Annotated in this window: 231 protein-coding genes, 9 tRNA genes, 3 riboswitches and 1 other annotated feature (2 of these 244 only partly in view); of the genes, 54 read left to right on the top strand and 186 right to left on the bottom strand. The window is 50.1% G+C overall.

The genetic code is table 11. From position 1 onward, the window contains the following. The 9 genes from LY85_RS02020 to hisE form a co-directional block, all read left to right on the top strand. Nucleotides 1-2,460, top strand: partial view of a PolC-type DNA polymerase III gene (locus LY85_RS02020; protein WP_141825266.1) — the 3' portion only. 1,884 nt of this gene lie to the left of the window's left edge; the window shows 2,460 of its 4,344 coding nt (coding positions 1,885-4,344); its start codon lies beyond the left edge, outside the window; its stop codon occupies nt 2,458-2,460. 71 nt (nt 2,461-2,531) lie between these two features. Next, nucleotides 2,532-3,728, top strand: coding sequence for an ATP phosphoribosyltransferase regulatory subunit (gene hisZ / locus LY85_RS02015; protein ID WP_141825265.1), 1,197 nt, complete (start codon nt 2,532-2,534; stop codon nt 3,726-3,728). A gap of 12 nt (nt 3,729-3,740) precedes the next feature. Next, a complete protein-coding gene (hisG, locus tag LY85_RS02010) occupies nt 3,741-4,379 on the top strand; it encodes an ATP phosphoribosyltransferase (RefSeq protein WP_141825264.1) in 639 nt (212 codons plus the stop codon). Beyond that, the gene (gene hisD / locus LY85_RS02005) at nt 4,376-5,653 is read left to right on the top strand and encodes a histidinol dehydrogenase (RefSeq protein ID WP_141825263.1); all 1,278 of its coding nucleotides are present in this window, start codon (nt 4,376-4,378) and stop codon (nt 5,651-5,653) included. The genes hisG and hisD overlap by 4 nt, the downstream gene beginning before the upstream one ends. A gap of 1 nt (nt 5,654) precedes the next feature. Further along, on the top strand, nt 5,655-6,707 hold the full coding sequence (hisC, locus tag LY85_RS02000) for a histidinol-phosphate transaminase (protein WP_141825262.1): 1,053 nt from the start codon (nt 5,655-5,657) through the stop codon (nt 6,705-6,707). Nucleotides 6,708-6,724: 17 nt separating this feature from the next. Then, nucleotides 6,725-7,300: an imidazoleglycerol-phosphate dehydratase HisB gene (gene hisB / locus LY85_RS01995; RefSeq protein ID WP_141825261.1), complete on the top strand. Its 576-nt coding sequence runs from the start codon at nt 6,725-6,727 to the stop codon at nt 7,298-7,300. A 21-nt stretch (nt 7,301-7,321) separates the two neighbouring features. Further along, nucleotides 7,322-8,059: a 1-(5-phosphoribosyl)-5-[(5-phosphoribosylamino)methylideneamino]imidazole-4-carboxamide isomerase gene (gene hisA / locus LY85_RS01990; protein ID WP_141825260.1), complete on the top strand. Its 738-nt coding sequence runs from the start codon at nt 7,322-7,324 to the stop codon at nt 8,057-8,059. After that, nucleotides 8,046-8,402 carry a phosphoribosyl-AMP cyclohydrolase gene (gene hisI, locus LY85_RS01985; protein ID WP_141825259.1) on the top strand — a complete coding sequence of 119 codons (357 nt, stop codon included), beginning with the start codon at nt 8,046-8,048 and terminating at the stop codon, nt 8,400-8,402. The genes hisA and hisI overlap by 14 nt, the downstream gene beginning before the upstream one ends. Then, nucleotides 8,395-8,721 carry a phosphoribosyl-ATP diphosphatase gene (gene hisE / locus LY85_RS01980; RefSeq protein ID WP_141825258.1) on the top strand — a complete coding sequence of 109 codons (327 nt, stop codon included), beginning with the start codon at nt 8,395-8,397 and terminating at the stop codon, nt 8,719-8,721. Before hisI ends, hisE begins: the two co-directional genes overlap by 8 nt. Nucleotides 8,722-8,824: 103 nt before the next feature. On the opposite strand, the gene LY85_RS01975 is transcribed toward hisE, so the two are convergent. Next, entirely contained in the window at nt 8,825-9,784 is a 960-nt protein-coding gene (locus tag LY85_RS01975; protein ID WP_141825257.1) for an RluA family pseudouridine synthase, read from the bottom strand. 150 nt (nt 9,785-9,934) lie between these two features. Here LY85_RS01975 and pyrE point away from each other — a divergent pair, with 150 nt between their 5' ends. The 4 genes from pyrE to uvrA are packed head-to-tail and all read left to right on the top strand — an operon-like array spanning nt 9,935 to nt 16,119. Then, nucleotides 9,935-10,516, top strand: coding sequence for an orotate phosphoribosyltransferase (gene pyrE / locus LY85_RS01970; RefSeq protein ID WP_141825256.1), 582 nt, complete (start codon nt 9,935-9,937; stop codon nt 10,514-10,516). 24 nt (nt 10,517-10,540) lie between these two features. Then, the gene (radC, locus tag LY85_RS01965; RefSeq protein WP_243122455.1) at nt 10,541-11,302 is read left to right on the top strand and encodes a DNA repair protein RadC; all 762 of its coding nucleotides are present in this window, start codon (nt 10,541-10,543) and stop codon (nt 11,300-11,302) included. Between the two features lie 3 nt (nt 11,303-11,305). Further along, nucleotides 11,306-13,267 (top strand): excinuclease ABC subunit UvrB, encoded by a 1,962-nt coding sequence (gene uvrB, locus LY85_RS01960; RefSeq protein WP_141825254.1) that lies wholly within the window; start codon nt 11,306-11,308, stop codon nt 13,265-13,267. A gap of 32 nt (nt 13,268-13,299) precedes the next feature. Further along, a complete protein-coding gene (gene uvrA, locus LY85_RS01955) occupies nt 13,300-16,119 on the top strand; it encodes an excinuclease ABC subunit UvrA (protein ID WP_141825253.1) in 2,820 nt (939 codons plus the stop codon). Between the two features lie 65 nt (nt 16,120-16,184). Here uvrA and LY85_RS01950 read toward each other — a convergent pair whose 3' ends face one another. Beyond that, entirely contained in the window at nt 16,185-17,096 is a 912-nt protein-coding gene (locus LY85_RS01950) for a DMT family transporter (protein ID WP_141825252.1), read from the bottom strand. A gap of 205 nt (nt 17,097-17,301) precedes the next feature. On the opposite strand from LY85_RS01950, the gene LY85_RS01945 reads away from it, so the two are divergent. From LY85_RS01945 to LY85_RS01895, 11 genes are all read left to right on the top strand, one after another. Beyond that, complete coding sequence (locus LY85_RS01945; protein WP_141825251.1) at nt 17,302-18,585, top strand: pitrilysin family protein; 1,284 nt, start codon at nt 17,302-17,304, stop codon at nt 18,583-18,585. A 5-nt stretch (nt 18,586-18,590) separates the two neighbouring features. Further along, the gene (locus LY85_RS01940) at nt 18,591-19,868 is read left to right on the top strand and encodes a pitrilysin family protein (RefSeq protein ID WP_141827929.1); all 1,278 of its coding nucleotides are present in this window, start codon (nt 18,591-18,593) and stop codon (nt 19,866-19,868) included. A 90-nt stretch (nt 19,869-19,958) separates the two neighbouring features. After that, the gene (gene lgt, locus LY85_RS01935; RefSeq protein WP_141825250.1) at nt 19,959-20,993 is read left to right on the top strand and encodes a prolipoprotein diacylglyceryl transferase; all 1,035 of its coding nucleotides are present in this window, start codon (nt 19,959-19,961) and stop codon (nt 20,991-20,993) included. A 15-nt stretch (nt 20,994-21,008) separates the two neighbouring features. Beyond that, entirely contained in the window at nt 21,009-21,866 is an 858-nt protein-coding gene (gene folD / locus LY85_RS01930; protein WP_141825249.1) for a bifunctional methylenetetrahydrofolate dehydrogenase/methenyltetrahydrofolate cyclohydrolase FolD, read from the top strand. Between the two features lie 51 nt (nt 21,867-21,917). Next, a complete protein-coding gene (dxs, locus tag LY85_RS01925) occupies nt 21,918-23,774 on the top strand; it encodes a 1-deoxy-D-xylulose-5-phosphate synthase (RefSeq protein ID WP_141825248.1) in 1,857 nt (618 codons plus the stop codon). After that, a complete protein-coding gene (locus LY85_RS01920) occupies nt 23,771-24,583 on the top strand; it encodes a TlyA family RNA methyltransferase (protein WP_141825247.1) in 813 nt (270 codons plus the stop codon). Before dxs ends, LY85_RS01920 begins: the two co-directional genes overlap by 4 nt. 1 nt (nt 24,584) lies before the next feature. Next, nucleotides 24,585-25,442 carry an NAD(+)/NADH kinase gene (locus tag LY85_RS01915; RefSeq protein ID WP_141825246.1) on the top strand — a complete coding sequence of 286 codons (858 nt, stop codon included), beginning with the start codon at nt 24,585-24,587 and terminating at the stop codon, nt 25,440-25,442. 1 nt (nt 25,443) lies between these two features. Next, complete coding sequence (locus tag LY85_RS01910) at nt 25,444-25,893, top strand: arginine repressor (protein ID WP_141825245.1); 450 nt, start codon at nt 25,444-25,446, stop codon at nt 25,891-25,893. Nucleotides 25,894-25,898: 5 nt separating this feature from the next. Next, complete coding sequence (recN, locus tag LY85_RS01905; protein ID WP_141825244.1) at nt 25,899-27,581, top strand: DNA repair protein RecN; 1,683 nt, start codon at nt 25,899-25,901, stop codon at nt 27,579-27,581. Nucleotides 27,582-27,611: 30 nt separating this feature from the next. Continuing rightward, nucleotides 27,612-27,849 (top strand) — a binding site (T-box leader). Between the two features lie 47 nt (nt 27,850-27,896). After that, nucleotides 27,897-29,126 carry a tyrosine--tRNA ligase gene (gene tyrS, locus LY85_RS01900; protein ID WP_141825243.1) on the top strand — a complete coding sequence of 410 codons (1,230 nt, stop codon included), beginning with the start codon at nt 27,897-27,899 and terminating at the stop codon, nt 29,124-29,126. Nucleotides 29,127-29,241: 115 nt separating this feature from the next. Then, nucleotides 29,242-31,902 (top strand): YfhO family protein, encoded by a 2,661-nt coding sequence (locus LY85_RS01895; protein ID WP_141825242.1) that lies wholly within the window; start codon nt 29,242-29,244, stop codon nt 31,900-31,902. 79 nt (nt 31,903-31,981) lie between these two features. On the opposite strand, the gene LY85_RS01890 is transcribed toward LY85_RS01895, so the two are convergent. Genes LY85_RS01890 through asd form a run of 4 tightly spaced genes read right to left on the bottom strand, consistent with a single transcriptional unit; the run spans nt 31,982 to nt 35,233 of the window. Further along, complete coding sequence (locus tag LY85_RS01890) at nt 31,982-32,443, bottom strand: hypothetical protein (protein WP_038324198.1); 462 nt, start codon at nt 32,441-32,443, stop codon at nt 31,982-31,984. Nucleotides 32,444-32,454: 11 nt separating this feature from the next. Continuing rightward, nucleotides 32,455-33,207: a 4-hydroxy-tetrahydrodipicolinate reductase gene (dapB, locus tag LY85_RS01885; RefSeq protein ID WP_141825241.1), complete on the bottom strand. Its 753-nt coding sequence runs from the start codon at nt 33,205-33,207 to the stop codon at nt 32,455-32,457. A gap of 26 nt (nt 33,208-33,233) precedes the next feature. Beyond that, nucleotides 33,234-34,124, bottom strand: a complete 891-nt coding sequence (gene dapA, locus LY85_RS01880) for a 4-hydroxy-tetrahydrodipicolinate synthase (RefSeq protein ID WP_141825240.1) — start codon at nt 34,122-34,124, stop codon at nt 33,234-33,236. A gap of 29 nt (nt 34,125-34,153) precedes the next feature. Next, nucleotides 34,154-35,233, bottom strand: a complete 1,080-nt coding sequence (gene asd, locus LY85_RS01875; RefSeq protein ID WP_141825239.1) for an aspartate-semialdehyde dehydrogenase — start codon at nt 35,231-35,233, stop codon at nt 34,154-34,156. Between the two features lie 141 nt (nt 35,234-35,374). Next, nucleotides 35,375-35,550: riboswitch (Lysine riboswitch) on the bottom strand. A 101-nt stretch (nt 35,551-35,651) separates the two neighbouring features. On the opposite strand from asd, the gene queA reads away from it, so the two are divergent. From queA to LY85_RS01830, 9 genes are all read left to right on the top strand, one after another. Beyond that, nucleotides 35,652-36,677 carry a tRNA preQ1(34) S-adenosylmethionine ribosyltransferase-isomerase QueA gene (queA, locus tag LY85_RS01870; RefSeq protein ID WP_141827928.1) on the top strand — a complete coding sequence of 342 codons (1,026 nt, stop codon included), beginning with the start codon at nt 35,652-35,654 and terminating at the stop codon, nt 36,675-36,677. A gap of 104 nt (nt 36,678-36,781) precedes the next feature. Beyond that, entirely contained in the window at nt 36,782-37,912 is a 1,131-nt protein-coding gene (gene tgt, locus LY85_RS01865) for a tRNA guanosine(34) transglycosylase Tgt (RefSeq protein ID WP_141825238.1), read from the top strand. 67 nt (nt 37,913-37,979) lie between these two features. Further along, on the top strand, nt 37,980-38,303 hold the full coding sequence (yajC, locus tag LY85_RS01860) for a preprotein translocase subunit YajC (protein WP_141825237.1): 324 nt from the start codon (nt 37,980-37,982) through the stop codon (nt 38,301-38,303). 80 nt (nt 38,304-38,383) lie between these two features. Further along, entirely contained in the window at nt 38,384-38,803 is a 420-nt protein-coding gene (locus tag LY85_RS01855; RefSeq protein WP_038324190.1) for a TIGR04086 family membrane protein, read from the top strand. Nucleotides 38,804-38,882: 79 nt separating this feature from the next. Beyond that, on the top strand, nt 38,883-39,029 hold the full coding sequence (scfA, locus tag LY85_RS01850; protein WP_081928276.1) for a six-cysteine ranthipeptide SCIFF: 147 nt from the start codon (nt 38,883-38,885) through the stop codon (nt 39,027-39,029). 76 nt (nt 39,030-39,105) lie between these two features. Continuing rightward, nucleotides 39,106-40,464 carry a thioether cross-link-forming SCIFF peptide maturase gene (gene scfB / locus LY85_RS01845; RefSeq protein ID WP_141825236.1) on the top strand — a complete coding sequence of 453 codons (1,359 nt, stop codon included), beginning with the start codon at nt 39,106-39,108 and terminating at the stop codon, nt 40,462-40,464. A gap of 225 nt (nt 40,465-40,689) precedes the next feature. Beyond that, entirely contained in the window at nt 40,690-41,499 is an 810-nt protein-coding gene (gene proC / locus LY85_RS01840; protein WP_243122454.1) for a pyrroline-5-carboxylate reductase, read from the top strand. A 69-nt stretch (nt 41,500-41,568) separates the two neighbouring features. Next, nucleotides 41,569-42,216, top strand: coding sequence for a stage II sporulation protein M (locus LY85_RS01835; RefSeq protein WP_141825235.1), 648 nt, complete (start codon nt 41,569-41,571; stop codon nt 42,214-42,216). 21 nt (nt 42,217-42,237) lie between these two features. Next, nucleotides 42,238-43,131, top strand: coding sequence for a tyrosine recombinase (locus LY85_RS01830; RefSeq protein WP_141825234.1), 894 nt, complete (start codon nt 42,238-42,240; stop codon nt 43,129-43,131). 15 nt (nt 43,132-43,146) lie between these two features. On the opposite strand, the gene LY85_RS01825 is transcribed toward LY85_RS01830, so the two are convergent. From LY85_RS01825 to LY85_RS01810, 4 genes are all read right to left on the bottom strand, one after another. After that, nucleotides 43,147-44,172, bottom strand: a complete 1,026-nt coding sequence (locus LY85_RS01825; protein WP_081928275.1) for a tyrosine recombinase XerC — start codon at nt 44,170-44,172, stop codon at nt 43,147-43,149. Between the two features lie 93 nt (nt 44,173-44,265). After that, a complete protein-coding gene (locus LY85_RS01820) occupies nt 44,266-45,048 on the bottom strand; it encodes a DUF6873 family GME fold protein (RefSeq protein ID WP_141825233.1) in 783 nt (260 codons plus the stop codon). 4 nt (nt 45,049-45,052) lie between these two features. After that, nucleotides 45,053-46,243 (bottom strand): ABC transporter permease, encoded by a 1,191-nt coding sequence (locus LY85_RS01815; protein ID WP_141825232.1) that lies wholly within the window; start codon nt 46,241-46,243, stop codon nt 45,053-45,055. Further along, nucleotides 46,236-47,216 (bottom strand): efflux RND transporter periplasmic adaptor subunit, encoded by a 981-nt coding sequence (locus LY85_RS01810; RefSeq protein ID WP_141825231.1) that lies wholly within the window; start codon nt 47,214-47,216, stop codon nt 46,236-46,238. Before LY85_RS01810 ends, LY85_RS01815 begins: the two co-directional genes overlap by 8 nt. 120 nt (nt 47,217-47,336) lie before the next feature. Between LY85_RS01810 and LY85_RS01805 the strand changes: the two genes are divergently transcribed. Beyond that, nucleotides 47,337-47,516, top strand: a complete 180-nt coding sequence (locus LY85_RS01805) for a hypothetical protein (protein WP_141825230.1) — start codon at nt 47,337-47,339, stop codon at nt 47,514-47,516. Here the strand turns inward: LY85_RS01805 and radA are convergent. From radA to LY85_RS01520, 57 genes are all read right to left on the bottom strand, one after another. After that, nucleotides 47,473-48,843: a DNA repair protein RadA gene (gene radA, locus LY85_RS01800; RefSeq protein WP_141825229.1), complete on the bottom strand. Its 1,371-nt coding sequence runs from the start codon at nt 48,841-48,843 to the stop codon at nt 47,473-47,475. The two genes, LY85_RS01805 and radA, sit on opposite strands and share 44 nt — an antisense overlap. A gap of 65 nt (nt 48,844-48,908) precedes the next feature. After that, nucleotides 48,909-49,637 carry an N-acetylmuramoyl-L-alanine amidase gene (locus LY85_RS01795; protein WP_243122453.1) on the bottom strand — a complete coding sequence of 243 codons (729 nt, stop codon included), beginning with the start codon at nt 49,635-49,637 and terminating at the stop codon, nt 48,909-48,911. A gap of 95 nt (nt 49,638-49,732) precedes the next feature. Beyond that, a tRNA-Cys gene (locus LY85_RS01790) sits at nt 49,733-49,807 on the bottom strand. 5 nt (nt 49,808-49,812) lie between these two features. Next, nucleotides 49,813-49,888, bottom strand: a tRNA-Gly gene (locus LY85_RS01785). Nucleotides 49,889-49,893: 5 nt separating this feature from the next. Beyond that, nucleotides 49,894-49,969, bottom strand: a tRNA-Phe gene (locus LY85_RS01780). A 3-nt stretch (nt 49,970-49,972) separates the two neighbouring features. Further along, a tRNA-Asp gene (locus LY85_RS01775) sits at nt 49,973-50,049 on the bottom strand. Nucleotides 50,050-50,058: 9 nt separating this feature from the next. Beyond that, a tRNA-Val gene (locus LY85_RS01770) sits at nt 50,059-50,135 on the bottom strand. Between the two features lie 97 nt (nt 50,136-50,232). After that, nucleotides 50,233-51,120 carry an Hsp33 family molecular chaperone HslO gene (gene hslO, locus LY85_RS01765; protein WP_141825228.1) on the bottom strand — a complete coding sequence of 296 codons (888 nt, stop codon included), beginning with the start codon at nt 51,118-51,120 and terminating at the stop codon, nt 50,233-50,235. Between the two features lie 13 nt (nt 51,121-51,133). Next, on the bottom strand, nt 51,134-51,877 hold the full coding sequence (locus LY85_RS01760) for a class I SAM-dependent methyltransferase (RefSeq protein WP_141825227.1): 744 nt from the start codon (nt 51,875-51,877) through the stop codon (nt 51,134-51,136). Continuing rightward, nucleotides 51,874-52,176, bottom strand: coding sequence for a YerC/YecD family TrpR-related protein (locus LY85_RS01755; RefSeq protein WP_038324176.1), 303 nt, complete (start codon nt 52,174-52,176; stop codon nt 51,874-51,876). Before LY85_RS01755 ends, LY85_RS01760 begins: the two co-directional genes overlap by 4 nt. Nucleotides 52,177-52,305: 129 nt before the next feature. Next, the gene (gene yihA, locus LY85_RS01750; RefSeq protein WP_141825226.1) at nt 52,306-52,893 is read right to left on the bottom strand and encodes a ribosome biogenesis GTP-binding protein YihA/YsxC; all 588 of its coding nucleotides are present in this window, start codon (nt 52,891-52,893) and stop codon (nt 52,306-52,308) included. 12 nt (nt 52,894-52,905) lie between these two features. Continuing rightward, entirely contained in the window at nt 52,906-55,335 is a 2,430-nt protein-coding gene (gene lon / locus LY85_RS01745) for an endopeptidase La (protein WP_185741072.1), read from the bottom strand. Nucleotides 55,336-55,414: 79 nt separating this feature from the next. After that, entirely contained in the window at nt 55,415-56,725 is a 1,311-nt protein-coding gene (gene clpX / locus LY85_RS01740; protein ID WP_141825225.1) for an ATP-dependent Clp protease ATP-binding subunit ClpX, read from the bottom strand. Nucleotides 56,726-56,742: 17 nt separating this feature from the next. Next, entirely contained in the window at nt 56,743-57,330 is a 588-nt protein-coding gene (gene clpP, locus LY85_RS01735) for an ATP-dependent Clp endopeptidase proteolytic subunit ClpP (protein WP_038324168.1), read from the bottom strand. Nucleotides 57,331-57,389: 59 nt separating this feature from the next. Further along, nucleotides 57,390-58,709 (bottom strand): trigger factor, encoded by a 1,320-nt coding sequence (tig, locus tag LY85_RS01730; RefSeq protein ID WP_141825224.1) that lies wholly within the window; start codon nt 58,707-58,709, stop codon nt 57,390-57,392. Between the two features lie 95 nt (nt 58,710-58,804). Continuing rightward, nucleotides 58,805-59,494 carry a metallophosphoesterase gene (locus LY85_RS01725; RefSeq protein ID WP_141825223.1) on the bottom strand — a complete coding sequence of 230 codons (690 nt, stop codon included), beginning with the start codon at nt 59,492-59,494 and terminating at the stop codon, nt 58,805-58,807. Nucleotides 59,495-59,505: 11 nt separating this feature from the next. After that, on the bottom strand, nt 59,506-61,029 hold the full coding sequence (thrC, locus tag LY85_RS01720) for a threonine synthase (RefSeq protein ID WP_141825222.1): 1,524 nt from the start codon (nt 61,027-61,029) through the stop codon (nt 59,506-59,508). 96 nt (nt 61,030-61,125) lie between these two features. After that, complete coding sequence (locus tag LY85_RS01715) at nt 61,126-61,485, bottom strand: YraN family protein (RefSeq protein WP_141825221.1); 360 nt, start codon at nt 61,483-61,485, stop codon at nt 61,126-61,128. Beyond that, a complete protein-coding gene (locus LY85_RS01710; RefSeq protein WP_141825220.1) occupies nt 61,482-62,090 on the bottom strand; it encodes a ribonuclease HII in 609 nt (202 codons plus the stop codon). Before LY85_RS01710 ends, LY85_RS01715 begins: the two co-directional genes overlap by 4 nt. Nucleotide 62,091: 1 nt before the next feature. Continuing rightward, nucleotides 62,092-62,961 carry a ribosome biogenesis GTPase YlqF gene (gene ylqF / locus LY85_RS01705; RefSeq protein ID WP_141825219.1) on the bottom strand — a complete coding sequence of 290 codons (870 nt, stop codon included), beginning with the start codon at nt 62,959-62,961 and terminating at the stop codon, nt 62,092-62,094. 25 nt (nt 62,962-62,986) lie between these two features. After that, on the bottom strand, nt 62,987-63,568 hold the full coding sequence (gene lepB / locus LY85_RS01700) for a signal peptidase I (protein ID WP_243122452.1): 582 nt from the start codon (nt 63,566-63,568) through the stop codon (nt 62,987-62,989). A 36-nt stretch (nt 63,569-63,604) separates the two neighbouring features. Continuing rightward, the gene (gene lepB / locus LY85_RS01695; RefSeq protein WP_243122451.1) at nt 63,605-64,195 is read right to left on the bottom strand and encodes a signal peptidase I; all 591 of its coding nucleotides are present in this window, start codon (nt 64,193-64,195) and stop codon (nt 63,605-63,607) included. 35 nt (nt 64,196-64,230) lie between these two features. Further along, nucleotides 64,231-64,809, bottom strand: a complete 579-nt coding sequence (gene lepB, locus LY85_RS01690) for a signal peptidase I (protein WP_243122450.1) — start codon at nt 64,807-64,809, stop codon at nt 64,231-64,233. A gap of 87 nt (nt 64,810-64,896) precedes the next feature. Then, nucleotides 64,897-65,241: a 50S ribosomal protein L19 gene (rplS, locus tag LY85_RS01685; RefSeq protein WP_038324155.1), complete on the bottom strand. Its 345-nt coding sequence runs from the start codon at nt 65,239-65,241 to the stop codon at nt 64,897-64,899. Nucleotides 65,242-65,410: 169 nt separating this feature from the next. After that, the gene (locus LY85_RS01680) at nt 65,411-66,070 is read right to left on the bottom strand and encodes a TIGR03936 family radical SAM-associated protein (RefSeq protein WP_141825218.1); all 660 of its coding nucleotides are present in this window, start codon (nt 66,068-66,070) and stop codon (nt 65,411-65,413) included. Then, nucleotides 66,045-67,901, bottom strand: coding sequence for a TIGR03960 family B12-binding radical SAM protein (locus LY85_RS01675; RefSeq protein WP_141825217.1), 1,857 nt, complete (start codon nt 67,899-67,901; stop codon nt 66,045-66,047). Before LY85_RS01675 ends, LY85_RS01680 begins: the two co-directional genes overlap by 26 nt. A gap of 60 nt (nt 67,902-67,961) precedes the next feature. Continuing rightward, entirely contained in the window at nt 67,962-68,561 is a 600-nt protein-coding gene (locus LY85_RS01670; RefSeq protein ID WP_141825216.1) for a site-2 protease family protein, read from the bottom strand. Further along, nucleotides 68,561-69,217, bottom strand: a complete 657-nt coding sequence (locus LY85_RS01665; protein WP_141825215.1) for a hypothetical protein — start codon at nt 69,215-69,217, stop codon at nt 68,561-68,563. The genes LY85_RS01670 and LY85_RS01665 overlap by 1 nt, the downstream gene beginning before the upstream one ends. 112 nt (nt 69,218-69,329) lie before the next feature. Next, nucleotides 69,330-70,733, bottom strand: a complete 1,404-nt coding sequence (gene gltA, locus LY85_RS01660; protein WP_141825214.1) for an NADPH-dependent glutamate synthase — start codon at nt 70,731-70,733, stop codon at nt 69,330-69,332. After that, nucleotides 70,726-71,574, bottom strand: coding sequence for a sulfide/dihydroorotate dehydrogenase-like FAD/NAD-binding protein (locus LY85_RS01655; RefSeq protein ID WP_141825213.1), 849 nt, complete (start codon nt 71,572-71,574; stop codon nt 70,726-70,728). Before LY85_RS01655 ends, gltA begins: the two co-directional genes overlap by 8 nt. 137 nt (nt 71,575-71,711) lie before the next feature. Beyond that, on the bottom strand, nt 71,712-73,190 hold the full coding sequence (spoIVA, locus tag LY85_RS01650) for a stage IV sporulation protein A (protein WP_038324143.1): 1,479 nt from the start codon (nt 73,188-73,190) through the stop codon (nt 71,712-71,714). A 58-nt stretch (nt 73,191-73,248) separates the two neighbouring features. Next, nucleotides 73,249-74,784 carry an SPOCS domain-containing protein gene (locus LY85_RS01645; RefSeq protein ID WP_038324142.1) on the bottom strand — a complete coding sequence of 512 codons (1,536 nt, stop codon included), beginning with the start codon at nt 74,782-74,784 and terminating at the stop codon, nt 73,249-73,251. Nucleotides 74,785-75,229: 445 nt separating this feature from the next. Further along, nucleotides 75,230-75,865: a thiamine diphosphokinase gene (locus LY85_RS01640; protein ID WP_243122449.1), complete on the bottom strand. Its 636-nt coding sequence runs from the start codon at nt 75,863-75,865 to the stop codon at nt 75,230-75,232. Beyond that, nucleotides 75,850-76,737 (bottom strand): ribosome small subunit-dependent GTPase A, encoded by an 888-nt coding sequence (gene rsgA / locus LY85_RS01635; protein WP_243122448.1) that lies wholly within the window; start codon nt 76,735-76,737, stop codon nt 75,850-75,852. The genes LY85_RS01640 and rsgA overlap by 16 nt, the downstream gene beginning before the upstream one ends. A gap of 5 nt (nt 76,738-76,742) precedes the next feature. Then, complete coding sequence (pknB, locus tag LY85_RS01630; RefSeq protein WP_141825212.1) at nt 76,743-78,776, bottom strand: Stk1 family PASTA domain-containing Ser/Thr kinase; 2,034 nt, start codon at nt 78,774-78,776, stop codon at nt 76,743-76,745. Nucleotides 78,777-78,790: 14 nt separating this feature from the next. Continuing rightward, nucleotides 78,791-79,528, bottom strand: a complete 738-nt coding sequence (locus LY85_RS01625) for a Stp1/IreP family PP2C-type Ser/Thr phosphatase (RefSeq protein ID WP_243122447.1) — start codon at nt 79,526-79,528, stop codon at nt 78,791-78,793. Beyond that, nucleotides 79,509-80,540, bottom strand: coding sequence for a 23S rRNA (adenine(2503)-C(2))-methyltransferase RlmN (gene rlmN, locus LY85_RS01620; protein WP_185741294.1), 1,032 nt, complete (start codon nt 80,538-80,540; stop codon nt 79,509-79,511). Before rlmN ends, LY85_RS01625 begins: the two co-directional genes overlap by 20 nt. Before the next feature lie 20 nt (nt 80,541-80,560). Further along, complete coding sequence (gene rsmB, locus LY85_RS01615; RefSeq protein ID WP_243122446.1) at nt 80,561-81,913, bottom strand: 16S rRNA (cytosine(967)-C(5))-methyltransferase RsmB; 1,353 nt, start codon at nt 81,911-81,913, stop codon at nt 80,561-80,563. Continuing rightward, the gene (locus tag LY85_RS01610) at nt 81,913-82,617 is read right to left on the bottom strand and encodes a zinc metallopeptidase (protein ID WP_141827921.1); all 705 of its coding nucleotides are present in this window, start codon (nt 82,615-82,617) and stop codon (nt 81,913-81,915) included. Before LY85_RS01610 ends, rsmB begins: the two co-directional genes overlap by 1 nt. Nucleotides 82,618-82,645: 28 nt before the next feature. Then, nucleotides 82,646-83,572: a methionyl-tRNA formyltransferase gene (gene fmt, locus LY85_RS01605; protein WP_141825209.1), complete on the bottom strand. Its 927-nt coding sequence runs from the start codon at nt 83,570-83,572 to the stop codon at nt 82,646-82,648. Between the two features lie 17 nt (nt 83,573-83,589). Beyond that, a complete protein-coding gene (gene def / locus LY85_RS01600; protein WP_141825208.1) occupies nt 83,590-84,063 on the bottom strand; it encodes a peptide deformylase in 474 nt (157 codons plus the stop codon). A 15-nt stretch (nt 84,064-84,078) separates the two neighbouring features. Beyond that, on the bottom strand, nt 84,079-86,532 hold the full coding sequence (gene priA, locus LY85_RS01595; protein ID WP_141825207.1) for a primosomal protein N': 2,454 nt from the start codon (nt 86,530-86,532) through the stop codon (nt 84,079-84,081). A 16-nt stretch (nt 86,533-86,548) separates the two neighbouring features. Then, nucleotides 86,549-86,758: a DNA-directed RNA polymerase subunit omega gene (locus LY85_RS01590; protein WP_038324132.1), complete on the bottom strand. Its 210-nt coding sequence runs from the start codon at nt 86,756-86,758 to the stop codon at nt 86,549-86,551. Continuing rightward, nucleotides 86,751-87,362: a guanylate kinase gene (gene gmk / locus LY85_RS01585; protein ID WP_141827920.1), complete on the bottom strand. Its 612-nt coding sequence runs from the start codon at nt 87,360-87,362 to the stop codon at nt 86,751-86,753. Before gmk ends, LY85_RS01590 begins: the two co-directional genes overlap by 8 nt. After that, on the bottom strand, nt 87,352-87,630 hold the full coding sequence (locus tag LY85_RS01580) for a DUF370 domain-containing protein (RefSeq protein ID WP_038324128.1): 279 nt from the start codon (nt 87,628-87,630) through the stop codon (nt 87,352-87,354). Before LY85_RS01580 ends, gmk begins: the two co-directional genes overlap by 11 nt. Before the next feature lie 32 nt (nt 87,631-87,662). After that, nucleotides 87,663-88,541 carry a YicC/YloC family endoribonuclease gene (locus tag LY85_RS01575; RefSeq protein ID WP_141825206.1) on the bottom strand — a complete coding sequence of 293 codons (879 nt, stop codon included), beginning with the start codon at nt 88,539-88,541 and terminating at the stop codon, nt 87,663-87,665. A gap of 161 nt (nt 88,542-88,702) precedes the next feature. After that, a complete protein-coding gene (locus LY85_RS01570; protein ID WP_141825205.1) occupies nt 88,703-90,103 on the bottom strand; it encodes an oxaloacetate decarboxylase subunit alpha in 1,401 nt (466 codons plus the stop codon). A 12-nt stretch (nt 90,104-90,115) separates the two neighbouring features. After that, nucleotides 90,116-90,532 (bottom strand): biotin/lipoyl-containing protein, encoded by a 417-nt coding sequence (locus LY85_RS01565; protein WP_038324125.1) that lies wholly within the window; start codon nt 90,530-90,532, stop codon nt 90,116-90,118. Between the two features lie 40 nt (nt 90,533-90,572). Beyond that, on the bottom strand, nt 90,573-91,931 hold the full coding sequence (locus LY85_RS01560; RefSeq protein WP_243122445.1) for a carboxyl transferase domain-containing protein: 1,359 nt from the start codon (nt 91,929-91,931) through the stop codon (nt 90,573-90,575). A gap of 108 nt (nt 91,932-92,039) precedes the next feature. Beyond that, nucleotides 92,040-92,339 carry a hypothetical protein gene (locus LY85_RS01555; protein ID WP_141825203.1) on the bottom strand — a complete coding sequence of 100 codons (300 nt, stop codon included), beginning with the start codon at nt 92,337-92,339 and terminating at the stop codon, nt 92,040-92,042. Between the two features lie 16 nt (nt 92,340-92,355). Next, nucleotides 92,356-93,189, bottom strand: a complete 834-nt coding sequence (locus LY85_RS01550) for a pseudouridine synthase (protein ID WP_141825202.1) — start codon at nt 93,187-93,189, stop codon at nt 92,356-92,358. Nucleotides 93,190-93,215: 26 nt separating this feature from the next. Continuing rightward, complete coding sequence (locus LY85_RS01545; protein WP_279230981.1) at nt 93,216-94,364, bottom strand: D-alanyl-D-alanine carboxypeptidase; 1,149 nt, start codon at nt 94,362-94,364, stop codon at nt 93,216-93,218. Nucleotides 94,365-94,409: 45 nt separating this feature from the next. After that, a complete protein-coding gene (ytfJ, locus tag LY85_RS01540) occupies nt 94,410-94,871 on the bottom strand; it encodes a GerW family sporulation protein (RefSeq protein WP_141825200.1) in 462 nt (153 codons plus the stop codon). A gap of 2 nt (nt 94,872-94,873) precedes the next feature. Next, entirely contained in the window at nt 94,874-95,521 is a 648-nt protein-coding gene (locus tag LY85_RS01535; RefSeq protein ID WP_141825199.1) for a DUF2953 domain-containing protein, read from the bottom strand. 31 nt (nt 95,522-95,552) lie between these two features. Beyond that, nucleotides 95,553-96,113: an SMC-Scp complex subunit ScpB gene (gene scpB / locus LY85_RS01530; protein WP_038324116.1), complete on the bottom strand. Its 561-nt coding sequence runs from the start codon at nt 96,111-96,113 to the stop codon at nt 95,553-95,555. Further along, entirely contained in the window at nt 96,083-96,823 is a 741-nt protein-coding gene (locus tag LY85_RS01525; RefSeq protein ID WP_038324114.1) for a segregation/condensation protein A, read from the bottom strand. The genes scpB and LY85_RS01525 overlap by 31 nt, the downstream gene beginning before the upstream one ends. 12 nt (nt 96,824-96,835) lie before the next feature. Next, a complete protein-coding gene (locus tag LY85_RS01520) occupies nt 96,836-97,528 on the bottom strand; it encodes a site-2 protease family protein (protein WP_042081815.1) in 693 nt (230 codons plus the stop codon). A 212-nt stretch (nt 97,529-97,740) separates the two neighbouring features. Between LY85_RS01520 and rpmB the strand changes: the two genes are divergently transcribed. Continuing rightward, nucleotides 97,741-97,929, top strand: coding sequence for a 50S ribosomal protein L28 (gene rpmB, locus LY85_RS01515; protein ID WP_081928271.1), 189 nt, complete (start codon nt 97,741-97,743; stop codon nt 97,927-97,929). 108 nt (nt 97,930-98,037) lie between these two features. Here rpmB and plsY read toward each other — a convergent pair whose 3' ends face one another. The 10 genes from plsY to hisH form a co-directional block, all read right to left on the bottom strand. Continuing rightward, entirely contained in the window at nt 98,038-98,769 is a 732-nt protein-coding gene (gene plsY / locus LY85_RS01510; protein ID WP_141825198.1) for a glycerol-3-phosphate 1-O-acyltransferase PlsY, read from the bottom strand. 13 nt (nt 98,770-98,782) lie between these two features. Then, complete coding sequence (der, locus tag LY85_RS01505; protein WP_141825197.1) at nt 98,783-100,105, bottom strand: ribosome biogenesis GTPase Der; 1,323 nt, start codon at nt 100,103-100,105, stop codon at nt 98,783-98,785. 5 nt (nt 100,106-100,110) lie between these two features. Then, nucleotides 100,111-101,415, bottom strand: coding sequence for a DUF512 domain-containing protein (locus LY85_RS01500; protein ID WP_141825196.1), 1,305 nt, complete (start codon nt 101,413-101,415; stop codon nt 100,111-100,113). Nucleotides 101,416-101,501: 86 nt separating this feature from the next. Beyond that, nucleotides 101,502-101,684 carry a 50S ribosomal protein L32 gene (gene rpmF / locus LY85_RS01495; RefSeq protein ID WP_038324106.1) on the bottom strand — a complete coding sequence of 61 codons (183 nt, stop codon included), beginning with the start codon at nt 101,682-101,684 and terminating at the stop codon, nt 101,502-101,504. Nucleotides 101,685-101,711: 27 nt separating this feature from the next. Beyond that, on the bottom strand, nt 101,712-102,206 hold the full coding sequence (locus LY85_RS01490; protein WP_038324104.1) for a DUF177 domain-containing protein: 495 nt from the start codon (nt 102,204-102,206) through the stop codon (nt 101,712-101,714). Between the two features lie 141 nt (nt 102,207-102,347). Further along, complete coding sequence (locus tag LY85_RS01485) at nt 102,348-102,764, bottom strand: hypothetical protein (RefSeq protein WP_038324102.1); 417 nt, start codon at nt 102,762-102,764, stop codon at nt 102,348-102,350. Nucleotides 102,765-102,821: 57 nt separating this feature from the next. Then, entirely contained in the window at nt 102,822-104,162 is a 1,341-nt protein-coding gene (locus LY85_RS01480; protein WP_141825195.1) for a glucose-6-phosphate isomerase, read from the bottom strand. Between the two features lie 106 nt (nt 104,163-104,268). After that, on the bottom strand, nt 104,269-105,417 hold the full coding sequence (locus LY85_RS01475; RefSeq protein ID WP_038324098.1) for a D-alanyl-D-alanine carboxypeptidase family protein: 1,149 nt from the start codon (nt 105,415-105,417) through the stop codon (nt 104,269-104,271). Between the two features lie 91 nt (nt 105,418-105,508). Beyond that, nucleotides 105,509-106,267 (bottom strand): imidazole glycerol phosphate synthase subunit HisF, encoded by a 759-nt coding sequence (gene hisF / locus LY85_RS01470; protein ID WP_141825194.1) that lies wholly within the window; start codon nt 106,265-106,267, stop codon nt 105,509-105,511. A 23-nt stretch (nt 106,268-106,290) separates the two neighbouring features. Continuing rightward, nucleotides 106,291-106,902 (bottom strand): imidazole glycerol phosphate synthase subunit HisH, encoded by a 612-nt coding sequence (gene hisH / locus LY85_RS01465; protein WP_141825193.1) that lies wholly within the window; start codon nt 106,900-106,902, stop codon nt 106,291-106,293. A 195-nt stretch (nt 106,903-107,097) separates the two neighbouring features. Here hisH and LY85_RS01460 point away from each other — a divergent pair, with 195 nt between their 5' ends. Then, nucleotides 107,098-107,685, top strand: a complete 588-nt coding sequence (locus LY85_RS01460; protein ID WP_038324090.1) for a manganese efflux pump MntP family protein — start codon at nt 107,098-107,100, stop codon at nt 107,683-107,685. Here the strand turns inward: LY85_RS01460 and LY85_RS01455 are convergent. Further along, entirely contained in the window at nt 107,678-108,691 is a 1,014-nt protein-coding gene (locus LY85_RS01455) for a WYL domain-containing protein (RefSeq protein ID WP_141825192.1), read from the bottom strand. The two genes, LY85_RS01460 and LY85_RS01455, sit on opposite strands and share 8 nt — an antisense overlap. A 191-nt stretch (nt 108,692-108,882) precedes the next feature. Here LY85_RS01455 and LY85_RS01450 point away from each other — a divergent pair, with 191 nt between their 5' ends. Further along, nucleotides 108,883-110,442: a CoA-transferase gene (locus LY85_RS01450; protein ID WP_141825191.1), complete on the top strand. Its 1,560-nt coding sequence runs from the start codon at nt 108,883-108,885 to the stop codon at nt 110,440-110,442. 141 nt (nt 110,443-110,583) lie between these two features. Here LY85_RS01450 and LY85_RS01445 read toward each other — a convergent pair whose 3' ends face one another. The 9 genes from LY85_RS01445 to LY85_RS01405 form a co-directional block, all read right to left on the bottom strand. Further along, nucleotides 110,584-111,603, bottom strand: a complete 1,020-nt coding sequence (locus tag LY85_RS01445) for an electron transfer flavoprotein subunit alpha/FixB family protein (RefSeq protein WP_038324086.1) — start codon at nt 111,601-111,603, stop codon at nt 110,584-110,586. 18 nt (nt 111,604-111,621) lie between these two features. Continuing rightward, the gene (locus tag LY85_RS01440; protein ID WP_038324085.1) at nt 111,622-112,404 is read right to left on the bottom strand and encodes an electron transfer flavoprotein subunit beta/FixA family protein; all 783 of its coding nucleotides are present in this window, start codon (nt 112,402-112,404) and stop codon (nt 111,622-111,624) included. A 29-nt stretch (nt 112,405-112,433) separates the two neighbouring features. After that, entirely contained in the window at nt 112,434-113,573 is a 1,140-nt protein-coding gene (locus LY85_RS01435; protein WP_141825190.1) for an acyl-CoA dehydrogenase, read from the bottom strand. 43 nt (nt 113,574-113,616) lie between these two features. Next, a complete protein-coding gene (locus tag LY85_RS01430; RefSeq protein WP_038324083.1) occupies nt 113,617-114,456 on the bottom strand; it encodes a 3-hydroxyacyl-CoA dehydrogenase NAD-binding domain-containing protein in 840 nt (279 codons plus the stop codon). Nucleotides 114,457-114,492: 36 nt separating this feature from the next. Further along, on the bottom strand, nt 114,493-115,269 hold the full coding sequence (locus LY85_RS01425; protein WP_141825189.1) for an enoyl-CoA hydratase-related protein: 777 nt from the start codon (nt 115,267-115,269) through the stop codon (nt 114,493-114,495). Nucleotides 115,270-115,307: 38 nt separating this feature from the next. Then, the gene (locus LY85_RS01420) at nt 115,308-116,498 is read right to left on the bottom strand and encodes an acetyl-CoA C-acetyltransferase (RefSeq protein ID WP_038324076.1); all 1,191 of its coding nucleotides are present in this window, start codon (nt 116,496-116,498) and stop codon (nt 115,308-115,310) included. 366 nt (nt 116,499-116,864) lie between these two features. Then, nucleotides 116,865-117,893, bottom strand: coding sequence for an aminotransferase class I/II-fold pyridoxal phosphate-dependent enzyme (locus LY85_RS01415; protein ID WP_141825188.1), 1,029 nt, complete (start codon nt 117,891-117,893; stop codon nt 116,865-116,867). 16 nt (nt 117,894-117,909) lie between these two features. Next, nucleotides 117,910-119,073, bottom strand: a complete 1,164-nt coding sequence (locus LY85_RS01410) for an alanyl-tRNA editing protein (protein ID WP_141825187.1) — start codon at nt 119,071-119,073, stop codon at nt 117,910-117,912. Nucleotides 119,074-119,239: 166 nt separating this feature from the next. After that, entirely contained in the window at nt 119,240-120,118 is an 879-nt protein-coding gene (locus LY85_RS01405) for a DMT family transporter (protein WP_042081809.1), read from the bottom strand. A gap of 280 nt (nt 120,119-120,398) precedes the next feature. Between LY85_RS01405 and LY85_RS01400 the strand changes: the two genes are divergently transcribed. Beyond that, complete coding sequence (locus LY85_RS01400; RefSeq protein ID WP_141825186.1) at nt 120,399-122,489, top strand: sodium-translocating pyrophosphatase; 2,091 nt, start codon at nt 120,399-120,401, stop codon at nt 122,487-122,489. Nucleotides 122,490-122,566: 77 nt separating this feature from the next. Here LY85_RS01400 and LY85_RS01395 read toward each other — a convergent pair whose 3' ends face one another. After that, complete coding sequence (locus LY85_RS01395; protein WP_141825185.1) at nt 122,567-123,439, bottom strand: DegV family protein; 873 nt, start codon at nt 123,437-123,439, stop codon at nt 122,567-122,569. Between the two features lie 114 nt (nt 123,440-123,553). Beyond that, complete coding sequence (locus tag LY85_RS01390) at nt 123,554-123,916, bottom strand: helix-turn-helix domain-containing protein (protein WP_141825184.1); 363 nt, start codon at nt 123,914-123,916, stop codon at nt 123,554-123,556. Nucleotides 123,917-124,203: 287 nt separating this feature from the next. On the opposite strand from LY85_RS01390, the gene LY85_RS01385 reads away from it, so the two are divergent. Continuing rightward, the gene (locus tag LY85_RS01385; RefSeq protein ID WP_141825183.1) at nt 124,204-124,752 is read left to right on the top strand and encodes a flavodoxin family protein; all 549 of its coding nucleotides are present in this window, start codon (nt 124,204-124,206) and stop codon (nt 124,750-124,752) included. Nucleotides 124,753-124,969: 217 nt separating this feature from the next. On the opposite strand, the gene LY85_RS19135 is transcribed toward LY85_RS01385, so the two are convergent. The 4 genes from LY85_RS19135 to LY85_RS01370 form a co-directional block, all read right to left on the bottom strand. Further along, the gene (locus tag LY85_RS19135; RefSeq protein ID WP_185741070.1) at nt 124,970-125,122 is read right to left on the bottom strand and encodes a hypothetical protein; all 153 of its coding nucleotides are present in this window, start codon (nt 125,120-125,122) and stop codon (nt 124,970-124,972) included. A 131-nt stretch (nt 125,123-125,253) separates the two neighbouring features. Continuing rightward, nucleotides 125,254-125,340: transfer RNA gene (locus LY85_RS01380), tRNA-Leu, on the bottom strand. A gap of 114 nt (nt 125,341-125,454) precedes the next feature. Further along, a complete protein-coding gene (locus LY85_RS01375; RefSeq protein WP_042081807.1) occupies nt 125,455-125,928 on the bottom strand; it encodes a membrane protein in 474 nt (157 codons plus the stop codon). 307 nt (nt 125,929-126,235) lie between these two features. Beyond that, nucleotides 126,236-126,967, bottom strand: coding sequence for a transglycosylase SLT domain-containing protein (locus LY85_RS01370; RefSeq protein ID WP_141825182.1), 732 nt, complete (start codon nt 126,965-126,967; stop codon nt 126,236-126,238). A gap of 282 nt (nt 126,968-127,249) precedes the next feature. Here LY85_RS01370 and LY85_RS01365 point away from each other — a divergent pair, with 282 nt between their 5' ends. Continuing rightward, on the top strand, nt 127,250-127,777 hold the full coding sequence (locus LY85_RS01365; RefSeq protein ID WP_141825181.1) for a DUF6512 family protein: 528 nt from the start codon (nt 127,250-127,252) through the stop codon (nt 127,775-127,777). A gap of 51 nt (nt 127,778-127,828) precedes the next feature. Here the strand turns inward: LY85_RS01365 and LY85_RS01360 are convergent, their stop codons facing one another. Next, nucleotides 127,829-128,671 carry a deoxyribonuclease IV gene (locus LY85_RS01360; protein ID WP_141825180.1) on the bottom strand — a complete coding sequence of 281 codons (843 nt, stop codon included), beginning with the start codon at nt 128,669-128,671 and terminating at the stop codon, nt 127,829-127,831. Nucleotides 128,672-128,849: 178 nt separating this feature from the next. On the opposite strand from LY85_RS01360, the gene LY85_RS01355 reads away from it, so the two are divergent. Continuing rightward, nucleotides 128,850-130,124: a M14 family metallopeptidase gene (locus LY85_RS01355; RefSeq protein ID WP_141825179.1), complete on the top strand. Its 1,275-nt coding sequence runs from the start codon at nt 128,850-128,852 to the stop codon at nt 130,122-130,124. Between the two features lie 100 nt (nt 130,125-130,224). Here LY85_RS01355 and LY85_RS01350 read toward each other — a convergent pair whose 3' ends face one another. From LY85_RS01350 to pdaA, 4 genes are all read right to left on the bottom strand, one after another. Next, entirely contained in the window at nt 130,225-130,416 is a 192-nt protein-coding gene (locus LY85_RS01350; protein ID WP_038324061.1) for an alpha/beta-type small acid-soluble spore protein, read from the bottom strand. 114 nt (nt 130,417-130,530) lie between these two features. Continuing rightward, nucleotides 130,531-131,073 (bottom strand): hypothetical protein, encoded by a 543-nt coding sequence (locus LY85_RS01345; protein ID WP_141825178.1) that lies wholly within the window; start codon nt 131,071-131,073, stop codon nt 130,531-130,533. A 78-nt stretch (nt 131,074-131,151) separates the two neighbouring features. After that, nucleotides 131,152-131,370 carry a hypothetical protein gene (locus tag LY85_RS01340; RefSeq protein WP_038324058.1) on the bottom strand — a complete coding sequence of 73 codons (219 nt, stop codon included), beginning with the start codon at nt 131,368-131,370 and terminating at the stop codon, nt 131,152-131,154. Between the two features lie 129 nt (nt 131,371-131,499). Next, complete coding sequence (gene pdaA, locus LY85_RS01335) at nt 131,500-132,309, bottom strand: delta-lactam-biosynthetic de-N-acetylase (protein ID WP_347562399.1); 810 nt, start codon at nt 132,307-132,309, stop codon at nt 131,500-131,502. Nucleotides 132,310-132,950: 641 nt separating this feature from the next. Here pdaA and LY85_RS01330 point away from each other — a divergent pair. Then, nucleotides 132,951-133,190, top strand: coding sequence for a hypothetical protein (locus LY85_RS01330; RefSeq protein ID WP_038324057.1), 240 nt, complete (start codon nt 132,951-132,953; stop codon nt 133,188-133,190). A 197-nt stretch (nt 133,191-133,387) separates the two neighbouring features. Here the strand turns inward: LY85_RS01330 and LY85_RS01325 are convergent, their stop codons facing one another. Together LY85_RS01325 and LY85_RS01320 are read right to left on the bottom strand one after the other, a co-directional pair. Continuing rightward, a complete protein-coding gene (locus tag LY85_RS01325) occupies nt 133,388-134,155 on the bottom strand; it encodes a polysaccharide deacetylase family protein (protein WP_141825177.1) in 768 nt (255 codons plus the stop codon). Nucleotides 134,156-134,261: 106 nt separating this feature from the next. Continuing rightward, complete coding sequence (locus LY85_RS01320; protein ID WP_141825176.1) at nt 134,262-135,941, bottom strand: GGDEF domain-containing protein; 1,680 nt, start codon at nt 135,939-135,941, stop codon at nt 134,262-134,264. 200 nt (nt 135,942-136,141) lie between these two features. Here LY85_RS01320 and LY85_RS01315 point away from each other — a divergent pair, with 200 nt between their 5' ends. Beyond that, nucleotides 136,142-136,720: a thymidine kinase gene (locus tag LY85_RS01315; RefSeq protein ID WP_141825175.1), complete on the top strand. Its 579-nt coding sequence runs from the start codon at nt 136,142-136,144 to the stop codon at nt 136,718-136,720. A gap of 58 nt (nt 136,721-136,778) precedes the next feature. On the opposite strand, the gene LY85_RS01310 is transcribed toward LY85_RS01315, so the two are convergent. The 10 genes from LY85_RS01310 to rpsU all read right to left on the bottom strand — a co-directional run bounded on the left by LY85_RS01310 (nt 136,779) and on the right by rpsU (nt 144,437). After that, the gene (locus LY85_RS01310; protein ID WP_141825174.1) at nt 136,779-138,689 is read right to left on the bottom strand and encodes a nucleoside-diphosphate sugar epimerase/dehydratase; all 1,911 of its coding nucleotides are present in this window, start codon (nt 138,687-138,689) and stop codon (nt 136,779-136,781) included. 115 nt (nt 138,690-138,804) lie between these two features. Continuing rightward, a complete protein-coding gene (locus tag LY85_RS01305; protein WP_141825173.1) occupies nt 138,805-139,425 on the bottom strand; it encodes an ABC transporter ATP-binding protein in 621 nt (206 codons plus the stop codon). A gap of 14 nt (nt 139,426-139,439) precedes the next feature. Further along, entirely contained in the window at nt 139,440-140,222 is a 783-nt protein-coding gene (locus LY85_RS01300; RefSeq protein WP_185741069.1) for an ABC transporter permease subunit, read from the bottom strand. Further along, complete coding sequence (locus tag LY85_RS01295; RefSeq protein ID WP_243122444.1) at nt 140,200-141,249, bottom strand: MqnA/MqnD/SBP family protein; 1,050 nt, start codon at nt 141,247-141,249, stop codon at nt 140,200-140,202. The genes LY85_RS01300 and LY85_RS01295 overlap by 23 nt, the downstream gene beginning before the upstream one ends. 27 nt (nt 141,250-141,276) lie before the next feature. Beyond that, nucleotides 141,277-141,981, bottom strand: a complete 705-nt coding sequence (locus LY85_RS01290; RefSeq protein ID WP_141825171.1) for a Crp/Fnr family transcriptional regulator — start codon at nt 141,979-141,981, stop codon at nt 141,277-141,279. A 131-nt stretch (nt 141,982-142,112) separates the two neighbouring features. Then, nucleotides 142,113-142,526 (bottom strand): CD1247 N-terminal domain-containing protein, encoded by a 414-nt coding sequence (locus LY85_RS01285; protein WP_141825170.1) that lies wholly within the window; start codon nt 142,524-142,526, stop codon nt 142,113-142,115. Between the two features lie 46 nt (nt 142,527-142,572). Continuing rightward, on the bottom strand, nt 142,573-143,130 hold the full coding sequence (gene efp / locus LY85_RS01280) for an elongation factor P (RefSeq protein WP_038324043.1): 558 nt from the start codon (nt 143,128-143,130) through the stop codon (nt 142,573-142,575). 79 nt (nt 143,131-143,209) lie between these two features. Next, complete coding sequence (gene aroQ / locus LY85_RS01275) at nt 143,210-143,647, bottom strand: type II 3-dehydroquinate dehydratase (protein ID WP_141825169.1); 438 nt, start codon at nt 143,645-143,647, stop codon at nt 143,210-143,212. A 12-nt stretch (nt 143,648-143,659) separates the two neighbouring features. Beyond that, complete coding sequence (locus LY85_RS01270; RefSeq protein ID WP_141825168.1) at nt 143,660-144,175, bottom strand: YqeG family HAD IIIA-type phosphatase; 516 nt, start codon at nt 144,173-144,175, stop codon at nt 143,660-143,662. Between the two features lie 85 nt (nt 144,176-144,260). After that, entirely contained in the window at nt 144,261-144,437 is a 177-nt protein-coding gene (gene rpsU, locus LY85_RS01265) for a 30S ribosomal protein S21 (protein WP_009060718.1), read from the bottom strand. Nucleotides 144,438-144,638: 201 nt separating this feature from the next. On the opposite strand from rpsU, the gene LY85_RS01260 reads away from it, so the two are divergent. Further along, nucleotides 144,639-144,714 (top strand) — tRNA-Trp (locus tag LY85_RS01260). Between the two features lie 102 nt (nt 144,715-144,816). Here the strand turns inward: LY85_RS01260 and LY85_RS01255 are convergent. Both LY85_RS01255 and LY85_RS01250 read right to left on the bottom strand, forming a co-directional pair. Continuing rightward, on the bottom strand, nt 144,817-145,164 hold the full coding sequence (locus LY85_RS01255) for a YqfO family protein (RefSeq protein WP_141825167.1): 348 nt from the start codon (nt 145,162-145,164) through the stop codon (nt 144,817-144,819). 11 nt (nt 145,165-145,175) lie between these two features. Further along, the gene (locus LY85_RS01250) at nt 145,176-145,658 is read right to left on the bottom strand and encodes an LURP-one-related family protein (protein ID WP_185741068.1); all 483 of its coding nucleotides are present in this window, start codon (nt 145,656-145,658) and stop codon (nt 145,176-145,178) included. A gap of 218 nt (nt 145,659-145,876) precedes the next feature. Here LY85_RS01250 and LY85_RS01245 point away from each other — a divergent pair, with 218 nt between their 5' ends. The 7 genes from LY85_RS01245 to LY85_RS01215 all read left to right on the top strand — a co-directional run bounded on the left by LY85_RS01245 (nt 145,877) and on the right by LY85_RS01215 (nt 151,067). Next, complete coding sequence (locus LY85_RS01245; RefSeq protein ID WP_141825165.1) at nt 145,877-146,602, top strand: ABC transporter ATP-binding protein; 726 nt, start codon at nt 145,877-145,879, stop codon at nt 146,600-146,602. Nucleotides 146,603-146,946: 344 nt separating this feature from the next. Further along, nucleotides 146,947-148,389: a cell adhesion protein gene (locus LY85_RS01240; RefSeq protein ID WP_141825164.1), complete on the top strand. Its 1,443-nt coding sequence runs from the start codon at nt 146,947-146,949 to the stop codon at nt 148,387-148,389. After that, complete coding sequence (locus tag LY85_RS01235; protein ID WP_141825163.1) at nt 148,386-149,729, top strand: ABC transporter permease; 1,344 nt, start codon at nt 148,386-148,388, stop codon at nt 149,727-149,729. Before LY85_RS01240 ends, LY85_RS01235 begins: the two co-directional genes overlap by 4 nt. Nucleotides 149,730-149,852: 123 nt before the next feature. Next, nucleotides 149,853-149,929: transfer RNA gene (locus LY85_RS01230), tRNA-Asp, on the top strand. A 3-nt stretch (nt 149,930-149,932) separates the two neighbouring features. Next, nucleotides 149,933-150,008, top strand: a tRNA-Thr gene (locus LY85_RS01225). 192 nt (nt 150,009-150,200) lie between these two features. Beyond that, nucleotides 150,201-150,542: a FlxA-like family protein gene (locus tag LY85_RS01220; RefSeq protein WP_141825162.1), complete on the top strand. Its 342-nt coding sequence runs from the start codon at nt 150,201-150,203 to the stop codon at nt 150,540-150,542. Nucleotides 150,543-150,689: 147 nt separating this feature from the next. After that, nucleotides 150,690-151,067 carry a VOC family protein gene (locus tag LY85_RS01215; RefSeq protein ID WP_185741067.1) on the top strand — a complete coding sequence of 126 codons (378 nt, stop codon included), beginning with the start codon at nt 150,690-150,692 and terminating at the stop codon, nt 151,065-151,067. Between the two features lie 104 nt (nt 151,068-151,171). On the opposite strand, the gene LY85_RS01210 is transcribed toward LY85_RS01215, so the two are convergent. The 13 genes from LY85_RS01210 to glnA all read right to left on the bottom strand — a co-directional run bounded on the left by LY85_RS01210 (nt 151,172) and on the right by glnA (nt 169,272). Then, complete coding sequence (locus tag LY85_RS01210; RefSeq protein ID WP_243122443.1) at nt 151,172-151,777, bottom strand: zinc dependent phospholipase C family protein; 606 nt, start codon at nt 151,775-151,777, stop codon at nt 151,172-151,174. Between the two features lie 416 nt (nt 151,778-152,193). After that, a complete protein-coding gene (guaA, locus tag LY85_RS01205) occupies nt 152,194-153,729 on the bottom strand; it encodes a glutamine-hydrolyzing GMP synthase (protein ID WP_141827916.1) in 1,536 nt (511 codons plus the stop codon). 66 nt (nt 153,730-153,795) lie between these two features. Continuing rightward, nucleotides 153,796-155,622, bottom strand: coding sequence for a glutamine--fructose-6-phosphate transaminase (isomerizing) (gene glmS, locus LY85_RS01200; RefSeq protein ID WP_141825160.1), 1,827 nt, complete (start codon nt 155,620-155,622; stop codon nt 153,796-153,798). An 89-nt stretch (nt 155,623-155,711) separates the two neighbouring features. Next, nucleotides 155,712-156,989 (bottom strand): adenylosuccinate synthase, encoded by a 1,278-nt coding sequence (locus tag LY85_RS01195; protein WP_141825159.1) that lies wholly within the window; start codon nt 156,987-156,989, stop codon nt 155,712-155,714. A gap of 157 nt (nt 156,990-157,146) precedes the next feature. After that, entirely contained in the window at nt 157,147-158,577 is a 1,431-nt protein-coding gene (purB, locus tag LY85_RS01190) for an adenylosuccinate lyase (protein ID WP_141825158.1), read from the bottom strand. A gap of 24 nt (nt 158,578-158,601) precedes the next feature. Then, on the bottom strand, nt 158,602-160,071 hold the full coding sequence (gene purF, locus LY85_RS01185; protein ID WP_185741066.1) for an amidophosphoribosyltransferase: 1,470 nt from the start codon (nt 160,069-160,071) through the stop codon (nt 158,602-158,604). After that, complete coding sequence (gene purC / locus LY85_RS01180) at nt 160,071-160,775, bottom strand: phosphoribosylaminoimidazolesuccinocarboxamide synthase (protein WP_141827914.1); 705 nt, start codon at nt 160,773-160,775, stop codon at nt 160,071-160,073. The genes purF and purC overlap by 1 nt, the downstream gene beginning before the upstream one ends. Before the next feature lie 80 nt (nt 160,776-160,855). Continuing rightward, on the bottom strand, nt 160,856-164,071 hold the full coding sequence (gene carB / locus LY85_RS01175; protein WP_141825157.1) for a carbamoyl-phosphate synthase large subunit: 3,216 nt from the start codon (nt 164,069-164,071) through the stop codon (nt 160,856-160,858). Beyond that, nucleotides 164,068-165,144 (bottom strand): carbamoyl phosphate synthase small subunit, encoded by a 1,077-nt coding sequence (locus LY85_RS01170; RefSeq protein WP_141825156.1) that lies wholly within the window; start codon nt 165,142-165,144, stop codon nt 164,068-164,070. The genes carB and LY85_RS01170 overlap by 4 nt, the downstream gene beginning before the upstream one ends. Before the next feature lie 94 nt (nt 165,145-165,238). Further along, the gene (locus tag LY85_RS01165) at nt 165,239-166,459 is read right to left on the bottom strand and encodes an LL-diaminopimelate aminotransferase (RefSeq protein WP_141825155.1); all 1,221 of its coding nucleotides are present in this window, start codon (nt 166,457-166,459) and stop codon (nt 165,239-165,241) included. Nucleotides 166,460-166,504: 45 nt separating this feature from the next. Next, complete coding sequence (gene dapF / locus LY85_RS01160) at nt 166,505-167,338, bottom strand: diaminopimelate epimerase (protein ID WP_141825154.1); 834 nt, start codon at nt 167,336-167,338, stop codon at nt 166,505-166,507. Between the two features lie 13 nt (nt 167,339-167,351). Then, nucleotides 167,352-167,894 (bottom strand): ANTAR domain-containing protein, encoded by a 543-nt coding sequence (locus LY85_RS01155; protein WP_038324019.1) that lies wholly within the window; start codon nt 167,892-167,894, stop codon nt 167,352-167,354. 46 nt (nt 167,895-167,940) lie between these two features. Continuing rightward, a complete protein-coding gene (glnA, locus tag LY85_RS01150) occupies nt 167,941-169,272 on the bottom strand; it encodes a type I glutamate--ammonia ligase (protein WP_038324018.1) in 1,332 nt (443 codons plus the stop codon). Nucleotides 169,273-169,618: 346 nt separating this feature from the next. On the opposite strand from glnA, the gene gdhA reads away from it, so the two are divergent. After that, complete coding sequence (gene gdhA, locus LY85_RS01145; RefSeq protein ID WP_141825153.1) at nt 169,619-170,950, top strand: NADP-specific glutamate dehydrogenase; 1,332 nt, start codon at nt 169,619-169,621, stop codon at nt 170,948-170,950. Nucleotides 170,951-171,037: 87 nt separating this feature from the next. On the opposite strand, the gene rlmH is transcribed toward gdhA, so the two are convergent. The 12 genes from rlmH to LY85_RS01085 all read right to left on the bottom strand — a co-directional run bounded on the left by rlmH (nt 171,038) and on the right by LY85_RS01085 (nt 183,241). Beyond that, nucleotides 171,038-171,517: a 23S rRNA (pseudouridine(1915)-N(3))-methyltransferase RlmH gene (gene rlmH / locus LY85_RS01140; protein ID WP_141825152.1), complete on the bottom strand. Its 480-nt coding sequence runs from the start codon at nt 171,515-171,517 to the stop codon at nt 171,038-171,040. 8 nt (nt 171,518-171,525) lie between these two features. Further along, on the bottom strand, nt 171,526-172,320 hold the full coding sequence (locus LY85_RS01135) for an MBL fold metallo-hydrolase (protein ID WP_038324013.1): 795 nt from the start codon (nt 172,318-172,320) through the stop codon (nt 171,526-171,528). A 66-nt stretch (nt 172,321-172,386) separates the two neighbouring features. Further along, nucleotides 172,387-173,670 (bottom strand): UDP-N-acetylglucosamine 1-carboxyvinyltransferase, encoded by a 1,284-nt coding sequence (locus tag LY85_RS01130; protein ID WP_141825151.1) that lies wholly within the window; start codon nt 173,668-173,670, stop codon nt 172,387-172,389. A 298-nt stretch (nt 173,671-173,968) separates the two neighbouring features. Next, entirely contained in the window at nt 173,969-175,621 is a 1,653-nt protein-coding gene (locus tag LY85_RS19645; protein ID WP_038324471.1) for a M23 family metallopeptidase, read from the bottom strand. A gap of 191 nt (nt 175,622-175,812) precedes the next feature. Next, nucleotides 175,813-176,271: an S-ribosylhomocysteine lyase gene (locus LY85_RS01120; protein WP_141825150.1), complete on the bottom strand. Its 459-nt coding sequence runs from the start codon at nt 176,269-176,271 to the stop codon at nt 175,813-175,815. 14 nt (nt 176,272-176,285) lie between these two features. Further along, entirely contained in the window at nt 176,286-177,176 is an 891-nt protein-coding gene (locus LY85_RS01115) for a zinc dependent phospholipase C family protein (RefSeq protein WP_141825149.1), read from the bottom strand. 76 nt (nt 177,177-177,252) lie between these two features. Beyond that, on the bottom strand, nt 177,253-177,987 hold the full coding sequence (locus LY85_RS01110; RefSeq protein WP_038324004.1) for an amino acid ABC transporter ATP-binding protein: 735 nt from the start codon (nt 177,985-177,987) through the stop codon (nt 177,253-177,255). Continuing rightward, nucleotides 177,974-178,711, bottom strand: a complete 738-nt coding sequence (locus LY85_RS01105; RefSeq protein WP_081928264.1) for an amino acid ABC transporter permease — start codon at nt 178,709-178,711, stop codon at nt 177,974-177,976. The genes LY85_RS01110 and LY85_RS01105 overlap by 14 nt, the downstream gene beginning before the upstream one ends. 78 nt (nt 178,712-178,789) lie before the next feature. Then, nucleotides 178,790-179,632, bottom strand: coding sequence for a transporter substrate-binding domain-containing protein (locus LY85_RS01100; RefSeq protein WP_038324001.1), 843 nt, complete (start codon nt 179,630-179,632; stop codon nt 178,790-178,792). A 138-nt stretch (nt 179,633-179,770) separates the two neighbouring features. Continuing rightward, entirely contained in the window at nt 179,771-180,664 is an 894-nt protein-coding gene (locus LY85_RS01095; RefSeq protein WP_141825148.1) for an RluA family pseudouridine synthase, read from the bottom strand. A gap of 63 nt (nt 180,665-180,727) precedes the next feature. Then, the gene (locus LY85_RS01090) at nt 180,728-181,798 is read right to left on the bottom strand and encodes a branched-chain amino acid aminotransferase (RefSeq protein WP_141825147.1); all 1,071 of its coding nucleotides are present in this window, start codon (nt 181,796-181,798) and stop codon (nt 180,728-180,730) included. Between the two features lie 111 nt (nt 181,799-181,909). After that, nucleotides 181,910-183,241, bottom strand: a complete 1,332-nt coding sequence (locus tag LY85_RS01085) for an RsmB/NOP family class I SAM-dependent RNA methyltransferase (protein ID WP_141825146.1) — start codon at nt 183,239-183,241, stop codon at nt 181,910-181,912. Between the two features lie 74 nt (nt 183,242-183,315). Here LY85_RS01085 and LY85_RS01080 point away from each other — a divergent pair, with 74 nt between their 5' ends. Then, nucleotides 183,316-183,507, top strand: a complete 192-nt coding sequence (locus LY85_RS01080) for a hypothetical protein (protein WP_052010555.1) — start codon at nt 183,316-183,318, stop codon at nt 183,505-183,507. Nucleotides 183,508-183,587: 80 nt separating this feature from the next. On the opposite strand, the gene LY85_RS01075 is transcribed toward LY85_RS01080, so the two are convergent. The 35 genes from LY85_RS01075 to LY85_RS00905 form a co-directional block, all read right to left on the bottom strand. Further along, entirely contained in the window at nt 183,588-184,523 is a 936-nt protein-coding gene (locus LY85_RS01075; RefSeq protein WP_141825145.1) for a YitT family protein, read from the bottom strand. Between the two features lie 21 nt (nt 184,524-184,544). Further along, nucleotides 184,545-184,937: a ribonuclease III domain-containing protein gene (locus tag LY85_RS01070; protein WP_141825144.1), complete on the bottom strand. Its 393-nt coding sequence runs from the start codon at nt 184,935-184,937 to the stop codon at nt 184,545-184,547. Between the two features lie 19 nt (nt 184,938-184,956). After that, nucleotides 184,957-185,436 (bottom strand): GNAT family N-acetyltransferase, encoded by a 480-nt coding sequence (locus LY85_RS01065; RefSeq protein WP_141825143.1) that lies wholly within the window; start codon nt 185,434-185,436, stop codon nt 184,957-184,959. Between the two features lie 31 nt (nt 185,437-185,467). Next, nucleotides 185,468-186,739: a GTPase ObgE gene (obgE, locus tag LY85_RS01060; RefSeq protein ID WP_141825142.1), complete on the bottom strand. Its 1,272-nt coding sequence runs from the start codon at nt 186,737-186,739 to the stop codon at nt 185,468-185,470. A 119-nt stretch (nt 186,740-186,858) separates the two neighbouring features. Further along, nucleotides 186,859-187,143, bottom strand: a complete 285-nt coding sequence (gene rpmA / locus LY85_RS01055; protein ID WP_141825141.1) for a 50S ribosomal protein L27 — start codon at nt 187,141-187,143, stop codon at nt 186,859-186,861. A gap of 4 nt (nt 187,144-187,147) precedes the next feature. Then, the gene (locus tag LY85_RS01050; protein ID WP_141825140.1) at nt 187,148-187,462 is read right to left on the bottom strand and encodes a ribosomal-processing cysteine protease Prp; all 315 of its coding nucleotides are present in this window, start codon (nt 187,460-187,462) and stop codon (nt 187,148-187,150) included. 5 nt (nt 187,463-187,467) lie between these two features. Continuing rightward, complete coding sequence (gene rplU, locus LY85_RS01045) at nt 187,468-187,776, bottom strand: 50S ribosomal protein L21 (protein ID WP_038323986.1); 309 nt, start codon at nt 187,774-187,776, stop codon at nt 187,468-187,470. Between the two features lie 131 nt (nt 187,777-187,907). Beyond that, complete coding sequence (locus tag LY85_RS01040) at nt 187,908-188,795, bottom strand: polyprenyl synthetase family protein (protein ID WP_141825139.1); 888 nt, start codon at nt 188,793-188,795, stop codon at nt 187,908-187,910. Beyond that, entirely contained in the window at nt 188,788-189,003 is a 216-nt protein-coding gene (locus LY85_RS01035) for an exodeoxyribonuclease VII small subunit (protein WP_038323985.1), read from the bottom strand. The genes LY85_RS01040 and LY85_RS01035 overlap by 8 nt, the downstream gene beginning before the upstream one ends. Continuing rightward, nucleotides 188,996-190,216, bottom strand: a complete 1,221-nt coding sequence (xseA, locus tag LY85_RS01030) for an exodeoxyribonuclease VII large subunit (RefSeq protein ID WP_243122442.1) — start codon at nt 190,214-190,216, stop codon at nt 188,996-188,998. Before xseA ends, LY85_RS01035 begins: the two co-directional genes overlap by 8 nt. Before the next feature lie 5 nt (nt 190,217-190,221). Beyond that, nucleotides 190,222-191,154 carry a peptidase M22 gene (locus LY85_RS01025; RefSeq protein WP_141825137.1) on the bottom strand — a complete coding sequence of 311 codons (933 nt, stop codon included), beginning with the start codon at nt 191,152-191,154 and terminating at the stop codon, nt 190,222-190,224. Continuing rightward, nucleotides 191,138-191,560 carry a transcription antitermination factor NusB gene (gene nusB / locus LY85_RS01020; RefSeq protein WP_141825136.1) on the bottom strand — a complete coding sequence of 141 codons (423 nt, stop codon included), beginning with the start codon at nt 191,558-191,560 and terminating at the stop codon, nt 191,138-191,140. The genes LY85_RS01025 and nusB overlap by 17 nt, the downstream gene beginning before the upstream one ends. Nucleotides 191,561-191,934: 374 nt before the next feature. Continuing rightward, entirely contained in the window at nt 191,935-192,513 is a 579-nt protein-coding gene (locus LY85_RS01015; protein WP_141825135.1) for a SpoIIIAH-like family protein, read from the bottom strand. A gap of 24 nt (nt 192,514-192,537) precedes the next feature. Continuing rightward, nucleotides 192,538-193,128, bottom strand: a complete 591-nt coding sequence (locus tag LY85_RS01010; protein WP_141825134.1) for a stage III sporulation protein AG — start codon at nt 193,126-193,128, stop codon at nt 192,538-192,540. Next, nucleotides 193,118-193,594: a stage III sporulation protein AF gene (locus LY85_RS01005; RefSeq protein WP_038323978.1), complete on the bottom strand. Its 477-nt coding sequence runs from the start codon at nt 193,592-193,594 to the stop codon at nt 193,118-193,120. Before LY85_RS01005 ends, LY85_RS01010 begins: the two co-directional genes overlap by 11 nt. Beyond that, nucleotides 193,591-194,730 (bottom strand): stage III sporulation protein AE, encoded by a 1,140-nt coding sequence (locus LY85_RS01000; protein WP_141825133.1) that lies wholly within the window; start codon nt 194,728-194,730, stop codon nt 193,591-193,593. Before LY85_RS01000 ends, LY85_RS01005 begins: the two co-directional genes overlap by 4 nt. A gap of 2 nt (nt 194,731-194,732) precedes the next feature. Further along, nucleotides 194,733-195,122 carry a SpoIIIAC/SpoIIIAD family protein gene (locus LY85_RS00995; RefSeq protein WP_141825132.1) on the bottom strand — a complete coding sequence of 130 codons (390 nt, stop codon included), beginning with the start codon at nt 195,120-195,122 and terminating at the stop codon, nt 194,733-194,735. Between the two features lie 3 nt (nt 195,123-195,125). Then, nucleotides 195,126-195,320 carry a stage III sporulation protein AC gene (spoIIIAC, locus tag LY85_RS00990; RefSeq protein WP_038323975.1) on the bottom strand — a complete coding sequence of 65 codons (195 nt, stop codon included), beginning with the start codon at nt 195,318-195,320 and terminating at the stop codon, nt 195,126-195,128. An 18-nt stretch (nt 195,321-195,338) separates the two neighbouring features. Continuing rightward, nucleotides 195,339-195,779 carry a stage III sporulation protein AB gene (locus LY85_RS00985; protein WP_038323973.1) on the bottom strand — a complete coding sequence of 147 codons (441 nt, stop codon included), beginning with the start codon at nt 195,777-195,779 and terminating at the stop codon, nt 195,339-195,341. Next, nucleotides 195,766-196,785, bottom strand: coding sequence for a stage III sporulation protein AA (locus LY85_RS00980; protein ID WP_141825131.1), 1,020 nt, complete (start codon nt 196,783-196,785; stop codon nt 195,766-195,768). The genes LY85_RS00985 and LY85_RS00980 overlap by 14 nt, the downstream gene beginning before the upstream one ends. Nucleotides 196,786-196,891: 106 nt before the next feature. Continuing rightward, nucleotides 196,892-198,466: a DUF4173 domain-containing protein gene (locus tag LY85_RS00975; RefSeq protein ID WP_141825130.1), complete on the bottom strand. Its 1,575-nt coding sequence runs from the start codon at nt 198,464-198,466 to the stop codon at nt 196,892-196,894. A gap of 11 nt (nt 198,467-198,477) precedes the next feature. Beyond that, entirely contained in the window at nt 198,478-198,687 is a 210-nt protein-coding gene (locus LY85_RS00970; protein WP_038323972.1) for a helix-turn-helix transcriptional regulator, read from the bottom strand. 13 nt (nt 198,688-198,700) lie between these two features. Continuing rightward, on the bottom strand, nt 198,701-199,147 hold the full coding sequence (locus LY85_RS00965) for a DUF2975 domain-containing protein (protein WP_141825129.1): 447 nt from the start codon (nt 199,145-199,147) through the stop codon (nt 198,701-198,703). A 66-nt stretch (nt 199,148-199,213) separates the two neighbouring features. Continuing rightward, on the bottom strand, nt 199,214-199,729 hold the full coding sequence (locus LY85_RS00960) for a hypothetical protein (RefSeq protein ID WP_141825128.1): 516 nt from the start codon (nt 199,727-199,729) through the stop codon (nt 199,214-199,216). A gap of 231 nt (nt 199,730-199,960) precedes the next feature. Further along, the gene (gene ligA, locus LY85_RS00955; protein ID WP_141825127.1) at nt 199,961-201,940 is read right to left on the bottom strand and encodes an NAD-dependent DNA ligase LigA; all 1,980 of its coding nucleotides are present in this window, start codon (nt 201,938-201,940) and stop codon (nt 199,961-199,963) included. Between the two features lie 34 nt (nt 201,941-201,974). Beyond that, complete coding sequence (yunB, locus tag LY85_RS00950; protein ID WP_141825126.1) at nt 201,975-202,622, bottom strand: sporulation protein YunB; 648 nt, start codon at nt 202,620-202,622, stop codon at nt 201,975-201,977. Between the two features lie 116 nt (nt 202,623-202,738). After that, the gene (locus LY85_RS00945) at nt 202,739-204,712 is read right to left on the bottom strand and encodes a bifunctional 4-hydroxy-3-methylbut-2-enyl diphosphate reductase/30S ribosomal protein S1 (RefSeq protein WP_141825125.1); all 1,974 of its coding nucleotides are present in this window, start codon (nt 204,710-204,712) and stop codon (nt 202,739-202,741) included. Continuing rightward, a complete protein-coding gene (locus LY85_RS00940) occupies nt 204,709-205,308 on the bottom strand; it encodes a lysophospholipid acyltransferase family protein (RefSeq protein ID WP_141825124.1) in 600 nt (199 codons plus the stop codon). The genes LY85_RS00945 and LY85_RS00940 overlap by 4 nt, the downstream gene beginning before the upstream one ends. A 4-nt stretch (nt 205,309-205,312) precedes the next feature. Beyond that, entirely contained in the window at nt 205,313-205,948 is a 636-nt protein-coding gene (locus tag LY85_RS00935) for a lysophospholipid acyltransferase family protein (RefSeq protein ID WP_141825123.1), read from the bottom strand. A gap of 13 nt (nt 205,949-205,961) precedes the next feature. Further along, nucleotides 205,962-206,636 (bottom strand): (d)CMP kinase, encoded by a 675-nt coding sequence (gene cmk, locus LY85_RS00930; protein ID WP_141825122.1) that lies wholly within the window; start codon nt 206,634-206,636, stop codon nt 205,962-205,964. After that, nucleotides 206,633-207,901 carry an NAD(P)/FAD-dependent oxidoreductase gene (locus LY85_RS00925; RefSeq protein ID WP_141825121.1) on the bottom strand — a complete coding sequence of 423 codons (1,269 nt, stop codon included), beginning with the start codon at nt 207,899-207,901 and terminating at the stop codon, nt 206,633-206,635. Before LY85_RS00925 ends, cmk begins: the two co-directional genes overlap by 4 nt. Beyond that, nucleotides 207,873-208,757 carry a MurR/RpiR family transcriptional regulator gene (locus LY85_RS00920; RefSeq protein ID WP_038323959.1) on the bottom strand — a complete coding sequence of 295 codons (885 nt, stop codon included), beginning with the start codon at nt 208,755-208,757 and terminating at the stop codon, nt 207,873-207,875. The genes LY85_RS00925 and LY85_RS00920 overlap by 29 nt, the downstream gene beginning before the upstream one ends. Before the next feature lie 153 nt (nt 208,758-208,910). Continuing rightward, on the bottom strand, nt 208,911-209,444 hold the full coding sequence (locus LY85_RS00915) for a hypothetical protein (protein ID WP_243122441.1): 534 nt from the start codon (nt 209,442-209,444) through the stop codon (nt 208,911-208,913). A gap of 22 nt (nt 209,445-209,466) precedes the next feature. Next, the gene (locus tag LY85_RS00910; protein WP_038323957.1) at nt 209,467-210,108 is read right to left on the bottom strand and encodes a DnaJ domain-containing protein; all 642 of its coding nucleotides are present in this window, start codon (nt 210,106-210,108) and stop codon (nt 209,467-209,469) included. Continuing rightward, a complete protein-coding gene (locus tag LY85_RS00905; RefSeq protein WP_141825119.1) occupies nt 210,092-210,997 on the bottom strand; it encodes a DUF5685 family protein in 906 nt (301 codons plus the stop codon). Before LY85_RS00905 ends, LY85_RS00910 begins: the two co-directional genes overlap by 17 nt. A gap of 352 nt (nt 210,998-211,349) precedes the next feature. Between LY85_RS00905 and LY85_RS00900 the strand changes: the two genes are divergently transcribed. Further along, nucleotides 211,350-211,586, top strand: coding sequence for a hypothetical protein (locus tag LY85_RS00900; RefSeq protein ID WP_141825118.1), 237 nt, complete (start codon nt 211,350-211,352; stop codon nt 211,584-211,586). A 69-nt stretch (nt 211,587-211,655) separates the two neighbouring features. Here the strand turns inward: LY85_RS00900 and LY85_RS00895 are convergent, their stop codons facing one another. The 14 genes from LY85_RS00895 to rpoB form a co-directional block, all read right to left on the bottom strand. Continuing rightward, entirely contained in the window at nt 211,656-213,707 is a 2,052-nt protein-coding gene (locus tag LY85_RS00895) for a methyl-accepting chemotaxis protein (RefSeq protein WP_185741064.1), read from the bottom strand. 180 nt (nt 213,708-213,887) lie between these two features. Further along, complete coding sequence (locus tag LY85_RS00890) at nt 213,888-214,913, bottom strand: rod shape-determining protein (protein ID WP_141825116.1); 1,026 nt, start codon at nt 214,911-214,913, stop codon at nt 213,888-213,890. 61 nt (nt 214,914-214,974) lie between these two features. Continuing rightward, nucleotides 214,975-215,637 (bottom strand): ComF family protein, encoded by a 663-nt coding sequence (locus LY85_RS00885; protein ID WP_141825115.1) that lies wholly within the window; start codon nt 215,635-215,637, stop codon nt 214,975-214,977. Continuing rightward, nucleotides 215,627-217,843, bottom strand: a complete 2,217-nt coding sequence (locus LY85_RS00880; RefSeq protein WP_141825114.1) for an ATP-dependent RecD-like DNA helicase — start codon at nt 217,841-217,843, stop codon at nt 215,627-215,629. Before LY85_RS00880 ends, LY85_RS00885 begins: the two co-directional genes overlap by 11 nt. Before the next feature lie 64 nt (nt 217,844-217,907). Next, nucleotides 217,908-218,243: a hypothetical protein gene (locus tag LY85_RS00875; RefSeq protein WP_038323944.1), complete on the bottom strand. Its 336-nt coding sequence runs from the start codon at nt 218,241-218,243 to the stop codon at nt 217,908-217,910. A 50-nt stretch (nt 218,244-218,293) separates the two neighbouring features. Then, nucleotides 218,294-219,478 carry a methionine adenosyltransferase gene (gene metK / locus LY85_RS00870; RefSeq protein WP_038323942.1) on the bottom strand — a complete coding sequence of 395 codons (1,185 nt, stop codon included), beginning with the start codon at nt 219,476-219,478 and terminating at the stop codon, nt 218,294-218,296. A 68-nt stretch (nt 219,479-219,546) separates the two neighbouring features. Beyond that, nucleotides 219,547-219,643: riboswitch (SAM riboswitch) on the bottom strand. A 113-nt stretch (nt 219,644-219,756) separates the two neighbouring features. After that, on the bottom strand, nt 219,757-220,392 hold the full coding sequence (locus tag LY85_RS00865) for an ECF transporter S component (protein ID WP_141825113.1): 636 nt from the start codon (nt 220,390-220,392) through the stop codon (nt 219,757-219,759). Nucleotides 220,393-220,568: 176 nt separating this feature from the next. Continuing rightward, a riboswitch (FMN riboswitch) is annotated at nt 220,569-220,697 on the bottom strand. Between the two features lie 41 nt (nt 220,698-220,738). Continuing rightward, entirely contained in the window at nt 220,739-221,989 is a 1,251-nt protein-coding gene (locus LY85_RS00860; RefSeq protein ID WP_052010546.1) for a CapA family protein, read from the bottom strand. Nucleotides 221,990-222,186: 197 nt separating this feature from the next. After that, the gene (gene tuf, locus LY85_RS00855) at nt 222,187-223,392 is read right to left on the bottom strand and encodes an elongation factor Tu (RefSeq protein ID WP_038323936.1); all 1,206 of its coding nucleotides are present in this window, start codon (nt 223,390-223,392) and stop codon (nt 222,187-222,189) included. 102 nt (nt 223,393-223,494) lie between these two features. Beyond that, complete coding sequence (fusA, locus tag LY85_RS00850) at nt 223,495-225,576, bottom strand: elongation factor G (protein ID WP_141825112.1); 2,082 nt, start codon at nt 225,574-225,576, stop codon at nt 223,495-223,497. A gap of 71 nt (nt 225,577-225,647) precedes the next feature. After that, complete coding sequence (rpsG, locus tag LY85_RS00845) at nt 225,648-226,118, bottom strand: 30S ribosomal protein S7 (RefSeq protein WP_038323934.1); 471 nt, start codon at nt 226,116-226,118, stop codon at nt 225,648-225,650. A 148-nt stretch (nt 226,119-226,266) separates the two neighbouring features. Then, the gene (rpsL, locus tag LY85_RS00840) at nt 226,267-226,704 is read right to left on the bottom strand and encodes a 30S ribosomal protein S12 (protein WP_038323933.1); all 438 of its coding nucleotides are present in this window, start codon (nt 226,702-226,704) and stop codon (nt 226,267-226,269) included. Between the two features lie 164 nt (nt 226,705-226,868). Beyond that, nucleotides 226,869-230,411: a DNA-directed RNA polymerase subunit beta' gene (gene rpoC / locus LY85_RS00835; protein WP_141825111.1), complete on the bottom strand. Its 3,543-nt coding sequence runs from the start codon at nt 230,409-230,411 to the stop codon at nt 226,869-226,871. 17 nt (nt 230,412-230,428) lie between these two features. Further along, a protein-coding gene (gene rpoB / locus LY85_RS00830; protein ID WP_141827913.1) for a DNA-directed RNA polymerase subunit beta crosses the window boundary here: on the bottom strand, nt 230,429-230,686 show its 3' end. It continues 3,501 nt past the right edge of the window; 258 of the gene's 3,759 nt are visible here — the last part of the coding sequence; its start codon lies beyond the right edge, outside the window; the stop codon is at nt 230,429-230,431.

Below are 230,686 nucleotides of genomic sequence, written 5' to 3'. Positions count from 1 at the left end.
AAAGCAGGGTTGAAAAACCTGTATAAGCTGATTTCCAAGTCCCACCTGGACTACTTTTACAGAAATCCGCGTATCCCAAAAAGCGAGCTGATCAAGCACAGGGAGGGTCTGATTGTCGGCAGCGCGTGTGAAGCCGGTGAACTTTACAGAGCGGTTTTTAACGCGCAGCCGTGGGAAACTCTGTGTGAAATCGCGAGTTTCTACGATTATCTTGAAATTCAGCCGATTGGGAATAATCTTTTTATGGTTCGCGAGGGCCTTGTCCCCGATGAGGAGAAGCTGCGTGAATTCAACCGTACGATCGTGAAGCTCGGAGAGCATCTTCATAAGCCGGTGGTCGCAACGTGCGATGTTCACTTTATGGATCCGAAGGACGGAGATTACCGCAGAATCCTGATGGCCGGACAGGGATACAAGGACACCGACGATCAGGCACCGCTCTACATGCGCACCACCGCGGAAATGCTGGCGGAATTTGCCTATCTTGGGAAGGAAAAGGCGTATGAAGTCGTGGTGAAAAACACAAACTTGATTTCAGAGATGACGGAGGAAATCCGCCCGATTCCCGAGGGAACCTATCCGCCCTTTATCGAGGGTGCCGAGGAACAGCTGACCAGTATCACATGGGCAAGGGCGAAAGAGGTTTACGGCGATCCGCTGCCGGATATCGTGAAAAAACGTCTTGACCGTGAGCTCGGCTCCATTACGAAGCACGGCTTCTCCATCCTTTATATGACCGCGCAAAAGCTGGTCGCGGACTCGGAAGCGCACGGCTATCTGGTCGGCTCCCGTGGTTCCGTCGGGTCTTCGTTTGTGGCGAATATGTCCGGTATTTCCGAGGTAAACCCGCTGGAGCCCCATTATGTCTGCCCCAACTGCAAGCACAGCGAGTTTATTACCGACGGCAGCTATGGCAGCGGCTTCGACCTGCCGCCGAAAAATTGTCCTGTCTGCGGCACGGAGTACAACCGTGACGGGCATACGATTCCGTTTGAGACCTTCCTGGGCTTCGATGGCGATAAGACGCCGGATATCGACCTGAACTTTTCCGGTGAATACCAGACCAGCGCACACCGCTATACAGAAACACTGTTCGGCAAGGACAACGTCTTTAAGGCCGGAACCATCGCAACCGTAGCGGATAAAACCGCAATCGGCTTCGTGAAGAAATACGCGGAGGAAAAGGGAATGGTGATGCACCGTGCGGAGGAACAGCGTCTGGCGCTCGGCTGCACGGGGATTAAGCGTACGACCGGTCAGCATCCGGGCGGTATGGTCGTCGTGCCGAAGGGAATGGAGATTTACGATTTCTGCCCGGTGCAGCATCCGGCGAACGATCAGAAATCAGATAATATCACCACCCATTTCGACTTCCATTCCATCCATGACACCATCTGCAAGCTGGACGAGCTCGGGCATGATGTTCCGTCCATTTACCGGTATCTGGAAGATTACACCGGCATTCCGGTTATGAAGGTTTCCATGAGCGACCCGGAGGTCATGTCGCTGTTTACCTCCACGGAGGCGCTGCACGTCAAGCCGGAGGATATAGATTCCCAGACCGGTACATTTTCTTTGCCGGAAGTCGGCACCAGCTTTGTACGGCAAATGCTGATCGATTCCCAGCCAAAAACCTTTTCCGATCTTTTGCAGGTTTCCGGCCTTTCACACGGCACGGATGTCTGGCTCGGCAACGCGCAGGACCTGATCAAAAACAAAACCTGTACCATCGCGGAGGTAATCGGAACCAGAGACAGCATTATGACTTACCTGCTGCTCAAAGGGCTGGAGCCGAAAATGGCGTTTAAAATCATGGAGATCACCCGTAAGGGCAAGGCCTCCAAGCTTTTGACCGAAGAACATATTCAGGCCATGAAGGATCATAATGTACCGCAGTGGTATCTTGATTCCTGTATGAAAATCAAGTACATGTTCCCGAAAGCGCACGCGGCGGCATACATGATTTCTACCCTGCGTCTCGGGTGGTACAAGGTACATAGGCCGGTCGAGTACTACGCCGCTTATTTTACCGTGCGCGGAGAGGACTTTGACGGCGCCACTGCTATGAAGGGCAGGGAAGCCGTTCGAAGGCGCATGAATGAAATCAGTATGAAGGGCAAGGAAGCAAGCGCGAAGGAAGAGGCCGCCTATGCTACTTTCCAGATCATCAACGAAATGCTTGCCCGGGGAATCGAGGTTCTTCCGGTCGATCTTTATGAATCCGACGCGAGAAAATATCTGGTTGAGAATGGAAAAATCAGGCTTCCGTTTTCCTCTCTTTCGGGTGTAGGAGAAGCCGCGGCAAACAGTTTGGCGGCCGCAAAGGAAAAGGGTCCTTATATTTCTGTTGACGACCTTCAGACCCGCTCCAAGGTTTCCAAATCCGTGATTGAAACGCTCAAGGAAGCCGGTGCGCTTGCCGGATTGCCGCAAAGCAGCCAGATGACATTATTTGGTTGACAAAGAATAGTTTAGTGTGCTATTATATTACCATACTAAAGCGTTCAACTGAAAATTGATAGGTGTATTTGATGAAAAAATATAATAAAGTCACTCCGGAGGGGACGAAAGACCTTCTTTTTGAAGAATGCCTGGTGCGCAGGTATGTGGAGAAAACCCTGAGGGATGTCTTTTCTTCCAGAGGCTTCAATGAAGTGGTTACTCCCGGTCTGGAGTTCTATGATGTATTTGACCCGAATTTTTCCGGAATAGGGCAGGAGGTCATGTATAAAATGTCCGACCGCCGCGGAAGACTGACTGTTATGCGGCCGGATTCCACTATGCCGATCGCGCGTCTGGCCGCGACCAGGCTGCAGGGCCTGCCGAAGCCGATCAGGCTTTTTTACACGCAGCCCATTTACCGCAACAATCCCGCTCTGACGGGCCGCAGTGATGAAACGGTCCAGACCGGGATTGAGCTTCTCGGCGCGGACGGAATGCGCGCAGACCTTGAAGTGATCGTGACGGCGATCGAGGCGCTGGGAAAATGTGTCCCTGATTTTCGGTTCGAACTGGGTCATGCCGGACTTTTCCGCGCGTTGGCTGAACAGCTGCCTATTTCCGACGACCTGCGTGAAGATATCCGCAGCGCTATCGAATCGAAAAATTACGCGTCCCTGAACAGGATCCTTGACGGTCTGGAGGAATCCGGGCCGGTAACGGCGATGCGCACGCTTCCGCGCCTTTTCGGCGGGGAAGAGGTGTTTGCGCATGCGGAGCCGTTTTGCTCCGATGAAAAATCCGGAGGAATGCTGGAATATCTGCACGAGCTTTACCGCTCTTTGAGCCGCCGCGGCCTTGGCGATAAGATGATTGTCGATTTGGGCCTGGTACAGCGCAACGATTATTACACCAATATTGTTTTCAGCGCTTATGTGGAAGACTGCGGTGACGCGGTCCTTCTGGGCGGAAGATACGACAATCTTCTGGGTTACTTTGACTTTCCGATGCCGGCCATCGGGTTCGCGATCAACGTGGACGCGATTTCCAAAATCATGCTGGAACACGGTACGCTCTATTCCGTTATGCCGGCGGACGTTCTGGTTCACGGAGAGGCCGGTTTTGAGATGGAAGCCCTGAACTATGCTTCCACACTGATTGAAAAGGGTCTGAAATGCGAAAACAGTATCTTTGAGACAAAAGAGAAAGCGCTGGAATATGCGAAAACGCGCGGAATCAGGCGCGTGGACTGTATCGGAGACCGTATTGAGACCATAAATCTGACATAGGGTTGGGAAAAGATGAAACCACTTAGAATCGCCCTTACGAAGGGCAGGCTTGAAAATGATACTGTTGCCTTATTTGAGAAAATCGGCTTCGACTGTTCCGCCGTCAGAAATAAAGGGCGCAAACTGATTCTGCCGGTCGGCGGGAACCGGTTTGAGGTGGTTCTTGCCAAGGCCGCAGACGTCATCACCTACGTGGAGCACGGCGTCTGTGACCTGGGAGTCGTGGGAAAAGATACGATTCTGGAGCAGGGAAGCGGCTTTTATGAAGTGCTGGACCTTGGTTTCGGCAGATGCAAATTTGCACTTGCCGGTCCGAAGAACCGGGATTTTTTCAGCGGATATTCCTCTAAAACCATTGCTACGAAGTATCCGAATGTCGCCCGAAATTACTTTGAAAGCAAAGGAATGGACGTCAGGATCATAAAAATTGAGGGCTCCGTCGAGCTGGCGCCGCTTCTGGGCCTTTCCGACGCAATCGTAGATATTGTTGAAACGGGTTCTACCCTAAAAGAAAACGGACTCGAAGTGATTGAAAGCATCTGTGATATTTCCGCAAGACTGATTGTCAACGCGGCGAGCCTGAAAATCCGGAAAACGGAAATAGAAAGCCTTGCGGAAGAGATGGACCGGGCAAAGGAGGGAACAGCGTGATACAACTTGTGAAAAGGGGCGGCAGCCGCGATCTGATCAGTCAGCTGAAACAAAGAAATGAGGAAACCAACAGGGCTGTGGAATCAGCCGTTTCGGAAATCATTGAAAATGTACGCCGTCGCGGCGATGACGCGGTTCGCGAATACACCCTGAAATTTGACGGCAGTCTGCCCGAAAGAACGGAGATTTGCGCCGCGGAGATGAAGGAGCTTACCGGCCGGTGTGAACCGGAGTTTTTGTCCGCGCTCGCCAGAGCCGCGGAGAACATCAGGGATTTTCATTCCCGGCAGAAGCAGCAGAGCTGGTTTCAAACCGATGAAAGCGGAGTAATGATGGGGCAGCGTATTCGCGGTCTGTCAAAAGTCGGTATCTATGTGCCGGGCGGAACGGCGGCTTATCCTTCTTCCGTCCTGATGAATGCGATTCCCGCCAAAATTGCCGGAGTGAAAGAAATCATCATGGTGACGCCTCCCGGAAAAGACGGAAAACCCAATCCGGATATTCTGGCGGCGGCACTGATCGCCGGGGTCGACCGTGTTTTTCTGGTCGGCGGGGCACAGGCGGTCGCGGCGCTCGCGTTTGGGACCCAAACGATTCCCAAGGTCGATAAAATCGTCGGCCCGGGAAATATTTATGTAGCCACCGCTAAAAAGCAGCTTTACGGCACCGTCGATATCGATATGATCGCCGGTCCGAGCGAAATCCTGATTATCGCGGACGAAACGGCGCGTCCGGAATTTCTGGCGGCGGACCTGATGTCGCAGGCCGAACATGACGTGCTTGCCTCCGCCATTCTGCTGACGACCTCGGAGAAAATTGCGGAGCAGACGGTTGCCCAGATTGACCGGCAGCTTCCCCTGCTGTCACGCAGGGAAATCATTTCCCAATCGCTGGACCGTTTTGGCGCAGTGGTGGTATGCGAAAGCATGGAGGAAGCCGTTTCCTTTGCCAACGAGCTGGCGCCGGAGCACCTTGAGGTTTGCGCCGTGAACCCGATGGAGTATATCGGGAAAATCGACAACGCCGGTTCCGTTTTTCTCGGCAACTATTCGCCGGAGCCGCTTGGCGACTATTTCGCGGGACCGAACCATGTTTTGCCCACCAGTGGGACCGCGCGCTTTTTCTCCCCGCTTTCGGTGGACAGCTTTATCAAGAAATCCAGCTTTATCTATTATACGGAAGATGCGTTGAAATCGGCGCAGAAGGATATTATTCAGCTCGCAGAGGCCGAGGGCCTGACCGCTCACGCGAATTCGATTAAAGTGAGGCGCTGAAATGGCTTACCAGTTAAATGAAAAAATCAGGGATCTGCGCCCGTATGACCCGATTACCGGCAGCTATCCGATTCGTCTGGACGCCAACGAGTCCTTTCTTCCCATTCCGAACCGGATTGCGTTGAAGATCATGGAATCTGCGGCGTTTACCGCTTATAACCGGTACCCGGATCCGATGGCGTCGGAGCTTTGCGAAAGCTTTGCAGAGTTTTATCAGGTCAATCCCGCCCATGTTACGGCCGGAAACGGTTCCGACGAACTGATATCCGTTATCTGCGGTGCCTTTTTGATGAAGGGCGATGCGATGCTGACGGTGTCCCCGGATTTTTCCATGTATCGCTTTTATGCCTCCATTGTGGAGGCGAAAAGCATTGTCTACGCCAAAAATCCCGATCTGACCATCGATGTGGATAAGGTGATTGAACTGGCCAATGCAAACGACGTCAAGCTGATTCTTTTTTCCAATCCGTGCAATCCCACTTCGCTTGGACTGTCAAAAGAGGAAGTCCGGCGACTGATTACATCGGTGAAGGCGCTGGTGGTGCTTGACGAAGCCTATATGGACTTTTGGGACCAGTCCCTGCTGGGCGAGGTGGAGCAGTACGACAATCTCATGATTCTCAGAACCTGCTCCAAAGCGTTTGGTATGGCGGCCATCCGGCTCGGGTTTGCCGTGGCAAATCCGACACTGACAAACGCGCTGAAAGCAGTCAAATCACCCTATAATGTGAACTTACTCACTCAGAAAATCGGTTCCCTTATTTTAAAGGAACCCGATTTAGTCCATTCCGGTATAGACAACATTGTTGCTTCCCGGAATATGCTTTATTCGGAAATGGTGCACATAGAAAAAAACAACAGTGAAAAAATGCATGTGTATCCCACCGCAACAAATTTTGTATTCCTTCAGATTGCCCAGGCGGAGGAAATTTTTCTCGCCTTATTAAAATCAGGGATCGCCGTCCGCTTTATGGGCGATTTCCTGCGGGTGACGGCAGGTACGATGGAAGAAAACAAAGAATTTATCAAGGTTTTTGAAACAGTGATTCAATGACAAAGGGAGGCGGAAAAATGAGGACATCGGTACAAAAACGCAAAACCAAGGAAACGGATATTGCTGTTTCGCTTTCCCTTGACGGCGGCGAAGTGAGCATTTCAACCGGAATCGGCTTTTTTGACCATATGCTCAATGCCTTTGCCGTACACGGAGGCTTCGGACTCACCGTGGAGGCGGTCGGCGATTTGGAGATCGACGGTCATCACACGGTTGAGGATGTCGGCATTGTTTTGGGAAAAGCCTTTGCAGAGGCCCTTGGCGACAAATCGGGAATCGCCCGTTTCGGTACCTTTTTTGTGCCAATGGACGAAGCGCTTGCCTTTGCCTCTGTGGACATCAGCGGGAGACCGTACCTCGTTTTTCAGGCGGAGTTCGAACAGGAACGGGTGGGGGAATTCGATACCTGCCTGACGGAAGAATTTCTGCGCGCCTTCGCGGTCAATGCCGGAATCACGCTCCACACCCGTATTGAATATGGAAAAAATGCGCACCATGAGATCGAAGGAATGTTCAAAGCCGTTGCCCACGCCATGCGGCTGGCGGTTGCGAAAACTTCCGCCGGGGTACTCTCGACTAAGGGGTCATTGTAAATTTATCTATAGGAGACGGCTATGGTTATTTTGCCAGCAATCGATATTAAAGACGGCGAATGTGTGCGTTTGGTAAAGGGTGATTACAGCACGGCGCATAAAGTGGCGCAGGACGCGGTGTCCGCCGCCGGGGCTTTTGAATCTGCGGGAGCAAGGTGGCTGCATGTTGTCGATCTGAACGGCGCAAAAGCGGCTCATCCTGTAAATTCGGAAATCATTTTTAAAATACTGCAGAATTCCGGGCTGAAAATAGAAATCGGCGGCGGAATCAGAAGCATGGAAACGATTGATTTTTATCTTTCCAACGGTGTTTCAAGAGTCATTTTGGGTTCCTCGGCGCTGAACGATCCCCATCTTGTTAAGGAATCTGTTCAGAGATGTGGAGAACGCGTTGCGGTTGGAATCGATGCCTTAAACGGCAAGGTTGCCGCGCAGGGCTGGACGGAAACCTCAACGGTGGATTATCTTGAGCTTGCCAAAAGGATGGAACAGTATGGAGTAAAGTATATTATCTTTACGGATATTTCGCGGGACGGTACTTTGACCGGCCCGAATCTGGAGATGCTGGACCAACTGAATCATGAGGTTTCCTGCCATATTATCGCGAGCGGCGGTATCAGCAGCCTTGCAGATATCGCGAATTTACTGGATTTGAAGCTTTATGGGGCAATCTGTGGGAAAGCCCTGTATGCCGGTGTGCTCGATTTGAAAGCAGCGATTGCGCTTTGCGGAGAGGAAAAAATAAATGGAATGTATTGATGTAAAGGACAACGCCTTTATAGATCGCTTTTTTCAAAAATTCGATTTGCTTCCGGCGATCGTTCAGGAATACGGAACAAACGAAGTTTTGATGCTGGCCTATATGAACCGGGAGTCTATGAGAAAAACGCTTGAGACGGGATACACTTGGTTTTACAGCCGTTCCCGCCGGGAGCTTTGGAATAAGGGCGCGACCTCCGGGCATTTGCAGAAGGTTGTGAGCATTCATGGCGACTGTGATGACGACACCCTTCTGGTCGTCGTCAGACAGACCGGCGCCGCCTGTCACACGGGCGCGCACAGTTGCTTTTTTAATGAAATCTGGAGGGATAACGATGCTTGACACCTGGCAGGAGCTATACAGTACCATACAGAGCAGAAAAGAAACCCGTTCGGAAGGGTCCTATACCTGTTACCTGTTTGACAAGGGCCTTGATAAGATTTTGAAGAAGTGCGGGGAAGAGTGCAGTGAGACAATCATCGCCGCCAAAAACGGGGACAATGCCGAAACCGTCCTTGAAATATCGGATCTGCTGTATCATCTGACCGTTTTAATGGTCAACGAAGGCATCTCCCTGGAAGACATCCAGGCTGAGCTGGAAAGGCGCAGTGAAAAAACAGGGAACCTGAAAACCTTTCATCAGGTAGATAGAAACAGCTGAAAAGAGCCGGCGCGTGTGCGCCGGCTCTTTTCAGCACAGGCAGCCGGGCAAGCCGCGCAGCACGTTTTCGCGGCGCCCGGCGAGTTTTAGTATCCCGAAGGGGTCACGTCCAGCTGTAAAAGTCTTTTAAGAACCAGATATCCTTTGCTTCATATTCCGAGCCGTTCAGGTAATTCAAAAGCCCCGCGTCCGTGCCGAAGGTGAATTTCAGCTTGTAAGAGTAGAGGGCCTGATAGGAAAATCCGGTTTGCTTATTGATCGCGTTCGTGCCGTACTTTCCGTCCCCGGCGAGCGGATGGCCGACGGAAGCAAGGTGCGCGCGGATTTGATGGGTGCGTCCGGTCAGGAGCTCAACCTCCAGCAGACTGAAGCTTCCGCGCTCTTCGAGCACCCGGTAGCGCGTTTTGATCGATTTGGTGTCCGCGGTGGGCCTGTGGGAAATATAGACGCGGTTCTGGCTTTCGTTTTTTTCGAGAAAGCCTTCCAGCACCGCTTCTTTCGGATTCATTTTTCCGTGGACAATGCAGAGATACAGCTTCTGCATTTCGCGCTTTTTCACTTTTTCGTTCATCACGCGAAGGGTTTCCGCGTTCTTCGCCGCCATTACAATGCCGCCGGTATTTCGGTCGATCCGGTTAATCAAGGCCGGGGCGAACGAATTTTCGTTTTCGGGGCGGTATTCCCCTTTTTCATATAAATAATGCTGAACGCGGGCAATCAGGGAATCAAAATGATAATTTTCATCCGGGTGTACGATTAATCCCGGCTTTTTATCCAGAATCATGATGTTTTCGTCTTCATAAATCACCGTGAGCTTGTTCGGCGCTTTCAGAAAATCGTATTCCTTTTGCTCCTGCTGAAAAAATTCGTCTTTTAAATACAGGGTGAGAACGTCGCCCTCATTCAGTCGGGTGGAAATTTCACACCGCTTCCCGTTCAGCTTGATATCTTTTTTACGGATGCTTTTGTACATCATGGATTGGGGGAGGTTGCTGAAGGATTTTGTGAGAAACTTGTCCAGCCTCTGTCCGGCATCGTTTGCGCTTATGGTTATTTCTTTCATATGGAAAGACTCCTAACTTGATACATTTTCAGTGCTTCCGCCTTTCCAGATTATATCACGGATAAGGCCGCGGCAACAGTCGGAAATACTTTTCAAAAGAGATTTTTTAGTATATAATAGAATGAAATATGCGAGAAGGAGAACGGATTTATGATAACACAGCAAAGGGTCATGGAGATTTTAGAAGAGGCTGGGGTTTTGCTGGAGGGGCATTTCAAACTGACCTCCGGCAGGCACAGCAACAAATACCTCCAATGCGCCAGGATTTTTCGCAATACAAGGTACAGTGAGGAGCTTTGCGCGGCCCTTGCGGAACGGTATTGTCATGATAATGTTCAGATCGTCATCGGTCCGGCGATGGGGGCGGTCCAGATGGCTTACGAAGTCAGCCGCGCGCTTCACTGCGAAAACTTTTTCACAGAGCGCGGCGAGGACGGAAAAATGGTTTTGCGGCGCGGCTTTTCCGTAAACCCCGGGGACAGGGTGCTTGTGGTGGAGGACGTGGTGACGACCGGCGGCTCGGTCCGTGAGGTGATCGAGCTGGTAAAAGAAGCCGGCGGCGAAGTGGTCGGTGTCGGCTCCATTGTTGACCGGACAGGAGGAAAAATCGATTTCGGCGTTCCCTTTAAGGCGGTCGTTTCCGTTGAAGTGGAATCCTGGGAACCGGAAGAATGTCCTTTGTGCAAGGCCGGTGCTCCGGCGCCCGTCAAACCGGGCAGCAGAAAAATCTGATGGATGATTGGGGGGCGGGCGTCGTTGGAGGAAAACAAGGAGCGGCTCGGGAAACAGCCGTCGGAAATCAGTAACGAGGCCCAGCCCGTACACGGTGGCCACAGGGACCGCATGAAAAACAGATTTCTGAAGGACGGGCTTGACTCTTTTGAGCCGCACGCGGTTCTGGAACTGCTTCTTTTTTACGCGATCCCTTTAAAGGACACCAATCCCATCGGCCATGCGCTTCTGCAGAAATTCGGGTCGCTGTCGGGGGTGTTCGACGCGCCCTATGAAGAACTGATGAAAGTGGAGGGCGTGGGGAAGTCGGCGGCAACGCTGATGAAACTCATTCCGCAGCTGTGCCGTCGTTACCAGGAAAATTTGGATAAAGACAAAAATGTGATTTTCAGTTATAATGAAGCAGGCATGCTTTTGACACGCAAATTTATCGGCCGTTCGGACGAGGTCATCGTACTGATGCTCCTCGACAGTAAAAACCGGCTGATTTACTGCGGTGTGGTCAATGAAGGCACTGTCACCACCGCCAATATTTATATCAAGAAGATTGTCCGGCTGGCGGTGGAGTATAACGCGGCTTACGCGATTCTGTCACATAATCATCCGAGCGGAGACTGTATGCCCTCGAAGCAGGATTTAAGCTCCACACAGTGGGTCTATGAAGCGCTGAATATTGTGGAGGTAAAGCTCATCGATCATATTATCGTGAGCGGCAACGATTATTTTTCGATCGCGAAAAGCGGAATCATGCCGGGAATTTTTGATGTCGGATTTGATACGGAGTAAAAAATGGATTTTAAATTAGTTTCACAATATCAGCCGAAGGGAGACCAGCCCAAGGCGGTTCAGCAGCTTGTTCAGGGATTGCAGACCGGCTACCGCGAGCAGACGCTGCTTGGCGTGACCGGTTCCGGAAAAACCTTTACCATGGCGAATGTTATCGCACAGATGAACCGTCCCACTTTGGTTCTGGCTCACAACAAAACGCTTGCCGCACAGCTTTGTTCCGAGTTCCGGGAGTTCTTTCCGGAAAACGCGGTCGAGTATTTTGTATCCTATTATGATTATTATCAGCCGGAAGCCTATATTGCGACGACAGACACCTATATTGAAAAGGATTCCGCGATCAATGATGAAATAGACAAGCTGCGCCATTCGGCTACCTCGGCCCTTTCGGAGCGCCGGGACGTCATCATCGTTGCCAGCGTATCCTGCATTTACAGCCTGGGCGACCCGATCGATTACCGCACCATGGTGATTTCCCTGCGCCCGGGCATGGAAAGGAGCCGCGACGATCTGCTGCGCAAGCTTGTTGAGCTTCAGTATGAACGGAACGACATCAATTTTATCCGTAATAAATTCCGGGTCCGCGGCGACGTGGTGGAGATTTTTCCCGCCCAGTCGAACGATACGGTGATTCGCGTGGAATTCTTTGGCGACGAAATTGACCGGATCAGTGAAATCAACGCGCTGACGGGGGAACTTAAGGCCGTCTTAAAGCACGTTGCCATTTATCCGGCGTCCCATTACATTGTCCCGCGGGAAAAGATGCAGCGCGCCATGGGCGATCTTGAACGGGAAATGGAAGAACGGGTCGCGTTTTTCAAAGCCAACGGCAAGCTGATTGAGGCGCAGAGAATTCAGGAGCGTACACGGTACGACATGGAAATGCTGGCCGAAATCGGATTCTGCAAAGGGATTGAAAACTATTCGCGCGTTCTGTCCGGGCGTGAGCCGGGCAGCTCGCCGTTCACCCTTCTGGATTACTTTCCGAAGGACTTTTTGCTGTTTGTGGACGAGTCCCATGTGACGCTTCCACAGGTCCGCTCCATGTACGCTGGCGACCGGGCCAGAAAACAGTCGCTGGTCGATTTCGGCTTCCGCCTTCCGTCCGCGTTTGACAACCGTCCGCTGAATTTTGACGAGTTTTACAACCATGTCAATCAGGCTGTCTTCGTCAGTGCGACGCCGGGCGATCTGGAAAAAGAAAAATCGGCTCAGGTAGTGGAGCAGGTGATCCGTCCGACCGGACTGGTCGATCCTGAGATTATCGTCAAACCGACGGATGGGCAGATTGACGATCTGATTTCCGAGATCAACATGAGAACCGCCGACGGAGAGCGCGTCCTCATTACCACCCTGACCAAAAAAATGGCGGAAGACCTCACCTCTTATCTGGAGGGAATGGGAATCCGAGTCAGATATATGCATCACGATATTGATACCGTGGAACGGATGGAAATTCTCCGTGACCTGCGCCTGGGAGAGTTTGACGTGCTGGTCGGCATCAACCTGCTGCGGGAAGGGCTGGATATTCCGGAGGTTTCGCTGGTAGCCATACTGGATGCGGATAAAGAGGGCTTCCTGCGTTCCGAGCGTTCGCTGATTCAGACAATCGGCCGCGCCGCGCGCAACGCAAAGGGACAGGTCATCATGTACGGCGATACGGTCACTCCGTCCATGGAGTCCGCTATCCGCGAAACGGAACGCCGCCGGTCCATTCAGACCGAGTATAACCGGGAACACGGGATTATTCCAAAAACCATCAAGAAAAAGGTTTCCGATATTTTGGAAATCTCCACTCATAAAGAGGACGAGAAGGGAAAGAAGCAGAAGCGTCTGAGCCCGATCGAGAGAAAACAGATGATCGAACAGCTCACAAAGGAAATGAAGGCGGCTGCGAAGCTTCTCGAATTCGAGCACGCCGCTTATCTGCGTGACAAAATCAAACAACTGAACGGTGAAAAATAGCCGGCGAAATGCTACGGAGGAAATTATAATCAATGACAGCAAAGAACATTTTTGTTAAGGGCGCAAGGGAACATAATCTGAAAAACATCGATATCGAAATTCCAAGGGACAAACTGATTGTTTTCACGGGACTTTCCGGCTCCGGAAAGTCCTCTCTCGCTTTCGATACCATCTATGCGGAAGGACAGCGCCGCTATGTGGAATCTCTTTCATCCTATGCGCGCCAGTTTCTGGGGCAGATGGAAAAGCCGGATGTGGATTACATTGAGGGGCTTTCCCCGGCGATTTCCATCGATCAGAAGACGACTTCCAAAAACCCCCGTTCCACGGTCGGAACGGTAACGGAGATTTACGATTATCTGCGGCTTTTGTACGCAAGAATCGGAATCCCGCACTGCCCGATCTGCGGTCGGGAAATCAAGCAGCAGACCATTGACCAGATTGTCGACCGTATTCTCAATCTGGAAGAGGGAACAAAGATTCAGGTGCTTGCTCCCGTGGTGCGGGGACGCAAGGGCGAACATACCAAAGAGTTTGACGCCGCGCGCAAGAGCGGGTTTGTCCGCGTACGTGTGGACGGCAATCTCTATGATCTGTCGGAAACCATTCAGCTTGAAAAAAATAAGAAACATACGATCGAGGTCATTGTCGACAGACTGGTCATCCACCCCTCGATTCACTCCCGCCTGTCCGATTCCATTGAAACGGCCTCCTCGCTTTCCGGCGGAATTATCGTGATTAATGTCGCCGGGGGAGACGATATCACCTTTTCCCAGAACTACGCCTGCCCGGAGCATGGCATCAGCGTGGAGGAGCTTACTCCGCGCATGTTTTCCTTTAACAATCCGTTCGGCGCGTGTCCCAAATGTACGGGACTCGGTGTCTTTATGAAAATTGACCCCGACCTGATTATTCCGGACAAGTCTCTTTCTATCAGCAAGGGCGGCCTGAAAGCCAGCGGATGGGCGATGGAAGGCAGCACGATCGCCTCCATGTACATGACGGCGCTGTCCAAACATTATCATTTTTCTCTCGACACGCCTCTTGGAAAGCTGCCGCCGGAAATAATCGACGTCCTCCTTTACGGTACGAAGGGCGAAAAGATACAGATTGAGCGCAGCAACGAATACGGAAGCGGGATCTATAAAACCGAATTTGAGGGAATCATCAATAATCTTGAGCGGCGTTTCCGTGAAACGCAGAGTAACTGGATCAAAGAGGAAATCGAATCCTATATGAGCGCGATCCCGTGCGATGCCTGCCATGGCAAGCGCCTTTCCCCGATCAGCCTGGCCGTAACCGTGGGCGGCATCAATATCAGCGATTTCTGCGACAAATCGGTCACGCAGGCGCTGGATTTCATTAATCATCTGGAGCTTTCCGAACGGGATACCATGATTGCAACCGCTATCTTAAAGGAGATCAGAAGCCGTCTGGGGTTCCTGCAGAGCGTTGGGCTGGAGTACCTTACGCTTTCGCGCTCGTCCGGTACGCTTTCCGGCGGAGAAAGCCAGCGTATCCGTCTGGCCACGCAGATCGGTTCGTCCCTGATGGGAGTCCTTTACATTCTTGACGAACCGAGCATCGGACTGCACCAGCGCGACAACGATAAGCTCCTTGCCACGCTGAAGCGGCTGCGCGACCTGGGGAACACCGTCATTGTCGTAGAGCACGACGAGGATACCATGCGCGCCTCCGACCATATTGTGGATATCGGCCCGGGCGCGGGCATCCACGGCGGCCATGTGGTATTCAACGGGAGCGTGGACGATATTGTCAACTGCAAGGAATCCATCACCGGGCAGTATCTGAGCGGGGTGAAAAAGGTGGAGATTCCCGCAAAACGCCGCAAGGGCAACGGGAAAAAGCTGAAAATCATCGGCGCTTCCCAGAACAATCTGAAAAACGTGAACGTGGATATCCCGCTTGGGGAATTTGTCTGTGTCACCGGTGTATCCGGTTCCGGAAAATCTTCGCTGATCAATGAAATATTATATAAATACCTGGCGGCGGAACTGAACGGAGCGAAATCCCGTCCCGGCGCTTTTAAAGAAATCAAGGGGCTCTCGGAGCTGGACAAGGTGATTGAAATCAACCAGTCGCCCATCGGCAGAACGCCCCGTTCCAACCCCGCTACTTATACCGGCGTCTTCACGGATATCCGCGAGCTGTACGCCTCCACACAGGACGCCAAGCTGCGCGGGTTCAATTCCGGCCGATTCTCCTTTAATGTAAAGGGCGGCCGCTGTGAGGCCTGTCAGGGCGACGGCATCATCAAAATCGAGATGCATTTCCTTCCGGATGTCTACGTCCCCTGCGACGTCTGCAAAGGGAAACGCTACAACCGTGAAACGCTGGAGATCAAGTATAAAGGCAAAAGCATCTATGATGTGCTGGAGATGACGGTGGAAGAGGGGCTGGAGTTCTTTTCCAGCATTCCGCGCATTGCCCGCAAGCTGCAGACGCTGCAGGACGTCGGACTGGGCTATGTCAAGATCGGCCAGCCGGCGACGACCCTTTCCGGCGGCGAAGCACAAAGAGTCAAGCTGGCAACTGAGCTTTCCAAGCGCTCCACGGGCAGAACGATTTATATTCTGGATGAGCCCACCACCGGCCTTCATATCGCGGACGTTCACAAGCTGATCGAGGTGCTCCAAAAGCTGGTGGACGGCGGAAACACCGTAGTGGTCATCGAGCATAATCTGGACCTGATCAAAACCGCCGACTTTATCATCGACCTTGGTCCGGAGGGCGGAGACGGCGGCGGTGAGGTCATCGCTAAGGGAACCCCGGAACAGATCGTAAAAGTAAAGGAATCCTATACCGGAAAATATCTAAAAAAATTGCTGTAAGCATCAAAAAAACCTTCCGCAGGGAATGTCAATTCCCGCGCGGAAGGTTTTTGTTTTCTATGGATTTATTCCGCGCTGTCTTCCTGCAGTTCCGTCCTTTTTTGATTCAATCTGAAGAAAGACGGCTTCGTTTCCGAAATCAGAATGGAAAGAAGAATCAGCAGAGATCCGGCTAAGATTTTGGGCGTCAGCGCTTCATGCAAAAAGATAATGCCGAAAACCGAGCCGAACAGAGATTCCAGCGACATAATCAAGGAAGCTCTGGCGGGCGGAGTGTATTTTTGACAGACAGTCTGCAAGACCAGTGCGATCAAGGTACTGAATACGCCAATGTATAAAAGAGACAGCACGGAGTCGGTTCCCAGACCGGCGGGGAACGTTTCGGTGCTGAGAGCCACTGCCAGCCCGATTACTCCGGTAACGGCAAATTGCGTGTAGGAGAGCAGAATAGGATCATTCTTTTCGGTTAAAATACTGGTACCTACGATCTGTGAAGCAAAAGCGATTCCGCACAGCAGGGAGAGAATATCGCCGACATTCATCGTGAATCCCGCGTGCAGCGATAAAAGCCCGATTCCTGCAATGCATATTAATGCAGCCGTTATATTGTACAGGTCCGGCTTTTCATTGCGCAACAGCCAATAAAGGAACGGTACCACCACAACATAGACAGCCGTCAGAAACGCATTGTTGCCCGCCGTTGTATATTGGATACCGGTTGTCTGCAAATAATAGGCGACAAAACTCAGGACCCCGAGGATGGCACCCGACTTGATACAGTCGGCGTCTATTTTTTTCAGCCTTTTGAAGAAAAAAACAGTCATGAGCAAAACGGCGATCCCGAAACGGATCGCAATGATGTAGCTTGTCGGAACGGCGCTGGTAGCGTTTTTTACGACGACAAAAGCGCTTCCCCAGATGATTGTGACGAAAACCAGCCCCAAATCCGCGGCCAGTGCCTGATTTTTAATTTTCAATAATGCCACCTCGTTTTTATGTTCCCGGATATTATAACATTATTCTATTTTTACCGCAACAGAAAAGCGACTGATTCCGGCAGGGTACGGCATGAATTTTGTATGTTCATAAATAATTTAGAATATTATTTCTTTGCTAAAGCAGAGGATTGTGATATAATAAAGCTTGATTTTAACCGAGTTTAATATGGAGATGAATAATCGAATGACAGAGATAGAACAGCGCTCCGTTTGTGACGGCGTCAATTTCAGAAGCGTCCGGGATGTCAAATTCAAAACGGTGCGCATGTCCGTTAATTTTTTACTGCCCCTTCAAAAAGAAGCTGCGGCTTCCAATGCCATTCTGCCTTTCCTTCTCAGCCGTGCCAGCAGGGAATATCCCGACTTTACAAAACTGGGCGAACGTCTGGCCGAGCTTTACGGAGCGGATCTGAGCGCCGACGTTCAGAAAATCGGCGACGTTCAGATGCTGTCGCTTTATGCTTCCGGAATTGCCGACAGGTATGCTTTGCAGGGGGAGAGCACCTCGACGGAGCTCTCAAAGCTGCTGTGCAGCATTCTGTTTGACCCGCCGTTTGAAGACGGCCTTTTCCCGAAGGAGGGATTTGAGCAGGAACAGCGCCAGACCATTGAACTGATCGACTCTGAATTCAATGATAAGCGTACCTATGCCAGACAGCGCTGCGAGGAAATCATGTGTAAAAACGAGCCGTACGGCATCAGCCGTTATGGCAGCAAGGAAGATATCAGGAATCTGAAGCGTGAGGAACTGACCGGGGTATGGCACTATCTGATTCAGAACGCAAGGATCGAAATCATGGTTCTGGGCGACTGTGATCCAAAGCCTGTTTATGAAGGGTTTTATAATGCTTTTCAGAAGCTTGGCAAAAGGTCCACGGTGGAGTGTCCGACTGTCAATGTCAAGAAGGCCGATCAGGTCAATGAAGTCACTGAAAAAATGGATATTGCCCAGTCCAAGCTTGTTCTCGGCTTCCGCACCGCGGCCTCCCTTCGGGATGAGCAGGTGGAGGCGGTCAAGCTGATGGTTGCCCTTTTTGGCGGCACCCCGAACTCCAAGCTGTTTCTGAATGTCCGCGAAAAGCTCAGCCTTTGCTACTATTGCAGCGCGCTGTACGTTTCCATGAAGGGAATCATGCTTGTACAGAGCGGCGTTGAAACGAAGAATATTGAAAAGGCCAAAGAGGAAATTTTATTCCAGCTGGAAGAAATAAAAAAGGGCAATTTTGACGATAATGAAGTCAATGCGGCAAAACTCAGCATGTGCAACAGCTACCGCTCTCTTTCCGATTCCCTTGGTGGGCTGGAGGCGTGGTACCTGTCGCAGACGTTTGCCAATTATGTCAAACGCCCGGAGGAAGCGGCTGCTCTGATCAGCGCCGTTACGCGTCAGCAGATGATCGACGCCGCTAACAATGTCACTCTTGACACAGTGTATCGCTTGGTCGGAAACGGGGTAGAAAAAGAATGAATGTAATGAAGGAAATCAAAAGCTCGCGGATCGGCGACCGGTATTTTGAGATCAACCATTCGTCCGGGCTGAAAATTTTTGTATATCCGAAAGAGAATTACAGTTCCACTTATGCCGTATTTGGCACCAAATACGGTTCCGTAGACACCTGCTTTAAAACTTCGGAAGAAACCGAGATGAATACGGTTCCCAACGGCATCGCTCATTATCTGGAGCATAAGCTTTTTGAAAGCGAGGACGGGGACGCCTTTGCCCGTTACGCAAAAACGGGGGCTTCCGCAAACGCCTATACTTCTTTTGACAAAACCTGTTACCTGTTTTCGTGTTCGGAAAAAGTATACGAATCGTTGGAAATCCTTCTGGATTTTGTTCAGTCCCCTTATTTTACCGAGCAGACCGTACAGAAGGAGCAGGGCATTATCGGGCAGGAAATCAGAATGTACGACGACGACCCGCAGTGGCGCGTGATGTTCAACCTTCTGCGCGCTATATATCATAAGCATCCGGTCAGGATCGATATTGCCGGAACGGTTGAAAGCATTGCGGAGATTACGCCGGAATTGCTTTATAAGTGCTATCATACCTTCTATAACCTCAACAATATGGTGCTGTGTGTCGCGGGAAATGTCGACGTTTACAAGGTGTTGGAGCTTTGCGATAAAATGCTCAAGCCCTCGAAAGACGTCACCATCGACCGGTTTTTTGAGGAAGAGCCCGAAGAGGTTGTGGAGAGCAGGGTGGAGCAGAAGCTTTCCGTGGCCGCCCCGATCTTTCAGCTTGGTTTTAAGGAAAAAGCGGGCAAAGACCGCCTGTCTGCCCGTGAAATCGCGGACACGGAAATCCTGCTGGAAATCCTGGCTTCCGACGCGTCCCCGCTGTTCCGCAGGCTGCTGGACGCCGGGCTGATCAATCAATCCTCTTTCACCTATGAATATTTTGAGGGACCCGGTTATGCTTCGGTGATCTTTTCCGGGGAATCAAAGGACCCCGATGCCGTTGCGCAGGAGATCAAAAAAGAGGTTGCCGGGCTGCGTGAACACGGACTGGACCCCGCGGCTTTTGAGCGCTCCAAAAAAGCGGTTTACGGCCGTATGGTTTCGTCCTTCAACAGTGTGGACAACATCGCCAACACCATGGCCTCCCTGGCATTTACCGGCCATGAACTTTTTAACTATATCGATACGATTGCTTCGGCGGATATTCAGTCCGTGCAGAACAGGCTCAATGTCCAGCTCAGACCGGAGTATTCCGCACTTTCCATTGTAAGACCGGTTGAAGAATAAGCTTTTCTTTATTCTTACCGCCAGAACATCCCACGCGAAGTTTTGGCCGGGGTCTAATCTGTTTTTGCGCGTGGAGAAATGGTGGAGTATATGTTAAATGTTCAATTTCCGGGACTGGGCATTCACTTTACAATCAATCCAGTTGCGTTTTCAATCGGTTCGCTTACCGTCAGATGGTACGGTGTGATTATCGCGGTCGGTTTTTTACTGGCTTTCCTTTATGTGATGGCAAGCTGCAAAAAGTTTAATATGGATCAGGACAGGCTGATCGACGCCGTGATTGTCGGTATTATCGGCGGAATCATCGGCGCAAGGGCCTATTATGTTATTTTCGATACCAGCGACCAGTATCTGAGAAATCCGATCAGCGCCCTTTATATCTGGGAAGGCGGACTTGGAATTTACGGCGGAATCATCGGCGGCCTGCTCTGCGGCGCGCTGATCGCCAAGCTGCGTAAAATCAGCATTCCGGCCATGCTGGACCTAGCTTCGCTCGGTTTCTTGATCGGACAGACGATCGGCCGCTGGGGCAACTTTGTCAATCAGGAGGCGTTTGGCCGTGAAACCACTCTGCCGTGGGGCATGGTCAGCGAAAACACTTCCGCCATTGCGAACGGCCCTGTGCATCCCTGCTTCCTTTATGAATCCTTATGGTGCCTTCTGGGCTTTGTCCTGCTACATATTTTCAGCCGCAGGTTCAGAAGATATGACGGACAGGTTTTTCTCGGTTATTTGATCTGGTACGGCGTCGGCCGGTTCTTTATTGAGGGACTGCGCACGGACAGCCTGATTACCCCGGTCATTCCTCTCAGAGTCTCGCAGGTAGTTGCTGTGATAACGGTTTTAACCGGTATCGCGTTGTTAATTGTTTTTCGCAACAGAACCGCTCTTGCCGGATGCGGTTCCCCGAAAGTCATGGCGCTGAATGCTGTGGTGGATGAAGTACCGGAAGAATTGATTGACGACGATGCAAGCACTATTTTTGACACAGATGCTTCTGAAGATGCGCCAGACGGTGCGGTACAGGAAGAGCCAGAGCCCATTGCGTCCGAACCAGCCGCTGAAACGGAAGAACCCGTTTCAGCTTCTCCCGAGGATACGGCGGAGGAAACTGACAAATCATGATTTTGGAGGCAGGTTATGGCGAAATACATTGACGGGAAAGCGGTTGCAGCCGAAATTCGGGCTCAGCTGGCCCTTGAAGTTGAGAAAACGGTCCGGCTCGGCGTAACGCCGGGCCTTGCCGTGGTGATTGTCGGAGACGATCCCGCGTCAAGGACATATGTAAACAATAAAAAGAAGGCCTGCGCTCAGGCGGGAATCTATTCGGAAGAATACGCCCTGCCCGCGTCCGCCTCTCAAAAAGAAATCATGGACCTGGTCGCGAAACTGAACGCAAAAAAAGACATTAACGGTATTTTGGTTCAATCCCCGCTGCCGGACGGATTGGATGAAAAGGCGGTGGTGGAAGCCATTGATCCCGAAAAAGACGTGGACGCTTTCCACCCTTCCAATGTGGGCAGGATCATGATCGGAAACTATCATTTCCTGCCCTGTACTCCCGCGGGGGTCATTGAGCTTCTCCGCCATGAAAAAATCGAAATCGAAGGAAAGAACTGTGTCGTAATCGGCAGAAGTAATATTGTAGGCAAGCCGATGGCCATGCTGCTCCTGCATCACAACGGAACGGTGACCATCTGCCACAGCAGGACAAAAAACCTTAAGGAAGTATGCAGACAGGCCGATATCCTTGTCGCGGCGGTCGGCAGACCGAAATTTGTTACCGCGGATATGGTGAAACCGGGTGCGGTGGTGATCGATGTGGGAATGGACCGCGACGAAAACGGAAAACTGTGCGGAGACGTGGACTTTGCCAATGTGGAAAAAACAGCGTCTTACATAACTCCTGTTCCGGGCGGTGTCGGTCCTATGACGATTGCGATGCTCCTTAAAAATACAGTTGCCGCGGCGAAACGTCAGAACGGGATGACTCTGTAAAATGCGGAATCCCGGTATACTGCTTCCGGCGGCTGCCAGTTGAGGTACGGAATGGACAACCTTTTAAATCAAATTAATTTTCCGGAGGACTTGCAAAAGCTTTCTCTGGATGAACTTTATGAATTGTGCGATGAAATTCGCGAAAAAATCATTAAGACTGTTTCCAATAACGGAGGGCATCTGGCTTCCAATCTGGGGGTCGTTGAATTAACGGTTGCGCTGCACCGTGTTTTCAGTTCCAAGGACGACAGGATCGTCTGGGACGTCGGGCATCAGGCCTATACCCATAAGATTCTGACCGGCAGGCGCGACACCATTTCCACCATCCGGACGCAGGGCGGCCTTTCCGGCTATCCGAACCGTATGGAAAGCAGCTACGACGCTTTTAATGTGGGGCACAGCAGCACCTCCATTTCCGCTGCGCTGGGAATCGCCAACGCAAAGCTTCTTGCCGGAGAGCCCGGCCACGTCATTTCTCTGCTCGGCGACGGCGCTCTGACCGGCGGTCTGGCCTATGAAGGGCTGAACAACGCCGGGCGCTTCAAGAAGAATTTTATTGTTATTTTAAATGACAATAAAATGTCTATTTCGCGGAATGTCGGTTCCATTGCCCGCTATTTGGCGCATATTCGCACAAAGCCCGGTTATTTCAAGGCAAAGGGCAATATTGAAACCGCGCTGAACCGGCTTCCTCACGTAGGAAAGCCGCTGCACCATTTTCTTTCGAAATCAAAGGCTGCTTTAAAGCAGATATTATATAACAGCACCATTTTTGAAGATATGGGCTTTTATTATTACGGGCCGTTTGACGGTCATGATTTAGGAAAACTGATCGATGTTCTGGAAAATGCCAAGAATATCAATCATCCGGTTTTGCTCCATGTGATTACCCGTAAGGGAAAGGGCTATCCATATGCGGAGCAGAATCCGGGAGCTTTTCACGGGATATCCAGCTTTGATATTAAGACGGGAAAATCCGCCCCCGCCGGTGAGAATTTTTCCAGTGTTTTCGGCAGCCATCTTTGTACGTTGGCAAGTAAGGATGAAAAAATCTGCGCGATTACCGCAGCGATGCAGATGGGAACCGGTCTGACGGGGTTCGCGAAGCAGTTTCCCGGCCGCTTCTTCGACGTGGGGATTGCGGAAGAGCATGCGATAACCTTTGCCGGCGGTCTTGCCGCGGGCGGCATGCTTCCCGTATGCGCGATTTACTCCACGTTTTTACAGCGCGGCTACGATCAGATTATTCATGACGCGGCCATCCAGCGTGTAAAAGTGACGTTGGCCATTGACCGGGCGGGTGTTGTCGGCGACGACGGCGAAACACACCAGGGTATCTTTGACGCGGCTTTTTTGAGTACCGTCCCCGGTATTACCGTTTATTCCCCGGCTTACTATGACGAGCTTTATTTTTCTTTTCAGCAGGCGCTTTACCAGTGCGAAGGCGTTTCGGCCGTGCGCTATCCGCGCGGAAAGCCCATGTTTAAGCCCTTCGACTTTGAAAGCACCGGAAAAGCGTACGACACTTACGGACAGAGTGGGGCGGAGCTGGTGATTGTGACCTACGGCCGTTTATTTTCCCTGGCCTGTAAGGCTATCACGTCGCTGAAAGAGTCCGGGATCTCTGCGAAAATTATCAAGCTGAACCGGATTGCTCCGGTGGACAGGGATGCGGTAGCGGAAGCTGAGGCCGCGAAAAAAGTCTTTTTCTTTGAAGAAGGAATCCAGCAGGGAGGAATCGGGGAGCATTTCGGCTATCTGCTGTCCCAGAACGGGTACTGCGGCGAGTTCCGCTTACGCGCGATCACCAACTTTGTTCCCCATGCGACCATGCTGCAGTCGCTCAGCGCCCTTGGCCTCGACGACAAGGGAATGGTAAATATGATATTGACGGAGTACAAAAAGTGATAGAGAAAAAAAGACTGGACTGCCTGCTGTTTGACCAGGGCCTTGCCGAAAGCAGGGAAAAGGCCAAGGCAATGATTATGATGGGCAACGTCTATATCGACCATCAGAAGTCCGACAAGCCCGGGACCATGCTTCCGGTCGGTACGAAAATAGAAATCCGCGGGGAAACCATGCCCTATGTGAGCCGCGGCGGCTGGAAGCTGGAAAAAGCCATGGCGGCTTTTCCGATTGAACTGAAAGACAAAATCACGATGGATATCGGCGCTTCTACCGGAGGCTTCACGGACTGCATGCTGCAGAGCGGCGCGAAAAAGGTCTACTCCATCGACGTCGGCTACGGGCAGCTCGCGTGGAAGCTGCGCACCGACCCAAGGGTCGTGAATCTGGAGCGCACCAATGTCCGTTACCTTACACGGGAGCAGGTGCCGGACGACATCGATTTTTTCAGCGTGGACGTCTCTTTTATTTCCCTTTGCCTGGTCCTTCCCGTCGCAAGGGAGTTCATGGCGGAAAACGCGCAGGCCGTCTGTCTGATTAAGCCCCAGTTTGAAGCGGGACGGGGAAAAGTAGGCAAAAAAGGCGTGGTGCGCGAGCAGGCGGTTCACCGGGAAGTGATTGAAAAAATCGTGGGCTTTGTGCTGGAACACGGATTTTCCGTTCTGGGCCTGACCTATTCCCCGGTAAAAGGACCGGAGGGGAATATTGAGTATCTGGTTTACCTGCAAAAATCGGAGAAACCGGAAAGTGTTCCGCTGAATATAGAAGCATTGGTGGAAGAATCCCATCATGAATTAAACGGTGGTGAATAATGTGAAAATAGCGATCATGCCGAATCTAAGCAAGCACAACGCACAGCTTCATACTACGCGGGTGGCGGAAACGCTGCAAAAATTCGGTGCAGAGGTATGCATGCGATTAAACCTGAAAAGCTGTTTTCCAAATTCGCACATTGTCTTTTACGATGATTTTGATAAAATGATGTCCGACTGTGACGCGGTCATTGCCGTTGGCGGCGACGGAACCATTATTCACTCTTCCCGGCATGCCGCTATGGCGGAAAAGCCGATTTTGGGCATCAATGTGGGGCGGCTCGGTTTTGTCGCCGGGCTGGAAACGGACGAGCTTGACAAGCTGAAAAAGCTGATCGAAGGGGACTATACCATCGAAAACCGTATGATGCTGGAAATCCGGCTGGTCAATCAGGGGAAAGAGGAAACCCATCTGGCGCTGAATGACGCGGTGATCGCCCGCGGAGCGCTTTCCCGGATATTGGATATCACGGTTCACTTCAATGATAAAAATGTCTGCGAATACAGGGCGGACGGCCTGATTATTTCCACTCCCACCGGCTCGACCGCGTATTCCCTTTCCGCCGGCGGCCCTGTGATCGATCCGAGCATCAACTGTATTCTGCTTTCGCCGATCTGCCCGCATTCCCTGCTGACAAGGCCGGTTATTTTCGGGCCGGACGCCAAGCTGAGCGTGACGGCGTGTTCCCACTATAAAAGCGAGATTATTTTGTCCGTGGACGGGGACACTTTTATTCAGATTGCCGATAATCAGAAAATTAATTTTTGCCGTTCAGAGCGTATGGTGAGAATTATTAAATTAAAAGACGATAATTTTTATGAGGTAGTGAACGAAAAATTAGCCGAGAGGAGAAATTGAATTGAAAACACGACGACACGCAAAAATCCTTGAATTGATTAACGAATACGCGATTGATACTCAGGAAGAACTGCTGCGCCGCCTGCGCGAAGACGGTTTTGAGGTAACTCAGGCCACCGTTTCCCGCGACATTAAAGAGCTCAGGCTGATCAAGACTTTGTCCCACGACGGAAAATACAGATACTCCACCGGCAGAAGCAACACGGCCGATTACTCCTCTAAATTTTATTCCCTCCTCTCCGATTCCGCGGTGCAGATTGACTACGCGTGCAATCTGGTTGTAATCAAATGCCACGCGGGCATGGCGCAGGCTGTTTGCGCGGCAATGGACACCATGCACTGGCAGGGTGCCGTCGGCACTCTGGCCGGGGACGATACCATTTTTATTGCGATGAGGGACGAAGACCATGCACAGCAGCTGGTTGCTGAACTTAAAAAAATGGTTGGGTGATTGCAATGCTTTCTCAGCTTTACATCGAAAATATTGCTGTGATTGAAAAGACCGGGATTGATTTTCACCCCGGCCTGAACGTTCTGACCGGGGAAACCGGAGCCGGAAAATCCATTGTTATTGATTCCATCAACGCGATTTTGGGGGAAAGAACCTCGCGCGAGCTTGTGCGGACCGGGGCGCGTTCCGCTTTTGTCACCGCCGTTTTTTCCGACCTGGGGGAACAGGCCGTCCATAAGCTGGCGGAATTCGGCTATGTGCCGGAAGAAGACGGTTCCGTCATGATTCAGCGCGAAATCCATACCGACGGCAAAGCCGTGTGCCGCATCAACGGCCGTCCGGCAACCGTATCCGTTTTGAAAGAGATCGGGGTCATGCTGATCAGTATTCACGGCCAGCACGAGAGCTATGACCTGCTGTCGCCCGATTTACATATCCGGTATATCGACCGCATGGGCGTGCCCGAGGCATTGCTTTCGGAGTATCGCGCCGCTTTCAGCAATATGCAGCATATGAAAAGCGCATTGGACGCTTTTGATATGGACGAGGCACAGAAAGCAAGACAGATTGATCTGCTGACCTATCAGATCAATGAACTGGAGGCAGCCGGACTGCGGGCCGGCGAGCAGGAAGAACTGAATAAGACCCGCACCCGCTATTTAAACAGCGAAAAGATCGCCTCGGCGATTCATACGGCGCAAGCGGCCCTGAACGGGGAAGAAAGCTTTGACGGCGCTTTATCCGCCGTCGCTTCCGCTTCGGACGCTCTGTCCGAAGCGGAAAAATACCTGCCGGAAATCCATGAGCTTTCCGAAAGAATCAAAAATATCCGCTACGATCTGGAGGACTGCGGCGAGGAACTCCGCGGTTTCTCTTCGGAGCTGGAATATGATCCCGCGGACCTTGAAAGGATAGAGGACCGGCTGGACGTCCTCTATCGCCTTGGCTTGAAATACGGCGGCTCCGTGGAAAATATGATCGATTTTCTCGAAAAATCGCAGGCCCAGCTGGAGGATATCCAGCTTTCGGATGAAAAAATCCTGCAGATGACAAAGGAATATCAAAAGGCAAAGGCAGAGGCGGAAAGACTTGCGAAAAAGATTTCCGCCTGCCGCAAAGAGGCGGCACGGGCCTTTACGAAACGGGTAAAGGAAGAGCTCCGCTTTCTCGATATGCCGAACATCGATTTTCAGGTACAGCAGGAGGAATGCCCGCTGAATCCGTTTGGCTGCGACAAGCTTCAGTTCCTGATTTCGGTGAATGCGGGCGAGCCGGCCAAGCCGATCGCAAAAATCGCTTCCGGCGGCGAGCTTTCCCGCATTATGCTTTCCATTAAAACGGTGCTTGCCGGGAAAGACGATATTGACACGCTGATTTTCGACGAGGTTGACACCGGTATCAGCGGAAGCGCGGCGCAGAAGGTCGGCTTGAAGCTGCATGAGGTCGCGGGCCACCGTCAGGTGATCTGTGTAACGCATCTGGCGCAGATAGCCGCTTTGGCCGACACGCAGTTCTTAATCAAAAAGCAGGTCCGGGAAAACAAAACCTTCACCGACGTGGCCGAGCTGGATTACGAGGGAAGGAAGCAGGAACTGGCAAGAATTATGGGCGGAGCGCAGATCACGCCGCTGCTGCTGGAAAATGCGGCGGAAATGCTCAGGCTTGCCAAAAAGCACGGATCGTCTTGACAATGCGGAGGGAATTGGGTATAATGCAGTATAATGACATTGATGGGAAGAAGTAAGTCAAAAAGCCGGCAAAGAGAGCCTGCGGCTGGTGTAAGCAGGCGCGTGATTTGGCTGAAATACATCCCGGAGTCGCCAGATTGAACGGTTTCTACTAGATTTGGCCGTGAAAGCGCACGTTACAGCGCGTGGGTATTTTTTGTACCCGTAAGGCCGTATCCGCGAGGCTACGGTGAACTGAGGTGGTACCGCGGTTATTTCCGCCCTCTGCAAATAAGCAGGGGGCGTTTTTTATCCCCCTGAAATGGAGGATTTTTTATGGGAGTTTTCGAAGAACTCAAAGCAAGGGGCTTGATTGCCCAGATGACGGACGAGGAGAAGATTCAGGATCTTCTCAACAATCACAAAACCACATTCTATATCGGGTTTGATCCGACAGCCGACAGCCTGCACGTAGGCCACTTTGTACAGATTATGGTCATGGCGCACATGCAGAGAGCCGGTCATACGCCGATTGCGCTGTTCGGCGGTGGAACAGGCATGGTCGGCGATCCTTCCGGAAAATCCGATATGCGCAAAATGCTGACCAAAGAGGAAATCGACCATAATATTGCCTGCTTCCAAAAGCAGATGTCCCGTCTGGTTGATTTTTCGGAAGGCAAAGCGATTATGGCCAACAACGGCGACTGGCTTCTGAATCTGAATTATATTGAATTTTTGCGCGATGTCGGCGTTCATTTTTCCGTCAACCGCATGCTTGCTGCGGAATGCTATAAGCAGCGTCTGGAAAAGGGTCTCTCTTTCTTCGAGCTGAATTATATGATCATGCAGAGCTACGACTTTCTGGAGCTGAACCACCGCTATAACTGTCAGCTGGAGCTTGGCGGCGACGACCAGTGGAGCAATATTATCGGCGGCGTCGAGCTTCTTCGCCGCAAAGAGGGCAAGGAAGCCTACGGCATGACGTTTACCCTGCTGACCACCAGCGAGGGCAAAAAGATGGGCAAAACCGAAAAGGGCGCTGTTTGGCTGGACCCCGAAAAGACCACGCCGTTCGACTTCTACCAGTACTGGCGCAATATCGGCGACGCCGACGTTATCAAATGCCTGAAAATCCTTACGTTCCTTCCGCTGTCGGAGATCAATGAGCTTGCAAAACTGGAGGGCGGGGAACTCAACAAAGCCAAGGAAGTCCTTGCGTTTGAGGTCACTAAGCTGATTCACGGCGAGCAGGAAGCGCTAAAGGCACAGGAGGGAGCACGCGCGCTGTTCGGCAGCGGCGAGGACACGGACAACATGCCTTCCACGGACATTACCGCGGCCGATTTTGCCGACGGGGAAATCGGCGTGCTTGATCTGTTGGTCCTGACAAAGCTGGCGCCTTCCAAAGGAGAGGGAAGACGTCTGATCGATCAGGGTGGTATTTCAGTCGATAACGAGAAGATACTTTCCAGCGCGGAGAAGCTTTCCCTGAACCATTTCGAGAAAAAATATGTGGTGATTAAAAAGGGAAAAAAGGTGTTCCACAAAGTCAATCTGGTTGATTAACGCAAAAATTCGCTCAGCCCGCCGCCGAAATTTCGGCGGCGGGCTGTTTTGATTGATTTTCGTCCGGCAATTCCTTATAATAGGTACATTGACAAATGTTGGAGGATTCATCCAGATGAAAAAAAACGGCTCTTTTCTATTGGCACCTGCTTCGGTGATGGTGATTATGCTTTCGGTATTTTTTGTAAGCAGGATGTTTCCTTTTGGATATAACACTCTTTCGTGGTGCGACATGAACCAGCAGGTCATCCCTTTTCTGATGGACTTCAAAGATATCCTGTCCGGGAAAGCAAACATGTTTCTGAATATGCAGAATGCCGGGGGCATGAGCTTCTGGGGCGTATTCCTGTTTTTCATCAGCAGTCCGTTCAGCTTTCTGGTTGCCTTTGTCGATAAGGCCGATCTCTATCTTTTCATGAATATCCTGGTCCTGCTGAAAATGATGGTATGCGCGTTTACGGCAAGCGTCTTTTTTCGCTTTCAACTCAAAAAGCTCGGTGTGCTGCAAAACACTGCGATCTCCGTGATGTATGCCTTCTGTGGCTACACCATGTTTTACTACCAGAACCACGTATGGCTGGACGTCATGTATCTTTTCCCGATTCTTCTGATCGGTCTGATAAAGCTGGCCGACGAAGGAAAAATCCTGTGGTATGTCCTGTCTTTTTCAGCGATACTGACAGTGAATTTCTATCTGAGCTATATGGTATCCATTTTTCTGGTACTGGCATCCGGAGTCTATGTTTGCTTCTTCGCGAAAAAGGGGACACGCCGGAAAAGCATTTTGCTTCTGGGAGTTTCCACCCTGATTACCGCTCTGATTACCGCCGTGGTCTGGCTGCCTTCGCTGATGCAGTATATGGCTTCCGCCAGAACCAGCGACCTGTTTACGAGCTTAAAAGTGGGCGGGCTGATTTCCAGGCTGGACACGACGTTTACCGTGATTCTGTGCTCGGGCGCGATCTTTGCCGCGCTGATTGTCTATTTGTTTTTTGCGAAAAGTCTTCCGCCGAGTACGAACCTTGTATTTTTCCTGTTTGTTCTGACCATGATACCGGTTTTCATAGAACCGATCAACAAAATGTGGCAGACCGGAAATTATCAGGCTTTTCCGGTCCGCTACGGATATATTACTGTTTTTTTCGGCCTGATTCTGCTTGCCGCCGTGTTATCGGAAATCAATCAGGAAAACCGCCTTGTGTCAAGCAGTTCGATTGCCGTATTCGGCGGGATGCTGGCGGTCAGTGCAGTGTTCCTTGCGGAATGCCTGATTTTTTATAAGGAATATGATGTCGTCAGGATTTACACGGAAACCCTGTGGGGAAACAGCGCTAGTTTCCGGCTTTTGCTCCTGTTTTCTCTGGTCGCGGGGCTCGCGTATCTCGTCCTTCTGCTGCTCTACCAGTTCAGGCTGCTGGGTAAAACCGCATTCTCCGTCCTGCTGTGCGTCATGGTTGTACTGGAATGTGTATTTAATTCCGGCGTTTACGTGGCCTCAGCCGCCAACAACGGAAAAACCGAGGCAGCCGTCATCGATCTGAGTGACCGGATCGAGGATGACTCCCTTTACCGCGTAAAATCCGAAGAAAAATACTTCGACGTAAACCTGATGGGCAGCTTGGGGTATCATACGCTGAGCCATTATACGTCGCTGACGGGCGAAAGCTTTATGTATACCATGAAGAAGCTTGGCTATTCGTCCTACTGGATGGAAGTCAATTCGAACGGCGGCACCAAACTGACCGACGCCATAATGGGGAACCGGTACACCATTCTCCGCAGGGGAACTTCCTTCAGCAAGGAACAGAAGGTTTATCAGAATGAGAAATATGAGATCAGGAAAAAAGAGGATGCCCTTCCCGTCGGGTTTGTTGTTCATGCCGATGACGTTCAGAAATTAAGCACTCTGCCGGACACGACCCGTCTCAACATTCAGCAGTTTGTCTTTGAATCCCTCTTTCATACACAGGACAAGCTGTTTACCTATTATGAGCCGAGTCTTTTGAATAATATCGCCTATACTTCCGGCAAAAAATATTCTCTTACTTTTCCGGACAACAGCGCCGAAGGGTCAGTGGTTTACCGGATTCCGGTTCAGGGAACGGAAACGCTTTATTTCGACTGTTTTGACAGGCTGTCAAACAGCCTGATCGAGCATATCAACTCAAGCTTCAATATTCTGGTAAACGGGATGACCGTACAGGACGATTATCCGAATCAAAGCAATAACGGACTCCTGAATCTCGGTACCTTCCGCGACCAGACGGTGGAAGTGGAAATTCAGGTTTTAAAAGAAGTCGATGTGAAATCCTTTGGGATCGCCGGACTTAAGGACGATGTTTTAAAGAAAGCTGTCAGCGGTACTGCCGCCGCGCAGCTAAAGCAGTCCGGGAACCGGATTACCGGCACTGCGGACGCGGCTGACGACCAGTCCTACCTCTTCCTTCCGATTACGGACGGCAGGGGATATACCGCGACTGTAAACGGGAAAAAGATCGATATCAACTGCGTGCTGGATTCCATGATGGCGATCAAGCTGGACAAAGGGAAAAACGAAATCTCTGTTTCTTATATCCCGCCCGGCTTTTCCTTGGGAAGCTGTTTATCCGCCCTGGGAATCGCTGGTCTGATTCTTTTCCTGATATTTCTGAGGAAGGGGCTCTACCGTAAAATTCGGTTCTTGGAACTGCCGGCGGTTTTTTTCTTTACGGTCCTGTTCATCGGCGTTTTTATCGCGGTCTATATTTTTCCCGTAGTCGTCTATTACTGGAGATAAAAAAATCCCTTCCGCTGTCGGCAGATCATACTGCCTGACGGAAGGGATCGTTTTTTTATAGAAAACAGGAAGCCGGCTTTCATTTCTTCAGACACTTTTCGATTTCGTTCAGCGTCTGGTCAAAATCCGCCGCCGTAACCAGCAGGGAAATGTCGACCTCGGAGGTGGTGATAATCCGTATGTCCGTTTCGCTCTTCGCCGCTGCTGCAAAAACCTTTGCCGCTACGCCGGGAGTGTCCTTCATTCCCTGATCATACACGGAAATTTTGCAGTTTCCGCTGCTGACAATGGTTTTGATATTGGAATTGTCATGAAGATCGGATGTAAAGGTCAGAATTTTATCCAGATCATTGTCGGAAATCGTAAAGGAAATGGAAGTGAAAGCGCCGTGCGCCGGCGCAAGCGAAATCATATCCACATTGACTCCGAACCCCGAAATTTTCTGAAAAACATCGGCGGTAAAGGTCAGTTCGGAGGGACAGTTCTGCAGCGTGATCAGGGTAATTTCATTTGAAGTGGTGATCATTGGTTCCGTACTCATCATGCTACCTCCTATTTTAATAAATCAGACATGTTATAAAGTCCTGCGGGCATCTTTGCCAAATAAACAGCCGCGTTGACCGCCCCGACGGCAAAAACCTCTTTTGACTGAGCGGAGTGAGCGAGCGTAATCACCTCATGATGTCCGGCAAAAATCACTTCATGTTCGCCGACAATGGTTCCTCCGCGAACGGAATGAATCCCTATTTCAGTAGCTTCGCGCTTTTTCCTCTGGGAATGCCGGTCGTAAATATAGTGCACATTTTCATTCATGACGGAGGAAATGCCGTCGGCCAGCATGAGGGCGGTGCCGCTCGGCGCATCGACCTTCTGATTGTGGTGTTTCTCTATAATTTCAACATCGAAGCCGCTTCCCAGCACTTTAGCCGCCTTTTTGGACAATTCGATCAGCAGGTTGATCCCCAGCGACATATTGCCCGAATAAAATACGGGGACAGATTCGGCAACACGGGTAAGCGCTTCCACCTGCGCTTTGTTATAACCGGTGGTGCACAGAACAAGCGGCGTTTTATGAATCTGCGCATACTGGAGCAGGGAAGCGAGAAGGGCGGGATTGGAAAAATCGACGATGACGTCGGCGTCGACATTGATATCCGCCGGTTTCGCAAAAACCGGATAATCCTCTTTCGCCTCCGTATTCATATCGATTCCGCCCACAACTTTGCAGTCTTCCCGCAGCGCCGCACAGGCCGAAACCTCACGGCCCATCTTGCCGTTGCATCCGCAGATAATCATCCTTGTCATTTTACATTCCCTCCGGAAAGGTCAATTTATTTTAACAGATTATATTTTTTAAGAATCATCGTAAGCTTTACTTCCGCTTCTTCGCTCATCGCCGTCAGCGGCAGGCGGCAGCCGCCGCTGTTGAATCCAAGCATTTTCATGGCTGCCTTCACCGGAATTGGGTTCACATCCATGAACAGTGCGTCCATCAGCTCAAGGTACTTCAAAAAGGCCGCACGGCTGGCAGCAAGGTTGCCGTCAAAGAAATCCGCGCAAATTTGGTGTATTTCCTTCGGCATGATGTTCGCGAATACGGAGATGATTCCTTTTCCGCCCAAAGAAAGAATGGGCAGCGTCTGATTGTCTTCACCGGAGTATATATTCAACTCGTCACCGCAAAGGGCAATGGTTCTCGCCAGAGCGGAAATATCCCCGTTTGCCTCTTTTGCAGCATTGATATTCGGGTGTTTGGAGAGCTCCAGATACGTTTCCGGTTTAATATTGCAACCCGTTCTGGACGGTACGTTGTAGACGATGATCGGAAGCTTCACACGGTCGGCCACATAGTGGTAATGCTTTACCAGACCTGCCTGAGAGGTTTTATTGTAATAGGGCGTAACCATTAAAAGAGCGTCCGCGCCAAGCTCCTGAGCGGTCAGGGACAGCTCTGCCGCGTAGCGGGTGTCGTTGCTGCCGGAGCCCGCGATGACCGGAATCCGTTTATTCGTCTTTTTAATGATGTATTCGATGACCTTGCAATGCTCTTCGTGGTCTAATGTAGCCGATTCCCCTGTTGTACCGCAGGCAATAATGGAATCCGTTCCGTTGGCGATATGAAATTCGATGAGATCGCCCAAAACGTCATAATTCACGGAACCGTCTTCGTTCATCGGCGTGATGATCGCGACGCCGGAACCGCTGAAAATAAGCTTTTTCATGACACTTTACCTCCAAATTCGCAAATTCTTCAATCGATATAACCTTTTGCGCAAAGAAGCTCCGCCATCAAAACAGCTCCGCCTGCGGCTCCGCGCAGAGTGTTGTGGGACAGACAGACAAATTTTACATCGTACTGCGTATCCGGGCGCAAACGTCCGATGGAAACGGCCATACCGTTCTCCAGATTACGGTCAAGCCTTGACTGCGGACGGTCGTCTTCGCGGAAATAATGCAAAAACTGCTTTGGTGCACTGGGAAGCTGAAGCTCCTGAGGGACTCCCTTAAAGTTTTCCCATCTTGCAATAATTTCTTCCAGCTCAACCTTTTTTTCATAGGAAAGAAAAACCGCGGCGGTATGCCCGTCGGAAACGGGAACACGGAGACACTGGGAGGTAATGGACGGGGAAGTGGCGTTGACGATTGCGCCGTTTTCGACATGCCCCCAGATTTTCAGCGGTTCATTTTCAGATTTTCCTTCTTCGCCGCCGATAAAGGGAATCACGTTATCGACGCTTTCCGGCCACGTCTGAAAGGTTTTTCCTGCGCCGGAAATGGCCTGATAGGTGCAGGCGAGGACTTTCGTTACGTTCAGATCCATCAGAGGGTGGATAGCCGGAACATAGCTCTGCAGAGAGCAGTTCGATTTCACGGCGATGAATCCGCGCTTTGTGCCAAGACGTTTGCGCTGAGCGTCAATGACCCCGGCATGGTCCGCGTTGATTTCCGGAATGATCATCGGTACGTCGGCCACCAGACGGTTTGCGCTGTTGTTGGACATCACCGGGCACTCCGCTTTGGCATAGGCTTCTTCCAGCGCTTTGATTTCCTCTTTTTTCATGTTGACTGCGCAGAACACGAAATCAACAAGGGAAGTAATTTTTTCAATATCCTGCTCCGCGTTGAAAACGACCATATTTTCCATTGATTTCGGCATCGGTGTTGTCATCAGCCAGTGGTCCCCGACAGCCTCTTTATATGTTTTTCCGGCGGAACGCGCGCTCGCAGCGAGCGCGGTAACCGTAAACCACGGGTGGTTCTCGATCAGCGTAGCAAATCTTTGACCAACCATGCCGGTTGCGCCGATAATTCCTACATGATACTTTTTCATTGGTAGCCCTCCTGTAATATATATGTTTAAAGAATGAGAAAATATATACATAAGAAAAAAACCGGTTGAAAACCGGTCATCAGGCAAATATAATAGATACTGTTCGACATTGATAGGGTCCGGCATCTGCCGAACCAAATGTTAGCCGATAGCGCTCCATCATATCAACATGATGACAGTTGTTCTGCTGTTCACAAAAACAACCAGGCGGTTTCCTGCCCCGAAACCCCCTTCGGCGAGTTTACCTTTCACGGACGATAAACGGCTTTGGCAGCCTGGAATCCGTTACTCTTTAAAATCGCGCCTCTATCTTTGAATTATAATAACATGGGTTGCTATTACTTGTCAATTTATTTATAATAAAGAATCGGTAGTATATTATGTGGGAGATATGAAAATGACATTGGATTTAAAAAATTTGCAGACAAAAGATTTTTTCTATGATTTACCGAAGGAACTGATTGCGCAGACCCCGCTTGAACCGCGCGATTCCTCCAGACTTTTGACACTGAACAAGGAAACCGGCGAGATTGCCCATAAACACTTTTTCAATATCATTGACTGCTTAAATCCCGGCGACTGTCTTGTCCTGAACGATTCACGCGTTCTGCCGGCCCGGCTTTACGGAATCAAGGAAGAGACGGGGGCCCGCGTGGAGTTTCTGCTTTTGAACCACCGGGAAGGGGACGTATGGGAAGTCCTCTGCGGTCCCGGCAAGCGCGCGAAGCCCGGTTCCCGTTTCGTTTTCGGCGACGGTCTTCTCAGGGCGGAAGTTCTGGAAATCATCGACGAAGGCAACCGCCTGGCGCGTTTTACCTATGAAGGTAATTTCTATGAAATCCTCGATCAGATCGGGGAAATGCCGCTGCCGCATTACATCACGGAGCATCTGAACGACAATGAGCGCTATCAGACCGTGTATTCCAAGGAAGTCGGTTCCGCGGCGGCGCCGACCGCAGGGCTGCATTTTACGCCGGAGCTTTTGGAAAAGGTAAAGGCCAAGGGTGTGAAAGTGGTATTTGTCACGCTGCACGTTGGGCTGGGCACGTTCCGCCCGGTCACGGCGGAAAAGGTACTGGATCATAAAATGCATTCGGAGCATTACTATCTCCCGAAGGAAACGGCGGATGCCATCAATGAAACAAAACGGAACGGCGGCCGTGTCATTGCGGTGGGGACGACTAGCTGCCGCACGCTGGAGTCCGTCGGGACCGCAGAGGGCTGTATCAAGGAAAGCGCCGGATGGACGGATATTTTTATTTATCCCGGCTATCGGTTCAAAGTGCTCGACGGCCTGATCACCAATTTTCACCTGCCGGAGAGCACGCTTATCATGCTGGTTTCCGCTCTTGCGGGCTACGAGCATATTATGAACGCGTACCGAGTAGCCGTTCAGGAAAAGTACCGCTTTTTCAGCTTCGGTGACGCGATGCTGATCATTTAACAGAATTGAAACAAGGCATATGCATCGCGACGCCGGGCTTGCCTGCCATGCATATGGCTGACGCGATGTTCATTTACTGATACGAAAGGATAAATAAGGATTATATGTATAAGCTAATCAGCAATACGGGAGCGGCAAGGCGCGGCGAATTCACTACGCCGCACGGGACGGTTCAAACTCCGGCTTTTATGAACGTGGCTACCTGCGGAGCGATTAAAGGCGGTGTTTCCGCGCTGGATCTGAAGGACCTGAAATGCCAGGTACAGCTCTGCAATACTTATCATCTTCATCTGAGGCCGGGCGACGAAAACGTGAAAAAGCTGGGCGGCCTGCACCGGTTTACCCGGTGGGACGGGCCGATTCTGACCGACAGCGGCGGATTTCAGGTATTCTCGCTGGCAAAGCTCAGAAATATTACTGAAGAGGGCGTGACCTTCGCTTCCCATATCGACGGCCATAAAATCTTTATGGGGCCGGAGGAAAGCATGAGGATTCAGTCCAACCTGGCCTCTACCATTGCAATGGCCTTTGACGAATGTGTGGAGAATCCTTCGGAATACGATTACGCGCGCAGCTCCTGTCAGCGCACGGTTCGCTGGCTGTATCGGTGCAAGGCGGAAATGGACAGGCTGAACACGCTGCCGGACACGATCAATCCCCGCCAGATGCTGTGGGGAATCAATCAGGGCAGCACCTACGAGGACCTGCGTATCGAAAACATGAAACAGATCCGCGAACTCGACCTCGACGGATACGCCATCGGCGGGCTGGCGGTGGGGGAGAGCGCGGAAGAAATGTACCGCATTCTTGAAGCGGTGGAGCCGGAAATGCCCAAGGACAAACCCCGTTATTTAATGGGGGTGGGCACCCCGGCCAATATTCTGGAGTCGGTCAGGCGCGGCGTGGATATTTTCGACTGCGTTATGCCGTCCAGAAACGCCCGCCACGGGCACGCCTTTACCTGGGACGGCTGCCGGAATATGATGAACGCGAAATACACGCTCGACGAGAAACCGCTAGACGAACACTGCGACTGTCCCGTTTGCCGCAATTTTACGCGCGCATATATTCACCATCTTTTTAAAAGCGGGGAGATGCTCGCGATGCGGCTTTGCGTCATGCACAACATCTATTTTTACAATTCCCTTCTGGAACGAATCCGCTTTTCTCTTGATGAGGGTCGTTTTGAGGAATTCTATAGCAATAATATCTCGAAATTGAGCGCAAGGATATAAGAAATCCTTGCAAGACGACGAAGAAATTGCTATAATCATTATATTAAATTGGAGGTGCAGTTCTATAATGAATTTCAACACTTTAAGTGGATCTCTTGTGGACGGAGGAGGAACATGGACCATCGTTCTCCTTTACGCGGCTATTATCGGCGCTTTTTATTTTTTTGGAATCCGTCCCCAGTCCAAGAAAAAGAAAAATGAAGAAAAAATGCGCAATAATATCCAAATCGGCGATGATATCACCACAATCGGCGGAATTGTCGGACGAGTAGTCGGCATTAAAGACGATTCCGACACCATTGTTATCGAAACCGGTACGGACCGCGTCAAAATTCGCATTAAGCGCTGGGCGATCGGAAGCATCGATACCGTTCACGCGGACGCCGAATAAGACGAAAAAGCGGAATAATTAGTATATCTTCGGCGCCTTCTGAATATCTATTGTATTAGATATTTGAGGGGGCGCTGGTAATGAAAAGCAAGAAGCATTTAAAGCATTTAAATGAAAATCCGATGTTGGGAGCGCTGCGCTCCATTATCCTCGGGGCTGTCGTCGGGGCTGTACTTTGTGCTGCCCTGTTGGGTGCTTTTGCCTTGGCCTTTGTGTCGGCGGGACATATTCCGCAGAATTTGATTTCTCCTATGATGCTCGGATTGTCCGTGCTCGCGTCCTTTGTGGCGGGGTTTGTCACAGCGAAGATTTCCCGTAAACGCGGTTTGGCCTACGGCGCTTTGTCCGGTTTGCTGCTGTTTGTATTGTTTCTTGTTTCCGGTATGATTGCGTCCCATGAACCTGTTTCCCTCACGGCCGGAATCAGGATGCTGGTGATGGTGCTTTCCGGCGCGATCGGCGGGCTGCTTGCGGTCAGTAAGAAGTCAAAAGTAAAATAATACTTTTATTCTTTCCGTCAGTGTGATATAATCATGAAGCGAAAATGATCAGTAATATTGAAATGGAGGTTTCAAAAAAATGAAACAAATTAAGACTTTGAATAAAGCCAATTTAAAAGAGAGTGCAGTCAAAGGCGGATGCGGCGAGTGCCAGGCGTCCTGTCAGTCGGCCTGCAAAACTTCCTGCACTGTCGCAAACCAGAAGTGCGAAAACGCAGGCAGATAAATCAATTGATTTGAATTTCATTCAAACCTTAAGGGACAGTAATGTCCCTTAAATTTTGTATAAACGGAGAAAATACATGATTCACAAGTATTCTTTAAATGGTTTTCATATCGTACTGGATACCAACAGCGGGGCCGTCCATCTTTTTGACGACGCGCCGTTTGATATGTTGGACTATTTAAATGACAGCGTGCCGGAGAATCCTCCCCAGGAAATGCTGAACGGCCTGAGCGGTAAATATGACGGCGAAACCGTTCGTGAAGCCTATGAGGAGCTGAAAGAGCTGTACCGGATCGGTCAGCTTTTTTCAGCGGACGAATATGGAAAGTTCGCTGAAATGATGAAGGACGCCCCGGTAAAATCCATGTGCCTGAATATTGCCCACGACTGCAATTTAAGGTGCGAATACTGCTTTGCCGCCAAGGGGGACTTTGGCCGCGGCAGAATGCTGATGCCCTTTGCGGTAGGGAAGAAAGCGATCGATTTCCTGATTGAGAAATCAGAGGGAAGGCATAACCTTGAAGTCGATTTCTTCGGCGGCGAACCGCTGATGAATTTTGAGGTTGTCAAGCAAATCGTCAATTATGCCCGCAGTATCGAAAAAGAACACAATAAAAACTTTCGCTTTACCATTACGACAAACGGCATCTTGCTGACGGACGATAAGATCGATTTTATCAATCGGGAAATGTCCAACTGCGTGCTGTCCCTTGACGGAAGAAAAAGCGTCAACGATCTTTTGCGGGTCAGGACCGACGGTACAGGCAGCTATGATTCGATTGTTCCGAAGTTCCAAAAGCTGGTCGCGTCACGCGGCGATAAAGACTATTACGCCAGAGGAACCTTTACCAAACACAATCTTGATTTCACCAACGATGTGTTACATATGGCCGAGCTTGGTTTTGAGCAGGTTTCCGTTGAGCCGGTGGTCTCGGACGTGAAGCTGGATTATTCAATCAAGGAAGAGGACTTGCCCCGCGTATTTGAAGAGTATGAGCGTCTGGCAAATACGATCATTGACCGCAAAAAAGCGGGGAAAGGCTTCAATTTCTTTCATTTTATGCTGGACCTCGATCAGGGCCCATGCGCCATCAAGCGCCTTCGCGGCTGCGGCTGCGGCAACGAATATATCGCCGTAACGCCGGAGGGAGATATTTTCCCCTGCCATCAGTTCGTAGGGGACGAGAGCTTTAAAATGGGGAATGTCATGGACGGAACCTTGAATACCGATATGAAGCATTCCTTCGCGCTGGCAAACGTCTATTCAAAACCGGAATGCAGAAACTGCTGGGCTAAATTTTACTGCAGCGGCGGCTGCAACGCGAACAGCCAACAGTATGAAGGGGATATCCATAAGGCCCATAAAATCTCTTGTGATCTTGAAAAAAAGCGCCTGGAATGCGCCATTATGATCAAAGCGGCGATGGCCGAATAACAACAGAAAACTGATAAGCGGCGCACGCTTGCCTGAAAAATGTAAGCGTGCGTATTTTTATTCATAAGGTTTACATAACGCTTATTACATAATTTTTATTAGTTTACATAATCAAGTTTACATAAATTATTTGGAAATGCATAAAAATAGTTTTTCTGTATATTTTTGTATTGCTAACTGGTAAAAAATGTATTATAGTATATAGTTACAAGGCAGGTGTTTTTTTTGAAGGATAAAATACTGGGGTTTATCGGCGCCGGCAATATGGCAGGCGCTATTATTAATGGGATTGTCGGAACAAAAACCTTTCCGGCACAGCAGGTTTTTGTTTATGATATCAACCGGGAGAAGCGGGAAGCGCTGCGGCAAAAGGCGGGAATCCGGACCGTTGACTCGATTGAACAGCTAATCGAAAAATGCGATATTGTTTTTCTGGCAGTCAAACCGCAGAATTTTGCTGAAGTATTGGCTTCGGTAAAACCTGTTGTAAATCAAAAAATTCTGTTTGTTTCTATTGCGGCGGGCATTTCAACGCACTATATCAACAGTGCTCTCGGCTGCCGGTGTCCGGTTATCAGGACCATGCCCAACACGCCCCTTCTCATCGGCAAGGGCGCAACCGCGTTAAGCAGGACGGAAAATGTAACGGACGAAGATTTTCAGCTGGTTCTGTCATTATTCGCCGCCTGCGGCACGGTGACGGTTTTGGACGAAAGCCAGATGAACGCCGTCATTTCCGTAAACAGCAGCAGCCCGGCGTATATTTATCTGTTCGCCAAAGCGATGCTGGACAGCGCCGTCAAACAGGGGATCGCCGCCGACACGGCTTTGCAGCTGATCTGCCAGACGCTGGAGGGCAGCGCGGGGATGCTGCGCCAGCCGGAGCTGACCCCGGAAGCACTGATTAAAATGGTCTCTTCACCCGGCGGAACCACCTTAAAAGCATTGGACGTTTTTTATGAGCATCATTTTGAGCAAATCGTGGACGAGGCGATGAGGGCCTGTACAAAAAGAGCGGAAGAGCTGGGCAAGTAATCATATAACACAGATCATTCTCATACATTTATGAATGTATCCTTATATATATTAAGGGGATGTTTGAGTATGATTGTTGTAAAACACAGCTTTCGGCACAGGCCTGTTATCAACAGCAGGATTCTTTTAAAAGCACTGCGTGAAAATTATGTTCTGGTGCTGTTCTCGCTTTCTTTGATCATCGGCATGATTTTTGGAGCGGTTTTCGCCAGAAATGCGGATTTCACTGCGTTAAATAAACTGGATTTTCTATTTTACAGCAATTATAAAGCCAGGGCTGTACAGCCGATTATCTCCATTTTCTCCGCTTCCTTTGCTTCGTCCTTTATTTTTATACTGGCCTGCTTTCTTTGCGGGCTTTCCGTGTGGGGGATGTTCATCATCCCTGCGGTTCTGTTTTTCCGGGGGTTCGGGCTGGGGCTGACATCCGGATATCTGTATGCGGCGTATGGCTTTATGGGCGTATTGTTTAATCTGGTGGTTATTTTGCCCGGGGCATTTGTGTGCTGCCTTGCAATTCTGCTTGCGGCAAGGGAGGGGACACGATTTTCCCGAATGATTGCGTCTTGCAGTGTTGTATCTCAAAGAGGGACAATCAGCCCGCCGAAAATGAAACCGTATTTACTGAACTTCGGCGTGATTCTGATGGTTGCTTTTCTGGCGGCGGTGATTGACGTTATATTTTCAGGATGTTTTGCGGGTATGTTTTCTTTTTAAAAATAGAGGGGATAGGACAAAATGAAGGACTACTGTTCGGATTTCAGCAATTATCTGGTCAATAAAAAGGCTGTGTCTGCAAACACACTGGATTCGTACATTCGCGACGTCGGGCATTTCTTATCATTTCTGGATGAGAGCGGGCTGGGCGATCCGGCTCAGGCGGATTCCGACTTTATCAATACGTATGTTGCAAATCTGACAGAATTAAAAAAGTCAAACGCTACGATTACGAGAAATGTCGCTTCCATCCGGTGCTTTTATCAGTATCTGATTATTACCGGCCAGACGGACAGCAATCCCGCAAAGGCCGTTAAACTGGAAAAGACGGTAAAAAAGCTCCCTCAGATCCTGACCGGCAAGGAAATCGAGCTTTTGCTGTCCCAGCCGGATACTCAGGAATCAAAGGGCTGCCGCGACAAAGCAATGCTGGAGCTTCTGTACGCAACCGGAATCAGGGCTTCGGAGCTGGTTGATTTAAATATTCAGGATATCAATATCCACACGGGAATGCTGAGCTGCAAAAATGACAAAAGCGAGCGGCTGATTCCGGTTTATCCCACGGCGGTAAATGCCATATCGGAATATATTATCAGAGTCAGGAGCCTGATTATCACGCCGGATGGGGGACAGGCACTCTTTACGAATCTGAACGGCCGCAGGCTTACCCGTCAGGGCTTCTGGAAAATCGTAAAAGGATACGCTGAAAAGGCGGGAATCGTCAAGGAAATTACTCCTCATACGCTCCGCCATTCCTTTGCTTTGCATCTGCTGGAAAACGGCGCGGAGCTGAAGGACATACAGATGATGCTTGGCCACGCGGATATTTCCTCCACACAGGTTTACGTACACTTATTGAACGATCATTTTAAAAAAGTGTATAACAACTGCCATCCGCGTGCAAAACTGGGTTAAATACAAAAGAACCGGTCATTCCGGTTCTTTTTTTATCGCCTTCTTGAAATCAACGGTACTGCGCTGCTTTACCTTTGACAGTGGATTTGCTTTTGCGGCATTGGCCATCTGTTCGTCTGACAAATGGGTGTAAATTTCAGTGGTACCCAAATTTTCATGGCCTAAAATATCTTTTAAGACCCGGATATCGACATGTCCGTGCTGATACATCAGGGTCGCTGCCGTGTGGCGGAGCTTATGTACGGAAAGGTTGCCGAGTTCAATTTCCGAAAGGTACTTTTTAACGAGATACTGTACGGTTTTCGGACTGATGCGCTTCTTCTGCTTACTGATGAACAGCGCGTTTTTGTCGATCAGAGCATCGTTGGGCCGCACCGCGACATAGCGGTCGATCGCGTCAAGACAGGCGTCGTTCAGATAAACGATCCGTTCCTTATTGCCCTTGCCGACGATCCTGACCGTCGACGTGCCGTGGCGGACATCGCTCAGATTCAGGCCGACCAGCTCGGACAACCGCATGCCACAGTTTAAAAACAATGTCAGGATACAGTAGTCCCGTTCTTTGGTAGGGCCGTCCACTTTGGACAAAAGCTCCAGACTTTGCTCCAAAGTCAGATATTTCGGCAAAGCTTTCCTTTGCTTGGGAGTTTCCAGCTCCTGAACCGGGTTTACAGCCAGTTTTCCGGTCTTATTCGTCAGATATTTAAAAAAAGTCCGTAAACTGGAAACCTTTCTGGACCGGGTCGAAGCTTTGTTCTGGCGCTCTGTGGACAAATAATTCATGTACTCAAAAACATGTGTCAGAGTAATGGTTTTAATGAGATCAAGATCAATGTCGGAAATACTGATTTCCTCGAAATCGGTTTCCGGCGGTACAAGGTTCCGGGATTTTTTAATATACCTGAAAAACGTACGTAAGTCAAGATAGTATTCATCAACGGTTTTTGGAGATTTTCCTTTAATTGTTCCGACGTATCCCAGAAATTCTTTGATGACCGGCGGCGCTTCAGCCATCCATTCAGATTTTATTTCTGATTTCATGAGCCAATTCAAATCCTTTCTTCGGCTTTTTCAGTCCCCTAAATTATACAAAATATTCATTTTGTATAATTATATCGTTTTTTTATGGGGCAGTCAAGGATTTTCTATTTCTTTCCGAGGTTTCTTTTCCGATACGGTTTTTAACGGAAGGATTCCTCCAATGTCCAACAGCGGACCATTCGTCAGAGAAATCAATTCCACCTTTTTCTGATCGCAGAAGCTTTTCATACCAGAATAATCAGGATGATTTTGGATGCTGCCTGTAAAAGCCAGTTTTCCTTTCCCAATCATTCCGCAGGCGCCTCCAAGAAACCCATATTCGTATCCCTCTAAATTTACATATCCCGGCGTAATTTTCAGAACATCCATCCTCATTCTTTCCGCCGCTTCCGCTATGGACGGGTCCGCCGTGATCACGGACCGGCTATCGACGATCACCGTGGAGCATTTCGCGTATCCTTGCCTTACGTCCGTTATTTCTATCCGGTTCGCTCTGCAGTAATCATAAATCGTGCCGTCCATGGCCTTCCAGTTGGCCAATAACCGATTTCCGACACGAGCGCAATTTAAAATAACATCCTGCGGATAAGAATTGGAAATACATTTGTTCGAACAGGATACCTCGAACCCCAATTGTTCCAGTCTTATTTTTAAGTCCTCTTCCCCATTTGCCGCAACGATTCGATTGCCGCCCAGGTGGTGCAGCAGCATATCGGCGTGGCAGCATACCGGCCTGCTCAAAGCCTTACACGGTTTTACCGGAAGAACCTCTATATTCCGCGCTCTGAGCGCGTCCGTAACTGCTTGATATGTACCGGACACGGCCGCTGCGGCCACGGCCGACTCCGGAAGGTTCGGAGTTTGGATAAAACCCATATTTTTACTCCTGTCTGAGCGCGTCGACGGGCTTCAGCCTTGACGCTTTATATGCCGGATAAACCCCGAAAACAGTGCCGGATGCAAGGGAGAATTCTACCGCGATCATCATGATATCCGCTCTTGTACTCAGCTCTACGCCAAAATATTCGGCGCCGGCGAAGGAAATAACATATCCGGCCGCGATACCGCAGACACAGCCGATCAGGGATATCAGAACGGCCTCGAACATAAATTCCAGCATGATGGAGCTTTGCTTTGCCCCAATCGCTTTCTTGATTCCGATTTCCCGCGTCCGTTCGTTGACCGAAACCAGCATGACGGTCATGATGCTCAGGCTTGCCACCAATAAAGAAACGGAGCCTACCGCGGAAAGAATCAGAGTAATAATTCCCAGCATATTGGTAAGGCTGTCCTTCTGCTTGGCAAGATTATTGGATACAAACGCGTCCGCCGTTCCGTTATCGCGGTTGAGCGTGTCTACGATTGTTTTTCCGATGCTCTCTACATTGCCGCCGGATTTCACTTTGACCACAATCTGGTCGAAATCGTTTCTTCCGGATGTGGCCTGAATCGTGGTATAAGGAACATAGACGAATGTGGGGATATAGTTTCCAATAATGTTCTGCAAAAGGCCGCTGCCGGTTTTAATAATCCCGATCACCTTATAATTTTCTTCGACTCCGCCGCTCATAATGGACACTGTTTTCCCGATGATATTGCTTCTCATATAAGTGCTTTTTGAAAAAGCTTCATCTACCAAACATACGTTTGACCCCGTGCTGATATCTTCGGAATTGAACAGCCGGCCGTACAGCAGATTAATGGAAATAATCTGGCTCGCATTGGTGTCTATCCCCCACACCAGAGCTTTGGAACTCAATTTTCTGGCCGAGATATCCGTGCTTTCCACCATCACGGGGGCTGCCTGTTCCACCTCTTCACACCGCTTGATGATACTCAGGTCATCTTCATTGAGAGAAACCGGGGCGGCGGTATCCGACGAAGAGGAAATGGTAAGGCCGCTCAGGCCGAGGCTTTCCAGCTCGTTGCTGAGCGCGTTGGTTCCGCACTGGCTGATATTGCCGATGATCACGACAGAGGCCACACCGATCGCGATTCCCAGTATGGTAAGCACTGTCCTGACCCGTTTTCTGCCCAAATTCTGAAACGCAGATTTCACATAGTCAATCATCGGAGCTCACCGAACTTTCTTTGGGAATGACGTGAGCCCCGTTTGACACGGAATCCGGATTGGCGATGACTTCATCGTTTTCGGATAGGCCGCTGGTTATTTCAAAACCGTCGTCAAATTCCCTGTTGGTCACCACAGGGGTTTTGACGGCTTTCTTTTCTTTTAACTTGAACACATACTCATTTCCGTTTTTATCGGCTCTGACGGCGTTGTAGGGCGCAATAAGCACATCGGGGTTTTCAGATGTAATAATTTTTGCCTTCGCGGTATAACCGGGCTTGATATCGCTCCCCGGTTTTTCGACGCTGACGATTACCTCTACCACCGTTTCCTGCCCGGTTGTGGAAACCATCTGTTTGGCTTCGGCGGAAATGCTTTTGACAGTGCCGGTATATGCCGTGTTTTTAAATCCTACGCCGGTAATAATCGCCTTTTGCCCCTTCTTTATGTCGGAAATCTGCGATTCATTGACCGAAAGCCTTACCTGAAGCATATCGGAGCTGTCCGATATGACCGCGACCGGGGTACCGGCCTGAACATAGCCTTGATTGGCAACCGATAGCGACGTGATTTTTCCCTCGTACGGAGAAGTAATCGTCCTGGTCGTAATCTGGCTTTGTCCGCTGTATTGATTGAGAAGGCTTTCGTACGTTCCGCCCAATTCGGAATCGGAAGAACTGGAAGAATCGGAAGCGGAGGAAGGTACCTGAATGTCCATTAAGCGCTGTCCCTGAGTGACCTTGTCCCCCAGCTGGACATAAACCTGGCTGACAAAAGCCGCGGACGGCGAGTAGACGTTGTGCATCGAAACCCGCTCTACCCTGCCGCTGCACGTCACAGAATTTTCGACTGTAACCGGGTTTACCTTTACAATACTGACAGGAACAACGGAATTTCGCGAAAAAACGCCCCATGTGAAAACTCCCACGACCATCATAACTGTAAAGGATAATAGCATTACATACTTCTTCATTCTCATTCCCCCATTCCTGTTTATTCTGTGATGGAAGAGGGAAAATATTAGTTCAATTTTAAGTAAAGCAATGAATAATTTTCACGCTTATCCCCCAAAATATAATTGAGGTGAACATAAATGAGCATCATTCAATGTGATGAAGACTGTATTTATCAGCATGACGGCTACTGCAGTCTGGAAATGCCCTCCGCAATTACCAATTATACCGGCGACGGCTGTGTGCACTGCATCAAGGTCACTCCCCGGGCTCCTGTCAGCAACCAGATAAAGCCTCAAACGCCTCCCTCACGCCTTTGACACCGATCAGTTGAATGCCGTTTCCTTTGACGTTGACCTGCTTCAGGCTGTGAAAGGGCAGAATGCATTTTGTAAATCCCAGCCGGGCAGCCTCGCTGATTCTGGCGTCGACATGGGTAACGGCACGTATTTCCCCGGCAAGGCCGATCTCGCCGAATACAATGGCGTCGTCGCTGACGGGGATGTCCTTCAGACTGGACACGAGCGACATGGCTACCGCAAGGTCCGCCGCGGGCTCGTCCAGCCTTAGTCCTCCTACAACATTGACATAAGCGTCAAGATTGGAAAAATAGTATCCCGCCCGTTTTTCAAGCACGGCAAGCAGCAGAGACATTCGGTTGTAATCAAAACCGGTCGACATCCTTCTGGGATTTCCAAATCCGGTCGTCGTTGCAAGTCCCTGTATTTCCGCCAGAATCGGGCGGGAACCTTCTATTACGCAGGTGACGCAGGTCCCCGATACATTTTTCGGCCTTCCGTCAAGCAGAGCGAGCGAAGGGTTGTCCACCTGATGAAGCCCGTTGTCGCCCATGTCAAACACGCCGATCTCATTGGTGGAACCGTACCGGTTCTTTGCGGCCCGCAGAATGCGGTAGGACATTTGGCGGTCTCCCTCAAAATAAAGTACCGCGTCAACGATATGCTCCAGCACCTTCGGTCCCGCGATGGCCCCGTCCTTATTGACATGGCCGACAAGAATGGTTGGGATCTCCAGTGCTTTTGCGGTGTGCATCACGGCGTTGGTGCATTCCCTCACCTGTGTGACGCTGCCGGGCGACGAATTCAAATCGGTATTATTCATCGTCTGGATGGAATCAATCATCACCAGATCGGGTTTTTGGGCTCTCATTTGCTCTATAACGCATTGAATGTCTGTTTCGGTCAGGATATAGAGATTGTCGCTTTGAACGCCCAGACGGGCCGCACGGAGCTTTATTTGACGGTTTGATTCTTCTCCCGATACATATAGGATCTTCAGGGATTGCCCAAGATATTCGCATATCTGCAGAAGGATCGTCGATTTTCCGATTCCCGGCTCTCCGCTGATCAGGATCAGGGAACCTTTTACAATCCCGCCGCCAAGCACTCTGTCCAGCTCCGTTAAACCGGTATGGTAGCGGGCTTCCTCTGCGGTGCTGATTTCATTGATGGAAACGGGGACGATGCTTTTACGCGCCGCACCCACCGAATTCTTTTGGACGGCCGGTTCTCTGATTTCTTCTGTCATCGTGTTCCACTGCCCGCAGCCAGGACATTTTCCGAACCATTTTGCAGATTCAAATCCACACTCGGAACAGATATAAATACTTTTTGATTTGAAAGCCATTTTTAGTTCCTCTTATTTCCTCTGTTTTTTAAATTATAGCCCAACATGTGGACGAATACAAGACACTACTCCACGGAATGAAGGTAATCCAGCAGTCCGCTGTAGACACAAAATGCCATTTGCTGCTGATAGGTTTTGTCATTCAGTTTTGCGGCCTCGGAATCATTGGAAAGGAAACCGCACTCGACCAGCACAGCGGTAACTTTCGTGTTCCACAGCAGATAAATGGAACTGGTGGCGGGCTTTGTCTCCCGCTTGTTTTCCGGCTGAATCAGCTCTACAATCCGGCTTTTAATGTTTTCGGCCAGGATTTTACTGCCGTCGGTATTTTTTGAGTAGAAGATCTGCGCTCCGCTGTAGCGGCTTTCCGTGAAGTGGTTTTGATGAATGCTGATAAAGATGCAGTCGCCCTGCTCCTCAATGATTTTCAGGCGGTTATGGAGGTCGCTGACCTTTCGTTCCCGCACGGTGTCAAGGTGATCGTCACAAATGGAAGCATCCGCGGTCCTTGTCATTACGACACGCATCCCGGAGCTTTTCAAAAGTTTTTCCAGCTGCAGGGCAATTGCCAGGTTAATATCCTTTTCAAGCGCGGAGTTTTTTCCCGTAGCTCCCCCGTCTTCCCCACCGTGGCCCGGGTCGAGCACAATGACGGGATTGCGTTTTTCCGCCAAGGCCAAAGCCATTTTATCGATTTTATTATAGGAGATGTAAGACAGCAGTAAAAAAGCAAGACAGCATAAAACCAGGACGGCTATCGGTACAAAATATGTTTTGGCTTCTTTCTCATTCAACGCAATCACCCCATGCAATCTATATGCATGGGGTGATATCGATATTAAAAAAGTCCGTAAAACAAAAACTTGTTTTACGGACTTTTTCCTTTGTTTGGAGGCGTCACCCAGATTTGAACTGGGGAATCAGGGTTTTGCAGACCCATGCCTTACCACTTGGCTATGACGCCAAAAATGGAGCGAACGACGAGGCTCGAACTCGCTACCTCCACCTTGGCAAGGTGGCGCTCTACCAGATGAGCTACATTCGCATGCTTGGTGCCTCCGGGCGGAATCGAACCACCGACACGGGGATTTTCAGTCCCCTGCTCTACCAACTGAGCTACAGAGGCAAATGGCGACTCGGATCGGGATCGAACCGACGACCTCTAGCGTGACAGGCTAGCGTTCTAACCAGCTGAACTACCGAGCCAACTTGAAGTGGTGGGAACAATAGGACTCGAACCTATGACCCCCTGCTTGTAAGGCAGGTGCTCTAACCAGCTGAGCTATGCTCCCATTCGCGTGTGCCGCATTCATCAGCGACGTGTTATATAATACTATATATTGTGCCAGTTGTCAACACTAAAATTACATTTTTTTCATTTTCCCCGGATTATTTTGCTTGCTTTTTTTCCGCAAGCTCTTCCAGTTCCTGTTTCGACAGCTGATAGGTATGACCGCAGTACTGACACTTCGCCTCGGCAAAGCCTTTCTCGTCCGCCAGTGACAGAATATCCTCCGGTTTCAGTGTTGAAATCGCACGGAGCACACGTTCCTTGCTGCAATTGCAGACATAACCGATTTGAAATTCATCCAGAATTTCCATTTCAAAGCCTTCCAGCACGGTCTTACACATCTCTTCAATCGACATTCCCGCGGCCAGCATGGTTGTGACCGGTTTTAATCCACTTGCATTTCGTTCCAGCCTATCTATGGCCGCCTGATCCGCTCCGGGCAAAACCTGTATCAGCATCCCGCCCGCAAGGAGCTTGCGGCTGTCCGCTTTGTCGAGCAATACCCCCAGCGCGCAGGCGGTGGGAACCTGTTCGCTGACGACATAATAATTGGTAAGGTCCTCCGCGATTTCTCCGGATTTAATTTCCACATGGCCAATATAAGGGCTTCCATCGCCAAAATCGCGTATCACACCCAGAATACCGTCCGCACCTACCGCCGTGCCGACATCGAGCTTTCCGTTTGGCTTGAGCGGCAGTTCAACTGCGGGATTGTCAACGCAGCCCCGGCAGTTGCCGTGGCTGTCCGCAATGGCGATCACTGTGCCCAAAGGTCCTCCCCCGTTGATTTTCAGCGTAAGGGAAGCGTTTTCCTTTTTCAGCATCGAGCCCATCAGGGAAGCGCCCGTGAGCAGCCTGCCGAGCGCCGCGGTTGCGACCGGGCTGGTGCCGTGAATCTGCTGGGCTGTGGCAACCAGGTAGGTGGAATCCACGGCGGCTGCCATGATACTGCCGTCGGAGGTAATGCATCTGATCATTCTATCCATATTAAAAATCCTTTTATTTTATCTTTCTTGCTGCAACGACAATTCGTTCTGTTTGATCGTCCGGTTTTTCAAAACTGAGTTCACGAAATAAACCCACGGTTTCCAGCCCCGCTTTGGACAGCATGGAAACAATCAGTTCCGTATCGTAAGCGCGCTCATAAAAGTGCTCGGAGCTTCTGTGATAGGCTTCCCCTTCCCGGCCGAAAAAGTCCAGAGTGATTCCGACCCGGCCGGTCTTTTCTTCAAAGCGGTTCTGCCAGACACAGTAAACGTCATCTGTGTCGTAAACGTATGTCTGATTTCCGAGAATATACCGGTGCTTATACAGTGTATTCATATCAAAAACAAAATATCCGCCCGGATTCAGAAAAATCGAAACACGGGAAAACGTCTTCATTACATCGCTTTCACGGGTCAGGTGGTTGATGCTGTCCAGCATACAGATCACCGTATCGACCGTGCCGTACAGGTCGATGCTCTGCATCTGCTGACGCAGAAAAAGAATATCCAGCCCACGGTCCGCCGCCTTTTGCTTTGCAACCGAAAGCATGGACTCGGAGCCGTCGATTCCGTAAATGTCGATTCCCCGCTCAGCCAGTTCAATGGTAAAGCTTCCTGTACCGCAGGCCAGATCGAGCGTCAGTCCGGCCTTGTGGTTCAGCCTGTCCAGCAAACCGATCAGATACTCCGCCCGTTCCGGATAACTGACATTTTGTGTAAGACTGTCATAGTAAAGGGCAAAAGACGAATAACTCATTTGCTCTTTTCGTCTTTGTCGATCCTGTTAAATACCAGCTCATAGCCGTCGCAGCCGTAGTTCAGCGAGCGGTTGACCCTGCTGATGGTAGCTGTGGAAGCGCCGGTTTTGGCAACGATGTCGCTGTAGACCCGTTTGGTGCTCAGCATATGGGCCACAAGCAGGCGCTGCGACATTGCCTTTATCTCCGGTACTGTGCATAGGTCCTCAAAAAAATTATAACATTCGTCAACCGTCTTTAAAGAAAGAATCGCTTTAAACAAAAAGTCCACACTCTCATCTTTAATTTTTGAATTCAAACGGTTTCACTCCTTATTTTAATTTAATAGGATAAAATTCTAACACACAAAAGTCCAAAAGTAAAGCGAATCAGGGCGGACATCGAGTTAGCTATGTACCGTTTACAACGGCAGGCTTGAAAACGGTTTTTAAGAATGATCGCAGATCTCCGAAATGATATTCCGAATCTCCTCCACTCCTTCCCCATTGATCGACGAAAAAGGAATCAGCTTCAGTCCCTCGGCCTGACTGAACATCTCCTGGAACAGCTGAAGCTGATTCATTCGTTCCGTCTTGTTCAGCTTGTCGCTTTTTGTAGCGGCAATCAGAAAATGCGTGCCCGAATTTATCAGATATTCGATCATATCCAGATCGTCGGCAGAAGGACTGTGCCTCATGTCGATAATCTGGATGACAAGCCTGACATTGCGCTGTGCGCTGAAATAGCCTTCGACCAGTTCAGACCAGCGCTTTTTTTCCGACTGAGAGACTTTCGCGTAGCCATAACCCGGCAGATCCACCAATCTGCAAGTCTGCAAATTATAAAAATTGATGGTTCCTGTTTTCCCGGGTTTCGCGCTGACCCTGGCAAGGGATTTACGGTTGACCAGTTTATTGATCAGAGAAGATTTTCCCACATTGGACCGTCCGGAAAATACGATTTCCGGGACGGTGGATTCTGGCAGCTGATCCGGTCTCCCCGCCGCGAATTCAAATAAAGCTTTATCAAAATTCAATGCTTCACCCCGTTACTGCGGAATGCCGGGCGTCAGAATCGCCGGCTGGCTGGAAGCATTCATCGGAACAATCGAATCCGTATTCTCTTCCTTTTTATTTTCCGGCATTTTGGTTAAAGCCGCTTCAAGCACCTGGTCGATTTTCTCAACCGGCAGAAAATCCACCGCGTTTTTTACCACAGCGTCAATTTCAGCCAGATCGGAAACGTTGTCAGCCGGAATAATGACCGTCTTGATTCCCGAACGGTAAGCGGCCATCGTTTTTTCCTTTAACCCGCCAATAGGAAGCACCCTGCCCAGTAAAGTAATTTCCCCTGTCATTGCGACATCGTGCCGGATCGGGATGTTGGTCAGCGCAGAGGTAATCGCGGTCGCCATTGCGGTTCCGGCGGACGGTCCGTCCTTGGGAATAGCCCCCTCCGGCGCGTGGATATGAATATCATATTTGCTGTAGAAATCATGACAGATGCCGAACGAATCGGCCCTGGTCCGGATACAGCTGATCGCGGTTCGGGCGGACTCCTTCATCACGTCGCCCAGTGAGCCGGTCAGCTCGATTTTTCCCGTGCCGTCCATTACCGCCACTTCAATCGGAAGAAGCTCTCCGCCGACGCTGGTCCACGCAAGACCGTTGACCAGGCCGACCATATCGGACTTCACAAGTTCGTCTTTTTTGAACCTCTTCGGGCCTAAAAGGTCCTCCAGATTCTCCGGCTTGACAACGATTTTTGTCTGGTTGTCTCCCACGATCTTTTTCGCGCATTTTCTGCAGATGGAAGCGATCTGACGTTCCAGATTACGTACGCCGGCTTCTCTGGTATAACCGTCAATCAGCTCGTGAATGGCGGCCGGAGTCACCTTCAGCATTTTAGAATTGATCCCGTGTTTCTTGAACTGCTTCGGAATTAAATGCTTCAGGGCAATATTGTATTTTTCCTCATGGGTATAGCTTCCAAGGGTAATTACGTCCATTCTGTCCAAAAGGGGCTCCGGAATGGCGCTGTAATCGTTGGCGGTGGTAATGAACATCACCTTGCTCAGGTCAAACGGCATATCAATATAGTGATCGAAAAAGGAAGAATTCTGCTCCGAATCCAGCACTTCCAACAAGGCGGAAGCGGGATCGCCGCGGAAATCGTTTCCTAATTTATCGATTTCATCCAGCAGGATCAGCGGATTGTTTGTGCCGGACTGTTTCATAGCGGAGATAATCCGTCCCGGCATGGAACCCACGTATGTCTTTCTGTGTCCCATGATATCGGATTCATCCCTCACGCCGCCGAGCGACACGCGTACATAATTGCGCCCGATGGCCTTGGCGATCGAACGGGCGATGGATGTTTTGCCGACGCCCGGAGGACCCACCAGACAGATAATCTGCCCTTTGATATCGGGGGCAAGCTTTTTGACAGCCAGAATTTCAATGATCCGTTCCTTTACCTTTGTCAGGCCGAAATGGTCGCGGTCAAGCACCTTCTGTGCTTTTGCAAGGTCGATATGCTCACGGCTCGCGGCGTTCCACGGCAGTTCCAGACAGGTTTCCACATAGCTGACGATCACGCTTGCTTCGTGGGAACCGTAGGGCATTTTGGAAAGCCGGTCGCATTCCTTCAGCAGCTTCTCATTCTGGAGCTTGGGAAGCTTCATTTTCATGATGCGCTCCCGCAGATCGTCGGCCTCGTTCAGCGGGCTGTCGTCGTCTCCGAGCTCGTTGGAGATGGCCTTCATTTGCTCGCGCAAAAAATATTCCCGTTGATTTTCGTCAATCTGTTCCTTTGCCTTTTCGCTGATCTGACTTTCAATGGAAAGCACCTGAATTTCATTCTTTAAAATCTCATTCAGCTTTTCCAGCCTTTTTACCGGATGGAGCTCCTCCAGAATCGCCTGTTTCTGCTCATAGTCGAGCATGATGTTGGAGGTGATATAGTCCGCAAGCTCTCCGCAGTTTTTCTTTTGCACCACGCCGATGATAATATCCGGAGGGATACGGCTGTAATTTTGAATATATTCTTCAAAAAGCGTCTGCGTGTAACGGATCAACGCCTCGGTTTTATGGCTGGTCCGGTACGATTTGGTTTCGCTTGAAACGATTTCGGCAAGAATAAAAGGGTTTTCGCTGGTAACGGAGGAAATTTCAGCGCGGTACATTCCTTCTGCAAAAAGCCGTACGCCCTCGTCGGTATGGCGGATCACCTGTTTGATTTTCGCCACGATTCCCATTTTATAAAGATCCTCGCCGCCCGGTTCATTTGTATTTAAATCCTTTTGGGCAACCAGAAAAATCTGCTGATTTTCTTCCATCGCCTGGGAAAGAGCCAGTATGGACTTTTTTCTTCCCACATCAAATTGCAGAAGCATGCCCGGGAAAATAACCAGTCCCCTGAGCGCGAGCACAGGGATGGAAATATTTTCAATTTTCTTCAGTTCTTGATTTGTACTCATAGTTTGCTCCTTGGCAGAAAAGGCTGTTGCAAGTGGACAACAAAAAGTCTGCCACGTGCAACAGCCAAGATTTCTATCGTTATGACGCTGTATCCTTACGGCCGCGCTTCCTGGGAGTTGTTATTTTAATCCTGACCGGTTTGCGGTCCTGATTATACACGATCTCCGGTTCCGTGCCCTGATTCACCGTATCCGCGGTAATGGTGACCTTTTCAACGGTGTAGTCAGACGGGACCTTATACATGAGATTGGTTAACAAATCCTCCATGATGGATCTCAGCCCTCTTGCGCCCGTGCGGCGGTCAATGGTCTTTTGGGCAATTGCTTTCAGTGCGTCGGGTTTAAACTCGAGCTCAACCTTATCCAGCTGAAACAGCTTCTTGTACTGATTGATCAAGCAGTTTTTCGGCTCAGTCAAAATTCTTACAAGAGCGTCCTCGTCCAGTCCGTTGAGCGCGGCAATGACAGGCACACGGCCGACCAGTTCAGGAATCAATCCATATTTCACCAGATCATGCGGCACAACATCCTGCATCCAGGCTGTGGAATCAAGCTCCACCTTGCTTTTGACCTGTGCGCCGAAGCCCATAGCGGAGGATGCCGTGCGTTTCTGAACAATCTTATTCAGGCCGTCAAAAGCTCCGCCGCAGATAAACAGGATATTAGAGGTATCGATCTGCAAAAATTCCTGCTGGGGATGTTTTCTGCCGCCCTGCGGGGGAACGTTGGAAACAGTTCCCTCCAGTATCTTCAGAAGAGCCTGCTGTACTCCCTCTCCGCTGACGTCACGTGTAATGGAGGGATTTTCGGACTTTCTGGCGATCTTGTCGATTTCATCGATATAGATAATGCCGCGTTCGGCTTTTTCAATATCGAAATCCGCGGCCTGGATCAAACGAAGCAGGATATTTTCAACGTCTTCGCCGACATAGCCGGCTTCCGTCAATGTGGTGGCGTCCGCAATCGCAAACGGAACATCCAGTATCTTTGCCAGCGTCTGCGCCAGCAGAGTTTTTCCCACACCGGTCGGGCCGAGCAGCAGCACGTTGCTCTTTGTCAGTTCTACGTCATCTTTACCGTAATAGATTCTTTTGTAGTGATTATAGACCGCAACAGAAAGCGCAACCTTTGCTTTTTCCTGTCCAATCACATATTCATCCAGCTGTTTTTTGATTTCATGCGGTTTGGGAAGTTCGGCCGAAGCTTCACTGTAGTTGGATTTTCGGTTGGATAGGTTTTTTTCGTCGTCAAGGATCGACATGCACAGCTCTATGCATTCATCACAGATATATACACCGGGACCTGCAATCAGACGGCGCGCTTCATTTTGCGGTTTTCCGCAGAACGAGCAGCAGATTCCTCTGTCCTTGATATCGTCATTATTTGGCATCTAATTAATCACCAACCTCAACTCATCGAATTGTAGATGACCTTGTCGATCAGGCCATATTTCGCGGCAGCCTCCGCCGTCATAAAATTATCGCGCTCGGTATCTTTCGCAATAACTTCAATCGGCTGTCCCGTTCTCTCAGCAAGGATTTCATTCAGCTTCTTCTTGGTGGCAATAATGTGGTCGGCGTGGATCATCACATCAGTCGCCTGACCCTGTGCGCCGCCGCTCGGCTGATGAATCATAATATCGCTGTTGGGAAGAGCGTACCGTTTGCCTTTGGTACCCGCCGCAAGCAGGAACGCGCCCATGCTGGCAGCCATACCCATGCAAATGGTGGAAACGTCGCATTTAATATACTGCATCGTATCGTAAATTGCCAATCCCGCGGTTACGGACCCTCCCGGGCTGTTGATATAAAGGCTGATATCCTTCGACGGATCCTGGCCCTCAAGATATAAAAGCTGGGCAACCACCAGACTGGAAGTGGTATCGTTTACCTCTTCCGTAAGCATTACGATTCTGTCATTCAGCAGGCGTGAAAAAATATCATAGGAACGTTCTCCCCTGTTTGTCTGCTCAATAACATATGGGACTAAACTCATTATTGCGTACCTCCAATAAAACTAAACAATAAATTAATAATTGGCAGGAAGGACTTTTCTTATTCAGCAGTTTTTGCAGTTTCGGAAGTATCTTCTTTTTCCGTTACAACTGCGCTGTCACGAACGAGGTTGATTGCTTTTTCAACGGAGATATCTTTCGCCAGTTCCTCTTTGGGGATAAAGGTCTTTACCTTTTCAGCGTCGATTTCATAGCCCTTGGCAAGCTTTTCAAACTCTGCTTCGATTTCTTCCTCGGTCGGATGAATGTCTTCCAGCTGGGCGATCTTCTCGAGCGCCAGACGAACCTTTACCGCGCGTTCCGCCTGCGGCTGGAACTGCTTGCGGATAGAATCCTTGTCCATACCCGTGTACTGCAGGTATGTATCGAGGTTCAGGCCCTGGGACTGAAGACGGTACCCGAATTCACGGATATCCTCGTTGATTTTGTTTTCATACATCGCCTGCGGAATTTCGGCTTTGAGATTCTCTACCAGCTTATTGATCAGCTGATTTTCCACATCGTCCTTTGCCTTCTTTTCCTCGGCTTCGGTCAGCTTTGCTTTAATGTCTTCCCTGTATTTATCGAGCGTATCGAAATCGCTGACATCCTTGACAAAGTCGTCGTCAACTTCCGGCAGCTCCTTCATTTTGATTTCATGCAGCTTGATTTTGAAAACGGCGTCCTTACCGGCCAGATCCTTTGAGTGGTAATCCTCCGGGAACTTTACGTTTACATCAAATTCGTCGCCTGTTTTATGGTCCACAACCTGCTCTTCAAAGCCCGGGATAAACTGGCCCGCACCGAGAGTAAGGCTGTAGTTTTCCGCTTTGCCGCCGTCAAAAGCAACGCCGTCCACGGAACCGTCAAAATCAATGACGGTGATATCGCCGTTCTGGGCCGCTCTGTCTTCTACGGTCACCATTCTGGAATTGCGCTCCTGAACCTTCTTGATCTCTGCGTCAATGTCCTCGTCGGTTACCTTAACCGGATTTTTGGCTGCGGTCAAGCCTTTATATTCATCAATTTCCACTTCCGGCTTTGTTGTGACGGTCGCCTTAAAAACAACGCCTTCCTTGCCGGCGGAAACCAGATCAAAATCAATTTTATCCTCGATCATTTCGAGTTTCGCCTCGTTGATAGCCGCATCCAGCGCGTCGGGGTAAACCGCATTGATCGCATCCTCATAAAATACCTGCTCGCCGTAATACTTCTCAACAAAAGCACGGGGAGCCTTTCCCTTACGGAAGCCGGGAATCGCAATTTTTTTGTTTTCTTTATGATATGCCTGATCAAGCGCTTTTTCAAATATAGCAGCGTCTACTGCAACCTCAAGCTGGTAACGGTTCGTATCAACCTTATTGGACGATTTTAAGCTCATTATTAACTTCCTCCTGCAAAATGCAAATTATCTAAATTATTATAGCACATGGAAAATAAATATTCTATATATTAGATAAAATATTCAAAAATTGTTCACTTCACCGGCACAGGCATGAATTTCAGGTAGTCGCAGGAAATCAAATGCATTTTGATTCCGTCATAAACCCCGGTGATTGCCCGGCGGGCCGCCTGATTCCCGTGAATGTGTCCGAAGTAGCATTCCGTGATGCCGTGCGACTTTAACACGTCAAGGATTTCTTTGCACTCCGCCCCGTCGTAGACAGGCGGATAGTGCAGAAACACGACCGGCTTTACCCCCATCCTTTCCGCCTCGTTGATCGAGGTATTAAGACGGCCGGCCTCGCGGTTGACAATTTTGATATCCTCCGCGGTTTCGGAATTGTACAGCCACCCGCGCGTACCGCAGACCGCAATATCGCCGACGGCCACCGCGTTATTGTGGATAATACTGATGGAATCCAGCCCATGCACCTTCAGAAAATCGTCAATCTTCTTTTTTGTGGCCCACCAGTAATCGTGGTTGCCCTTCAAAAACAGTTTGCGGCCGGGCAGGGAATGAATGAACTCGAAATCCTTCACCGTTTCCTCGAGTTTCATCGCCCATGAAATATCCCCTGCGACGACAACGGTGTCGTCTTCGCCGACCACGGCGCGCCAGTTTTTTTCAAGACGGACGGTATAGTCCCGCCAACCTTCAAATACGTCCATTGGTTTGTCACAGCCAAGGGACAGATGCAGGTCTGCAATAGCAAATAGTGACATGTGATCCTCTCTTAGACAGTATACTTTATTCCGGCTGTTTTCAGCACAGCTTCGCCCATTTTATCTTTCGGGCAAATAGCGGTAAATCTGACTTTTTTTGATTCCAGCTGTACAATCGGCGCCGGAATCGGGGTGCCTGTGACGGCAGAAAGCGCCTGAACCTTTTCAAACTCAGAGGCATCCGCGCTGTAATCGGCCGAAACGGCGCTCAGCACACTGTCGGCGAATTTATACGGGCTGGCCGTGGATACGACGATCGTCGGAGTTTCCGTATCCTTTTCAGCTTCGACATACTGCTGATAGACGTTGACCGCCACCGCCGTGTGGGTGTCGCAAAGGTAATTTTCCGTCCGGTAGATTTCCCGGATGGTTTCCTTTGTCGCGGCATCGTCGCAGAACCCCGCGCAGAACAGCTCGTGAAGCCGGTTCAGGATATCGCCGTCAACCTGATACCTTCCGCCTGACGCCAGTTCCTTCATCCACCCGGCTACTCTAGCGCTGTCGTTACCGGTCAGGTCATACAGCAGGCGCTCCAGATTGCTGGATACCAGAATATCCATGGACGGAGAAATGGTGGTATGGAAATCCCTGTTGCGGTCATAAATGCCCGTGTTCAGAAAATCGGTCAGCACATTGTTGGCGTTGGACGCACAGATCAGCTTTTTCACTGGCAGGCCCATCTTTTTGGCGTAATAAGCGGCCAGAATATTTCCGAAATTGCCCGTCGGGACAACGATATTGACCTTTTCGCCCTCATGGGCAATTTTTCCGTTTGCCATCAGATCGCAGTATGCGGAGAAATAATAGACGATCTGCGGCAGCAGCCTGCCCCAGTTGATGGAGTTCGCGCTGGAAAACATAATATTATTCTGTTCAAGCAGACGGTTGATTTCGGGATCGGTAAAAATCTTTTTCACGCCGGTCTGGGCATCGTCGAAATTCCCCTCGATCGCGCAGACCGCCACATTGTTCCCTTCCTGGGTGTTCATCTGGCGCTTCTGCATGGGGCTGACGCCGTTTTCCGGATAAAATACCTGAATCCGGGTTCCGTCCACATCTTTAAAGCCTTCCAGCGCCGCTTTTCCCGTGTCGCCGGAAGTAGCGACCAGAATCAGGGCAGTCCGGGAGGACTGAATCTTTTTCAGCGATTTTGTAAGAAGGTGCGGCAAAAGCTGCAGCGCCATATCTTTAAACGCACAGGTGGGACCGTGCCACAGTTCCAGCAGGTACATATTCATTTTTCCGTTTTGCAGACAGGAGATCGGAGCCGGCCTGTCCTGTTCAAATTTTTCGCCGGTGTAAGCCTTCCCGACACATTCCGTAATTTCTTCTTCGGTAAAATCGGAAAGAAAAGCCGATAAAATGCGGACTGCGCGCTCTGTATAGCCGCAGTGCTGAAACTCCAGCAAATCCGAATATGAAAAGCAGGGCAGCTTTTCGGGAACAAAAAGTCCTCCTTCGCTGCTGATGCCCTGCGAAATCGCCTGAGCAGAGGATACGCTGACGCTGCTGTTTCTTGTGGAGTGATAATTCAAGTTTTTTCCCCCTTCACGTTGTCTGTTTTTTAATCATATCATACTTTCCGGGAAAGAGAAACAGAAAAATGATAGGCATTACTAAATAATATCGAATCAAATAGAAAATGCGTTTTCAATGTGTTCCACAGAAAGGATGGAGAAAGGTTCCGGCCTGGTAACGATGCCGATCACGTCAAACCGCGGCTGCAGCCCTGTTTCATGCGACTGCAGATAACTAAGAGCAGTTTTGATGATTTTCTTCTGCTTTCCCGCCGTGACCGCCTCCAAAGGACTGACGCAATAATGTTCGTCACGTGTTTTGACTTCTGCAAAGACAATATAATCCCCGTTTTCGGCAATCAGGTCGATTTCCCCGAAACGGGAATGATAGTTGCGCGCAACAATCCGGTATCCCTTCTGTTCCAGCAGCCGGGCCGCGTGATCTTCTCCCATTTTTCCGGATGAATTATTCATAGGGTCTCCCCCAGTATTTTCTTTAAAAACGTTTTTCTGTGAACCGGGCTGGGCCCGTACTGTTTCAGCAATTCCCTATGTAAAGCCGTACCGTAGCCCTTATGTTTTGCGAACTGGTACTCGGGGTAAATCCGGTCGATCTCGGTCATCAGCCGGTCACGGCTGACCTTCGCAAGAATGGAGGCGGCCGCGATGCTCGCGGAAAGCGCGTCGCCTTTGATGATAGTCTGCGTATCCATCCCGAGCCGCGGCATCCGGTTTCCGTCCACCAGCGCCAGATCCGGCCTGACGGAAAGTCCGTCGCACGCACGTTTCATCGCCAGAAAGGTCGCCTGTAATATATTGATTTTATCGATTTCCTGCTCCGTTGCGAATCCGACGGCGTAGACGATTGCAGTCTTCTTGATTACATCAAACAGTGCTTCGCGTTTTTTTTCACTGAGCTTTTTGGAATCGTTCAGCCCCTCGATCATCTGACCGGGGGGCAAAATAACAGCGGCAGCGAACACCGGTCCGGCCAGAGGGCCGCGTCCGGCTTCATCGATGCCGCAGATCATTCGATAGCTTTTTTTCAGCGCCATGTTTTCATAGGCGAACCAATCCATATTATCTACCAACCTGTTCCAGAGTAATTTTGCCTAATTTCGCACTTCGGAATTCATCCAGTATCATAATCGACGCGCGTTCCAGATCGATTTCCCCGCCGGAAATCAGCATGCCGCGTTTTCTGCCGATCAGTTCCAGCATTTCATAGCCTTTCAGATCGGTTATGTCGGTGCCGTCCAGCTTATATCTTGCTTTCAGTTCCCTGGGATAGCTGCCGCGGAGAACCTCCAGCAGACGGGAAGCCAAATGCTCCGTGTCAATCACTTCGTCTTTGACCGCTCCGGTAAACGCCAGCCTTTCCCCTACGGCCTTATCTTCAAATTTAGGCCACAGTACCCCCGGCGTATCCAAAAGCTCAAAGCCTTTTCCAATGGTAAACCATTGGTTGGACCGTGTTACGCCCGGCCTGTCCTCAACATTTGCCTTGCTGTTTTTGGCAAGACGGTTAATCAGCGAGGATTTGCCTACGTTGGGAATCCCGACGATCATGACGCGGATCTGCCGTCCAACCATCCCTTTTGCTTCCCAGGAGGCAATCCGGTCGCTCAGAATATCTTTCACAAGGGGAATAAAGCCGTTCAGCCCTTTTCCGGTGCGGCAGTCGATCGCGATGGCGGGGATGCCCTGTGTCTTATAATAATCGATCCATCTGCCTGTCTGAACCGGATCGGCCATATCGCATTTATTCATTAAAATTACGCGGGGTTTCGTTTGGATCAGTCCGTTTAAAACCGGGTTCCGGCTGCTGACCGGAATCCGGGCATCAATAATTTCAGCAGCAACATCGACAAGCTTTAAACTTTTTTCAATCTGCCTTTTGGTTTTGGTCATATGACCGGGGAACCATTGTATTGTTTGTGCTTCACTCATTTTCGTTCGTCCTGTATCTTTATTGTTATTTGATTGTCCCAAATCTGTTAAATGGAAAAACAATCATCTCCGCTTTTCCAAGAATATATCTCTCGTCCACCATACCCACGTCAATAAACCGGCTGTCGTTGGACACGGAACGGTTGTCGCCGAGAACAAAGACATGCCCCTTAGGAACCTGAAGCGGATAATTGAAGTCCGAAAGCTGTGTGGTAATGCCGTTTTCAATATAGGCGGATTCATCCAGCGCAACCCCGTCCACCGAAACGACGCCGGTTTCAAAATCAATATCCACGACCTGATTTTCCAGCGCGACGACCCTTTTGATAATCGGCTCCTTTAACTTGGTAGTGTGGGTGATTACAATAACGTCCCCCTGATGCGGTTTGTAAAAAAAGCTGGACAAAATCACTCGGTCATTGGACCGCAGAGTCGGCAGCATGGAGGGACCGCTCACATTGACCACCCGGAACAGAAACATGAATACCACGATCACGGCAATTAAAGAAGAGATCAGGGCTTCCACCCACTCATAACTGTTAACGATAAAATTTCTTTTTTTCTCAGATCGCGTTTCTTGCTGGGAAACGCTGTTTTCGTGGTCCAATGAAGGAACAACTCCTTTATATCAAAAGGCAAAGCCTTATAATTGACCGAATTTTCCAAACGGCATAATGATAAATTTGACCTTGCCGATAATATAGCGCTGGTCGATCATGCCCACCTCACTGAAACGGCTGTCCTCCGAAACCGTGCGGTTATCACCCAAAACAAAAACATGGCCGGCAGGGACCTTCTGCGGGAAAGTAACGTCATACTCGTCCTTGGTAATCCCATTCTCGATATAAGCGGACTCGTCGAGCGCAACGCCGTCAACGGAAACGATTCCGGTATGAAAATCGATATCGACCGTCTGCCCTTCCGTAGCGATCACTCTTTTTACAATACGCTTCTCCAAAGACGTTCCTTTGGCGTCAATCACGACAATATCCCCGCGGGCAAGGCCCGGCTCAACGCAGGCGGTAAATAACTTATAACCGTCCATTAAATTGGGTTCCATGGAAGGCCCGTTTACAACGATATTTACCCTGAACAGGAATGTGAAAAAGATCATAATAATGATCAGTGCGGGAATCAGAGCCTCCATCCACTCGAAGCAGGCGCGGGCAACACTGTTTTTTTCTGTTTCCGGTGAAGCGGGTTCCATATCCGCCTGAATTTCATTTGGGTTCAAGAGGAATACAACTCCTTTTTTGCAAATTGCTGTGTTTATATGGTTCCGAATTTTTCGTAAGGTATGAGAACGGTTTTGACTTTGCCGATAATATAGCGCTGATCGACCATACCGACGTCGCTTGAACGGCTGTCGTCCGAGAGCCTGCGGTTATCGCCGAGCAGGAACACATGCCCTTTGGGGACAGTCTGCGGAAAACGGAGGTCGTACTGATTTTTGGTAATACCGTTTTTAATATAAGTCGATTCGTCCAGCGCAACGCCGTTGACAGAGACGGTTCCTGTCTGAAAATCGATATCCACCGTCTGGCCCTGAGTTGCAATGACCCTTTTGATAATCACCTCATGAAGCGCGGTGGCCTTTGCGTCGACCACAACGACATCTCCCAGAGAAAACGTCCGGTCAAAACAGGATACAAGCACTTTATAGCCGTCCGTAAAACTGGGCTGCATGGAAGGTCCGTTGACCGTTATAATCCGGAACAGAAAAGCAAATACCGCCATAATTACAAGCAGCGCGGGGATCAGTGCTTCCATCCATTCATAACAGCTCAAAACAACACGGTCCGGCGTTTTGCTGTCGGCCAGGGATTCTGCACAAGGGCAACTTTTCAAGAACGGCCACCTCTTTTGAGACCTGAAAAATATTGCAGTAGCAAAAAAGGGACACCTACATGTCCCTTTCAATCGCTATCTGATTCCTTATCTGAGCTGTTCCTTTACCTTTGCCGCCTTGCCGACTCTGTCACGCAGATAGTAGAGCTTCGCTCTGCGCACACGGCCCTTGCGGACAATTTCAACACTCTTTACATTAGGAGAGTGAATCGGGAAAACTCTTTCTACGCCTACGCCGTAGGAAAGGCGTCTGACGGTGAAAGTTTCGGAAATGCCGCTGCCCTTACGAGCGGTAACGGTACCCTCGAAAACCTGAATTCTTTCTCTTTCGCCTTCTCTGATATTCACGCTCACCCTTACGGTGTCGCCAATTTCAAATACAGGAACTTCTGTTTTTACGGAATCTTGCGCAATCAGTTTTAACGCATCCATGGATATTTCCTCCTTAAAATTCAGACATTCATGCCACAGTGGCAGAGGACTGTCCGCTTCAATGTCACGGTACAACCGGGCATTAAACCCCACCAAAATCAATCAGCGGATTCCAAATGCCTATATATAATACCATAATCCTGGAAAAGGTGCAATATTTATTTTTATTTTACTCAAATATTTTAAAATCCGCGTCGTAAAGATTGAGCCTTCGGATATCGCTGTATAAATCCAACTGCAGATATTTTTTCATCGCATCGCATAAAAGCGAAGGGTTTACATTCATAGTGCTTCCTGCCGGGAGCGTCGCGCTGATTTCCACCCCGTCGTCCAGGGGAACCACTTCCGTCCGGTCAAGGTACGGCCTCAGGTCCAGATCGATCATCCCGTTTTTCGTATGCTTGGGAACGACCACCGTTTCCCGGCTGAACAGTTCGCGGATGACGGCGGCTGTTTCTTCGGGGGAGTGTCCCTGCGTTTCCAGCTTCATCAGGTAAGAGGCGTAGGCGATCTGCCCCGGCTTCATCACCGGCTCGGTAACGTCAAACACGGGAATGTCGTCTGGCAGCGCCGCGTTCAGCTTCTCAATCAGCTCTTCGCGCGTAATACCGTCGTCGTCCAGCCGGATATCCATGCTTTCCCGTTCTCCACCGATACCGAGCGACAGCGGAAGCGCAAACGTAATAAACGCGTGGGGATTATAGCCCTGGGTATACCAAAGAGGAAGCTTCGCCTTGTGAATCGCGCGCAGCATGCAGCGGTTTAAATCGAGGTGTGAAATATACCGCGCCGTTCCGATCTTCTTAAACCAGACCCTGACGTTTTTCATAGCAGATTCCTCCTTTGAAGCAGGCTGCGCCGCAGGAAGAACACTGTTCCCGGCAGTTTGGGGTGGTGACGTTTGCGTAGGCCTTTTGGCATTCGTCAATCAGGAAGGATTTTTTGATCCCGTAATCAATGTGGTCCCATGGCAGCACTTCGTCGAAGCTTCTTCTGCGGTTGGCGTAAAAGGCCGGATCAATTCCGCACCTCTCGAAAATTTCCATCCATTTCGGAAACGAGAAAAAGTTCTGCCAGCCGTCCATTTTGCATCCGCTCCGGTACGCTTCCAGCAGGACGCCGCACAAACGCCTGTCCCCGCGCGCAAAAACGGCTTCCAGAAAGCTGGTGTCCGCCTCGTGCCAGTTGGGTTCCACCTTTCTGGTTTTGACCGAAGCGACCAGATGGCGCTGCTTTTTACGGAGCGTCTCCATGGTATCCTGCGGTTCCCACTGAAAAGGCGTGAAAGGCTTCGGAACAAAGGAGGACGCGCTGACGGTGACTTTTACGCCCTTCCCCTTCGGTTTGTCGGGATTTGCGTAAAAGGCGTCAACCACCTTCTGTCCCAGCTCCGCGATTCCGGCGATATCCTCCAACGTTTCCGTCGGCAGCCCGATCATAAAATAGAGCTTGATGGTTGTCCAGCCGCCCTTAAACGCGGTATTGACGGTTTTCATCAGCTCTTCTTCCGTGACGTTTTTATTGATAACGTCCCTCAGACGCTGTGTTCCCGCCTCCGGCGCAAAGGTAAGACCGCTGCGGCGGACGGATTTGATTTTGGACATCAGCTCCGGGGAAAAATTATCGACCCGAAGGGACGGCAGCGAAATGCCGGTGTTCTCCTTTTCCGTCCATGTATGGAGCCGGTCGATCAGCTCGTTCAGCTCGGAGTGGTCGCTCGTACTGAGCGAGGAAAGCGAAATCTCATCATAACCCGTGCTGTCGCACAGATCGTGGCACTGCCGGTCAATGACGTCCACTGATTTTTCACGGAACGGGCGGTACAGGAAGCCCGCCTGGCAGAAGCGGCAGCCGCGGATACAGCCGCGCAGGACTTCCGCCACTGTCCTGTCGTGTACGATTTCAATATAGGGCACCACAAATTTATCCGGAAAATAGGACTTGTCCACGTCCATCATAATACGTTTTTTCACGGGGAAGGGCGCGTCCTCTTTCGGAACGATCGCCTTTACCGTATGATCTTCGTTATAAGAAATATGATACAGAGACGGCACGTAGACTCCCTGAATCTGAGAAGCCGCCTTCAAAAATTCCTCTTTGGAACGGTTCTGCTTTTTATATTCCCGGTAAAGAGCGACTACTTCCAGATCCACTTCTTCCCCCTCGCCTATAAAGAACAGATCAAAAAAGTCCGCCAAAGGCTCCGGGTTGCAGGCGCAGGGGCCACCGGCCACCACAAGCTGGGAAAGGGAATGCCGGTCGCCGGCTTTCAGCGGGATTCCCGCCAGATCGAGCATATTTAATATATTGGTATAGCTGAGCTCGTATTGAAGGGTAAAGCCGATGATGTCGAAGTCGCGGACGCTGTCCCCGCTTTCCAGCGCATAGAGCGGCAGGCCGTTTTTACGCATCTCCTCTTCCATATCCACCCAAGGGGCGAATACGCGCTCACACCAGACATAGGGTACGGTATTCAGCTGGCTGTACAGAATTTTCAGCCCGAGGTGCGACATGCCCACTTCGTATATATCGGGAAAACAAAATGCAAACCGCACATCCACTTCATCCGCATGCTTCATCACGCAGTTGAGCTCGCCGCCAACGTATCTGCCCGGTTTTTGCACGTTTGCAAGCAGTTTTTCTATCTTTTTATTGACCATTCGTATCCTCCGCACAGTATATGTTTTATTATTATACCGCCCGCGTACGGAGAATGCAAATCAATAATACCTTCCGTTCTTGTAAAGGAGCAGAAAGATTAAATAAACGGATACGGCTAGAAGATAAAAATTGCCGTTGGCACGGAAGAGAAAAAGAAAACCAATCGCTGCCAGCGGCGTTAAAACCGCGAATGAGGTGACGGCTACAATCCTTGCGGACAAAGTGGAGTTCAAGCGGGTACAAAGGACGGAATACAGTGCCTGACCGCCATCAAGCGGCTCCACGGGCAGCAGATTAAACCCTGCCAGCACCAGGTTGGCAAGGATAAAAAAGTGAAAATAACGCTCATTAACGAGGGTACAGATCAGCGCGGCGGCAAGGTTGGTTCCCGGTCCCGCGACGGAAATGGCGGCGTCGCGCCAATAGGACCGGTCGATGCCCGCAGATTTAATCACATCGATGCCGAAGGGGGTAAATCGAATCTGTGACGGTGCCGTTCCGAACGCGGCCATGACCGCCAAATGACCCAGTTCATGCAGCGCAGCACAGGAAAGGCCCAGAACAGCCATTCCGCTTCTGTCAAACAGAAAAAAAACTGCCAGTAAGGCCACAAATAAAAAATCGACGGTCACACGGCAGTTTTTGATGGAAAAAGACATCAGCCGCTGACCTGCTGGGAGGGCGCCGCCTGCTGGTTCTCCGGCTGATATGAATTTGCCGCGGAACCTGCGTCAGCCTGGGAAGCAGTACCGGCCTGAGACCCGGGATTTGCCTGCGAATTGGCGCCGCCTTGGGGATTCTCACTTGCCTGGGAAGTCACACCGGGCTGGGATGCAGCGCTTTCCACCTGGGAAGGATTCTCCTGAGCGCGCGGCTTTGTAAAAAAATCGGTAACCGACGGCAATATCTCCACAACGGTATGTTTTACGTGGTCGATGTCCTCAGTCGGAACAATGGAATTATTGACGTTCTGCAGATACCAGTTTTTGATGATCAGATATGCATTGCCCCCAAAGACCCGGAGAAAGATCGCCGTGGCCAAAATGATCGAACATACCGTTATCTGAATGGTGGTCAGCAGTCTTGTGCTGAGGGTTTTCGCTTTTTTGTTCCTTCTGTATTGCTGTCCATCGTAGTCCTTTTCATAATTCCTTTCATAGTCCCGCTGATCATCTTTTTCGTAATTCCTGTAATTCCTATTGTCATTTCTGCTGTAGACATCCTCGTAATGATCTTCTACATAACCGTCGTCATCGTCTTCGTAGTCATCTTCATAATCTTTATCATACCGATTATCTTCATACCGATCGTCCATTGTTATTCCTCCTGCATCATTATAATCCTAATAATAATATGTCCGATGCCGGCGGAAGATGCCCTGATATAAAAAAACCGCCGTAAAATACGGCGGTTTGGTCGGTTTGTCCTTATTTTGCTTTGTCTGCTTTGGCCTGAATGTACTGATCGATGGAGCGTGCGGCTTCCTTGCCGCCGCCCATGGCCAGGATCACGGTTGCGGCGCCGCTGACGGCGTCGCCCGCGGCGTAAACGCCCTCCCGGGTCGTCGCCATGGTCGCTTCATCCACAACGATACAGCCCTTCCTGTTCGCTTCCAGGCCCTCGGTCGTAGAGCGGATCAGCGGGTTCGGCGAGTTGCCGATCGCCATGACCACACAGTCCACCGGAATCTCAAAGTTCGAGCCCTCTTTGGGCACCGGCTTGCGTCTGCCGGAGGCATCCGGCTCGCCAAGCTCCATCTCGATGCACTCGATCGACCTGACCCTGCCGTTTTCGTCGCCATGGATGGCAACGGGATTGCGCAGAAGGTTGAAAAGGATGCCCTCTTCCTTTGCGTGGTGGATTTCCTCTTTCCGCGCGGGCATCTGCTCTTCGGCGCGGCGGTACACAATATACACATTCTCCGCGCCCAGACGCTTGGCGGTCCTCGCGGCATCCATCGCCACGTTGCCGCCGCCCACGACGGCGACGTTCTTCGGCCGGATGATCGGGGTGTCGTATTCGTCCAGATAGGCCTTCATCAGGTTTACCCTCGTCAGGAATTCATTGGCCGAGTAAGTCCCCACCAGTTCTTCGCCGGGAATATTCATAAAGCTGGGCAGTCCGGCGCCGGTGCCGATGAATACGGCTTCATAGCCCATTTCAAACAGCTCGTCTACCGACAGCACCTTGCCCATGACCATATCGGTCCGGATGTCGACGCCCTTGTCCTTCAGGCCGTCGATTTCCTTCTGCACGATCTCCTTCGGCAGTCTGAACTGCGGGATGCCGTACATCAGTACGCCGCCCGCGGTATGCAGCGCCTCAAACACGGTAACGGAATACCCCAGGGCCGCCAGATCTCCTGCGCAGGTCAGGCCCGCGGGGCCCGCCCCGATCACGGCGACCTTGTGTCCGTTCGGCTTTTCCTCAAATGTCTCGGCTCCGCCGTGCTTCATGTGCCAGTCGGCCACGTAGCGCTCCAGCCGGCCGATTCCCACCGGCTCCCCTTTGATGCCGCGCACACATTTTTGCTCGCACTGGGATTCCTGAGGGCAGACCCTTCCGCAGACGGCGGGAAGGGAGTTCGTCGTCTTAATGATCCTGTAAGCGTTTTCCATATCGCCGGAAGCGACGCAGCCGATAAACTCGGGAATGCGTACGCCGACCGGGCATCCGCCGACACACGGCTTGTTTTTGCAGTTCAGGCACCGTTTGGCCTCTTCCATGGCCATTTCTTCCGTGTAGCCGAGCGAGACCTCTTCAAAGTTCTTGTTGCGCACATTGGGGTCCTGCTCCGGCATCGGCGTTTTTACTTTGGACATATTAGGCATTTTTCGCACCCTCCATCAAGCGGCAGTTGTACTCGCGCGTCGCTTCTTTTTCCGACTCAGAATAGGTTCTCGATCTTTTGATGGCCTCGTCAAAGTCCACCTCGTGGCCGTCGAAATCCGGACCGTCCACACAGGCGAATTTGGTCTTTCCGCCGACCGTCAGCCTGCATCCCCCGCACATGCCGGTCCCGTCGATCATAATGGGGTTCATGCTGATCAGCGTTTTGATGTTGTATTCCTTTGTCAGGTTGCAGACGGCGCGCATCATGACGAGCGGTCCGATGGCGATGACCAGGTCATACCCGGCGCCGTCCTCAATATTTTTACGCAGGGCGTCGGTCACAAAACCCTTGTTGCCGTTGGAACCGTCGTCCGTGGTTAAAATCAGATGGTCGCTGACCGCCTTCATCTCGTCTTCCAGGATGATGATGTCTTTGTTCCGGAACCCCGCGATCATGTCCACCTTCGCGCCCATGCCGTGCAGGGCCTTCGCCTGCGGGTACGCGATCGCGCAGCCGGCGCCGCCGCCGATCACCGTCACGTTTTTATAGCCTTCCAGCTCGGTCGCTTTTCCCAAAGGCCCGATGAAATCCAGAATCGCGTCGCCGACATTCAGCTGATCCAGCATCAGGGTCGTCTTTCCGACCTTTTGATAAATAATGGTAATGGTTCCCTTTTCGCGGTCGTAATCCGCTACCGTCAGAGGAATCCTTTCCCCGAATTCATTGACACGCAGAATAATGAACTGGCCGGCCTTCGCCTTTTTCGCAATATATGGCGCTTCTACCGCCATCAATGTCATTGAATCATTCAATATCCGCTTCTCCACAATCGTAAACATCGGTACACTCCCTTTTCTTTAACGAGTAGTAAAACATAGTCTTTTTTTATTATAAAGGTTTGTAGCAGATTTATCAATAAAAAAATGTGATTCGGCTAATTTTGCCGAATCACATTTGCGGTTGTGTTTTATGCATTTCACAGGATAATACATATCAGGCCGTTGCAGCCTTCATTGATGATCCGCTCTATCGTCTCGCGCACCTTATCCCGTGCGTCCGTAGGCATTCTGTACAGCTTGTTGTGAAGTCCCTCGTTGACAAGCTCATGCAGGCTCTTGCCGAAGATATTGGATTCCCAGATTTTGGAGGGACTTTCCTCAAATTCTTTCAGCATATACATGATCAGATCCTGCGACTGCTGCTCGGAACCCACAATTGGCGTCAGCTCCGTCGTAATTTTCGTCTTCATCATGTGGATGGAAGGCGCGGCGGCTTTCAGGCGCACCCCGTATTTGCCGCCCTGCTTGATGATTTCGGGCTCGTCGAGCGTAAGCTCCTCAATATCCGGCATCACAATTCCGTAGCCGGTGTCCTGCACATCCTGATAGGCGTCTTTGATTTTATTGTATTTATCACGGATTTTTGCAAGTCCGAGGATGCTGTCGAGAAGCCCGCCCTCGTCCTCAATATCGATACCGGTTTTTTCACCCAGAATTTTATAGAACAGATTCGGCTGGAGATTGACGGCGACCCGCGCGTTGCCGGTTCCCAGATCGATGGATTCGGTTTTCGCCCCGCTGACATATTCGCATTGATTGATATCGTTGACGATCGACCCGACTTCCCGTATCCGGGAAATTTTCGAAGCCGAATTCTGGATGGTGCCGTAGACGGCGGAACGCAGCCAATGGTTTTTTTCAAGGCTGGAAAGCCAGCGCGGCATATCGACCTTAATTGCCTTCACCGGGAATTCAAACAGCACTTTGGAAAGAATATCCCTGATTTGCCCCTCTTCCATTTCAAGGCAGTTGACGGGCGCGACGGGCACCTTGTATTTCTCCTGCATCTGCGAAGCCATGGAAGCCGAGGAATTCGAATTCGGGTCGGTACAGTTGAGAAGGACAATAAAAGGCTTGTTGATTTCCTTCAGCTCTTTCACGACCCTCTCTTCCGCTTCCTCGTATTCCTCCCGGGGAATATCGCTGATGCTGCCGTCGGTCGTGATGACCAGCCCGATGGTCGAATGCTCCGTAATGACCTTCTTGGTCCCGATTTCCGCAGCCATGTTGAACGGAATCGGCTCGTCGTACCACGGGGTCATCACCATGCGCGGCTGATCGTTTTCTATGTATCCGAGCGCGCTTGGAACGATGTAGCCGACACAGTCGATCATGCGCACCGAGAAGGTGGCGCTGTCATCCACTTTTACTTTGACGGCCTGTTCCGGAATAAATTTCGGTTCCGTCGTCATAATGGTACGTCCTGCGGCGGACTGCGGCATTTCATCGATCGCGCGGTCGCGCCTGTAGCTTGAATCCATGTTCGGAACGACGATGGTATCCATGAATTTCTTAATAAAAGTAGATTTTCCGGTTCTTACCGGGCCTACCACCCCAATATAAATATCACCGTTCGTGCGCTGGGAAATGTCACTGTAAATATTGCGTTCTTCCATTTTACCTCCCCCTCAGGCAGAGAAATTTAATTTTTATTGCGAATGTCTCTCAAGGAATCTACATAGGAATCAGCAGCATCCCCCTGTTCTCAACGACATCACCGGCAAGGTCGTTTTCCAGTTTAATCGCATTGACCGAGGTGCAGTATTCACGGGCGATATTCCATAAGCTTTCACCCGCATTGGCGTAGTAAATACTTAATGCCGCGGATTTGTCCTGTGCCCTGGGTTTGGTTTCGTCAGCTGCGACATCCGTGATCAGCTTCAGGCTGTATTGGCTGTAAATTCCGGCGCTGAGCCTTAATTCAACCTTCAGATCTATTCCTCCGCCTGTAATCCGGTAGCTGATTCCCGCTACAAGCATCGAGGCGCTGCATTTGATATTATCCTCTTTCGCCTGGTAAGGACGGGCATATTCAAAATCCATCAGCCGTTCAAAATAGACCGGCTTATTGTCCGGATTCAGAGCAAGCACACAGATATTGAATTTCCCCTTATAATTGATCTGTCCGTTCGCATAGTCGGCAGAAACAGTGCTCATTTCATTCCAGATATCGATAATCTTCGAAATCGGTACATCCTCCAGTGCCAGAGAACCCTTGTGAATATCGGTATCGTTGATGAATTCAACAGCATTTTCAATGCTTTTCTGTTTGGAGTTGATGTTTAGCTCATACTGTTTGGAGTAGGCGTCCGTTACCATGGTAACGTCGGAATTCTGATAGGCGGATGCGTTCACAAACACCCTGGCCTGAACGTCAAAGTAGGTCTGGTCACCGGAATAATCGTTTTTGATCTGTGCTTCCAGCCCGGAAACATTCAGCTGAATATTGAAGATGCAGTTTTCTGAGGCTCCCTCACAGTCAACCATTTCATTGAACGGAAGCGCGTACTCCATCACTTCCAGAGCAGCTTCGTTATCCGCTGTGGAATACAGGAATTTTACACATACTTCTCCCTTGATCATCAGCTTGTTTGCGACAGGAGTATAGTCCTGAAGCATCGCAAACGCGTCGGAACGGACCAGATTATCCGCGGGCGGTTTGCCCTGCCCGAGCTCCAGCACCTCTTCCACCGTAAACTGCTGCTGAGCGAACCCGGCCATCTTGTTGATCGACAGAGTGTTTTTCTGCTCTTCCACTCCCTCGCCGTCTATGTTGGAGACCACCTCGTTCTCCCCCTGCACAATCACTTTCGCGCATGCGGAAAAAGAACCGTGTATGTCCAGGCGCCGGGGGCTGGTCGCACGGCAGTTAATATATTCCACCCTGGTAAACGCAAAAATCTGCGCGTTGTCGGCAGTCTGCTTCAACTGGATGGCAGCGGAGAACGACTGACTGGTTTCATAGCAGTGAACAGCCGTACCGCCGGAATCAAGATAGAGTATTTTCACGGTATAACTGCCCTCAAGCGCCAGTCTGTCCCCTGTAATGCTCCTGGAGCTAATGTGCGGATAAACCTGACACTTTAAAATGCGCTGTATATCGGGGCAGTAGTCAGGCAGGCTGATGTCGAGATCCACCGGCTGCTCCTGGCAGCCATCATAAATCACTTCGCTGGTGGCCAATGCCTCACGGTTAAGCATATAATCCATAAAGGTTCTCTCCTTTTCCTGTTTCTACCTAATTGTTATTCTAATCTTGTACGGTTTATGCGCATTCGCATAAAAAATTACCGGCTGCATCAGCAGCCGGCATCCATTTTTTAAGATTCTTTTTTTATGTTAAAAAACTTTCGTAATACAAATCCTAAAAATTTCGAGCTCTTCAAAACGACTACTTTCATCTCACAAACCTCCCATTATGTTCCACACCTTAAAAGTGTGATTCCCAATATGATCATGATGATCGCTACTATAAACAGGATTAATCCCGTTGGGCAAAAACAAGAGGCAGCCAGCCCGAGCCCAAAAGCAACCGAGCATTTTGCAATTAAGCAATTATTTCGTTGCCACATCCAGCTCACCGCCATTATCAAAATAAGACGATATTTCTTTTGTCTTATCCTCATTATATTCAGCGGCAAAGATTTTGGTTCGCTTATGACAGTAAAAAAATCAGGGCATTTCCGCTGTGAACAAAAATCTGCGCCTGATCTTCCGTGATCTCATTGCTGACGCCGAGCGGATAAGCGGAGGAAATGGACGCTTCCCTGAGCGGATATTTCATTCCCTCATAGCTCACCGTACAGAAACCGACGCCAAAAGGGAAAACGGAAATCATCCGGCCCTTCAGCCCGCTCAGCGTCAGACGGCCGCCGGAAAGCAGGAATACCCGGCAGTCCCTGTCCGCAATCACCGCTTTACAGCCCTGAGAAGCCAGATACTGTAAAGCGCAGAAATTGGAAAAGGAATGATCGATCCTGCCGCCCAGAGCACCGAAAAGAGTAAAATCACGGTATCCTCTTTTGATCGCTTCCTTGATGGCCGCCATCATGTCGGTATCGTCTTTTTCCTTGTTCAGACGGATCGTTTCAATGTTTTTCGGCAATTCATTCTTTACAGAGTCGAAATCGCCGATGAGCAGATCGGGCGTAAGATGATGCTCCAGCGCAACATCCAGACCGCCGTCGGCGCAAATAATAAAAGAATGATCACGATCGATTTCATTCAGAATCCCGCCGTATTCGCAGGGCGACGAACCGATAATCACGCATTTTTTCATTTCATATTCCATTCTTTCAACTCTTTTACCTCATTGTACATGGCGACATAGCTTTCGTGACGGGATTTACTGATCGTCCCCTCTTCCACCGCTTTCAGAACTGCACAGCCCTTTTCGCAGGTATGGGAGCAGGAGACAAATTTGCACTGATTCAGATAGGGTTCAAATTCCCGGAAACAATACTGAAGGTTTTCCTTCTTCACCAGATCGTAGCGTTCCACACTGATGGAAGAAAAGCCCGGCGTATCCGCAACATAGGTATTCTCCCCCAGCTTTAAAAACTCAACCTGTCTTGTGGTGTGCCGACCGCGTCCAAGCTTCTGGCTGATTTCTCCGGTCTGAAGATGGAAGCGCGAATCGATCCTGTTCAGCAGAGAGGATTTTCCAACCCCGGAATTTCCTGTAAAAGCTGAAATTTTCCCCTTCAGCAGCTTCTCCACTTCTTCAACTCCCTCTCCCGTAGCCGAAGAAATCGTAAGCAGCGGAATCCCGGTCGTCTGATAAATATCGTTCAGCCACTGGCAGTCTTTCAAATCGCTTTTGGAGATCACGATAACAGGCTCAATCCCCTTATCCTCCGCCGCAGCAATGGTTTTGTCAATTATCAGCGTGCTGGGGGACGGATCGCAGATCGACACGACGATCACCAGCTGATCGATGTTGGCAACCGGCGGGCGCACCAAAGAGTTCTTTCGCGGAAATATTTCCTCAATCGTGCCTGTCCCGTCTTTCTCCAGACTGACGGTTACACGGTCGCCGACGAAAGGGGTCACCTTGTTTTTCCGGAAAACGCCCCTTGCTTTGCATTCATACAGCGTATCGGCGGCCTCCACATAGTAGAAACCGCCGATACCTTTTATAATGGTACCGTTTATCTTATCCATAAGCATCAGTCCGAAGGAGTGATGATGCCGCTCGGGATATCGCTACTTCCCCCCGTACTGCTGGCATTGTTATACGGATAGCTTTCCCCTGCCGTGGAAGTGCCCGCGTCAAAGTCAAGCGTAAACTCCTGATACTTGTTTCCGTCCAGCTGAATAATCAGCTGCTTCTTGCCGCTGCTGCCTTTAAAAGTAAGCTGACATACGTCGTTATAGGACGGGTTCACGGTCTTTTCCGTCTGGAGCTCGTTGCCCAAATACGCTTTCAGGTTGATGTCGTGTGTCACTTCTTTCGGGAGCTTGACAAAGACATCGATGGATTTCTCCGATTTCTTACCGGAACTGATGACAATGGATACCGCGCTGCCTTTCACGACCTGCACGCCGGGCAGGGGGGAGGTTTCGATGACCACGTTCTTTGCTTTATCGCTGTCATCCTGTGCGGTAATATCCCCGACTGTCAGACCCGCCGCGATAATTTCCGTTTTGGCATCCTCTATATTTTTGTCGATCACGGCAGGAACGGCCGTTTTTTCTTCCTCGCCGCCGGTGCTGATATAAATCTTCACCTTTGTTCCTTCCGTAACCTGCGTTCCCGCGGCCGGATCGGTATATTTTACATGGCCCTTCTCGGTCTGATCGTCGATCACCGGCAAAGCGTCGTACAGCAGATTTACTTTTTCCAGGTCGGCGATCGCTTCCTCCTGTGTCTTGTTGGAAACGTCGGGGACAGAGACCGGTTTGCCGCCCGCATTAATGGTAAGGGTGATTTCCGCATTGGCTTTTACGGTTGTGCCCTCTTTGGGGCTTTGGCTCAGAACAATGCCCGTTTTCTGAGTAGAGTCGTTTTTCGTTTCGGTAACAAAGGTCAGATTTTTATACTGATCGTTGTTCTTTACTTCTTCTTTTACCTCATCGTAGGTTTTTCCTTTGAAATCCGGTAAAACAATATTTCCGACTCCACTGTTGCAGCTGTGAAACAGCGCGGCGATTCCAAAGCCGATGACGACAATCAGAAACGCAGAGGCAATCCCTGCGATCACTAAAGAGGCGGTCGACTTTTTCTTCTTCTTTTTGGGTGCTCTGGACGGTTCTTCCTCATATTCATAATTATCGTTGTACGCGGAAGGCTCCGCTCCCTTTACCGTGTTGATCGCGTCAATATATTTGGTAGGCTTCTCATCAATAAAATATTTGTACTGGAAGCTGATGCTGGGATTTCTCCGGAAAGCCTCGATATCTCTGAGCATTTCGGCGGCAGACTGATACCTTTGCGTGGGATTTTTCTGCATCGCCTTTAACGTAATTTCCTCCAGGCCTTCCGGCACGGAGGGATTGATTTCCTTGGGGGGCTTGGGGTCTGCCTGCAGCTGCATAATGGCGACGGAGACAGCGCTGTCGGCTTCAAACGGAAGACGTCCCGTAATCATTTCGTAAAGCATGACCCCTACGGAGTAAATGTCCGCCTTTTCGTCGGTCAGATCTCCCCTCGCCTGCTCCGGCGCGATGTAATGGACCGACCCGATGGCTTTGTCCGTCATCGTCCGCGTTTCACTGCGTGAAAAACGGGCAATGCCGAAATCGGTCACTTTAATCGTCCCATCCTGCAGCAGCATAATGTTCTGGGGCTTTATGTCACGGTGGACGATTCCCTTCTCATGAGCGTGCTGAAGCGCGCGCAGAATCTGGACGGTAAAATGGATGGCTTCTTTCCATTTGATTTCCTTCTGCTGATCCAGATATTCCTTTAACGTGATTCCATCGATAAATTCTTCGACAATATACTGGATTCTGTCACCAAAGCTGACGTCGTAAACCTTGACAATGTTTGGGTGGGAAAGCACTGCAATTGCCTTGGACTCATTTTTGAACCGGCGGATAAACTCGTCGTTTCCCAAAAACTCGTCCTTGAGTATTTTGATTGCGACCGTACGGTCGTCAATCGTATCATACGCGCGGTAAACCAGAGCCATTCCGCCGGTACCGATCAGTTCATGTATTTCATAGCGTCCGTCGAGCCGTTTCCCTGTGTACTTATCCATAAAATCAACTCCTGTCAGCAGTAGTTTTCAATGATGACAACCGTAATGTTGTCACCGCCCCCACAGTCTTTCGCGAGCGTTACAAGCTTGTCTGTCAGGCTGTCGGCGTCCATGGTTTTGGACAGCGCAAAAATCTGTTTGGCATCGATATAATTCGTAAGACCGTCCGTACAGATCAAAAGCATGCTGCCGGAACGAAACTCATTTTCGCAGTAATCAATTTGAATGGAAGGTTCGACCCCAAGTGCACGGGTGATAATGTTTTTCTGGGGATGGATTTTTGCCTGCTGCTCCGTAATATCCCCATTATTAACCATTTCCTGTACCATGGAGTGGTCCGTAGTCAATTGCTGAATATTATTTTCCGTTATTAAATACGCCCTGCTGTCCCCGGCATGGGCAATATGGGCAACCCCGTCCGAAACGATCACCGCGACCACGGTCGTTCCCATACCGGTAAGCTGGATATGGTTCATTGCTTCGTCATGGATGGCGAGATTGGCGTTGTGAATCGCCGCCATCATCAGATTCTTTACGGAACTGTCAGTCATCCCTTCATGATAGGATGCGGCAATACTTTCGGAAATTTTCTCTACCGCAATTTCACTCGCAATATTGCCTCCGTTGACACCGCCCATTCCGTCACAGACAACGGCCCACGCGGAATGTTCGGAAAAGGTACCGCTTTTGCAGGCGTCCTGATTGGTTTGTCTGACAAGGCCAATATCACTTTTACTGAATACTTTCAACATTGGCCACCTCCTCTTTGTACCTGCGTCTGAGCTGTCCGCAGGAAGCATTGATATCCGAGCCGAGCGTCCTGCGGACGGTGACGGTGATTCCCTTACCCGAAAGGACGCGGCTGAATTTTTGCAGTCGGTCGGCAGAGCTTTTTTTAAATCCGGCTCCGCTGACATCATTGACAGGGATCAGATTGACATGACTGAGTATCCCGCTGAGTCTTCCCGCAAGCTCCCTTGCGCAGGCGTCGCTGTCGTTCACCCCGTGAATCATGGCATACTCAAAAGAAATCCGGCGGCCCGTCATATCGGCATAGTACCGGCACGCTTTCATCAGCTCCTCCATTCCCCATTTCCGGTTGACCGGCATGGTTCTGGAGCGGATTTCGTCGTTCGGCGCGTGCAAGGACACCGACAGGGTAAGCTGAAGCTTCTTTTCCGCCAGATCATAGATTTTATCCACAACGCCGCAGGTGGAAAGAGAAATGTGCCTCATCCCGATGTTCATTCCCTCATCGGAAGAAACCAGCTCCAGAAAGCGAAGCACGTTCTGATAGTTATCCAACGGTTCTCCCATCCCCATCATCACAACATTGGATATCCGGATACCGGCATCCTTCTGGGCCGACTGAATCTGCGCAAGCATTTCGGAAGCCGTCAGGTTCCGTGAAAAACCGCTTTTCCCCGTTGCGCAGAACGCACAGCTCATTTTGCAGCCGACCTGTGTGGAAATACAGATCGTATGACCGTGATGATAGTCCATCAGAACGCTTTCCACATATTCTCCGTCATTCAGGCGAAACAGATATTTTACGGTTTCATCCAAACGGGATTCCAGTTTTTTTTCTATCACAGCATTCGCTATGTAATATTTTTCCGACAGTACCTGGCGAAAGGCTTTCGACTGATCGGACATTTGTTCAAAATCTTCCACTCCGCGATGCAGCCATTTATAAACCTGCAAAGCACAAAAAGCCGGTTGGCCGTCAGCGGCAAAATCGGCTTTGATTTCTTCGAGAGTCATTGATTTCAGATCCTGCAAACTCAAGACATCCACTCCTGTTTTCTTCGAAAAGCCGCGATAAAGAAGCCGTCCGTCTCGTGAACGTGAGGCATCAGCGTCAGCTGGTTCTCCGGTTCCCCTTCGACGGCATGGCAAACCTGATCGGGCAGATTGAGCGGCAAAGGCTCAAAATCATGGTTGTTCCGAAGGAATCTTTCCGCCACCTCGCCGTTCTCTTTCGGGTTCAAAGTGCAGGTTGAATAAAATAAAGTTCCATTCGTCTTGACCAGTTTTGATGATTTACACAGAATAAGGTACTGCAAATCAGGCAAACTGTCAATAGCTGACGGTAATTTATACTTAATTTCCGGTTTTCTGCGAATGATTCCGAGACCGGAGCACGGTACGTCGCAAAGGACTTTATCCGCCGGGGACAGATCGTCTTCCGCAGCGGAAGCGTCCCGTACGGCGGCGCTGATTACAGAGAGCTTTAAGCGCTGCGCTCCCTGACGGATCAGGTTCACCTTTCCCTTATATTTGTCAAAGGCGAGAAGCTCGCCCTTGTTTTCCATGAGTTCGGCCATGGTAAAGGCTTTTCCTCCGGGCGCGGAGCATACATCGATGACCCGCTCGCCGGGAAGAGGATGAAATAAAAAACAGCAGAGCTGAGAAGAAAGATCCTGTATGTGAAACAAGCCCTCCCGGTAGCTTTCCGACTGGCCGATCGCGCCCGTCTGCTGCAATTCGACTGCCTGATCTATCCATGTAATGGGGATAGCCTTTACGCCTTCCATATTCAGCTTTTCAATTAAGTTTTCCTCAGAAATACAAATATTATTCGTTCTGGCAAATACGGGCGGCTTTGAAAAAGTGCTTTCCAGCAAACGGAGCGTACATTCTTCCCCATATGATTTCTGCCACAGAGCAATCAGCCATTGCGGGCACGAATATTGAATGCTGAGAGACAGCAGTTGATCCGTTTCGGCATCCGGAATCTTTAAATTTTCAAGATTTCGGATCAGAGACCGAAGAACCGCATTAATAAAGCCAGATGCCTTTACAGCGTTATTTTCTTTTGCAAGAATAACAGATTCGTTGACCGCAGCCGACTTTGGAATTTTTTCAAGATATAAAATCTGATAAGCGCCCATACGCAGGATTTCCAGCACCTGCGGCGAAAGCTTTTTAAGCGGCATTTTGGAAAATCGGCTAATGAAGTAGTCCAGCGTGATCCGACGTTCCAGCACTCCGTAAAAAATCGCGGAGGCAAGCGCCTTGTCGCGCGTTTCCAAAGAAAAGGAAGCCAGCGTTTTGTCCAGAACAATGTTGGAATAGCCTTCGTTCACATCGACATGCAAAAGAGCGGCCAGTGCTGCGGCTCTCGCACTGTCCATCAATCTCTGCCCCTTCTGTTTCCGGCGAGTACAAGCAGTCTCAGCAGGGACATAATGGCGGTAAAGCTTGCAGCCAGATATGTCATTGCCGCTGCCCGCAGAACTTTTTTTGCGCCCTCCAGCTCATCGGGATACAAAATACCGGCCTCGTCCAACGCGCGGATTGCACGGAAACTGGCGTTGAACTCTACAGGAAGCGTTGCGAGCTGGAACAATACGGCAAAGCTGTAAAGGGCAATTCCCAGATTCACAACAAAGTCGTACTGAACAGGCAAAAACAGTCCGACAATAATCAGCGGAACCGCGAGCCGGGACCCAAAATTCGTGATGGGAACCAGAACGGTGCGGATTTTGTTTGGCAGGTATCCCTGCGCGTGCTGAATCGCGTGACCCGCTTCGTGAGCGGCCACACCAAGCGCCGCAATAGAGGTAGAAGAGTAAACCTGGTCGGAAAGGCTGATCGTATTGTCCCGGGGATCAAAATGGTCGGTCAGGCTGCCGGATATGCGCTGTACCTGTACGCCGGGGGCGCCGCCGAACTGCGCGACACTGGAGGCCGCCTGTGCTCCCGTCATATTTCTTGCCGTTGAGATACGGGAATATTTCTCAAAAGTCGACTTTACCCGAAACTGTGCAATCATTGTCACAATCAGCGCAGGCACAATATATACGAAGTATGTATAGTCAAAATAATAAAATCCCATACCCATTATAATCCCTCCGTTACTTCCTTTATTTTACCATAAAATCTTCGCCGGTTGGATGCCCGCGAAGAAAATCTTTTCCGTTCATTTTTTTCCCGCCTTCGTATTGAACCTCCAGAAGTTCAAGGGCAGTCTTTTCCCCGCAGCAGACAACAAACGAACCGTCCGCCGTCAGAATTTCGCCGGGCTTGCCTTTGTTTTGGCCCGCCGGTCCGGTTCTGTGAATTTTCAAAAGCTTGCCGTGATAGGTCGTATTTGCCACAGGCCACGGGGAAAGTCCCCGAACCAGATTGTGGATCGTACCGGCCGGCTGGTTCCAGTCAATACGGGAAAGCTCTTTTGTCAGCATGGAGGCATAGCAGGTGTTTTCCTCGCTCTGCGGAATGCGCTGAATCGTTCCGTCTTTTACTTTTTGAAGAGTTTCGACGATCAGATCCGCGCCCATCAGAGAAAGCCGGTCATGCAGCTCGCCGGAGGTTTCCTCCGGACCGATTTCCGTCCGGGCGGTCAGCAGCATGTCTCCGGTATCCAGTCCTTCCGACATATACATTGTGGTAACACCCGTGGTCTTTTCACCGTTGATCACGGACCACTGAATCGGGGCAGCCCCGCGGTATTTCGGTAAAAGGGACGCGTGAACATTGATACAGCCGTAAGGAGGAATCTCCAGAACCTCTTTCGGTAGTATTTTTCCGTAGGCGACGACAACGATCACGTCGGGGGTCAGATTCCGGATCGTTTCGGCGGCTTCGGCGGTGCGAAGCGTTTTCGGCTGGAAGACCTCGATATTTTTCTCGCCGGCCAGCACCTTGACTGGAGGCGGCGTAAGCGTATAGCCTCTCCCCTTCGGTTTGTCGGGCTGCGTAAAAACAGCGCAGACATCATGCCCCGCGTCAATCAGGCTTTTCAGGCACGGAACGGCAAAGTCCGGCGTTCCCATAAAAACAATACGCATTGAATCACCCGCTTTTCTTATTTTAACTTCGCCAGTTCTTCATCACTCAGCATATGAATCACATGCGATTTAAACAAAATACCGTCCAGATGGTCGATCTCATGACACATCACCGTGGCGAGCAGTTCTTCCCCTTCTATTTCAAAGAATTCCCCTTTACGGTTCTGCGCGCGGACCTTTACATGCATCGGGCGCTTCGTAATGCCGTATTGCCCGGGGGCGGACAAACAGCCCTCCAGACATTCCTGCTCCCCGCTCTGTTCCAGAAAAACAGGATTGATCAGCTCGATCGGACCTTCGCCGATATCGATGATAACGGCTCTTCTCAAAATCCCCACCTGCGGCGCGGCAAGGCCGACTCCGTCGGCGCTGTGCATGGTTTCCTGCATATCGTCCAGCAGGGTTGCGAGCTTTTTGTCAAATTTATCTACCGGACGGGAGACTTTATTCAGAAACGGATCTCCCTCTTTTATAATGTTTCGTATCGCCATAATTATACCTCCAAGTTACATAATACTGTCAGGGTTCATATCCGCAAATACCGATACCGAGGAAAATTCACGCACTCCCGCAAACTGAATCAGCAGGCGAGAGATCATTTCCCTGAATTTTGTATGATTGCGGCATTTAATGATCAATTTATATCTATATTTATTACTTACTTTCCCGATTAATGCCGGAGAGGGGTTCAGCACTCTCATCGGCTGCCCGGAATACTCGCTTTGTGCAAGAGTTCTCAGCATATTTAAAAAGGCTTTGCTGGCTTCCCGCACTTTCGCTTCCGTACCGCCTACAAAACCGACAACACAAATATCTGAAAAAGGAGGATAGAGCATCGCTTTTCGGATCGCAATTTCCCCTTCATAGTATTCCTGATAATCCTGCCTGGCGGCAAGCTTGATAATATCGTTTTCCGGGGTAAAGGTCTGAATAATCGCTTTCCCCGCAAACTGACCGCGGCCCGAACGGCCGACTACCTGTGTCAGAAGGTCGAACGCGCGCTCATAGCTCCTGAAATCGTCGCTGTAAAGCGTCTGATCAGCCGAAAGCACACCGACAAGCGTAACATTTTCAAAATCAAGCCCTTTTGCGACCATCTGTGTCCCGATGATAATATCGTATTCTCCTTCGGCAAACTGCCGGAGTTTTTTCTCATAGGCAAACCGCGTCATCGTTGAGTCGGTGTCCAGCCTCAGAATACGCGCATCGGGCAAGAGCTCCCGCAGCTGCTGTTCGGCCCGCTGCGTGCCGTAACCGGTGAAGTGGACCTTATTTTCATGGCACTGGGGGCACTCTTTGACCAGCGGCATGGAATAGCCGCAGTAATGGCACATCAGGCGGTGATTGGCAGAGTGGTATGTCAGCGAAATGCTGCAGTTCGGACACGTCATGACATGGCCGCAAGCCTTGCAGGAAACAAATGTGTTATATCCCCTGCGGTTCAGCAGAATAATCGACTGACGGCCGTTTTTCAGGTTCTCATCCAATGACTGATGCAGAACCGAACTCAAAATCGTATTGTTTCCGCTTTCCACTTCCGCATTCATATCCACCACCGTTACTTCGGGAAGGACGGCATTACCGTAGCGGGTGGAAAGCATATTGAAGCTGTAACGCCCATTCTGTGCAAGATAATAGCTTTCAATGGACGGAGTCGCCGAGGACAGTACAAGCAGCGCCTTATGGTAGGCGCAGCGAAACTTTGCCACATCCCGCGCATGATAGCGCGGAGACGATTCCGATTTATAGGTGTATTCCTGTTCCTCATCCAAAATGATGAGTCCCAGATTGTCAAACGGAGCAAAAACCGCTGAACGCGTTCCAACAGCGATCAGCGCTTCCCCGTTTCTGACTCTTTTCCATTCGTCCATGCGCTCCCCAAGGGACAGTCCGCTGTGAAAAACAGCAACATCCCTTCCGTAGCGCTGGTGAAACAAAAAGATCGTCTGAGGGGTGAGGGATATCTCCGGCACCATCACAATCACGCCGCGGCCGTCCGATCTGACCGCATCGATCAGCTTCATAAAAACGGACGTTTTTCCGCTGCCGGTAACACCGTACAGCAAAGAAACCCCGCCGCTGCCGGAAGTGTATTGCCGGTATAAATTCGCGTATGCCTGCTGCTGCTCCGCAGAAAGGACGATATCTTCCGCGGGCCCGCCGTTCTGAATATGATCGTAGGGATTCCGATAAATTTCAATCTCGTAGTATTGCGCAATATCTTTTTTGACCAGCGCGTCCACAACCACAGGGGTAACACCCGCAAAATAACAGAGCTCCTTTAAAGAAGCGCTGCCGACATCGCTGAGAAGATTGTAAACGCTTTTCTGTTTCAACGTCAGTTTATGCGGTTCCTGATTTTCGGTTAACCGCACCATTTTCTGCGAGGCGTCTCCTATCTGCCGGACAGTTCCGCTGCTTTTTACCAGAATGTTCGCCTTACAGAGCTTTTCAGGGACATTGGAATCGCCGGAAAGCCCCAGCTCCTTTAAAAGCTTATCACGGTCGACGCAGGCGCCGGCATGAGAAAGATAGAGAACGATCTGTCTTTCAACTTCGTCCAAGCTATCTATATCCAAAGAAGGAACGGGAACGGCAAGAGAATATTCCGTCCTGATTTTAAAGTTGATTCCCGTTGGCAAAAGCAGTTTGACGGCATCATAAAGCGTGCAGAAATAATGTTCTTTCAACCAGACAACAAGGCGAAGTGACTCCTGAGAAAGGAGCGGAGCCTGGTCCAGAAGCTCCAAAACCGGCTTCAGTTTTTCCGCACTGTCCTGATGGGCCAGTGCGAGGACCATTCCCTGCCGCTTGCTGTCAGCCCCACCGAAAGGTACCATTACACGGCATCCCGGCTTCACCGATGCGAGAAGCCCGGAAGGAACCGTATAGTCAAAAGCCTTATCGAAATGATAAACGGTCTTATCTACCGCTACTTTTGCAATGGTAAAATCGGACATTTTATACCTCGTTGGATCATTCTTTGGAACGGCTGTCAGGCTCGACAATCTTGTATTTATTTTCCATCAATTCGTGAACGGCCACATCAACCGGTTTTTCAATCAGGATTTCTCCCCTGTTTTCAGCATCGGCCGCAATTTCTCTCGCTCTTTTTGAAACAGCGATCACAAGGGAATAACGGCTTTGATTTGGTTTTACAATCAAATCTGCAGATGGTTTAAGCATGATTCAGTATCCTTTCAATTAAAAGATTATCTCTCTTTACTTTATGCTTTTCAGCACAAATAATGTGAATAATTTCGTCGACCGCATGATCGACCGTATCGTTAATCACGACGTAATCGTAGTGGACTGCTTCCAGGATTTCATTTCTGGCGACAGCAAGCCTTTTTTGTATCGCTTCTTCGCTTTCCGTTCCGCGGTCCTTCAGCCGCTGCTCAAGCGCCGCGAGCGATGGAGGAAGGATAAAAATACTGACGCTGTCGGGACATTTATTTTTAATCTGGGACCCGCCCTGCACTTCGATTTCTAAAATGACAACATCCCCATTTGCAAGCCAATTATCAATGGGTTTGCGCGGAGTGCCGTAAAAATTTTCGCAGTATTCCGCGCTTTCAATCATTTCGTCCTGTTGTGTCATTCTGATAAATTCATCTCTGTCCACAAAATAATAATCTCTGCCGTGGACTTCTCCCTCACGGGGCTGACGGGTTGTAGCCGATACGGATAAGCGGACGTTCGGATTCTTTTCCAGCAGCTTTTTCAGGATAGTATCTTTTCCCGCACCTGACGGACCGGAAAACACAATCAGAAGCCCCTTATTCTTCATCGTCATCAAGCTCCTCATCGGTAAGGTCTTCCTCGCGGTCATTCAGCCTGTTGGCGACGGTCTCCGGCTGCACGGCGGACAGAATCACATGGTCGCTGTCCGTGATAATCACCGCTCTGGTGCGGCGGCCGTAGGTTGCGTCGATCAAAGTGCCGCGCTCCTTTGCGTCCTGTATCACGCGTTTGATCGGAGCGGATTCCGGACTGACAATCGCAACAAGCCGGTTGGCGGAAACCATGTTGCCAAATCCGATATTAATAAGCTTCATAAAGATATCCCCCTCCATTGCCTTAGCAATGATTACTCAATATTTTGTATCTGTTCGCGGATTTTTTCAATCTCCGCTTTGATATCCACAACCATGTACGCGATTTGGGAATCAATGCATTTGGAACCGATGGTATTTGCCTCACGGTTCATTTCCTGTACGATAAAATCCAGCTTACGGCCGATCGCCTCATTGGAATTCAGCATATTGGAGAACTGTTCAAAGTGGCTGCGAAGCCGCACGGTTTCTTCAGAGACAGCGATCTTGTCGGCGAAAATAGCAGTTTCGGTCAGGATTCTCTGTTCGTCGATATTGCTGTCGCTCAACAGCTCGGTCAGCTTCTGGGTCAGCTTCTGCTGATATTCGCTTACGGTCTGCGGAGACCGCTCCTCGATTTTCCCGACCGTCTGCAGAATCGTTTCCGCACGCTGCAAAACATCCGCCTTTAAGCGTTCCCCCTCTATTTCTCTCATTTTCAGAAACGCAGCCAGCGCCTGGTCGGTGACCTGCCGGACGGAATCCCAAATGATCTGCTCGTCTTCGGGCGCTTTATGGACGGTGAAGATATCGGAATATCTTGAAACGGTCCCCACGGAAATATCATCCCGCAGACTGTACCGCTGCGCAAGCTCCCGCAGCGCGTTCACATATCCCGCCGCCAGAGAATGGTTGACCAGCACCTGGGCATCCGTATCCTCCATGGTCTCAATGAAAGCATAAACGTCGATTTTCCCTCTGGAAATTTTGCTTTGCAGGTATGATTTGAATTTCTCATCCAAAAAACCATATCCGCGGGTAATCCGGGATGAAAACTCAAAATACCTGTGATTCACGGATTTAATCTCAATGATAATGTCCCTTCCGTTGATCACCTCTTCGCATCTTCCAAAGCCCGTCATGCTTTTAATCACGCAGTATCATCTCAATTCACTTTAATTTATCGTGGCAGAGCTGTCTTCCATTTTGAACAAAGAGCATTATTAATAATAATATCAGTTTTCCATAGGAATTGTCAACTAGAGCAAAACAATTCAGCCCCAATTTTGGGGCTGAATTGATCGGGAAAAGGATATTAGACTGGATGAACCATCTTTTCGGCATCTGCGTGCTTTCCGTCAATGCCGTATTTTTTCTCCGCGCGTTTCTTGAAGAAGTCGGTTGCGACCTTCGGGAACTGGGCATAGGAAAGAACGTCTTCCTCCTGCTCCGTCCACTGGGCGCACTCTTTGCGAAGGGATTCGAGTTCGGGCTGCAGCAGGTCGGCCGGACGGCACGTGACTCTCGGCGTATCGCCGATAATCTTCTTCGCAAACTCGTCGTCGATCGGCAAAGGAGTGGAGCCGTATTTTCCAGCAACCAGATCCTTGAATTCATTCGTACACATTTTGTAACGCTCGCCGGTGATGATATTGTACACAGCCTGCGTGCCGACGATCTGGGACGTAGGCGTAACCAGCGGCGGATAACCGGAATCCTTGCGGACACGCGGGACTTCCTGAAGAACCTCTTCCAGTTTGTCTGCCTTGCCGGCCTGTTTCAGCTGTGAAAGCAGGTTGGACAGCATTCCGCCCGGCACCTGATAAATCAGGGCCTTCGTGTTTGTCGCCAGCATGCTGGGGTCGAGCAGGCCGCTCTTGATGTACTTCGCTCTCAGGGTCATGAAATATTCCCTGATTTCGTTGAGCAGGACCAAATCCAGGCCGGTATCGTATTCCGTTCCCTTGAACGCCGCCACCATGGACTCCGTCGGAGTGTGGGAGGTTCCCAGCGCCATAGGAGACATGGCCGTGTCAAGCAGATCGGCACCGGCTTCCACGGCTTTCAGCTCACACATGGAAGCAAGGCCGGAGGTATAATGCGTATGCAGCTGAACCGGGATTTTCACCACGGATTTGATAGCTTTGACAAGATCGTAGGTCTCGTAAGGCGTTAAAAGGGCGGCCATATCTTTAACGCAGATGGAATCCGCTCCAGTCTCCTCGATCCTCTTCGCATAGTCAATATAATATTCATGAGTAAAAATCGGGCCGGTCGTATAGGAAATGGCGACCTGTGCGTGAGCGCCCTCTTTTTTGGCGGCCTTGATGGCGACATTCAAATTCTTGATATCATTCAGGGCGTCAAAAATTCTGATAATGTCAATACCGTTCGCTACGGAACGCTGGACAAAATATTCCAGTACATCGTCGGCGTAATGACGGTAGCCAAGCATATTTTGCCCTCTGAAAAGCATCTGCAGCTTTGTGTTCGGGCAATTTTTGCGCAGGGTTCTCAATCTTTCCCACGGGTCCTCGTTCAGGAAGCGCAGACAGGCGTCAAAGGTGGCGCCGCCCCAGCATTCCAGAGAATGATACCCGACTTTGTCAAGCTTATCAAGGATGGGCAGCATGTCTTCAATGGGCATTCTGGTTGCAATCAAAGACTGATGAGCGTCGCGCAGAATCGTTTCGGTAATTCCAATTTTTTTAGCCATGATAATGCCCCCTTACTGGAGGGAAACAAGAGGAGTGCCGGAATCAACACTGTCCCCTTTGTTTACATGAACCGCCGCGACGGCAGCGTCGTGCGGAGCCATAATCTCATTCTCCATCTTCATCGCCTCTAAAACCAGCAGGACGTCGCCCTTTTTCACAGCCTGGCCCGGGGTCACGTTAACGGAAACGATCGTGCCCGGCATTGGGGAGGAAATCAGTTCCGCATCGGCCGGAACAGCCGCCTTCGGAGCGGGAGCCGGTGTCGGCGCCGGTGCAGCGGGAGCACTTGCCTGAGCAGGTGCGGGGGCCGCAGCCTTGGCGGCCGGGGCGACGGGCGCGGAAGCCGCGGCTCCAGGAGCAGAACCGCTTACTTCTTCAACCTGAACATCATAAACAGTGCCGTTAACGGTTATTTTAAGGTTTTTCATATGTTTGACCTCCTAAATAATTCAAATTGATCTGCGGTAACTATATTTGAATGTTGCTGTGTTTCTTGGGAAGACCGGAAACTCTTTTGCCCGATATCATCTGCAGAGCGGCAATCACGCGGATTCTTGTTTCTTCCGGAAGAATAATGTCTTCCACAAATCCGTGGGCAGCAGCGCCAAACGGAGACGCTTCCGTTGTTTTATATTCTTCAATCAGCTGCTTACGGTCCGCAACAGGATCGGCGGAGCCCGCCAGACGGTCATTCCAGAGAAATACGGCCGCGGTTTCCGGTGCAAGCGGAGAAACTACCGCGTTCGGCCAGGCCATAGTATAATCGGCATTGGCTCCGCGCCCGGCTGTCGCAACGTAAACAGGACCGTAAGCCGAGCCGGTAATGACGGCGACTTTTCCGGTCGTTGCTTCCGAATAGCAGCTGGACAGCTTGGAGGCCTCCCGCAGGGAAGTGAATTTTTCAGCGTTTACAAAGGTGACGACCGGCAGCGAAAACGCATCGCAGAATCTTACAAAGCGCGCCGCCTTGGCGCAGGCGTCCGCATCCAGCACGCCGGTCAAGGCAATGACGCCTGTGGTTGAGCCGTCGATCTCGGACAGTCCCGTAACAGCGGCTTTGCCGTATTTTTCACTGAGCTCCAGAAAGCTGTCGTCATCGCAAACCGCCGAAAGAATGGAATGGATATCGGAGTCACCGGTCAGATCGGCCGTGTCGGCGGAACCCTGCATGTCCAAGACCGGGGCCCCGGAAAGATTATTGGAAGGCAGAAGGGTAATCAGCTTGCGTACGGAAGAAATCGCGTCCTGCTCGTCACCGGCAGCAAGATGGCAAACGCCCAGCTCCGCGGCCTCCTCTGCGGAACCGTGTTCCCCATTGGTATCGATGGTCAGCTCGCCCTTATCCGACATCACCACAATGTCGGCACTGGCGGCGATCATCGCGGATGTACCGATGCAGGGACCCAGCACGAGTGAAATCTGAGGAACAACTCCCGAAAGATGATTGGCGGTCAACAGAATGTCGCCGTAAGCCGCCAGCATATTGCCGCCCTCTTTCAGCCTGCCGCCGATAGAATCGTAAATCCCAACGACAGGAAGTCCTGTTTTAAGGGCGAGATTATATAGCTTTTTGATTTTTGCAGCCTGAGCGCTCGACATGGCACCGCCCGCAACGTCGCTGTTCTGGGCAAAAGCGTAAGCGGGGACGCCTTCAATTGTGCCATAACCCGCAACAACTTCCGCATAGTCTTCCCCAGACCTGGCCAAGCCGTCGATTTCATTGAAGCTGCCTACGTCAAATAGAGTGCTGATACGTCGATAGCCTGTCGCATTTTTCGCCGTGTCACGGGCGGTGCGCAGCCGTTCCGCACAATCGACCTTACTCATTTTCCATTCCTCCGTTTTATAATGAATTTTCATGTAAAAAAATTAACGAAATCAAATTAAGTATAATATATTACAAAGAAGTTAGCAAGTATTTCCGGAAAATTTTGTTTATTTTTTACATATCTTTATAAAATTCGACAGAGGACTTGTGAACTTATCATTTGACCATAAAAAACCGCATCCGGAAAGGAACTCCTGAAGCCCGTCTATCCGGGATTCCATCCGATAGGCGCCGATCGCCGCTCCGTAGGAGGCGGCGGCCCGGAGCATACTGTCCGCGCACAAACGGCCATGGGCATCCAAATCTTCCAGGCTTTCGCACCCGGCGATCTCCATTTTCAGCATCCGGATCACCGAAGACTGCATGTCGACGGCCACATAGCCCAGTTCCCGATCCCCATCCATCATCACGAGAACCCGCGCATTATTTTCTGCGGCGGGAACGGTCCGTATGATTTGGGCGGCTCTGTCCCGGTCGTTTAATGCCAGAATGGAAATCATCCGCTTCACTCCCCGCTTCTTTATTCTGCTTGTCCGCTTTTGCCCCGGCAGTAAGCTTTTTGACTTCCTCGGAGGTAAGGAGCCGCCACGTTCCGGGCTGGAGCATTCCAAGCTTTACAGGACCGACCGCAATCCGCTTCAGCCGTGCTACTTCCAGACCGAGCTGTTCGCACATTTTGCGGATCTGACGGTTTCTTCCTTCGTACAGAACGATTTCCAGCACCACGCGCCCGGCCTCCTGAGAAAGAACGTTGACCTTGGCGGGCGCGGTTTTTCTGCCGTCTATTACGATGCCCACCGCTATCTGGGTCAGCTGGTCTTCCGAAATGGAAGGATGCACCGTTACGCGATAGGTTTTGGGAATGTGCAGCGACGGGTGGGTCATCGCGTTGGCAAATTCACCGTCGTTCGTCATCAGCAGAAGCCCTTCGGACTCCCGGTCCAGACGGCCCACCGGATAAATACGCTCCGGCACATCCTTAATGAGCTCTGCCACACATTTCCGGTCCATTTCATCACTCATGGTGGTGATAAAGCCGCGCGGCTTGTTCAGCATGAGATAGACCGGCTTCACATGAGTGTCCAGCAGCCTGCCGTTCACGCTGACCTTATCCTTTTTCGGATCCACCTTATCCCCGATTTTTGCTGTAACGCCATTTACCTTTACTTCCCCGGCGGAAATCATTTCTTCCGCCTTTCTTCTGGAAGCAACCCCGCAGTCCGCAAGCATTTTTTGCAGCCTAACATCTTTTGCCATCGTATAATACATCCTTTATATTTAATTTATAGAAACAGATCTTTTACCCAGTCCCAAAATATCTGGAACATATTTTTGTGGATTTCAGCTCTCGGGACCTGCCCGTCGGCAATCAGGTCCGTGGTGGCAAGTGTTTTCCCATTCAACGTGTACCTGACAACGCCAAGCGTCTGCCCCTCCTGTACGGGCGCATAAAAAAAAGAGGGCAGTTCAACAGTCCTTTTTATGTTCGGTATTTCATCAGCGGTCACAACGATTTCTTTCCCCGCGCTGCCCTTCACCATAACCTGGTTCGACGAACCGCCCACAACCGGGATCTGGACAGTGAAAGAAGAGTCGTCAACGGGATACGAGGATAATTGCGCGAACCCGTAATTCAGCATTTTCTGATGATCGTTCCAATCGTCGGGCGCATCCAGCGTAACCGCGACCAGACAGACCCCATCCCGTTCCGCCGAGGAAACCAGACATCTTCCGGATTTTTTGGTGAAGCCCGTTTTTACCCCGATACAGCCCTCGTACATGCTCAGCAGCTTGTTGTGATTGGTAAAACGGATAGTCTGAACCGGATTCACATATTGCACAGTGACCGCCTTTTGGGAGGCGATGGCCGCAAAATCGGTATTCTGCATTGCCGCCATAGCCAATTTGGCCAGATCGCTGGCCGTTGTATAATGCTCCGAATTGTCCAGGCCCGAGGGCGTGACAAAATGGGTGTCCTTCATCCCTAACTGCTGCGCCCGTTTATTCATTAGCTCCGCAAAGGCATCTAAGGAACCGCCTATGGCGATGGCCGCGGAATTGGCCGCGTCATTTCCCGAAACGACCAGCATCCCTTCCGCCAGAGATTTCAGGCTGAGCTTGTTGCCGGGCTTCAGGCCCATGGAGGAACCCTCCACCCGAACCATGCTGTCCGTTATGGTAACGATTTTATTATCCACCGCGGCGGTTTCCAGCGTAATCAGAGCAGTCATGATTTTTGTCGTGCTTGCCATGGGCCGTTTGTCATCTTCGTTTTTCGCGTACAGTACCTGCCCATTGTCCGCGTTCATCAATACCGCCGATTTTGCGGAAACCTGCGGCTGGACATCCGCCCATACGAAAACCGGAAAGGAAAAAGAGAAAAATAACAGACATAAAAATAAAGATATTTTCTTTTTTAACAAAACAACCACCTGCCTATAAATTTATATGCAAGCGGTTGCTTCAATATTGAAAAATTATATTTGCGGATCGTCCAGTTTCACATCTTTTGTCTGTGAAACATCATCCCCGTTTTTGTTTTCAGCATTCTTTGATTTTTTTCCTTCGCCCTTTTTGTTAAAAAGGCCGCTGATTTTATCGACCATATCGGGGAACATGCCGATCACTCTGTCCGCGGTATTGTTGTAAGGATCAATCTGAAGCATTTTCACCGAGCCGTTGCAAATCGTAATGAAAGCCACCGGATTGATGGAAACGCCGGCTCCGGTACCTCCGCCGAAAAAATTCTTTTCCGACTGGACTTTACTCGGGAAGTCGGAACCGCCGGAAGCGAATCCATAGCTGATTTTGGAAATCGGAATAATAATGGAGCCATCCGGTGCGGTAATCGGGTCGCCGACAATGGAATTGATGTCAACCATTTGTTTGATTTTTTCCAGAGTTGTATTCATCATGCCTTCAATAGGATGATCGCTCATTTTTAATGCACCGCCTTATCTGTCGTTTTATTTATTTTAGTCGGGTTTATTTTTATTTTTTTCAGCAGCATCAGTGATTTTAATAGCGCGGGCAGCATGGACGAAAGAATAAAAAGCAGCTTTGTTTTTATTTCACAGGTAAAGAAAATCCGGCACTCCTTCTCATTGAAGTCGGGAGCGATATGGATATGATAGTCCTTGCATTTCACTCGGGTAACAAGCACCGCCATTGCAGGGTAAACCACGGAACAGGTGCATCCGTAGGAAATGGCGGCCTGAGCGGCGTCTTCATCCGCAACCGCAATATCAACAAAAATACGCTGAATGACAACGTGAGAAAAAAGCTTTTTAGCCGCCCCTGTGGCAATAGAGGCAAATTCACTGATGATGTCCAAAAAGCCGGATAAACCCTTACGCTTTATTATGTCCCTGAATTTTGAATATGCGTCACTTTTTTCTCCTGTTTCTTCCTTTCCAGTTTTTTCCGGCTCCCCGGTTTCCTGGGGTTCCGGCGGAATTTGATAGCTGAAAAACAAATACTTGATTTTCGCGGAAAATTCCTGTTCAAAACATGCGGAAACAGAAACGGGAAAGAGCAGAAGGACAAAAAGAAACAGGACAATTCCCAAAACGATCAATAAAGCTGTCATAATGCCTCCTGCAGTTTATCCATTTATCCGGTCATCCGGCGGAAACGTCCGCCATTTCCTCTGCCTCGTTTTCCTCCTGCCGTGATTTTTCAAGAGGAGGAAGCTCGCTGAGAGAAGAAATGTTCAAGCACCGCAAAAAATTAGGCGTGGTGCCGTAAAGCAGCGGCCTTCCCGGAAGCTCCAGCCGGCCCCGCTCTTCGATCAGTCCCTTTGAAGTCAGACTGCCCAGCACCCCGGAACAGTCCACACCGCGGACCTGCTCTACAAAAGCCTTTGTTACCGGCTGATTATAGGCAACAATGGCAAGCACCTCCATGCCCGCCTGGGACAGGGGGGTGTTGCGGCGCATATCCAAAATCCGCCGGACATATTCGGCATATTGAGGATTGGAACACATTTGATAATGATCTTCCAGCTTTACAATCTGGACGCCCGCCTCTTCGCGGTTGAACTCGTCCATCAGGTTTTGAAGCATTTTCGCGACGGTGGACTTGTCCAGCTCCAGCGCGTCCGCTATTCTGTCAATGGAAACCGGATCTCCGCTTGAGAAAAGGATCGCTTCTATTGCTCCCTGAAATTTCTTGATCTCCAATTTTTCACACCGCCATTGATTAATTTTACCACCGCGCTGCAGCTTCCGCCTTCGATACGCACCCGCTTCCCTTTCACCAGCTCCAGGACCGCCAAAAAAGTAGCCACCAGATCGGATTTGTCCCGTTTTTCCTCAAACAATTCTTCGTATCTGATGCCGTCTCTCTGCCAAAGGCGGCGCAGTACATAGATGATCCGGGAGGAAACCGTTACGGTTTTATGCGTAACAAGGTGGGAAAACGCTTCGGGAGGCGGCGGAATCAGACGCCTGCCCCTCCCCACCGCGTTATGATAAGCATGAAAAAGCTCTGCGGGCGTATGATTCCGCCGGTAAGTGGGATCAACCTGTATTTCAGAAGGTTCGCGGACAAAAGCGTTAAAACTGAAATGTTCGGCTAAAATCTGCGCAACACGCTTACACTCCTGATATTCCAGAAGCTGTCCACTCAGTTCCCGCCGAAGCTCGTCCGCTTCCTCGTGCTTCGGGAGCAGATAAACGGTTTTCATATAGACCAGCCGCGCCGCCATCTCCAGAAAATCGCTCGCGATATCCATATCCTGTTCCTTCATCGCCTGTATGTGCTCCGTGTACTGATCCAGAAGCTCGGCAATCGGAATTTCACAGATATTCAGCTTATTTTTGGCAATCAGATAAAGCAGCAGGTCAAGAGGCCCTTCAAAAACAGGCAGCCTATAGGATAGTTTTTCCATAATCCTTCCCTTTTATAACAGGCCGAACAGTTTGAACGGAAGTTCCGCCAGCCACAGCACAACGTTCAGGCAGGCGCTCTGCAGAACGGCAAGGGGAACACGGAGCATACCGCTGAACAATACTACGAAGGCAATCATGATGATAATGTTCTGGTACCTGTAATAATTGTAAAGCGCTTTACTGGACAGAAAGGCGCCCAGAATTTTGGAACCGTCCAGCGGCGGCAGCGGAATCATATTAAACACCGCGAGGGCGACATTGATCGTGATATAGGCGATAAAGAAGGTCTGGACAAACGCAGGGACATTCGCCTTCATCGCAATCCAAAGCCCCTGATAAATCACGGCGCCGACGAGAGACGCCAGCAAGTTGGACAAAGGTCCCGCCAAAGCCGTAATGGCCATGTCGCGTTTCGGGTTTTTAAAGTACCGGGAATCAACCGGAACCGGTTTCGCCCAGCCGAAGCCGAACAGAAGAAGGAACAGCGAACCGACCGGGTCAATGCTGGCGAGCGGATTCAGAGTCAGTCTGCCGCTGTATTTGGCAGTTTTGTCGCCAAGCTTGTAGGCAACCCAGCCGTGCGCACATTCGTGCAGAGGCAGAATGCAGAAAATGATAAACAGGGTAGCCAGTATTTGGGATAAAGCGGAAGCCATATCAAACGGCTGTCCTGAAAAAACGTCACTGATCATGTTAAACAGCATATCATAGTCTCCTTTATGGGATATTATTATAATACCTTTCGGCCTAAAAAACAAGCAAGGCGATAAAAACCGGAAGATTTATCGCTGAAATTCATTTTTCTGGGATAATATCATCAAAAAAGGCCGGAAAAGGCTTGCATTTACATTTATTATCTGATAGAATACTACTGTTGCGATTCTATAAACAGTCCTTTTAAAGGAGGTGCAGACACATGGCAAAATGTGATGTTTGTGGCAAGGATATGGCTTTCGGTATTAGGGTCTCCCACTCACACAGACGTGCGAACAGAACTTGGAAGCCCAATATTAAACGTGTTAAAGCAGTTGTGAACGGTACTCCTAAGCGTATTTACGCCTGCACCCGTTGCTTGCGTTCCGGCAAGGTAACCCGGGCCGTCTGATCAAAAAAACATTATGTTTAGAGGAGCCTTAAAGGGCTCCTTTTTTCTGCGTAAAAACGGATAAAAGCAGTGCCGCTATGACCGGAATCCATAGCGGCACTGCGATTTTTATGTTTTGTGGTTAATCGTGATTTTCTTTTCGGTCCCGTTCTTGATTCTTTCAATATTGGTTCTGTGCTTATAAATCAGAACAAAGCCCATACAAAATGAAACGGCGGTCGTGATCCATACATAAGAAATCGGAACCGGCCCGGCTGCCGCCTGATTTCCTCTGAAATCGATAAAAAAGGTAATGATGAATGTGGCAACCGGGAAAGTCGCCGCCGCGCAGATGGAGGACAGAGAGACAATCCGGGTGGTCAGGAAGAAAACCAGAAACACACCGATCACGATCAGGAACACACGCCAGTCGATTAATGCGATCATCGCGGCGCTGGTCAGTACGCCCTTTCCGCCTCTGAAACCGAAATAGACTGGATAAATATGTCCGAAAACGCAGGCCACACCCGCAATATAGGCGCCGTACTGCGCCACAACGTGCGGATTTATCATCAGGGGCGCCGCAGCCTGGCTGCAAACATACTGAAAAACCGCCCTGCCGATCATAACGGAGACCGCGCCTTTGGCGAAATCAAAAATAAAGGTAAAAATCGCAGCCTTGACGCCAACGGAACGCAGAACATTGGTAGCTCCCGCGTTTCCGCTGCCCAGCGTGCGGATATCCACATTATGATCGAATGCTTTTGTAAAAATGATAGAAGAACTGATACTTCCTAAAAAATATGAAACAAGCGCTACTAAAACCGATGGCAGTGCAAAATCCCTAAAATAACTGAACATCAGTAACTCCTCCTTACTTATCTCCTCGCTCACGCACAATAAGCCGAATGGGGGTGCCTTCCAGTCCAAAAGTCTCTCGGATTCGGTTTTCAAGGTACCTTTGGTATGAAAAGTGGAACAGCTGTGCGGAATTTACAAAGCATACAAAGGTAGGCGGTTTGACCGTCGCCTGTGTCATGTAATAGATTTTCAACCTCCTTCCCTTGTCCGTCGGCGGCTGGACTCTGGCCACAGCCTGCGCCAGGACATCGTTGAGCATGCCTGTGGCAATCCGCATGGAGTTGGAGTTTGCGGCATGCTTGATCAGGTCAAAGAGACGGTCGAGCCTCTGGCCTGTTTTTGCTGAAATAAAGATCATAGGGGCATAGGACATGAAAGAAAAGTCGTCTTCCAGCTTTTTGCGGTATTCTATCATGGTACGGTCGTCTTTTTCTATGATATCCCATTTGTTGACGACAATGACGCAGCCCTTCCCCGCTTCGTGCGCCAGACCGGCTACCTTGGAATCCTGATCGGTAAACCCGACCGAGGCGTCTATCATAATCACACAGACGTCGGCCCGTTCTATCGCCATCTGCGCACGGATGACACTGTATTTTTCAATGGAATCGTCCACTTTGCTTTTTCTGCGGAGCCCGGCGGTATCGATCAGCGTGAAACGTCCATGCTGATTTTCAATGGTCGTATCGATCGCGTCCCGCGTTGTGCCGGCAATATCGGAAACAATGCACCTTTCCTCGCCGGAAATCTTGTTCACAAGAGAGGATTTTCCAACATTCGGCTTGCCGATAATGGCAACCTTAATGATTTCACTGTCGGTCTCGTCTTCTTCCTCATCGGGAAGATGCTCCACAATCCTGTCGAGCAGATCTCCGGTGCCGTGGCCGTGAACGGAAGAAACCGCCACCGGATCGCCGAGCCCCAGATTGTAAAACTCGTAAAATTCCGCCGGAGGCTCCCCGATCGTATCGCACTTGTTGACGCAGAGGATCACGGGTCTTCCGCTTTTCAGCAGCATGGCCGCTATGTCGGAGTCCGTGGCCACAACGCCTGTACGGATATCCGTAACAAGCACGATCACATCAGCTGCGTCGATTGCAAGCTGGGCCTGCATCCTCATCTGGGTTAAAATTACGTCGCCGGAATCGGGTTCAATCCCGCCCGTATCAACAATGGAAAACGTTCGGTTCCCCCACTCGCATTCTCCATAAATTCTGTCCCTGGTAACCCCAGGGGTATCGTCTACAATGGAAAGCCGTTCACCGATCAATTTATTAAAAAGTGTCGATTTTCCGACATTTGGTCTGCCTACAATTGCAACTATAGGTTTAGCCAATCACATCAACTCCCTAATACTGTATTCAAAAGCTCATATCCGTCATTGGGAGATACGGTAACTTTTATTTTCAAGGCTTTGCTCAGATCGTCAAGGGAAATATCGTCCAGAAAAATATCCCCCTCGCGGCGAAGCATAACGGCGGGCACAATCAGCTCGTCGCCTAAATCTTTCCCCTTTAACTGCTGTATGATATCGGTACCGGTTACCAGCCCCGTAACATTTATGGTATCCCCAAAATAATGATTCATGATAGGAATTAGATTACATGCTAAATTATTGCATTTTATTCTTAATTCGTCAAGTAAAGAGTTCAGAAAATTATAAACGCTTGTCCCCGTTACCAGCGTAACGCGGCGGGGCTTGGAAGGAGCCTGAAAATCTTCCAGAGCGCTCTCAAATTCCTGCTTCAGATTCGCCATCAGGCCCACCCCGTTTTCCAGCTGATCGAAATCGCCGTAAAATTCGGCCGGCGGAATGGGACGCCCCGCCTTCAGGTAAAATTCGTCCGCGGCATAGCAGATTCTTTCCCCGAACTCGGCTGTAAAGCGGTCCCCGAATTCCTCCAGAATCCGGACGGCCGCTTCCGCAGAATCCCTGTCGAACGACTCAAGCGGGAACAGTCCTTCCCTGAACCGGGTCAGCCCGACCGGTACAGCGGCAATGCTCTGCACCGCGGGATAAAGGTTTCCCAAATCGGTTAAGCTGCGTTTTAACTCTTCTCCGTCGTTGATTCCCTTACAGACAACGAGCTGCGTATTCATTTTAATGCCCGCCTGTGCGAGCCGGTACAAAATTTGAAGCGATTCCCCGGCAAAGCGGTTCCCCATCATTTTTACCCGAAGCTCGGGATTGGTGGTATGAACCGATATGTTCACGGGGCTGATGTGCATTTTTATGATTCTGTCGACATCATGGTCGCTCATATTGGTCAGCGTAATGTAATTGCCGAACAAAAAAGAGAGACGGGAATCATCGTCTTTGAAGTAAAGGGTGCTGCGCATTCCCTTCGGCAGCTGGTCAATAAAGCAAAAAATGCATTTGTTGCGGCAGGAATGCTGTTCGTCCATCAAATAAGTCTCGAATTCCAGCCCGATCGACTCGTATTCCCCTTTTCGGATGGAAATCGTACGGCGATTCCGGTCTCTGTCCGTCAGCAGGAGGGACAGGTTCTTGCTCGTCTCGTAAAATCGGTAGTCCAGAACGTCGTTAATCTCATTGCCGTTGATGGAAACAAGCGTTTCCCCCGGCAATATCTTCTTTTTTTCGGCAGGGCTGTCCTGATCGACCGATAGAATCTTAACTGACATAATAACTCCTCTGCTGCACAAAGATTTCATAAAAAAATAAGAGAAGGATTGCTCCTTCTCTACATTTTTGGAAAATCAAACAAAGCTTATGCTTCTTTTTTGATTACTTCCCTGCCGTTGTAGTAACCACAACTGCCACAAACTCTGTGCGGAGTTTTAAACTCGCCACATTTAGGGCATTTCACCAGAGCAGGAGCACTCATCTTCCAAACATTTGAACGTCTTTTATTCTGTCTTGCACTCGACACTTTTCTCTTTGGTACCGCCATCTTCAGCACCTCCTTATAAAACTCAGACTAATCTATTAGTTTTTTAAGAGCCTCCAAACGAGGATCAATCTGATGAAAATCACAATCGCATGTTCCATCATTCAAATTTTTCCCGCAGGAAGGACACAGGCCTTTGCAATCATCGCTGCATAAATACTTGGACGGCAGCTCAAGCAAAATATCCGCCCGGATCAGCTCGTCCAAATCCAACTGGTAATCGGGAACCTCCACATAGCTGACATCGTCCTCATTTTCCAAAGACAACACCAAGGTATGCCAAAAGGTATAATGATAGCATTTGTCGATCTGCTTCGTGCATCGGTCGCACGGAATGGAAAACTCAAACGAAACCTCGGCGTTAAGCTGCGCAAAGCCGTCCTGACCTTTCACGGTACCCCGAACCTTCACAGGCGAAACAAAAGGATGATAGCCATTGATATCAGTAGATGACAAATCCAGCAGGTAGTCAAAGGAACAGCTTTCCTCCCTGTCGGAAAACACCTTTTTCAAATCAAGAAGCATAATTACACCTCAGCGCTACATTAGCTTATTATATAGATTTATCTATGTTTTGTCAATAGAAAATTACAATATATTCATATTCATAAAGATGCTGCCGAAGACGAAACGCCTGCGGCAGCATTATGAAAGAAAGGTTTGCCCTTAGCTCTGAACGGAGAAGGAGCGGATTTCCTCCGGCAGCTCCTCTTTGCTCGCGGAAACAAGAAGTGAAATCTTGGTATCTGCCTGCGTGGAAAGGGCATTCATTTTTTCAGTAAACTGTACGAGGGCTTTCATATCATGCCCAATTATCTTTAAGGTGGAATCAACAAAAATATCCGTCAAGTCATAGTTGCCTGCACAAATACCGCTGATAAAACCAACGAGTGCGTCCGCACCCTGAATTCCGTATGCATCGCTGTCGATCAGCCTTACCTGATGGGATAAATCGTAGGTCAATTTCAGACCCTTTTCAATGACTACAACATTGCCGTTTGACTTTTTTGCTGCGTCGTTTGCACTTTCGATCAGCTTTTTTGTTTTTCCTGAACCTTTTTTGCCAACGATAAGAGTTATCATGAAAACTCCTCCTATATTATATTATTTCCGCAAAAGCGGAGAAAACTCCTGCTTTTGCTAGTTCTTTAATCTCGCCTCCAAAGCACTCTTTTCCGATTCATAACCCGGCTTGCCAAGAAGAGCAAACATGTTTTTCTTGTAGCTTTCGACCCCGGGCTGGTTGAAGGGGTTTACACCGAGCAGGCTTCCGGAAATCGCACAGGCCTTTTCAAAGAAATAAACCATGTAGCCGAGAGTCTCTTCAGAAAAATCGGGTGCGCGGAGTACAACGCTGGGGACACCTCCGTCAGCGTGTGCCAGAACAGTTCCCTCAAATGCTTTTTCATTGATATAGGCCATGCTCTTTCCCTGCAGAAAGTTCAAGCCGTCAACATTTTCAGGGTCTGTTTCTATAAACAAATCTTTTTTCGCTTTATCGAATAAAACAACCGTCTCAAATAGGGAACGTCTGCCGTCCTGAATGTATTGACCCATGGAATGCAAATCGGTCGAGAAAATAACCGAAGCCGGGAAAAGGCCCTTATGATCCTTGCCTTCGCTCTCGCCGAACAGCTGCTTCCACCATTCGCACATCATGGAGTAACACGGCTCATAGCTGACAAGGACTTCAATTTCTTTTCCCTTGCGGTATAAAAGGTTGCGGGCGGCTACGTACTGATAACACGCATTGGAATCCACATCCGGATTGTTCAATTCCTGCTGTGCCTTTGCCGCGCCGGCCATCAGCGCGTCGATATCGGCTCCGCTGACCGCGATGGGCAGAAGGCCGACTGCCGTCAGCACGGAATATCTGCCGCCGACATCATCCGGAATCACAAAGGTTTCATAGCCTTCCTCCGTCGCGAGCTGTTTCAATGTGCCGCGCGCCTTGTCGGTGGTGCAGTAAATCCTCTTGCGTGCTTCTTCCTTGCCGTATTTCTCTTCCAGAAGCTTGCGGAGCACCCGGAAAGCGATTGCCGGCTCGGTCGTAGTGCCGGATTTGGAAATCATGTTGATGGAAACGTTCCTGCCCTCGCAGAGCTCCTGAAGCTCGCTCAGCGCGGAAGAACTGATGCTGTTGCCGGTGAAATAAATATCCGGGGTATTTTTCCTGACCAGGTTATAATTCGGGGAATTTAAAAATTCGATAGCCGCGCGTGCGCCAAGATAAGAACCGCCGATGCCGATCACAATAAAAACATCGGTATCTGACTTGATTTTTTCCGCCGCCGCTTTAATACGGGAAAATTCCTCTTTATCATAATCGGTAGGAAGGTTTACCCATCCGATAAAATCATTGCCCACACAATTTCCTGAATGCAGAGCCTCATGGGCCTGACGGATCTGCGGGGCAATCGCCGTGTATTCATTTTGTCCGATAAAACTTGAAAGATGTTTTAATTCCAGTCTGACAGACATTTTTAGCTTCCTCCTAAATGATACGTTCGATATGATTATATTACAATATATTGGCTACATTTGCAAGGAGGAGCACTATATTTTATAATTATTTCATAAATTCTATTCAAAGCATTTTGAGCAGATATTTTGCCAGAAGCCGGAAGGCGGAGCCAAACGTTATCTCGGAAACAGAATTTTTCGCACAGATATTATACTCCTTCACAACCTCGTCCCCAAGCTTGCAGGTGATTTTTCCCACGACCTGGCCCTTTGTCACCGGGGCCGTTATTTCCGGCTGAAAAGAAACGCTGTATTTGATTTCTCCGGCCTTTCCTTTCGGTACCAGAATGCTGCCGTCCGTTTCGGCGGTCGTCTCAACCGTATCGCTCATCCCGTTCAGCACGGGGACAGGCTTGGCAGCCTCCTGCGGAACGGCGGGAGTGGTCACAGACCAGTTGGCAAAACCGTAGTCCAGCAAAGCGGACGCAGCAGAAAACCGCGTCTTTGTGTCCGCCGCGCCCAGTATAACCGAGATCAGCTTCACATTGTCGCGTTCGGCGGTGGCCGTCATACAGCTGCCCGCCTTTCCGGTGGTTCCGGTTTTCAACCCGGTGATCCCCTTATAGGTCTTCAGCAGCTTATTGGTGTTGACCAGCTGAGTCTTGCCGTCACGGATATTTTCCATCCAGATTTTTGTATAGTCAAAGATTTTCGTATGTTTTATCAGCTCACGGGACATCAGCGCGACATCGTACGCGGAGGTGACATGCCCGTCTTCGTCAAGGCCGTTGCAGTTCTTAAAAACGGTGTCCTTCATGCCGAGGGTCTTTGCTTTCTGATTCATCTGCTGCAAAAATTCATCCTCGCTGCCGGAAACATACTCCGCCAGCGCTACGGCCGCGTCATTCGCACTGGCGACTACCGTAGCTTTCAGCATGTCGTCCACCGACATCGTCTCCCCCGGCTTCAGCCAGATGTCGGAGCCGCCCATGGACGCCGCGTGTTCGCTTGTGGACACCATATCGGTAAGCTTGATTTTACCGGAATCAAGCGCTTCCATGACGAGAAGCAGCGTCATGACCTTCGTAATGGACGCGCAAGGGCGCTTTTCATGTGAATTCTTCTCGTAAAGTATTTTTCCGGTCTGCGACTCCATCAGTACGGCTGACGGGGCTTTCACCTCCGTGTCGGACAGTGCAGCCGCTTTCACCGGCAAAACTGAAATAAGCATCAGAACCACGAGGAAGCATGCCGACAATTTTTTTAACTTCATCTCCAGCACCTCCAATTTATTAGTAATTCTTATGCCAAAAAAAGAGGTTCTATCCATAAAAAATGAGGCCGAATCAAATTCGGCCTCATTTTTACTGTCTGACAGGGATTCCTCTTTGCGCGAGATATGTTTTCAGTTCCGGAATCGTGATTTCCCCGAAATGGAAGAGCGAAGCCGCCAGAACCGCGTCCGCTTTTCCCGCGGTAAACGCATCGTAAAAATGCTCAAGCTTTCCCGCCCCGCCGGAAGCAATCACCGGAATATTGACGCTTTGCGAAATCGCCGCAGTCAGTTCCAGATCATACCCGTTCTTCACGCCGTCACAGTCCATGCTGGTCAGAAGGATTTCCCCCGCTCCCAGCCGGGCCGCTTCCACCGCCCATTCCACGGCGTCTTTTCCCGTATCGATGCGGCCTCCGTTTTGATAGACCGTCCAGCCGCCCTCTTTCCTGCGTTTCGCATCAATCGCGCACACAACGCATTGGCTGCCGAACTTTTCCGCAGCCTCGCTGATCACGGCGGGGCGGTTCAACGCGGCGGAGTTGACGGAAACCTTGTCCGCACCCGCCCGCAGCAGGGCTGTAAAGTCATCTACCGTTCTGATTCCGCCGCCGACTGTGAACGGAATAAAAATCTGCTCGGCCACCTTGCTGACGATGTTCAGCATAATGCCGCGTTCATCGGACGACGCGGTAATATCCAGCAGCACAAGCTCGTCCGCACCCTGTTTGTCATATTCAATGGCAGCCTGCACCGGGTCTCCCGCATCGCGCAGATTGACAAAGGAAGTTCCCTTTACGACTCTGCCGCCGTTTACATCCAGGCAGGGAATAATCCGTTTTGCATACATAATCATAACCTCCGCGCAAAAAATCAAGAAACAAACGATACGAAATTTTTCAGCATCTGCAAGCCTGTTTTCCCGCTTTTTTCCGGATGGAACTGGGTCGCAAACAGATTGCCGCGCTGGATGGAGGCGTCGATGGCGACTCCGTAATCGGTGGTGGAAGAGACGACCTCCGGGTCCTCCGCTTTCAGATAGTAGGAATGGACAAAATAGACATAGGGATTGGGCTCCATATTTTGAAAAAGTCCGTTGTTTTTTTTCACAGAAAGAGAATTCCACCCGATATGCGGGATTTTCAGTCCCGTCTCCGCGGGAATCTTTTGAATTTTTCCTTTTAATACGCCAAGCCCGCTGATTCCCGGAGTTTCCTCGCTTCCTTCAAAGAGAAGCTGCAAACCGAGGCAAATTCCCAGAAAGGGCTTGCCGCTCTCTATAAAATCCAGCACCGGGGTCACGAAATCGGCTTTTTTCAGGCAGCTCATCGCGTCGCCAAACGCGCCCACACCGGGCAGTACCGCAGCGGAAGCGTGTTTCAGTTCCTCCTTGTCCGCCGTAACGAAGATGTCACAGCCGATAAAATGAAATGCCTTTACAACGCTTTGCAGGTTTCCGGCACCGTAATCGATCACAGCAATCATAATTCATTATCCTTCTCATTAAACTTGCATCCAATTGTACCTAAATTTTATCATGAATAAAACAGAAACTCAATTGATTTAACATATTAATTTATTACTATATTAAAGCAAAAGCTTGTCCATCGTTATGATTGACATCGCTTCAATAAAAAGGTATGATAATATTCATGTCTTTTTTGATTCGGAGGAAAAACCATGGATTACATTTCATTGGTCGGCATTGCTTTGGGTCTTGCCATGGACGCGTTTGCAGTCAGCATTACAAACGGGGCCACGATCCGAAAAGTCACACCGAGATTCTCCTTAAAGCTTGCATTCAGCTTCGGACTTTTTCAGGCATTTATGCCCATGCTCGGCTGGCTCATTGGAAAAGCGGGAGAAGGTTTTATCAATGCGGTGGATCACTGGATCGCTTTGGTTCTTCTTTCTTACCTGGGAATCAAAATGATGATGGAATCCTCTAAAGAACCGGAAGATAAAAGCACCGGTCAAAGACAAAACGACATCGGTTTCAAAACCCTTGTTACTCTTTCCGTTGCGACCAGCATTGACGCTCTGGCTACCGGAATTCTTCTTCCGTCCGCAGTGGGCGCAAAAACGGCAGCCCTGATGGTTTCTTCCGTGGGAATCATCGGAACCGTCACCTTTTTCCTCTGCTTGATCGGCGTTTATATCGGGAAAAATTTTGGGAAGCTGCTTTCTTCAAAAGCGGAACTGTTTGGCGGGACCGTCCTGACGGGCATTGGCGTCAAGATTTTCGTGGAACACATGTTTTTTACGTGATTTGATACGCGGCTCGCATTGCTTCGATCCGCTTGAGCATCTCGTCTTTCAGCGTCTGCGGCGACAGAACGATCACCCGGTCCCCGTACTGCAGCAGCCACTCAATCAGGCCGTCGCTGACATATACGGAGGCCCTCACGGTGAAGGCGTTGCTGTCGTGACAGGAAAACTCGATGTCCCCGCCGAATTTATCGACGATCGTCTCGAGCAGGCTGTTGGAGCACCGCAGCACAATGCGCTCCTGTTCCCCGTTGTACATATTGAATGTTCTGCGAAGATAGTCCGCGGTATCGAAATAATCCCGATAGGAGCAGACCTCGCTGAACGGACGCGCCTCCAAAGCGGTCAAGGCGATCCGTTTCATCCGGTCCAGCCGGTAATTGCTGATCGTATCGTATTTTTCATAATTCCCCGCCAGGTAATATTTATCGTTCGCCCACAGAAGCGCGTAGGGGCTGATGGTAAATTCCCGGCCTTCATCCAGCTGCGCTTTCCCGCCCGCAATCACGCGATGATGATAGGAAAACGATACTTTTTTATGCTGGGCAACCGCCCGGTTGATGGTATCGATATTATAATAGATTTCTTCATTGTCAAATTTTATGCGTTGATCCACATATATTTGTTTCAAAACCGTTTCAGCCTGATGACAGCTGAGAAGCTCGCAAAGCTTGTCCGTCAATTCGGCTGTTTTTTTATTGGTGATAAAGGGCGCCGTGAGCACGGCGTCCATCAGCAGACGGACTTCAGCCAGTTCAAAATCGCGTTTTGCTATAAAGAATCCCTGCCGGGGGGAACGGGTATAGACAATATCCACCCCGAATTTCGTCAGGACATCAAGATCGCGGTAGACGGATTTTCGCTCTGTCCCGATCCCCTCCTGCTCCAACAGACGGCAAAGCTCCACCGCGGAAACCGGATGCTCGTCATCGGAATATTTTCTCAGCAGCTTTAATAATAATAGAAGTTTCATTTTCGCGTTGCCATGGTCTGTCAAACGTTTCACCTGCTTTCCTTTTCTTAAATTATTTTACCATAATATGGCAGAATTTGGTATCATTCTTTGCCGATCTATCAAAAGATCGCATCTTTTTACCGTATTGGCCACTAAAAGACATATTTTGGTACAAAGGAACTTGTAATTTTACGCGGAAATGATATAATATTAACAAAGTATTTTTTTCGGAGGATTGAAGAATGGCTGTAAAGATATTGACTGCGCGGCAAGCGGCCGATCTGGTGCCAAACAATATTAATTTCGCGACAAACGGATTTATGGGCGCCTCGGTTGCCGAGGAAATCGCAACGGAAATTGAAAACCGTTTTCTGGAAACCGGCGAACCGAATAACCTTACCCTGCTGTTTTGCGCCGCCCAGGGCGACGGAAAAACAAAGGGGCTGAATCATCTGGCCCACGAGGGTCTGGTACGCCGGGGAATCGGCGGCCACTGGGGGATGGCGCCCAGACTCGGCAAACTGGTCATTGAGAACAAAATACTGGCGTATGATTTCCCTCAGGGCGTTACCACCCACATGTTCCGCGATACGGCGGCAAATAAACCGGGAACCATCTCCCAGGTGGGCCTCGGTACCTTTGTCGATCCCCGCAGCCTGGGCGGGAAGCTGAATCCCCTTACGCGGGAAGCAGAGGATTTGGTCAGCCTAATGGAAATTGGCGGAAAAGAATATCTTTTCTACAAGACCCACCCTGTTGATTTCGCCATTCTGGGCGGCACCTATGCGGACGAGAACGGAAATATTTCCATAGAACGAGAAGGCGTCCGTGCGGAAACGCTCGCAGTGGCACAGGCGTGCAAAAATTCCGGCGGCACCGTGATCGTACAGGTCGAAAAAGTCGTGGAAGCGGGGTCTCTCGACCCGCAGAAAGTGGAAATCCCTGGCGTTCTGGTGGATGCGGTAGTTGTTGTCAGCGATATCAAATATCATATGCAGAACTATGGCACGCAGTATAATCCCGGCTTCTCCGGCGAACACAGAATGGGGCTTTCCGAATTTACCCCGGCACCTCTGAACAACAAGAAAATCATTGCCCGCCGCGCGGCGATGGAGCTGAAGGACGGCAGCATTGTCAACCTTGGGATCGGTATCCCGGAATACATCTCTTCCGTCGCTCAGGAAGAAGGCATCACAAATAAATTTTCTTTGACCGTAGAGTCCGGTATCTTTGGCGGCAACCCGCAAAGCAGCATCGACTTCGGCGTCAGCCTGAACCCCGAGTCCATCATTTCCATGCCCTCCATGTTCGACTTCTATCAGGGCGGCGGACTTGACCAGGCGTTCCTGGGCTTCGCCGAATCCGATAAGGAGGGCAATGTAAACGTATCCAAATTCGGTGCGAAGCTGCCCGGCTGCGGCGGATTCATTGATATCTCCCAAAATTCCAAACAGGTGTTTTTCTGTGGAACCTTTACGGCGAACGGTTTAAAAACCGAAATAAAGGACGGCAAACTCCATATTTTGCACGAAGGCAGTGCCAATAAGTTCCGTGAGAGCGTCGAACATATTACATTCAGCGTAAAAACAGCCATCAAGAATCATCTTCCGGTTATGTACATTACGGAACGCGCCGTGTTCAAGCTGACAGAGGACGGCGTTATGCTGACGGAAACCGCCCCCGGTATTGATCTGGAAAAAGATGTGTTCGCCCATATGCCCATGAAGCCGATCATATCCCCCGACCTGAAACAGATGGACACACGTATCTTTATAGACGAAAAAATGGGTCTGAAAGAATAAACCTGAAAGAAAACAAATGACCATCCGCGCCTGAAATTATAAGGGAGTTTCCCCGGCAAAGCCGGGGAAACTCCCTTAATTCGTACATAGAAAGGACTCCGTGTATGATATACACGGAGTCCTGATTTTAGCAGTGCGAAATCACGCGTTGCGGGCAGCCATTGCCTTTTTGACCTCTTCTGTAAACAGAGGCAGAATTTTGGTAACATCTCCAACAATGCCGTAATCGGCTACTTCAAAGATCGGAGCGGTTTCGTCCTTGTTGACAGCAATAATCACATCGGACTCTTCCATACCGGCAAGATGCTGGATAGCCCCGGAAATACCGCAGGCAATGTAGAGATTCGGGCGGACCGTCTTCCCTGTCTGACCGACCTGAATGTCTTTCTCGACCCAGCCGGCGTCAACACATGCTCTGGAGGAACTGACGGTGCCGCCGAGCGCGTCGGCCAAATCCTTAAGCAGGGAAAAATTCTCGGGACAGCCCATGCCGCGGCCGCCGGAAACGAGGATTTTTGCGTCCTGGATATCCATTTTATTGGATACCTTCTTGATAATATCAACGATTTCCACATTCTGGTGGTCCCCGCCGATTTCAAGATCATACTTTTCAACCGGAACTTCCGCGCCCTCGATCGGCTTGATCTTCTGCATAACGCCGGGGCGCACGGTGGCCATCTGCGGACGGTGATCCGGGCAAAGGATCGTCGCCATGATGTTTCCGCCGAATGCGGGACGGGTCATTCTCAGATTCTTGGAGCCGTCGTCCGCGACTTCAAGCTTTGTGCAGTCGGCGGTCAGACCGGTTTTCACTCTGGCTGATACGCGAGGAGCCAGGTCGCGGCCGATTGCAGTCGCGCCGTAAAGGACAACTGCGGGTTTGTATTTTTCAATGACGTGATACATGCTGTGTGCATAAGGCTCCGTGGCATAAACCTCGAGCGCCTTGTTGTCGACCATGATAATCTTATCGGCGCCATGTCTGGCCAGCTCTTTGCAAAGGCCGGATACGTTGTAACCAAGCAGAACAGCGGTCACTTCTGTTTCCATGTCTTTAGCAAGTTCCCTGGCTTTTCCAAGAAGCTCAAAAGAAACGCCGGCTATTTTGTTGTCGACCTGCTGTACGAAAATAAATACGCCTTTATATTCTTGAATATCCATACTGCTCACCACTTTCAACTATATAATGAATTTTTCTCTGAGTTTCTCGAGCATATACTCAGCCGACTCCTGTGGGTCAAGGTTTACAAGCTGACCCGCCGCCTTCAAGCTCTTTGTAAATGTCTGTGCAACTCTGGTTGGTGAGCCTTTTAATCCGATTTGAGCGTCATCCACTTCAATATCCGCACGGGTAATGGTTTTGACTTCTTTGCTTCTGTATGCGTCAAAAATTCCGCCCGGAGTCATGTAGCGCGGCTGGTTCAATTCGCTTAAAGCAGTAATCAGGCAGGGCATTTTCACCTTGAGGATATGATATCTGTCTTCATACTGGCGTTTTACGGTGATGGAATCGCCTTCAACTTTGATCTCCTCCGCATAGCTGACATTCGGAATGCCGAGGTGCTCGGCAATCTGGGGGCCAACCTGCGCGGTATCGCCGTCGATGGCCTGGCGGCCTGTGATAATCAGGTCGTATGGAAGTGTTTTGGCCGCTGCAGCGATCGTTGTGGAAGTTGCCAGAGTGTCGGCACCGCCGAAAGCTCTGTCTGTTACCAGAATCGCTTCGTCCGCGCCCATCGCAAGCGCTTCGCGCAGAGCGGCATCGGCCTGCGGCGGGCCCATGGACAAAACGGTAACGTGCGCGCCCTGCTCGTCTTTCAGGCGAAGGGCGGCTTCCAGGCCTGCCTTATCATCGGGATTGATGATGCTGGGCACGCCTTCTCTGATCAGTGTTCCGGTTACCGGGTCCAGCTTCACTTCGTTGGTGTTTGGAACTTGTTTTATGCAAACAACAATATTCAAAGATTGTCACTCCTTTTGGGCTTTTATAGTTATTTAAGTTCGTTCGAGGAAATAACCATGCGCTGAACTTCGCTGGTACCTTCGTAAATCTCGGTGATTTTGGCATCACGCATCATGCGCTCAACTGGATATTCTCTCGTGTAACCATAACCGCCATGAAGCTGAACTGCTTTTGTGGTAACCTCCATTGCAACTTCAGCCGCAAAAAGCTTTGCCATTGCAGCTTCTTCTGAATAAACCTTCTGGGCATCCTTTGCCATAGCGGCGCGATAAACAAGCAACTGGGCCGCTTTGATCTTTGTTGCCATATCCGCGATCTGGAACTGTGTGTTCTGGAATTTTGCAATCGGTTTGCCGAACTGCTTTCTTTCCTTTACATACTTGACGGTTTCCTCATAAGCGCCTTCCGCAAGACCCAGAGCCTGGGCAGCGATGCCGATACGGCCGCCGTCGAGTGTGTTCATGGCGATTCCAAAGCCCTTGCCCTCTTTGCCGAGCAGGTTTTCCTTCGGAACGATGCAGTTTTCAAAAATGAGCTCACAGGTAGAAGAACCGCGGATACCCATCTTCTTTTCTTTCTTGCCTACGCTGAAGCCCGGGAAGTCCTTCTCAACGATAAACGCGGAGATGCCCTTTGTTCCCTTGCTCTTGTCCGTCATGGCAATGATAATATAAGTATCGGCATAACCGGCATTTGTGATAAAGATTTTGCTGCCGTTCAGCACATAGTGGTCACCCTCCAGGACAGCTTTCGTCTGTTGCATGGATGCATCAGTACCCGCGTTCGGCTCTGTCAGAGCGAAAGCGCCTAATTTGTCACCCTTTGCGAGCGGAACAAAATACTTTTCAATCTGCTCGGGAGTACCGAATTTTAAAATCGGGGAAGCGCCCAGGGAAGTATGTCCGGACACAACCACGCTGGTCGTGCCGCAAACCTTCGCAATCTCTTCAATGCACATAACATATGCAAGCGTATCGCAGCCCTGGCCGCCGTATTCCTTCGGGAAGGGAATTCCTAAAAAACCATATTTGCGCAGTTTTTCGACTGTTTCTACAGGAAAGCGCTCTTCTTCATCCAGTTCCTGGGCAAGAGGCTTTATTTCATTTTCTGCAAATTCTTTGTACAGCGTGCGGAGCATCTCATGCTCCTTGCTAAGTACGAAATCCATACTCGTTCCTCCAAAATCTATAATTTGCAACAATCAACCATCTTTATTTTGTATAATCGTAAAAACCCTTACCGGTCTTTCTGCCAAGCAATCCGCCGCGGACCATTTTTCTGAGTAAGGGATGAGGACGGTATTTACTGTCGCCCGTTTCGGACTGAAGCACTTCCATAACAGCAAGAACGACATCCAGACCGATCAGATCGCCCAGAGCCAGGGGGCCCATCGGATGATTGGCGCCCAGCTTCATTGCCGTATCGATATCTTCAGCGGAAGCGGTGCCGTCGGCATAGATTCCAACCGCTTCATTGATCATAGGAACAAGAATTCTGTTGACAACGAAACCGGCAGCTTCCTTGACCTGTACAGGAGTTTTACCGATTTCAACAGAGATAGCCTTGATTTTTTCGACCGTCTCGTCCGGAGTCGTGATGCCGGCGATTACTTCGACCAGCTTCATAACCGGAGCGGGGTTGAAGAAATGCATGCCTACGACCGCTCTGTCGAGCCCGTTGGAAATTTCCGTAATGGAAAGAGATGACGTATTGGTGGCAAAAATCGCATCGGGCTTGCAGATGCCCTGCAGCGCCTGGAACAGTTCCTTCTTCAGATCCATTCTTTCAAGAGCGGCTTCAACAACCAAGTCACAGTCGGAAACAATTTCTCTTGTCCCAGTTGTGATTTTGGCAAGAATTTCGTCGGCCTTTGCCTGATCCATCTTTCCTTTGGCAATCAGTCTCTCAAATCCTTTGGCGATTTTCTTTTTCCCGCCGGCGGCAAACTCTTCGTTAATATCGCAAAGCTTAACCGTATATCCATCGGTCTGAGCAAACGCCTGGGCAATTCCGGAGCCCATGGTTCCGGCGCCGATAATACCAACTTTCATTTTAATTCCTCCTAAATTAATGATTATTTATAGAAATTATTTGTTTACGAAAGGATCCGGTTTGCGCTTTTCACAGAAAGCCGCCATGGCGTTTTTCTGATCTTCCGTTTCAAAGCAGGTACCGAACTGAGCGGCTTCAATGGCAATTCCGGAATCGATGTCGACCTGGATCCCGTCATTGACCGCTTTTTTGGTGGCGCGGACAGCGATCGGAGCGTTGCCCGCGATTCTGCCGGCAAGCTTCAAAGCTTCTTCCATCAGCTGCTCCGCCGGATAAACTGCGTTGACAAGGCCCAGCCTCAGGGCTTCCTCCGCCTTGACCTTACCGCAGGTGTAGAGCATTTCCTTAGCTTTTCCGATGCCGATGGTACGGGCAAGCCTTTGGGTTCCGCCAAATCCGGCGGTAATGCCGAGGCCCGCTTCGGGCTGTGCAAACACTGCGTTTTCAGCAGCGATGCGGATGTCGCAGCTTAAAGAAAGCTCGCAGCCTCCGCCAAGAGCAAACCCGTTTACTGCGGCGATCACCGGGATCGGGAAGGTTTCGATTTTTCTGAAAACAGCGTTGCCCTTTGCACTGAAGGCTTCCCCTTCCGCCCGTGTTTTGCTGCTCATTTCGGCGATATCCGCTCCGGCGACAAAGGACTTCTGTCCGGCGCCGGTAATGATCAGACATCTGGTAGTATCGATGGACACACCGTCCAGCACAGCCTCAAGATCGGTCAGGACCTCGCTGTTCAGGGCATTCAGCGCTTTTTCGCGGTCAATGGTAATAATCCCGACAAAATCCTTTTGCTCGTATTTTACGTAACTCATAATTCAATAACCTTCTTTCTGCAGTTGCAGTTTATTAATTATTCGTCATCGCCCATTTTTACGATTGTGGAAACGCCCATGCCGCCGCCTACGCAGAGTGTGGCAAGGCCGTACTTGGATTTTCTGCGCTGCATTTCATACAGAAGGGTAACCAGGATTCTGCATCCGGAACATCCAACCGGGTGGCCCAGCGCGATAGCACCGCCGTTTACGTTGACCTTGGACTGGTCGAATTTCAGATCGTGCGCAACGGCAAGAGTCTGAGCGGCGAAAGCTTCGTTTGCTTCAATCAGGTCCATATCGTCCACGGTCATGCCTGTCTTCTCCATAACCTTGCGGGTGCTGTAGATCGGGCCGAGACCCATGACGGAAGGATCCACACCGGCGGAAGCACCGCCAACCCAGGTTGCCATCGGTTTTACGCCGAGTTCTTTTGCTTTTTCTTCGCTCATCAGAACGATGGCGGCAGCGCCGTCGTTAATGCCGGAAGCGTTTGCGGCGGTAACGGTGCCGTCTTTCTTAAATGCCGGCTTCAGCTTGGAAATACCTTCCGCTGTAACGCCTGCACGAGGGCCTTCGTCCTTTGCAAACAGAACGGTTTCTTTTTTTACTTTAATCGGAACGGGAACGATTTCTTCGTCAAATTTGCCTTCCGCCTGTGCCTTTTCGCACTTCTGCTGGCTGAATGCGGAAAACTCGTCCTGCATTTCACGGGTGATTCCGTACTGCTCCGCAACATTTTCAGCAGTAATGCCCATGTGGTAGTGGTTGAAGGTATCTTCCAGACCGTCGTGAATCATGGAATCGAGCAGCTCGCCGTTGTTCATGCGATAGCCGAAACGGGCATCCTTCAGAAGATACGGAGCGCCGGACATGCTTTCCATACCGCCGGCCACGATGATGTCAGCTTCGCCGGATTCAATCAGCGCAGCAGCAACGTTGACGGTTTTCAGAGCGGAACCGCAGAGATTGTTGAGGGTGAACGCCGGAACGGTTACCGGAATGCCTGCATAAACAGCGGACTGACGGGCGACGTTCTGGCCAAGGCCGGCCTGATACACACAGCCCATAATGACTTCGTCAACCTGCTCCGGTGCTACGTTTGCACGCTTCAAAGCCTCTTTAATAACAATGGTACCGAGGGTTGGGGTCGGGACGTTGGAAAGTGCGCCGCCCATTTTGCCGATGGCCGTACGGCACGCGCCTGCTAAAACAACTTTTCTTGACATAAAAATTTTTCCTCCATTCATGTTTTTGCAATTCGTCCAATTGCGAAGCATCATGTTCTTCAATTTACAACATTTTACTGAACGCGGGTATGTGTTAAATATATCACAATATCCTTTGATTTGCAATACAATTAAAATGAATATCTCAAAAAGTGTTACAAAATTATCAAAAATTGTCACATAAATAAAAGCAGCGCATTTAAAAAAACCAGTAGAATTCTATAAGAAAGCCAAAAAAACCGGCTCTATGAGCCGGAATTCTTTTGAGATTATGAAGGATGATATCAAGATCACTGCATATTTACAAAAATCCATAACCGGTCTTTGCTCTGGGGTCAGCATAAAAAACAAAGAAAATTCTTTGATTCACCGAACAAAACTAAGAAAATCCTTCATAAAAGCTTCCGCTTCCGACTTTGGCGTAGCCCAGGAAGTGACCAGACGAATCGCTGAAGTGGATGCATCGATCTTTGCCCAAAATTCAAAGCCGTACTTTTCTCTGAGCTTTTCAATGAGAGTATCCGGAAGAATCGGGAAAATCTGATTGGTCGGAGACGGGGCCAGAAATTGAAATCCTGCCCCGGCAATCCCTTCCCGAAGGAAAGCCGCCATTTCGTTTGCGTGCTTTGCCAGATCAAAATATAAATGATCCCGGAACAGTTCTTCAAACTGGACGCCCAGGACCATCCCCTTGGCGGCAACAGCCCCCCTCTGCTTCTGCATATAGCGGAAATCTTCTTTCAGCTCCGGGTTGCAGATCACAAGCGCTTCTCCCAGTAAAGCGGCGTTTTTGGTACCGCCAATATAAAATGCGTCCGTAAGATCGGCCAGGTCCCGCAGGGTCAGGTCGTTTTCGCCGCAGGTGAGTGCCGAGGCCAGCCGTGCGCCGTCAAGATACAAATAAAGCTGATTGGCTCTGCAGAATTCGCTTAACGCAGAAAGGGAAGCCTTGGTGTAAATCGTTCCGATTTCGGTTGAGTCGGATACATAGACCAGCTTCGGGCGGACCATATGCTCATCCGTATGTCCGTCCAGTACCTCCTGAACCATTTTGGGAGTCAGCGTTCCATCCTCCGTATGTACCGTCAATACTTTATGTCCCGTAGCCTCTATGGCCCCGGTTTCATGTACATTGATATGCCCTGTTTCGGCAGCCACGGCTGCCTGATAAGGACGTAAAAACGCTGAAATCGCCGTCAGATTCGTCTGGGTCCCGCCTTCCAGAAAATGCACCGCAACATCGTCACGGCCAATGCGCTGCCGGATCAGTTCAGCCGCGTGCAGGCTGTGGCGGTCATTTCCGTATACGGCGTTCTGCTCCAGGCTTGCTTTTGCGAGCGCCTCCAAAATTCTTGGATGGGCGCCTTCACTGTAATCATTACGAAAACTGTACATTTCTACTCCTCCGCCATCAATGATGATCTTCTATAAAAGATTTGATTTCCTGCTGTAATCCCCGAACGGTACCCTGTACAAGCTCTTTGGAGCCTCCGCCCCTTCCGTTGAAAGCCTGGTTCAGTTCCTTTCCAAACGCACGGACATCTTCCTTTGCGCTGCCCACTGCATACTGATATCCGGCAGCGTCATCTCCCGAAAGGACGGCGGCAACTCCGGAACAGCGGTCACACAGCAGCAGGCAAAAGGCACGAAGGTCCGCCGGTGCAAGATCCGGCTCAAACAAACAGATATTTTTCGTCCCTTCCGGCACCTGATCGCATTTGGAAACAAAAATCTGATTTTTCAGGGAAGTCAGCTGCTGCTTTAAAGAGTTTGTTTCTTCCAGCAGATGCTCCACCGCTTCTTTTATTTTCTCCGGCTTCGCGGACAGAAGCACCGAAACGGCACCGACGCTGTCTGTTTTTTCATTGTAATCATCCACCGCTTTTTTGCCGCATAAAAGGCCGACACGCGTGCCGCCTTTATAATGCTGGGCGGATACCAGCTTAACGATCCCGATCTCCCCGGTCTTTGCGACATGCGTGCCGCAGCAGGCACAGACATCGTACCCGGGGATTGTAACAATGCGCACCTCCCCGGTCAGCTCTTTCTTGCTCCGGTAGGAAAGCGCAGAAAGCGCCTGAGCGTCAGGATAAGACGTTCCAATGGGAACATTCCGGTAAATCGCTTCGTTCGCCAGGGCTTCCACCAGCGAAAGATCATCCAGGCTGAGCTCTCCGTTAAAATCGACGGTTATGGCCTTGGACCCCATGCGAAAACCGACGTTGTCCAGACCAAAAAGACGGTTTACAATTCCCGAAACGATATGTTCCCCCGAATGCTGCTGCATCAGCGTAAACCGGTGCGGCCAGTTGATCCCTCCCGTTACCGCAGAGTCCACGGGAAGAGGCCTATCCGTCGTATGAACGATCCAGCCGTCCTGCTCATGTACATCCAGAACATTGACCGTGTTCAGCACCCCGATATCCGCGGGCTGTCCCCCGCCCTCCGGATAAAACAGCGTTCTGTCCAGCACAACGCCGTAATGCTCCCTCTGCTTTTCACAGCGGAGAACCTTTGCTCGGAAGGTTCTGAAATACGTATTTTTATAATATAATTTTTCCGTTCCCTGATTCATTCCATTTCCCGCTTTCTAAAAAACTTCACAGTCATCCATCCCAGCTGGTAAGATATAAAACCGGCGTTATCATAACCCGTTGCGGTTATTATAGCACAGAATCGAAAAAGGACCAACAGCTTACGCCGCGGCCCTGACAAAATGAATTCCGACGTTTAAAACAATTTTAATCGTTCAGAGAATTCTGAGAATTGACTGAAACAAAACGGTCTCTCCAGACACACCATCCGGTTACGGCGGCAATCACAATGGCTCCGCCCAGAAGAGCGAATTTTCCGGGCCGCTCTCCGTCAAAAAGAAAGACCCAAAGAGGATTCAGCAGCGGTTCAATCGCGCCGACCAGCGAGCATGCAAGCGGTGGACAGTCCTTCACCGCAAGCCCATACAGAATATACGGAATGCCAAGCTGTATGACGCCCAACGCCAGAATACTGATTACCGCAGTGGAAGAAACGGGAGTCGGAAAGATAAAAATCATCGGAACTCCGATCACTGCGGTAAGCAGATGGCCGAAAAGGATGCCGCTCATACGCGAGTCGTCATCCGTACGCCCGGTAATCACATACATTCCCGCCATAAACAGTCCGGCGAGGATTGCAAGGCAATTGCCAATCAGCTTACCCGCGCCAAGCTTATCAAAGAAAAACAGAGAAATTCCAAACAGCGTTACCACTACGGTAATAAGATCCATCCTGTGGAAATGCTGATGGAAAACCAGCGCGGAAATAATCAAAATGAAGACAGGCGAGGTAAACTGCAGCACAATGGCGTTGGCGGCCGTGGTCATTTTATTGGCGGAAACAAAGGCAAAAAATGTTGCCGCAATACAGACGCCGCTCTGAAAGGAGGACAAATTCAGCTTAACCCGGCGCCCGGTCATACGCATAAATACCAATACCACTACTGCTGCAATCAGGCTGCGAAATCCCGCGATAACCATTGCGTTCCACGGGACCAGTTTGATGAAAATACCAGCAATGCTCCACAGACCGGCACAGACGGCCATAAGCCCGACAGAACGCCTTTGGGAAGAAGATGAAGCCATTTTACATATCCTCTAATATCTGAATTTTTTCATTCAGCGCGTCGGGCAAGCCCCGCGCCTTTCACACACCTCAATATAATACTTGAACCGCAATAAAATTGCAATAAAAAACGACAAAAATTACGGTACCTAATTTGTCACTTTAAAAGGCTTTATTATGAAAAACATCAAAATATACAATTTTTAGGTGAAAAAACCGTCTATTTTAATCTGTATTTACATGGTTCATCGTGATATAATGCGAAATAAATGAACATTTTATTAACAAGGAGTTGGTACCATGCAATTCACCGTCACATTTTTCCTATTGATTTCCATCGTGATCTCAGCTCTCTCCTTTCTCTTCGCAGGCTGGCTGTATCAATGGGTCAAGAAACGCCCGTCTTCCAACAAACGCATTGCAGAAGTCGGCACTCTGATTAGAAATGGAGCAAATACATTTCTAACCAAAGAGTATGCGGTTCTCGCGAAATTCGCCGGTATTGCGGCAATCCTTATCCTTATATTTTTGCCAACACCAATTTGGAAGGGGAATCCTCTTGACAATCTGGTAATGGCTTTGGCGTATCTGGGCGGCACTATTTTTTCCGCGATCGCAGGCGTCATCGGCATCAGAATCGCCACTATTGCGAATGTGAAAACAGCGGAAGCAGCGCAAAACGGCATTAAGCCGTCCTTCATGTCAGGGTTCCGCGGCGGCGCGGTCATGGGCATGGCCGTTGTGGGAAGCACCCTGCTCGGCGTCACGCTGGTAATGCTTATTACAAACAACACGACCGCCCTGCTTGGCTTCAGCTTCGGCGCAAGCTCTCTTGCCCTGTTTGCGAAAGCCGGAGGCGGTATTTTCACAAAAACGGCCGATATCAGCGCCGACCTGGTCGGCAAGGTTGAACTCGGCATTCCGGAAGACGACCCCAGAAACCCCGCGGTCATCGCGGACAACGTAGGCGATAATGTGGGCGACGTCGCCGGTATGGGCGCCGACCTGTTTGATTCCAACGTTGCTTCCATGGCGGCTGCGCTTGTTCTTGCAGCCTCTCTGGATAAAGCGGCCGGCGGAACCATAAACACAAGCACGGTGTTCTGCTATGCGGCCCTCGGTCTGCTGGCGTCGATCATCGGCGTTGCGACCGCCAGAATGGGCAAACACGGCAACCCGACAAAGGCGCTGAACAGCAGCACCTATGTAACGACAGCGCTGTTTGGCGTTTTGACGGCGCTTGCCACCTGGATATTCAACTTCCAATGGCGCATTTGGGGCGCGAGCGCAGTCGGCCTTCTGGTCGGCGTCGTCATCGGGATTGCAAGCGACTATTTTACAGACGACACAAAGAAACCCGTACATAATGTAGCGAAAGCATCCGAAACCGGCCCGGCGTTTACCATCCTGTCCGGTATTTCTTACGGATTCCTCAGCACTCTTCCCGCCATGATCGGCATTGCGATTTCCGCTCTGGCAGCTTACAAGCTCTGTGACCCGATCGGCCCCGGATATGCCATGTACGGCATTGCGATGGCGGCCGTCGGTATGCTTTCCATTGTCGGTATGATTATCTCCAACGACGCTTACGGGCCCATTGTCGATAACGCGCGCGGACTTGCGGAAATGGGTAACCTTGGCGATGACGTTCTGGAAATTACGGATTCTCTCGACAGTGCCGGCAATACGGTTAAAGCGGTCACAAAGGGATTCGCAATCGGAGCCGCAGGCTTAACCGTTATTTCCCTGCTCGGCGCATTTATCAGCCAGGTAAATGATTCCGCGGCGGTACTTGGAATAGAGGGAATCACCGGCTTCGACATCATGAACCCCATCGTTTTCTTTGGACTGCTTATCGGCGCCGCCGTGCCTGCGGTATTCTCCGCAATGCTGATGCTCGGCGTGGACCGCAACGCCCAGAGAATGGTTTCCGAAATCCACCGTCAGTTCCGGGAAATCCTCGGCCTGAAGGAAGGCAAAGAAGGCGTTGTTCCTGAATACGACAAATGTATTGAAATTGCCACCTTCGGCGCTTTGAAGGAATTGATTCCGGCCGGACTTGTCACGATCATCATCACCTTGCTGGTCGGATTTATCGGCGGCGTCCAGGCCATCGGCGGATACCTCGGCGGCAATATTATCAGCGGCCTGCTTCTGGCGCTGTTCATGAGCAACGCCGGCGGACTTTGGGATAATTCCAAAAAATTCATCGAGTCCGGCAACAACGGCGGCAAGGGTTCCGACGCGCATAAAGCGGCGGTAGTCGGCGATACGGTCGGCGATCCTTTCAAGGACACCGCGGGCCCCTCGATCAACACGCAGATTACCGTGGTTTCCCTCGTGGCTTCCCTGATGTCCACTCTGTTCCTGACTTTATCCATCTTCCATTAATCAATGATTGATCTCATTCCTATAAAAGGGGCTCCTGGCTGAAAACAGCCGGGAGCCCCTTTCGCAGTTAAGGAAACTTATTTTTCCGTTCCGATAAAGAACAGAGCGGCAATACCGCAACCGGTGTGGCTTCCGATCACGGGACCCATATCGCTGATGATAATTTCCTTTACGGAGAATTTTTCCTGAACAAGGGATTTCAAAAATTCAGCCGCTTCCATATCATCTCCGTGGCCGATAAAAATGGCCTGGTCCTCCGGATGGACACAGGTTTTGACCATATGGTCAACCAACGCCTCCAAAGATTTTTTGCGCCCTCTCACATTGGCAACAGGAAGCAATTTCCCCTCCTTGTCGACATGGAGCACGGGCTTGATTCCCAGCGCCGTTCCTACTACGGCAGATACCGCGGAAACCCTTCCTCCGCGTTTCAGATGGTTCAGGTCGTCGACCGTAAACCAGTGACACATATGATCACGGTTTATTTCTACCCATTGCGCCAGTTCCTCCAGCCCGAGGCCCTCCCGCTTTTTCCGGGCAGCGTAATAAACAAGCATCCCTTCTCCCACCGAGGCGGCTTTGGAATCGATACAGACAATTTTTCTACCCGGGTACCGTTCCATCAGATCGTCCGCCGAAATTCGGGACGCCTGATAGGTACCGCTTAAACTAGACGAAAACGCGATATACAAAATGTCCTTCCCCTGTTCGAGAATCGGACAGAAGTATTTTTCATAGGTAATGCTGTTGATTTGGGAAGTGACGGACATCTCCCCGTTTTTCGTTCTCTCATAAAAGGTATGAAAGCTCATTTCCCGTGCGTCGGGGAAATGCCGATATACTTTTCCGCTCATCGTAAATTCCATCGGGATAACAACGATTTCAAGCTGCTCCGTCAAAGCAGCCGGAAGGTCGCAGGTGGCATCTGATACAATAACATACTGATTCATACTTGCACTCCTTCTAATTTGCTTTTTCACCATTTCCGCGTTTATGTGCCAATGTTCCTGCAGAATCTCGGAAAAACAGTCTTAACCGTCTCTCTTAACATTGCGCTGACAATTCTATCTGCATTTTTTTGAATGGGGCAATCGATTTCTTTCGCCCCACTCACACATCATATCTAAGACGGGAATCAAAGACTTTCCTCGTTTTGAAAGAGTGTATTCCACCTTTGGCGGTATTTGTGGGTACTCTGTGCGGATAATCAGCTGGTCGGCTTCCATGTCTTTCAATGTACTGCTGAGCGTTTTATAGGTGATCGTACCAATACAGCGCTTCAATTCATTAAACCTCATAATCTGCTTATTCTCTGAAAGCCAATACATGATAATCATTTTATATTTGCCGCCTATGATCGACAAAGTATAACCAAAACCAGTATTTTCAATAACTGCCCCTGTTGGGCTGCAATCTTCAATCGCCATCTCACACTCTCCCTTAGTATAGTATATATCTCAAATGTGCGTACTTGACTTATAATATATATACACTATCCTTATCTTAGTGTCAATCAGAAAAGAAGTCCAAACAACAGAAAAAACTTTCAGACGAATTTATTATGCTCGAGAAAAGTCATACAACCGGCTTTCAGCTGCGACATTTCAAACAGCGCAATTCCAGTCAGTCCTCTCAAAGTGCTGAGATTCATCACAGATGAGGATGGTAAACACTGGTGAATAAAGCAAAAAATATATGAAGGGATGAATTGAAAATGGGCAAAAAAATCCTGGTACTTACGGGCAGCCCCAGAAAAGGAGGCAACAGCGATTTAATGGCGGATGCGTTTATGAAAGGAGCGCAGACCGTCGGACATACTGTAACAAAATATGAAGCAGGCCTAAACAAAATCAATGGCTGTAAAGCCTGTAACAGATGTTACTCCAAAGCGGAAGCCTGCGTATTTGAAGACGATTTCAATACATTGGCTCCATTCTTGGAAGAAAGTGATATGCTCGTTCTTGCAACACCCATGTATTGGTTTACCTTTCCGGCACAGCTTAAAGCAGCTTTAGATAAAATGTATGCGCTGCTGATCGGCGGCAGACAGAGCAATATCAAAGAAAGTATTTTACTTGCCTGTGCCGAAACTGAAGAAATGGCTGATTTTGACGGTTTGGTCAGAACCTATGGGCTGATCGCATCCTATCAAAAATGGACCGACCGTGCTCGTCTATTGATTCCATCCGTCTCGGAAAAAGGAGATATTCTACAGACGGATGCACTGAAAAGGGTGGAAAGCCTTGGATTATCAATAAAATAAACCATACTGATCTGTCTCTTTCCGATTGTTCCGAACCCGGTCCGGCGCGAGAGCGATGTTTCCCCCGTCTGCCCATAGCAAAAAGACAGCAGTCCAACCTTACCGGTTGGACTGCTGTCTTTGTAAAAATGGTAAAAAAAATTTTTGAACTAAGCCGGAAAAATGAAACCTGCAATCTTTCAGTTATACTCCAAATCTCATATGCTAAAATTGTTTTTTACTTTTTGTGTCTAACAGTCCATAGAATAAACGCACCCATGGTGGCAATTGCAGCGATGCTGCCGGCTCCAGATATATGAGATCCTGCACCAATAGACTCTGCAAACACACCCACAATGATGGTTGCCACAAATGCAATGATTTCAAACATAAAGACTACCTCTCCCTATTTGTGTTTCACCATTTATCGGCGAATACAAAAATACCACTGCATCCATAATATCACATTGTTTTATAAAAAAGAAGACATACATTCCCCGTAGCGGAAAAAGTATGTCTTCTTGGTGCGAGGGGGGGGACTTGAACCCCCATGAAATTGCTTTCACATGGACCTGAACCATGCGCGTCTGCCAATTCCGCCACTCTCGCGTGACGACTCAACTATATTATCATATCAGTACCCATGTGTCAATATCAAAAATGAAGTTTTTAACAGAAAATGTCGTTTTTCATTCAGAAACGAGCTGATCGGCGACGAACCAATCAAATTCCGCCGCGGGAACCGCTTCTTGTTTTCGGTTTTTTGTGAAAAAGGTAATAACGCGGCTGCTCCTCTTCAAAAATCCAACAGCGCAGATAATCGTCCAGAACAATCCCCACCGCAGAAAGAAAATACCATCCTATACTGGAAGACAGACAGATCTGCCCGAACAGGTTGAACGGCTTTTGCGAGTAATCCCAGACCTCCCAGCCAAAATGGACATTGACAATCATGCCGGTGATAAACTCCAATGCCGTTATCAAAAGCATTCCGATCAGCATCTGTAAAACCAGCGGCGTTTCCCAGGACAGGAAACGGTTGATATATCCCAATCCTAAAAAGCAGACGCCGCCTAAAATAAACATGCTCCAATGGGAGTATCCCCGGTAACAGATTTCCATGATGAGATAAATATCCCCGCCGATCACGAGCAGAAGGGCATCCTTCAACAAGAAATTCCGGACCTTACACAGCATAACATCACCCCCTTGATTGTATTCCGACAACGGTTTCCCTATTCCCGGAACAGAAAGAAAAGGATGTTATGCATTACAGACAAAATGAGCATGAACAGTATAATTGCTTTACAGTTTCGACAAAATCCTCTGCAATCAATAAAAAAGACAGATGGGGAATCCCTTTGTATCAAAGCGGCTCAAGAAGCGCTTAAACAAGATATCTGTTTTCAATCAGCGACCAAGATCCGGCAAATCCCCACCACCTGTAAAGCTCTATAACTTTTCAGATAACGAGAAATTTTCCTTTCTTTACCAGCCAAATTCATTATGCTTCTTTTTTAATTTTATTCATCTGATCAATCACTTTTCTGGAATAGGGCGTAGAATAAACCCCCTGTTTCCAAAGCTTCTGCGCACCGGCTTCTCCGTTGTTGTAGACCATCAGGGCCTGATTCATGTTGCTGTACTTATTGACGATCCACGAAAGCATATGGACACCGGCTTTAATATTCTGCTTGCTGTCCAGCAGATCCGTAACCTGCAGGTCCCGTTCCAAAGATTCCTTGTGACAGATATTAATCTGCATCAAGCCGTAATCGTTGGTCTTGCTGATGCTTTTTGAGTTGTAATGGCTCTCAACACCGATCAGGGCGATTACCAGATCCTCCGGGACGTTTTTGGTTTTGCATTCGCTGAAAATAGTGTCCTGTATATCTGTGGCCAGTGGAATGTCATAATATTGCGGTGACTGAATCTGTTCCGTTACTTCCTGCGACTTTGATTCCTGCGATTCCGTCGTTTTCTCTGCCTGCGACTCGGGCTTTTCTGCTATAGAACTCTGTTCCTGCCGGCTGGCTTCGTCAGATGCTACCTTGCTGGAAGCCTGAGAGGAATTTTGTGAAAGCTGGCTTTGTGAGGACGAACTTTGGGTGACGACAGGAGTTTCTGCCGGAAGTGTCTGGTTATGAAAGGATCGCCCGATACAGAAGATCGCAGCTATCATGCACAGCGCATAAATAGTTTCTATCCTGCAATGTATTTTTCCTGGAGTTTTCATTCTTTCTCCCCCATTATTTTTAAGAACCTTTCCTTTGAAATCGTTAGCCAATACAGCAATTGGGAGCTTCCTTTGATTTAGAATCTCCTATTTTGCAATTTTTGACCTTTCTTTCAGAAAATATTCAGAAAACGGTTGAGACGCAAAAATCGGTCGCATTCTCCGCCCGTCGCGGCCGGAGAATGAAAACTTCTGAAACTCCATTTTATAAAGCAATTTCGATGGTTTAAACTCCTATTTTCTTAAGCCACATCATAGAATTTAACGAAAAGGAGGGATACCATGCAAAATTTACTTGCCTGGGAAACCATCGGTTTTATTTTCGTGATAATTTTTGGCACTATTCTGCATTTCCTTTACAATTGGACGGGAAACAACCGGGTGATAGGAATGTTCAGCCCGATCAACGAAAGCGTATGGGAACATTTAAAAATGCTCTTTTTCCCCATGCTTCTATTCAGCATCGTGGAATATTTCGCCGTCGGAAAAGAGTATGGAAATTTTATTACGGCAAAATCGCTCGGAATCCTGCTCGGGCTGCTTTTTATCATCGTCTTCTTTTACACATACGCCGGAATGATCGGAAAAAATTATCTTTGGCTGGACATCCTCACCTTTATTTCAGGGGTGCTGATTGCTTTCCGTTACAGCGGAGGAGAGATTTCCGAATCCTCCAAGTCCGGTACCGAAACGGGCTGGGAAGGACTGCTGTTCCTTGCGGTGCTTGCCCTCAGCTTCTTTGTTTTTACCTTCCGTCCTCCGCACATCGGGCTGTTTTCCGCCCCGGCTTCAAAAAAAGCAAGTAAATAATGGGTACGCGGCTTATTCAGCAATCATAAAAAAGAAGCTCCCCGCTTTGCCTTAAGAAGGAGTCTCCTCATAGACACTCCGAAGAAGCTTGATTTCCGTGGCGTAACCGTCAAGATCGTTCGGCGTCTCCAGATAAAACGGCAAATGCCGTAAGGCAGGATGGTTGATCACACGGGTGATCGCCTCAAGCCCGATCTTTCCTTCCCCGATTCGGGCGTGACGGTCTTTATGGCTGCCCATAGAATTGAGGCTGTCGTTCAGATGAACGGCCCTCAGCCGGTCAAGACCGATAACTTCGTCAAAATGGTTCAGAACGTCGTCAAGACCGTTTACAATGTCATATCCGGCGTCAAACACATGGCAGGTGTCTAGGCAAACACCCATTTGTTCCTTCCGCTCGACCCCGTCCAGAATCAGCCGTAGCTCCTCAAAAGTACGGCCTACCTCCGTGCCTTTTCCGGCCATTGTCTCCAGCAGAACCGCGGTGTGCTGCTCCGGCTTCAAAATCGCATTGAGCATTACGGTAATCAGTTCTATCCCCTTTTCCGTTCCCTGCCCCACATGGCCGCCGGGATGAAAATTATAAAGATTCCCCGGCAAAAACTCCATCCGTTTAAGGTCGTCCTCCATTGTTTCCATGGCGAAGCTTCTGGTTCTCTCATCAGCCGAACAGGCGTTCAGTGTATAGGGAGCATGCGCAAGGATGGGTGCGAACCGGTTTTCTTTCATCAGCTCCAGCAATGCCCGGACATCCTCCGGATTGATTTCCTTCGCTTTACTCCCTCTGGGATTCCGTGTAAAGAACTGGAACGTATTCGCCTGTATGGTAAGGGCATCCTTTCCCATGGCCAGAAATCCTTTGGACACGGAAAGATGGCAGCCTATTTTCAGCATTTTTATTACTCCTTTCAGGACTTTTCTTTGTCTTCCCTTTTCCCGCTGCTTTACGGAGAAAACGAAAAATCGAAAGAAACGTCCATGGAAAATATAGCATAAAGCCTTACTTTCCGCAATACATTAGTACCATGAATCAATGAGCGGTTTTCAAAAAAGAATTTTGAGGTGAACCATCATGAGAACACTGCGATTGGGGATGTCCGGGACGGATGTCATGGAAATTCAGGCAATGCTGCAAAAGATCGGCTACAATCCCGGTCCCATTGATGGAACCTTCGGCCAGCAGATGCGCCGGGCAGTCCTGCAATTTCAGCGCGCGTTCGGTCTTACTCAGGACGGCATCATCGGCCCGGCTACCTATAGGATCATGGAACGATACCTGCTGGGATATGATCTGTACCGGATAAGGCCAAGTGATACCTTCTACAGCATCGCCCGCCGGTACCATACGTCCCTTCCCCTGCTGCTCGGAGCAAACCCCGGTCTTAACGCCGGAAACCTCACGGTCGGCCAGCAAATCGTTGTTCCTTACGGCATGGACGTAGTGGACACCAATATTGACTATACTTATCAGATTTTAGAGCGGGACATTCAGGGGCTGAAAGCACGGTACCCCTTTTTAGAGGTTGGCATTGCAGGGCTCAGCGTCCTTGGAAAAAACCTGTATTATCTAAGGCTTGGCTCGGGTCCGAATCAGGTTTTCTATAATGCAGCCCATCACGCTCTGGAGTGGATCACTTCCCCCCTGCTGATGAAGTTTACGGAAAATTTCCTATATACCTATACCCTGAACCAGACGCTGGGCGACGGATATAACCCCAGAGCAATTTGGAACCAGAGCAGTATTTACATCATTCCCATGGTAAATCCCGACGGAGTGGACCTGGTACTGAACGGCCTGCAGCCTGACAACCCGTATTATCAGGACCTGATTGCCTGGAATAACGGCAGCACCGATTTCTCTACGGTATGGCAGGCAAACAACCACGGTGTGGATCTAAACCATAATTATAACGCCGCGTGGCAGGAATCAAAGGATGCGGAAGCAGAATACGGCATTACCGGTCCCGGCCCGACAAGATATTCGGGGCCGTTTCCCGTGTCGGAACCGGAAACACAGACCGTCGTCAATTTTACGCAGACCCACGATTTCCGGCTGGTGATCGCCTACCACACGCAGGGAAGGGTCATCTACTGGAATTTCATGGATATGGCTCCCCCGGAAGGCAGAACCATTGGAGAGGAATTCGCGGCAATCAGCGGCTACCGGTTGGACCAGACTGCCGGAATTGCTTCTTACGCAGGCTACAAGGACTGGTTTATTCAGGATTACCGCAGGCCCGGCTATACGATTGAAGTCGGTCTGGGCAGAAATCCGATTTCTATTTCGCAGTTTAACACCATTTATCAGGAAAACATCAACGTGCTGCTTCATGCCGCCACTGTATAAAACAATTTCTTATACAAAGCCCGCATAGATAAATCTATGCGGGCTTTCAAAAAATTGGAGCGCCATACCGAACGGCATGACGCTCCAACAATGGAAATTTTTACTTCATGTTCTGCTCGTAGCTTTTAATCATATTTTTGACCATCTGGCCACCGACGGAACCGGCTTCTCTAGAAGTCAAATCACCGTTATAACCTTGCTTTAAGTTGACGCCGACTTCAGAAGCGGCTTCCATCTTAAACTTGTTCAGAGCTTCTCTTGCTTCAGGAACTACATTCTGTTTACTTGCCATAATCAAAACACTCCTTCAATAATTTTCAATTCGTTTTTGAATTTTGATTTGTTTTGCGTTTGCTTTCCTATTTTGTGTACATGGGGTGTTTTTATGAATGTTAATTTTTGCAAGTTAAAGCTCATAACCATTTGCGGAATCGATACCGGACAGCAGAAGCACGGCGCACACCGCTAAAATACGCGTAGGACTGAGCTTTGGCGGGAATCTGACCGTAAAATCGCGGGGCTCCACCATTTTTCCGTCAAGCGTCATCACACTGCGCTGAAGGCTCAGCGCAGCACTCGTTTCATCGATACCGGCAATACTGAGCGTATCTTTGGAACTTGTGCCGCAGGTAATCGCCGCGGCTCCGGTTCCGTTGAGCAATTCCGCCGCGCTTGCATTTTTCATTTCCAGAATGGACAAGAATCCCTCCGGAATCAAAATTTTTTCTGAAGAATGAAAACTGTTTTTAAACAGGATGATGCCGCTTTCCAGCTCGATTTGCGGCAGTTTTTCACAGTCGTAAAGAAAAAATTCGACCTTGTCGCTTCCAAGACGCACAAGTTGCCGCGTATTGAAATACTGTACTCCGCCGTATTTTTCCAGCGCCGGAAGCAAAGCACATGAAACTGATGTGTCGGTAGATTTGCCACAAAAAATAATGTTTGTCATTTTACACTCACTCCCGTAAATCAGTACAAACATTATTTGCGTTTGCTCGTAAAGTATGTAGCTAAGAAAAGAATTCATTCATGATTTATTTAAAAATTCATTTAAATAATTCCGAAGTCTTTCCGCCATTTCCGTATTCAGCTGCACATTCAGCGGACAGGTCTCCAAACCGGATTCCTGTCCTGCGGCGTGAACCCAAATGGAGAAATATTCCTGATTAAAGTTTACGTCCATTGCGGTCTTGTTATAAGCGCTGATCAGTCTGCCGCACTTTCTTATATCCGTTATTTTCGCCATTTTTGTCCTCCTTGTTTTTTAATAACGATTTCCTTGACGAAGCATGACATGTGATTTACATAAAATCATTAGAACTATTGTAGCATTCGTGTATTCACAAAACAAGCATATTTCGTGAAATGATTTTTCCTATTTCCCACTTAATTCGTTCAGGGTCCCAAAGGTATATCCGGCGGTTTCCCATTTGGAGAGCAATTCGTCCAATATCTCGGAATTTGTCTTGGAGGTACTGTGCAGCAGCACGATTGCCCCGGGGTGGATACGGGGAATCAGCTTGTCAAAGGCCTGTTCCTTCGTCGGCTGCTTATCCTGGTACCAGTCCACATAAGCGAGGCTCCAGAGAATCGTTTTATATCCGAGCTCGCTGGCCTGCTTCAGGTTATTTACACTGTATTTTCCCTGTGGGGGACGATAATATTTCTGCATATCCTGCCCGGTGATTTCCTTAAATTTCGTTTCCACCGCTGAAATCTCCTTTTGAAACGATGTCATGTCTGAAATTTTTGACATATCGGGATGCGTATTGGTGTGGTTTCCGACAATATGGCCTTCCGCAAGCATCCGTTTCACGAGATCAGGGCTTGTATTCAGATAATTCCCCACTACAAAAAAAGTCGCTTTTACATTATGTTTTTTCAGCGCATCCAAAATCGCCGGCGTATACCCATTTTCATACCCGGCATCAAACGTCAGGTAAATCACTTTTTTATCTGCCGCCCCCACATAATAGGCGTTATACTGCTTTAAAAAATCCGCAGAGGCATTTCCTGTAGGCTGCTTGCCGTTTTCCCCAAAGCCGAGCCCCCAGTTGGTATTGGCAGCGGCCGTCTGTACGGCGATTTCCTGCTGCCGATGGGTAAGCGTAAGTATGCCTGCCAGCAGAAAAATAAAGACTGCCATGACAATTTCAATTTGCTTTTTTCTAACGGTTATATACACGGTATTTGTCACCTGCCTTACAGTAAAATATATTATGCCATCGCAGATAATATCAGAAAAATTTTCAGAAAATAAAAAATCCCTCCCAACCGCAATACAGGGTTGAGCGGGAATGGAAAAGAAAGCCGGGATGATACCGTAACAGGAACAGAAACAGGACAAAACCCGGTAATAATAAAAGCGCCTTTTATAAAGATGTGGATATCGGTCCGTTAATTTAACACTGAACAAGATTTATTTCTCTTATAAATTGACAAATTTTCTTTTTCAGAACCGTATTCAGCTAAAATATTATCTATATTTCGTTAAAACTTCCCCAAAATATATGTTGACATTCATTGAAAAGTGTAATATTCTTTAATCGTAAATAAGAATGATAATCGGGAGTTATGCGTTATGAAAATAATCGAACCGGAATAGTATCGTCAGATGGCGGATCTGTCCCCCAAAAAAGTAATATTCCTCCATATTGACAACCGGTGCTTGCAATTGAATTTATGGAGGGCCTTTCATGACCACTCCTTACTGGATTGGTCATTTTTATTATAAATCATCCTATCAAGATTCGAGGTGAAAAGAAATTGGACATTATTAAAACCCTGTTCACATCTGTGCGTTCGCCATAAGAAAGGAGATTCATTATGAAAACGAATGCCCGTTCCGTGGTCATCTGGAAAAAAACCTATGACACCGTTACAAAGGATGAAGGAAAACGTCATGAAGTGAAAACGATTCAATGGTGTCTGCCGAACATTAATTCAAAGACCCTTCTGAAGGCTCTGAATGTCTTTCTGCTCATTCTTTTACTGATTGCCATTCTTACGGACAAAATGAAAGAAGTTGCCCCAATAATGACGTTCATCTTGGAGCAACTTCGCTGAAAAAAAGCACATAAGCCAATACACATTATCCTGCAATGTGTATAAACTCTAGTTTTTAAATTAACATAAAATTCATATTCTGTCAATGTTTATTTCACAAAAATAATTATATTCCGGCACAAAAGGGTACCGCATGAATTCGCGGTGCCCTTTTTCTATCGATTTCCCTCCTTTGAAAGGCAAAGCGGAATGGAATTTTATCCGTTTTCTTTCACCTGCATTCCAGTATGGTCTATGGTGTAGTTGTCTTTATAGATCAGCTGGGATACGGGAACGATCTGGTAACCCTGACTCTGCAGCGCCTCTATGATTTTGGGAAGGGCCGCCGGTGTGTTTTTTGCGCCGTTATGGAACAAAACAATGGAACCGGGTTTTACTGTGGTGGTCACCCGGGTAACGATAGCGTTCGGCGGCGGATTTTTCCAATCCAGACTGTCCACGTCCCACTGAACACAGTACATATTAAGAGATTTTACGGTTTCAATCACAGGATTGTTATAATCGCCGTAAGGCGCACGGAAAAGCAGCGGACTGGCACCGGTGACATTTTTGATTTTATTGTTGCATTCCGCCACCTGTGCTGTCATTTCCGTCTGCCCGAGCTTCGGCATATGGGGATGCGTGTTGGAATGGTTGCAGACCTCATGTCCGGCGGCCGTAAGTGCCTTGACAGATTCGGGATATTTATCCACCCAGGCGCCCACCACAAAAAAAGTCGTTTTAACGTTGTATTTATTCAGAATATCGATCAACGTCTGTGTCTCTTCATTTCCCCACGCCGCGTCGAATGAGATCGCAATTTTCTTTTCATCCGTTTTTACGCAGTAAATTGGAATCAGACGCTTACTGGAAGATGCCCTGATTGCCGCTACGCCCTGAAATGCAAGGAACACAGCCAATATGCCGCAAATCAGGCAGCATAAAACCGTCAGTATTCTTTTTCTGGTCAGAATCAAAAATCTCATGACAATGCCCCCTTGGCACAATTATATGCACACGTAGGGTTTTCCTATTTTCTTTTTCACTCAGTTTTCTTAAATTTCTGCTTATTCCTTCAACCGGCTCCCTGCGTTAAAGTCCTTTTGAATACACGGTATCTTTCATTTGTTTTTTATTCTCATACATCAGCTTATCCGCACGGTTCAGCGTTTCAAATAAATTTTTGTCATTTGGCTTGTATTCCGCGTAGCCATAGGCGATTTCGATCCGGCTGGGATTTTTTTGGTTGTATTCGTTCAACAGCCTTCTAAAATCATGGACACATGCTTTGGTACTGCTGACAAGATAGTTTTCAATAATCACTGCAAATTCATCCCCACCGATACGGTAGCAGCTTCCATACCCTTCAAAGCTCTGCTGGATCACGTCCGAAGCCGCCAGAATCAGTTCATCCCCGCATTTGTGTCCAAAGTTATCGTTGACCATCTTTAAATTATTTACATCAAACGCCACAATCGCCACATGGGAACGGTCACGCTGAAGGTTTAAAGCTTCCATTTTGATTTCAAAGGCTGTCCGGTTCTTTTTCTGTGTCAGCACGTCAAGATAGGCAAGACGTTTCAGAACGCGGGCTTCCATGCCAAGCTCAATCATCGAAAAATATTGGGAAACCGTATCAATAGAAGGAAGAACGACAAAGAAGAAAAGCCCCGAGCGGCAAAACAGCGCCCCGTCCTGATAAACACCCGTATAATACCGGACCATATCGACCATAAAAAGAATAAACATCAAACCAAGCCCGGTCAAAAAAGGAATTACTTTACGGTCTTTATACTTCAATAAATTTTCAAGCGCGGTATAAACAGAAAGAACGAGAGCCAACGCCATAATAATATGGGTCAAAAAGACTGTTTCAGGAAAATCCAACAAATTGAATACCTGCAAAAACGTGCAGATCAAAAAATTCGCCACGGCGGCGGCACAAAGCAGATCGAACAGCTCTGCGTGGTGTTTCGCATAAACCGTTTTGATGAACAGTAAATATGGAATGGGACAGAGCATGAGCGAAAAATACATGATATAGCCAAGCGCCAGAACATTTCCGGTTACAAGCTGCAGAACCGACGTTTCCGTCAATGCGGAAACAGAGATGCTGATGGCAAACAGGCTCTGATACAGAAGAGCAAGATTGTTTTTCATCCTTGTCCGGGCAATAAAATACAGCATCAACAGCAGAACTCCAAAAATCAGGACCAGAGAACTGATCATCGTGCTGAGGAAAAATTTCTGCATCAAATAGATAATATTCGCGCTTCTCGTCCCGATGGTAATTGCATTGAATGTAGATGCATATTTCGTATAAGGAGAACAGATTTCAATGGTAACCGTCTTTCCCTCCGAGCCTTCCGGCAGAGGAACGATATGCCACGCCGTACATGCCGGGGATTTTCCAAACAGGAGATGCGTTTGATATCCAAACTCATCAATTAATTTGTCTCCTACAAAGACACGCATCCTCGCATGATAGGTCGGAAAAGAAAGCGTCATTTCACTGCCGAGATCAGAAGGAAGCCTGTTGGAAATAGAATCGGCCCTGTTTTTTTCAGCTCCCGGTACGGAGTGCGCCGGCAAATCGATCTTCAGACTGTTCCCGCTGCTGCCTGTAAACAGCCACCCCGTGTTAAAATCGGTTACTTCTCCCCCATCCAGCCTGATTTGTTCCACCTGAAAAGTGATGTAAATAAAGGCGATGATCACCGCAGACAAACTCACAAGAAAAAACTGAACGTACAGCATTTTAGGTCTGTTCAAACGGTTCACCGCCTTTTTCTAAATTTTGCATACAGAAAATTATAGCATATCCGATCTTAATCAGCAATCATTTATTGAATCAGACATTTTGTGGCTATTATTTTTAAATATTGTATTCATCACCAAATTTTGTATTTCATAAGTAAATAAAGGGTGCTATACTTAGGAAAGGTTATCAAAAATAAACCGGAGGAATGAAAATGCCGAAATTGTATTTCAAATATGGCGCAATGGGCAGCAGCAAAACGGCACAGGCGCTGATGGTGAAATTTAACTATGAAGAAAAAGGTTACCGGGTAGGTTTATTAAAACCCTCTGTGGACAACAGGGATGGCCTTACCATTGTAAAGTCCAGGATCGGTCTGAAAGATACCGGTATTTTAATTGATAAGAGCGTGAACCTGTATCAATGGTTCCAGCAAAACCATTACGATGTCCTGATCATAGACGAAGCGCAGTTCTTATCCGCCCCTCAAATCGATCAGCTGAAGGATATCGCGATCGAGTTTGTCCCCGTTCTCTGTTTCGGATTAAAGACCGATTTTCAGACGCATATGTTTGAAGGCAGCAAGCGTCTGTTTGAAATTGCGGACTCTCTGACGGAAATCAAATCCGTTTGTACCTGTGGACGCAAGGCGGAAGTAAACGCAAGGATTTGCAACGGAAAAATCATACGGGAAGGGGAACAGGTCTTTATCGGGGGCAATGAAAGTTATATCGGCCTATGCTATGAGTGCTGGAAAAACGACAGGATAGACAATCCCCGAAAACAGAAATAGAATGAGGAAAGCCCGCGGCCAGTAAATGGACTGGCCACGGGCTTTTATTTTATGAAAATCAATTTGCAAGTGCGTCCGTTTCTTCGGCATGGCCGGAATAAGTCGGTACCAGCTCATGAACGACATTCATCATTTCCACGTTATTGGAACCGGCGACATCTCTCAGCTTTTCAATCTGATTGAGAAACGTATCCTCATTGAACGGGATCGGCGTACCAATATAGATCAATTCATGGGAAGTCTTCTGACATCCGCCTTCGCTGTCCAGAAGAAGCTCTTCATAAAGCTTCTCACCGGGACGCAGCCCCGTGTATTCGATTTTAATATCAACATCCGGCTGCAGACCCGAAAGGCGAATCAGGTTTTTTGCCAGATCCACAATTTTCACCGGCTGACCCATATCCAGCACAAAGATTTCACCGCCGCGCGCCATGCCTCCGGCCTGAATCACCAGACGCGCCGCTTCGGGGATCGTCATAAAATACCGGATGATATCCGGATGGGTAACGGTGACCGGGCCTCCGGCCGCAATCTGCTTCTTAAAAAGAGGAATGACGCTGCCGTTGCTGCCCAAAACGTTGCCAAAACGGACGGCGACATAATCGGTCTTGCTGTGACGGCTGCTGTACTGAATGATCAATTCACAGATACGTTTCGTCGCACCCATGATATTCGTCGGGTTGACCGCCTTGTCGGTCGAAATCAGCACCATGCGCTTCACGCCGTATTTGTCGCAGGCCTGCGCCACATTCAGCGTACCGAACACATTGTTTTTCACCGCTTCTCCGGGGCTCAGCTCCATCAAAGGCACATGCTTATGGGCGGCGGCGTGAAAAACGACGTCCGGTTTGCAGACAGAAAAAATATGCTCGATTCTTCCCTTGTCGCGGACTGAACCGATCAGAACTTCCAGATTCAAATGCTTGAAGCGCATCAGAAGCTCATTCTGCAAATCGTAGGCGTTATTTTCGTATATATCAAAAATAATCAATTTTTTCGGATTAAAATAAGCGATCTGGCGGCACAGCTCGCTGCCGATGGAACCTCCCCCGCCGGTTACCAGTACGGTTTTATTTTTGAGATAACCGCTGATTTCCGCGATATTCAGCTTGATTTCATCTCTTCCCAGAAGGTCGATAATATCGACGTTCCTGACTTTCAGGGGATCGGCGCTGTCCTCGATGATTTCATACAGCGCGGGAATCGTCTTCAGCTGACAGCCTGTTTTCGCACAGATGCTCAGGATATCCTGCTTGTCCTTTTTACTGGCCGATGCAATAGCCAGCACAATCTGGTCAATATTATAGCGAACGGCCATTTTCGGAATGCTTTCACGGCCGCCGACTACCTTGACCCCATGAATTCTGGTTCCCCGTTTGCTTTTGCTGTCGTCAATGGCGATCACAGGGATACCCTTGCTTTCAGGGGCAGCCTTCATATCCTTGATGACCATGGAGCCCATTTCCCCCGCGCCGATAATCATCACGCGGTGAAACTCCTCGCCGTCTTCCCTGTTGATCTGACTCCTGCGCTTCATTCTGCGGATCAGCCGGAAGCTGAACCGGGAAGCGCCCACCAAAAAAATAGTCAATACCCAGCCGATGACATAGACACCCCATGGGAAACGCCTGACTCGAAAAAGGCCCCATGAAATTTGCTGCGCAAAGGTAAAACCCAGAATGGTTACAAGTAACGCCGCAAAGGTGGCTCCGTAAAAAATCAGCAATAATTCATCAAGGCTGGCAAACTGCCACATTGTCTTATAAAACCGAAAAACCGTAAAGGATGCAATATAAATAATCGAAATCCACGGAATCCAGGTACAGAAGGATTCCCAGTCATAAGTGGGGAGATAAATCTTCCCGTCATAACGTAAAACAAAAGCAATCCAGTAGCTGAAAAATACACAGAGAACATCTATTATGATTTGAGCGAATGTTCTTCCAAAAGTAGCCCTTTGATTCTTCATATCATAAATTACCCCTACTAAAACAAATTTAACTGCATTAGTATAGCACAAACCATACACGAATGAAAGACACAATTTGTAAAGAAACACAGCGGTATTGGAAGAATATGCAGATTTATACAGGATTTTTTACAATTATGTCAGCAATTCTGACCGGAGGACCTTCCAGAATATAAATGACGTCGGCCAGCATTTCCGCCTCCTCAAAATCGTGGGTAACAATGATTTTCAGTGCGCCGGCCGTTTCCTTTTGAAGCAAAGCGATCATTTCATCCCTGCGCTCCGCATCCAGCCCCTGAAAGGGCTCATCCATAAGATACAGATCCCCGCCGTAAGCAAGCGCCCGCGCAAGGGCGACCCGCCGCCGCATTCCGCCGCTCAGCTCCGCCGGTCTTTTGTTCCCCGCTTCCGCCAGACCGACCAGGCTGAGCCATTTTTCCGCCTGCTCCGCGTTCTGTCCGGCTTTGCCGCGAAGAACAGCGGCAATATTATCTTTGGCAGAAATCCATGGCAGTAGGCGGTTTTCCTGAAAAAGATAGGAAATCTTCCCGGTGCCGGCTCCTTCAATTTCACCGGAGTCAAAGGGCTCCAGACCTGCTATGCAATTTAAAAGCGTCGTTTTTCCACAGCCGGAAGGGCCGAACAGACAGACCGTTCCGGTTGAAGGAAGCTCTAGAGAAAACTGCTCCAGTACCGTTTTTCCATTATAATTTTTCGTCAAATGATCAATTTTCAATTCACACCGCTCCATCACTGCACAACGTTGTATTTCTGCCCTACTTTTTTCATGAACCGAACCATCAGCCATTCCAGAATGACGCTCATGACAATGACGAGCACCGTCCATGCAAACAAATCATCCGTTTCAATATAGATTTTGGAATTATAGATTTGCCTGCCGATCGACAGCGGAGTGACGGAAAGCACCTCGGCGGAGATACCGGCCTTCCAGGCAAGCCCCATCCCGGTTGTACAGGCTGCGGTAAAATACGGCATAACGGAAGGCAGATAGACGCGTTTGACGGTTTTTACCAGTCCGAACCGATAGGACGCGGCCATCTGCAGAAGATTTTTGTCGGTCTTTTTAATGCCGTTGACCATGTTTGCCCATATAATCGGCGTCACCATCAAAAAGGACGTGAAGGACGGCACATGAGTGGACGGAATCCATACAAGCGCGAGAATGATAAACGAAGCCACGGGCGTTGCCTTGATGATACTGATGACCGGATAAAAAACATCGTACATCATACGCGAAACGGAAGTCAGGACCGCCAGCACGCTTCCGAAAGCCACGCCAAGCAAAAAGCCTTCCACTATGCGGAGCATGGACAAAAACGCAGTCAGCCAGAATTCTTTGGTCTGGGAAAGCTCAGACAGACTTTGCAAAACACGAACAGGAGATACGATCAGTATCTCCTGTTTTACAGCGAAATAGGCCAGCTGCCATAGGCCGATCCAAAACACGGCGGCCAGAAAGGTTCTGAACCCTTTGTATTGAAAAAGATTCTTATTTTGTGTAGTAGAAGTCATCACCCGGTAATTTACCTCCAACGGACTTCTGATTGGCTGTGAACAGAACATTCAAAAAATCAGGAATTTTCGCTTTCATTTCGTCTCCGTCCATATAAACGATATTGCAGTTGGGAATCGCCTTTTTGGCGACCGCAGCAGGCATGATATCGTATTTTTCGGACAGGGCAGCCGCTTCCTCCACCTTCGTATTGGTATAATCGGTGGATTCCTTGTATTCTTTGAGGAACGCGTCAAAAGCTTCCTTATGCTGCTCTGCAAAATCCTTGCGGACAATCAGGCATCCCATGGTCAGAACGCTCTTTCCGCCTGCAACCTTATTCCATTCATCCGTGATATTCAGCGCAATTTTTACGTCCTTATCTTTCGCCGTCACCTGAGTGACAAACGGTTCAGGAAGAACGGCGATCTTTGCCTTACCGGAAACCATCAGCGCGGCGAGCTCCGCATGTTCCGCTTTATATTCTACCTTAACATCCTTACCGACTTCAAGACCGTTTTGGCTTAAAATGTAATTTAATGCATACTCCGGTGTGGAACCCTGGCCGGAAGAATAGATGGTTTTCCCCTTCAGGTCCTTGATGCTGGAAATGTCCTCTCCCTTTGTCAGGATGGAAAGCACGCCGAGCGTGTTGACAGCGGCCATCTGGACCTTTCCCTCCGTCTTGTTATACAGCGTAGCGGCAAGGTTGGTGGGAACGGCAGCTACGTCCACTTCCCCTTTGGAAATCTTGGATACGATTTCGTCCGGAGCGCCCACAATCGTAAATTCATAGTTTTCGGCGGCGGTCTTGGCATCGTTGTCGCTCATCAGCTTTAACATGCCCAGTCCGGTCGGCCCTTTGAGCGCCGCAATCTTAATGGTCGTCTTTTCAGCAGCGGCAGAACTCGGCTGTGCGCTGGATACCGCTTCGCTGGAAGCCGTCTCACCGGAGGATGCCGCCGCAGGTCCGGCGCATCCCGCAAGAACGGACAGAGCCATACAGGCGCTTAATCCCAGTAATATTATTTTTTTCATCAGTCTCATTTTTCTCCCTCTTTATCTATCGTTAAATTATGATTCATCACCAAACTGACCGGACCGCAGCCGCTCAATCTGATTGATTGTCACCTTTCTTCCTTCGCGTGTGATGACGCCTGTATCGGATAAATCATCGAAAGCGCGGTACAGGGAAGCACGGCCAATGTTCAGCGTATTGGCAAGCTGGGTCAGCGTACACGGCAGCTCCAATACAAGGGAATATTCATTCTGGGCGGACAGCGAAAGGAGGAACGTCGCCAGGCGGCAAACAGCAGTTCCCCCGGTGAAATTGTCAATCCTGCTATTTAAGAAACAGATCCGGTCCGACAGATAGCTGATGTAATTCTCAGCAATCCTTGTATGATTCTCGAAAAGCTCATGCAGAAGCTGCTGGGACAAAAACAAGACGCGGCTCTTCTTGACGGCAATAATCTCGGATACATACCGGCGCGAGTTGTTAAAAAGGCAGGCAACCCCAAAAATCCCTCCCGAATAAAAGGTATTCATAATCAGGTTTTCGTTTTCCGGCTTCATGGCCTTTACAACCCCGGAAAAAACGATTCCCAGGCTTTTTTTATAATTGCTTCTGGTGTATATTTTCTCACCGGCTTCGTATTCCATACAGCTGCATTCGCCGTTTTGAAAAGCGGCTTCCGCTACGCCCTTTTCAATCCCATTGAACAGAAAACACTGTGCCAGCAGCAGACAGTATTTGTTTTGCTTTTTAATCGGTTTCATAAATGTTCACTTTCTGTTTCATTTGATACACTTTTTCTACTATTATAAGCATTTTACCGAAATCTGTCAATATAAAAGCAAAAAAGAGCACTGCACGGAGCAGCACTCTTTTCCTTCAGCCAAAAAGCTTTTTATTCGTGATTACAGTCCTCGCAGCCGCAATCGCATTCTTCTTCGTCAATATCGAATTCCAGCGTTTCGCCGCAATTCGGGCAGTCCATCTGGCCATCCTCAATAATATCTTCGGACAGGCAAATCGTCTCATGGCAATTCGGACAGGTTACTTCATAGTAGCAGTCCCCGTCGTCCTCATCCTCATCTTCGTCCTCATAAAAATCTTCTTCCAGAGAACCAAGATCCTCGTCGACCGCATCCAGCTGGTCAGCCATGTCGTCAAAGCTGTCCTGCATATCGGATACGGATGTCGCCATGTCGTCCAATAAATCAATTATTGCGTTAATGACCTTTACTTCCTTTTTGTTCTCATCAAGCTCAAGGCCTTCCGCAAGGCCGCGAATGTAAGCAACCTTCTCTGTGTTTGTCATAATTCTGCCTCCTTAAACATCATTTACTGAACATGCATAGTGTTGGTTATGCGCGTTCCATATATTCGCCGGTACGGGTATCTATTCTGATTCTTTCGCCTTCCTCGATAAACAGAGGAACATTGATTTCAGCACCGGTTTCAACTGTGGCAGGTTTCAGGGCGTTGGTCGCCGTGTTGCCCTTGAAGCCCGGGTCCGTTTTGGTGATTTCCAGTTCTACAAAGTTTGGCGGCTCAACACCGAAAACATTGCCTTTGTAGGAAAGCACCTTGCAGGTCATATTCTCCAGAACGAATTTAAAGTTGTCGCCTAGAACACTCTGATTGATCGGAGTCTGCTCAAAGGTCTCCAGATCCATGAAGTAATAGAGGTCGCCGTCATTATAAAGATATTGCATATCCTTACGCTCAATATAAGCGGTAGGGTATTTATCGTTTGGATTGAAAGTTCTTTCTACCACGCTGCCGGTAATGACGTTTCTGATCTTGGTGCGGACGAAAGCCGCGCCCTTTCCCGGCTTAACATGCTGGAACTCAATAATGGAAACGACGTTTCCGTCCATTTCAAAGGTAACGCCATTCCTAAAATCGCCTGCAGATATCATCGTATTATCCTCCAATAATTTTTTCCGATTATTATCTTATAATAATTTCAGAAAATTTTCAAGACATTTTTATACGGAACTACATTAAATCCCTCAGCGCCGCCAGCGCCAGAAAATAGCTGTTTTTCCCGAACCCGGAAATCTGGCCCGCGCACACTTCGGATATCACGCTTTTATGCCGGAAATCCTCACGCGCGTAAATGTTGCTCATGTGGGTTTCCACGAAAGGAATTCTGACACAGGCGATCGCATCGCGCAGCGCATAGCTGTAATGCGTAAGAGCGCCGGCGTTGATCACTACGCCCTGATAGGTCCCGCGCGCACTGTGGATTTTGTCAATCAGATCGCCTTCGTGATTGGACTGAAAGATATCGCAGTCGTAATCCAGCTTTTTAGCATTCTCAATAATCTGAAGATGAATACTTTCGGCAGTTTCGTCCCCGTAGACGCCCTTTTCCCGGACGCCGATCATATTGAGGTTTGGCCCAAGAAGCACAAGAACCTTTTTCCTGCTCATTCTAACACCTTCTCAACCAAAATATTTCTTTCCACGCCCCGCCGCCTTGATGATGTAGCGGATCGGTTTTTCCAAACCGCGGCGTATTTTGAAAGAAAATGAATTTTCCTTGCCCGCAGGAACGAGCAGAATCGATTTCATAAACGACAAATTGGAGCCGACTATATCCGTAAAGACCTGATCCCCAACTGCGACCACTTCGCTGCGCTTGACACCCATTTTACGGATGGCGCGGAAATAGCCCAGGGGGATCGGCTTTAACGAAAGGGACAAAAAAGGAAGATCGTATTTCGCCGCAAATGGTTCAACCCGTTTTTTAGAATTGTTTGACATAATAATAATGCTGATACCGTTTTCGCGCATGTGGCGCGCCCACTCCACGGTACCCTCGAAAGGAGTCGGAGAATCATGAATAGCCAAGGTGTTATCCACATCGAGAATAAGTGCCCTGGCGTGCATGGCACGAATCAGTTCCGGAGTAATATCCGTAACTTTGTCCACAGCAACAGTAGGCAGAAACAATGCCAATAACCATACCTCCGTTTCGGAGAAAATAAAACCAGGCTAAAAAAGCGGGCAATCAAGCCCGCTTTTCCGAATCATTTTTGTACTGTTACTTAAACTTGCGTTTGCGGGCTGCTTCGGACTTCTTCTTACGCTTAACAGAAGGCTTTTCATAAGCTTCTCTCTTACGAACCTCAGCAATAACCCCGGCTCTTGCGCACTGTTTCTTAAACCTTCTCAGAGCACTGTCCAAGGACTCATTGTCTTTAATTCTAATTTCAGCCATTTATCTTTTCCCTCCCATCCGCCATAAGGCAGGGGTATTAGTAAGTCATATTACATAAAAATAATTATACATAACGTACCGGAATATGTCAAGCCCAATGTTGCTAACTTTGCATAAGTTACATCGAGTTGTGAATTTTGTATTGACAGGAAAAACAGAAAATGATAAGATAGTATCCGCAGTCCAAGCAGGAAATCATATAGGGGTATAGCTCAGTTGGTAGAGCAGTGGTCTCCAAAACCACGTGCCGAGGGTTCAAGTCCTTCTGCCCCTGCCAGTCAAGAGTCTCGATACGCAATTTGCGTACGGGGCTCTTTTTTTATTTCTGTGCCCGCGTCAAGGCCTTCCCGTGGGCGCATTTTATTGTGCCCAAAATAAATCAGCCATCATTTCCCCTGTCAAAAAGGTCGTTGACAAGCGGCAGAATATTGATCACCGGCTCTTCATAGGGATGGATGCTTTTGATCACCCGGACCGCGTTCGCGGCCAGTTCCCTTCTGCACCGGATTTCCATTTTGCACTCTTCCCCCGAACAGATTTCTCCAGCCGTACCCTGATAGGGCTGAGCGCCGTCCAGCGGGCGCCAGTATCCGCTGACCTTCGACACGGAAACGCAGTGATCGTAGCTCCCGATTTTCCCTGCTCCCACGCGGCTTAAAGCATCCCGGATAGGAACCACAAACTCCTCCGGCACAAAAATCTCCAGCTTTACTTCACGGAACTCCAACGGTAAGCCCCCTATTGGTTGGATTCGTTATGCATACAGTTGTCAATGGCAATCACCATGCTGGTAAAAAATGCGGCGTTCTCCGGATTTGCCACCGTCAGGCAGTAAGTATCCCCCCAGGAGAGCCATTTTTTATGAATTTCACCGAAAACCTGTCCGTTGTGATAAATGGAAAAATCCATCTCCATAAAGCCGCCCTCAATTTCAAAATCGCCGTAGCTGCTCTGCACGTTCAGCCTTGGGGTGAAGAAGGAAAACTCCTTCTTGATCCTTGCACAAAACTGTTCACCGACAAAAATTTCATATTCAGGCAGAAAGGTCAGCACCTTCTGTTTAATATAATATAGCTCTCTGCCCATCAAATCATACAGATGGATTTTCGCTCCCCAGGTGAAAAGCTCTCCCTCCACCGTATAAACCGGTTCGCCAAGCTCATTACAGACGCTGTATTTATCTTTCAAAGAAAATATTTTCTGCTTAATGTACAGATCCAAAGAAATACCTCCATTATCAGGCGGCAGTGTCATTCCGCTCTTTTATATTAATCTTATCATAAACAGAAGAATATGCAAGCATGACTTTTATTTTCTGAATCAGAATGATTACATATTTGTTTGTTGTTTTCATATGGGAATCATATTAGAATAGAAATTACCAAAATATTACTTTTTTCTTTTCTTATTTAATATTGATTTAAGTTTGGAGAATCCGTATGAGCCTGATTTGCTTAAAAGATGTCCGCAAGGTTTACCATGTGGACAAAGAAAAAATTGTGGCGCTCGGCCGAATCAATATCACGATTGAGCCTCGGGAAATCTGCTGCGTGCTCGGAACCTCCGGCTCCGGAAAATCGACTCTGCTGAATATGATGGCGGGACTGGAGAAGGCAACCAAGGGCAGTATTATCATTGACGGAAAGGACGTCACGAATTTTTCCGAAAAACAATGGGCGCTGTTCCGGCAGAAAAACATCGGTTTCGTCTTTCAGTCCTACAACCTGATGCCGACGATGACCGCGATCGAAAACGTGGCGATGCCCCTGATGTTCAAGGGCATGAGCAAAAACGAGCGGGTCAAAAGGGCGGTACATATGCTGAAAATCGTCAACCTGGGCGACCGGCTGCTGCACAAGCCGACACAGATGAGCGGCGGACAGCAGCAGCGGGTAGGAATCGCCCGCGCGTTTATCGCGCGGCCCAAAATTGTGTTTGCGGACGAACCCACGGGCAATCTGGACAGCAGGACCAGCCGTGAGGTAATGGAAATCATGGTGGCCATGGCAAAGAAATACCATGAGACTTTGATTATTGTAACGCACGACAGGGAAATCGCCAAATATGCCGACCGGGTGATTACGATCCACGACGGCAGCGTGCAAAGCGACGTAAGGAACCTGTCTGTTAACAGTGGGGTAAACGAGGAGGAATTAAGTTCATGAAAAGGTCAGGTAAACAGCGTGTTTCACTTATTTTGACGGTATTGCCGATTGCGGCATTTTGTTTTAGCGGTCTTCCGGCTTCTGCGGTAACCTATGCGCAACCGGCACCGACTGTAAGCAGTGAAAAATTGACTGTCTCTAAAGGAAGTCCTTTTGAAGCTACTTTCTATTTTAATCACCCTTCAGAACATTCAAATAAAATTACAATCACTGTCGAAAGCTCCAATGACTCTATATCACTGAAGAAAAAAACCTTCACTTCTGACAATGATGAAATTGAGCGTGTCAATGAAGACTATGAAGGCAATGACGCCGACTATAGCCTTACCATTCCGGAATTATACATGAAACGGATTGGCGACGGAGCGGGTACTCTGAAATTTACAATTTATTACGACGACGATAAATCAAAAACCTATTTGGCACAGAAAACCATTTTTGACCCCAACAGCACCAGCAGCGACACGGAGGATCAGGGCAAACTGGTCGTGCAGTCCTATCGGCTTGACCATACGCCGGTCAAAGAGGGCGAAAAATTCAATCTGACCTTTACGCTGAAAAATACCGGCAGCGTCGTCTGTGACAACATCATGGCCGTGCTGGACACCTCCACGGCGGAAGGAATCAGCATCAACGGCGTCACGGACACGCAGTACATCAACACGCTGGACACCGGCGCCACCGCCACCATTTCCTATCCTATGACTTGTCTCTCAAAAATGACAACCAACAACTACGTCGTAAGCCTGATTCTTTCCGCGGATGAACTGGACAAATCCGTTACTTCAAAAGTCTTTATTCCCGTGACCGGTACCAAGACGGACAAGGACGAAACCACCAATGAAAGCAAGCCGCTGATTATCATAGAAAATTACGATTACGGCGGAAAAGCGGTGATGGGCGGCAAAGAATTCAATCTTGCCATGCGGTTTAAAAACACCAGCGCCAACACGCAGATCGAAAACCTGAAAATCACCGTCTCTTCCGTGGCCGGGGACGACGACAAATCCGTGGCGGGCGCGTTCACTCCCGCGAAATCTTCCAATACCTTTTATATTCCCAAGGTCGGCCCAAACGCGGCCTTTGCCGAACAGATCGCCCTGATCCCCAAAGCCGACGCCACCCCGAATTCCTACGGCGTTTCCGTCGCCTTCAATTATGAGGCCGTTCTGGACGGCAAGCGGGAAGCCATTGAGGCAACGGAAACGATCTCTATCCCTCTGTCTCAGTCCGACCGCTTTGAAGCAAATGAAGCGGAGCTGCAGGGGCCGATTTCTCTGGGCGATTCCGGCCAGCTGAATATCAATTATGTCAATAAGGGAAAAAGCAAAATATTCAATCTTTCCGTCAAGCTGGACGGAAACTTTACAACGGGTGAATCAAACACCTATATCGGCAACGTGGACTCCGGAGTCGGCGACACCTTTCAGGCCACGCTGAACCCCACCGAAGAAGGGACCCTGACCGGTACGGCGACGTTCAGCTACGAGGACGCAAACGGAGAAATCAAAAATCTGGTCAAGGAGTTTTCCTGCGAGGTAATGGCCGCAATGGGTCCGGGCGAAGGAATCGATTCCGAACCCGCCGTCCCGGCAAACGCGGGCGCCTCTTCCCCGCCGCTCTGGTGGATTCTCGGTGGAATCGGAGGAGTAATAGCGGGAATCATCGTACTGGTCATCATACTTAAAAAACGGAAAGCAAAGAAGCTAAAGCAATTGGAGCAAAGCGACGATTACGACGACCTTCCCATAGAAGCCGGTCAGCCGTCCGGTGAGGAAAAGCTATGAAATGGAAAGACATGCTTTCAATGGCGCTCGGCAATCTGTTCAAGCGCAAGGTCAGAACCCTTCTGACGGTGATGGGCGTTGTGATCGGGACCTGCGCCATTGTCGTCATGATGTCGTTCGGCATCGGGATCAAGCAGTCCATGGAAACCATGATGCAGAACATGGGCGATCTGACGGTTATCACGATCAACAATGAGTCCCAGACTCCGGATTCGGCGGCGCTGGACGAAAAAACGCTGGAACAGGTAAAAGCCATAAAAGATGTTGTAGCTGTCACTCCCGTCTTTTACCTTGACCCATCCGCCGTTACCATTAAAAGCCGGAAATACAGCTATCAGGGAATGATTTACGGCGTTTCGATGAGTGCGCTGAAAGAATTCGGGTATCAGGCGGAAACCGGAACGCTCCCGGCGGAAGGAGCCCCCGAAACGACCATTTTGTTTGGCAAGGACGCGGAATATGATTTTATCGACAGCCAGAAATCCAGCAACAACATGATTTTTCCGCAGGCCGATAAAAACGGCAAGATGCCCGACCCTTATGTTTCCGCCCTCACCGACAAATTTCAGGCCGAAATCAACCTGCCGGAGGACTCCACCGCGAAAACCAAGCCGATCAAGCTTCAATGCGTTGGTACTCTGGCGGAAGACTGGGGAAAGAATCCCTCCCCCAGCCATTCCGTTTTTATGGACGTCGCCCTTGCAAAACAGCTCCGTGATAAATACAACAAGCTGAACAATATCAAAAAGGATCCCAACAAAAAAGACGGATACGACAGCGCAAGCGTGAAGGTCGCGTCCGTTGAGGCTGTCCCGGACGCGGAGAAGGCAATACAGGATATGGGATTCTCCACCTACAGTATGGAAAGCGTCCGCAAACCGCTTGAGGAGCAGATGAGAACCATTCAGATGATTCTGGGCGGCCTTGGCGCGATCTCGCTTCTGGTGGCGGCTCTGGGGATTACAAACACCATGATTATGTCCATCTACGAAAGAACCCGTGAAATCGGCATCATGAAGGTACTCGGCTGTGTCGTTCGGAATGTCCGCACCATGTTTCTGGTTGAAGCCGGAGCCATCGGGTTTATGGGCGGCGCCATCGGGATTGCACAGAGCTATGCGATCTCTTTTCTGATCAACACCCTGTACGCCGCGCAGAACGCGGGCGGCGGAGATGCAATGGGAGCCGCGACCGGAGGCGCCGCCCAAATTTCCATCATTCCGGTCTGGCTGGCGCTGGGCGCACTTGTCTTCTCCACCATGGTCGGTCTGGTTTCCGGATTCCATCCCGCGAACCGGGCCGTCAAAATCAGCGCGCTGACCGCGATCAAGCAGGAATAGCGGCAACCCTCCCCGATTTTCCGGGGAGGGTTTGTCAAATAAAAAATAATTATTTTTTTGTCGTTTATCTGTTGACAAGTAACGGCCTTTTCAGTATAATGATATTCGTTGTCCACGGTAAATGGCTCGGTAGTTCAGCTGGTTAGAACGCTAGCCTGTCACGCTAGAGGTCGTCGGTTCGATCCCGATCCGAGTCGCCATTTGCTGCTATGGCTCAGTTGGCAGAGCACATCCTTGGTAAGGATGAGGTCATGCGTTCGAATCGCATTAGCAGCTCCATAAAAACCCGCTAAAACTTGGTTTTAGCGGGTTTTTTGTGTTATCTGTAACTTTGTAAAGCCCTCCCCTCTGCCTAATCCCATCGAAACATAAAGCAAACTTAAATTTCAAAAAAAGCATTCATTTCCATGTGAAGGTACCGATATCATTCATAAGAGGAAAATTTATTAATATAAAGGACAGTGATTCATTATGAGTATTTCAGCGGTTTCAGGCATCGGCAGCTACACCGCGACATCAGGTACCAGCAGCCAAAGCGAAATCAGCAAATTAAGAGCGCAGGAAAAACAATTGCAGCAGGAGCTTACCGAATTGGACACCGATTCCTCCGGACAGGATTCCAATCAGATTCAGGAGCAGAAGGCTCTGCTCCAACAGCAGATTTCCCAGATTCAGCAGCAAATTCAGCAGCTTCAAAATGAGGCAAATAAAAAGGTGCAGGAAACGCAAATGACCGATGCCGCACAGGCGGGCAACAGGATCGGAGATTCCGTCACTTCTTTAAGCGATCATCTTCTTGATATTACCGTATAAACCACGAGAGCCCTCCCGGCTATAAGATCGGGAGGGTTGAATTTTTTATTGACTTTATCCTTTACCTCATGTAATATTAAAACGATACAAATTTGTGTGATGTGTGACAATCAGCAAGGGATTTGACGAAATATGGAGGATGAAAAAATGATAAAAAATGTTCCTACGGGCCTCGCTCACGTGGCAATTCCAGCCGGAGACTTTACCACTACAGTAGAATTCTATAAAAACCTTGGTTTTGTCCCGGTTGTGATGCATGAATTTTCCTGCATTTTGGGAAACGGAAGCTGCCGTTTGGAAATTTACCGCCGCCGTGTGGATGAGAAGCCTGCCGGTGCGATTGATCATATCGCCTTAGTAAGTGAAAATATCGATGCGGCATACGAGGAAATCGTTGCAATGGGGTGTAAGATTGTCAGCAACGGAATCGAATCAAACGAAATGTTTGCTCCCAGAAGCAATCGCTTTTTTCTGTTCCTGGGGCCTAACAATGAGCGGATTGAATTCGCTCAGGTTTCAGATTAAACCCAGTCGGTTGAAGCTGCAAACAAAAACCCGTCCAAACTTACGTTTGACGGGTTTTTCTTTTATCATAAGTATTCAGTAAAAGTACGATAAGGATCAAAAATCTATGCCGTCTTTCTCATTCCCAGCTCCTGCTGCAGCACTTGACTGTACTGCGAAAGAATAGCAAGGCTGACGGAAAGCACCAGTATGGCACACGCCTGGATGGCACAGAACAGTTCCGTACCAAAATCGTATTCCTTTGCCGGTTTCTTTTCAATCAGGCCGCGCATCCTGTTGTTGATTTCCGTTACACTCACCGGAACGGCCGCATTTGCTACATAATCCATCCCGCGAAAAGCGGAGTAATTTTCCCTCATAAACTGCAGCAATTCGTTCTCATACCGGACATGCTGCCTGATGCTGCCGCTGAATTGAGAACTGTGTGCGCAGCAGAAGAAATCCGCGTAGTAGTGACACAAAATGCCAAGCTTTTTGGACGCCTTCGCACTGATGATCTGGTAATCGTTCCTGCAAAGCTTTTCCGTCTTTCTGCGCACCATTTTATTGCAGTATCTCATTTTGTGAGGACGCAGAAAAGAGATTCCATGGTCGGGACACGTATTACCCGTCAGAAAACGCGATTTATTTAAAACAATGCCGTATTTCTCGTTCAGGTACTCATACACAATGGTTCCAATTAAAATATGATTCATGCTGTTCAAATCCATTGTCCTCCCCGCCGTCTGTTGTATAAACCTTACTCAATATAACATACCTATTTTTATTTTTAATATTTTAAACGTATAACCATAACTTTACTATTGCCGGGCACATAGAATTAAAAATACCAGAAAACCACTTTCTCATCAAACGGATTGTTTTTTATTATATCACCATAAAAAGACAATTACAATGGAGAAGGAGCTGCAGAAAGTTTAAAAGACGAAAGTATTTTATAAGAGCTGAATTCGGCCTAGAACTCACATTTGTGATACCATCAAGGCGGCATAGAGATTATATCCAAATAGGCAAAAGAGGCCGCCAAAGGACTTGAAAAGCACCCCAGCGGTATCATACCGGTATCCAAGATAACAAAGCAACCCCGGAAGACCAGCAATAATGCGGCTTCCGGGGATTTTTAAAACTATTCCCACTCAATCGTGGCGGGGGGCTTGCTGGTAATGTCGTAAACAATGCGGTTGACGTGTTTGACCTCGTTCACGATACGGTTGGAAATTTTGTCAAGCAGGTCGTAAGGGATTCTGGCCCAGTCCGCGGTCATAAAGTCGGAGGTCGTTACGCCGCGCAGCGCGATGGTATAGTCGTACGTTCTGCCGTCGCCCATAACGCCGACGCTCTTGATGCCGGTCAATACGGCGAAGTATTGATTGATGCTCCTGTCAAGGCCCGCATCGGCAATTTCCTCGCGGAAGATTGCGTCCGCATCCTTCAGAATATCCAGCTTCTCGGAGGTGATCTCGCCCATAATGCGGATGGCGAGCCCCGGCCCCGGGAACGGCTGTCTCCAGACCAATGGGCCCGGAATACCGAGTTCCAGACCGACTTTGCGGACCTCATCCTTAAACAAATTTCTGAGAGGTTCAATCAGGCCTTTAAAATCAACGTCATCCGGCAGTCCGCCGACATTGTGGTGGCTCTTGATGACCGCCGCGTCCCCTGCCCCGCTTTCCACAACGTCGGGATAAATCGTCCCCTGGCACAGATAGTCCACATGGCCGATCTTTCTGGACTCTTCTTCGAAAACGCGGATAAACTCTTCCCCTATGATTTTCCGCTTGCGCTCAGGTTCAGAAATACCGTTCAGCTTTGATAAAAAGCGTTCCTGCGCGTTTACACGGATCAGATTCATATCGAACTGCTTACGGAAAACACTTTCTACGTCATCGCCTTCGTTCTTACGCAGAAAACCGTGATCCACAAAAATACAGGTGAGATTTTTACCCACCGCTTTATGAACCAGCAGAGCCGCAACAGAGGAATCCACCCCGCCGGAAAGTGCGCAGATCACCCTTTTATCGCCCACGGTCTCTTTAATCTGCTGAATGGTCGCCGCCGCGAAAGAAGACATTTTCCAGTCTCCGGCACAGCCGCAGATCTTATAAAGGAAGTTTCTCAGGATCTCATTGCCATGTACGGTGTGCTCCACCTCGGGGTGAAACTGCAGGGCATACAGACGTTTCTCCTCGTTTTCCATGGCCGCGGTCGGACAGTTCCCGCTTGTGGCAGTCACCCGGAACCCGTCGGGAACCTGTGCAATATAAATGGTGTGACTCATCCAGCAGACCGACTGTTTTTCCAGACCGGATAACAGCGCGCTGGCGGTATCGAAATCCACCGTTGTTTTTCCGTATTCGCGCACCTTGCTGCTTTCCACCCTGCCGCCGAGCAGATAGGCCATCAACTGCGCGCCATAGCAGATTCCAAGCACGGGAATCCCCAGCTCAAATATTCCGGGGTCACATTTAGGGGCATTCTCATCATATACCGTGTCAGGCCCGCCGCTGAAAATAATTCCCTTGTATCCTGCGGCCCCGATCTGTTCAGCACTGGTCTTATAGGATTTAATCTCACAGTATACGTTTAAATCCCGGACCCGGCGAGCAATCAGCTGACTGTATTGCCCGCCAAAGTCGAGTATTAAAATTGCTTCGTTCTGCATCATATGTTCGTGCACTTCCATTCTTTGAACTGTCGCCGGATTTCAAAAAAGCAACAGAGTAATCTTTTATTCAACAGTCACCGATTTTGCAAGATTCCGGGGTTTATCAATGTCGCAGCCCTTCATCGACGCAACATAATACGCGAAAAGCTGAAGAGGAACGACCGCCAGAGACGGCAGCATCATCTCACACATCTCGGGAATGTACAATGTATGGTCGGCTTCCTGCTCGATCTTATTATTGTTTTCAGTAGTCAGGCCAAGCACAACGGCGCCGCGCGCCTTGACCTCCTTCACATTGCTCATCATTTTATCGAAAAGCATCTTCTGGGTAGCCAGCGCCACCACCAGCGTACCGTCTTCCACAAGGGAAATGGTGCCGTGCTTCAATTCGCCGGCCGCGTATGCGTCGGAGTGGATATAGGAAATCTCCTTCAGCTTGAGAGAACCTTCCAGAGACATCGCATAGTCCAGATTCCTTCCGATGAAAAAGACGTCCCTAACATTAAAGAACTGCGACGCAAGGAATTGGATATGTTCTTTGTTGTTGAGAATCTCGGCAATTTTATCGGGAAGCTCCTGAAGCTGGGAAACGTAATAAGCGTAATCCTCTTCGGAGAGATTTCCGAGCTTATCGGCAAAATAAATCGCCAGCAGATAAATGACCGCAAGCTGGGTGCTGTAAGCCTTTGTCGTTGCCACGGCGATTTCGGGACCGGCCCATGTGTACAGCACGTCGTCGGAATCATTGGCAATGGAGCTTCCGACCACATTGACGATGGAAAGCGTTCTTGCGCCGAGCTTTTTTGCCTCGCGCAACGCCGCCAGCGTATCCGCCGTTTCGCCGGACTGGCTGATGACAAGCACCAGGACCTTATCGTCGATAATGGGATGGCGGTACCGGAATTCGGACGCAACATCGACTTCCACAGGGATGCGCGCAAATCTTTCCAGAATATATTTTGCAATCATTCCAACATGGTAAGCGGAGCCGCAGGCCAGAATGAAGATCTTTGAAAAGCTCTTCATCTGTTCCGCCGTCAGGGTGATATTGTCCAGAACAATTTTCCCGTCCTGAACTCTGGGGGAAATCGTATCTCTCACCGCTTTGGGCTGCTCCATAATTTCCTTGGCCATAAAATGCTGATAACCGCCCTTTTCGGCAGCGGAAATATCCCAGTCGATATGGCAGGGCTCTTTTGGAACGATTTCCTTATCCGTATTATAAATCATTACGGATTCTTTCTGAAGCACGGCGATTTCGTTATCGTTCAGGCGATAAATATCCCTTGTTTTGCTTAAGATAGCGGGGATATCGGAGGCAATAAAGTTCTCGCCCCTGCCAAGGCCGACAATCAGCGGGCTGTCTTTTCTGACGGCGACAATCTGGTCGGGGTTATCCTCACAGATGATGCCGAGAGCATAAGAGCCCTCCACCTTATTGATGACACGGATGACAGCGTCCAGAATATCTCCTTTGTAGTAGTATTCCAGAAGCTGCGCGACCACCTCCGTATCCGTTTCCGATACGAAATTGATCCCCTTTTTAATGAGCAAATCCTTCAACGAGAGATAGTTTTCAATAATTCCATTGTGAACAACGGCAAATTTTCCGGAGTCACTGACCTGGGGATGGGAATTGATATCCGACGGCTTTCCGTGTGTCGCCCACCTTGTATGACCGATTCCCACAGTGCCGAGGACGTCTTTTCCCCCGTTGATCATGTCGCTTAATACCTTCAGTCTTCCCTTTGCTTTCATAACATGGAGGGAAGTTCCGTCGTAAACGGCGATTCCGGCTGAATCATAGCCCCGGTATTCCAGTTTTTCCAGTCCGCTCAGCAAGAAAGGAGCTGCTTGATCGTCTCCGATGTAGCCAACGATTCCACACATAGTATCACACTTTCTCCGGTAGAATTTAATCTGAAAATAACGAGTGCCAACACTGCCACCGGAAATGTCGGCACTCCATTACGGGAACCTTATCTGTAAATAATATCTTCACGCGCAGGGCCGTTGGAAACAATCTTAATCGGAACGCCGATCGCCTTCTCGGCGAATTCAATATACCGGCGCGTATTTTCCGGAAGATCCTCATAATTTCTGATCCCGCGGATATCGCATTTCCAGCCGGGCAAAGTCTCAATAATCGGTTTGCAGTGTTTCAGCCGCACGGTCGGCGGGAAAGAATCGATCCGTTTGCCGTCCAGCTCATAGGCTACACAGACCGGAATTTCATCCAGATACCCCAGTACATCCAGAACAGTCAGTGCAACGCAGGTAGCGCCCTGCACCTGGCAGCCGTACCGGGAAGCGACCAGGTCCAGCCAGCCCATTCTGCGCGGCCGTCCGGTCGTGGCGCCGAATTCACCGCCGTCGCCGCCCCTGCGGCGAAGCTCATCGGCCTGTTCCCCGAAAATTTCGCTGACAAATTCCCCTGCGCCGACGGCGCTTGAGTAGGCTTTTACGACTGCGATAATTTCCCTGATTTCATAAGGAGGAAGGCCCGCTCCGATGGTACCGTATCCGGCCAGCGTCGAAGACGAAGTAACCATGGGATAAATCCCGTGGTCGGGGTCCTTCAAAGCGCCGAGCTGTCCTTCCAGCAGGATATTTTTTCCTTCCTGAACCGCTTTGTGCAGAATGGAAAACGTATCCGCTACATAGGGCTCCAACAGCTTTTTATATTCCATCAGCTGATTGTAAATCTCATCCACCGTCAGTTTGGGCTGGTGATACAGATGCTCATACAGCACATTTTTCAGCGTAATGACCCGGTCGATCTTCTCCTTTAAAGAGTTCTCGTCGTCGTAAAGCTCGCTGATCTGGAAGCCGATCTTCGCGAACTTGTCGGAATAAAAAGGTGCGATTCCCGACTTTGTCGACCCGAAGGAATGAGAAGAAAGACGCGCTTCCTCAAACGTATCAAGCTGAATATGGTATGGCATGACCAGCTGTGCGCGGTCCGAAATAACGATGTTCGGCTTCGGAACACCGCGCTCCTGAAGCGCCTTCAATTCCTTGACGAAATTCTCTACGCTGAGCGCAACGCCGTTGCCGATGATATTCGTGATATGGCTGTAAAAAACACCGGATGGCAGCTGATGAAGGGCAAATTTGCCGTAGTTGTTTATAATGGTGTGACCGGCATTGCTGCCGCCCTGAAACCGAATGACAATGTCGGACTGAGCTGCTTCGACGTCGGTGATTTTACCCTTTCCTTCGTCTCCCCAGTTTGCGCCAACAATTGCTTTAATCATATGCATTCACTCCGCCGTGCCGCTACGGAATTTGCTGAAAAACTGCCCTGCGGCCGAATTTAGGCAGTATGGAAACAACTCAATTATAATATCACACTTATTCTGAAAAGCAAAGCAGAATAACAATAAAAAAATAATTCCTATTTCTCTGTATCAATTATAAATTTATTTCCGCTTTTTCATCGGGAACAAACTCATAAGGCGCAATCGCCCTTCCTACTACCTCGTCAATAAACTCCTCGGTCTGCTGCGGCGCCCTGCCCACATACTTTTCCGGCTTGACGATCGCGTAAAGCTCCTCGAGCGTCACGCCGAAGATCGGATCGGCAGCAATACGGGAAAGCAGATCGTTTTCCCCGCCCTCTTCCTTGACCACCTTGGAAGCGGCCATGGAATGCACCCGAATCCTTTCGTGAAGCTGCTGGCGGTCCGCGCCGCGCTTAACGGCGTCCATCATGATGTTTTCCGTCGCCATAAACGGCAGCTCCCTTAAAAGATGCTGCTCGATTACCTTCGGGTAAACGACCAGTCCGTCCGCAACGTTCGCGTACAGGTTCAAAATGCCGTCCACAGCAAGGAACGCCTCCGGAACACTGATACGTTTGTTCGCGGAATCGTCCAGCGTACGCTCAAACCACTGCGTCGCCTCCGTAATGTACGGATTCAGGCTGTCGATCATGACATATCTGGAAAGGGAAGCGATTCGCTCGCTGCGCATCGGGTTGCGCTTGTAAGCCATCGCAGAGGAACCGATCTGGTTTTTCTCAAACGGCTCTTCAATCTCCTTCAGATGCTGCAAAAGACGGATATCATTGGAGAATTTGGCCGCGCTCTGCGCAATTCCGCTCAGAACGGAAAGCATCTGGCTGTCCAGCTTTCTTGAATACGTCTGGCCGGAGACCGCAAAGCAGGAGGTGTACCCCATCTTTTCGGCAATGAGTTCGTCCAGCTTCTTTACCTTTTCGTGGTCGCCGTCAAACAGCTCCAGAAAGCTGGCCTGTGTGCCGGTGGTACCCTTGGAGCCCAGAAGCTTCGCCTTGGAAAGCTGATACTCCACATCCTCCAAATCCATCAGCAGGTCCTGAATCCAGAGCGTGGCCCGCTTGCCCACCGTGGTGGGCTGTGCCGGCTGGAAATGGGTAAACGCCAGCGTGGGCAGGTCCTTATACTGCACGGCGAATTTGGAAAGCACGCGGATCACGCCGACCAGCTTGTTCCTTACCAGCCGCAGCGCCTCCGTCATGATAATAATATCCGTGTTGTCGCCCACATAACAGGACGTCGCGCCAAGATGGATAATCGGCATGGCCTTCGGGCACTGCTGTCCAAAAGCATAAACGTGCGACATTACGTCATGGCGTACCACCTTTTCGCGCGCTTCGGCGACCTCGTAATTGATGTCGTCCTGGAACCAGATCATTTCATCGATCTGTTCCTGCGTGATGTTCAGCCCGAGTTCTTTTTCAGCCTGCGCCAGCGCGATCCACAGCCTGCGCCATGTTCTGAATTTTTTATCCGGTGAAAACAAATATTTCATTTCGTCGTCCGCATAACGTGACGAAAGCGGTGATTCATAAGTATTTTTCAATGGTATGATCCTCCAAACAGGAAATTAGAATCTTTTGATCGGCGTGCAGTAGTCGTAATTCTTATTTGCAATCAGATAATCCGGCACGGGCGCGGGATATTTCCCGGAGAAGCACGCGTCGCAGAAGCCGCTGCACCCGCCCATCATTTTCGGCAGATTGTCAAGGTGCAGAAAATCGATGGAATCCGCGAAGCTCATCTTCCCGATTTCCTCAATGCTGTGCTGGCAGGCGATCAGATCGTCCTTGGACGGAATGTCCGTTCCGTAGTAGCACGGCCACAAAAAGGGCGGAGAGCTGATCCTGAGATGGACCTCCGTCGCCCCCGCGTCTTTAAGCATGGTGACGATGCGCGCGCTGGTCGTTCCGCGTACAATGGAATCGTCCAGCATGACCACCCGTTTCCCTTTTACGCAGGAGGAAAGCGCGTTCAGCTTGATCCGTACACTGCGCACCCGCTCGGACTGGCTTGGCTTGATAAACGTCCGCCCGATATAGCTGTTCTTTACAATCCCCTTCTGATAGGGGATACCGGATTCCTCGCTGTAACCGATCGCGGCGTCAATTCCGGATTCCGGCACGCCGATTACGATATCCGCTTCGACCGGATTCTGCTTTGCAAGCAGGCGTCCGGCTTCCTTTCTCGCTTCATAAACGCTTTTTCCGTCAATGTAGCTGTCCGTTCTCGCAAAATAGATATACTCGAAGACACAGAGCGATTTTTCCACGTTTACAGGGTCCTTGATGGAACGCAGGCCGTTGCTGTCCACAACAACGATTTCCCCCGGCTCCACGTCGCGCACATATTCCGCCCCGCACGCGTCCAGCGCGCAGGTTTCGGACGCAAAAACATAGGAATTGTCAAGCCTGCCAATGCAAAGAGGCCGGAAACCGTGCGGGTCGCGCGCGGCAATCAGCTTTTGCGGGCTCATGACCACGAGGGAATACGAGCCCTGGATTTTCGGAAGCGCACGGCGGACTGCTTCTTCAATCGAAGGAGCATCCACACGCTCCCGTGCAATGATATAGGCGATGACTTCGGTATCGATCGTCGTCTGGAAAATACATCCCCTGTGTTCCAGCTCATGGCGAAGCTCGTAGGCGTTCGTCAGATTCCCGTTGTGGGCAATCGCGAGGGTTCCCTTGATATACCGCATGACAAGAGGCTGGGCGTTTTCGCGCACGCTGCCGCCCGCAGTGGAATAGCGGACATGGCCGACCGCCATCTGGCCGACAAGGTCGTCCAGAATTTTATCGTTGAACGCCTCGGTGACAAGGCCCATGTCCTTCGAGTAGGAAATAACCCCGCGGTCGCAGACGGCAATTCCACAGCTTTCCTGCCCCCTGTGCTGCAAAGCGAGAAGCCCGTTGTAGGCGGCGTAGGCGGGTGCCGTCCCGCCGTCGGAATAAATTCCGAAAACGCCGCATTCTTCGTGCGGTTTGGAAAGATCGTAATCCATCACAGAGCTGTTCAAATACTCACCATCCCTATCCATTATAAGCCGATGCGCTTCATTACCTCGGCGTAAGCCTCTTCCACTCCGCCCAAATCTCTGCGGAAGCGGTCCTTGTCAAGTTTTTCGTGGGTGCTGACATCCCAGAAGCGGCAGGTATCCGGGGAAATTTCATCCGCAAGGATAATCCCGTCGGCGCAGCGGCCGAATTCCAGCTTGAAGTCGATCAGTTCTATGTTGACGGAGAGGAAAAATTCTTTCAGGATTTCGTTGATCTTCAGCGACATGGCGCTGATCTGGTCAACTTCTTCCTTCGTCGCAAATTCAGCGGCAAGAATGTGGTATTCGTTGACGATCGGGTCGCCCAGCTCATCATTCTTATAGCAGAATTCCAGCACGGTGGTCTTCATTGGGGTGCCTTCCTCCAGACCGAGCCTTTTTGCAAGGCTGCCGGCCGCTTTGTTGCGGACAATTACCTCAAGAGGAACAATTTTGACCTTCTTTACAAGCGTTTCGCGGTCGCTCAGTTCTTTGACGAAATGCGTTTTGATGCCGTGTTTTTCCAGCAGCTGGAACAAATAATTGGACATTTTATTGTTGACAACGCCTTTACCGACGATTGTCCCCTTTTTCTGTCCGTTAAAGGCAGTTGCATCATCCTTGTAATCGACGATGCAGTAGTCCTTATCATCCGTTGCGTAAACCTTTTTTGCCTTGCCCTCATAGAGAAGCTCACATTTTTTCATCATTATTTTCCTCCTATAACTCATTTATATCCATGATTTGAATACGCGGAATTTCTTCTCCATTTCTTTGAATGGAGCTGTCAGATAAAGTTCAGGAACTTGGAAACCTTCGTGATATCAATCACCGAAAGCTGAGTGGTTTCCACGTGCTGGGCACAGGTCAGGAACGCGTTGGCCGTATCCAGCGAAGTCAGGCAGGGAATGCCGGATTCCACCGCATTTCTGCGTATTTTATAGCCGTCCCTGTTATGCACCACCCCGCGGGACGGAGTGTTGATGACCAGATCGATTTTGCCCGAGGTAATATGGTCGAGGATATCCGGGCTGCCCGTTCCGATCTTATTGGTGCGGATGGTCGGGATATCGTGGTCGTTCAGAAAATCGGAGGTTCCCGCCGTAGCGTAGATCGTCCATCCAAGGTCGTAAAGCCCTCTGGCAATGGGCAGAGCCTCTTCCTTATCGCTGTCCTTCAGGGTAAAAATCACCCTGCCGTTTTTAATCATGTGTACGCCGGCGCCGTAAAACGACTTGATTAGCGCCTCGTCAAAGGTACGCGCGATTCCCAGCACCTCGCCGGTGGATTTCATTTCCGGGCCGAGGTTGACGTCGGCCCCGTAAAGCTTTTCAAAGGAGAAAACCGGCATTTTGATGGCGATCAGGTCTTTTTCCTTCTGCAGTCCGTAGTGATAGCCCATGTCCGGCAGGGTCTTGCCAAAGAAGGTGCCGACAGCCAGCGGTACGATCGGGATACCCGTTACCTTGCTGATATAGGGCACGGTCCTGGAGGAACGCGGGTTTGCCTCGATGACATACACTTCCTGATCCTTGACGATAAACTGAATATTCAGCAGTCCCTTGACCTTCAGCGCCTTTGCGAGCCGGCGGGTATACTCCACAATCAGCTCCTGCATATCCTTCGGTACGCCGATGGCGGGGTAAACGGAAATACTGTCTCCGGAATGGATACCGGCTCGCTCAATATGCTGCATGACACCCGGAATGACCGAGTCGATTCCGTCACAGACGGCGTCGACCTCCACCTCGGTGCCCATAATGTATTTATCCACCAGAATCGGATGCTCCTGCGCAATCCGGTTGATGATGCCGATCTGTTCGACGATGTCCTCGTCGGCATACGCGATATGCATCCCCTGTCCGCCGAGCACATAGGACGGTCGGATAAGCACCGGGTAACCCAGCTCGTTTGCCGCCCGGATGGCTTCCTCACAGGTAAAGACCATACGGCCATCGGCACGCGGAATCTGGCATTCAAACAGGATTTTGTCGAACCGCTCGCGGTCCTCCGCCTCATCGATGCTGTCGAACGAGGTCCCGAGAATCGGAATCCCCATTTTTTCAATGGCCCCGGCCAGCTTGATGGCGGTTTGACCGCCGAACTGCACGACAGCGCCGTCCGGTTTTTCCAGATCGACAATATGGCGCACATCCTCTTCCGTCAGGGGCTCAAAGTACAGCTTGTCCGCAATGTCAAAGTCCGTGCTGACGGTTTCCGGATTGTTGTTGACGATGATGGTTTCATAACCAAGGTCCCTCAGCGCCCAGACACTGTGTACGGAACAGAAATCGAACTCAATCCCCTGCCCGATGCGGATGGGGCCGGAACCGATGACAAGGATTTTCTTTCGGTCGCTCTGCGGCAGGGATTCATTCTGGATTCCGTAGCTGGAGTAATAGTACGGCGTTTCCGCGTCGAACTCGGCCGCGCAGGTGTCGACCATTTTATAAATGGGATGAATGTCCCACTCGTCTTCCATTGCCCGGATTTCTTCTACGGTCTTGCCGCTTAATTGCGACAGGGTTTTGTCAAGAAATCCAAAATCCTTTGCTTTCAGAAGCAGGGCCTTATCAATCGGCCGTGTGGCAAAAGCTTTTTCGACCTCGATGATCGAAAGCAGCTTGTCAAGGAACCAGAGATCGATTTTCGTAATATCGTGAATCTTTTCCGGGGCCACGCCGCGCCTAAGCGCTTCGGAAACCACCCAGAGCCGCCGGTCGTCGACGACATAAAGCTGCTGCTCCAGCTCGCTGTTCGTAAGGCTGCGGACATTGGGGTCAAGCAGGCTGAAAACATTCTGCTCCAGCGAGCGGATGGATTTCATCAAAGCCGCTTCAAAGGTCGGGGCAATCCCCATGACTTCGCCGGTCGCTTTCATCTGGGTACCCAGGCTGCGCTTGGCGTAAACAAATTTATCAAACGGCCATCTCGGAATTTTCACCACGCAGTAGTCCAGTGTCGGCTCAAAGCACGCAAAGGTCTTTTTTGTGATGGCGTTCTGAATTTCGTCCAGCGTATAGCCCAGCGCGATTTTGGAAGCCACCTTCGCGATCGGGTAGCCCGTCGCCTTGGAGGCAAGCGCGGAAGAACGGCTTACGCGGGGATTTACTTCGATCACGCAGTACTCAAAGCTTTTCGGATTCAGAGCGAACTGAACGTTGCAGCCGCCTTCCACCTTCAGTTCCCGGATGATGGCAAGCGCGGCGGAACGGAGCATCTGCGTTTCCTTATCCGCAAGCGTCTGGCAGGGAGCGACGACAATGGAGTCGCCGGTATGAACGCCAACAGGATCGAAGTTTTCCATGTTGCAGACCGTGATGCAGTTGCCGTTGCGGTCGCGCATGACTTCGTACTCGATTTCCTTCCAGCCGGAAATACACCGTTCGATCAGCACCTGGTTCACGCGGCTGCGGTGCAGGCCGAGTGTTGCGATCGAGAGCAGCTGCTCTTCGTCGGCCGCAATGCCGCCGCCGCTTCCGCCCAGTGTGTACGCGGGGCGTACAACAACGGGATAACCGATTTTCCTCGCGATTTTGACGCAGTCCTCAATATTTTCCGCAACGGCGCTCTGCGCGCAGGGCTGCTGGATGCGCTCCATAGCTTCCTTAAACAGCTCCCTGTCCTCCGCCATCCGGATGGTGTCGGCGTTTGTGCCGATCATTTCCACGTTGTTTTCCTTTAAGAAACCGGACTCCTCCAGCTCCACCGCAAGGTTCAGCGCGTTCTGGCCGCCCAAGGTCGGAAGGATACTGTCCGGATTTTCTTTGAGAATTACTTTTTTGATAGTTTCAACGGTCAGAGGCTCAATATAAACCTTATCGGCGATCTGCTTGTCCGTCATGATCGTCGCCGGGTTTGAGTTAATCAGGATGACCTCTATGCCCTCTTCGCGGAGTGCCCGGCAGGCCTGCGTTCCGGCGTAGTCGAACTCCGCGGCCTGACCGATAATGATCGGGCCGGAGCCGATGATGATTACCTTTTTGATATCTGTTCTCTTCATATCTGGCCTCCTCCTATCAGCTTGAGAAATTGATCGAAAAGAAAGCCTGTGTCAAGCGGGCCCGGAGAAGCTTCCGGATGGTACTGCACAGAAAACACTTTTCCATTTTTATAGTTCAATCCCTCAATACTGCCGTCATTCATGCTGATAAAGCGGACGTCGGCTACTGAAGGATTGATTGTGTCACCATTGACCACAAATCCGTGGTTCTGGGAAGTAATATACACCCTGTTGGTACTTAAATCCTTGACCGGGTGATTAATTCCTCTATGGCCATATTTCAATTTATAAGTATCAAATCCCTGAGAAAGCGCCATCAGCTGATGTCCCAGGCAAATCGCAAAGGTTGGGACGCCGTGGGCATACACCTTCTTCAGTTCGGAAATAGCCTTTGTGCACTCCTTCGGGTCGCCGGGGCCGTTGGAGAGCATGATGCCGTCCGGTGAAAAAGACATCATATCCTCAAAAGAGGCATCGTATGGGAAACATTTTACGGTACAGCCGCGCCTCACAAGCGAACGGATAATGTTGCTCTTCACACCATAATCCGCCAGAGCGATCTTAACGGGTCCGTCGCCGTACACCTTCTGTTCCCCGCTGCTGACAAGAGGGACGCAGGATTCCAGCACAAAGGCGTCGATCTGTTTTTTCATTGCCGCGGGATCAATCTGATCTCCGTAAGCAATCATGCCGCGCATGGTGCCGCTCTCACGCAGCACCTTCGTAATAGTGCGCGTATCCACGCCCTGAATGCCGGGAACATGGTTCTGTTTTAAAAAGGTGTTCAAATCCACGTCACAGCGGAAATTACTGGCCGCGCCGGAAACGGACCGTACAATAAAGGCCCGCAGCCACGGCTTTGTAGATTCCGTATCATCATAGCAGATGCCGTAATTTCCAATGAGAGGATAGGTCATGACAACCCCCTGCCCCGCATAGGACGGGTCGGTCAGCAGCTCCGTGTAGCCGCACATGGCGCTGTTGAACACAACCTCGCAGAGGACGTCATGTTCATCGCCAAAACCCACTCCCTCAAAGGTCATTCCATTTTCAAGCATCAGCAATGCTTTCATTTAATCACCAACCATTCTTATTATTCAACATCAATCGCAATTGTTCAGACAGCAAATCGGTTTCTAGTCCTAAATGGAATGGACGATTTGACCGTTACGCTTTGAAGGAGCGGATGATTCTTTCCAACGCTTTTTCCGTATTTTCCTTCGTGTTAAAGGAAGTCAGGCGGAAATAGCCTTCGCCGCCCACGCCGAAGCCGGAACCCGGAGTACCGACCACGCCGGTTTTTTCAAGCAGAAGATCGAAAAACTCCCAGGAAGTAAGTCCGTCGGGCGTTTTCAGCCAGACATAGGGCGAGTTCACGCCGCCGTAAACTTCAAACCCTGCCTTTTTTAGGCCGTCCACAATGATTTTGGCATTATTGAGATAGTAAGCGATGTTTTCCCTGACCTCCCGCCGGCCTTCCTCGGAGAAAACCGCCTCTGCGCCGCGCTGGACGACATAGGAAACACCGTTCATCTTTGTAGACTGGCGCCGGTCCCACAGCTTGTTCAGAGAGACTCCGCCGAACACCAGTTCCTTTGGAAGAACGGTGTACGCGCAGCGCGTTCCGGTAAAACCGGCGGTCTTTGAAAAGCTTCTGAACTCGATCGCGCATTTTTTCGCGCCCTGTATCTCATAAATGCTGTGCGGCATGTCCTCTTCCGTAATAAATGCTTCGTACGCGGCATCGTAGAGGATAACGGATTGATTCGCAAGCGCGTAATCCACCCACTTTTTCAGCTCTTCGCGGCTGATTCCGACACCGGAGGGATTGTTGGGGAAACAAAGATAGATCATATCGGCGCGCTCTTTGGGCAGCTCCGGCAGAAATCCGTTTTCCTTCCGGCAGGGCATGTAGACGATCTTGCTCCACCCCTTGCCCTCGCTGTACTCTCCGGCTCTTCCGGCCATCACATTGGTGTCGACGTAAACCGGGTAAACCGGGTCGCACACCGCAACCACGTTATCCGCGCCGAAGATATCCCCGATGCTGCCGGTATCGCTTTTCGCGCCGTCGCTGACAAAAATCTCATCGATGTCAATCTGCACCCCGCGCTTTATAAAATCGTTTTCCGCGATTGCGGTACGAAGAAATTCATAACCGGCTTCCGGACCGTAGCCGCGAAAGGTTTCCGCTTTGCCCATCTCTTCCGCGGCGGCCTGCATGGCCTTTACCACCGCTTTCGGCAGCGGGCGGGTAACATCCCCGATTCCAAGGCGGATAATCTCCGTTTCCGGGTGCTGCCCGGAAAATTCGTTCACCTTTTTCGCGATATCCACAAAAAGGTAGCTCGCGGGCAGCTTTACAAAGTTTTCGTTTGCTCTTAACAAAATACTACATTCCCTTCATTCATGATTTCCGGCAGACAGCAGCAGCTAAATCTCTATCGTCCCGTCAAAGACGAATTCCGCCGGACCGCGCATCAATACCTCATCCGTCTTTTCTTCCCATTTGATATGCAAGTCGCCGCCCCTGAGATGGACGGTTACACTGCGGCCTGTTTTCCGGTTCGCCGCACAGGCGACCGCCACGGCGCACGCTCCGGTCCCGCACGCCCAGGTTTCCCCGGAGCCGCGTTCCCACACGCGCATATTCACTTCTTCCGGACTCAGCACCTGAACAAACTCAATGTTTGCCCTGTGCGGAAAAATTTTGTCGCACTCCAGCATCGGACCGATTTTTTCAATCTCCACCTTGGTTACATCGTCGACAAACAGCACACAGTGCGGATTTCCTATGGAAACGCAGGTCACCCTGTATTCCGTTGCGCCGAACACAACGGGCTCGTCGATCATCCGGTCCTTCGGGTATGTCACCGGAATCTTTTCGGTCTGAAAATCCGGCCTGCCCATGTTCACGGTAACGGAAACGACTATCCCATTTTCGACATCCAGATAAAGCGTTTTTACGCCGCTCATGGTGTCGACCTTCAGAACGTCCTTTTTTACAATTCCGCGTTCGTACACGTATTTGCCCACACAGCGGATCCCGTTGCCGCACATCATTGCCTGCGACCCGTCCGCGTTATAAATATCCATACGGCAGTCGGCTTTGTCGGACGGCTCTATTAAGATAATTCCGTCCGAACCGACGCCGAAATGTCTTTCACTGAGCTTTATGGAAAGCTCGGATGGATTTTGGACTTTTTCCTCAAAACAATTGATATAGATATAGTCATTGCCGATGCCCTGCATCTTTGTAAATTTCAACAAAATCCACCTCCTATAAATTCAGAATAATCATTGCGGTTTCTATCATTTTTTTACCTGAATCCATACTTTTCTTTTGAATAAACCGGTGTGCCTGCGGTTCGGTAAAATTATTGCGTTCCATCAGAATATTTTTCGCCTGTTCAATCACCTGTTTTTCATCATAGTTCCCATTGGCGATCTTCTTTTTAATGGTTAGGCTGCTGTAATCGGAAATATTCAGCAGCATATTCACGGAAGAAATCAGGTCCATCCGATTGATCGGCATGATTAAGCTGGCGCAGGAAAGCGATTCGGAAATATCCATCTGCTGGGACTTTACGATAAACAGGAAATCGTAATTGGAACCGACCGACCTCGGCAGGTTCAGCGCCGGCATATCCATCAGCTTTACGCTGCAGACCACCACGCCTCCATGATAATGCCTGTTCGCAAAATCGATTACCTGCGAGCCGGTTGTACACACACCACTGACATTCAAACCGCCGGTACGGAGTACGGCCGCTATTTTTTTAGCGTAATCCGCATTTGAATTCGCTACAAGAATACTGCTCATCTTTAACAACTCCGTAGAAAGGAATGTGGTGTTTTTGGCAGCCTAATCAGAATTTATTCAGATACTGGTCCAGCTCCCACTCCGTAACCGTAGTGGAAAAGTCGTACCACTCTCTTTCCTTCGCCTCGGTGTATTTGTTAAACACATGGTCACCCAGTGTCTTTTCGATAAAGGGATCCGCCTTCATTTCTAAAACAGCGTTGTTGAGATCCGTCGGCAAAGCCTCGATTCCCGCAGCCGCTCTTTCCCCGATATCAAAATCATAAATGTTCGCGGCAACCGCGTCGGGCGGCGTCAGGTCATTTTTGATTCCGTCCAGTCCCGCCGCGAGCAGCACCGCAAACTCCAGATAAGGATTGCAGGCGGGATCGGGGTTGCGCAGTTCCACCCGCGTGCCTTCCCCTCTGGAAGCGGGCACACGGATCAGCGCGCTGCGGTTGCTTAAAGTCCAGGCGATATTGCAGGGCGCCTCAAAACCCGGAACCAGTCTCTTGTAGGAATTGACCAGCGGGTTGGTAATGGCGCACATCCCTTTGATATGCTTTAAAATACCCGCAATAAAATTATATGCAATATGGCTTAACCCGGTCTCGCTGTCCGGATCGTAAAAGGCATTCTTTCCGTCTTTGAACAGGGACATGTTGGTGTGCATCCCGGAACCGCAGCGACCGTAAACCGGCTTGGGCATAAAGGTAGCGCAAAGCCCGTGGGAATCCGCACAGGACTTCACGACCATCTTAAAGGTCAGAATATTATCCGCCGCGGAAAGCGCCTCGCTGTATTTAAAATCGATCTCATGCTGTGCAAAGGCAACCTCATGGTGCGACGCTTCGATTTCAAACCCCATCTCTTCAAGATTCAGGCAGATATCGCGGCGCGCGCTTTCGCCCAGGTCGGACGGCCCCAGATCAAAATAGCCGGCGGTATCGTGTGTAACGGTTGTAGGATGCCCGAATTCGTCCGTGTTGAACAGGAAAAATTCGCATTCGGGGCCCACGTTGAACGTGTAACCCATCTCCGCCGCTTCCTTCAGCGTCCTTTTCAGGACATAGCGGGGGTCGCCCTCAAACGGCTCTCCGTTCGGCTTGTAGATATCGCAGATCAGCCGGGCGACACGGCCGTGCTGCGTGTGCCACGGAAGGATGGTAAAAGAATCCAGATCCGGTCTGAGGTACATGTCGGACTCCTCGATCCTGACGAACCCTTCAATGGACGAGCCGTCGAACATGCACTGATTGTCAAGCGCCTTTTCGATCTGGCTGGTCGTAATGGCCACATTTTTCAAGGCACCCAAAATGTCCGTAAACTGCATGCGGATAAACCGCACATTATTTTCATCAATCATCCTGATAATGTCGTCTTTTGTATATTTACTCAAATCGATACCTCCCTGAAAATAAAAATAACAAGGGTGCTCCTTTACAGAACCTCCTTGTCTACATCATTTCAATAATAAGTATATTCTATTATATTCTGTATGCAGTGTCAATCTTTTTCGAATTGAAAGGGACATTTCATTTTAATGCACAAATTTTCAATCGCTCCCCTTTATTTTCCGTCTTTTTGCAGAATTGATACGTTTGTCCTGCAAAAAGCAAGTATTTTTTTATAAATTTTAATTGTAAATGATTGTATCCGGGCTTTTGCTGTGCTAAACTGTTGAATTGAGAAGTATTATTAAGTCGAATAATACCGTTCTCAATTTTATATAGGAGGATATACCCATGTCTTATGTTAAAGAGCAACTCGCAAACGTAATCCAGCAAAATCCCAGCCAGCCCGAATTCATTCAGGCGGTAACCGAAGTTTTAACGTCCCTGGCTCCGGTTATTGAGCAAAATCCCCAGTACCAGAAAGCCGGTATTCTGGAAAGGCTGACCGAGCCGGACAGACAGGTGAAATTCCGCGTAGCCTGGGTGGACGACGCAGGCAACGTACGGGTAAACCGCGGCTACCGCGTTCAGTTTAACAATGCAATCGGACCGTACAAGGGCGGCCTTCGCTTTCATCCTTCCGTAAACATCGGTATCCTGAAATTTCTTGGATTCGAACAGATTTTTAAGAATTCCCTGACCGGTCTGCCGATCGGCGGAGGCAAAGGCGGTTCCGACTTTGACCCGAAAGGCAAGTCCGACCGCGAAGTCATGGCCTTCTGCCAGAGCTTTATGACGGAGCTCTGCCGCCACATCGGACCGGACACAGACGTTCCCGCCGGCGATATCGGCGTAGGCGGCCGCGAAATCGGCTACCTGTTCGGCCAGTACAAGCGCCTCAGAAATGAATACTCCGGGATACTGACTGGCAAGGGACTGACCTTCGGCGGCTCCCTCGTCCGCACGGAAGCGACCGGTTTCGGTCTGCTTTACTTTACCGACGCAATGCTCCGTAAAAACGGCAAATCCATCGAAGGAAAAATTATCGATATTTCCGGTTCGGGCAACGTCGCCATTTATGCCTGCCAGAAGGCGCAGGAGCTCGGCGGAAAGGTCGTGACCATGAGCGATTCCACCGGCTGGATCTACGACGCCGAAGGAATCGACCTCAAGGCGATCAAGGAAATCAAGGAAATCAAGCGCGGACGCCTGTCCGAGTATCAGGCGTATCGCCCGAATTCCGTATACCATGAAGGCAAAGGCGTTTGGAGCACTCCATGCGACATTGCGCTTCCCTGCGCCACCCAGAACGAACTGCTTCTCGACGACGCGAAAGAACTCGTGAAAAACGGCGTATTCGCCGTGGCGGAAGGCGCCAATATGCCGACCAGCATTGAAGCTACGGAATACTTCCAGGCGAACGGCGTTCTGTTTGCCCCCGGCAAGGCATCCAACGCAGGCGGCGTCGCAACCTCCGCGCTGGAAATGAGCCAGAACAGCATGCGTCTTTCCTGGAGCTTTGAGGAAGTCGACATAAAACTGAAAAGCATTATGGAAAACATTTTCACGAACGCCTCCGACGCCGCGGAAAGATATGGCTGCCCGAAGAATTATGTAACGGGCGCCAATATTGCGGGCTTCGTCAAGGTAGCGGACGCCATGCTCGCGCAGGGCACCGTTTAAGCAGGATACAGAACATAACAACCAATTACTGCCGCCCGGAAATATTCCGGACGGCGGTTTTTATGTGCTCATACCATTTAAAGGCGATTATTTATGGTATTTGCCGTGATGGATGATCTGAAAGGCGCGGTATATCTGCTCACAGAGCATCACACGGGCTAGCTGATGAGGAAAAGTCATCGGCGACATGGAAAGGCGGAAATCGGCCTTTTGCTTTACTGCCTCACTGAGCCCAAACGAGCTTCCGATGACAAAGCTGACTGTGCTGGTTCCGTTTACGGCCAGCGTATTGATTTTATCGGAAAGCTGCTCGGAGGAAAGCGCTTTCCCCTCAATGCAAAGCGCTAACAAGGCGGAATTTCCCGCGGCGGAAAGAATAGCGTCCCCCTCTGTTTTCAGGGCGGCCCTGATCTGAGCGTCCGACGGATTATCCGGCAGCCTGCACTCAGGCAGCTCGAGGATGGTAAAGCTGCAGAATGCGCGCAGCCTTTTTTCGTACTCCGCGCAGGCGTCCTTCCAATAGGCTTCCTTCAGTTTTCCGACACAGATAAGATGAACCGTAAGCATAATTCCACCTAAAAAATAATTCCTTTTCCCGTGTTGTTTTCTCTCGGCGCAACGGAAAGCTGGAAGTCGACTCCCTCTTTCAGCCCGGCCACGGAAAGAGAACACAGAGCCGTTTGAAACGCAAGCTCCGGCGTGTTGTTTTCAGCGCTCAAGTGCGCCAGAATAAACCGCGTGGTTCCTTTTTGCGCCAGATTCGTAAGCTCATCCGCACAAGCCTGATTGGAAAGGTGGCCCGTGTCGGACAAAATCCTCCGCTTCAGCGGGTACGGATATGGCCCGTTTTTCAGCATTCCGACGTCATGGTTTGATTCCAGCACCACCAGATCCGCGCCGGTCAGCTGATCGCGCACCGTGTCGGACAAAAAGCCGAGATCGGTGGAAAAGCCGACGCTTCGCCCGTCGTGGGTCTGCACACGGTATCCGACGCTTTCCGCACAGTCGTGGGAGGTGCGGAAGGGCTTAATAAACATACCGGCGCACTCCATTCCCTTTTCACCGATCACATCAGCCTGGAAAGTCCCGTTGGCGCACCCCATCCTCTCCAGCGCATCTAAAGTACCGGAAGAGGTGTAAACCGGAATGTGCTTCCGGGAGGCCAGCACGCGCAGGCCCCGGATATGGTCGATATGTTCATGCGTAACAAAAATCGCTTTCACCGACTCAATACCTATCCCGCAGGTTTCCAGCATATTGTTGAGCTGCTTTGCCGTTCTTCCCGCGTCGATCAGAATCCCCTCGCAGGAAGAACCTATGTAATAACTGTTTCCGCTGCTTCCGCTGAAAAGCGGACATATTCTCGCCATGAATGACCTCCCAAATAAAGAAAAGGGAAAGACCGATGTCAATCCCTTTCAAATCGTTCAAAATATTCAGATTGCCTGCGCCACTGCCGGCTCAGGAACATGAATCCGCTGAATATCCGCCCCTAAATTCAAAAGCTTCTGCTCTACATTTTCATATCCGCGCTCAATATGGTTGATGTCCTCAATCTGAGTGGTGCCCGACGCCGCAAGCGCCGCAATCATCATCGCCGCACCGGCACGCAAGTCGGTTGCCTTTACAGGAGCGGCATTCAAATGATCCACGCCTTCCACAACAGCAAGCTTGCCGTCAACGGAAATCTGCGCTCCCATTCTTCTGAGCTCCTCCACGTAACGGAAACGATTGTCCCAGACACTCTCATTAATGATACTCGTCCCGTTTGCCATGGAAAGAAGCACCGCGATCTGCGGCTGCATATCCGTCGGGAAGCCCGGATGGGGCATTGTCTTGATATTGCATTTGTTCAGTTTTCCCGTGCGGCTGACACGGACCGCGTCGTCGAATTCCTCCACCTGAACACCCATTTCCTCCAGCTTTGCGGATATGGATTCCAGATGCTTGGGAATTACGTTTTTAACAAGGACATCTCCGCCGGTCGCCGCCGCGGCAACCATATAGGTCCCCGCTTCAATCTGGTCGGGAATAATCGAATAAGTCGTTCCGGCCAGGTGGGCCACACCGTATATTTTGATCACATCGGTGCCGGCGCCCCTGATATCCGCTCCCATGGAATTCAAAAAGTTGGCAAGGTCGACAATATGGGGTTCCTTTGCAGCATTTTCAATGACTGTCATTCCTTTTGCCTTTACAGCAGCCAACATAATATTTACGGTTGCGCCGACAGACACAACATCAAGATAAATATTGGCTCCTGTTAAAGCCTGCGTATAGACGTCCACCATGCCGCCCTCCAGCTTATAGGCTGCGCCGAGGGCCGCAAAGCCCTTCAGGTGCTGGTCAATCGGGCGGACCCCAAAGTCGCATCCGCCCGGCATGGTAACCACCGCGTGGTTAAAGCGGCCAAGCAAAGCGCCTAAAAGGTAATAAGACCCACGTATATGGCGCGCCAGTTCGTAGGACGCCACGTGGGTATGAATCGGTCTTGGATCAATTTCAATCGTCGATTTGTCGATATTGCGAATCTTAGCTCCCATATCATACAGGATCCTTGTAATGGAAGAAACGTCTGTAATATTCGGAATATTTTCAATACAGCACACACCATCTGCCAAAATCGCTGCCGGTATAATTGCGATCGCGGCGTTCTTTGCACCGCTGATGGTGACTTCACCGGTCAGGCGATTGCCACCCTTAATAACGTACTTGTCCAATGCGGCACGCTCCAATCTAAAGTTAAACAATACTATTATTACATTTTTACGCAAAATATTAAGCGTTTTCAATGAATATATTGTTGTAAATATTTTGAAAGTAATCAACTAAAATATACGAAAAAAGAAGGAAGAAATAGCCAATTATTTATTTCATTGCACTGTTAATGATAATAATACACAATGATGGAAAAGTCAATAACCAACAAAACAAATAGTCCGTTTTTGTAAATATCACTAAAAAGCGTTCTGTTTCCCGTTCTGGGAAACAGAATGCTTTTCGTGTTTTGCCAAAATATTACCTGCTGACATAACTCAGCGGATTCACCTTAGTGCCATTTTTAATCACTTCAAAATGACAGTGCGGACCCGTGGAGTTTCCGGTGCTTCCGACAAGGGCAATCGCCTGCCCTTTGGAGACCCTCTGGCCCGCCGAAACCAGAATTTTGCTTGCATGGCCGTAAAGCGTCTGCAGCCCGCCGCCGTGGCTGATTTTTACACAGTAGCCGTAGCCGCTGCTCCAGCCCGCCGATACAACGGTACCGCCGTCGGCCGCAACAATCGTTTTCCCGTAAGCGCTGCCGCCGGAGATATCGATCCCGGTATGGAAGCTGCCCCAGCGCCATGTGAAATAAGTGGTAATGGTGTGAAGGGACGGAACCGGCCACATCAGGTTTCCGCTGCTGACGCCGGCACCGCTGTACTTCGGCCGCTTCTTGGTTCCCGTGATTACCACCTTATCGGTGGACGGTACCACAACGGTTCTGCTGATGACGTCGCGCTTTTGTTCGACGCCGTTTACATAATACACCTTGTCAACGCATTTCTGCGTTCCGTTTACGCCATCGGTCTTCACTTTGGAATAATCGGTATACTGGGAATCATCCTTAATCGTTACTGTTTTATACGAAAGAGGAACTTCATACGTCAAATTTTTGGTCAACTGGACATTCAATGTCGGGACTGCAACCTGCAGGTTGATCAAATCCCCCGGCATCAGATTGTCCCCCAGCTGATTGCTGTTGATTTTGTTCAGCTCGGAAATGGTCGTATGGTTTGCCTTGGCAATGGAAGTAACCGTATCCCCTTCTTTTACGGTATAGGTTACCGCCGACTGGGAAGTACCGTTGATCAGTTTATCCATTGACTCGGTAGCCATAATGGTTGTGGTCGGAAACAGCCCGTTGATGGTCTCCACATCCTGCGCAAAGTCCACCGAAGCGCTCGTGTCCCCGCCCTTTGCCTTGTTCAAAACATTCTGCAGCATATAGCGCAGATCCGCGCTGCTTTTCACCGCGCCGAGCAACTCGCCGTTTACATAAAGGCCGCTTGCTTCCTCAATGATTCCGTTTGACTGCTGGATAATCTTGTCGCAGACCGAATTAACCTCCAAAAAGCTGTTTGCATCCACTACTTCAAGCCGAAACGTGGGGGTGACGTTGATATTGATATCACTGTCAGCCGTGTCGTGAACCATGCGCTGGCTCACCATTTCGCTCGCCTCTTCAAAGGTCTTTTCATTCTGAATAGTAGCGACTTCCTTCCCGTCATAGGCAAGAACCAAGCCGTAATTCAGTCCGTTCCAGAAATGCACGGTAGCCCCCAAAAGAAAAATCGCTCCTATGGGAACCACAATGTTCAAAATAGAAAACACAAAGCCCCTGTGACGAACAAAACTTTTTCCCGTAACGGTAAGATACTCTTTAAAAACACGTCCGTAGCCCAGTTTTCTTGCCTGTGCAATCCTGTCGCGGGCAATAGAAAACCCCTCCCGGATGGACTGAAACTCTTCTTTCAGGCGGGAAATCCGTTTGCCGACTGTGGCGGCGTAGATCGATCTGCATAAATTCGTAAACGGTCTGAAAAACCGGGAAAGCCTGCGTCCAACTCTTTTCAGGATTCTGACCGTCTGGATACCTACAATATATAAATCATCCGCTGTTTTATTCAATAACTGATAACCGGAATCTCTGTATGCGCTTTTTGTTTTCTTTAGCTTCGAGAGCTGCATGAAACAAAATCCTTTCGGGTTAATAAATTGTTACAAGTTTGTAATACGTTTTTAATCATATAACAAATTTGCCTATTTTGCAACCCGTTGGAATCAAATTAACAAATATGCAACAATTTGGCATTTAAAATTCAGCCTAAATAACGGAGCTTCTCCTCAGTCCACCCCATAATCACCGGAAGGAATGCTTTTGCCTCTTTTTTCGCGCCGTCAAGATCGTGTTCCAGATAATTTCCACACTCCGCCGCCGCGGCTCCCGGGATAGCCCCTTCAAAATCAGCGATAAAGTCAAAGGCCTCTATCATCAGTTGAATAGCGTCCGCGTGGCTCAGATTTCTGGTCAAAAAATAGAAACCGGTCCGGCAGCCCATTGGGCCAAAATAAATAATATGGTCCTTATGCCTGCTGTTGCGTACAAAGGTCGCAAACAGATGCTCAACGGTATGCATGGCGGCATTCGGGAGAAAGGGCGGAATATTCGGCCTTCTCATCCTGATATCATAGGTTACGATATCCCCGTCGATACGGGAAGTGTAAATACCGGGCATCAGCCTGGTATGGTCAACACAAAAACTTGCGATTCTTTCCATTGTATCAATCTCCTTCATATAAAGAAAATGTTGTCCGTCAATTTTTCAAGATCATCTGTTTCCAGAAAACCGCCGATCAGGTGGAGGCTGTCCTCAACGGACTGCTCATAAAGCTCCAAAAAGCTTTCCATGCGAACGGTTTCACTGTCCGCAGGCCAGCTCCATGCATTGTGCAGGATATTGGCGTAATCACATCCGCCGCCTTCGCTGATCCCGCGGAAATGACAGGAAACGGTCCGTTTGCCCTTTCTTTCCCTTCGCTCTATCCACGCCTGCTTTAGAGTGGTGCGGTCGTTTAAAAGTCCGAACACCGCGCGGCAGTCGTTGGTCGCCTGATACAGCGGAACACCCGCGTCCTTAACCCCAAATAACCCGTGAAGCAAAAAAGCGTACAGATCCGCAATGTGCAGCTGGACATTCTTATTTTTCGGAACCGTTCGCTTCAGGTTAAACTCCGTCGGCAGCGCCGCTCTTTCATACCGGAGCAAAATCACATCGAGCGCGGATTCTATCTGATTGTGCAGAATTTCTTCATCCTGCATCGGCTCCTGTTCAAGAAGAGCCTTCGCCCCGGACTGAATAAAGGGATGGCAAATCCGGTCCAAGGAGTAATGGCAAAGGAAGCCGTCGATATACGATAAAGCCATTGCCTTATTCGGCTGCCGCAGATAATATTCCCGCATCAGCGCCAGCGTTTTTGAAGGATTCTCCAGATGAAGCTTTCCGGCGTAGTCTTTCAGGCTCTCTCCCCTCTGCCAAGGCAGATAGCGATGGCAGTACAAAAAGTCCGGACCCTGTGCGCCCCAAAGGAACGCGTCCAGATTCCGTTCATCGCTCACCTGTGTCTGTTGCAACTGTTCCAGAACTCTTTGCGCATGAAGATAATGCGTGATCGCAGCCGGCATCTTTTAAGAACCACCTTCACAAGAATAAGAGCGCAGCATATGCTGCGCTCTTATTCTATCATATTCGTATTGTTTTTTAAAGAACTTTAGATAAAAAGTCCTGCAGACGCGGATTCTGGGGATGGTCAAAGAACTGATCCGGGACAGCTTCTTCCAAAACCTGACCGTCATCCATAAAGAGTACCCGGTTGGCAACCTCACGGGCAAAGCCCATTTCATGCGTCACCACTACCATGGTCATCCCTTCGGCGGCAAGCTCCTTCATCACCTGTAAGACTTCTCCGACCATTTCGGGGTCGAGCGCGCTGGTGGGTTCGTCAAAAAGCATGACGTCCGGGTTCATGGCAAGCGCACGCACAATCGCAATCCGCTGCTTCTGTCCGCCGGATAGCTGAAGCGGGTATGCTTCCGCCTTGTCCGCCAGCCCTATCCGCTCAAGCAGCTGCTTGGCCTGCTGCTCCGCCTGCTCCTGTGTTTTCAGCTTTAGAGTGATCGGCGCAAGCGTAATGTTCTGAAGCACCGTCAAATGCGGAAATAAATTGAAGTGCTGGAACACCATCCCCATTTTCTGACGGAGCTGGTTGATATCGCACTCCGGCACATTGATCTGAACACCCTCAAACCAGACTTCGCCGCCGGTCGGCTGCTCAAGCAGATTCAGACAGCGCAGAAACGTGCTTTTCCCGGAACCGGAAGGCCCGACAATTACGACCTTCTCGCCTTTTTCAATATTTTGGTCAATGCCCTTCAGAACATCCAGATCGCCGTTCAGGGTCTGGAACGTCTTGTGCAGATTCTTAACGGTTATCACTTCTGTGCAGCCTCCTTTCAAGCTTGCTGAGCAGGGCGGTCAGGCCCATGACGATCAGCAGATAAATGCCCGCAACAGCCAGAAGGGAGGTGTACGGATCATAGGTGATGCTTCTGATGATGTCGCCGCCCTTGGTCAGGTCCTGTATCGCGATGTAGCCCGCGACGGAGGTTTCCTTTAAGAGAGCGATAAATTCATTGCCGATTGCCGGCAGAACGTTTTTCAAAGCCTGGGGAAATACGATCTTCACCATGGTATCGCGCTGGTTCAGTCCGAGGGAACGCCCGGCCTCGACCTGCCCTTTGTCCACGGACTGGATACCGCTCCGGATGACTTCCGCAACGTAGGCGCCGGAATTGATGCCGAACGCAAAGATCGCCGCAACGACCCGATCCAAATTCACAGGCGGCTGAAAGACGATGTACCACATAATCATCAGCTGGACAACGACCGGCGTACCGCGTATCACCGTCAGGTATACACTGCACACTGCGTTGAGGAATTTCAGCTTCGATTTGTCATTATTGTGCGTCACCTTGACAAGAGCGACGACAGTCCCCAGGATAATCCCGATGATGACCGCAAAAAAGGTAATCATAAGAGTGTTTCCCAGACCGAACAATATGTTTGTATATCTGTTTTTCAGAATAAACGCATCATAGAATTTCTGCGGAAATTCCGAAAAATATGAGAGCGGCAGGGCCGCCGTCAGTATATCCATCATTTACCCCCGTTTTTAAACTGAGAAAAGCAGGGGAGCAGATTTCTCCGCTCGCCCTGCATTCTGTTGATAAGTGGGAAATCAGGCGCCCAGAGCCTCTTTGTACTTCTCAATAATCTTGTCAAGCTCACCGCTCGATTTTAACTCGCCCAGAACACTGTTGACGGTATCCAACATCGCTTTATCGCCCTTCGGCACCGCAATGGCATACTGTTCGGTAGTCAGAGCCTCATCCAGCTTAACCAGTTTATCGGAATTTTTCTCCACAAATTTCTTGGCCGGGAAATCGTCGATGACGACTGCGTCGATTTTGCCGTTGATCAGATCGGTAATGGCGTCCACGCCCTTGGCATAGCGCTCGGTGGAGCCAACCTTGATGTCGTTCTTTCCGTCTTCATTGGTGCAATAGGTGTCCCCGGTCGTCCCCTGCTGCACGCCGACCTTCTTGCCGTTCAGGTCCGTACGGGACTTGATCGCGCTGTCCTTTGACACGATGATCGCCTGGGAAGCGTCGAAATAGGTGTCGGAAAAATCAACATTTTTCTTTCTGTCCTCATTTGCGGTCATACCGGCGGCTACGAAGTTGGTCTTTCCGGAACCAAGCTCCGTGGTAAGAGTATCAAAAGCAATGTCGTTGATTTTCAGCTGAACGCCGAGCTTCTCCGCAATTTTATTGGAAATATCAATGTCGATTCCAACGATCTTATCCCCGTCCTTGTACTCGAACGGTTCAAATTCCGCGTTGGTAGACATGGTGACAGCTCCGTCCGCCTTAACCTTATCCACACTGGTCTGCCCGCCGGCCGAAGAGGCGGCCTGGCTGCCTGTCGCGGACGCCGTGGTTCCCGATTGGGCACAGCCCGCCGAAGAAAGCATCATGGCGGCAACGAGTAAAAACGCCGCTATTTTAGAAAACTTTTTCATCTTGTTAACCCTCCGTAAAATGAAGTTGGATTTGTTTGTTTAGTATGGTTTGTATTATAGCGCATAAATATGCAAAAATCAAGCATAATATAAATAAAAATTCACTTTAATGGATTTGTATGCATTTGCACTGTATTTTTACTCTGTTTTTGTGTATTCTTCCATACCGCATAGCGTAAGAAGCGATTGGATATCGTTGGGAAGTGCGCAGGAAAGCTCCATTTCCCTTCGTGTGACCGGATGAATAAAATGAATATTCATGCAATGGAGTGCCTGTCTTGAAAGGAACCGCAGGCCGCCGCCATAAAAATCGTCCCCCGCGAGGGGATGACCGATATGGGCCATATGCACTCGAATCTGATGGGTTCTGCCCGTTCCCAGCCGAAAGGAAACCAAAGTGTATCCGCCGCCGTTTCTCAGCGCCCTCCAATGCGTGACCGCCCTCTCCCCTTTTTCCGTGACCTCACGCTGAATGCTGTGGCCCTCTTTGAGCCCGATCGGTTGATCGATCGTCCCCTCGCCCATAAGAGTTCCCTCACACACGGCAACATATTCCTTTTCGATTTTTGCGGCAAGCTGAGCCGCGCAGTAAGAATTTTTCGCCAGGACGACCAGCCCGGTTGTATCTTTATCCAACCGGTATACGGGGCGGAAAGAAAAGCGCTCCCCTTTGGAAAGGAAATACGCCGCCGCCGCGTTTGCAAGGCTGTCGCAGTCGTGGCCGGGTGTGGGATACATCGGCATACCGGAAGGCTTATCGACAATCAGAAGATCGCTGTCCTCATAGACGACCGCAAGGGGGACGCTCAGTGGTTCGTGCAGCTTCGTGTCGTCCGGAATCCGGATGCATACCGTATCCCCCGCTTTCAGCACTTCCGTCACAATGGCGTGCTGGCCGTTTCTCGCAATGCCCATGGGTTCGCGTTTCAGCCGGATCATCAGCCGGGAGGAAATTCCGCAGTACGAACGCAGAAAGCTTTTCAGCCTGATTCCGTCGTATTCTTTTGGCACTGAAAAAGAAAGCTCGCGCATAAGTCCTCCTGAAAAGGAAAAGGCGGCGCAACCAACGCCGCCTGACAAATTCACTCAAAATCGTTATTTTACTTCAACAGTCCAGCCGAATTCGTCCTTGATCTTTCCCCATTGGATTCCCGTCAGGGTATCGTACAGGCGCTGGGAAATCGGCCCGATTTCGCCGTTGTTAATGTTCATCACATCGTCGCCCCATTTCAGATGGCCGATCGGGGAAATGACGGCGGCGGTGCCGGTGCCGAACGCTTCCTTCAGCTGACCGTCTTCCGCAGCCTGCGCAAGCTCATCAATGGACAATTTTCGCTCGACGACCTTCATGCCCCATGATTTGAGCAGTTCAATAGAGGACATGCGGGTGATTCCCGGAAGGATGGAGCCCTGCAGTTCGGGGGTTACGATTTCATCCCCAATGACAAAAAACACATTCATGGTGCCGACTTCTTCAATGTATTTGCGCTCCACGCCGTCCAGCCAAAGGACCTGAGTGTAATTCTGTTTTTCCGCTTCATCCTGCGCTTTTAAGGAAGCCGCGTAGTTGCCGGCCGTTTTGGTATAGCCCATTCCGCCTTTGACGGCACGCACATAATTGGTTTCCACATAAATTTTCACCGGATCCAGTCCTTCCGGATAATAGGCCCCGACGGGCGAACAAAGAACAATGAAAAGCAGATGCTGTGCCGGATGTACTCCCACATGGGGATCGATTCCGATAATAAACGGACGGATGTAAAGGGAAGTCCCCTCCTCGGACGGTATCCAGTCCTTTTCAATGGACACCAGCTTCTCGATCGCTTTCTGGCTGAACGCTTCATCGATCAGCGGAATGCAAAGCCGGTCATTGGAAGAATTGAGACGGGCCATATTCTTGTCCGGTCTGAAAAGCAGAATTCTGCCGTCAACCGCACGATAAGCTTTCATTCCCTCAAAAACAGACTGGCCGTAATGCAGGCACATCGCCGCCGGCGATAGTTCAATCGGTCCAAACGGGACAATTCTGGCGTCGTGCCAGCCCTCTCCCTCATCATAGTTCATAATGAACATATGATCTGTAAAGATCGTACCGAATCCGAGTTTACTTGAATCGGTTGGTTTCAATTGTGGATGTTCAGTCAGTTCAACTCTGATTTCCTGCATTTCAAATGCCCTCTTTCAAATTAATTACCGATTATTATAGCATCCTTTTCGGGTAATTTCAAGCTTTAGCATCTTAAAGTGTTTTGAAATATGTCCTTCAGGAAGAAAGCATCAATGATTGCGCAGCCCTTTGGGATACCTGTTTTTCAGGCGGCCGCCGGAGCATTTTCCGAAGCCCGTGAGAACGCCGTCAACCGCAACGCCGGTAAAGCCGTGACAGCGCAGGTCCGCTTCCGTTTCTTCCCCGCGCAAAAAAGCAGCGATTTGTTCCGAATCGTGCGGCAGGTCGACGACCGAATTGAGCTCCTGCGGCTTTGCGGACATGAACAGCGCGTGAGCCGGTTCCATACGGTTTTTCTTTGCTTCCCCAAGCAGTACGCCCGCACGGATCACCCCAAGCCCTTTCAAATAAGGAAGCTCCCGCGGAAGGATCAGGAAGGAGTCCCCTATCTGCTCTACCTGGGAGGACAGCTCCGTTTTAAAAACCTGTCCGTATAAATCCTCCGCCATTTCCATCATGGAGGGCTTCTTTGGTGAATAGGGAGCCGGATACGCGCTGTTGCCGGAAACCCGGCGCATCACAGCGACGAAATGTCCCTCACCCCCATCCATAGGAAAAACACGGCGCGCCTGAGGGAGAAAAGCGGGACGGCCGAACGGTTCCCCGCAATCGATCAGGGCAAAGTCGCCTCTTTCCTTCAAAAACGCGGAAACGACTCCTTCATTCTCTTCTGGAGAAAACGTACAGGTGGAATAGACCAGCACGCCGTTTTCCTTTAAGGCATGGGCGGCACTGCGCAGAATGGCGAGCTGGCGGACGGCACAGGCTTTCACATGTTCCTGGCTCCAGTCCTGCAGCGCCTGTTCGTCGCGCCGGAACATTCCCTCGCCCGAACAGGGGGCGTCCACCAGCACCTTGTCGAAATATCCGGCAAGCCCACTGCAGAGCGCCTCCGGATGGCAGGAAGAAACCACTGCGTTCCTGACTCCCATCCGTTCCAGATTGGAAAGCAGCACATTTGCCCTGCTCCTGACGATTTCATTGGACCAGAGCAGCCCTCTTCCCTGTAAAAGAGCGGCAATCTGCGTCGATTTTCCGCCGGGAGCAGCGCACAGATCCAGCACCCTGTCCCCGGGCACGGGGTTCAGCGCGGTTACCGCGCTGGCCGCGGAAGGCTCCTGCGAGTAAAACGCGCCCGCGTGGTGCATGGGCAGGGAACCGACCTTTTGCGCATCCTGCGGGATATAATAGGAAACCGGCGAAAAGGGCGTCGGCTCCAAAGAAAACGGCAGAGAGGCCTTGAGCGTTCTTTCGTCGCATTTCAGCGTATTCAGTCGGATACCCCGGTAATACGGTTTCTGATAGTCGTTTAAAAACGCCGGATATTCCCCGCCCAGCATGGATTCCATTTTATTTTTAAAGCTCTGCGGCAGCTCAATCAAATCCGTCAACTCCTGAATTGATCTGTATAATTCGCGTAAAGATACTAATAATACGGGTGAAGGGGGTGAAAATTTTGGATAATCAGACTTCAAAAACGAACCGCGCTTCCAACAACAGTACAAATGAGAGCACAAACCGTGCTTCCAACAGTACAAATCGTGCGTCAAACAACAGCACGAACACCAGCAACAACAATCATTACAGCAACAAAACTTCCAACAATGCAACACAGGCTACAAACAAATCTTCCGATAACTGCAAATAACGGAAAAGCGGCAAGCCAAAGATTGATTCACCAATGCGAGAACAGGCGATTCTGTATGGAAATACAAGACCGCCTGTTCTTCATTTTTCATTTTTCTTTGCATTGACGTGCGCAATCAGTTCTTTCAGCGTCTTATCTTCCGCTTTGACCTGACGGAAGCCCTCGCCGGAAATTTCTCCCGCATCGCCGATAATCATAAACGCGTCGTGGTCGTGTGAGCGGACAATGTCCTTCACCTTGACGACCTCGTAACGGCGGACAGCACACAGCAAAACTTCCCCTTCACGTCCGCTGTACGCGCCGCGGGATTTCAGCACGGTGACCCCGCGGTCCATATCGGTCAAAATATCCTGCGCAATTTCGTCGTTTTTCACAGACATGATAAACAGCAGCTTCCCGGTCCCGGTGTCGGTACCGTAGAGGAGCGCATCGATCAGGCGGGTAGAAACGAAAATGGTGATCGTGGCGTAAAGCGCGCTTTCAATATTGCCGTACACAAAGGCGGAGGCGACGACAATCAACATATCCACACAGAGCATCAGCTTTCCCATGGACAGATTGCGCAGCCTTCTGCCGAGCAGACGGGCTACAAGGTCGGTGCCGCCCGTGGTTCCCCCGCGCATGAATACGAGAGACAGCCCGATTCCTTCTATGATTCCGCCAAAAATGGCAGCCAGCATCTTTTCGCCGGTATAAGCGGGCACGATTTTCCCGACCAGGTCAATGGAGACCGACACGAATACCGTCGCCACAATCGTTTTGCCGACGAGCTTGTACCCGATTTCCATAATCGCCCAGATGAAAATAGGAATATTCAACAGCAGGCCGGTCATACCGATCGGCCAGCTGAACAGATAGTTGATCATCGTACTGACGCCGGTAACGCCGCCCGGCGCAATCTGATTCGGGGCGGTAAACACATTGACGGAGACCGCGTAAATCAGGCTGCCGACAACGAAAAACAGGACATCCTTTAAAGCACCGATTGCTTTTTCCTTCGGAGTTTCGGAAAGCATAACAGCATCTCCCAAATCAAATTAATCGTCACACACAATCTTAAAAATCTCACGCAGGCGGTCAATATTGCCGGAAAGGTAAAGATAACCGAACAGGGTTTCAAAAGCGGTTGCAGCGTGATAGTCCTCAACCGCCGCATTCTTGGGGACATGGTTCGTGTGCGCGTTGCGGCCGCGTTTGAATATTTCCAGCTCCTCTTCCGTCAAAAGGGGAAGAAGCCTCTGGGAAGCCTTTGCCTGCGCGCCGCAGCAGACCTGTTCTACCGATTTTTTATGCAGTGTGTTCACAGGGCAGTTTGCCGCACAAACAAGCCGTTCCCGCACAAAAAGTTCAAATACACCGTCGCCCACAAACGCAAGGGTAAGCGGACTTAACCGCTTCGGATCGCAGTCCGCGTTGAATAACCGTTCCAAACAAACACTCCATCCTTCATTATTTCCCAATGTTACCGCGCAGATTCTTTGTCATGAGAGAAGCGGGGCCATACGCGGTCGTGACTGCCTCCGCCACCGTCCAGCCGCAGCGGGAATAAAGCCCTTCCGCCTCTTCCGTCACAAGAAAGCATCGGTCAAATCCCAAGCGGAGCGCTTCCTGCTCCGCCCGGCCGACCAGCGCAGCCGCAACATGGCGGTTGCGATAAAACGGATGGACGAAAACAGAAGCCAGCCATGGGGAAAGCTGTGGTTTCGCGGAAAAATCCGATTCCCACAAGCTGGCCATTCCCGCCGGTTTTCCGTCAAAAAATGCAACCAGTGTGATTGGAAGCGTATCGCGTCCTGCGGTGGAAAACCGGCTGAGCGAACGCTCCAGCGAACCTCCGGACTGGCATCCCCACTGTCCATACGCCCAACTCGCGCAAACCGGAACGAATTCCGGGCAGTCGGCAAGCAGAAAAATTCGCATTGATTCCATTCTGACACCAGCCGTCCTTTTTCCCTAAGATTTATTCCATAAAGTCAAATTCAATATCATAGATACTGACGGTATCGCCTTCCTGAACACCCGCCTCATGCAGCGCGTCAATGACGCCGGAATTGATGAGCACGCGCTGAAAATACTGAAGCGATTCATAATCGTCAAAATTAACCGAATTGATGACGGGCACCAGCCACTCGCCCTCTACCACAAACACGCCGTCCTGATTGGTCACCTTTACCTCATTATGTCCGATTTCCTCCACGGAAACAAGCGGAGCGGGTTCCGGCTCGAACTGTCTGACAGGCGGCAGCTTGCTGAGCATCTCTGAAATTTTATTGAGCAACGGGTCGACCTGATAGCGGATCGCCGCCATAATCGGGAAAAACTCATAGCCCAGCTTCTCCGCATAATTTTTGAAATCCTCAATCTGCTCGTCCGTCGCGAGGTCGCATTTGTTGCCGGCAACAATCATCGGCCTTTCGGCTAAATCGGGATTGAACTTTTTCAGTTCCGCGTTGATGGTCTGAAAGTCCTGCTTCGGGTCCCGGCCTTCGCTGCCCGCAACATCGACGATGTGTACGAGCATCCTGCAGCGCTCCACATGCCGCAGGAACTGGTGCCCTAGTCCCGCGCCTTCCCCCGCGCCCTCGATCAGCCCGGGAATATCGGCTACAACGAACGATTTGCCTTCGCCCATGCGGACGACGCCGAGCACGGGGGTAATCGTCGTAAAATGATAATTGGCGATGGTGGGTTTTGCCTCGCTGACAACGGAGACAAGGGTCGATTTTCCCACATTCGGATAACCGACCAGCCCGACATCCGCCAGAAGCTTTAATTCCATCAGAAGCTCCATGGACTCACCCGGCATCCCCGCTTTCGCAAAGCGCGGAGTCTGGCGTGTCGCAGTAGCAAAATGGGTGTTGCCCCAGCCGCCCCGGCCGCCTTTTGCAATCGTCTGCGGCTCGTCGGCGGACAGGTCCGCGATCAGCCTGCCGGTCGCGGCGTCCTTTAACAGGGTTCCCCGGGGAACCCTGATTATCAGGTCGTCCGCTTTTTTCCCAAAGCAGCGTTTTCCCCTGCCGTCTTCACCGTTCGGAGCAACATATTTTCTTTTATAACGGAAATCCGCCAGCGTGGAAAGGTTGTCGTCCACCTGAAAGACAATATTTCCGCCCCGGCCGCCGTCGCCGCCGTCCGGACCGCCGGACGCCACATATTTTTCACGGTGAAACGAAACCTTGCCATTGCCGCCGTTTCCCGCTTTGATCGTAATTTTCGCATTGTCTATAAACATCTGAGCTTTACCGCCATTTCTGTGAAATATTGCCTTCGATTAGTATACCATGTTTGGTTCGGAAAAGCCAAAAAATCCCGGGCGAAAACGGCCCGGGATTTTCATTCACCTGAAAAGGCTTATTGCTCCACCGAGTAAACGCTGACTTTTTTGCGGTCACGGCCAAGACGCTCAAATTTTACATGACCGTCAACCAGAGCAAAGAGGGAATCGTCGGAGCCGATGCCGACATTCTCACCCGGATGAATATGGGTTCCGCGCTGTTTGACAAGGATGTTTCCGGCAAGTACAAACTGGCCGTCCGCACGCTTCACACCAAGACGCTTGGATTCTGAATCACGGCCGTTCTTGGTGGAACCCATTCCTTTTTTATGCGCAAATAACTGAATATTTATCTTTAGCATTTCCTTACACCTCCGTATAGCTTACATGAATATTTTGAGGATACTGTTCTTCAAGCTCCAGCATATGGAGTTTGAAACCCGCGAGAATGTCGCGGCAGTCTTTCGCCTCATTTGATGAAATTCTGACGAGCATATAACCGTCTTCAACAGTAACCTGGGCATTTGCTCTGACAACTTCCGTAATGGTGTTGGCTGTCATATATGCCGCAGAGGAAACCGCCGCACAGACGATATCCCTGCCCGCTATCCCGTTGTGACCGCTCAGGGAAAATCCCAGAAGAGCGCCGTCAGGCCGGGTGAAAAACTCTGCACAAATCATGACAATTATGCGTTAATTGCGGTAATCTGTACTTTGGTATAGGGCTGTCTGTGACCCATTTTACGCTTCTCGCTTTTTTTTGCCTTGTAAGTAAAGACTGTGATTTTCTTTCCCTTACCGTTTTTAAGAACCGTACCAGTTACGGTAGCTCCCTCAACATAAGGAGCACCCACTTTGAGTCCGTCGTCGCCGTCAAGTGCAACCACTTTGAAATCGACGGAGGAATTTTCTTCTGCCGCAAGCTTCTCGATATAAATGACATCGTCATTTTGTACCTTGTACTGCTTGCCGCCTGTTTCAATTACTGCAAACATGAATGAAAGGTCCTGCCTTTTCTCTAAACTCGCTATCACCGGGCGGGTTTCCCGCTTATAAAGCCCGTAATATGCGGCTTAACAATATTATCATATTCCGTCAATTTTGTCAATAAACACGGCAAAATTCCTTACTTTTTACGAACGGCCAGTTTTTTTGCAAATCCGGTGAGGTATTCGGCTTCCGAGCCAAAGCAGCCGAGCGCTTCCACGGCCTTCGCGGTCAGCTCGTCGACGGTTTTCGAGGCGTTTTCCAGCCCCATCAGGGAGACATAGGTGCTTTTATTGTTTTCGTTGTCGCTGCCGGCCGGTTTCCCCAGCGTCTGGGTATCCCCCGTCACATCCAGAATGTCGTCCACAATCTGAAACGCCAGGCCGATTGCCCGCGCGTAGCTTTCGGCGGCCCGCATCTGTTCGTCGCCGGCTCCGGCAAGGACACAGCCCATCTGCGCGGACGCCAGGATCAGCGCGCCGGTTTTATTTTCATCCATTTTCTTCAGAATTTCCAGCGAAATGGCCCGGCCTTCGCTCATCAGGTCAATCACCTGTCCCCCGACCATGCCGTATGCACCGGCGGCGCGGGCAAGGTATCCCGCGGCCTTCGCGGCCCTTTCGGCCCCGGCAAGCCGTACGGCTTCCCCGGAAAGCATGGCTTCAAAGGCCATGGTCAGCAGCGCATCCCCCGCGAGCAGGGCGATGTCTTCGCCGAACACCTTGTGGTTGGACGGGCGTCCGCGGCGCATATCGTCGTCATCCATGCACGGCAGGTCGTCGTGGATCAGCGAATAGGTGTGGATCATTTCGACCGCACAGGCAAAAGGCAGCGCAGCTTCTTCCTCCCCGCCGCAGAGCCTGCAGAATTCCAGCACAAGAATCGGCCGGATCCGCTTGCCCTCTCCGAGCAGGCTGTAGCGCATGGCGTGGATCAGGTCGGCCTGTATGATTTCTTCCTCGGGAAGGTACTGTGCCAGCTTGGCGTCTACCCTCCCGACCAGATGTTTCTCCCGCAGATCAAGCATTTTTTTCACCGCCGGATTCTTCAAGTTCAGTGATCTGCCTGATTTTCTGCTCGGCGCCCTCCAGCTTGCCGTAGCACAGGGCGGCCAGCGCGGAGCCTTCCTCAAACAGCTTCAGAGAGCTTTCCAGCGACTCATTGCCGTTTTCCAGCCGGTCGACAATTTCGCTCAGTTTGATCATGGCTTCTTCAAAGCCCATTTTCTTATTCATGTTTCTCCTCCATGCTGTCCACTACACAGCCCAGCGTTCCTTCGTTTAACAGCACCGAAATCCGTTCCCCCGTTTTTACGTCGGAAACACGGGTGACGACACGTCCGTTCTGACCATAAGTAATAGAATATCCCCGGGAAAGCGTTGCCAGCGGGCTTAGGGCGTTCAGCCTGCCGCTGACGGAGGAAAGCGCGGACCGGGCGTCCGCCGTTTTCCTGCGCATGGACTGATTGAGCCTTACGGCAAGCTGATCGGTACGAATCCGTTCCAGTTCAATCAGATTGAAAGGATTTTTAAAGGAATAGCGGGAAGTCAGCGCGTCCAGATTCTGTTTGAGGCCCATGAGCTTCTTCCGCATGCTTTGCTTTAACCGCGACAGATCGTAGCGAACCGTATATTCCAGCTCCGCGCAGTCGGGTACGGCAAGCTCCGCGGCGGCCGACGGGGTCGGTGCGCGAAGGTCGGCCACAAAGTCGCAGATCGTAAAGTCGGTCTCATGCCCTACGGCGGAAATGACCGGAATCCCGGAGGCGGCTACGGCCCTTGCCACCATTTCCTCGTTAAACGGCCAGAGGTCTTCCAGTGAACCGCCGCCGCGCCCGAGAATAATCACATCAGCACACAGAAGACGGTTGAAACGGGCAAGCGCGTCCACAATCTGCGGCGCGGCGCCCTCCCCCTGTACCAGCACGGGACAAAAAACAATTTCAGCCAAAGGATACCGCCGCGCGAGAATCGAGGTAATGTCGTGTACCGCCGCGCCGGTGGGCGAGGTAATCACACCGATCCGTTCCGGAAAAGCGGGCAGCGGTTTTTTCCGCTCCGGGGCGAACAGGCCCTCTGCTTCCAGCTTTGCTTTCAGCTGTTCAAAGGCCAGGTTCAGCGCGCCGAGGCCGTCCGGCTGCATATCGTCAATATAAAGCTGATACTGTCCCGTCGCCTCATAAACGCTTACGCGGCCCCGCACAATCACCTTCATGCCGTCCTGCGGCAGAAAACGGATACGCCGGGCGTTCTGGGCAAACATCACCGCCCGAATCACGCATTTTTCATCCTTGAGGGACAAATAGAAATGTCCGGACTTGTAATGATTGGTGAAATTGGAAATTTCGCCGCTGACAAAAACATGCGCCAGATTTTCGTCGCCGTCAAATTTGGATTTGATATAAGTGTTCAGCTGCGTTATGCTCAGCACAACCGGAAAATCCGTCATGTACATTATGCCCCCTTTATTGAGGTTAAAACCGCAATTCCCGCCGCATTGTCCGCTGAAAATTCCGGGGCGGCGAAAGCGGCGCCGTATTTTTCCGTCATTGCGTCCCGAATTAGGCTGTTGGACATGACCCCGCCCGCAAACAGCAGGGGAAGCTTGCCGTATTGCTTCAGCAGTTCGGCGGTCATACCGTCCAGCGCCGCCAGGATCGAGCACAGGCAATAGGCCGCGATCTCTTCTTTCGGCGCTCCTGATTTCAGCATTCCGGCACATTGGTTTTCCACGCCGGAAAGGGAACAGTCCGCCCCTTTGAGCGACGGTCTGATACGATATGTTTTATTCGCCTGCAGGGCCAGCTGCTCCAGCGCTTTCCCGGAAGGAAACGGCAGGCCGAGCATGCCCCCCACCCTGTCCACAGCCTGTCCGCCTTTTAAATCCAGAGACTGCGCGATGATCTGCGTGCGGAAGATGGTCCGTTCGTCCGGGGTGACGAGGACCGCCTCCGTCGTACCGCCGGAAACATGGAACGCAATGAATTTTTCGTGAAGCAGGCTCAGTCTGCCGGCGGAATACAGCGCGGCTGCAATGTGCCCCGCCTGATGGGAAAAGGAATACAGCGGTATCCCCAGCGAAAGCGCAACGGCCTTTGCCGTACCGAGCCCGACCGTAAAACAGGGCATGTAAGAGCCTTCCAGGTCGCGCGGTCTGTCCGACACCCCTACCGCGCCGACGGAAAGCTTTTTCCGAATTAGCGCTTCCAGCACCTGCGGCAGCTGCTGCACATGGTGAAACACGGCGTCGCTCTGCCGCAGGCCAAGCTCCCCCTGCTTTACGGGAAGAAGCATTTTCTGCTGAAAAATCGTTCCGCCCTGAAAAAGCGCGGCGGAGGTTGTGTAATTGCTGGTGTCGATTCCAAGCGCGTCAATCGGCTGTTTCATGGGATTCCTTCTCAACAAGCTCTTTTGCCACCGAACCCAGCACGCCGTTGACAAACGGAGCGTCGTCCGCTCCGCCGTATTTTTTCGCAAGGTCGACCGCCTCATTGATGGAAACACTCACGGGAATGTCCTTCTCAAACATCATTTCATAGATGGAGAGCTTCATCAAAGCCAGAGCCACCTTGGAAAGGCGGTTCATTTTCCAGCCGCGAATATTTTTTTCGATCCGGGCGTTGAGGGTTTCTTCGTTTTCTTCCACGCCGACGGCGATTTTTTCGGCAAAATCATCGATGATGATATCTCTGGACAGGCTGGCCGCGTCAATAATCTGTTCCGTTGGATCGTGGTTGATGCTTCTTTCAAAGATCAGGGCAAACGCCTGTTCCCTCGCCTCGTGTCTCTTCATTTTCTTCCTCCGTCTTTTCAGCCGTCTTTCATCCGTATATTAAAAGAACCCCCCACTGAACTGTGGAGGGTTTTAACCGCTGATTATATTTTCAAACATCCACGGGTACATTATACCACAATCTTTTTCAGAATCAAATATTTTATCTGATACTACAGCAATTCCATTTCAGCTTGCAAGATAAAACACGTTCCTTCCCCGCCTTCGGCGGGGAAGGAACGCAACCTTGTTGCAGAATCAACTGGAAATGCTATAATTTCTCAATAATCAGCAGAAATAAATTTCAGTTTTTCCTGTTGTTTATAAAAAATCAGCATAAACAGAAAGGAATTGAAAATTCTATGTGCGGCAATCAGGTTATAGAAACCGGGACGCTATTTTACTTCGACTATTTTAATTTTGTCATAGGAGACGCCCGACTGACCGGAAACAATGTCTTTGATCACAATCGCGTTGTTCTGTGTAGAATCGTTCGTTTTCACCACAACATTGCACTCCGAATTCTGAAGAAAGACCACGCAGTCCGAAAAGCCCTTCGCCTTGATCAGGCTTTCGGCATTGTTTTCCTTCAGAGTATTCTGCGCGATAACGGCCGCCTGTGCGACTGCGTCCTTTTTCGCCGCATCGTTGGATTTCGCGTCGGTCAGAACCTTTTCCAGAAGCTCAACCGCCGTATCCCGTGCTTTCTGGCGCGACAGGCGCGCTTCACTGAAATAGCTGGCCGCAGGCGCGTTCGCCTGTACGGACGATGATGAGCCGGAAGTCGTCTTGGACGACCCGGATACCGGAGCATCCGCAAGCTGGGCCTCCCCGAACTCATGATCCGCCGTTGAGGTAACCGCGTTGGTGGCGAGCAATTGATTGTCACCCGAGAACTGCCAGTTTAAATACACCGCCGCACCGAGCGCCACAATCAAAGCCGCAAGAACAAGCTGACGCTTTCCCATAGTCATAGAATAAATTCCCCCCGTTTAAAATTATTTTGCTTTTATAACGCATACGCGTACAGAAGTAATATCCAGCGCTGTTGTCACAGCGGAAACAATATCCTGCTGTACGACCGGGTTGTCGCCGCCGTCGCAGACAACGACAACACCCTTTATGATCGGCTGAACCTCAGTTACCGCAAGCGCTTTCTGGGCGCCGTCGGCATCCTTGACAAGTATGTAAGTGGTCTCCGTATTGTCATTCGCCTCGTTTTTGGTGGTGGAACCGTCGGATTTGTCCTCGGTGGTCTGATTGCTTCTTTTTTCCTCGGTGGCATACACATACTGCGTACTCCGTTCAAGCGTTACCAGGACCTTGGCCTCCCCCGCCCCCTGTATCCGGCTTACAAGATCCGTCAGGCTGGTTTCCAGCTCCTTGGCGTACTGCTCGGCCGTAACCACGGACTGGGACGATACGTCCTTCGTATCGGTGCGGTCATGGTTCAGATAGCCCGAGAGGAAAATCAGGGCAATTCCGATCAAACCGCCGATGATAATGACCTTGCGGTAAAAATCATTGTCCGCCAGCTTAGAGAAAACCGTCTTCTTTTCCTCCTCGAAGCCGTTGTCCTTAGCTTTCATCGGAAGATACCTCCATTTTCAGTCCTAACGTTTTTTCCAGATGGGCCGAAGCCTTTTCTCTGTCCTTGCCATATCCTTTTGCCAGAATGACAACCACCTTGTTAATTGATATGCTGCCATCTTCGTTTGTATCCATAATCACATTAACATTTTTGCATTTAATATCGATATTGTTCAACTCTGATACGACCAGATTCGTGATACTCTCCTGCGCGGCGGCGGAATACTGCTTTTCCACCGTTTTTTCAAGCTGTGAATTGACCGGGCTGCCTGAATCCGCCTGAATGCCCATGGAAATTTTCGGTACGATTTTTGCGAGAGGAACGATCAGCGCGCAGATCACAAAAGCGCCGATGACAAATTTGACCATCCTTTCCATGGAACCGCTTGGGACAAGCCCCTGCAGCATTGCGGCGACAAGGGCCGCCATGCAGATCGCGGCCGACCATTCTCTGACCGCGTTCATGACCCACCTCCGATAATCAACAGAATCACGGTGGAAACCATCAGGATCATCATGCAGCACAGAATGATACTGATCAGCGTTTCGATCACGTCTCCCGAAGCCTTCAGCAGCGAACTGATTTCCTTCAGCTCAAAGATATCGCCGATCCCGATGCAGACCTGAAGGGTCAGCAGCCAAACAAGGCACTGAATCAAAATGGGGAGGAAAACAAAAAGCCCCGCAAGCAGTCCGAACGCGCTGACGCCGGATTTCAGCATTTTGACGCACCCGTTGATGGTATGGAGCGCCTCCCCCAGCGCATTGCCCACCACGGGCACAAAGCTGCTGACGACAAACCTTGCCGCGCGGGTCCCCGTTGTATCCAGCGCCGTTGCGACAATGCCGTGCATGGTCAGCAGTCCGGTAAAAATGGTCATACAGAACCCCATGATCCATTTCACAGCCTTGCTGAAGGCTGCACACAGCCCGTTCAGGTTGATATTCGGGGAAATCGCGGACACGATGGAAAGCGCCAGAAAGATGTTCATCATCGGAACCAGAATATTGGAAGACAGCAGAGAAATCACATTTCCCGCCGCCATCATTAACAGATTGTAGGAACCGGCCGTGGCGGGCTGTCCGGCCACGATCATGATTCCCGCCAGGACCGGAACACAGGCCAGCAGAAACCCGGCTGCCGTTTTGATCACCGCCGCCGCGCTGGAAATACACGACACAATCGGGTTCACAACAATCACACAGATACAGAGCGTAGAAACCATGCCGATAACTCCGCCCAGCGACTTTTCCCCGAAGGAAAGCTTCATCCCGTTCAAAAGCGCGCACAGAAGCATGACCGCGATTACCGAAACCGCCGCCCGGAACGGTTCCCCCGTTTTGCCCGCGACCACGGAAAGAATCTGGTCAAACAGGCCTTTCGGCGTGATGGAGGTAATGTCTTTCCAGTTGGTATCTTCAATCCCCATTTCTTCCAGTGCTTTTCTGGTATCGTTGGGCAGTTTGTCCGCAAGGTCCGCCGCCCCGCTTTCCTGAAGCTGCCGGGAGTAATAATCGTCCTGCTTCGACGCGGCGTGCACCGGCAGGGAAAACGCCGTCACCAGGAGCAGCAGAACGGCTAAGCATACAATTTTTTTCATCCTTATCCACCAATCAGTCCTACCGCCGTGCTTGCGATCTTTTCGAAGAGCGGCAGCGACAGCACCACAATTGCGATTTTTCCGGCGAGCTCCACTTTTGAAGCCAGCGCGCTTTCCCCCGCGTCCCGGCAGGAATCGGCGGCGAACTGTGCCAGAAAGCAGATTCCAAGGGATTTGAACAGGATTGCGGCGTACTCGGCGGAAAGCCCTGCCGAGGAAAGCAGGGTATTGATCTGCTGAACCGCGGGGGCAATATTCCCCAGTATCGCGAACAGGATGAGAACACCGGCGCAGATACTGACAACAATGGAATATTCCTGATGATACCGCTTCAGCATAACCGCGAGGATCGCCGCGATCACTGCAATTCCCGCAACGGCAATCATATCCATGGCCTACAAACCGAATATGGATTTAATAGACTTAAACAGAGCGTCTATTTGCTGGATAATCATCATGAGCACTACGATCAGACCGGCAATGGTCGTCATCATTGCCTGGTCCTCCCTGCCCGAACGAATCAGCAGCTGGTTCAGCACCGCAACAATAATGCCGATCGCAGCAATTTTAAAAATCAAATCCACATCCATTTTTTGATTCCTCCATCCTTAACATAGCAGGAGTGCCGCCGCCATCCCGGAAAACACGCCAAACATTTGGTACAGCCTTGATTTTCGTTCCTTTTCGCCCCTTGCCTCTTTCAGGTTCTGGGCCGTGAGCTCATAATAGAGAGCGCAGTGCGAAAGCTGCCCGTCGGTATCGCTTACGCCGAAGCCGCTCCCAAAGCCTTTCAGCAATTCCACATCTTTATCGTTGAACCCGCCGCTTTTCGCGCAGCCTTTGACCCCGGCCTGCCACGCGGACTGGAAGTCCCCGTTCTTTTGAAAAGAGTCCCCGCACTGCCGCAGAAACTCCAAATCGCCGCCGTGTCTCTGCACGATCTGCTCTACCGGCAGTGCGGAAAACCGGATTTCCGTCTGTGCGGAAGAAACAAAACGCAAAAACCGTTCGAGCTGCTCCACCCGCACGGCAAGCCTATGCGACTCCATATACCCCGCAAGCGCCCCTGCGGCTATCAGAATCAAAGCGCCCGTCAATTTTAGCAAGCAAATCACCAGCCTTGTAAATTCCTTGTATTTTCCCCGGTTCCCTGTGCCCGTTCAGCATGGCCACACAGCCGAAGGCCCCCGTTTTCAAAAGGCTCACCGCCTGTTTTTTCATCAGGAATTCCTCTATGCTGCCCGCGTGAATGGAGGAAATCATGCTGACGCCCGCATTCAGGCTCTGCTCCACCGCGGCAACCTCGTCGTTTCCGCCAAGCTCGTCGCAGATAATAAACTCCGGAGAAAGGCAGCGGACAGCCTGCATGATTCCCTCCGCCTTAGGGTAGCCGTCCAGCACGTCGCAGCAGAAGCCAAGGTCGTTCTGCGGTATCCCCAGACAGATACCGGCCAGTTCCCCGCGTTCGTCGACCACGACCACCTTCCGGATATCTCCGCAGGTACCGCTGGACAGTTGGCGGGCGACGTCGCGCAGGATGGTGGTTTTTCCGCTTGCGGGCGGGCCGGCAATGAGCAGTCCGGAATGAATCTCCTTTTTCAGGGAATGAAAAATTTCGGCAGCCGATCCCGGGATCTCCCGGGAAACGCGGATATTAATGGAAGAAATATCCCGGATACCGGTAATTTCACCGTTCTGGAACACCGCGGTTCCGCTGATGCCGACCCGGTGCCCCCCTGCCAGCGTGACAAACCCGTTCTTGATCTCATTCTGATGGCTGTAGATCGAATAGCTGCAAATATTCCGGAAGCATTCCTCAATATCTTCCTTTGTGGAAATCATGGCGTCCTTGCCCGGATAGCACGTCAGTCTTCCCGTTTGATTTAAAAAGTAGATTCCGCCCGTACAGCAGATGGAAATCGGTTTATTGACGCGGAGCCTGATCTCCTGCGCCTGTTTTTTAATGTCGCCGGGCAAAAGCGAGAAATAGCCTGCGATTCTGCCGCAGATCGCTTTCGCCGCCGAATCGAATCTTGGGTCGCTGTAGTTATCCATATCCCTTGTCCTCTCTTTCAATAACATAGATATGGACAACTTGGCTGTGTTAGAACCAAAAAAATAACTCCGCGGGAGGATTTCCCGCGGAGCCGATTTCTCTTTTTTATTCTATTGGAAGGCGGAGAGCCGTCCATTTCTGCAGATTCATCTGCTGAAATTCAGTTTTCTGCGGATTGAAATCCCGCAGAAATGTTTTTAGTTCCTCCTTTAAGGAAGCATCCTTGGTATTCCGGTACAGTTCCAGCGCGTAAGGCTTTGCCGCGTCCGGTGCGCTGTACATCATCCCCACGTCGGCGGTTTCCAGCGTCCCGTTTTGGTACCGGCCGATATTATACCCGATAATCCTGCCGTCGATATTTGCGTAGCAGAGAATCAGAAAGCTGACGGCGCAGGTCAGCACGATGCTTCGGGCCGGATTGATCTTTTTAAACCGGGAGACGATAATCAGCACAAAAATCACCGCCAGAACCACCATAAACCAACTGGTATACACCCGTTTCGGTGTCAGCCCGTAACGGGCGATATACAGAATCATCTTGCTAAGGGCGGAAGCAATCAGCAGAAGCGTTTCCACTGAAAGAAAAACATGAATGGCCCTCATCACGCGGAATTCCCCTTCCTCCCTTCGGATCAGTACGGAGGAAAAAGCGATCACGGCAAAGTTGATCATCGCGACTTTGCACAGCTCAAAGAACCCGCGCCGGGCAAATTCCGCAAGCGTCAGCCCGCTCTGCCCCTGCCCCGAAAAAGCGCTGAACAGGGAGGCTGTCTGCGCTCCAAAGAAAACCAGATACAGGATGCACAGGAGCACGGTTCCCGTGACAGCGGCCGCCGTGGGAACAACTCTGCATTTTTCGGATAATTTGGCGGCCTTCTCTGCCGTAATCGAGTCGGCCCGCCTTTTCTGAATATTGCCGTACAGCAGGCCAAACAGATAGCTTCCCGTCAGAAAGGCCGGAAGAAGCCGGAACAGAAAATTGGCGATATGGATTCCCACATCGGAAGAAAACTGCTTCACCAAAGCCTGAAACGCCCCGTCCGCCTGCATCAGAAGCGAAAGGACAATCCAGAGAACCGGCAGTGCCGCCAGCGCACCGCCCAGTGAAGCCAGCAGGACCTTGCTTTTCCTGTTCTTTACCGCCGAACGCCGGATGATTCTGGAAGCGCAGCCGAAATTCAAAAACGGAATTTTGAAAAGCTGATTCACCATATCGGGCATAAAACAGGCACCCAGCCTTTCTTCCATCCGGCCCGAGGTCAGCACCGCGACCCAGTAGACCGCGCAGCCCATCAGAAACAGAAAGTTGAGGAACTGCAGGGAGACATTGGTGAACAGGGAGAAATTGACGGACGACAGAACCACCAGAGCCAGCCAGAACCAGCTGTTTTTCGGAACAGATTTTCCGCGGTTTTTCAGGTAGAGAAGAACCAACGTACAAAACACGGCGGTAAAAAGGGTCACACCCAAACCAAAGCATTCCGGTGTAATCAGCCAGACAAAAAGATAACCGCACACCAGAAACAACAGTGCAAACAGGGTATCCGTACCGGTAAAAGGAATCGGGATTTCCGGTTTTTTAGCGGCGGGGATTTGGCCGTACCCCAGCGTTGAGGGCAAAACAGGCGCACCAGTGGTTACGGGTACCGAAGCGGTCCCGTTTTCTTCAGCGATATTCATAGTAATCTCCTTTATTCCGTATCGGTATATTCCAAAATATCCGCGGGCTGACACTTCAGCTCACGGCATAAAGCTTCCAGGGTGGAAAAGCGGATTGCCTTCGCCTTATTGTTTTTTAAGATGGATAAATTCGCCGGCGTAATTCCTATCTTTTCAGCAAGATCACCGGAGGTGATTTTCCGCTTCGCCATGACGACGTCTAAATTAATAATAATGGGCATATTTTTCCATCCTTTAAATCGTGAAGTCGTTTTCGCTTTTCAGTTCGATCGCCTGTTCAAAGACGTTTTTAATGACGCGGATAATCAGCGCAAAGAAAGCGCAGGCCACTGCGACAATAAAAAACGAGGCATAATAAAAGCCCGAACCAAAAGTGATGACGCCAACGGCAATACAGCTCCAGGAAATAATCCGCAGCATTTTCGTGTTTTCCGGCACAAAGACACTGCCCACGCGGATATTTTTCAGCAGGGTATTCAGGCAGTAAAGCAGGATAAAACCCGGCACCGCGCAAAGATAGATGGTAATGCGAAACGGCAGATGCAGCGCCTGTATCGCCGGAGCATCCCCGAAATACCAGCTGACAATCGTGGGGGCGGCGCATACGCCCACCGCCAGCAGGACGGCAAACAGTCTGGTACAGAAAATGGAAAGCGTCAATGATTTTGAGTTGTTCCACATACGATGGACCCCTTTCTATTCCGATCCGGAGCTTATGGTGGTAAGCAGGTTTTCCGGTCAGTGCTTTTAAGTATCTAGTTCGTAACAGTACAGATTTCCATTATCCGAATCATACAGCGCAATGGTAAAGTTATAGGAGGAACGGTTGAACAATTGGGTGCTGTCTCGGGGATTCCCGCTTTCACTGTGCCTGTCATAAAAATAATAGTACCCATGCTCGATTGCGGGAATCAGCGCTTCGCCCTCGTCGGTCTGAACCAGCGCGCCATAGGAAGCCTCGCCGTCCTCTTTCCCATATACAGCCCTTTGCAGGTTTTCGTTCAGCGGAAGTCTGCTCCAGCCACCGCCGTTATCCATCTGCTTCGCCGCAGACACACCGGCGGTCTTATCAAAGCTCATTTGCGTAAAGGTATATCCGTCCCCATGAAAACCGTCATGCGTATCCGTGCGTTTGACCATTTGACCGCCGGACAGATCAATTCCAAGCGTTTGTGAAACGTCTTTTGCTCCGTCGTCGTGGGAACACGACGCCAGAGTACCTACCAGAAGCAGCATACACAAAATAAGTGGTAATCGTTTCAACCGTACCCCTCCCGCCGTTTATTTTCCGGCTCCGGCCGGATGCAGAAAGAACACTTCCTGTGCTTTCTTTTGTATTATATCACATCAATTATTAATTATCAATATTATTTTATTGTTTATCGATATATTATATTCGTTCTACAATATTCTATTCTCCACGTCCAGGAGACGCAAAGCGCCGCGGAACACAAAACGTGCTCCGCGGCGTTCAAAACATTCTATAAAAAGTCACTATTGAATCATCTCATTGAATTCCTCTTCGGAAATGACCGTTATTCCCAGCTGCTGCGCCTTTGTCAGCTTGCTGCCAGCGTCTTCTCCCGCCAATACAAAATCCGTCTTTTTGGAAACACTGCCGGACACCTTCCCGCCCATCTTTTCTATGATGGCGCCCGCCTGGGTCCGGGTCAGGGTCGGGAGCGTTCCCGTCAGCACAAAGGTCTTGCCGTAAAAGCGGTTGTCGTCCACCACCGTTTTACAGAGCATGTTTACCCCCGCGTCTCGCAGCCGGCCGATCAGATGCGCCGTATTGTCCAGTGCAAAAAACTGGACAACACTGTCCGCCATTACCCCGCCAAAGCCGTCGATTGCGGCGATTTCTTCCGACGCAGCATGAAAGATCGCGTCCATATTTCGAAAATAGGAGGAAAGCAGTTTGGCGGCCTTCAGACCGATATGGGGAATTCCGAATGCATAGATCAGCCGGTAAAGGTCGTTTTCCTTCGACTTCTCAATTGCGTCTATCAGATTCTGAGATGATTTTTCGCCCTTGCGTTCCAATGACACGATCTGGTCGTGACGCAGAGTATATAAATCCGCGGGAGAGGAAAGCAGCCCCTGCTGAATCAGCTGTTCAAGCACCGCCGGGCCAAGTCCTTCAATGTCCATGGCATCGCGGCTGGAAAAATGGATCATATGTCGCAAAAGCTGCGCCGGACACTCGGGATTGGTGCAGCGCGTAGCCGCCTCCCCCTCCTCGCGCGCCACCCTGACCCCGCAGGACGGACACACCTCGGGCATGACATACGGTTCGGAATCCTGCATATGCGACACAACGGAAACGACTTCCGGAATGATTTCCCCGGCTTTTCGCAGGATAACGTTATCGCCGATGCGGATATCTTTTTCATGGATAAAGTCTTCATTGTGAAGCGTTGCGCGGCTTACCGTCGTTCCCGCCAGCGTAATGGGCTCAAAAACGCCCGTCGGGGTCAGGACGCCGGTACGCCCGACATTGATTTCAATATTGAGCAGTCTGGTTTCCTTCTCCTCCGGCGGATACTTGAATGCCTCTGCCCATTTTGGGAATTTTGAGGTGCTTCCCAAAACATCGCGCTGCGCAAAGGAATTAACCTTGATGACGGCGCCGTCGATGGAATAGTCCAGCGAGCCGCGCAGCTCCCCGATCCGGTTGACCTCGGCTATGACCTCTTCCACCGTGGAACAGGCGGTAAAAAAGGGCGGTACGGCAAATCCCAGCTCCTTTAGAAAGTTCAGGGCGTCGTCATGGTTGTGAAGCTCCTCCCCAACCATCTGCTGCACATTGAACACAAAAATGTCCAGAGTGCGGGAAGCGGTAACCCTGGAATCCTTCTGCCGAAGGGAACCCGCCGCGGCATTGCGCGGATTTTTAAAGGGCTTTTCATCGTTTAGCTCCTGACGCTCGGAAAGGCGGAAAAAGCTCTCGTGCGACATATATACCTCGCCGCGCACTTCTAGAAACGGCAGCGGTCTGGTCAGCTGTTTCGGTACGGTGCGGATGGTTCTGAGATTATCCGTTACATCCTCTCCGACCGTACCGTCTCCGCGGGTAGAGCCCCTGACAAACTGGCCGTCACGGTACTCCAATGAAACGGACAGGCCGTCAAATTTCGGCTCAACAATGTAGACCGGGTGGTCTACGGCAGCACGCACCCTGCGGTCAAAGTCGATCATTTCCTGCTCGGAAAAGGAATCGTGCAGGCTTTCCATGGGAACGGTGTGCACGACGGGCTGAAATTTATTCAGCACCTCCGCGCCGACCTTCTGCGTGGGGGAATCGGGAGTGACCAGCTCCGGAAACTGTTCCTCAAGCTGCTGCAGACGGCGGTACATCATATCGTACTCATAGTCGTCGATTTCCGGAGAGTCTTCCGTATAGTACTTTTTATTATGATATTCGATTTGCTTTCTCAGTTCTTTCAACTGCTTTTTCGCTTCTTTAACATCCATGAAAATCAACCCTCTCGCTACTAATAATAGCAGATTAATTTATGTTTGCAACTACCTGCGGCACGTCGCCTACAATGATTGTTTCCGCAACGGGGACATTGGTGTCCACTTCCGTAGTGGTATCAAAACCCGGCAGAAAAGAATACACACTGGTGTGTACATTCAGAACGATCTGATGCTTCGTCTGGTTGATTCCGGCGGACTCAAAGGAACTTTTGAAGTCCGCGTTCACGTTTCCGGAAAGCGTCAGCCTGAGCGGCACCTCCGGGCCCCAGCCGTGAAGCAATTCATTTCCTGTAAGCGTCCCCAGGGGAACGCCCGTATCCATATGGCCGTTGTTGCCGATTTTCTTCTGCACATTGGCAATAATGGCGGATTTCAGCTGATTCATCTTTACCATCTGCGTTGTAATCGCCAATATTTTGCCCGTACTGTCCCGTTCCACCGATACCAGATCCTGATAGGTCACTCCATTTTGAGTCAGCTCTTCGGTTACGGCGTTGTTGATGGTGTCGATAGATTGAATGCGTGCCTGATTGGTCGTAATCGATTTGATGATGGGACGGAAATGGGAATCAATTAATATTATAAACCCCAGGCAAAAAATTATGACAATCAGCGATTTCCAGTAAATTCGCGTATGTATACGGTTACCATATCCGAACCTGTGCCACCTTCTCATAGCAACACCTCCCAAGTCTCATACCCTCATAATACTCGGAAGGAATCAAAATGTGAAAGGACAGCAAAAAAGCGCAAAGAAACCTGAGTTCCTTTGCGCCGTTAACAATCGAAAAATTATTCGGCAGGTACCTCTTCCTCAGCCTGCTCAACGGGTTCGAGCAAAGCTCTGATCGAAAGGCTGACACGCTTTTTGTCAAAATCGATTTCGGTGATTTTGGCTTTTACAACATCGTTGACCTTCAAAACATCCTGCGGCTTTTCGATTCTGTGATCGGCGATTTGAGAGATATGTATCAAACCGTCGATACCAGGAATAATTCTTGCAAAAGCGCCGAAAGCGGTCATGCCGACAATCGTAACATCACAAACTGTGCCCACAGGATAATCACGCTTGAGGACTTCCCACGGATTGTCCTCCGCACGCTTGTAGCCAAGAGAAATCTTGCCCTTTTCCTGATCGAGGCCCTTGATATAAACCTGAACCGTATCGCCGACATTGACGACCTCGGAAGGATGCTTGATCCTGCCCCAGGAGAGCTCGGAAATATGGATCATGCCGTCGATGCCGCCCAGATCTACAAACGCGCCGTAAGCGGTCAGGGACTTGACAACACCGGTATATTCCTTACCTTCCTCTGCGGTTTCCCAGAACTTCTCCGCCTGTGCTTTTCTCTCGTCCTTCAGTACGGAACGAATGGAGCCGACAGCACGTCTGCGTCCGCGGTTTACTTCGATAATACGGAAATTGACTTCTTTCTTCAGCAGGTCTTCCAGCGAATCGCCGCGGGAAGCGGTAGCCTGAGAAGCGGGGATAAACACACGTACGCCGTTTGTGACAGCGATGACGCCGCCCTTGATGACTTCGGTGACAACGCCGGTCAGAACAGCTTCGTTTTCCTCAGCTGCGGTAACGGTTTCCCAGCCCTTTGCGGCATCCAGACGCTTCTTGGAAAGCATGATGGTGCCTTCCTGATCGTTGGTACGCATGATGAGAAGATCCATCTCATCGCCTACCTTAACAAGGTCCTCCGGCCGTACGTTGGGGTCGGCGGAAAGCTCCGCGGCAGGAATAAAGCCGGCCTGCTTTCTGCCTACATCGACATAAACTTCGCTGGGAGTAATGCCGACAACTACACCGCGTACCTTTTCATCTGTATTTAAATTCTTTAGGGATTCTTCGAGCATCTCCTCAAAGTTTCCCTCGGCATTATTCTCCATTAAATCTTGACCAGCACCCTCATTGATTTCTGACATGGTATCAAGTACCTCCTTTATAATGCTTGCCGGCGTCGAAGCACCGGCAGTAATGCCAATACATTCGGATTCTTTTAGAACCGACAGCGGCAGCTCGTCCGCTGTTTCTATCAGATAAGTGGTGCAGTTTTTCATGCACACATCACGAAGTTTTGCTGTATTGGAACTTTCCCTGCCGCCGATCACAATCATCACGTCGCACTGTCTGGACAGAAACTCTGCTTCCGATTGACGCTTAGCAGTCGCATTACATATTGTATCAAAAATTGTTGCATTTGTATATACCCTTTTTAGCATTTCCAAACAATTTTCCCATTCAGAGACGCTGAAAGTCGTCTGAGCAACCACACAGGGAGAATCTTCCTGCGCAACAGGAAAATGTTCCAAAATATTTTGCAGCTCCCCGGCATTTTTAAAAACATAACATTTTCCTGTGCAGTGCCCCCGGATACCCTCTACTTCCGGATGATGGGCATCGCCGGCAATCAGCACCGTTTTTCCCTCAGCGGAAGCTTTTGAAACAATATTGTGTATTTTTGCGACGAAAGGACAGGTTGCGTTCACAAAATCCGTTTTTTTCTCAAGCAGGCTGTCATAAACCGCCTTCGACACCCCGTGGGAACGGATGACCATGGTCGAATCCGGAGGTACCCCGTCGGGCGATTCCACGATCGTGACGCCGCGCGAGGCAAGCTGCGCCAATGTCTGCGGATTGTGGATAATCGGACCCATCGTGCAGACCTTTTTCCCCTGATCCAAAAGCTCATTGACCATTTTCACTGCCCTGTTCACGCCGAAACAAAAGCCTGCGGAATGGGCGACGATGATTTTCAATGTTTTTCCTCCAGCATGTTGTTGATTTTTTCCGCGATCATTCCCGCCGCCGCGCGGAGGGAAACGGACGAATGATCCTTCAGTCCCAGTTCCTCAAAAGGAATCGGCTCCCCGAAACGGACGGTCACCCGGCGAAACGGCCTGACGATGCCGTCGCAGTAAATGGATACCGGCAATACGGGCGCCTGTGCCTTATAGGCAAGCATGGCCACTCCGGCTTTCGGCCGGAACGGCGCGTTGTCAAAGACACATTTCCCCTGCGGGAAAATCCCCAGAAGCCCGCCGTCGTCCAAGATGCGCAAAGCGGTCTTCATGGACTGCGCGTCGGCGCTTTCCCTTACAACCGGGAACGCACCCATGCGGTACAGCCACCAGCAGACCAGCTTGCCGTGATTTTCAAAGAGTTCGGACTTCGCCATATAACGGACCTGCCGTCTGAAAGGCGCCGCAAGAAAAAGCGGGTCGATCACCGATTTGTGGTTGCTGCAGACAATCAGCTTTCCGCTGCCGGGAATATTCTCGACTCCCCTGTACTGTACCCGGTAAATGAGCCGGGCCAGAGGGGCAGCCAAACGAAGACAGAAAAAATACAGCATTCTTTCAGACCCTTGCGGCCAGAAAAGTGTCCAGATCCCGCTCGCGAAGCTCGGCTATTTTCTCCATCACAAAACGGGAAGCACTGCGATACTCGCTGCCGGAGCCGTTTTCAATACCCAGTTCGTCCGGCTGAATCAGTTTTCCGTACGATACCATGCATTTGTGGAACATTTTCGGCAGCCCGCCGTCCTTTGCGGTAATGCAGCACGGCAGGATCGGGGCGTTGTATTTATGAGCAAGCATCACCGCGCCCGCCTTGGGCTGAAGAAACTCCCCCGTTTTGGAGCGCGTACCCTCAATAAAGACGCCCAGCGCCTGTTCGTTTTCAAGCAGCTCTCCCGCACGGTTGATCGCCGTTTTGTCGCCCCTTCCCCTTTGTACGGGGAAAGCGCCTAGCGAAGAAAGCAACAAGCCCAACGCTTTGTTTTCAAACAATTCCGCTTTGGACATGAAAAAGATCTGACGCTGCTGCGTAAAAGCCAGCCGAACCGGATCCGACAGGCTGAGATGGTTGCAGCAAACAACGACCCTTCCGTATTCGGGCATATTTTCCCTGTTATTCACCCGATAGGGAATAAAATATTTCAGAAAACCCTGAACAAAAATCTTGCCAAAATTATAAAGCGGCGTACGTTTCATAGTCTCACCAGTTTCATTTATTATATTGCAGATTTTTTTTAATAATGGCAACCAGCTGTTTCACCGACTGCTCCAGCGTATTGCCCGTAGTGTCCACGATCACGGCGGTTGCAGCGGGGACAAGAGGCGCGACGGCACGATGCGAATCATTGTAGTCCCGCGTTTTCAAATCGCTCAGCACGTCGTCATAATCCACATGCTCGCCCTTTTTTATCATTTGCTGGTATCTTCTTCGGGCCCGTTCCTCCGGAGAAGCGGTCAGAAAAATTTTGACCTGTGCGTCCGGCAGCACGACCGTTCCGATATCGCGGCCGTCCATAACCACATCATTGTTCTTTGCGATATCCTTTTGCAGGGAAAACAAAAAATCCCTGACGGCGGGAATCGCCGAAACGTTGGACGCCGCCATGGAAACCTCCGCGGTGCGGATTGCGCTGGAAACGTCTTCTCCGCAAAGGATCACCTTCTGCTCCCCGTTTTGAAAGGTCAGCGTAACATGAACCTGTTGAAGCAGCGGAGTTACCGCGCGGACGTCCGATGTGTCCACTCCCTGTTTCAGCATATAAAGCCCAACAGCACGATAAAGCGCGCCGGTATCTACGTAAATAAAGCCGATTTCCCTGGCCGCACGGCGGGCAATCGTACTTTTGCCCGCCCCGGCAGGCCCGTCAATGGCAACTGCGGTCATTCGTTTTCCTCCTGCCTGTTCAGTGAATTCGCCGCAAGGCGGCCGGTGCAGAAAGCGATCTGCAGATTGAAGCCTCCAGTGTATGCATCCACATCGAGCACTTCCCCGGCGAAATAAAGTCCCCTGACCAGCTTTGATTCCATGGTTTTGGGATTGATTTCCGAGGTTTTCACTCCGCCGGAAGTGACAATGGCTTCCTCAATCGGCCGGAAACCCGAAATGGAAATTTCAAAGGATTTCAGCAGGCCCGCAAAAGCCCTACGCATTTCTCTGGTGATCTGGTTGCACTTTGTTTCAGCGGGAATCCCGGATTTTTCTACGACGACGGGAATCATTTTACTGGGCAGCAGCGCCGACAGCGAATTTGAAAAGTCCTTGTTATGGTTCGATTCAAAATCGCGCTGAATCCGGGCGTCAAGCTGTTCCGGAGAAAGTGCCGGCTTCAAGTCGATCGAAACGCGGTAGCGTCCCGGCGACATCTCCCCCATATGGGCGCTTGCGCTCAGGATCATGGGGCCGGAAACGCCGAAATGCGTAAAAAGCATTTCCCCGAAGTCCTCATAGATATTTTTTTTCTTTACCGTATCCCACACCTTTACGGCGACATTTTTCAAAGAAAGCCCCATCATCCTGCGGCATTCTTCGCCGTAAGCGGTCAGCGGAACCAGAGAAGGACGCAGCTGAGTTACCGTATGTCCGGCCTGTCTGGCAAGACGGTAGCCGTCGCCGGTGGAACCGGTCCCGGGATAGGAAGCACCGCCGCAGCAGACGATAACGGAATTGGCCAAAACCTGGGAACCGTTCTGCAATTCCGCGCCGAAAACCACATGGTCCTTTAAAATTAATCTTTTTACCTCACCGGTGATCAGGTCCGCCCCACTGTCCCTGACAAAACCGGCCAGCTTATCGACTACGTCGGCCGCTTTGTCCGACTGCGGGAACACCCGGTTCCCTCGTTCCGTTTTGACCGGCAGGCCCAGCTCCTCGAAAAAGCGGATGGTGTCCTGTGGGGAAAACCGGTTGGCGGCGCTGTAAAGGAACCGTCCGTTTGACGGAATGGAAGCGATGAAGGTCTGCACGTCGCAGTTGTTGGTGATATTGCATCTGCCCTTTCCCGTAATCATCAGCTTCCGGCCGGGGCGGGTATTTTTCTCGACCAAGCAGACGCGCAGCCCGTTGCCCGCGGCAGTTCCTGCGGCCATCAGGCCGGCGGCTCCGCCGCCGATAATCAGCGCGTCATAAGGCCGGTTCAATGGATTTATCATCTACCTTTTCATACACTCCGTATTCATCCCAAATATCTTCCAGACGCTTAAACACCTGAGAAACCTCTTCCGACTTCTTCAGCGTGGTCGTGACGATCAGCGCGTTGATCAGGCTGAGCGGCGCCACCAGCGAATCCACAATGGACGCAATGTCGCTGCGGGCAAGCAGAAGGTTGTCCGCCTCCATTGCCAGAGGGGACAGCGCGCTGTCCGTAATGGCGACGACCGTAGCACCCCGGTTGTGGGCAAAGTTCATCGCTTTGACCGCTTTTCTGGAGTACCGCGGGAAGCTGATGCCGATCACGACATCCCGCTCGTCCACGCGGATCATCTGCTCGAAAATCTCGCCTTCGCTGGTCGACTGCACCAGAAGGACGTTTTCAAAAATCAGATTGAAGTAATAGGATAAAAAGGTGGCCAGAGCCAAAGAGCTTCTCGCACCTAAAATATAAATTTTGCGCGCCTTGACAATAGCGTCCACCGAACGGTAGAAGTCCTCGTGCGGCGTTTCTTCCATGGTTCTGCGGATAATATCGATGTCCTGATTAAAAACGGAATCAAGGATATCGTTGTTGCCGATGCGGCTCGCCGTTACCTCCATTCTCTGAACGGAGGTAAGCTTGTTGCGGATCATCTCCTGCATGGCCTGCTGAAGCTCCGGGTATCCGGTGTAGCCAATTTCCGTCGCAAAACGGACGACTGTCGACTCGCTGACCCCGACGGTAGCGCCCAGCTTGGAAGCAGTCATAAACGCCACCTTGTCGTAGTGTTCCTCAATATATTTTGCAATCAGCTTTTGCCCTTTTGAAAAGTCGCCCATCCTGTTTCTTATTCTGACGGCTAACAAATTATTCATTCTACCAACTCCTGTTATTCATATTAATTCGAAACGGCATAAAAATCAAGTGCCTTTCTATGTTTTTGCAGGAGGTAATTCCCTGCAATTCATTTTTTTGACCTTCGCAAAAAAAATTCCCCTTTACAGGGGTAGTATTAGCATAACCATCTTTTATTTCAGCCATTTGCCGACATACCGGTGGAATCTCTGAAAATACAGCGCAACGAGGGAGGAAATCGCGTAATCGTACACGGCGAACACAAAATTGCCGGCAACCAGAAAGACCCACGGAAGATAAATCCCGAAAACGGTAAAGCTGTCTTCCGGCACGCCAAGCACCCGGATGCTGAGAAAAAATCCCAGGATCATCGCGGCATTAAAGACTCCAAATTTGAGGAAATACGACAAAACGCGGCGGTGCGTTCCTTCAATCTGCGCTTTCAGAATCGGATAATAGCCGAAAAAAACGACGAACAGCATAGCGGCCTCTTTATCCCCCGCAAGCAGAAGAGAAAGAACCGACGACGCAAGATAGACAGGCCACGCCCAGCCCACGCCCAGCTCGACAACGACCACGATGAGCAAAATGCCGGCAAAAGCGGGCAAGGCATAGGTTCCGATGGAAATCAGTCCGGTCAAAAACATCGTCACGGTGCAAAGCGCCGTTATGACTCCGCAAAAGGCCAGACGAATCGTTCTGCTCAAGTCGATTCCTCCCTGAACAAAATCAGCAGCAAGGGATTAAATCTCCGCCCATGCACTCGCAGCAGCAGTCTGCGCAGATCAGCGAAGAACAGACATCGCATCCGCTGCAGCTGCCGGTGCGCGGCACATTGGGGTTGTACCCTCCATACACGCCGTTTCGCTGATTGGTAACCTGATTCATAGCGGCGCGGTACTCGCCGTTATAGGGGTCCATCTGACAGGCCCTGGCAAAATTATTGTAGGCCTCTTCCAGCCAGCCCCTTTTATACAGCACGGTCCCCTTTAAGAAATACCATTCGGCATTCCTGCTTTCCGACGGAACGCCGTTCAGAATCTGTTCCGCGTCCGCAATGCGGCCCAGCATAATCAGATTCCGCACGTCATTAAAGCCGGAGGAATAGGAATTCCCGTAGCTTTGTCCGGCATAGCCCGTATTTGGTGCCGTATACCCGGCGTAGCCGCCGTTTTTCTGCTGTTTTCTTTGTGCGACAACCGTATCGTAAGCCTCGTTAATTTCTTTCATCTTTTCACCGGCAAGGTCGGCGATCGGACTTCCGGAATAATTATCGGGGTGATATTTTTTGGCAAGTTCGCGATAAGCGGCTTTTATCTCGTCGTCTGTCGCCGTTGGAGATACTCCCAATACCTTATAAGGATCTGACATGCACTTTCTCCTTCTTAAATAGTAATTCTTTTTGTATTTCCGGCAAGCCTTTCAAAACAACGTTCTGAATGATCTCGCCAAAATGATCCAAATCCAAAATATTCAAAGCGGCCGTCAGTTGGGAAAGCGTCAGGTTCAGAACCTCATTTGCATAACTTTTCGCCTTTTCCAGTTCCTCCGGACTGCTGGCATCATTCAAGCCGCATTGAATAATAAACGGATTGAACGACGCTGTTTTCAGATCCTTTTCCATATCGTCCGCGGCGTCAATAATATATACCCAGCGGCCTAAAAAATAACCAAACTGCCGCAAAATCCGTATTTTAGGAGAATCTGGCTCCCCATCCTCCCCTGCAGAAGCCTCAAAAACCTGCTGCAGCATCTTCGCCGTCGGCTCCGCGCAGGAATCAAGACACGGGTCGGGCGCCTGCTCCGCGGCCTTCTGTTCTTCCATGGAAGCTGAAATAATCGCGTCCAGCCGGGGAAAATCGGCGGCGGCTTTTCTATGTGCCCGCGCAGCGAGGAGCAGCAGGGCATACGCGCGAAGCTTTCCCCAGAAGCGGGAATCCGCAATATCGTCCCTGATTTTATAGTAAGTCATAATGACGGAAAGGGCTGAGGCAGAGACGAATTCCGGTTCCCCGGAACTGCAGAAGGTGCATTTTTTAAACGGATTGACAACGCAGCGTCCGCTTTGAAAGCCGGGACACTCCGGACGAAACGCAAGCAGCATCAGTGCATAGAAAGTGCAGTCATAGCTTAAAGTAAGCCGCGATACCATTCCGTAGCTTTTGCCCAGCTGACGGCACAGGGAACAGTATACCCCCTTGTACTGTTCATACTCACGGACAAGCAGCTCCGATTTTTGCGGTCTTACGTAACCAAACACAGAATCATCCTTATAATCATAGCATATTTTATAGTATTCGTATATTATTTTACTATATCTGACACCATAATTTAATGAACGATATGTAAATTTTATGGATTCCACACTCAAAGGGAAAGAATGGCCGAATTTTTTTCCAGTTTCATTTTTAAAACTAATTTTTGCACAAATTTATTTAGTTGCAATTGTGCATAATGTATGGTAATATGATCATACAAGGAAAAGTATTTTTCCTTTGGTGGCCTTATTCAAAACAGGAAAGAACAGATCAATTTGCGGGTTATTGTATTTGTCAAAGGCGCATGCTATAATCTGCTCAGAAGGAAATCCCATTATTTAGGAGGTTAAGAATATGAAGCTGTACGACATTGATGTGGTAAAACTGATTGAACTCTTGGACAAAGCAAAAGGAAATGTCTACCTGATTACCGAGGACGGAAACACCCTGAATCTGAAGAGCAAGCTCTGCCAGCTGTATGGTGTGCGGGCGCTTTTGGAAAGCGCGAAAAATTCGACGGTTTCAGCCGAACTGAACGTAGAAAATCCGGAAGATGAACTGATGTTTATCAACTATATGATGAGCAAATAAATTTTACCGATAACAACAGCCGCCGCTGCAGTACTGCAGCGGCGGCTGTTTTCATACGATGCTGTGCCGTTATTTTTTTAGTTCAAACCGCGCGACCCTATCGCGGAGCAAGCCGGCCTGAGCGGACAGCTCTTCGGCGGCGGCAGCGCTTTCCTCCGCGGTTGCCGAGTTGGTCTGAACCACCGCCGAAATCTGGGAAACCCCCGCATCGATCTGTTCAATGGAATTGGCCTGGTCGCTCGAAGCAGCGGCGATCTGCGTGACCAGATGATTGACTTCCGTAGATTTCTGAACGATCTGATTGAGCAGCTCCGCCGTTTTACCAGCGATTTTGGTTCCGTTGTCCACAGCCCTGACGGAATCCTCAATCAGCGAGGTGGTATGCTTCGCCGCCTCCGCGCTCTTGCTGGCAAGGTTTCTGACTTCGTCAGCCACCACGGCAAAGCCCCTGCCGGCCGCGCCCGCCCTGGCCGCTTCCACCGCGGCGTTCAGCGCCAGAATATTGGTCTGGAATGCGATATCGTCAATGGTTTTAATGATCTTTGTAATTTCGTCGGACGATACCCGGATGCGGTCGATCGCCCCGGTCATCTCCCCGATTGTCTGTTTTCCGGTATCCAGCTGCCGTTCCGCGTCCTGCGCAAGCTGTTTGGCGTTGCCCGCGTTCTCCGCATTTTCTTTCACCTGCCGTGATATTTCATTGATGGAAGCCGACAGCTCTTCCAAAGAACCCGCCTGTTCGGTCGCCCCGCTGGAAAGCGCCTGTGCCCCGTTGGCGATTTCGCCCGCCCCGCTGGCCACCTGCTGGGCCGCCGTTTCAATTTCCACGAACACCGTGTTCAAGGAATCGATGATTTCCAGAAGCGCCTTCTTAATGGGAGCAAAATCTCCTACATAATCGTGCTTAACCTCCAGCCGCAGGTTTCCGTTGGACATATTGACAAGCACGTCGGATATTTCCTCTATGTAACTGCTCAGCTTTCCGGAAGTATCTTTAAAGTTAGCCGCCAGTTCGCCGAGCTCGTCCTTGGTATGTACCTCGATATCGGAATGGAGCTTTCCGTTTCCCATATCCGTCGACAGCGCGACGATACTGTCAATCGGAGAAAGAGACCGTCTGATCTGATAAAATACGATGAATCCGATGACGGCGATCCCTATGAGTCCGGCAATGCCGACGAAAATGATCAGGACGGTGATTTCCCTCAAGGCTTCCGACTTCTGGACAACAAACGTGCTGGTCCAGTTTTCGTCGATCCCCTCAATTTTCAGCGGCTGGGTAACCCTGTACTCCTGACTGCCTGTCTTGCCGTCATATTTGGTCCCCGCTTTTTTCTGATCGGCCGTATTGGAAACATAGTTCGAACCGGCGGAAAGAATATAATTGCAGGAGGTGGAGTACCCGCCCAAGTCGTAATCAAGATGATTGATGGTATCCGTCAGAATATCAGTGGTTGCAACTCCCAGAAAATTGCCGTCCTCATCCAGAATCGGATTGCTGATCGTAATCAGCCAGACGATTCTTCCGGAGCTCAGCTGATAAGAATACGGCTCCGAAATATGCGGTTTTTTCGTCTGCTTGCTGACCGCATAATATTCCCTATCCTTGTAGGTGCTGTAGTCGCTTAATATATCCAGCTTCTTTTCCGTGCCGAACAGATAGGCATAATAGGACCGGCCGTCCGCGCTCTGTTCAAACATGGCGTTCGGTTCAAACGCCACATAAGCCGAAAAGATGCGTGTGTCGTCCAGATACGCGGACAGGTCTTTCTTGATAAACTGATCGCGCGTATAGGAGTCCAGCTCCTTGTAGCGATAAACTTCGAGAGCCAGCGCCTTTGACAGGGTCTGCATGTTGTTCAGATAGGAGGACGCCATATAGGCGTTGTTTTCAGCCAGGTTATTGATATTGTTCACGACCGTTTTTTCCTGTGACGCAGACAGGTAGATGTTCAGGAACACACATAACGCCACCATCATAACGGCAACGGCAGAAATAATCCGGAGCGGGATTCTGAATACCAGCTTATTTTTGTCGGCTTTCAGATGAATCTTCCGAAACCGGATTTTCTTGAAATTCAGTTTCCGAATTTTGATTTTGGGTAATTTGATCTTTTTCATTTTTTTCTCTCCTCTCAACCGCATTGATTTCCGACTTGCCGCACCAGGACTATAGCCGCGCCCCGATGATTAATGTTATATATCGACAGCTTTTTTACAAAATGAAGCAAGCCGGATATAAAAAAGCATTGTTGTAAAAACTCACAACAATGCTTAGTTTTTGAAATCATTTCTATTTAATTAATAAGCGGCGCTCAGCGGATTCAGTACGCCGTACCCCTTATTTTGGATGTCGTCAATAAACTGAATGGCCTTGCCCGCTCCCAGCGCAACGCAGATCTGGGAATCCTCGGCAAGCTTTACCGGCATTTTCGCCTTTTTGGAAATCAGCATATCGACACCGTAAAGCTGGGCCGACCCGCCCGTCAGAATGATACCGTCCGAATAAACATCCCCCATCAGTTCCGGCGGCGTTTTTTCCAGCATCTCCTGAATGGTCCGGACAATCTGCATCGCCGGTTCAATCAGGGCCTCCAGCATTTCGTCGCAGGAGATGTCCGCCCACTGCGGCAGCCCGGTCATTGCATTTCTGCCTTTAATTCTGTGACTGCACAGGTCCTTTCTGGGATAAACGCAGCCGATCGCGATTTTTGCTTCCTCAGCCATGCGCTGGCCGATAATCAAATTGTATTTTCTTCGGATATACTTGATGATTGCTTCATCAAAGGCATTCCCGGCGACCTTAATGGAGCGCGAGATCGCAATGCCGCTCAGGGAAAGCACCGCCATATCCGTCGTGCCCCCTCCGATATCGACGATCAGGGTGCCGTGCGGCGTGGAAATATCCACACCGGCGCCGAGCGCCGCGGCCACGGGTTCCTCAATCAGACAGATTTTGCGCACGCCCGCCGCGCTGATCGCGTCCACCACCGCGCGTTTCTCAACCTCTGTAATCTGGCACGGCACGCTGACGACAACGCGGGGCATAAAAACCTTGCTCCCGCTGATTTTTTTCAAATAGGTGTTAATTAGATACTGCGCCAGATCAAAATTGGAAATGACGCCGTTGCAAAGCGGATGGGAAACGGAAATCTTGTCCGAGGTACGTCCCACCATCCTGTAGGCTTCCGAGCCGATTGCCACAACTTCGTCCGTTTCCACGTTAACGGCAACAACTGCCGGTTCATTAAGTATAATGCCTTTCCCGTCAAGGTAAATCTTGACGGCTGATGTACCAAGATCTATCGCAATGTCAGTACCCAGCACGTAATCACATCCAATCTCTATTCATCTTATTATATTATTACAAAATCAGAAATTTTTCAACTTAAAGTGCACGGGCCACTGCGGCACACATAATCTTTTTTGCTCCGCCGTCAAGCAGAACACAGCCGCATTCCCCCAGCGTAGCGCCGGTAGTTACAATATCGTCTATCAGCAGGATGCTTTTTTCCGCTGTCTGCTCCCCGTCCCTGATCCGATAGACACCCCGGACATTGCTGCGGCGTTCCTTTTCGCTCAGCTTGTGCTGTTCCCGGTTGTTCCGGAGCTTGACCAGATACTCCCGGTAAGGCAGGCCGAGGCGTTTTGCGACCGCCCTTGCCAAAAGCTCCGACTGATTATAGCCTCTCGTTTTGTACCGCTCCCCCGAGATGGGAACGGACGTAACGGAATCGAACCGCGCTTTGGGAAAGCTTTTCCCGATTTGCACGGACATGCTCTCCGCATAAAAATCCGCAAAATCCTTTTGCCCGTAAAATTTAAATCGGAGAATGGATTCCCGAATTTTCCCGCTGTATAAATAGGGCGCGGTACATAAAATAGTTTCACCGGAACCCGGCAGATAAATGCATTTTTCGCCGGAGGTATGTAAAATTTCTTTTTCGCATTTTTCACATACGGATTGACCTGAGGAAACAATTCCGCGGCAGAATATGCATTTCGGCGGAAAAATCATATCCAGAAACATCGAAAAAAGCTTAGCGCTCATTCTGCGCGCCTCCGGTCAGAAAATAGTAGAGCCCGGAGTACCGGCGCATTTTTTTATCGTTTTCAACCATGCGTTGAATCGCTTTCTGCGACCCAACTAGAATCAAAAGGGACTTTGCACGCGTAATCGCGGTATACAGCAAATTTCTGTAGGAAAGCTGGGGCGCTCCCTGAAACATGGGCATCACAACGGCGGTAAATTCGTTTCCCTGGCTCTTGTGTACCGTCATGGCATAGGCAAGCTCCAGCTCCGCCGCGGTCTCCAGCTCGTAAAGCACCATGCGGTCATCCATCTGCACCGTAATAGTGGAAGCGCGGCGGTCAATGCCGCACAGAATACCGAGATCGCCGTTAAAAACGCCTTCCCCGCTTGTCCCGTCCGGTTTCACCCAGGCCAGGTTATAGTCGTTTTTGATCTGCATCACCTTGTCGCCCTCCCGGAACAGGGTGCCGTTAATGGTGATTTCATTTTTTGTTTTATCCGGAGGATTGATCACTGCCTGCAGCTTTTTGTTGAGCTCCACGGTACCCAGTTCCCCTTTTCTGGAGGGAGACAGCACCTGGATATCCGACAAAGGCGAGTATCCGTAGCTTGCGGGCAGACGGGCCGCGCACAAATCAACAATCGTGGAGCTGATTTCCGCGGGGCTTCCGTACGGCAGAAAGAAAAAGTCGCTGCTTCTGACGGAAAGCTCCGGCATCTCTCCTTTTACAATCCTGTGCGCGTTCATAACAATCAGGCTTTGCATGGACTGGCGGAAAATCTGATTGAGCTGGACAACGGGCATCAGTCCGGTGGCGATCAGGTCGCCCAGCACGTTGCCCGGCCCGACGCAGGGCAGCTGGTCGCAGTCGCCGACCATGACGAGGCGGCAGCCGAGCGGAAGGGCGCGCAGGACCGCTTCGAAAATATTGGCGTCCACCATGGACAGCTCGTCAATCACCAGCGCGTCGCATTCCAGAAGATTCTTCTCGTTCTTGGAAAACACGGGCAGATCGTTTTCATCCCATTCCACCTGAAGCAGACGGTGGATCGTTTTCGCGTCCTGCCCCGTCAGCTCGGACATCCGCTTGGCCGCTCTGCCGGTCGGCGCGGCAAGCAGAACCTTCTCCCCCTTCGTCTCCAGAATCTTGATGATCGCGTTGAGGGTGGTGGTTTTTCCGGTTCCCGGCCCGCCCGTCAAAATCAGCATGCCCTTGGAAAGAGCCTCTTTGATCGCCTGTTTCTGTCCGTCGGCGTACTGAATCTGAAACGTTTCCTCAATATTTGAAATATAATTATCGATTCCAAGAATGGACTGCGCCGGAAAGCGAAGCATCATGTTCAGCCTTCCCGCGGAGTACAGCTCGGACCGGTACAGCTTAGGGGTAAAAATATACTCCCGGCCATCAAAAAGGACGGCGCAGACAGACATTTCCGCCTTCAGGGCTTCCAGCGTGTCAAGAGCCTGCTCCGGCCCAATGCCGAGCATCTTCTGCGCGGCGGCCAAAAGCTTGTCCGCAGGCAGGCAGGTATGGCCGTTGCCGACATTGTGCTTCAAAACGTGCAGAATGCCTGCGCGGACCCTGCAGCCGTCGTCCTGCGGCCTCTCAAGAGAGGCGGCAATATCGTCGGCGCGCTCAAAGCCGATTTCCAGCCCGTCCTCACACAGGCAATAGGGGTCCTCCTGCACGCGCTCCGCAGCCTGCGGGCCGTAGAGCTTCCAGACTCTGACGGCCTCGTCGGGCGAAATGCCGAAGCTGCTTAAATACAGCATGATTTCCCGGATGCCGTGTATCTTTTTGAACTCATCGCTCATTTTCTTTGCTTTTGCCCTGGTAATTCCCTTAATGGCGCAAAGGCGCTCCGGTTCCTCTTCCAGTACCTGCAGCGCGTTCATGCCGAACATGTCCACAATTTTCCCGGCGGTACCCGGGCCGATGCCCTTGACAGCGCCCGACGAAAGATATTTCAGCATGGCGGCCGCAGTGGAGGGCTTCGAGCGTTCAAAACCTTCCACCTTAAACTGGGTTCCGTAGTTCGGATTGTTGATCCAGCTGCCCACAACGCGCACTTCCTCGCCCGCGCTGACCAGCGGCATCGTACCCACGGCCGTAACCAATTCTTCCCCGTTATTAATTTCTATTATCGCATATCCGTTCTTCTCATTTTTAAAAATGACCTGTTCCACGGAACCGGTCATTTCCAGCATCTGATCTTCCCGCATGAAACTCCCTCGTATTTTATGATTCATAAATTTAGTATAATACATGAGCTATGTATTTGCAAATTTATTGACATAGAATATCCGGCAGTTCTTCGGGAGTACAGACCTCTACTCCGGGATTTCGGTTGGAAATAATTCTGCATACCACGTTTGTTTCTTCATCCATTCCTTTGTCAAGACAAATCAGCATTTTTTCGTCGCCGCGAATCCATTTCAGTCTTTCGATCGCGCTTTCCAGCAGCATTTCGGCGCCTTCATCGTGGCCTTCCAGGGAAACGACCAGATAAAGCTTGCCCGGACGGGAGGGCCTGAGCATCCAGAAAATGATATTCCTGACGATTTCAGCGGCGCCGATGATAGCCAGAAGAACAAAAGCGATTTTTGCAAGGATCTCAAGCATAAAAAGTCACCTCAACACAGTTTATGTGCCGAGGCGACCAAATGCTATGCTTATTTTGCCAATGCGGCTTTTAGAGCATCGACCTTGTCGCGCTTTTCCCATGCAACGTTCAGGTCCTCCCGGCCCATATGGCCGTAATTGGAAACGGAACGGTAAATAGGACGGCGAAGATTCAGGTCATGGATAATCGCCGTGGGACGAAGGTCAAACACCTTTTCCACCGCCGCCGCAAGCTCGTCGTTGCTGTATTGGGAAGTACCGAACGTATCCACCATAATGGAAACGGGTCTTGCCACGCCGATCGCGTAGGCGATCTGAATTTCACATTTTTTTGCCAGGCCCGCCGCAACAACGTTCTTTGCCGCGTAGCGCGCCGCGTAAGCCGCGGAACGGTCAACTTTGGTAGGATCCTTCCCCGAGAAAGCGCCGCCTCCGTGCCTTCCGTAGCCGCCGTAAGTGTCAACGATGATTTTTCTTCCGGTCAGTCCGCTGTCGCCCACCGGACCGCCGATCACGAAACGGCCGGTCGGGTTCACAAAGAACTTCGTCCTGTCATCCAGCCATTTTTCAGGAATTACCGCTTTTATCACATGCGCGATAATATCTTCTCTGATCTGCTCCAGTGTGGCGTCGGGGTCATGCTGGGTGGAAACAACAACGGTGTCCACGCGCACCGGCTCGTCCCCGTCGTACTCCACGGTCACCTGCGTCTTGCCGTCCGGCCTCAGATAGGACAGGGTACCGTCCTTTCTGACCTGGCTCAGGCGCTTCGACAACCTGTGCGCCAGAGAGATGGCAAGCGGCATCAGCTCCGGCGTTTCGTCGCAGGCGTATCCGAACATCATGCCCTGATCGCCCGCGCCAGTCACGTCGTTTGCGTCCGTCGCACCCTGCTTCGCCTCATAGGACTGATTGACGCCCATCGCGATATCGGGCGACTGGATATCGATGGAGGTGATCACGCCGCAGGTGTTGCCGTCAAAACCGCAGGCGGGATCATCGTAGCCGATGTCCTTGACTACCTGCCGCGCCACCGACGCAATATCCACATAGCAGTCGGTAGAAATCTCTCCCATTACATGGATAACGCCGGTGGTGGCCGTTACTTCACACGCAACGTGAGCTTCCGGATCCTGTGCAATAATTTCATCCAGCACGGCGTCCGCAATCTGGTCGCAGAGTTTGTCCGGATGGCCTTCCGTTACTGATTCCGATGTAAAAAGATGTCTTGCCATTGAGCAATCCTCCTAAAATAAAATAAATAAAAAACGCCGTCCGGAAAATCCGAACGGCGTGTATGATTACCTCATCTTTCGGCTTTACCGCAGGAATTGGCACCTTACGCTTTGTAGGTTGCCGGACATCATAGGGCCTGTTCCCTCCGTCACTCTTGATAAGGGCATATTTAATTTTCTGATGTGATTATAACATAGATCAGATTGATCGTAAAGAACAAAAATAGGCAAAGTGCATGTCCCTGATCGGGGATAAACTGTACGGTTTCAATAAATGATTATCTTCTGCCGATTCTGTTGTGCAAAATCGGGCTGACACGCTTATAGGTCAGCATGGTCACAGCGGAGACCAGCATCCCCTTGAGCAGGTTGAACGGCGCTACGGCAAGCATGACAAAGGATGTAAGATCGCTGATGGAAGGATTGACCGCGTGTCCCATCGCGATCAGCGCGTCCATCGGCATATTAAACACCTTGGCGTAAAACGGCAGCAGCACAAAAGCGTTCAGCAGGCTTCCCGCAACAATCAGCGTAAACGTACCGACCGCCATACCGATCAGCGCACTTTTTTTCGATTTGCTGTGTCTGTAGATCAATGCGCTGGGAATGACAAACGAACAGCCGATGATAAAGTTCGCGATATCGCCGACTCCGCCCGTCGAGCTTCCGTGAATAATAAGGTAGAGCAATATTTTGACCAGCTCAATGACAACGCCGGCAAAGGGACCCATGGCAAAGCTGCCGATCAAAACGGGAAGCTCGCTCAGATCGATTTTATAAAAGCTGGGCGCAAACCAAAGCGGTATTTCCACGACCATCAGGACGGCGGCAATGGCGGACAGAATTCCGATTTGCGCGATGCCTCTGGTATCCAATAATTTCGCTGACTTTTTTTCGTTTGTAATCGTATTCATGATTTCTCCTATCTTCTTCATAAGTATTTTCGCTTCGGCACTAAAGCGGGGTGAAAAGGATGCAGGAAACACACAGGTTACTTCATCTTTCTCATTAAAAAACTCCTTTTTTAGTTGCCAACGAAAAAAAAAGTCCCACAGTAAAAAACTGCGGGACGAAAGTATACGCAAACACGCGCAATCTTCTTCCATCCGGACTATACCGTCGGCTTTGGAATCAAACCAAATCAGCTTTCGCTCGCGGGCTCGTCGGCTTACGCCGCTTTACCGCCGGTGGGGAATTGCACCCCGCCCCGAAGACAACTTTATTTAATTTATATTATTATAGCACTGTGAGAATTGTGTGTCAATCTTTCTGCAGATATTCTTTCGGAATGCTCTGACTGACAATATTGTTGATGTATTTCAGGCTGAACGCCGGAGTATAGCGCTTTACGCCGTGAACGGCGGCCAGAGCGTCCGTGTACTGACTCAGCGGATAAATCGTAATGCCCGCGCATCCCTTGCCGTAGTGCGTGACGATCGGCTTGAATTTCATATCCGTAAAAGTCGTTTTGTCCGTTGTAAAATCCTTGGTCATTGTAACGGTCAGAATGCCGCTGACCATATTATCCCCGCTCTGCTGGGCGGAAACAAGATTGCCGAACGCAAAAATGACAGGACACTTCGTCCCGTCCTTCCGGGTCAGGACCGTCAGCTTCTGTAAAACATGGGGATGATTTCCGAAAATGATGTCCGCTCCCCAATCGACCATATTCTGCGCAAGCGTCTTCTGCTTGTCCGAAAGCGTGTAGGTATTCTCATTTCCCCAATGCACGGAAATAACCACAACGTCCGCCATTGATTTTGCTTTTTTGATCAATTTTTCTATCAGTTCGGTCTCGTTTGCGTAAATCAGCCGGTATTTGGAATTTTTGGGAAGATAAAGCCCGTTTGTCATTTCCGTAATACCAATATGGGCGGTTTTGATCCCCTTTGATTCCACAATCCGGATATTCTGCAGATCTTCCTCATCGCGGTAGGCACCCACCACCTTTACGGACGGTTTAGTCGCCCAGTAGTCCAGCGTGGCCGCAAGGCCCGCTTCATTTTTGTCCAGAACGTGGTTGTTGGCGTGATTAATGACGTCAAAGCCCAGATTGACCAGCTCGTCCCCCAATTCTGTAGGCGAGTTGAAGCGCGGATACCCCGACGGCGGCGCGATCTTTCCCGCAATCGGCGTTTCCTGATTGATAACCGAGATGTCCGCATTTTTGATATCCGCCGCTATGCGCGTATAAACCGGAGAAAAATCAAAGCCTTTCCCTCCTGTCCGGCTCTGCGCCTGCTTATAGATCACATCGTGAATCAGGTCGTCGCCGACACCCAGAATCGTAATGGAAACCGGCTTTTGAACCGGTTTGGACTCCGCTTTTGACACCGCTTCCGACGAAGCCGCTGCATGTAACGGTGCGGATACTCCGGACGGCAGTCCCGTTTTCCCGGTCCCCTGATTCTGCAGGAATAAGACCATGGAAGCAACACAGGCGCCTGCCAGAACCACAGCCAGACACACACGGAAAACGATCCGGGACAGATTGTTTTGATCCTTCTTCATATAAAAACCCCTAAAAAGTTATTTAAATACTTCCCCACCAAGCGGTTCAGTTTATTTTGCCGAATCCACGCTCTATTTGTCTACATTATAACATGACTGTTGACAGAAAGCTACTTTTGCCTGCGCAGAACGCACCCATTTAAAACGTAAAAAGGCCCTGCCCTTTCGGGCAAGGCCTTAACAAACAAGAGTTACAATTACTGAGCGTTGATCTTAATAACAACGCCGGAGCCAACTGTGTGGCCGCCTTCACGGATAGCGAAGCGGAGGCCCTCTTCAATAGCGATAGGAGTGATCAGCTCAACGTCCATTTCGACGTTATCGCCGGGCATACACATCTCAGTGCCTTCCGGCAGGGAGATAACGCCTGTAACGTCTGTGGTTCTGAAATAGAACTGAGGACGGTAGTTGTTGAAGAACGGAGTATGACGGCCGCCTTCATCTTTGGTCAGAACGTAAACCTGACCACGGAACTTTGTGTGCGGATGAATGGTTCCCGGCTTTGCAAGAACCTGGCCACGCTCAATTTCCGTTCTCTGGATACCACGAAGAAGAACACCGACATTATCGCCGGCCTCTGCAAAGTCAAGGGTCTTTTTGAACATTTCAAGACCTGTAATAACAGACTTTCTGCGCTCTTCGGTCAGACCTACGATCTCAACTTCTTCGCCGACCTTAGCTCTGCCGCGATCGACTCTACCGGTGGCGACCGTACCACGGCCGGTAATGGTGAAGACGTCTTCAACAGGCATAAGGAAAGGAAGGTCGGATTTACGCTCAGGAGTCGGAATGAAGCTGTCAACAGCGTCCATCAGCTCATGAATGCATTTGTACTCCGGCGCATCCGTATCCGTAGATTTGGACTCAAGCGCTACAAGAGCGGAGCCGCGGATGATCGGTGTGTCGTCGCCCGGGAACTCATACTCGTTCAGAAGGTCACGGATTTCCATTTCAACAAGGTCAAGGAGTTCAGGATCGTCAACCTGGTCGACCTTGTTCATGAAAACAACAATATAAGGCACGCCAACCTGACGGGCCAGAAGGATATGCTCTCTGGTCTGCGGCATCGGGCCGTCAGCAGCGGAAACAACAAGGATAGCACCGTCCATCTGAGCAGCGCCGGTGATCATGTTCTTTACATAGTCGGCGTGGCCTGGGCAGTCAACGTGAGCATAGTGACGGGCAGCCGTCTGATACTCAACGTGAGCAGTGTTGATGGTAATACCGCGCTCTCTCTCTTCAGGAGCCTTATCAATATTTGCATAGTCAACGAAGTCAGCCTCACCGCTGAAGTTAAGGACCTTGGTAATCGCCGCGGTCAACGTGGTCTTGCCATGGTCAACGTGGCCAATAGTACCAATGTTTACGTGTGGTTTGGATCTGTCAAATTTTGCTTTTGCCATTGGAATTCCTCCTTTTTATTTATACGATAATAATTTTAATGATTTAACTATGCCTATCATTTTATCAATAACATCAATAAAAATCAAGCGTAATTTTACAAGTTATTCGCACTTTTTGTTGCGTGAAGAAATAATGTTTTCCGAAACCGACTTCGGCACTTCTGTAGAAGTGGCGGGTTCCATGACGTACTGGCCTCTGCCCTGTGTCTTGGAACGCATATCGGTCGCGTAGCCAAACATTTCAGAAAGCGGAACATGCGCTCTGATCTGCTGTGCGCCCGGAATCGCATCCATGCCTTCGATCATGCCGCGGCGGGAGTTCAAATCGCCGATGATGTCGCCCATGTACTCCTCGGGCACCGTAACGGTAACCTTCATGATCGGCTCCAGAATGACCGGATTCGCCTTTCTCATAGCCTCTTTGAAAGCCATGGAACCGGCAATCTTAAACGCCATTTCGGAGGAGTCAACCTCATGGTAAGAGCCATCGTAAAGGGTTACCTTAGTGTCGACTACCGGATAGCCGGCGAGAACACCGGAGAGCATAGCGCCCTGAATACCCTGGTCAACAGCCGGGATATATTCCTTCGGAATCGCACCGCCGACGACGGCGTTGACAAACTCGTAGCCATTGCCCGGGTTCGGCTCAATGCGGATCTTAACATGACCGTACTGGCCGCGGCCGCCGGACTGACGGGCATACTTGGTGTCAACATCCGCATTCCCGCGGATGGTTTCCTTATAGGATACCTGCGGCTTGCCGACGTTCGCTTCCACATGGAACTCACGCAGAAGTCTGTCGACAATGATCTCAAGGTGAAGCTCGCCCATGCCCGCGATGATCGTCTGACCCGTTTCCTCATTGGTATACGCCTTAAAGGTAGGATCTTCTTCCGCAAGCTTTGCAAGGGCAATTCCCATTTTTTCCTGGCCGGCCTTTGTCTTCGGCTCGATTGCGACTTCAATAACCGGGTCCGGGAATTCCATGGATTCAAGAATAATCGGATGCTTTTCGTCACAGAGTGTATCACCTGTGGTGGTATTTTTCAAACCAACCGCAGCCGCAATATCACCAGCATAAACAACGTCGATATCCTGACGGTGATTGGCGTGCATCTGAAGAATACGGCCCAAACGTTCGTTGTTGTCCTTGGTCGAGTTGTAAACGCTGGAGCCAGCCTGAATGGAGCCGGAGTAGACGCGGAAGAAGCACAGCTTTCCGACATACGGGTCTGTGGCAATCTTAAACGCCAGAGCGGCGAAAGGCTCGTCATCGCTGGAATGGCAATCCTGTTCCTCGCCGGTTTCCGGATTCATACCCTTGATAGCGGGAACATCCGTCGGCGCGGGCATATAAGCCACGATAGCGTCAAGAAGCTTTTGAACGCCCTTGTTTCTGTAAGAAGTACCGCAGGTGACGGGAACCATATGGTTGGCAATCGTGGATTTACGGATTGTAGATATGATTTCGTCCTTCGTGAGAGTTTCCCCGTTCAGGTACTTCTCCATCAGGGCATCGTCCTGCTCCGCGACATGCTCAATCAGTTCGGTGTGATACTGGTTGGCAAGCTCGAGCATATCCTCCGGGATATCCTCCACTTTCATGTCCTTGCCCATATCGTCGTAGTAAATATCAGCCTTCATATCGACAAGGTCGATGATGCCCTTAAAGGTATCCTCGCTGCCGATGGGGAGCTGAATCGGCACGGCATTGCACTTCAGCCGATCTTTCATCATCTGGACAACACGGAAGAAATCTGCGCCCATGATGTCCATTTTATTTACATAAGCCATACGGGGGACATGATATTCCTCAGCCTGACGCCAAACCGTCTCCGACTGCGGCTCAACACCGCCCTTGGCACAGAAAACCGTTACCGAACCGTCGAGCACGCGCAGCGAACGCTCAACTTCTACGGTAAAGTCAACGTGGCCCGGGGTGTCAATGATGTTGATCCGGTGGCCCTTCCAAAAGCAGGTAGTCGCAGCGGAGGTAATGGTAATACCTCTCTCCTGCTCCTGCACCATCCAGTCCATGGTCGCAGCACCATCATGCACTTCGCCAATCTTATGGTTAATTCCTGTGTAATACAGGATACGTTCAGTTGTTGTTGTTTTACCGGCATCAATGTGCGCCATAATACCGATATTGCGGGTTAATTCAAGTGATACCTGCCTTGGCATAGTTTCCTCCTTAAAGTCTGAAATGTTGGGATTTGTACACTATTTCAGGTAACAGACCAACATGTGTTGGATTACCATCTGTAATGAGCAAATGCCTTATTGGCCTCTGCCATCTTATGCGTATCGTCACGCTTCTTGGCAGCGCCGCCAGCACCATTTACAGCATCAAGAATTTCACCGGCAAGTCTCTCTCTCATCGTCTTCTCAGATCTAAGTCTTGAATAGTTGGTTATCCAACGTAAGCCTAATGTTTGTCTTCTTTCAGGGCGAACCTCCATAGGAACCTGGTAGGTTGCACCGCCGACACGGCGGGCCTTGACTTCGAGAGCCGGCATAACATTTTCCATAGCGGCCTCAAAAACCTCCAAAGGTTCTTTCCCTGTTTTCTCGTTGATAATATCAAATGCGCCATAAACGATCTTCTGGGCTACGCCCTTTTTACCGTCGACCATAATATTATTGACGAGACGTGTTACAAGCTTGGAATTATACAGTGGATCGGGCAAAACGTCACGTTTTGCGATATTACCTCTTCTTGGCACTTTACTTCCCTCCTTCACATGAATGATATCATAGGTACTCGAAAGCGACAAACTCCCGTGGCCAACACAGAGGCGTTTCTATATGAAAAACGCCGCTGCATTCTGTTTAAAACATGCAGCCGTTCGGTTTCTGTCAATTTAAACTACCTTATTTTTTCGCAGCTTTCGCCGCGCCGGCCTTCGGCCGCTTTGCGCCATACTTGGAACGAGCCTGCATACGCTGTGCTACACCCTGCGCGTCAAGCGTACCGCGGATAATGTGGTAACGCACGCCAGGCAGGTCCTTCACACGGCCGCCGCGGATCATCACGACACTGTGTTCCTGAAGATTGTGGCCGACACCGGGGATATAAGCACTGACTTCAATTCCGTTGGAAAGCCTGACTCTGGCGATCTTTCTGAGCGCGGAGTTCGGTTTCTTCGGAGTTGCAGTCTTTACCGTTGTGCAGACACCACGTTTTTGCGGGGAATCCTGATCGATGGAAACACGTTTCTTGGAATTCCAGCCTTTCAAAAGCGCAGGGGCTTTCGCCTTTACTACAGCAACTTCTCTGCCCGTATGGACTAACTGATTAAATGTTGGCATAAGACACCTCCTCACATCAATTTTTATATGTTAAGCGAATATATAGTATATCCGCCGTAACAGTGAAATAATCTTTAAACAACTTATTCCTGTCCTGAAGGGTCAGCCTCAGAACAGGAATGAAGCGCTCAATCAGTAAACCATCACAATTGTTTATTATAAGGCTACACCGCGTCGTTTGTCAAGTCTTGATTTACGGGCTCGATCTTTACGTCGCTGTAGCATTTCATGCCCGTACCGGCGGGGATCAGCTTGCCGATAATGACGTTTTCCTTCAGTCCGAGCAGCGGGTCGACCTTGCCTTTGATCGCGGCGTCGGTCAGAACACGTGTTGTCTCCTGGAAGGAGGCGGCCGACAGGAAGGAATCGGTGGCGAGCGAAGCCTTTGTAATACCAAGCAGAACCGGTGAAGCGGTAGCTTCCTTCAGGTCCGGCTCGCCGTTTTTGATACGGTCGCGGATGGCCTGGTTCTCTGTTTCCAGCTCCACCTTCTCAATCAGCGAGCTCGGCAGAAGCGTGGTATCGCCAGAATCCTCGATCTTGACCTTCTTCATCATCTGGCGGACAATGACTTCGATATGCTTATCGTTGATATCAACACCCTGCATCCGGTAGACACGCTGAACTTCCTCAATGAGGTAGTCCTGAACAGCGTGGGTACCGCTGATTGCAAGAACGTCGTGCGGATTGACGGAGCCTTCGGTCACTCTTGTTCCGGCCTTGATCTGCTGGCCTTCCGCGACAATCACGCGGGAGCCGTACGGAATCAGGTAGGACTTGGAATCGCCCGTTTCGGAGTTTGTCACAACGACATGGCGGTTCTTCTTGATCTCCTCAAAGGAAACCGAGCCGGCTATCTCACTGATAATGGCAAGATGCTTCGGCTTGCGGCCTTCGAAAAGCTCTTCAACACGCGGCAGACCCTGTGTAATATCCTCCGAGCTGGCGACACCGCCGGTGTGGAAGGTTCTCATGGTCAGCTGTGTGCCCGGCTCGCCGATGGACTGCGCCGCGATAATTCCGACCGCTTCGCCGACCGCGACCGTCTGGCCGTTCGCAAGGTTCGCGCCGTAGCACTTCTTGCAGACGCCGTGCTTTGCACAGCAGTTCAGCACGGAACGGATCTTAATGTGCTCCACGCCGCTCTTGACAATGATGTCGGCGTCCTGGTCGTTCATCAGCTTATCCTTGGAAACAAGGACCGCCCCCGTCTTCTCATCGACAAAGTCTTCGACAAGATATCTTCCGAGCAGACGCTCGTGAAGGGGTTCGATCGCTTCCTTGCCTTCGCGGATGTCGTATACCTCGAGGCCGTCGGTTGCGCCGCAGTCGTCCTCACGAATGATGACATCCTGGGAAACGTCGACCAGACGGCGGGTCAGGTAACCGGAGTCGGCCGTTCTCAGAGCGGTGTCCGCCAAGCCCTTTCTGGCGCCGCGGGAAGAAATGAAGTATTCCAGAATGTTCAGGCCCTCACGGTAGTTGGCCCTGATCGGAATTTCAATGGTTTTACCGGATGTGTTGGCAATCAGTCCGCGCATACCGGCCAGCTGGCGAATCTGGCTCATGGAACCACGGGCTCCGGAATCCGCCATCATGAAAATCGGGTTGTATCGGTTCAGGTTCTTCTGCAGCGCAACGGAAACATCCTCCGTCGCCTTTGCCCAGGTTTTCAGAACCGCGTTGTAGCGCTCACCGTCGGAAAGAAGACCCATCTTGAACTGGCCGTCAACGGCATCGATCTGCTTTTCGGCAGCGTCAATGATCTGTTTCTTCTCCGGCGGAATCGTCGCGTCGCTGACGGCGACCGTGATCGCGCTCAGGGTGGAATATTTATAGCCCTGCGATTTGATGCTGTCCAGAACGTCAGCCGTCTGGGCGGTGCCGTGCGCTTTGATACACTTATCGATAATAACGCCCAGCTGCTTTTTGCCGACCAGAAAATCGATTTCATACTTAAACAGGTTATCCGGATTGGAACGGTCAATGTAACCCAGATCCTGCGGAATGGGCCTGTTGAAGATCATACGGCCAACGGTGGTGTCCACAAGCCGGGAAATTTCTTCCCCGTTGATTTCCATGGTTCTGCGGACCTTGATCTTCGCGTGAAGGCCGACGGTCTTGGAATCATAAGCCATAATGGCTTCATTATAATCTCTGAATATTTTGCCTTCGCCCAGCTCCCCATCCTTTTCCAAAGTGAGGTAATAGGAACCCAGCACCATGTCCTGTGTAGGAACGGTAACGGGGCGTCCGTCGGAAGGCTTGAGCAGATTGCCGGCGGCCAGCATCAGGAAGCGGGCCTCAGCCTGCGCTTCTGCGGAAAGCGGAACGTGAACAGCCATCTGGTCGCCGTCGAAGTCCGCATTGTAAGCCGTACAGGCCAGCGGATGCAGCTTTAAGGCACGGCCCTCAACCAGCACCGGCTCAAACGCCTGAATACCGAGTCTGTGCAGCGTAGGCGCGCGGTTCAGCAGGACCGGGTGGTTCTTGATAACGATTTCCAGCGCGTCCCAAACCTCGGGCTTCGCGCGCTCCACCGCTTTTCTGGCAGCCTTGATGTTTCCGGCGGCGCCGGTTTCTACAAGGCGTTTCATGACAAAGGGCTTGAACAGCTCCAGCGCCATTTCCTTCGGAAGGCCGCACTGGTACATTTTCAGCTCCGGGCCTACTACGATAACAGAACGGCCGGAATAGTCGACGCGCTTGCCCAGAAGGTTCTGGCGGAAACGTCCCTGCTTGCCTTTCAGCATGTCGGAAAGGGATTTCAGCGGACGGTTGTTCGGTCCGGTTACCGGGCGGCCGCGGCGGCCGTTGTCGATCAGGGCGTCAACGGCTTCCTGCAGCATGCGTTTTTCATTGCGGACAATGATATCGGGAGCGCCAAGCTCCAGAAGCCTTTTCAGGCGGTTGTTTCTGTTGATTACACGGCGGTAGAGGTCGTTTAAGTCGGACGTCGCGAAACGGCCGCCGTCGAGCTGTACCATCGGACGGATATCCGGCGGAATGACCGGAACCACATCGAGGATCATCCATTCCGGACGGTTGCCGGAAAGGCGGAAGGCTTCAATCACTTCCAGACGCTTCAGAATGCGGACACGCTTCTGGCCGGAAGCGCCGGCAAGCTCCGACTTGAGCTCTTCGGAAACAACGTCGAGGTCGATTTCCGTCAGAAGCTTTTTGATCGCTTCGGCGCCCATGCTGGCTTCAAAGTCGTCCTCATATTTTTCACGCATATCGCGGTACTCTTTTTCGTTCAGGAGCTGCTTTTTCTGCAGCTCGCGGACGTTGCCGGGGTCCGTTACGATATACAGTGCGAAATACAGAACCTTTTCCAGCATACGGGGGGATATATCAAGGATCAGTCCCATTCGGGACGGAATCCCCTTAAAATACCAGATGTGGGAAACAGGAGCGGCCAGCTCGATGTGGCCCATGCGCTCGCGGCGAACCTTCGCCCGGGTGACTTCAACACCGCAGCGTTCGCAGATTTTCCCTTTATAGCGAATTCTCTTATACTTTCCGCAATGGCATTCCCAGTCCTTTTGGGGCCCGAAGATACGTTCACAGAAAAGACCATCGCGTTCGGGCTTGAGGGTACGATAATTGATCGTTTCCGGTTTTTTCACTTCGCCGTGGGACCATTCTCTGATTTTTTCCGGTGAAGCAAGTCCGATCTTGATTGATTCAAAAACATTAAATTCCATATTGCAACCCCATTCTATTATATTTCGTCGCTGCCGTCAGAATTAAGGTCAAAGGGTTCGTCCTTATCAAATTCATCTTCCTCATCACTGTCATCGCTGGTGTCGTCTTCAATATAGTCGTCCACGTCGTCAAACAGGCTTTCGTCGTCATCCGAGTCCTCCACAGAATAGCCTTCAAGGTCATCGGCAACATTCGGCTCGTCAAAGCTTTCATCCGAAGGATTGAAGCCGATGTCGTCGTCATCGTCAAAGTTCTGCTTCAGATCGATTTCCTC

Origin of the sequence: Clostridium sp. KNHs216 (assembly GCF_006714885.1) — a bacterium.
Taxonomy (GTDB): Bacteria; Bacillota; Clostridia; order Oscillospirales; family Acutalibacteraceae; genus Caproiciproducens.
Note: the sequence above shows the minus strand (reverse complement) of the source record. Positions and strands in the feature narration are given on the sequence as shown.

What these genes read in the sequence shown, in the direction of transcription:
- LY85_RS01315 (WP_141825175.1), top strand. Translation starts at nt 136,142, where the DNA reads ATGCCGAAATTGTATTTCAAATATGGCGCAATGGGCAGCAGCAAAACG.
- LY85_RS00995 (WP_141825132.1), bottom strand. Translation starts at nt 195,122, where the DNA reads ATGGATATGATTGCCGTTGCGGGAATTGCAGTGATCGCGGCGATCCTC.
- LY85_RS01430 (WP_038324083.1), bottom strand. Translation starts at nt 114,456, where the DNA reads ATGAAAGTTGGTATTATCGGCGCCGGAACCATGGGCTCCGGAATTGCC.
- dapA (WP_141825240.1), bottom strand. Translation starts at nt 34,124, where the DNA reads ATGAAAAAGCTTATTTTCAGCGGTTCCGGCGTCGCGATCATCACGCCG.
- LY85_RS01710 (WP_141825220.1), bottom strand. Translation starts at nt 62,090, where the DNA reads ATGGATTGGTTCGCCTATGAAAACATGGCGCTGAAAAAAAGCTATCGA.
- LY85_RS01670 (WP_141825216.1), bottom strand. Translation starts at nt 68,561, where the DNA reads ATGTCTTTTTCCATCAAAAACTGCCGTGTGACCGTCGATTTTTTATTT.
- carB (WP_141825157.1), bottom strand. Translation starts at nt 164,071, where the DNA reads ATGAAGAGAACAGATATCAAAAAGGTAATCATCATCGGCTCCGGCCCG.
- LY85_RS01285 (WP_141825170.1), bottom strand. Translation starts at nt 142,526, where the DNA reads ATGACAAACACAGAGAAGGTTGCTTACATTCGCGGCCTTGCGGAAGGC.
- LY85_RS01075 (WP_141825145.1), bottom strand. Translation starts at nt 184,523, where the DNA reads ATGCTTTCCGAAACTCCGAAGGAAAAAGCAATCGGTGCTTTAAAGGAT.
- LY85_RS00865 (WP_141825113.1), bottom strand. Translation starts at nt 220,392, where the DNA reads ATGAATACGATTACAAACGAAAAAAAGTCAGCGAAATTATTGGATACC.
- fmt (WP_141825209.1), bottom strand. Translation starts at nt 83,572, where the DNA reads ATGCGTATTGTTTTTATGGGAACGCCGGACTTTGCCGTTCCGTGCCTG.
- hisI (WP_141825259.1), top strand. Translation starts at nt 8,046, where the DNA reads ATGGAATGTATTGATGTAAAGGACAACGCCTTTATAGATCGCTTTTTT.
- clpP (WP_038324168.1), bottom strand. Translation starts at nt 57,330, where the DNA reads ATGAGTTTAGTCCCATATGTTATTGAGCAGACAAACAGGGGAGAACGT.
- nusB (WP_141825136.1), bottom strand. Translation starts at nt 191,560, where the DNA reads ATGAAGAGACACGAGGCGAGGGAACAGGCGTTTGCCCTGATCTTTGAA.
- LY85_RS01550 (WP_141825202.1), bottom strand. Translation starts at nt 93,189, where the DNA reads ATGGCAAAAGATGTTAGGCTGCAAAAAATGCTTGCGGACTGCGGGGTT.
- LY85_RS01170 (WP_141825156.1), bottom strand. Translation starts at nt 165,144, where the DNA reads ATGAAAGCATTGCTGATGCTTGAAAATGGAATGACCTTTGAGGGAGTG.
- LY85_RS01475 (WP_038324098.1), bottom strand. Translation starts at nt 105,417, where the DNA reads ATGAAGTTAAAAAAATTGTCGGCATGCTTCCTCGTGGTTCTGATGCTT.
- dapB (WP_141825241.1), bottom strand. Translation starts at nt 33,207, where the DNA reads ATGACAAGGATGATTATCTGCGGATGCAACGGCAAGATGGGCCGTGAG.
- LY85_RS01675 (WP_141825217.1), bottom strand. Translation starts at nt 67,901, where the DNA reads ATGGTCAATAAAAAGATAGAAAAACTGCTTGCAAACGTGCAAAAACCG.
- LY85_RS01120 (WP_141825150.1), bottom strand. Translation starts at nt 176,271, where the DNA reads ATGGAAAGAATCGCAAGTTTTTGTGTTGACCATACCAGGCTGATGCCC.
- LY85_RS01370 (WP_141825182.1), bottom strand. Translation starts at nt 126,967, where the DNA reads ATGAAAACTCCAGGAAAAATACATTGCAGGATAGAAACTATTTATGCG.
- metK (WP_038323942.1), bottom strand. Translation starts at nt 219,478, where the DNA reads ATGGCAAGACATCTTTTTACATCGGAATCAGTAACGGAAGGCCATCCG.
- fusA (WP_141825112.1), bottom strand. Translation starts at nt 225,576, where the DNA reads ATGCCAAGGCAGGTATCACTTGAATTAACCCGCAATATCGGTATTATG.
- LY85_RS01420 (WP_038324076.1), bottom strand. Translation starts at nt 116,498, where the DNA reads ATGTCAAGAAAAGTTGTTTTAGCAGGCGCGTGCCGTACGGCCATCGGC.
- LY85_RS01345 (WP_141825178.1), bottom strand. Translation starts at nt 131,073, where the DNA reads ATGACAAACATTATTTTTTGTGGCAAATCTACCGACACATCAGTTTCA.
- priA (WP_141825207.1), bottom strand. Translation starts at nt 86,532, where the DNA reads ATGTCCGATTTTACCATTGCAAAAGTAGCGGTAGATAAGACCGTTTAT.
- LY85_RS01385 (WP_141825183.1), top strand. Translation starts at nt 124,204, where the DNA reads ATGGGCAAAAAAATCCTGGTACTTACGGGCAGCCCCAGAAAAGGAGGC.
- LY85_RS01640 (WP_243122449.1), bottom strand. Translation starts at nt 75,865, where the DNA reads ATGGAATATGAAATGAAAAAATGCGTGATTATCGGTTCGTCGCCCTGC.
- LY85_RS01400 (WP_141825186.1), top strand. Translation starts at nt 120,399, where the DNA reads ATGCAATTCACCGTCACATTTTTCCTATTGATTTCCATCGTGATCTCA.
- LY85_RS01105 (WP_081928264.1), bottom strand. Translation starts at nt 178,711, where the DNA reads ATGATGGATATACTGACGGCGGCCCTGCCGCTCTCATATTTTTCGGAA.
- LY85_RS01035 (WP_038323985.1), bottom strand. Translation starts at nt 189,003, where the DNA reads ATGAATAAGAAAATGGGCTTTGAAGAAGCCATGATCAAACTGAGCGAA.
- LY85_RS00910 (WP_038323957.1), bottom strand. Translation starts at nt 210,108, where the DNA reads ATGTCAGATCCTTATAAGGTATTGGGAGTATCTCCAACGGCGACAGAC.
- LY85_RS01665 (WP_141825215.1), bottom strand. Translation starts at nt 69,217, where the DNA reads ATGGACGATCGGTATGAAGATAATCGGTATGATAAAGATTATGAAGAT.
- lon (WP_185741072.1), bottom strand. Translation starts at nt 55,335, where the DNA reads ATGAGTACAAATCAAGAACTGAAGAAAATTGAAAATATTTCCATCCCT.
- LY85_RS00965 (WP_141825129.1), bottom strand. Translation starts at nt 199,147, where the DNA reads ATGTGGAACAACTCAAAATCATTGACGCTTTCCATTTTCTGTACCAGA.
- LY85_RS01580 (WP_038324128.1), bottom strand. Translation starts at nt 87,630, where the DNA reads ATGAAGCTTATTAATATCGGATTTGGCAACATGGTTTCCGCCAACCGG.
- glmS (WP_141825160.1), bottom strand. Translation starts at nt 155,622, where the DNA reads ATGTGTGGAATCGTTGGCTACATCGGAGACGATCAAGCAGCTCCTTTC.
- LY85_RS01480 (WP_141825195.1), bottom strand. Translation starts at nt 104,162, where the DNA reads ATGTCTGTCAGACTGGAATTAAAACATCTTTCAAGTTTTATCGGACAA.
- lgt (WP_141825250.1), top strand. Translation starts at nt 19,959, where the DNA reads ATGTTAAATGTTCAATTTCCGGGACTGGGCATTCACTTTACAATCAAT.
- hisG (WP_141825264.1), top strand. Translation starts at nt 3,741, where the DNA reads ATGAAACCACTTAGAATCGCCCTTACGAAGGGCAGGCTTGAAAATGAT.
- dxs (WP_141825248.1), top strand. Translation starts at nt 21,918, where the DNA reads ATGGACAACCTTTTAAATCAAATTAATTTTCCGGAGGACTTGCAAAAG.
- hisB (WP_141825261.1), top strand. Translation starts at nt 6,725, where the DNA reads ATGAGGACATCGGTACAAAAACGCAAAACCAAGGAAACGGATATTGCT.
- LY85_RS01820 (WP_141825233.1), bottom strand. Translation starts at nt 45,048, where the DNA reads ATGGGTTTTATCCAAACTCCGAACCTTCCGGAGTCGGCCGTGGCCGCA.
- hisA (WP_141825260.1), top strand. Translation starts at nt 7,322, where the DNA reads ATGGTTATTTTGCCAGCAATCGATATTAAAGACGGCGAATGTGTGCGT.
- yajC (WP_141825237.1), top strand. Translation starts at nt 37,980, where the DNA reads ATGAATTTCAACACTTTAAGTGGATCTCTTGTGGACGGAGGAGGAACA.
- LY85_RS01610 (WP_141827921.1), bottom strand. Translation starts at nt 82,617, where the DNA reads ATGGGATTTTATTATTTTGACTATACATACTTCGTATATATTGTGCCT.
- uvrB (WP_141825254.1), top strand. Translation starts at nt 11,306, where the DNA reads ATGGATTTTAAATTAGTTTCACAATATCAGCCGAAGGGAGACCAGCCC.
- ytfJ (WP_141825200.1), bottom strand. Translation starts at nt 94,871, where the DNA reads ATGAGCGATCATCCTATTGAAGGCATGATGAATACAACTCTGGAAAAA.
- hisH (WP_141825193.1), bottom strand. Translation starts at nt 106,902, where the DNA reads ATGATTGCTGTGATCGATTACGGTGCCGGAAACCTGCAAAGCGTTGTA.
- LY85_RS01425 (WP_141825189.1), bottom strand. Translation starts at nt 115,269, where the DNA reads ATGAGTTACGTAAAATACGAGCAAAAGGATTTTGTCGGGATTATTACC.
- obgE (WP_141825142.1), bottom strand. Translation starts at nt 186,739, where the DNA reads ATGTTTATAGACAATGCGAAAATTACGATCAAAGCGGGAAACGGCGGC.
- LY85_RS00985 (WP_038323973.1), bottom strand. Translation starts at nt 195,779, where the DNA reads ATGGAGTCGCATAGGCTTGCCGTGCGGGTGGAGCAGCTCGAACGGTTT.
- LY85_RS01360 (WP_141825180.1), bottom strand. Translation starts at nt 128,671, where the DNA reads ATGCTGAAAATAGGCTGCCATCTTTCCGTGTCCAAAGGATTTCTGGCC.
- rpmA (WP_141825141.1), bottom strand. Translation starts at nt 187,143, where the DNA reads ATGCTAAAGATAAATATTCAGTTATTTGCGCATAAAAAAGGAATGGGT.
- LY85_RS01235 (WP_141825163.1), top strand. Translation starts at nt 148,386, where the DNA reads ATGAAATGGAAAGACATGCTTTCAATGGCGCTCGGCAATCTGTTCAAG.
- LY85_RS01375 (WP_042081807.1), bottom strand. Translation starts at nt 125,928, where the DNA reads ATGCTGTGTAAGGTCCGGAATTTCTTGTTGAAGGATGCCCTTCTGCTC.
- purF (WP_185741066.1), bottom strand. Translation starts at nt 160,071, where the DNA reads ATGGATAGGGATGGTGAGTATTTGAACAGCTCTGTGATGGATTACGAT.
- xseA (WP_243122442.1), bottom strand. Translation starts at nt 190,216, where the DNA reads ATGACGGATTTTCCGGTTGTGCTGAGCATAACGCAGCTGAACACTTAT.
- rplS (WP_038324155.1), bottom strand. Translation starts at nt 65,241, where the DNA reads ATGGATGCGTTAAAACTGATTGCGCAAGATTCCGTAAAAACAGAAGTT.
- LY85_RS01810 (WP_141825231.1), bottom strand. Translation starts at nt 47,216, where the DNA reads ATGAAGAAGTATGTAATGCTATTATCCTTTACAGTTATGATGGTCGTG.
- gmk (WP_141827920.1), bottom strand. Translation starts at nt 87,362, where the DNA reads ATGAAGAATAAGGGGCTTCTGATTGTGTTTTCCGGTCCGTCAGGTGCG.
- LY85_RS01295 (WP_243122444.1), bottom strand. Translation starts at nt 141,249, where the DNA reads ATGAGACTGATGAAAAAAATAATATTACTGGGATTAAGCGCCTGTATG.
- LY85_RS01240 (WP_141825164.1), top strand. Translation starts at nt 146,947, where the DNA reads ATGAAACGGATTGGCGACGGAGCGGGTACTCTGAAATTTACAATTTAT.
- LY85_RS00880 (WP_141825114.1), bottom strand. Translation starts at nt 217,843, where the DNA reads ATGCGGGAAGATCAGATGCTGGAAATGACCGGTTCCGTGGAACAGGTC.
- purC (WP_141827914.1), bottom strand. Translation starts at nt 160,775, where the DNA reads ATGAAAAAATGTGAGCTTCTCTATGAGGGCAAGGCAAAAAAGGTTTAC.
- LY85_RS01395 (WP_141825185.1), bottom strand. Translation starts at nt 123,439, where the DNA reads ATGAATCAGTATGTTATTGTATCAGATGCCACCTGCGACCTTCCGGCT.
- gdhA (WP_141825153.1), top strand. Translation starts at nt 169,619, where the DNA reads ATGTCTTATGTTAAAGAGCAACTCGCAAACGTAATCCAGCAAAATCCC.
- scfA (WP_081928276.1), top strand. Translation starts at nt 38,883, where the DNA reads ATGAAACAAATTAAGACTTTGAATAAAGCCAATTTAAAAGAGAGTGCA.
- rpmB (WP_081928271.1), top strand. Translation starts at nt 97,741, where the DNA reads ATGGCAAAATGTGATGTTTGTGGCAAGGATATGGCTTTCGGTATTAGG.
- LY85_RS00980 (WP_141825131.1), bottom strand. Translation starts at nt 196,785, where the DNA reads ATGGATAACTACAGCGACCCAAGATTCGATTCGGCGGCGAAAGCGATC.
- LY85_RS01945 (WP_141825251.1), top strand. Translation starts at nt 17,302, where the DNA reads ATGACAGAGATAGAACAGCGCTCCGTTTGTGACGGCGTCAATTTCAGA.
- LY85_RS01825 (WP_081928275.1), bottom strand. Translation starts at nt 44,172, where the DNA reads ATGAAATCAGAAATAAAATCTGAATGGATGGCTGAAGCGCCGCCGGTC.
- LY85_RS00895 (WP_185741064.1), bottom strand. Translation starts at nt 213,707, where the DNA reads ATGAAAAAGATCAAATTACCCAAAATCAAAATTCGGAAACTGAATTTC.
- LY85_RS00925 (WP_141825121.1), bottom strand. Translation starts at nt 207,901, where the DNA reads ATGATAAATCCATTGAACCGGCCTTATGACGCGCTGATTATCGGCGGC.
- LY85_RS01220 (WP_141825162.1), top strand. Translation starts at nt 150,201, where the DNA reads ATGAGTATTTCAGCGGTTTCAGGCATCGGCAGCTACACCGCGACATCA.
- LY85_RS01325 (WP_141825177.1), bottom strand. Translation starts at nt 134,155, where the DNA reads ATGAGATTTTTGATTCTGACCAGAAAAAGAATACTGACGGTTTTATGC.
- tuf (WP_038323936.1), bottom strand. Translation starts at nt 223,392, where the DNA reads ATGGCAAAAGCAAAATTTGACAGATCCAAACCACACGTAAACATTGGT.
- LY85_RS01100 (WP_038324001.1), bottom strand. Translation starts at nt 179,632, where the DNA reads ATGAAAAAGTTTTCTAAAATAGCGGCGTTTTTACTCGTTGCCGCCATG.
- hisF (WP_141825194.1), bottom strand. Translation starts at nt 106,267, where the DNA reads ATGTATGCAAAACGGATTATTCCCTGCCTGGATGTAAACGGCGGCAGA.
- recN (WP_141825244.1), top strand. Translation starts at nt 25,899, where the DNA reads ATGCTTTCTCAGCTTTACATCGAAAATATTGCTGTGATTGAAAAGACC.
- LY85_RS01330 (WP_038324057.1), top strand. Translation starts at nt 132,951, where the DNA reads ATGAAAACGAATGCCCGTTCCGTGGTCATCTGGAAAAAAACCTATGAC.
- LY85_RS01500 (WP_141825196.1), bottom strand. Translation starts at nt 101,415, where the DNA reads ATGTCAGTTAAGATTCTATCGGTCGATCAGGACAGCCCTGCCGAAAAA.
- tgt (WP_141825238.1), top strand. Translation starts at nt 36,782, where the DNA reads ATGTATAAGCTAATCAGCAATACGGGAGCGGCAAGGCGCGGCGAATTC.
- LY85_RS01760 (WP_141825227.1), bottom strand. Translation starts at nt 51,877, where the DNA reads ATGAGTTATTCGTCTTTTGCCCTTTACTATGACAGTCTTACACAAAAT.
- LY85_RS01005 (WP_038323978.1), bottom strand. Translation starts at nt 193,594, where the DNA reads ATGAACGCGGTCAGAGAATGGTCGGCCGCGATCTGCATGGCGGCCCTT.
- LY85_RS01525 (WP_038324114.1), bottom strand. Translation starts at nt 96,823, where the DNA reads ATGGAAAAACTATCCTATAGGCTGCCTGTTTTTGAAGGGCCTCTTGAC.
- guaA (WP_141827916.1), bottom strand. Translation starts at nt 153,729, where the DNA reads ATGCAGAACGAAGCAATTTTAATACTCGACTTTGGCGGGCAATACAGT.
- LY85_RS01655 (WP_141825213.1), bottom strand. Translation starts at nt 71,574, where the DNA reads ATGTTTACGATTGTGGAGAAGCGGATATTGAATGATTCAATGACATTG.
- LY85_RS00875 (WP_038323944.1), bottom strand. Translation starts at nt 218,243, where the DNA reads ATGCTTGAGATCCTTGCAAAAATCGCTTTTGTTCTTCTGGCTATCATC.
- rlmN (WP_185741294.1), bottom strand. Translation starts at nt 80,540, where the DNA reads ATGACTCTCGAAGAAATCAAAGCCGATTTTGCCGCTGACGGCCAACCG.
- rpsU (WP_009060718.1), bottom strand. Translation starts at nt 144,437, where the DNA reads ATGGCTGAAATTAGAATTAAAGACAATGAGTCCTTGGACAGTGCTCTG.
- LY85_RS01300 (WP_185741069.1), bottom strand. Translation starts at nt 140,222, where the DNA reads ATGACTTCTACTACACAAAATAAGAATCTTTTTCAATACAAAGGGTTC.
- LY85_RS01040 (WP_141825139.1), bottom strand. Translation starts at nt 188,795, where the DNA reads ATGCTTGATCTGCGGGAGAAACATCTGGTCGGGAGGGTAGACGCCAAG.
- LY85_RS00860 (WP_052010546.1), bottom strand. Translation starts at nt 221,989, where the DNA reads ATGAAGAAGGATCAAAACAATCTGTCCCGGATCGTTTTCCGTGTGTGT.
- LY85_RS01210 (WP_243122443.1), bottom strand. Translation starts at nt 151,777, where the DNA reads ATGGATTTGAACAGCATGAATCATATTTTAATTGGAACCATTGTGTAT.
- tig (WP_141825224.1), bottom strand. Translation starts at nt 58,709, where the DNA reads ATGAGCTTAAAATCGTCCAATAAGGTTGATACGAACCGTTACCAGCTT.
- LY85_RS01310 (WP_141825174.1), bottom strand. Translation starts at nt 138,689, where the DNA reads ATGAAGAATCAAAGGGCTACTTTTGGAAGAACATTCGCTCAAATCATA.
- efp (WP_038324043.1), bottom strand. Translation starts at nt 143,130, where the DNA reads ATGATATCTGCAGGCGATTTTAGGAATGGCGTTACCTTTGAAATGGAC.
- LY85_RS01115 (WP_141825149.1), bottom strand. Translation starts at nt 177,176, where the DNA reads ATGCCGGCTGCGATCACGCATTATCTTCATGCGCAAAGAGTTCTGGAA.
- pyrE (WP_141825256.1), top strand. Translation starts at nt 9,935, where the DNA reads ATGATAACACAGCAAAGGGTCATGGAGATTTTAGAAGAGGCTGGGGTT.
- cmk (WP_141825122.1), bottom strand. Translation starts at nt 206,636, where the DNA reads ATGACCGCAGTTGCCATTGACGGGCCTGCCGGGGCGGGCAAAAGTACG.
- LY85_RS01975 (WP_141825257.1), bottom strand. Translation starts at nt 9,784, where the DNA reads ATGAAAGAAATAACCATAAGCGCAAACGATGCCGGACAGAGGCTGGAC.
- LY85_RS01390 (WP_141825184.1), bottom strand. Translation starts at nt 123,916, where the DNA reads ATGGCGATTGAAGATTGCAGCCCAACAGGGGCAGTTATTGAAAATACT.
- LY85_RS01570 (WP_141825205.1), bottom strand. Translation starts at nt 90,103, where the DNA reads ATGGCTAAAAAAATTGGAATTACCGAAACGATTCTGCGCGACGCTCAT.
- LY85_RS01195 (WP_141825159.1), bottom strand. Translation starts at nt 156,989, where the DNA reads ATGATTAAAGCAATTGTTGGCGCAAACTGGGGAGACGAAGGAAAGGGT.
- LY85_RS01050 (WP_141825140.1), bottom strand. Translation starts at nt 187,462, where the DNA reads ATGATTTGTGCAGAGTTTTTCACCCGGCCTGACGGCGCTCTTCTGGGA.
- pknB (WP_141825212.1), bottom strand. Translation starts at nt 78,776, where the DNA reads ATGGATAAGTACACAGGGAAACGGCTCGACGGACGCTATGAAATACAT.
- LY85_RS00940 (WP_141825124.1), bottom strand. Translation starts at nt 205,308, where the DNA reads ATGCTGTATTTTTTCTGTCTTCGTTTGGCTGCCCCTCTGGCCCGGCTC.
- LY85_RS01485 (WP_038324102.1), bottom strand. Translation starts at nt 102,764, where the DNA reads ATGATAACTCTTATCGTTGGCAAAAAAGGTTCAGGAAAAACAAAAAAG.
- def (WP_141825208.1), bottom strand. Translation starts at nt 84,063, where the DNA reads ATGGCGATACGAAACATTATAAAAGAGGGAGATCCGTTTCTGAATAAA.
- LY85_RS01460 (WP_038324090.1), top strand. Translation starts at nt 107,098, where the DNA reads ATGGATTACATTTCATTGGTCGGCATTGCTTTGGGTCTTGCCATGGAC.
- LY85_RS01725 (WP_141825223.1), bottom strand. Translation starts at nt 59,494, where the DNA reads ATGTCACTATTTGCTATTGCAGACCTGCATCTGTCCCTTGGCTGTGAC.
- LY85_RS01095 (WP_141825148.1), bottom strand. Translation starts at nt 180,664, where the DNA reads ATGCGCGAGCTTTCTTTTTCAGTGCCAAAAGAATACGACGGAATCAGG.
- LY85_RS01215 (WP_185741067.1), top strand. Translation starts at nt 150,690, where the DNA reads ATGATAAAAAATGTTCCTACGGGCCTCGCTCACGTGGCAATTCCAGCC.
- LY85_RS01410 (WP_141825187.1), bottom strand. Translation starts at nt 119,073, where the DNA reads ATGAATCAGGGAACGGAAAAATTATATTATAAAAATACGTATTTCAGA.
- LY85_RS01245 (WP_141825165.1), top strand. Translation starts at nt 145,877, where the DNA reads ATGAGCCTGATTTGCTTAAAAGATGTCCGCAAGGTTTACCATGTGGAC.
- LY85_RS01015 (WP_141825135.1), bottom strand. Translation starts at nt 192,513, where the DNA reads ATGACTATGGGAAAGCGTCAGCTTGTTCTTGCGGCTTTGATTGTGGCG.
- LY85_RS01555 (WP_141825203.1), bottom strand. Translation starts at nt 92,339, where the DNA reads ATGATGGATGGGGATCGGGAACTGGGCTATGTGGCCGTCGACATGCAG.
- LY85_RS01350 (WP_038324061.1), bottom strand. Translation starts at nt 130,416, where the DNA reads ATGGCAAGTAAACAGAATGTAGTTCCTGAAGCAAGAGAAGCTCTGAAC.
- rpsL (WP_038323933.1), bottom strand. Translation starts at nt 226,704, where the DNA reads ATGCCAACATTTAATCAGTTAGTCCATACGGGCAGAGAAGTTGCTGTA.
- LY85_RS01520 (WP_042081815.1), bottom strand. Translation starts at nt 97,528, where the DNA reads ATGCTGTTTAACATGATCAGTGACGTTTTTTCAGGACAGCCGTTTGAT.
- LY85_RS01445 (WP_038324086.1), bottom strand. Translation starts at nt 111,603, where the DNA reads ATGGATATTCAAGAATATAAAGGCGTATTTATTTTCGTACAGCAGGTC.
- asd (WP_141825239.1), bottom strand. Translation starts at nt 35,233, where the DNA reads ATGAAAAAGTATCATGTAGGAATTATCGGCGCAACCGGCATGGTTGGT.
- LY85_RS01490 (WP_038324104.1), bottom strand. Translation starts at nt 102,206, where the DNA reads ATGCTTCTTGATTTGAAAAAGGTGTTTTCCGACAGGGAGGAAAGCTGT.
- hisC (WP_141825262.1), top strand. Translation starts at nt 5,655, where the DNA reads ATGGCTTACCAGTTAAATGAAAAAATCAGGGATCTGCGCCCGTATGAC.
- LY85_RS01890 (WP_038324198.1), bottom strand. Translation starts at nt 32,443, where the DNA reads ATGAGTACGGAACCAATGATCACCACTTCAAATGAAATTACCCTGATC.
- LY85_RS00900 (WP_141825118.1), top strand. Translation starts at nt 211,350, where the DNA reads ATGAAGCTGTACGACATTGATGTGGTAAAACTGATTGAACTCTTGGAC.
- uvrA (WP_141825253.1), top strand. Translation starts at nt 13,300, where the DNA reads ATGACAGCAAAGAACATTTTTGTTAAGGGCGCAAGGGAACATAATCTG.
- LY85_RS01155 (WP_038324019.1), bottom strand. Translation starts at nt 167,894, where the DNA reads ATGAGCAGTATTCTTGTAGCGAATTCAAATGCGGATTACGCTAAAAAA.
- LY85_RS01090 (WP_141825147.1), bottom strand. Translation starts at nt 181,798, where the DNA reads ATGCAGGAAATCAGAGTTGAACTGACTGAACATCCACAATTGAAACCA.
- LY85_RS00935 (WP_141825123.1), bottom strand. Translation starts at nt 205,948, where the DNA reads ATGAAACGTACGCCGCTTTATAATTTTGGCAAGATTTTTGTTCAGGGT.
- LY85_RS01560 (WP_243122445.1), bottom strand. Translation starts at nt 91,931, where the DNA reads ATGAGTAAGGTCGATTGTGCGGAACGGCTGCGCACCGCCCGTGACACG.
- LY85_RS01135 (WP_038324013.1), bottom strand. Translation starts at nt 172,320, where the DNA reads ATGGCGAGAATATGTCCGCTTTTCAGCGGAAGCAGCGGAAACAGTTAT.
- scfB (WP_141825236.1), top strand. Translation starts at nt 39,106, where the DNA reads ATGATTCACAAGTATTCTTTAAATGGTTTTCATATCGTACTGGATACC.
- LY85_RS01025 (WP_141825137.1), bottom strand. Translation starts at nt 191,154, where the DNA reads ATGAAACAGCCGATTGACGCGCTTGGAATCGACACCAGCAATTACACA.
- ligA (WP_141825127.1), bottom strand. Translation starts at nt 201,940, where the DNA reads ATGGATGTTAAAGAAGCGAAAAAGCAGTTGAAAGAACTGAGAAAGCAA.
- LY85_RS01000 (WP_141825133.1), bottom strand. Translation starts at nt 194,730, where the DNA reads ATGAAAAAAATTGTATGCTTAGCCGTTCTGCTGCTCCTGGTGACGGCG.
- LY85_RS01565 (WP_038324125.1), bottom strand. Translation starts at nt 90,532, where the DNA reads ATGAAAAACCTTAAAATAACCGTTAACGGCACTGTTTATGATGTTCAG.
- hslO (WP_141825228.1), bottom strand. Translation starts at nt 51,120, where the DNA reads ATGGATAGAATGATCAGATGCATTACCTCCGACGGCAGTATCATGGCA.
- LY85_RS00920 (WP_038323959.1), bottom strand. Translation starts at nt 208,757, where the DNA reads ATGAATAATTTGTTAGCCGTCAGAATAAGAAACAGGATGGGCGACTTT.
- spoIVA (WP_038324143.1), bottom strand. Translation starts at nt 73,190, where the DNA reads ATGGAAGAACGCAATATTTACAGTGACATTTCCCAGCGCACGAACGGT.
- LY85_RS01405 (WP_042081809.1), bottom strand. Translation starts at nt 120,118, where the DNA reads ATGGCTTCATCTTCTTCCCAAAGGCGTTCTGTCGGGCTTATGGCCGTC.
- rpmF (WP_038324106.1), bottom strand. Translation starts at nt 101,684, where the DNA reads ATGGCGGTACCAAAGAGAAAAGTGTCGAGTGCAAGACAGAATAAAAGA.
- clpX (WP_141825225.1), bottom strand. Translation starts at nt 56,725, where the DNA reads ATGCCAAATAATGACGATATCAAGGACAGAGGAATCTGCTGCTCGTTC.
- LY85_RS01355 (WP_141825179.1), top strand. Translation starts at nt 128,850, where the DNA reads ATGAGAACACTGCGATTGGGGATGTCCGGGACGGATGTCATGGAAATT.
- spoIIIAC (WP_038323975.1), bottom strand. Translation starts at nt 195,320, where the DNA reads ATGGATGTGGATTTGATTTTTAAAATTGCTGCGATCGGCATTATTGTT.
- rsmB (WP_243122446.1), bottom strand. Translation starts at nt 81,913, where the DNA reads ATGGACAGTGCGAGAGCCGCAGCACTGGCCGCTCTTTTGCATGTCGAT.
- gltA (WP_141825214.1), bottom strand. Translation starts at nt 70,733, where the DNA reads ATGCCTAATATGTCCAAAGTAAAAACGCCGATGCCGGAGCAGGACCCC.
- LY85_RS00970 (WP_038323972.1), bottom strand. Translation starts at nt 198,687, where the DNA reads ATGCCCATTATTATTAATTTAGACGTCGTCATGGCGAAGCGGAAAATC.
- LY85_RS01855 (WP_038324190.1), top strand. Translation starts at nt 38,384, where the DNA reads ATGAAAAGCAAGAAGCATTTAAAGCATTTAAATGAAAATCCGATGTTG.
- LY85_RS01435 (WP_141825190.1), bottom strand. Translation starts at nt 113,573, where the DNA reads ATGGATTTCGTACTTAGCAAGGAGCATGAGATGCTCCGCACGCTGTAC.
- LY85_RS01835 (WP_141825235.1), top strand. Translation starts at nt 41,569, where the DNA reads ATGATTGTTGTAAAACACAGCTTTCGGCACAGGCCTGTTATCAACAGC.
- rlmH (WP_141825152.1), bottom strand. Translation starts at nt 171,517, where the DNA reads ATGCTTACGGTTCATCTTATCTGTGTCGGAAAACTGAAGGAAGCCTAT.
- LY85_RS01940 (WP_141827929.1), top strand. Translation starts at nt 18,591, where the DNA reads ATGAAGGAAATCAAAAGCTCGCGGATCGGCGACCGGTATTTTGAGATC.
- folD (WP_141825249.1), top strand. Translation starts at nt 21,009, where the DNA reads ATGGCGAAATACATTGACGGGAAAGCGGTTGCAGCCGAAATTCGGGCT.
- LY85_RS01340 (WP_038324058.1), bottom strand. Translation starts at nt 131,370, where the DNA reads ATGGCGAAAATAACGGATATAAGAAAGTGCGGCAGACTGATCAGCGCT.
- hisZ (WP_141825265.1), top strand. Translation starts at nt 2,532, where the DNA reads ATGAAAAAATATAATAAAGTCACTCCGGAGGGGACGAAAGACCTTCTT.
- LY85_RS01415 (WP_141825188.1), bottom strand. Translation starts at nt 117,893, where the DNA reads ATGTACAGTTTTCGTAATGATTACAGTGAAGGCGCCCATCCAAGAATT.
- LY85_RS19135 (WP_185741070.1), bottom strand. Translation starts at nt 125,122, where the DNA reads ATGTTTGAAATCATTGCATTTGTGGCAACCATCATTGTGGGTGTGTTT.
- LY85_RS01065 (WP_141825143.1), bottom strand. Translation starts at nt 185,436, where the DNA reads ATGGAATCAATGCGAATTTTTCTGCTTGCCGACTGCCCGGAATTCGTT.
- rpoC (WP_141825111.1), bottom strand. Translation starts at nt 230,411, where the DNA reads ATGGAATTTAATGTTTTTGAATCAATCAAGATCGGACTTGCTTCACCG.
- rsgA (WP_243122448.1), bottom strand. Translation starts at nt 76,737, where the DNA reads ATGGATAAGATAAACGGTACCATTATAAAAGGTATCGGCGGTTTCTAC.
- LY85_RS00975 (WP_141825130.1), bottom strand. Translation starts at nt 198,466, where the DNA reads ATGAATATCGCTGAAGAAAACGGGACCGCTTCGGTACCCGTAACCACT.
- radA (WP_141825229.1), bottom strand. Translation starts at nt 48,843, where the DNA reads ATGGCTTTCAAATCAAAAAGTATTTATATCTGTTCCGAGTGTGGATTT.
- LY85_RS01680 (WP_141825218.1), bottom strand. Translation starts at nt 66,070, where the DNA reads ATGAAAAACGTCAGGGTCTGGTTTAAGAAGATCGGAACGGCGCGGTAT.
- LY85_RS01645 (WP_038324142.1), bottom strand. Translation starts at nt 74,784, where the DNA reads ATGGATTATATGCTTAACCGTGAGGCATTGGCCACCAGCGAAGTGATT.
- LY85_RS01715 (WP_141825221.1), bottom strand. Translation starts at nt 61,485, where the DNA reads ATGAATAATTCATCCGGAAAAATGGGAGAAGATCACGCGGCCCGGCTG.
- LY85_RS00885 (WP_141825115.1), bottom strand. Translation starts at nt 215,637, where the DNA reads ATGAGCGCTAAGCTTTTTTCGATGTTTCTGGATATGATTTTTCCGCCG.
- tyrS (WP_141825243.1), top strand. Translation starts at nt 27,897, where the DNA reads ATGGGAGTTTTCGAAGAACTCAAAGCAAGGGGCTTGATTGCCCAGATG.
- yunB (WP_141825126.1), bottom strand. Translation starts at nt 202,622, where the DNA reads ATGAGAAGGTGGCACAGGTTCGGATATGGTAACCGTATACATACGCGA.
- aroQ (WP_141825169.1), bottom strand. Translation starts at nt 143,647, where the DNA reads ATGAGCAGGAAAAAGGTTCTTGTGCTTCTTGGGCCAAACCTCAATATG.
- rplU (WP_038323986.1), bottom strand. Translation starts at nt 187,776, where the DNA reads ATGTTTGCAGTAATTGAAACAGGCGGCAAGCAGTACAAGGTACAAAAT.
- LY85_RS01590 (WP_038324132.1), bottom strand. Translation starts at nt 86,758, where the DNA reads ATGCTTAAACCATCTGCAGATTTGATTGTAAAACCAAATCAAAGCCGT.
- LY85_RS01010 (WP_141825134.1), bottom strand. Translation starts at nt 193,128, where the DNA reads ATGAAAGCTAAGGACAACGGCTTCGAGGAGGAAAAGAAGACGGTTTTC.
- LY85_RS01290 (WP_141825171.1), bottom strand. Translation starts at nt 141,981, where the DNA reads ATGAAACCGATTAAAAAGCAAAACAAATACTGTCTGCTGCTGGCACAG.
- LY85_RS01365 (WP_141825181.1), top strand. Translation starts at nt 127,250, where the DNA reads ATGCAAAATTTACTTGCCTGGGAAACCATCGGTTTTATTTTCGTGATA.
- LY85_RS01805 (WP_141825230.1), top strand. Translation starts at nt 47,337, where the DNA reads ATGAGCATCATTCAATGTGATGAAGACTGTATTTATCAGCATGACGGC.
- LY85_RS01815 (WP_141825232.1), bottom strand. Translation starts at nt 46,243, where the DNA reads ATGATTGACTATGTGAAATCTGCGTTTCAGAATTTGGGCAGAAAACGG.
- LY85_RS01450 (WP_141825191.1), top strand. Translation starts at nt 108,883, where the DNA reads ATGGCTGTAAAGATATTGACTGCGCGGCAAGCGGCCGATCTGGTGCCA.
- LY85_RS01895 (WP_141825242.1), top strand. Translation starts at nt 29,242, where the DNA reads ATGAAAAAAAACGGCTCTTTTCTATTGGCACCTGCTTCGGTGATGGTG.
- LY85_RS01535 (WP_141825199.1), bottom strand. Translation starts at nt 95,521, where the DNA reads ATGACAGCTTTATTGATCGTTTTGGGAATTGTCCTGTTTCTTTTTGTC.
- LY85_RS01830 (WP_141825234.1), top strand. Translation starts at nt 42,238, where the DNA reads ATGAAGGACTACTGTTCGGATTTCAGCAATTATCTGGTCAATAAAAAG.
- hisE (WP_141825258.1), top strand. Translation starts at nt 8,395, where the DNA reads ATGCTTGACACCTGGCAGGAGCTATACAGTACCATACAGAGCAGAAAA.
- ylqF (WP_141825219.1), bottom strand. Translation starts at nt 62,961, where the DNA reads ATGAGTGAAGCACAAACAATACAATGGTTCCCCGGTCATATGACCAAA.
- LY85_RS01625 (WP_243122447.1), bottom strand. Translation starts at nt 79,528, where the DNA reads ATGTTGAAAGTATTCAGTAAAAGTGATATTGGCCTTGTCAGACAAACC.
- plsY (WP_141825198.1), bottom strand. Translation starts at nt 98,769, where the DNA reads ATGTTCAGTTATTTTAGGGATTTTGCACTGCCATCGGTTTTAGTAGCG.